Annotated in this window: 172 protein-coding genes, 3 tRNA genes and 5 pseudogenes; 102 read left to right on the top strand and 78 right to left on the bottom strand. The window is 67.3% G+C overall.

The features are described from left to right. The coding region (locus H7J06_RS20360) for a DUF222 domain-containing protein (protein WP_264040841.1) at nt 1–764 on the bottom strand (764 nt) is incomplete at its 3' end. Nucleotides 765–879: 115 nt separating this feature from the next. Between H7J06_RS20360 and H7J06_RS20355 the strand changes: the two genes are divergently transcribed. Then, nucleotides 880–1,047 (top strand): hypothetical protein, encoded by a 168-nt coding sequence (locus H7J06_RS20355; protein WP_264040840.1) that lies wholly within the window; start codon nt 880–882, stop codon nt 1,045–1,047. On the opposite strand, the pseudogene H7J06_RS32700 reads toward H7J06_RS20355, so the two are convergent. Then, nucleotides 967–1,143, bottom strand: a pseudogene (locus H7J06_RS32700) (DUF222 domain-containing protein); the annotation flags it as partial. The gene H7J06_RS20355 and the pseudogene H7J06_RS32700 overlap by 81 nt on opposite strands. On the opposite strand from H7J06_RS32700, the gene H7J06_RS20350 reads away from it, so the two are divergent. From H7J06_RS20350 to H7J06_RS20325, 6 genes are all read left to right on the top strand, one after another. Beyond that, nucleotides 1,142–1,387: a hypothetical protein gene (locus tag H7J06_RS20350; RefSeq protein WP_264040839.1), complete on the top strand. Its 246-nt coding sequence runs from the start codon at nt 1,142–1,144 to the stop codon at nt 1,385–1,387. The pseudogene H7J06_RS32700 and the gene H7J06_RS20350 overlap by 2 nt on opposite strands. A gap of 62 nt (nt 1,388–1,449) precedes the next feature. Beyond that, complete coding sequence (locus tag H7J06_RS20345) at nt 1,450–1,863, top strand: DUF2752 domain-containing protein (RefSeq protein ID WP_372515368.1); 414 nt, start codon at nt 1,450–1,452, stop codon at nt 1,861–1,863. 81 nt (nt 1,864–1,944) lie between these two features. Then, a complete protein-coding gene (gene gltB, locus H7J06_RS20340) occupies nt 1,945–6,501 on the top strand; it encodes a glutamate synthase large subunit (RefSeq protein WP_264040837.1) in 4,557 nt (1,518 codons plus the stop codon). Further along, nucleotides 6,494–7,996, top strand: coding sequence for a glutamate synthase subunit beta (locus H7J06_RS20335; RefSeq protein WP_264040836.1), 1,503 nt, complete (start codon nt 6,494–6,496; stop codon nt 7,994–7,996). Before gltB ends, H7J06_RS20335 begins: the two co-directional genes overlap by 8 nt. A gap of 38 nt (nt 7,997–8,034) precedes the next feature. Further along, a complete protein-coding gene (pyk, locus tag H7J06_RS20330; protein WP_264040835.1) occupies nt 8,035–9,453 on the top strand; it encodes a pyruvate kinase in 1,419 nt (472 codons plus the stop codon). 6 nt (nt 9,454–9,459) lie between these two features. Continuing rightward, complete coding sequence (locus tag H7J06_RS20325) at nt 9,460–10,335, top strand: acyl-CoA thioesterase II (RefSeq protein ID WP_264040833.1); 876 nt, start codon at nt 9,460–9,462, stop codon at nt 10,333–10,335. Here H7J06_RS20325 and H7J06_RS20320 read toward each other — a convergent pair. The 6 genes from H7J06_RS20320 to H7J06_RS20295 all read right to left on the bottom strand — a co-directional run bounded on the left by H7J06_RS20320 (nt 10,304) and on the right by H7J06_RS20295 (nt 16,958). Next, a complete protein-coding gene (locus H7J06_RS20320) occupies nt 10,304–10,699 on the bottom strand; it encodes a DUF4190 domain-containing protein (RefSeq protein WP_264040832.1) in 396 nt (131 codons plus the stop codon). The genes H7J06_RS20325 and H7J06_RS20320 overlap by 32 nt on opposite strands. Continuing rightward, the gene (locus H7J06_RS20315; protein ID WP_264040831.1) at nt 10,696–12,204 is read right to left on the bottom strand and encodes an ATP-binding cassette domain-containing protein; all 1,509 of its coding nucleotides are present in this window, start codon (nt 12,202–12,204) and stop codon (nt 10,696–10,698) included. Before H7J06_RS20315 ends, H7J06_RS20320 begins: the two co-directional genes overlap by 4 nt. Next, complete coding sequence (gene cydD / locus H7J06_RS20310) at nt 12,191–13,792, bottom strand: thiol reductant ABC exporter subunit CydD (protein WP_264040830.1); 1,602 nt, start codon at nt 13,790–13,792, stop codon at nt 12,191–12,193. The genes H7J06_RS20315 and cydD overlap by 14 nt, the downstream gene beginning before the upstream one ends. Next, nucleotides 13,792–14,829, bottom strand: a complete 1,038-nt coding sequence (cydB, locus tag H7J06_RS20305; RefSeq protein ID WP_264040829.1) for a cytochrome d ubiquinol oxidase subunit II — start codon at nt 14,827–14,829, stop codon at nt 13,792–13,794. The genes cydD and cydB overlap by 1 nt, the downstream gene beginning before the upstream one ends. Nucleotides 14,830–14,855: 26 nt before the next feature. Further along, nucleotides 14,856–16,304 carry a cytochrome ubiquinol oxidase subunit I gene (locus H7J06_RS20300; protein WP_264040828.1) on the bottom strand — a complete coding sequence of 483 codons (1,449 nt, stop codon included), beginning with the start codon at nt 16,302–16,304 and terminating at the stop codon, nt 14,856–14,858. Nucleotides 16,305–16,379: 75 nt separating this feature from the next. Further along, nucleotides 16,380–16,958: an HdeD family acid-resistance protein gene (locus H7J06_RS20295; protein ID WP_264040827.1), complete on the bottom strand. Its 579-nt coding sequence runs from the start codon at nt 16,956–16,958 to the stop codon at nt 16,380–16,382. 182 nt (nt 16,959–17,140) lie between these two features. Between H7J06_RS20295 and H7J06_RS20290 the strand changes: the two genes are divergently transcribed. The 6 genes from H7J06_RS20290 to H7J06_RS20265 are packed head-to-tail and all read left to right on the top strand — an operon-like array spanning nt 17,141 to nt 23,287. Further along, nucleotides 17,141–18,064: an ABC transporter substrate-binding protein gene (locus H7J06_RS20290; protein ID WP_264040825.1), complete on the top strand. Its 924-nt coding sequence runs from the start codon at nt 17,141–17,143 to the stop codon at nt 18,062–18,064. Nucleotides 18,065–18,080: 16 nt separating this feature from the next. Beyond that, the gene (locus H7J06_RS20285; RefSeq protein ID WP_264040824.1) at nt 18,081–19,010 is read left to right on the top strand and encodes an amino acid ABC transporter permease; all 930 of its coding nucleotides are present in this window, start codon (nt 18,081–18,083) and stop codon (nt 19,008–19,010) included. A 23-nt stretch (nt 19,011–19,033) separates the two neighbouring features. Continuing rightward, nucleotides 19,034–19,786, top strand: coding sequence for an amino acid ABC transporter ATP-binding protein (locus H7J06_RS20280; protein ID WP_264040884.1), 753 nt, complete (start codon nt 19,034–19,036; stop codon nt 19,784–19,786). A gap of 9 nt (nt 19,787–19,795) precedes the next feature. Continuing rightward, complete coding sequence (gene macS, locus H7J06_RS20275) at nt 19,796–20,923, top strand: MacS family sensor histidine kinase (protein ID WP_264040823.1); 1,128 nt, start codon at nt 19,796–19,798, stop codon at nt 20,921–20,923. Further along, entirely contained in the window at nt 20,923–21,552 is a 630-nt protein-coding gene (locus H7J06_RS20270; protein WP_264040882.1) for a response regulator, read from the top strand. The genes macS and H7J06_RS20270 overlap by 1 nt, the downstream gene beginning before the upstream one ends. 43 nt (nt 21,553–21,595) lie before the next feature. Further along, nucleotides 21,596–23,287 carry a DUF2339 domain-containing protein gene (locus H7J06_RS20265; RefSeq protein ID WP_264040822.1) on the top strand — a complete coding sequence of 564 codons (1,692 nt, stop codon included), beginning with the start codon at nt 21,596–21,598 and terminating at the stop codon, nt 23,285–23,287. Here the strand turns inward: H7J06_RS20265 and H7J06_RS20260 are convergent. Next, a complete protein-coding gene (locus H7J06_RS20260) occupies nt 23,284–24,534 on the bottom strand; it encodes an adenylate/guanylate cyclase domain-containing protein (RefSeq protein ID WP_372515366.1) in 1,251 nt (416 codons plus the stop codon). The genes H7J06_RS20265 and H7J06_RS20260 overlap by 4 nt on opposite strands. Nucleotides 24,535–25,020: 486 nt before the next feature. Here H7J06_RS20260 and H7J06_RS20255 point away from each other — a divergent pair, with 486 nt between their 5' ends. Then, a complete protein-coding gene (locus H7J06_RS20255; RefSeq protein ID WP_264040820.1) occupies nt 25,021–26,400 on the top strand; it encodes a cellulase family glycosylhydrolase in 1,380 nt (459 codons plus the stop codon). Further along, complete coding sequence (locus H7J06_RS20250) at nt 26,397–27,323, top strand: hypothetical protein (RefSeq protein WP_264040819.1); 927 nt, start codon at nt 26,397–26,399, stop codon at nt 27,321–27,323. Before H7J06_RS20255 ends, H7J06_RS20250 begins: the two co-directional genes overlap by 4 nt. A gap of 80 nt (nt 27,324–27,403) precedes the next feature. Here H7J06_RS20250 and H7J06_RS20245 read toward each other — a convergent pair. The 3 genes and pseudogenes from H7J06_RS20245 to H7J06_RS20235 form a co-directional block, all read right to left on the bottom strand. After that, nucleotides 27,404–28,037: pseudogene (locus H7J06_RS20245) on the bottom strand (cation efflux transmembrane domain-containing protein). Beyond that, on the bottom strand, nt 28,037–28,339 hold the full coding sequence (locus tag H7J06_RS20240) for an ArsR/SmtB family transcription factor (RefSeq protein WP_264040818.1): 303 nt from the start codon (nt 28,337–28,339) through the stop codon (nt 28,037–28,039). Before H7J06_RS20240 ends, H7J06_RS20245 begins: the two are co-directional and overlap by 1 nt. 48 nt (nt 28,340–28,387) lie before the next feature. After that, nucleotides 28,388–28,464, bottom strand: a tRNA-Leu gene (locus H7J06_RS20235). Between the two features lie 95 nt (nt 28,465–28,559). On the opposite strand from H7J06_RS20235, the gene H7J06_RS20230 reads away from it, so the two are divergent. From H7J06_RS20230 to H7J06_RS20205, 6 genes are all read left to right on the top strand, one after another. Then, complete coding sequence (locus tag H7J06_RS20230) at nt 28,560–29,168, top strand: two-component system response regulator PdtaR (protein WP_264040816.1); 609 nt, start codon at nt 28,560–28,562, stop codon at nt 29,166–29,168. 177 nt (nt 29,169–29,345) lie between these two features. Further along, complete coding sequence (locus H7J06_RS20225; RefSeq protein ID WP_264040815.1) at nt 29,346–30,557, top strand: branched-chain amino acid ABC transporter substrate-binding protein; 1,212 nt, start codon at nt 29,346–29,348, stop codon at nt 30,555–30,557. 84 nt (nt 30,558–30,641) lie between these two features. Beyond that, nucleotides 30,642–31,646, top strand: a complete 1,005-nt coding sequence (locus H7J06_RS20220) for a branched-chain amino acid ABC transporter permease (protein ID WP_264040881.1) — start codon at nt 30,642–30,644, stop codon at nt 31,644–31,646. Then, nucleotides 31,643–32,848 carry a branched-chain amino acid ABC transporter permease gene (locus H7J06_RS20215; RefSeq protein WP_264040814.1) on the top strand — a complete coding sequence of 402 codons (1,206 nt, stop codon included), beginning with the start codon at nt 31,643–31,645 and terminating at the stop codon, nt 32,846–32,848. Before H7J06_RS20220 ends, H7J06_RS20215 begins: the two co-directional genes overlap by 4 nt. Continuing rightward, nucleotides 32,845–33,690 carry an ABC transporter ATP-binding protein gene (locus H7J06_RS20210; protein ID WP_275079610.1) on the top strand — a complete coding sequence of 282 codons (846 nt, stop codon included), beginning with the start codon at nt 32,845–32,847 and terminating at the stop codon, nt 33,688–33,690. Before H7J06_RS20215 ends, H7J06_RS20210 begins: the two co-directional genes overlap by 4 nt. After that, nucleotides 33,674–34,441, top strand: a complete 768-nt coding sequence (locus tag H7J06_RS20205; RefSeq protein ID WP_264040813.1) for an ABC transporter ATP-binding protein — start codon at nt 33,674–33,676, stop codon at nt 34,439–34,441. The genes H7J06_RS20210 and H7J06_RS20205 overlap by 17 nt, the downstream gene beginning before the upstream one ends. Here H7J06_RS20205 and H7J06_RS20200 read toward each other — a convergent pair. The 3 genes from H7J06_RS20200 to H7J06_RS20190 all read right to left on the bottom strand — a co-directional run bounded on the left by H7J06_RS20200 (nt 34,438) and on the right by H7J06_RS20190 (nt 37,306). After that, nucleotides 34,438–35,646 carry a lipid-transfer protein gene (locus tag H7J06_RS20200; protein ID WP_264040812.1) on the bottom strand — a complete coding sequence of 403 codons (1,209 nt, stop codon included), beginning with the start codon at nt 35,644–35,646 and terminating at the stop codon, nt 34,438–34,440. The two genes, H7J06_RS20205 and H7J06_RS20200, sit on opposite strands and share 4 nt — an antisense overlap. Next, a complete protein-coding gene (locus H7J06_RS20195) occupies nt 35,643–36,092 on the bottom strand; it encodes a Zn-ribbon domain-containing OB-fold protein (protein WP_264040811.1) in 450 nt (149 codons plus the stop codon). Before H7J06_RS20195 ends, H7J06_RS20200 begins: the two co-directional genes overlap by 4 nt. A 62-nt stretch (nt 36,093–36,154) precedes the next feature. Then, on the bottom strand, nt 36,155–37,306 hold the full coding sequence (locus H7J06_RS20190; protein WP_264040810.1) for an FAD-dependent monooxygenase: 1,152 nt from the start codon (nt 37,304–37,306) through the stop codon (nt 36,155–36,157). Between the two features lie 71 nt (nt 37,307–37,377). Between H7J06_RS20190 and H7J06_RS20185 the strand changes: the two genes are divergently transcribed. Continuing rightward, nucleotides 37,378–38,280, top strand: a complete 903-nt coding sequence (locus H7J06_RS20185) for a LysR substrate-binding domain-containing protein (RefSeq protein WP_372515360.1) — start codon at nt 37,378–37,380, stop codon at nt 38,278–38,280. 32 nt (nt 38,281–38,312) lie between these two features. After that, nucleotides 38,313–40,973, top strand: a complete 2,661-nt coding sequence (gene polA / locus H7J06_RS20180) for a DNA polymerase I (protein WP_264040879.1) — start codon at nt 38,313–38,315, stop codon at nt 40,971–40,973. Here the strand turns inward: polA and H7J06_RS20175 are convergent. Beyond that, nucleotides 40,970–42,118 (bottom strand): PrsW family intramembrane metalloprotease, encoded by a 1,149-nt coding sequence (locus H7J06_RS20175; RefSeq protein ID WP_264040878.1) that lies wholly within the window; start codon nt 42,116–42,118, stop codon nt 40,970–40,972. The two genes, polA and H7J06_RS20175, sit on opposite strands and share 4 nt — an antisense overlap. A 149-nt stretch (nt 42,119–42,267) precedes the next feature. On the opposite strand from H7J06_RS20175, the gene rpsA reads away from it, so the two are divergent. Beyond that, nucleotides 42,268–43,728, top strand: coding sequence for a 30S ribosomal protein S1 (rpsA, locus tag H7J06_RS20170; RefSeq protein WP_264040809.1), 1,461 nt, complete (start codon nt 42,268–42,270; stop codon nt 43,726–43,728). 75 nt (nt 43,729–43,803) lie between these two features. Beyond that, the gene (coaE, locus tag H7J06_RS20165; protein WP_264040807.1) at nt 43,804–44,982 is read left to right on the top strand and encodes a dephospho-CoA kinase; all 1,179 of its coding nucleotides are present in this window, start codon (nt 43,804–43,806) and stop codon (nt 44,980–44,982) included. 3 nt (nt 44,983–44,985) lie between these two features. On the opposite strand, the gene H7J06_RS20160 is transcribed toward coaE, so the two are convergent. Both H7J06_RS20160 and H7J06_RS20155 read right to left on the bottom strand, forming a co-directional pair. After that, a complete protein-coding gene (locus H7J06_RS20160; RefSeq protein WP_264040806.1) occupies nt 44,986–45,549 on the bottom strand; it encodes a hypothetical protein in 564 nt (187 codons plus the stop codon). 11 nt (nt 45,550–45,560) lie between these two features. Next, on the bottom strand, nt 45,561–46,067 hold the full coding sequence (locus H7J06_RS20155; RefSeq protein WP_264040877.1) for a ribonuclease FAU-1 family protein: 507 nt from the start codon (nt 46,065–46,067) through the stop codon (nt 45,561–45,563). Nucleotides 46,068–46,127: 60 nt separating this feature from the next. Between H7J06_RS20155 and uvrB the strand changes: the two genes are divergently transcribed. Next, entirely contained in the window at nt 46,128–48,290 is a 2,163-nt protein-coding gene (gene uvrB / locus H7J06_RS20150; protein ID WP_264040805.1) for an excinuclease ABC subunit UvrB, read from the top strand. Between the two features lie 42 nt (nt 48,291–48,332). Further along, nucleotides 48,333–49,748 carry an MFS transporter gene (locus H7J06_RS20145; protein WP_264040804.1) on the top strand — a complete coding sequence of 472 codons (1,416 nt, stop codon included), beginning with the start codon at nt 48,333–48,335 and terminating at the stop codon, nt 49,746–49,748. On the opposite strand, the gene H7J06_RS20140 is transcribed toward H7J06_RS20145, so the two are convergent. After that, nucleotides 49,745–50,449: an MgtC/SapB family protein gene (locus H7J06_RS20140; protein ID WP_264040803.1), complete on the bottom strand. Its 705-nt coding sequence runs from the start codon at nt 50,447–50,449 to the stop codon at nt 49,745–49,747. The genes H7J06_RS20145 and H7J06_RS20140 overlap by 4 nt on opposite strands. Before the next feature lie 90 nt (nt 50,450–50,539). Between H7J06_RS20140 and H7J06_RS20135 the strand changes: the two genes are divergently transcribed. The 7 genes from H7J06_RS20135 to H7J06_RS20105 all read left to right on the top strand — a co-directional run bounded on the left by H7J06_RS20135 (nt 50,540) and on the right by H7J06_RS20105 (nt 54,968). Next, complete coding sequence (locus H7J06_RS20135; RefSeq protein ID WP_264040802.1) at nt 50,540–51,214, top strand: PAS and ANTAR domain-containing protein; 675 nt, start codon at nt 50,540–50,542, stop codon at nt 51,212–51,214. A 60-nt stretch (nt 51,215–51,274) separates the two neighbouring features. Then, a tRNA-Cys gene (locus H7J06_RS20130) sits at nt 51,275–51,345 on the top strand. 159 nt (nt 51,346–51,504) lie between these two features. Beyond that, a complete protein-coding gene (locus H7J06_RS20125; RefSeq protein WP_264040800.1) occupies nt 51,505–51,813 on the top strand; it encodes a hypothetical protein in 309 nt (102 codons plus the stop codon). Next, nucleotides 51,803–52,975 carry an LPO_1073/Vpar_1526 family protein gene (locus H7J06_RS20120; RefSeq protein WP_264040799.1) on the top strand — a complete coding sequence of 391 codons (1,173 nt, stop codon included), beginning with the start codon at nt 51,803–51,805 and terminating at the stop codon, nt 52,973–52,975. The genes H7J06_RS20125 and H7J06_RS20120 overlap by 11 nt, the downstream gene beginning before the upstream one ends. Nucleotides 52,976–53,218: 243 nt before the next feature. Further along, a tRNA-Cys gene (locus tag H7J06_RS20115) sits at nt 53,219–53,316 on the top strand. 68 nt (nt 53,317–53,384) lie between these two features. Further along, nucleotides 53,385–54,245, top strand: a complete 861-nt coding sequence (locus tag H7J06_RS20110; RefSeq protein WP_264040798.1) for an acyl-CoA thioesterase — start codon at nt 53,385–53,387, stop codon at nt 54,243–54,245. Nucleotides 54,246–54,524: 279 nt separating this feature from the next. Further along, nucleotides 54,525–54,968, top strand: a complete 444-nt coding sequence (locus tag H7J06_RS20105; RefSeq protein WP_264040797.1) for a universal stress protein — start codon at nt 54,525–54,527, stop codon at nt 54,966–54,968. A gap of 17 nt (nt 54,969–54,985) precedes the next feature. Here H7J06_RS20105 and H7J06_RS20100 read toward each other — a convergent pair whose 3' ends face one another. Both H7J06_RS20100 and H7J06_RS20095 read right to left on the bottom strand, forming a co-directional pair. Next, the gene (locus H7J06_RS20100) at nt 54,986–55,486 is read right to left on the bottom strand and encodes a DUF427 domain-containing protein (RefSeq protein WP_264040796.1); all 501 of its coding nucleotides are present in this window, start codon (nt 55,484–55,486) and stop codon (nt 54,986–54,988) included. Continuing rightward, nucleotides 55,483–56,172: an MBL fold metallo-hydrolase gene (locus H7J06_RS20095; protein WP_264040795.1), complete on the bottom strand. Its 690-nt coding sequence runs from the start codon at nt 56,170–56,172 to the stop codon at nt 55,483–55,485. Before H7J06_RS20095 ends, H7J06_RS20100 begins: the two co-directional genes overlap by 4 nt. A 99-nt stretch (nt 56,173–56,271) precedes the next feature. Here H7J06_RS20095 and uvrA point away from each other — a divergent pair, with 99 nt between their 5' ends. After that, entirely contained in the window at nt 56,272–59,169 is a 2,898-nt protein-coding gene (gene uvrA, locus H7J06_RS20090) for an excinuclease ABC subunit UvrA (protein ID WP_264040794.1), read from the top strand. Here the strand turns inward: uvrA and H7J06_RS20085 are convergent. The 3 genes and pseudogenes from H7J06_RS20085 to H7J06_RS32695 all read right to left on the bottom strand — a co-directional run. Beyond that, nucleotides 59,159–60,340 (bottom strand): winged helix DNA-binding domain-containing protein, encoded by a 1,182-nt coding sequence (locus tag H7J06_RS20085; RefSeq protein ID WP_264040792.1) that lies wholly within the window; start codon nt 60,338–60,340, stop codon nt 59,159–59,161. The two genes, uvrA and H7J06_RS20085, sit on opposite strands and share 11 nt — an antisense overlap. A gap of 4 nt (nt 60,341–60,344) precedes the next feature. Next, on the bottom strand, nt 60,345–60,638 hold the full coding sequence (locus H7J06_RS20080; RefSeq protein ID WP_372515359.1) for a hypothetical protein: 294 nt from the start codon (nt 60,636–60,638) through the stop codon (nt 60,345–60,347). Between the two features lie 61 nt (nt 60,639–60,699). Beyond that, nucleotides 60,700–60,822: pseudogene (locus H7J06_RS32695) on the bottom strand (hypothetical protein); the annotation flags it as partial. 140 nt (nt 60,823–60,962) lie between these two features. On the opposite strand from H7J06_RS32695, the gene H7J06_RS20075 reads away from it, so the two are divergent. From H7J06_RS20075 to H7J06_RS20065, 3 genes are all read left to right on the top strand, one after another. After that, complete coding sequence (locus tag H7J06_RS20075) at nt 60,963–61,457, top strand: lipoprotein LpqH (protein WP_264040790.1); 495 nt, start codon at nt 60,963–60,965, stop codon at nt 61,455–61,457. Between the two features lie 102 nt (nt 61,458–61,559). Next, nucleotides 61,560–63,290, top strand: a complete 1,731-nt coding sequence (locus H7J06_RS20070) for a hypothetical protein (protein WP_264040789.1) — start codon at nt 61,560–61,562, stop codon at nt 63,288–63,290. Next, complete coding sequence (locus H7J06_RS20065; protein ID WP_264040788.1) at nt 63,281–64,486, top strand: CHAT domain-containing protein; 1,206 nt, start codon at nt 63,281–63,283, stop codon at nt 64,484–64,486. The genes H7J06_RS20070 and H7J06_RS20065 overlap by 10 nt, the downstream gene beginning before the upstream one ends. A 4-nt stretch (nt 64,487–64,490) precedes the next feature. On the opposite strand, the gene H7J06_RS20060 is transcribed toward H7J06_RS20065, so the two are convergent. Then, on the bottom strand, nt 64,491–64,844 hold the full coding sequence (locus tag H7J06_RS20060) for a hypothetical protein (protein WP_264040787.1): 354 nt from the start codon (nt 64,842–64,844) through the stop codon (nt 64,491–64,493). 83 nt (nt 64,845–64,927) lie between these two features. On the opposite strand from H7J06_RS20060, the gene H7J06_RS20055 reads away from it, so the two are divergent. Both H7J06_RS20055 and H7J06_RS20050 read left to right on the top strand, forming a co-directional pair. Further along, entirely contained in the window at nt 64,928–66,250 is a 1,323-nt protein-coding gene (locus tag H7J06_RS20055) for a hypothetical protein (RefSeq protein WP_264040786.1), read from the top strand. After that, nucleotides 66,247–67,332 (top strand): hypothetical protein, encoded by a 1,086-nt coding sequence (locus H7J06_RS20050; protein ID WP_264040784.1) that lies wholly within the window; start codon nt 66,247–66,249, stop codon nt 67,330–67,332. The genes H7J06_RS20055 and H7J06_RS20050 overlap by 4 nt, the downstream gene beginning before the upstream one ends. On the opposite strand, the gene H7J06_RS20045 is transcribed toward H7J06_RS20050, so the two are convergent. The 3 genes from H7J06_RS20045 to H7J06_RS20035 all read right to left on the bottom strand — a co-directional run bounded on the left by H7J06_RS20045 (nt 67,326) and on the right by H7J06_RS20035 (nt 72,533). Beyond that, a complete protein-coding gene (locus tag H7J06_RS20045; RefSeq protein WP_264040875.1) occupies nt 67,326–68,702 on the bottom strand; it encodes an alpha/beta hydrolase in 1,377 nt (458 codons plus the stop codon). The two genes, H7J06_RS20050 and H7J06_RS20045, sit on opposite strands and share 7 nt — an antisense overlap. A 96-nt stretch (nt 68,703–68,798) precedes the next feature. Further along, the gene (gene lysX, locus H7J06_RS20040) at nt 68,799–72,125 is read right to left on the bottom strand and encodes a bifunctional lysylphosphatidylglycerol synthetase/lysine--tRNA ligase LysX (protein ID WP_264040783.1); all 3,327 of its coding nucleotides are present in this window, start codon (nt 72,123–72,125) and stop codon (nt 68,799–68,801) included. Between the two features lie 45 nt (nt 72,126–72,170). Further along, nucleotides 72,171–72,533, bottom strand: coding sequence for a DUF1844 domain-containing protein (locus H7J06_RS20035; protein WP_149482076.1), 363 nt, complete (start codon nt 72,531–72,533; stop codon nt 72,171–72,173). 248 nt (nt 72,534–72,781) lie between these two features. On the opposite strand from H7J06_RS20035, the gene infC reads away from it, so the two are divergent. From infC to H7J06_RS20015, 4 genes are all read left to right on the top strand, one after another. After that, entirely contained in the window at nt 72,782–73,417 is a 636-nt protein-coding gene (gene infC, locus H7J06_RS20030; RefSeq protein ID WP_264040874.1) for a translation initiation factor IF-3, read from the top strand. A gap of 24 nt (nt 73,418–73,441) precedes the next feature. After that, nucleotides 73,442–73,636, top strand: coding sequence for a 50S ribosomal protein L35 (gene rpmI / locus H7J06_RS20025; RefSeq protein ID WP_264040782.1), 195 nt, complete (start codon nt 73,442–73,444; stop codon nt 73,634–73,636). A 66-nt stretch (nt 73,637–73,702) separates the two neighbouring features. Next, nucleotides 73,703–74,092: a 50S ribosomal protein L20 gene (gene rplT, locus H7J06_RS20020; RefSeq protein ID WP_149482073.1), complete on the top strand. Its 390-nt coding sequence runs from the start codon at nt 73,703–73,705 to the stop codon at nt 74,090–74,092. Beyond that, nucleotides 74,089–74,856: a TrmH family RNA methyltransferase gene (locus tag H7J06_RS20015; protein ID WP_264040873.1), complete on the top strand. Its 768-nt coding sequence runs from the start codon at nt 74,089–74,091 to the stop codon at nt 74,854–74,856. The genes rplT and H7J06_RS20015 overlap by 4 nt, the downstream gene beginning before the upstream one ends. Here the strand turns inward: H7J06_RS20015 and H7J06_RS20010 are convergent. Continuing rightward, nucleotides 74,846–76,090, bottom strand: a complete 1,245-nt coding sequence (locus H7J06_RS20010; protein WP_264040781.1) for an acyl-CoA dehydrogenase family protein — start codon at nt 76,088–76,090, stop codon at nt 74,846–74,848. The genes H7J06_RS20015 and H7J06_RS20010 overlap by 11 nt on opposite strands. A gap of 209 nt (nt 76,091–76,299) precedes the next feature. Between H7J06_RS20010 and H7J06_RS20005 the strand changes: the two genes are divergently transcribed. Then, the gene (locus H7J06_RS20005; protein WP_275079666.1) at nt 76,300–77,172 is read left to right on the top strand and encodes an adenylate/guanylate cyclase domain-containing protein; all 873 of its coding nucleotides are present in this window, start codon (nt 76,300–76,302) and stop codon (nt 77,170–77,172) included. Nucleotides 77,173–77,184: 12 nt separating this feature from the next. Then, entirely contained in the window at nt 77,185–77,961 is a 777-nt protein-coding gene (locus H7J06_RS20000) for a rhomboid-like protein (protein ID WP_372515365.1), read from the top strand. Here the strand turns inward: H7J06_RS20000 and H7J06_RS19995 are convergent. Next, nucleotides 77,951–78,646 carry a hypothetical protein gene (locus H7J06_RS19995; protein WP_264040779.1) on the bottom strand — a complete coding sequence of 232 codons (696 nt, stop codon included), beginning with the start codon at nt 78,644–78,646 and terminating at the stop codon, nt 77,951–77,953. The two genes, H7J06_RS20000 and H7J06_RS19995, sit on opposite strands and share 11 nt — an antisense overlap. 78 nt (nt 78,647–78,724) lie before the next feature. Between H7J06_RS19995 and H7J06_RS19990 the strand changes: the two genes are divergently transcribed. From H7J06_RS19990 to H7J06_RS19975, 4 genes are all read left to right on the top strand, one after another. Continuing rightward, a complete protein-coding gene (locus H7J06_RS19990) occupies nt 78,725–80,233 on the top strand; it encodes a carboxylesterase/lipase family protein (RefSeq protein ID WP_264040778.1) in 1,509 nt (502 codons plus the stop codon). A gap of 62 nt (nt 80,234–80,295) precedes the next feature. After that, nucleotides 80,296–82,239, top strand: coding sequence for a primary-amine oxidase (locus H7J06_RS19985; RefSeq protein WP_264040777.1), 1,944 nt, complete (start codon nt 80,296–80,298; stop codon nt 82,237–82,239). Nucleotides 82,240–82,285: 46 nt separating this feature from the next. Continuing rightward, complete coding sequence (locus H7J06_RS19980) at nt 82,286–84,298, top strand: DUF7064 domain-containing protein (protein ID WP_264040776.1); 2,013 nt, start codon at nt 82,286–82,288, stop codon at nt 84,296–84,298. Then, nucleotides 84,295–84,624 carry a YnfA family protein gene (locus H7J06_RS19975; protein ID WP_264040871.1) on the top strand — a complete coding sequence of 110 codons (330 nt, stop codon included), beginning with the start codon at nt 84,295–84,297 and terminating at the stop codon, nt 84,622–84,624. The genes H7J06_RS19980 and H7J06_RS19975 overlap by 4 nt, the downstream gene beginning before the upstream one ends. On the opposite strand, the gene H7J06_RS19970 is transcribed toward H7J06_RS19975, so the two are convergent. After that, nucleotides 84,621–85,553 (bottom strand): SCO6745 family protein, encoded by a 933-nt coding sequence (locus H7J06_RS19970; protein ID WP_275079608.1) that lies wholly within the window; start codon nt 85,551–85,553, stop codon nt 84,621–84,623. The two genes, H7J06_RS19975 and H7J06_RS19970, sit on opposite strands and share 4 nt — an antisense overlap. Nucleotides 85,554–85,556: 3 nt before the next feature. On the opposite strand from H7J06_RS19970, the gene H7J06_RS19965 reads away from it, so the two are divergent. Further along, nucleotides 85,557–86,069: a DUF4333 domain-containing protein gene (locus H7J06_RS19965; RefSeq protein ID WP_264040774.1), complete on the top strand. Its 513-nt coding sequence runs from the start codon at nt 85,557–85,559 to the stop codon at nt 86,067–86,069. Here the strand turns inward: H7J06_RS19965 and H7J06_RS19960 are convergent. Next, nucleotides 86,050–86,757 carry a FadR/GntR family transcriptional regulator gene (locus H7J06_RS19960; protein ID WP_264040773.1) on the bottom strand — a complete coding sequence of 236 codons (708 nt, stop codon included), beginning with the start codon at nt 86,755–86,757 and terminating at the stop codon, nt 86,050–86,052. The two genes, H7J06_RS19965 and H7J06_RS19960, sit on opposite strands and share 20 nt — an antisense overlap. 140 nt (nt 86,758–86,897) lie before the next feature. On the opposite strand from H7J06_RS19960, the gene H7J06_RS19955 reads away from it, so the two are divergent. Together H7J06_RS19955 and H7J06_RS19950 are read left to right on the top strand one after the other, a co-directional pair. Beyond that, nucleotides 86,898–87,392, top strand: coding sequence for a gluconokinase (locus H7J06_RS19955; protein WP_264040772.1), 495 nt, complete (start codon nt 86,898–86,900; stop codon nt 87,390–87,392). Further along, nucleotides 87,392–88,792, top strand: a complete 1,401-nt coding sequence (locus H7J06_RS19950) for a GntP family permease (RefSeq protein ID WP_264040771.1) — start codon at nt 87,392–87,394, stop codon at nt 88,790–88,792. The genes H7J06_RS19955 and H7J06_RS19950 overlap by 1 nt, the downstream gene beginning before the upstream one ends. 61 nt (nt 88,793–88,853) lie before the next feature. Here the strand turns inward: H7J06_RS19950 and H7J06_RS19945 are convergent, their stop codons facing one another. Further along, nucleotides 88,854–89,819: a DoxX family protein gene (locus tag H7J06_RS19945; protein ID WP_264040770.1), complete on the bottom strand. Its 966-nt coding sequence runs from the start codon at nt 89,817–89,819 to the stop codon at nt 88,854–88,856. A 112-nt stretch (nt 89,820–89,931) separates the two neighbouring features. Here H7J06_RS19945 and H7J06_RS19940 point away from each other — a divergent pair, with 112 nt between their 5' ends. Then, on the top strand, nt 89,932–91,332 hold the full coding sequence (locus tag H7J06_RS19940; protein ID WP_264040769.1) for a xylulokinase: 1,401 nt from the start codon (nt 89,932–89,934) through the stop codon (nt 91,330–91,332). Between the two features lie 18 nt (nt 91,333–91,350). Here the strand turns inward: H7J06_RS19940 and H7J06_RS19935 are convergent, their stop codons facing one another. After that, nucleotides 91,351–92,076 (bottom strand): alpha/beta fold hydrolase, encoded by a 726-nt coding sequence (locus H7J06_RS19935; RefSeq protein ID WP_264040768.1) that lies wholly within the window; start codon nt 92,074–92,076, stop codon nt 91,351–91,353. 128 nt (nt 92,077–92,204) lie between these two features. Beyond that, on the bottom strand, nt 92,205–93,143 hold the full coding sequence (locus H7J06_RS19930; protein ID WP_264040767.1) for a LysR family transcriptional regulator: 939 nt from the start codon (nt 93,141–93,143) through the stop codon (nt 92,205–92,207). A gap of 34 nt (nt 93,144–93,177) precedes the next feature. On the opposite strand from H7J06_RS19930, the pseudogene H7J06_RS32690 reads away from it, so the two are divergent. The 4 genes and pseudogenes from H7J06_RS32690 to H7J06_RS19910 form a co-directional block, all read left to right on the top strand. Then, nucleotides 93,178–93,426 (top strand): annotated as a pseudogene (locus tag H7J06_RS32690) (acyl-CoA thioesterase domain-containing protein); the annotation flags it as partial. A 14-nt stretch (nt 93,427–93,440) separates the two neighbouring features. Next, nucleotides 93,441–93,995, top strand: a complete 555-nt coding sequence (locus tag H7J06_RS19920; RefSeq protein ID WP_372515358.1) for a thioesterase family protein — start codon at nt 93,441–93,443, stop codon at nt 93,993–93,995. A gap of 81 nt (nt 93,996–94,076) precedes the next feature. Beyond that, a complete protein-coding gene (locus tag H7J06_RS19915) occupies nt 94,077–94,940 on the top strand; it encodes an EamA family transporter (RefSeq protein ID WP_264040870.1) in 864 nt (287 codons plus the stop codon). Nucleotides 94,941–95,259: 319 nt separating this feature from the next. Continuing rightward, a complete protein-coding gene (locus H7J06_RS19910; RefSeq protein WP_264040766.1) occupies nt 95,260–96,051 on the top strand; it encodes a hypothetical protein in 792 nt (263 codons plus the stop codon). Here H7J06_RS19910 and H7J06_RS19905 read toward each other — a convergent pair. The 4 genes from H7J06_RS19905 to H7J06_RS19890 are packed head-to-tail and all read right to left on the bottom strand — an operon-like array spanning nt 96,048 to nt 100,160. After that, the gene (locus tag H7J06_RS19905) at nt 96,048–96,908 is read right to left on the bottom strand and encodes an ABC transporter permease (protein ID WP_264040764.1); all 861 of its coding nucleotides are present in this window, start codon (nt 96,906–96,908) and stop codon (nt 96,048–96,050) included. The two genes, H7J06_RS19910 and H7J06_RS19905, sit on opposite strands and share 4 nt — an antisense overlap. Continuing rightward, complete coding sequence (locus H7J06_RS19900) at nt 96,905–97,780, bottom strand: ABC transporter permease (protein WP_264040763.1); 876 nt, start codon at nt 97,778–97,780, stop codon at nt 96,905–96,907. Before H7J06_RS19900 ends, H7J06_RS19905 begins: the two co-directional genes overlap by 4 nt. A gap of 15 nt (nt 97,781–97,795) precedes the next feature. Continuing rightward, a complete protein-coding gene (locus H7J06_RS19895) occupies nt 97,796–98,992 on the bottom strand; it encodes a polyamine ABC transporter substrate-binding protein (protein WP_264040762.1) in 1,197 nt (398 codons plus the stop codon). A 46-nt stretch (nt 98,993–99,038) separates the two neighbouring features. Next, nucleotides 99,039–100,160 carry an ABC transporter ATP-binding protein gene (locus tag H7J06_RS19890; RefSeq protein WP_264040761.1) on the bottom strand — a complete coding sequence of 374 codons (1,122 nt, stop codon included), beginning with the start codon at nt 100,158–100,160 and terminating at the stop codon, nt 99,039–99,041. 325 nt (nt 100,161–100,485) lie between these two features. Between H7J06_RS19890 and H7J06_RS19885 the strand changes: the two genes are divergently transcribed. Further along, nucleotides 100,486–100,968, top strand: coding sequence for a TspO/MBR family protein (locus tag H7J06_RS19885; RefSeq protein ID WP_264040760.1), 483 nt, complete (start codon nt 100,486–100,488; stop codon nt 100,966–100,968). 221 nt (nt 100,969–101,189) lie between these two features. Then, the gene (locus H7J06_RS19880) at nt 101,190–102,401 is read left to right on the top strand and encodes an acyl-CoA dehydrogenase family protein (protein ID WP_264040759.1); all 1,212 of its coding nucleotides are present in this window, start codon (nt 101,190–101,192) and stop codon (nt 102,399–102,401) included. Here the strand turns inward: H7J06_RS19880 and H7J06_RS19875 are convergent. Together H7J06_RS19875 and trhA are read right to left on the bottom strand one after the other, a co-directional pair. Then, on the bottom strand, nt 102,353–102,712 hold the full coding sequence (locus H7J06_RS19875) for a hypothetical protein (protein ID WP_264040758.1): 360 nt from the start codon (nt 102,710–102,712) through the stop codon (nt 102,353–102,355). The two genes, H7J06_RS19880 and H7J06_RS19875, sit on opposite strands and share 49 nt — an antisense overlap. A 492-nt stretch (nt 102,713–103,204) precedes the next feature. Further along, nucleotides 103,205–103,963, bottom strand: coding sequence for a PAQR family membrane homeostasis protein TrhA (gene trhA, locus H7J06_RS19870; protein ID WP_264040757.1), 759 nt, complete (start codon nt 103,961–103,963; stop codon nt 103,205–103,207). 283 nt (nt 103,964–104,246) lie between these two features. On the opposite strand from trhA, the gene H7J06_RS19865 reads away from it, so the two are divergent. Continuing rightward, complete coding sequence (locus H7J06_RS19865; RefSeq protein ID WP_264040756.1) at nt 104,247–105,044, top strand: SDR family NAD(P)-dependent oxidoreductase; 798 nt, start codon at nt 104,247–104,249, stop codon at nt 105,042–105,044. A 6-nt stretch (nt 105,045–105,050) separates the two neighbouring features. On the opposite strand, the gene H7J06_RS19860 is transcribed toward H7J06_RS19865, so the two are convergent. After that, a complete protein-coding gene (locus H7J06_RS19860; RefSeq protein WP_264040755.1) occupies nt 105,051–105,518 on the bottom strand; it encodes a nuclear transport factor 2 family protein in 468 nt (155 codons plus the stop codon). Between the two features lie 122 nt (nt 105,519–105,640). Here H7J06_RS19860 and H7J06_RS19855 point away from each other — a divergent pair, with 122 nt between their 5' ends. Continuing rightward, nucleotides 105,641–106,384, top strand: a complete 744-nt coding sequence (locus H7J06_RS19855) for an SDR family oxidoreductase (RefSeq protein ID WP_264040754.1) — start codon at nt 105,641–105,643, stop codon at nt 106,382–106,384. Nucleotides 106,385–106,406: 22 nt separating this feature from the next. On the opposite strand, the gene H7J06_RS19850 is transcribed toward H7J06_RS19855, so the two are convergent. Then, complete coding sequence (locus tag H7J06_RS19850) at nt 106,407–107,285, bottom strand: 1-acyl-sn-glycerol-3-phosphate acyltransferase (RefSeq protein ID WP_264040753.1); 879 nt, start codon at nt 107,283–107,285, stop codon at nt 106,407–106,409. A 112-nt stretch (nt 107,286–107,397) separates the two neighbouring features. Here H7J06_RS19850 and H7J06_RS19845 point away from each other — a divergent pair, with 112 nt between their 5' ends. Continuing rightward, complete coding sequence (locus tag H7J06_RS19845; protein ID WP_264040752.1) at nt 107,398–107,874, top strand: helix-turn-helix domain-containing protein; 477 nt, start codon at nt 107,398–107,400, stop codon at nt 107,872–107,874. 218 nt (nt 107,875–108,092) lie between these two features. Next, nucleotides 108,093–109,265: an SGNH/GDSL hydrolase family protein gene (locus H7J06_RS19840; protein ID WP_372515357.1), complete on the top strand. Its 1,173-nt coding sequence runs from the start codon at nt 108,093–108,095 to the stop codon at nt 109,263–109,265. A gap of 45 nt (nt 109,266–109,310) precedes the next feature. On the opposite strand, the gene H7J06_RS19835 is transcribed toward H7J06_RS19840, so the two are convergent. After that, on the bottom strand, nt 109,311–109,580 hold the full coding sequence (locus H7J06_RS19835; RefSeq protein WP_264040750.1) for a metal-sensitive transcriptional regulator: 270 nt from the start codon (nt 109,578–109,580) through the stop codon (nt 109,311–109,313). A 149-nt stretch (nt 109,581–109,729) separates the two neighbouring features. Here H7J06_RS19835 and H7J06_RS19830 point away from each other — a divergent pair, with 149 nt between their 5' ends. Then, the gene (locus H7J06_RS19830; RefSeq protein WP_264040749.1) at nt 109,730–110,296 is read left to right on the top strand and encodes a dihydrofolate reductase family protein; all 567 of its coding nucleotides are present in this window, start codon (nt 109,730–109,732) and stop codon (nt 110,294–110,296) included. Nucleotides 110,297–110,424: 128 nt separating this feature from the next. Here the strand turns inward: H7J06_RS19830 and H7J06_RS19825 are convergent, their stop codons facing one another. Beyond that, nucleotides 110,425–110,805 (bottom strand): winged helix-turn-helix transcriptional regulator, encoded by a 381-nt coding sequence (locus tag H7J06_RS19825; protein WP_264040747.1) that lies wholly within the window; start codon nt 110,803–110,805, stop codon nt 110,425–110,427. Nucleotides 110,806–110,984: 179 nt separating this feature from the next. On the opposite strand from H7J06_RS19825, the gene H7J06_RS19820 reads away from it, so the two are divergent. Then, complete coding sequence (locus H7J06_RS19820) at nt 110,985–111,413, top strand: hypothetical protein (RefSeq protein WP_264040746.1); 429 nt, start codon at nt 110,985–110,987, stop codon at nt 111,411–111,413. A 469-nt stretch (nt 111,414–111,882) separates the two neighbouring features. On the opposite strand, the gene H7J06_RS19815 is transcribed toward H7J06_RS19820, so the two are convergent. After that, entirely contained in the window at nt 111,883–112,449 is a 567-nt protein-coding gene (locus H7J06_RS19815; protein ID WP_264040745.1) for a TetR/AcrR family transcriptional regulator, read from the bottom strand. Between the two features lie 135 nt (nt 112,450–112,584). Here H7J06_RS19815 and H7J06_RS19810 point away from each other — a divergent pair, with 135 nt between their 5' ends. Continuing rightward, nucleotides 112,585–114,291: a phytoene desaturase family protein gene (locus H7J06_RS19810; RefSeq protein ID WP_264040744.1), complete on the top strand. Its 1,707-nt coding sequence runs from the start codon at nt 112,585–112,587 to the stop codon at nt 114,289–114,291. A gap of 145 nt (nt 114,292–114,436) precedes the next feature. Here H7J06_RS19810 and H7J06_RS19805 read toward each other — a convergent pair. Further along, nucleotides 114,437–114,563: pseudogene (locus H7J06_RS19805) on the bottom strand (LLM class flavin-dependent oxidoreductase); the annotation flags it as partial. A gap of 209 nt (nt 114,564–114,772) precedes the next feature. Between H7J06_RS19805 and H7J06_RS19800 the strand changes: the two are divergent. Further along, nucleotides 114,773–116,119, top strand: a complete 1,347-nt coding sequence (locus tag H7J06_RS19800) for a glycosyltransferase 87 family protein (RefSeq protein ID WP_264040743.1) — start codon at nt 114,773–114,775, stop codon at nt 116,117–116,119. 449 nt (nt 116,120–116,568) lie between these two features. Here H7J06_RS19800 and H7J06_RS19795 read toward each other — a convergent pair whose 3' ends face one another. Then, a complete protein-coding gene (locus tag H7J06_RS19795) occupies nt 116,569–117,180 on the bottom strand; it encodes a TetR/AcrR family transcriptional regulator (protein ID WP_264040742.1) in 612 nt (203 codons plus the stop codon). A 396-nt stretch (nt 117,181–117,576) separates the two neighbouring features. Between H7J06_RS19795 and H7J06_RS19790 the strand changes: the two genes are divergently transcribed. Next, the gene (locus tag H7J06_RS19790) at nt 117,577–117,936 is read left to right on the top strand and encodes an NAD(P)-binding domain-containing protein (protein WP_264040741.1); all 360 of its coding nucleotides are present in this window, start codon (nt 117,577–117,579) and stop codon (nt 117,934–117,936) included. A gap of 142 nt (nt 117,937–118,078) precedes the next feature. Here H7J06_RS19790 and H7J06_RS19785 read toward each other — a convergent pair whose 3' ends face one another. Beyond that, nucleotides 118,079–119,038 (bottom strand): NAD(P)-dependent alcohol dehydrogenase, encoded by a 960-nt coding sequence (locus tag H7J06_RS19785; protein WP_264040740.1) that lies wholly within the window; start codon nt 119,036–119,038, stop codon nt 118,079–118,081. A 596-nt stretch (nt 119,039–119,634) separates the two neighbouring features. Between H7J06_RS19785 and H7J06_RS19780 the strand changes: the two genes are divergently transcribed. The 5 genes from H7J06_RS19780 to H7J06_RS19760 all read left to right on the top strand — a co-directional run bounded on the left by H7J06_RS19780 (nt 119,635) and on the right by H7J06_RS19760 (nt 124,104). Then, a complete protein-coding gene (locus H7J06_RS19780) occupies nt 119,635–120,495 on the top strand; it encodes a glycoside hydrolase family 18 protein (RefSeq protein WP_264040739.1) in 861 nt (286 codons plus the stop codon). Between the two features lie 758 nt (nt 120,496–121,253). After that, nucleotides 121,254–121,559, top strand: a complete 306-nt coding sequence (locus tag H7J06_RS19775) for a hypothetical protein (protein ID WP_264040738.1) — start codon at nt 121,254–121,256, stop codon at nt 121,557–121,559. A 671-nt stretch (nt 121,560–122,230) separates the two neighbouring features. Next, the gene (locus H7J06_RS19770; RefSeq protein WP_264040737.1) at nt 122,231–122,620 is read left to right on the top strand and encodes a TA system antitoxin ParD family protein; all 390 of its coding nucleotides are present in this window, start codon (nt 122,231–122,233) and stop codon (nt 122,618–122,620) included. A gap of 34 nt (nt 122,621–122,654) precedes the next feature. Further along, entirely contained in the window at nt 122,655–123,233 is a 579-nt protein-coding gene (locus H7J06_RS19765; RefSeq protein ID WP_264040736.1) for an ATPase, read from the top strand. A 445-nt stretch (nt 123,234–123,678) separates the two neighbouring features. Continuing rightward, nucleotides 123,679–124,104, top strand: coding sequence for a CDGP domain-containing protein (locus tag H7J06_RS19760; RefSeq protein ID WP_264040735.1), 426 nt, complete (start codon nt 123,679–123,681; stop codon nt 124,102–124,104). A gap of 289 nt (nt 124,105–124,393) precedes the next feature. Here H7J06_RS19760 and H7J06_RS19755 read toward each other — a convergent pair whose 3' ends face one another. Then, a complete protein-coding gene (locus H7J06_RS19755; RefSeq protein ID WP_264040734.1) occupies nt 124,394–124,834 on the bottom strand; it encodes a VOC family protein in 441 nt (146 codons plus the stop codon). 62 nt (nt 124,835–124,896) lie between these two features. Between H7J06_RS19755 and H7J06_RS19750 the strand changes: the two genes are divergently transcribed. After that, on the top strand, nt 124,897–125,907 hold the full coding sequence (locus tag H7J06_RS19750) for a helix-turn-helix transcriptional regulator (RefSeq protein WP_264040733.1): 1,011 nt from the start codon (nt 124,897–124,899) through the stop codon (nt 125,905–125,907). Nucleotides 125,908–126,020: 113 nt separating this feature from the next. Here H7J06_RS19750 and H7J06_RS19745 read toward each other — a convergent pair whose 3' ends face one another. Next, on the bottom strand, nt 126,021–126,599 hold the full coding sequence (locus H7J06_RS19745) for a TetR/AcrR family transcriptional regulator (protein WP_264040732.1): 579 nt from the start codon (nt 126,597–126,599) through the stop codon (nt 126,021–126,023). A 91-nt stretch (nt 126,600–126,690) separates the two neighbouring features. Between H7J06_RS19745 and H7J06_RS19740 the strand changes: the two genes are divergently transcribed. Beyond that, nucleotides 126,691–127,539: an alpha/beta hydrolase gene (locus tag H7J06_RS19740; protein WP_264040731.1), complete on the top strand. Its 849-nt coding sequence runs from the start codon at nt 126,691–126,693 to the stop codon at nt 127,537–127,539. A 235-nt stretch (nt 127,540–127,774) separates the two neighbouring features. Here the strand turns inward: H7J06_RS19740 and H7J06_RS19735 are convergent, their stop codons facing one another. Both H7J06_RS19735 and H7J06_RS19730 read right to left on the bottom strand, forming a co-directional pair. Further along, nucleotides 127,775–128,167, bottom strand: coding sequence for a hypothetical protein (locus H7J06_RS19735; protein ID WP_443678422.1), 393 nt, complete (start codon nt 128,165–128,167; stop codon nt 127,775–127,777). A 284-nt stretch (nt 128,168–128,451) separates the two neighbouring features. Then, nucleotides 128,452–129,012, bottom strand: a complete 561-nt coding sequence (locus tag H7J06_RS19730; RefSeq protein ID WP_264040730.1) for a hypothetical protein — start codon at nt 129,010–129,012, stop codon at nt 128,452–128,454. Nucleotides 129,013–129,279: 267 nt separating this feature from the next. Here H7J06_RS19730 and H7J06_RS19720 point away from each other — a divergent pair, with 267 nt between their 5' ends. After that, nucleotides 129,280–129,411, top strand: a complete 132-nt coding sequence (locus tag H7J06_RS19720) for a hypothetical protein (protein ID WP_264040885.1) — start codon at nt 129,280–129,282, stop codon at nt 129,409–129,411. A 116-nt stretch (nt 129,412–129,527) separates the two neighbouring features. Here H7J06_RS19720 and H7J06_RS19715 read toward each other — a convergent pair whose 3' ends face one another. Further along, on the bottom strand, nt 129,528–130,229 hold the full coding sequence (locus tag H7J06_RS19715) for an SDR family oxidoreductase (RefSeq protein WP_264040727.1): 702 nt from the start codon (nt 130,227–130,229) through the stop codon (nt 129,528–129,530). An 85-nt stretch (nt 130,230–130,314) separates the two neighbouring features. On the opposite strand from H7J06_RS19715, the gene H7J06_RS19710 reads away from it, so the two are divergent. Continuing rightward, on the top strand, nt 130,315–130,686 hold the full coding sequence (locus H7J06_RS19710) for a MerR family transcriptional regulator (RefSeq protein ID WP_264040726.1): 372 nt from the start codon (nt 130,315–130,317) through the stop codon (nt 130,684–130,686). A gap of 204 nt (nt 130,687–130,890) precedes the next feature. Here the strand turns inward: H7J06_RS19710 and H7J06_RS19705 are convergent, their stop codons facing one another. Continuing rightward, entirely contained in the window at nt 130,891–131,139 is a 249-nt protein-coding gene (locus H7J06_RS19705; protein ID WP_264040725.1) for a DUF3297 family protein, read from the bottom strand. 313 nt (nt 131,140–131,452) lie between these two features. Between H7J06_RS19705 and H7J06_RS19700 the strand changes: the two genes are divergently transcribed. Continuing rightward, nucleotides 131,453–132,685 carry a Tm-1-like ATP-binding domain-containing protein gene (locus tag H7J06_RS19700; RefSeq protein ID WP_264040724.1) on the top strand — a complete coding sequence of 411 codons (1,233 nt, stop codon included), beginning with the start codon at nt 131,453–131,455 and terminating at the stop codon, nt 132,683–132,685. 34 nt (nt 132,686–132,719) lie between these two features. Then, on the top strand, nt 132,720–133,541 hold the full coding sequence (locus H7J06_RS19695; protein ID WP_264040722.1) for a phosphoenolpyruvate hydrolase family protein: 822 nt from the start codon (nt 132,720–132,722) through the stop codon (nt 133,539–133,541). 61 nt (nt 133,542–133,602) lie between these two features. Here H7J06_RS19695 and H7J06_RS19690 read toward each other — a convergent pair whose 3' ends face one another. Continuing rightward, on the bottom strand, nt 133,603–134,019 hold the full coding sequence (locus H7J06_RS19690) for a CDGP domain-containing protein (RefSeq protein ID WP_264040721.1): 417 nt from the start codon (nt 134,017–134,019) through the stop codon (nt 133,603–133,605). A gap of 752 nt (nt 134,020–134,771) precedes the next feature. Between H7J06_RS19690 and H7J06_RS19685 the strand changes: the two genes are divergently transcribed. Further along, nucleotides 134,772–136,106 (top strand): hypothetical protein, encoded by a 1,335-nt coding sequence (locus tag H7J06_RS19685; protein ID WP_264040720.1) that lies wholly within the window; start codon nt 134,772–134,774, stop codon nt 136,104–136,106. A gap of 61 nt (nt 136,107–136,167) precedes the next feature. On the opposite strand, the gene H7J06_RS19680 is transcribed toward H7J06_RS19685, so the two are convergent. Both H7J06_RS19680 and H7J06_RS19675 read right to left on the bottom strand, forming a co-directional pair. Beyond that, on the bottom strand, nt 136,168–137,394 hold the full coding sequence (locus H7J06_RS19680) for a sensor histidine kinase (RefSeq protein ID WP_264040719.1): 1,227 nt from the start codon (nt 137,392–137,394) through the stop codon (nt 136,168–136,170). Nucleotides 137,395–137,921: 527 nt separating this feature from the next. Beyond that, the gene (locus tag H7J06_RS19675) at nt 137,922–138,203 is read right to left on the bottom strand and encodes a hypothetical protein (RefSeq protein WP_264040718.1); all 282 of its coding nucleotides are present in this window, start codon (nt 138,201–138,203) and stop codon (nt 137,922–137,924) included. Here H7J06_RS19675 and H7J06_RS19670 point away from each other — a divergent pair. From H7J06_RS19670 to H7J06_RS19645, 6 genes are all read left to right on the top strand, one after another. Next, nucleotides 138,190–138,456: a hypothetical protein gene (locus tag H7J06_RS19670; protein WP_264040717.1), complete on the top strand. Its 267-nt coding sequence runs from the start codon at nt 138,190–138,192 to the stop codon at nt 138,454–138,456. The genes H7J06_RS19675 and H7J06_RS19670 overlap by 14 nt on opposite strands. Before the next feature lie 349 nt (nt 138,457–138,805). Then, nucleotides 138,806–140,230: an FAD-binding oxidoreductase gene (locus H7J06_RS19665; protein ID WP_264040716.1), complete on the top strand. Its 1,425-nt coding sequence runs from the start codon at nt 138,806–138,808 to the stop codon at nt 140,228–140,230. A 9-nt stretch (nt 140,231–140,239) separates the two neighbouring features. Then, a complete protein-coding gene (locus tag H7J06_RS19660; RefSeq protein ID WP_264040715.1) occupies nt 140,240–141,196 on the top strand; it encodes an antibiotic biosynthesis monooxygenase in 957 nt (318 codons plus the stop codon). Next, on the top strand, nt 141,193–142,443 hold the full coding sequence (locus H7J06_RS19655; RefSeq protein ID WP_264040714.1) for a multidrug effflux MFS transporter: 1,251 nt from the start codon (nt 141,193–141,195) through the stop codon (nt 142,441–142,443). Before H7J06_RS19660 ends, H7J06_RS19655 begins: the two co-directional genes overlap by 4 nt. A 142-nt stretch (nt 142,444–142,585) precedes the next feature. Then, the gene (locus H7J06_RS19650; RefSeq protein ID WP_264040713.1) at nt 142,586–143,995 is read left to right on the top strand and encodes an amidohydrolase family protein; all 1,410 of its coding nucleotides are present in this window, start codon (nt 142,586–142,588) and stop codon (nt 143,993–143,995) included. A 413-nt stretch (nt 143,996–144,408) separates the two neighbouring features. Further along, the gene (locus tag H7J06_RS19645; RefSeq protein WP_264040712.1) at nt 144,409–146,196 is read left to right on the top strand and encodes a serine/threonine-protein kinase PknD; all 1,788 of its coding nucleotides are present in this window, start codon (nt 144,409–144,411) and stop codon (nt 146,194–146,196) included. 20 nt (nt 146,197–146,216) lie between these two features. Here the strand turns inward: H7J06_RS19645 and H7J06_RS19640 are convergent, their stop codons facing one another. Beyond that, a complete protein-coding gene (locus tag H7J06_RS19640) occupies nt 146,217–149,651 on the bottom strand; it encodes an ATP-binding protein (protein WP_264040711.1) in 3,435 nt (1,144 codons plus the stop codon). Nucleotides 149,652–150,110: 459 nt separating this feature from the next. On the opposite strand from H7J06_RS19640, the gene H7J06_RS19635 reads away from it, so the two are divergent. Further along, nucleotides 150,111–150,353 carry a hypothetical protein gene (locus H7J06_RS19635; RefSeq protein ID WP_264040710.1) on the top strand — a complete coding sequence of 81 codons (243 nt, stop codon included), beginning with the start codon at nt 150,111–150,113 and terminating at the stop codon, nt 150,351–150,353. Nucleotides 150,354–150,702: 349 nt separating this feature from the next. Here H7J06_RS19635 and H7J06_RS19630 read toward each other — a convergent pair whose 3' ends face one another. The 8 genes from H7J06_RS19630 to H7J06_RS19600 form a co-directional block, all read right to left on the bottom strand. Beyond that, nucleotides 150,703–151,524, bottom strand: coding sequence for a dienelactone hydrolase family protein (locus tag H7J06_RS19630; RefSeq protein WP_264040709.1), 822 nt, complete (start codon nt 151,522–151,524; stop codon nt 150,703–150,705). Between the two features lie 72 nt (nt 151,525–151,596). Continuing rightward, entirely contained in the window at nt 151,597–151,995 is a 399-nt protein-coding gene (locus tag H7J06_RS19625; RefSeq protein WP_264040708.1) for a hypothetical protein, read from the bottom strand. Between the two features lie 269 nt (nt 151,996–152,264). Beyond that, nucleotides 152,265–152,789 (bottom strand): nitroreductase family deazaflavin-dependent oxidoreductase, encoded by a 525-nt coding sequence (locus H7J06_RS19620; protein ID WP_264040707.1) that lies wholly within the window; start codon nt 152,787–152,789, stop codon nt 152,265–152,267. Nucleotides 152,790–153,115: 326 nt separating this feature from the next. Beyond that, a complete protein-coding gene (locus tag H7J06_RS32685; protein WP_372515356.1) occupies nt 153,116–153,532 on the bottom strand; it encodes a helix-turn-helix domain-containing protein in 417 nt (138 codons plus the stop codon). A gap of 131 nt (nt 153,533–153,663) precedes the next feature. Beyond that, nucleotides 153,664–154,266: an LGFP repeat-containing protein gene (locus H7J06_RS19615; RefSeq protein WP_264040706.1), complete on the bottom strand. Its 603-nt coding sequence runs from the start codon at nt 154,264–154,266 to the stop codon at nt 153,664–153,666. 81 nt (nt 154,267–154,347) lie between these two features. Then, on the bottom strand, nt 154,348–154,806 hold the full coding sequence (locus tag H7J06_RS19610) for a cellulose-binding domain-containing protein (RefSeq protein WP_372515364.1): 459 nt from the start codon (nt 154,804–154,806) through the stop codon (nt 154,348–154,350). An 83-nt stretch (nt 154,807–154,889) separates the two neighbouring features. Continuing rightward, complete coding sequence (locus tag H7J06_RS19605) at nt 154,890–155,795, bottom strand: helix-turn-helix transcriptional regulator (RefSeq protein WP_264040705.1); 906 nt, start codon at nt 155,793–155,795, stop codon at nt 154,890–154,892. Nucleotides 155,796–155,868: 73 nt separating this feature from the next. Further along, nucleotides 155,869–156,663 (bottom strand): SDR family oxidoreductase, encoded by a 795-nt coding sequence (locus H7J06_RS19600; protein ID WP_264040703.1) that lies wholly within the window; start codon nt 156,661–156,663, stop codon nt 155,869–155,871. 265 nt (nt 156,664–156,928) lie between these two features. Between H7J06_RS19600 and H7J06_RS19595 the strand changes: the two genes are divergently transcribed. Then, nucleotides 156,929–157,459, top strand: coding sequence for a hypothetical protein (locus H7J06_RS19595; RefSeq protein WP_264040702.1), 531 nt, complete (start codon nt 156,929–156,931; stop codon nt 157,457–157,459). A gap of 130 nt (nt 157,460–157,589) precedes the next feature. Here H7J06_RS19595 and H7J06_RS19590 read toward each other — a convergent pair whose 3' ends face one another. Next, nucleotides 157,590–158,522, bottom strand: a complete 933-nt coding sequence (locus H7J06_RS19590; protein ID WP_264040701.1) for an MBL fold metallo-hydrolase — start codon at nt 158,520–158,522, stop codon at nt 157,590–157,592. A gap of 170 nt (nt 158,523–158,692) precedes the next feature. Between H7J06_RS19590 and H7J06_RS19585 the strand changes: the two genes are divergently transcribed. After that, nucleotides 158,693–159,502: an LLM class F420-dependent oxidoreductase gene (locus tag H7J06_RS19585; RefSeq protein ID WP_264040700.1), complete on the top strand. Its 810-nt coding sequence runs from the start codon at nt 158,693–158,695 to the stop codon at nt 159,500–159,502. Between the two features lie 16 nt (nt 159,503–159,518). Here the strand turns inward: H7J06_RS19585 and H7J06_RS19580 are convergent, their stop codons facing one another. Next, nucleotides 159,519–160,358 carry an SDR family NAD(P)-dependent oxidoreductase gene (locus H7J06_RS19580; protein WP_264040699.1) on the bottom strand — a complete coding sequence of 280 codons (840 nt, stop codon included), beginning with the start codon at nt 160,356–160,358 and terminating at the stop codon, nt 159,519–159,521. Next, nucleotides 160,358–161,722, bottom strand: coding sequence for an NAD-dependent epimerase/dehydratase family protein (locus tag H7J06_RS19575; protein WP_264040698.1), 1,365 nt, complete (start codon nt 161,720–161,722; stop codon nt 160,358–160,360). The genes H7J06_RS19580 and H7J06_RS19575 overlap by 1 nt, the downstream gene beginning before the upstream one ends. Before the next feature lie 483 nt (nt 161,723–162,205). On the opposite strand from H7J06_RS19575, the gene budC reads away from it, so the two are divergent. From budC to H7J06_RS19555, 4 genes are all read left to right on the top strand, one after another. Further along, nucleotides 162,206–162,976: a meso-2,3-butanediol dehydrogenase gene (budC, locus tag H7J06_RS19570; RefSeq protein ID WP_264040696.1), complete on the top strand. Its 771-nt coding sequence runs from the start codon at nt 162,206–162,208 to the stop codon at nt 162,974–162,976. A gap of 85 nt (nt 162,977–163,061) precedes the next feature. After that, nucleotides 163,062–163,466 carry a nuclear transport factor 2 family protein gene (locus H7J06_RS19565; protein WP_264040695.1) on the top strand — a complete coding sequence of 135 codons (405 nt, stop codon included), beginning with the start codon at nt 163,062–163,064 and terminating at the stop codon, nt 163,464–163,466. A 20-nt stretch (nt 163,467–163,486) separates the two neighbouring features. Then, nucleotides 163,487–164,179 carry a helix-turn-helix transcriptional regulator gene (locus H7J06_RS19560; RefSeq protein WP_264040694.1) on the top strand — a complete coding sequence of 231 codons (693 nt, stop codon included), beginning with the start codon at nt 163,487–163,489 and terminating at the stop codon, nt 164,177–164,179. Nucleotides 164,180–164,259: 80 nt separating this feature from the next. Continuing rightward, nucleotides 164,260–164,676: a PPOX class F420-dependent oxidoreductase gene (locus H7J06_RS19555; protein WP_264040693.1), complete on the top strand. Its 417-nt coding sequence runs from the start codon at nt 164,260–164,262 to the stop codon at nt 164,674–164,676. A gap of 72 nt (nt 164,677–164,748) precedes the next feature. Here H7J06_RS19555 and H7J06_RS19550 read toward each other — a convergent pair whose 3' ends face one another. Further along, complete coding sequence (locus H7J06_RS19550; protein WP_264040868.1) at nt 164,749–165,261, bottom strand: TetR-like C-terminal domain-containing protein; 513 nt, start codon at nt 165,259–165,261, stop codon at nt 164,749–164,751. Nucleotides 165,262–165,402: 141 nt separating this feature from the next. On the opposite strand from H7J06_RS19550, the gene H7J06_RS19545 reads away from it, so the two are divergent. The 3 genes from H7J06_RS19545 to H7J06_RS19535 all read left to right on the top strand — a co-directional run bounded on the left by H7J06_RS19545 (nt 165,403) and on the right by H7J06_RS19535 (nt 167,266). Further along, a complete protein-coding gene (locus tag H7J06_RS19545) occupies nt 165,403–166,467 on the top strand; it encodes an alpha/beta hydrolase (protein WP_264040692.1) in 1,065 nt (354 codons plus the stop codon). Nucleotides 166,468–166,525: 58 nt separating this feature from the next. Then, nucleotides 166,526–167,020 carry an MFS transporter gene (locus H7J06_RS19540; RefSeq protein WP_264040691.1) on the top strand — a complete coding sequence of 165 codons (495 nt, stop codon included), beginning with the start codon at nt 166,526–166,528 and terminating at the stop codon, nt 167,018–167,020. Nucleotides 167,021–167,104: 84 nt separating this feature from the next. Further along, the gene (locus H7J06_RS19535) at nt 167,105–167,266 is read left to right on the top strand and encodes a hypothetical protein (RefSeq protein WP_264040690.1); all 162 of its coding nucleotides are present in this window, start codon (nt 167,105–167,107) and stop codon (nt 167,264–167,266) included. Nucleotides 167,267–167,391: 125 nt separating this feature from the next. On the opposite strand, the gene H7J06_RS19530 is transcribed toward H7J06_RS19535, so the two are convergent. Beyond that, on the bottom strand, nt 167,392–168,684 hold the full coding sequence (locus H7J06_RS19530) for a sensor domain-containing phosphodiesterase (protein ID WP_264040689.1): 1,293 nt from the start codon (nt 168,682–168,684) through the stop codon (nt 167,392–167,394). 114 nt (nt 168,685–168,798) lie between these two features. On the opposite strand from H7J06_RS19530, the gene H7J06_RS19525 reads away from it, so the two are divergent. After that, entirely contained in the window at nt 168,799–169,314 is a 516-nt protein-coding gene (locus tag H7J06_RS19525) for a nitroreductase family deazaflavin-dependent oxidoreductase (RefSeq protein WP_264040687.1), read from the top strand. Between the two features lie 49 nt (nt 169,315–169,363). On the opposite strand, the gene H7J06_RS19520 is transcribed toward H7J06_RS19525, so the two are convergent. The 3 genes from H7J06_RS19520 to H7J06_RS19505 all read right to left on the bottom strand — a co-directional run bounded on the left by H7J06_RS19520 (nt 169,364) and on the right by H7J06_RS19505 (nt 172,520). After that, nucleotides 169,364–170,347, bottom strand: a complete 984-nt coding sequence (locus H7J06_RS19520; protein WP_264040686.1) for an NAD-dependent epimerase/dehydratase family protein — start codon at nt 170,345–170,347, stop codon at nt 169,364–169,366. A 45-nt stretch (nt 170,348–170,392) separates the two neighbouring features. Then, nucleotides 170,393–171,019: an NADPH-dependent F420 reductase gene (locus H7J06_RS19515; protein ID WP_264040685.1), complete on the bottom strand. Its 627-nt coding sequence runs from the start codon at nt 171,017–171,019 to the stop codon at nt 170,393–170,395. A 97-nt stretch (nt 171,020–171,116) separates the two neighbouring features. Further along, on the bottom strand, nt 171,117–172,520 hold the full coding sequence (locus H7J06_RS19505) for an NAD-dependent epimerase/dehydratase family protein (protein ID WP_308205809.1): 1,404 nt from the start codon (nt 172,518–172,520) through the stop codon (nt 171,117–171,119). A 204-nt stretch (nt 172,521–172,724) separates the two neighbouring features. On the opposite strand from H7J06_RS19505, the gene H7J06_RS19500 reads away from it, so the two are divergent. Both H7J06_RS19500 and H7J06_RS19495 read left to right on the top strand, forming a co-directional pair. Further along, a complete protein-coding gene (locus H7J06_RS19500) occupies nt 172,725–173,204 on the top strand; it encodes a MarR family winged helix-turn-helix transcriptional regulator (RefSeq protein WP_264040683.1) in 480 nt (159 codons plus the stop codon). Between the two features lie 106 nt (nt 173,205–173,310). Next, nucleotides 173,311–173,841 carry a hypothetical protein gene (locus H7J06_RS19495; protein ID WP_264040681.1) on the top strand — a complete coding sequence of 177 codons (531 nt, stop codon included), beginning with the start codon at nt 173,311–173,313 and terminating at the stop codon, nt 173,839–173,841. Nucleotides 173,842–173,844: 3 nt separating this feature from the next. Here H7J06_RS19495 and H7J06_RS19490 read toward each other — a convergent pair whose 3' ends face one another. Beyond that, on the bottom strand, nt 173,845–174,966 hold the full coding sequence (locus H7J06_RS19490) for an epoxide hydrolase family protein (RefSeq protein ID WP_264040680.1): 1,122 nt from the start codon (nt 174,964–174,966) through the stop codon (nt 173,845–173,847). Between the two features lie 159 nt (nt 174,967–175,125). Between H7J06_RS19490 and H7J06_RS19485 the strand changes: the two genes are divergently transcribed. Further along, nucleotides 175,126–176,145: a zinc-dependent alcohol dehydrogenase family protein gene (locus H7J06_RS19485; RefSeq protein WP_264040679.1), complete on the top strand. Its 1,020-nt coding sequence runs from the start codon at nt 175,126–175,128 to the stop codon at nt 176,143–176,145. Here H7J06_RS19485 and H7J06_RS19480 read toward each other — a convergent pair whose 3' ends face one another. After that, nucleotides 176,146–176,760 (bottom strand): TetR/AcrR family transcriptional regulator, encoded by a 615-nt coding sequence (locus tag H7J06_RS19480; RefSeq protein WP_264040678.1) that lies wholly within the window; start codon nt 176,758–176,760, stop codon nt 176,146–176,148. A 147-nt stretch (nt 176,761–176,907) separates the two neighbouring features. Here H7J06_RS19480 and H7J06_RS19475 point away from each other — a divergent pair, with 147 nt between their 5' ends. Next, nucleotides 176,908–177,360, top strand: a complete 453-nt coding sequence (locus tag H7J06_RS19475; RefSeq protein WP_264040677.1) for a hypothetical protein — start codon at nt 176,908–176,910, stop codon at nt 177,358–177,360. Here H7J06_RS19475 and H7J06_RS19470 read toward each other — a convergent pair. Further along, nucleotides 177,344–177,922 carry a TetR family transcriptional regulator gene (locus H7J06_RS19470; RefSeq protein ID WP_264040675.1) on the bottom strand — a complete coding sequence of 193 codons (579 nt, stop codon included), beginning with the start codon at nt 177,920–177,922 and terminating at the stop codon, nt 177,344–177,346. The genes H7J06_RS19475 and H7J06_RS19470 overlap by 17 nt on opposite strands. Nucleotides 177,923–177,945: the final 23 nt, after the last annotated feature.

Raw genomic sequence — 177,945 nt, 5'->3', positions numbered from 1 at the left:
TGCCCGGGGTGCACGATCGCGGTGATCGTCGCCCCGACCGTGGCGCGGCAGGCGATCGCCCCGGGCAGGAACTGCCCACCCATCATCGCCGCCGGCCGAATGGTGGCCAGCCGGCCCGGGGTGGGGGTGAGGGCTTCGGTGAGGGTCAGCTCGCGCAGCGGCGTGGTGAACAGTTTTGGGGGTTCGCCGTCGAGGGCGGTGCGCTCGTCGACGGGGGCCGGGGCGGGGGTGTCGGCCGACTCCTGTGTGACAGCCTCGTCGGCGACGGTGTCGTCCGGCGCTGGAACATCGGGCGCAGACGGCGGCAGTGGTGGTGCCGGTGGCGCTGGCGCCGGCCGCTCGTCGAGGGTGAGCGTTTCCTGGCTGGCGATGACGTAGACCACCACCCCCGTCGAGGGCGGGTTGTCACCGGCGGGGCAGTCCTCGGACCCGCAGAGGCAGGCCAGGCGGTGCGCGCCGTGGGACATGGCACCCATCGCATCGGAGCGGCGCTGATCGAGGGTGCGGGGATCGGCTGGGCAGACGGTGCGGGCCAGCGCGCCGATGCGGGTGTCGAAGGCCTTGGCGTCGTGGGCGAACAGGGTCGCGAAGACGGTCGCCATGCCGCTGCCGTCCTCGTCGCCGATCTCCACCGAGCGGCCCCGGGCTCGGGTCTCGGTGCGGATGACCGCCTGCGGGTCCACCTGGGCGACGAACCCGTCGATCGTCTTCTCCAGCGTCGCCACCGACATCGGTTCCCGGGAGCTCAACGCCGCCGCCAGCATGGCGTCGAGAGCGTGGAGGGCGTCGGGGTCGACACCCGTCGATCGTCTTCTCCAGCGTCGCCACCGACATCGGTTCCCGGGAGCTCAACGCCGCCGCCAGCATGGCGTCGAGAGCGTGGAGGGCGTCGGGGTCGACGACCAGGGCGCCGCGCTGCACCACCGTGCGCACCAGCTGATAGGTGATCAGCCCGTCGGCGAACACCGCGGCCACCTGAGGGAACCGTTCATGCAAGGCGACCGCGATCAACAGCTGGTTGGACGCGGCGCCGGGGGTGATCCGTAGGACCGCCCCGATGTGGGCGGCGACGGCGTCCCAGGTGTCGGTGCACCACAGGTCCCGTTCGGCGGACCCCTCGGCAGCGGAAGCCTCGTCGAACATGGCGGCCATCGCGGCGACCTTGCGGGCACAGGCCGCCGACTCCGCCCGAGACCACGCCTCCACCGCACCGGCACCCGAGGTGTCGGCCGCGGTGGCCACCAACGAATCGAACATACATTCGAAGCTACTCGCGGCAAACGACAAGAACGTCGAAATCCAGGCGGCAAACCGCCAAGCTGTGGATAAATCACCCACTGTGCACAACCCGGGCACCAAGACCGAAAGTGTCAGTGCCACATGCTAACCCGAACGCGGCCCACCCGGGGGGTGACGGCGGGCATCGCGATCAGGCATGCTGGTTTGGCCATGCACCCTCGAGCCACCGCCAGCCGAAGAATTCCGCCCCTTGCCGTCCTCGGCACCGCGGGAGCCCTCACCGGCGCGCTCGCCTACATTGGCCTACGCGACCCACACGCGTCCGGCTTCGGCTTTCCCGCCTGCCCCTTCCGTCTGCTGACCGGCTGGAACTGCCCGGGTTGCGGCGGGCTACGGATGACCCACGACGTGCTGCACGGCGATTTCGCCGCGGCGGTCGTCGACAACGCCTTCATGCTCGTTGGGCTCCCGTTGCTGGCGCTATGGCTGGTTCTGCGCCGGCGCAGCGGCCGCAAACTGATGCCCACGCCAGCCGTGGCCGTGGTGATCGTGGCCTGCCTGACGTGGACGATCGTCCGCAACGTCCCGGGATTCCCGCTGGTCCCGACGTTTATCGGCGGGTAGCTTTGCAGCTCCGCTGATACACTCACGGCTCGGGCCGCTGCAGTCCCTGCCACATGTTTCCGGACTGCGGAGGTGCTGCGAGTGTTGTTCTCGGCGTTGCCAAGAGCCCAGGGTTTGTACGACCCAGAGAACGAGGCGGATTCCTGTGGCGTAGCCATGGTCACCGACATCAAGGGACGGCGGTCGCACTCGATCGTCGCCGACGGATTGACCGCCTTGGAGCATCTCGAACACCGCGGCGCGGCCGGTGCCGAACCGAACAGCGGAGACGGCGCGGGAATCCTCCTGCAACTGCCCCTCGAGCTCTTCGCCGACGTCGTCGACTTCGACCTTCCTGCGCCAACGCCGCAGGGCGACAACACGTTTGCCACCGGGATCTGCTTTCTTCCGCAGGATCCCGTGGCCCGTGACGCCGAACGGCTCCGCATCGAGTCGATCGTCGGCGAGGAGGGCCTGGAAGTCCTTGGCTGGCGCACGGTTCCGGTCGATCCCGACGGCGCCGACATCGGCGTGACGGCCCTTGGTTGCATGCCGTTCATGGCGCAGTTGTTCCTCGCCGCGCCGGAACACAACGGCAGCAGGCCCGGTGGAGTCGACCTCGACCGCCGCGTGTATCCGGTCCGCAAACTCGCCGAACAGGGTGAGGTGTACTTCGCCTCGCTCTCCAGCCGGACCATCGCCTACAAGGGCATGCTCACGACGATGCAACTGCCGCAGTTCTTTTCGGATCTGCGCGACGAGCGCTGCACGAGCGCCATCGCCATCGTGCACAGCCGATTCTCGACGAACACCTTCCCGTCGTGGCCGCTCGCACACCCCTTCCGGTTCGTCGCCCACAACGGCGAGATCAACACCGTCCGCGGAAACCGCAACCGCATGCACGCCCGCGAGGCGATGCTGGCCAGTACCCAGATCCCCGGCGACCTCGCCCGTCTGTCCCCGATCTGTACGGCCGAGGCATCCGATTCGGCGTCGTTCGACCAGGTCCTCGAGCTGCTGCACCTCGGCGGCCGCAGCCTCCCGCACGCCGTCCTGATGATGATCCCCGAGGCGTGGGAGAACAACCTCGACATGGACCCCGCTCGCCGGGCGTTCTGGCAGTTCCACGCCTCCCTCATGGAACCGTGGGACGGCCCGGCCTGCGTGACCTTCACCGACGGCACCGTCGTCGGTGCGGTGTTGGACCGCAACGGTTTACGCCCCGGCCGGTGGTGGCGCACCCTCGACGACCGCATCATCCTCGCCAGCGAGAGCGGCGTGCTGGACGTGCCTTCGTCCCAGATCGTGGCGCGGGGACGGTTGGAGCCCGGCAAGATGTTCCTGATCGACACCGCCGCCGGTCGCATCGTCTCCGACGACGAGATCAAGCAGGGGCTGTCCGCCGAAGAGCCCTACGACGAGTGGCTGCATTCGGGTCTGCTGGATCTCTCGACGCTGCCGGAACGGGTTCGAGTACAGCCCAATCACGATTCGGTGGTCCGGCGCCAGATCTCCTTCGGCTACACCGAGGAGGAGCTGCGGATCATGCTGGCGCCGATGGCAGCCGCGGGGGCAGAACCGTTGGGCTCCATGGGAACCGACACCCCGGCAGCCGTGCTGTCGCAGCGCTCCCGCTTGCTCTACGACTACTTCGTCGAGCTCTTCGCCCAGGTGACCAACCCGCCGCTGGACGCCATCCGAGAGGAGATCGTCACCTCGATGTCGCGGGTGATGGGCCCCGAGCACAACCTTCTCGAGCCGACGGCGGCGTCCTGTCGTCAGATCGGGCTCAAGTGGCCGGTCCTCGACAACGACGAACTCAACAAGATCGTCCACATCAACGCCGACGGGGAACAGCCAGGACTGAAGACGAAGGTCCTTCGCGCGCTCTACGACGTCGAGCGTGGCGGTGAGGGTCTGGCCGAGGCCCTCGAAGACCTGCGCCGGAAGGCCTGCGAGGCGATCGCGCGGGGCTATCGGACCCTGGTCATCTCCGACCGGGACTCCGACCACACCAAGGCGCCGATTCCGTCGCTGCTGGCGGTGTCTGCGGTGCACCATCACTTGGTCCGCACCAAGGAGCGCACGAACGTCGCCCTCGTGGTCGAGAGCGGCGACGCCCGCGAGGTCCACCACATCGCCATGCTGATCGGCTTCGGTGCCGCCGCGGTGAACCCATACCTGGCCTTCGAATCCATCGAGGACCTGATCCGCGAGGGCGAGCTCACCGGTGTCGAACCGACGACTGCGGTGCGCAACTACCTCAAGGCGCTCGGCAAGGGCGTGATGAAGGTGATGAGCAAGATGGGCATCTCCACCGTCGCGTCCTACACGGGGGCGCAGGCGTTCGAGGCCATCGGGCTGAACCGCGACGTGGTCGACGAGTACCTCACCGGCACCCCGAGTCAGCTCGGCGGCGTCGGACTCGACGTCCTCGCCGAAGAGGTGAAGCTGCGCCACCGCAGGGCCTATCCCGAGAACCCCACCGAGCGCGTCCATCGTCGGCTCGAGGTGGGCGGGGAGTACGCGTTCCGGCGGGAGGGCGAACTCCACCTGTTCACCCCGGAAGTCGTCTTTCTGCTTCAGCATTCGACGCGGACGGGCAAGCACGAGGTCTTCCGACAGTACTCCGACGACGTCGACCGGCTGGGGCGCGAGGGTGGCGCGCTGCGCGGCCTGTTCGAGTTCAAGTCCGGGCTTCGGGAGCCGGTCCCGCTCGACGAGGTGGAGTCGGTCGACTCGATCGTCACCCGCTTCAACACCGGTGCGATGAGTTACGGCTCGATCTCCGCCGAGGCCCACGAGACGATGGCCATCGCCATGAACGCCCTGGGCGGTCGGTCGAACAGCGGCGAGGGCGGCGAGGATCAGGACCGGCTCTACGATCCTCGTCGGCGCAGCGCGGTCAAGCAGGTCGCCTCCGGCCGCTTCGGTGTGACGAGCGACTACCTGGTCAACGCCACCGACATCCAGATCAAGATGGCCCAGGGCGCCAAACCCGGTGAGGGCGGCCAGCTTCCGGGCTACAAGGTGTATCCGAACATCGCCAAGACCCGGCACTCGACCCCCGGAGTCGGGCTGATCTCGCCGCCGCCGCATCACGACATCTATTCGATCGAGGACCTGGCCCAGCTCATCCACGACCTGAAGAACGCGAATTCCGAAGCGCGCATTCACGTCAAGCTGGTCAGCTCGGTCGGCGTGGGCACCGTGGCCGCGGGGGTGTCGAAGGCGCACGCCGACGTCGTGCTGATCTCCGGGTACGACGGCGGCACCGGTGCCGCCCCACTGACGTCCCTCAAGCACGCGGGTGCGCCCTGGGAGATCGGCCTTGCCGACACGCAGCAGACGCTCGTCCTGAACGGGCTGAGAGATCGCATCACGGTGCAGTGCGACGGTGGGATGCGCACGGCGCGCGACGTCATGGTGGCCATGTTGCTCGGTGCCGAGGAATACGGCTTCGCGACCGCACCTCTGGTGGTGGCAGGCTGCATCATGATGCGCGTCTGCCATCTCGACACCTGTCCCGTCGGGGTGGCCACCCAAAACCCCGAGCTGCGGGCCCGGTTCAACGGCAAGCCCGAGTTCGTGGAGAACTTCTTCAGGTTCGTCGCCGAGGACATCCGCCGGTACCTCGCAGAACTGGGCTTCCGAAGCGTCGACGAGGCCGTCGGGCGGGCCGAGACATTGGACACCGCACCGGGTATCGCGCACTGGAAGAGTCAGGGCTTGGACCTGACGCCGATCTTCGCGGTGCCGACCGACGCGCACGGAGCCACGCTGACGCAGCGGCGAAGGCTCCGCGACCAGGACCACGCTCTGGAGCATGCGCTCGACCAGACGCTCGTCGCGCTCGCCGAGGGCGCGCTCGAAGACGCGCATCCAGTGCGCCTCGAGATCCCGGTGCGCAACGTCAACCGCACGGTCGGCACGCTGCTCGGCTCCGAGGTGACCCGCCGCTACGGGGCGCAGGGCCTGCCCGACGACACCATTCACATCACGCTGACCGGCTCGGCGGGCCAGTCGATCGGGGCGTTCCTGCCGCCCGGGATCACGCTGGACTTGATTGGTGACGCCAACGACTACGTGGGCAAGGGACTTTCGGGCGGCCGCGTCGTCGTCCGACCCGACGACGACGTGCTGTTCCTGCCCGAGGACAACGTGATCGCGGGCAACACCCTGCTCTTCGGTGCCACCTCGGGTGAGGTGTTCCTCCGCGGTCGGGTCGGTGAACGCTTCTGCGCGAGGAACTCCGGCGCGCTGGCCGTGGTGGAGGGCGTCGGCGACCACGCGTGTGAGTACATGACGGGAGGGCGGGTCGTGGTGCTGGGGCCGACGGGCCGCAACATGGCCGCCGGCATGTCGGGTGGCATCGCCTACGTGCTGGGCCTGGAGCCGCCGAAGGTCAACCCGGACATGGTGGTGCTGCAACGCCTCGAGCCCGAGGACCTGGCCTGGCTGCACGACGTCGTCGCACGCCACGAGGGCTTCACCGGCAGCACGGTGGCGCGTTCACTGTTGTCCGACTGGCCAAGGCGCAGTGCTCAATTCACCAAGATCATGCCCACCGACTACGAGAAGGTGCTGCACGCCACCCGAATGGCCAAGGCGGAGGGCCGGGACGTGGACACCGCGATCATGGAGGCAACGCGTGGCTGATCCCACCGGGTTCCTGAAGGTGCCCAAGATCGAGGCGGCCAAACGCCCGGTCGACGAGCGGATCGGGGACTGGCACGAGGTGTACGAACGCCAGGATCCGCACGAGCGCGCCGGCGAGGTCTCGCAGCAGGCCCGGCGTTGCATGGACTGCGGAATTCCGTTCTGCCACTCCGGCTCTGCCGGCTGTCCGCTGGGCAACCTGATTCCGGAGTGGAACGACCTGGTGCGGCGCGGACGGTGGGACGCGGCCAGCGACCGCCTCCACGCGACCAACAACTTCCCGGAGTTCACCGGCCGACTGTGTCCGGCGCCATGCGAGTCGGCGTGCGTGCTGTCGATCGCCGAGGACCAGACCGGCGGCGCGGTGACGATCAAGCGCATCGAGCAGTCGATCGTGGACCAGGCGTGGATGGACGGCACCGTCGAGCCGCAGCCCGCGGCCATCTCGACGGGCAAGGGTGTTGCGGTCGTCGGCTCGGGTCCGGCGGGACTGGCTGCGGCCCAACAACTCACGCGTGCGGGCCACAACGTCACGGTGTACGAACGTGACGACCGGATCGGAGGCCTGCTGCGCTACGGCATCCCGGAGTACAAGTTGGAGAAGTCGGGGCTCGACCAGAGATTGGCGCAAATGCGCGCCGAGGGAACGCGGTTCGTCACCGACTGCGAGGTCGGCGTCGACCTCTCGGTGGAACGCCTACGGCGCCAACACGACGCCGTGGTGCTGGCGGTGGGCGCGCTGCGGTCGCGGGACAACCAGGTCGAGGGTCGCGAGCTCGACGGCGTCCACCTCGCCATGGAGCACCTGGTGCCGGCAAACCGGGAATGCGAGGGTGACGGCCCGTCGCCCATCACCGCCGCCGGCAAGCACGTCGTGATCATCGGCGGGGGAGACACGGGCGCGGACTGCCTCGGCACGGCCCACCGGCAGGGTGCGGCGTCGGTCACCCAGTTGGACTACAACGCGGAGCCGCCTGGGCAACGCGACGACACGCGCTCGCCGTGGCCGACGTGGCCGTTGGTGCTGCGGACGTCCCCCGCGCACGCCGAGGGCGGCGCACGCCGCTACGAGGTCGCCGTCCAGCGATTCGTCGGCGACGAGGAGGGCCGGCTGAAGGCGATGGTGATCGCCGAGGTCAAGGTCGAGCGCGACGCGGACGGCCGACGAAGGATCACCCCCGTGGGCGCCGAGATCGAGCTGCCGTGCGAGCTCGCCCTGCTGGCGATCGGGTTCGAGGGCGTGGAACACATGGCGCTGCTCGACGAGCTCGAACTCGAGCTCAACGGCCGCGGTGCGCTGTCGTGCGGATCGGACTGGCAGACCGACGCCCCGGGGGTCTTCGTGTGCGGCGACGCCCACCGCGGTGCGTCGCTGATTGTCTGGGCGATCGCGGAGGGACGCAGCGCGGCGCACGCCGTGGACGCCTTTCTGATGGGCGAGTCGGATCTTCCGGCCCCGGTCAGGCCGGGTGCGCTCCCGCTGGCCGCCGTCTGAATCGTCTTCTGAATCGATCACGACTATATTGAGTCAACGTGACTAGACGCGGAAAGATCGTCTGTACGTTGGGCCCGGCCTCTTCCTCGGAAGAGCAGATCACGGCGCTCGTCGAGGTGGGCATGGACGTCGCGCGGCTGAATTTCAGCCACGGCGACCATGCCGACCACGAAATCGCCTACAAACGGGTTCGCACGGCCTCCGACTCGACGGGGCGGGCGGTCGGCATCATGGCCGACCTGCAGGGACCGAAGATACGGCTCGGCCGGTTCGCCGACGGACCCACGGTCTGGGTGGCCGGGGAGACGGTGCGGATCACCGTCGACGACGTCGAGGGAACCCACGACCGGGTGTCGACGACCTACAAGGAGCTGGCCAAGGACGCGGTGGCCGGTGATCGGCTGTTGGTCGACGACGGCAACATCGGCCTGACCGTCAGCCACATCGACGGCAACGACGTCGTCTGCATCGTCACCGAGGGTGGCAAGGTCAGCAACAACAAGGGTCTGTCTCTGCCCGGGATGAACGTGTCGGTCCCGGCGATGTCGGAGAAGGACGTGGAGGACCTCAGGTTCGCCATGGCCCTGGGCGTCGACCTGGTCGCGCTGTCGTTCGTACGCTCGCCGGCCGACATCGAGTTGGTCCACGAGATCATGGACGACATGGGCCGGCGCGTGCCGGTCATCGCCAAGTTGGAGAAGCCGGAGGCGATCGAGAACCTCGAGGCCATCGTCCTGGCATTCGACGCGATCATGGTCGCCCGCGGTGACCTCGGCGTCGAGCTCCCGCTGGAGGAAGTGCCCCTGGTGCAGAAGCGCGTCATCCAGATGGCCAGGGAGAACGCCAAGCCCGTCATTGTCGCCACCCAGATGCTCGAGTCGATGATCGAGAACTCCCGGCCCACGCGCGCCGAGGCGTCCGACGTGGCGAACGCCGTGCTGGACGGTACCGACGCGGTGATGCTCTCCGGCGAGACGTCGGTGGGCAAGTATCCGCTGGAGGCCGTCAAGACGATGGCGCGCATCATCACCGCGGTCGAGGAGAACTCGACCGCCGCGCCGCCGCTGCACCACGTGCCACGCACCAAGCGCGGCGTCATCTCCTATGCCGCCCGCGACATCGGCGAGCGACTGGACGCGAAGGCGCTCGTCGCGTTCACCCAGTCCGGCGACACCCTCAAGCGGCTCGCCAGGTTGCACACGCCGCTGCCGCTGCTGGCCTTCACGCCGCTTCCCGAGGTGCGCAGTCAGCTGGCCCTCACCTGGGGCACCGAGACGTTCATCGTCCCGCACATTCAGACCACCGACGGCATGATCCGCCAGGTCGACGAGTCGCTGCTGACGCTCGGCCGGTACAAGCGGGGCGACCTCGTCATCATCGTGGCTGGTGCTCCTCCCGGCACAGTAGGCTCGACCAACATGATTCACGTCCACCGCATCGGTGAGGACGACCACTAGGGAGCAATGAGCACGTCCGACCTGGAAGAGCTACTGGCGGTACTGGAGCTTCGACGGGTGGACGAGGACCTGTTCACCGGTTCGCACCCGAGCAAGAACCCGATCCGGACCTTCGGCGGACAAATGATGGCGCAGGCCTTCGTCGCCGCCAGCCGGACGGTCAAGCCCGGGCTGCCGCCGAGCACGTTGTCGGTGCACTTCATCGCCGGCGGAGATCCTGAGCGGGACTTGGAGTTTCACGTGGTCCGGCTTCGCGACGAACGTCGCTTCGCCAACCGGCGGGTCGACGTGCGGCAGGGCGACGTACTGCTGGCGTCGGCGTTGGTGTCGCACATGGCCGGTGGCCGGGGAAGTCTCGAGCACGGCGTCGAGGTGCCGGTGGTCGCCGACCCGCTGTCGGTGCCCAGCATCGAAGACCTGCTCGTCGGCTACGAGGAGACGGTGCCGCTCTTCGTGGCCGCGCTCAAGCCGATCGAATGGCGCTACACCAACGATCCGGCGTGGGTGATGCGGACCAAGGGGGAGCGGCTTCCGCACAACAGGGTGTGGCTGACGGCCAAGGGCGCGATGCCCGACGACCCGGTGATCCACGCCGCCGCGCTGGTCTACTCGTCGGACACCACGGTGCTGGACTCGATCATCACCACCCATGGCTTGTCGTGGGGTTTCGATCGCATCTTCGCCGTCACGATGAACCACTCGGTGTGGTTTCACCGTCCCGTGCGCTTCGACGAGTGGGTGCTGTACTCGACGACGTCGCCGGTGGCGGCCGAGTCCCGCGGGCTCGGCAACGGCCACTTCTTCGACCGCGACGGCAACGTGCTGGCCACCGTGGTTCAGGAGGGGATCGTCAAGTACTTCCCCGGGTCGGCTGCGGACTGATCCCGAACTTGGCCTGAAGTCCGTTGAACCACGTGTCCGTACAGGCCTGCGTCGCCGCCTGATCCTGGCCGGCCTTCATCGCACAGTCCAGGTAGTCGGCGCCGCCGGAGTCGCGCCACGCGAACACCCAGATGACGGCGAACGCGACCGATGCGACGACGGCCACCGTCCCGAGCGCCATTCCGGCGACCGCCACGGGACCGTTGTCGGCCTCACGGCGCGTGGCGCGTCCCCGGCCGACCCAGCCCAGGACGAGCGCCACCACGCCGCACGCGAGGCCGCCGACGACCGACCAACACAGCGCGACGCCGGCGAGCGCGACGGCGAGCGCCGCGGTGCCCGTTCCGTTTCTGGGGCCCGTCATGTCTGCCGAGGGTAGAGCACCGGGCACGCCACCCCGTGGGGCAGGTGATGCGTGGCGACGACGACGGTGCGGGTCGAGGCGAACAGCCCGTCGGGCGCCAGGACGTCGCGCAGGAGCCGGTCGGCGTCGGCGGCGTCGAGGTGTTCGGTCGGTTCGTCGAGCAGGACGACGGGCAGATCGCAGATCAACGCGCGGGCGAGCAGCAGTCGGCGCCGCTGCCCGGCGGAGACCGCCGCGGCACCCCCGGTGAGGATCGTGGCCAACCCGTCGGGCAGGTGGTCCAGCCAGTCCCGGAGGCCGACGGCAGACAGGGCGGCGCGCAGGTCGTCGTCGGTGGCGTCGCCACGGGCGACGAGGAGGTTGTCCCGCACGGTGGTGTCGAACAGGTGCGCGTCCTCGGGAAAGAACCCCGCCGTCAGGGGGTGTTCGTGCTCGGCGGCGATCGCCATCAGGGTCGTCGTCTTGCCGCTGCCGCTGTCACCGACGACGGCGACGCGGTCGCCGGCGCGAAGGTCGGGCGTGTGGACGGCGGGTCGGCGTCGGGCCGTCGGGTCGGGTGCGGTGAGGTCGAGCAGCCGTGCGGCGGCGATGCGGGCTCGGGTGAGCTGGATGGCGGCCCCGGGCAGTGCGGTGGTGGCCTCGAACGCCGAGAGCGGCAGCAGGACGAGGATGGCCAGCGTGGTCGGTGCCACCTGGGAGGCGAGGGTGATCGCCACGAGGACGGCCCCGAGCACGCTGACCGCTGTCGCCGCGGTGGGGGCGGCCGCACCGAACGCCGCGGGCAACGCCGCGCGGTCGGCGGCGGCTCCCCATTCCCGTTGTCGGCGTGCGGAGTCGGCGAGGACCTCGTCGAGACGGCCGGCTACCCGCAGTTCGGGCGCGTGCTGGAGAGCCAGCATCGTAGCCGCGTCCCGTCCCGAATGATGCTGCACGGCAACGTTTTCCGCGGCATTCGCAGCGCGAGCGGACAGCCATGGGGCGACGACGCCGGCCACCAGCAGGCACACCAGGAGCACGGCGGCGACGATGGGTGAGATCAGCGCGACGGCGACGACGGAGGCCGCCGACAGGATGGTGGCCACGGCGATCGGGAGCACGGCGCGCACCAGGACGTCGGACAGTTCGTCGACGGAGTCGCCGACGCGGGAGGCGATGTCGCCCTCGGGAAGTCGCATCACGGTCTCGGCCGGCCCGTGGGCCAGGGCGCGATACAGACCGGCGCGCGCGGTGCCGGCCGCTCGCAGCGCCGTGTCGTGCGACGCCAGTCGTTCGCAGTAGCCGAGCACGCCGCGGGAGATGCCGAGGGCGCGGACGGCGACGACCGCGACGGACAGGTCCAGGATCGGCGGCATCTGCCAGGCCCTGGCGATCAGCCAGGCCGAGACGCCCGCCAGTGCCAGTGCGCTGCCCAACGCCAGCACGCCGAACGTCACGGCCAGCGCCAGGCGCGGGAGCCGGGGACGCAGCAGCGCGAGACCCGAGAGCAGCGGGTCACGCGGCGACATGGGTTTCGCCTCCCACGGTGACGACGCGGTCTCCGATGGCGCGCACCGCGTCACGGTGGCCGACCACCAGCACTGCGGCACCCTCGCTCGCGATGTCGCGGATGGCTTGGAGGACCAACCGTTCGCGCTCACCGTCGAGATGGGCCGTCGGTTCGTCGAGCAGCAGGATCGGCTTGCGTGCGCCGAACGCCCGGGCCAGCCCGAGCCGCTGACGTTGACCGAGGGACAACCCGGTGCCGTCGCGACCGATGACGGTGGCAAGGCCGTGCGGCAGCGCCGCGACGACCTCGTCGAAACCGGCTCGGCGGCACGCGTCGTCGACGTCGACGAGGGGTCCGAAGAGGTCGAGGTTCTCGCCGACGGTGCCGGGGATCAGCGCGGGCCGTTGCGGCAGCCAGGCGACGAGGTTCCACCACTGCCGGGGGTCGAGTTCGGTGACGTCGTCCTCGCCGACCAGGACGCGACCACTCGTCGGCGCGACGAGGCCGAGGACGGCGTGCAGCGCGGTGGACTTGCCAGCCCCGTTCGGTCCGGTCAGCACCGTGACCGCGCCGGGCTCGACGTCGGCCGACAACCGGTGCGGCGCATCACCGTTCCTGGCGGAGACGCTCAGGTCCCGAATGCTGATCGAGGTGCTCGACGGCGTCAGTGTCCCGGGCGGGTGCGTCGACGACGTGCCGTCGAGCAGCGCGGCCGCCTTCTCCTTGGCCGTCCGCCCGTCCTGTGCGGCGTGGAACTCCGCGCCGACCCGACGCAACGGCCAGAAGACCTCCGGGGCGAGCAGCAGCACCGTCAGGCCGGCGGCCAACTCGATTTCGCCGTACACCAGCCGCAACCCGACGCTGACGGCGACCAGCGCCACGCCGAGGGTGGCGAGCAGTTCGAGCACCAGCGACGACAGGAAGGTGATCCGCAGCGTCGCCATGGTCGAACGACGGTGCGCCTCGGCGAGTTCGGCGATGCGGCGCTCCGGGCCGTCGGCGCGGCCGAGCGCCCGCAGGGTGGGGATGCCGGTGATGAGGTCCAGCAGTCGGGACTGCAGGGTGGTCATCGCCGTCAGGGCCGCTGCGGAGCGTTCGGCGGTGACGAGGCCGATGAGCACCATGAACAGCGGCACCAGGGGGAGCGCGACGAGGACGACGACGGCGGCCTGCAGGTCGTAGTAAGCCATCGTGACCACCGCGGCGGGGGTGAGGACGGCGGCCTGCACCACCGCGGGCAGGTACCGGGTGTAGTACGGGCGCAAGGCGTCCAGGCCCCGGGTGCTCAGGGCCGCCGCGTCGTCGTGCCGGGCGGCCAGGTCGCGCGGCGGCAGGGCGGTGACGCCGTCGAGGAGTTGGCCGCTGAGGTCGGCGATCGCCGCGGTGGCGCCCCGCTGACTGACCCGAGCCAGGGCCCACTGGGCGAGCACCCGAATCGTCCACAGCGCCAACAGGGTCCACAGCGGACCCGACCAGTGGCTCGGGGTGCGGGAGTTCGGGTCGGTGATCAGACCCGCCAGCAGGTGCGCCAGGACCACCGCACCGGCGATGGCCGAACCGGTGACGACCACTCCGCAGCTCGTCGTCGCCACGAGGTGGCGACGCATCATTTCGGGCTCAGGCCTATCGGCGCCGGAATTCGGTCGGCGGAGATGCGTTGGCGGAACACCCAGTAGGTCCAGGCCTGGTAGCCGATCACCAGCGGGGCGAAGATCAGGGCCGCCCACGACATGACGGTGAGGGTGTACGGGGAGGACGAGGCGTTGTGGACGTCGAGGCTCCACGCCGGATTCAGCGTCGAGGGCACCAGGTTCGGGTACAGCGAGCCGAACAGCAAGGCGACCACCGCGACGACGACGGTTGCCGTGCAGGCGAAGGCCCAGCCGTCACCGCCACGGCTCCACACCAGCATGACGGCCGTGATCTGCGCGACGACGGCGACACCGAGCACCAGCCACGTCCAGTCCTTGCCGTGGGCCAGCTGAGTCCACGTTCCGAACACCCCGACGACGAGGGTGACGGGCACCGCCAGCCGGGCCGCGAACAGCACCGCGTCGTCGCGGACCGCACCCGACGTCTTCAGCGAGACGAAGACGGCACCGTGAAACGCGAACAACCCAGCCGTGGCGAGCCCGCCAAGCAACACGTACGGGTTGAGCAGATCTCCGATGGAGAGCTCGATTTGCTTGTCTGCGTTGACCGGAAGTCCGTGCACCAGCGCGGCGAACGTGACACCCCACAGCACGGCGGGCACCCAGGAGCCGACGGCGATCGCGACGTCGGCCCAGGTGCGCCACTTGGGATCGTCGACCTTGCCGCGCCATTCGATGGCGCAAATGCGGACGATCATCGACACCAGGATGGCCAGCAACGGCAGGTAGAGGCCCGAGAACACGGTGGCGTACATTTCCGGGAACGCCGCGAACATGGCGCCACCGGCGGTGATCAGCCAGACCTCGTTGCCGTCCCAGACCGGTCCAATGGTGTTGAGCACCGTGCGCTTGTGCAGTTCACCGTTGCCGGCCGGCGCGTTCCGTGCGAAGAACTCCATCAGCATCCCGACGCCGAAGTCGAAGCCCTCGAGCAGAAGGAAGCCGACGAACAGCGCCGCCAGTGCCACGAACCAAAAGTCCTGCAGTCCCATGTCGATCTCCTCGGTACGCGAACGACTCAGTACGCGAACGACAACGGTGCGACGTCGGCGTCCCCGGGCGGCGTGGGCGGCGCCGGTTCGGCGTCGTGCTCCAGCGGGCCCTCGACGACGTAGCGTCGGATCAGCCAGAACCAGATGCAGGCAAGCCCGGCGTAGAGCAGCGTGAACACCGTCAGCGACGTCAGCACCATGGCCGCGGAGTGGTTCGAGACACCCTCGCCGACCACCAGCCGAATCATCTGGTCACCGGTCGGGTTGGGCACCACCACCCAAGGCTGCCTGCCCATTTCGGTGAAGACCCAGCCCGCGCTGTTGGCCAGGAACGGTGTCGGCAGCGTCAGGAGCGCGAAGGTGGCGAACCACCGCTGGTGGGGGAGGCGCCCGCGCCGGGTCGACCACAGCGCGACCATGGCGAAGAGCACCGGCACGGCCAGCAAGCCGATCATCGCCCGGAACGACCAGTAGGTGACGAACAGGTTGGGCCGGTAGTCACCGGGACCGTAGGTCGCCTCGTACCTCGTCTGCAGATCCTTGACGCCCTCCAACGTGACCCCGTCGAACCGGCCTTCGGCGAGGAAGGGCAGGACGTAGGGCACCTCGATGACGTGGTCGACGGCGTCGCAGTTGTTGTGGGTGCCGACGGTCAGGATGGAGAAGTCGGGGTCGGTCTCGGTGTGGCACAAGGATTCCGCCGAGGCCATCTTCATGGGCTGCTGCTGGAACATCAGCTTGCCCTGCGCGTCGCCGGTGAGGAACAGCCCGCCTGCCGCGGCGAGGGTCACCAGGCAGCCCAGGATGGTGGCGGGCCGGTACATCGTGCGCGCCTCGTCGGTGTCCCGGGCCCGCACCAGCCACCACGAGCAGACACCCGCGACGAACGTGCCCGCGGTCAGGAAGGCGCCGAAGACGGCGTGCGAAAAGGCCGCCGTGGCAGTGTTGTTGGTGAACAACGCGACGATGCTCGTCAGTTCGGCGCGACCGGTCTCCGGGTTGAAGCGCGCGCCGACGGGGTGCTGCATCCACGAATTGGCGGCGATGATGAAGAACGCCGACGCGTTGACCGCCAGCGCGACGATCCAGATGCAGGCTAGGTGCACCAGCCGCGGCAACCGGGTCCAGCCGAAGATCCACAGCCCGATGAAGGTCGACTCGAAGAAGAAGGCGACCAGCCCCTCCATCGCCAGGGGAGCACCGAACACGTCGCCGACGAACCGGGAGTACTCGCTCCAGTTCATGCCGAACTGGAATTCCTGCACGATGCCGGTGGCGACGCCGAGGGCGAAGTTGATCAGGAACAACTTGCCGAAGAACTTGGTCAGCCGGTACCAGGAGGGGTTTCCGGTGACGACCCACACCGTCTGCATGACGGCTATCAGAGGGGCCAGGCCGATGGTCAGCGGCACGAAGATGAAGTGGTAGACCGTCGTGATCCCGAACTGCCAACGTGAGACGTCGAGCGCGTCCATGTGCACCATCTCCCGGCTGCCGGTAGTACCTACGACAAAGTGTAGTAGATAACCTTCCCCCAGCCCAGGGCGTTTTTAGTGAGCTGGCTGACCCTGTCCCGAATGCTGATTCGTCGCGCGGCGGATGGCGACGGCGGCGGCGACCTCCATGACGCCGATGACGATCAGCCAGACACCCACCACGAGCGCCAGCGTGCCGATCGAGTCGAAGGGCGAGGCGAGGACGACTACGCCGGCAACCAAGCTGATCACGCCGACGAAGACGTTCCAGCCGCGGCCCGGCAGGGTGGGATCGCTGATCGCGGACACCGCCGTGGCAACGCCACGGAAGATGAAGCCGACCCCGATCCAGATGGCGAGCAACAACACTGCGTCGTAGAGATGGCGGAAGGCCATGATCGCGAGGATGAGCGACGCTGCGCCACTGATGAACAGCAGCACCCGTCCACCGGCGGACACGTGCAGGCTGAAGGCGAAGAACACCTGCTGAATTCCGGTCAACAGCAGACCGGCGCCAAAGAAGATGGCGGCCACGGTGATCGAGATGCCGGGCCACGCGACGATGGCGACGCCGATGGCGATGGCCAGCAGGCCGGACACGACGGCCGACTTCCACAGATGAGGCAACAGACTTGGGACGGAGGGCGTGGTCACGAAGGGCAGTGTCGCACGGCAGCCCACGTGGACGGCCCAATTCACCCCGTTGCCGTTTCGCACAGCGCGGATCGTCGACCGGCGTTAAGTTTCACCTACTACAGCGCGTACATCCCGCTAGTGTTCCTGAGGTCGTCGCCCCCGAGGAATGAAGGCGACCCGATGCAGAGAGAAGAGACAACGTGGTAGCTGGAATCAAGGACCGTCGAGCGAGCTCGCGCTGGTGGCGCGGCGCTGCGGTCATCGCCGTGTCGGGAGCGCTCGTGCTGTCGGGCTGTACCAAGAACAACGACTCCGCAGAACCGGCCAAGGAGACCACGGCGGCCAAGGCCGCCAAGGTCGACGACATCGCCAACACCGTGCCCGAGGACATCAAGTCCTCCGGCAAGCTGGTCGTCGGCGTCAACGTTCCTTACACCCCCAACGAGTTCAAGGATTCGAGCGGCAAGATCGTCGGCTTCGACGTCGACCTGATGAACGCGATCGCATCCACCCTCGGCTTGACCGCCGAGTACCGCGAGGCCGACTTCTCCAAGATCATCCCGTCCATCCAGGGCGGCACCTTCAACGTCGGCATGTCGTCGTTCACCGACACGAAGGAACGCGAGCAGACCGTCGACTTCGTCACCTACTTCTCGGCCGGCTCGCTGTGGGCCAAGCCCAAGGGCTCCGACATAGACCCGAGCAACGCGTGCGGCAAGAAGGTCGCGGTGCAGGCCACGACCACCCAGGAAGTCGACGAACTGCCCGCCAAGAGCAAGGCGTGCACCGACGCCGGCAAGCCGGCGATCGACATCGTGAAGTTCGACGGCCAGGACCAGGCCACCAACGCCGTCGTCCTCGGCCAGGCCGACGCCATGTCGGCGGACTCCCCGGTGACGCTCTACGCCATCAAGCAGAGCGCGGGCAAGCTCGAGCAGGCAGGCGAGACCTTCGACGCCGCGCCCTACGGCTGGCCCGTGGCGAAGGGGTCTCCGCTGGCCGCCTCGCTGCAGAAGGCACTCGAGCACCTGATCGAGTCCGGTGACTACAAGACGATCGCCGCGAACTGGGGTGTCGAGGCTGGCATGATCGACAAGCCAGTCATCAACGGCGCGACCAGCTGACAGCCGGAATTCACTGATGAGCGTCGACGTTCGCACGCCACCCGACAGTCCAGCCGTCATCGATGCCGTCCCTCTGCGGCACCCCTGGCGGTGGGTGGCGGCGATCGTCATCGTCGTCTTGGTTGCGCTGTTCCTCTACGGCGCGGCCACCAACGACGCATACGGCTGGGGCACCTTCGGCAAGTACATCCTCGACGAGCGCATCGTCTCCGGCGTGGTGGTCACCCTCGAGCTGACCGTACTGTCGATGATCCTCGCGATCCTGCTCGCGGTGCTTCTCGCCGTCATGCGGCTGTCGCCGAATCCGGTGTTCCGCTCGGTGTCGTGGGTGTACCTGTGGATCTTTCGCGGCACCCCGGTGTACGTGCAGCTGGTGTTCTGGGGCCTGTTCCCGACGATCTACAAGAACATTCAGCTGGGCATCCCGTTCGGGCCGACGTTCTTCACCCTCAACATCCAGGACCTGTCGCTGTACTTCCTGCTGGCAGTGATCGGCCTGGGGCTCAACGAGGCCGCCTATCTCGCCGAGATCATCCGGGCCGGCATCTCGTCGGTCCCCGAGGGTCAGTCCGAGGCCTCCACCGCGCTGGGCATGTCGTGGCTGATGACCATGCGACGCACCGTGCTACCGCAGGCGATGCGGGTGATCATCCCGCCGACCGGCAACGAGTTCATCGGCCAGCTGAAGACCACGTCGCTGGTGGCCGCGGTGCCGTTCACGTTCGACCTGTTCGGGCGTCAGCGCGACATCTCGGCGGTACTCTTTCAGCCCATTCCACTTCTGCTCGTCGCGGCGGCATGGTATTTGCTGATCACCAGCATCCTGATGGTGGGCCAGTTCTACCTCGAGCGCTACTTCTCCCGAGGTGCCTCTCGAAAGCTCACCGCCAAACAGCTCGGCGCACTGGCCGAGGCACAGACCCTTGGAGAGGCCGGGCACACATGACCGCACCTGCCGTGGCCGCGCCAATGGTCAAGGCCGAGAACGTCTGCAAGAACTTTGGCGCGCTCAAGGTCCTCAAGGGCGTGACACTCGAAATCGGCCGGGGTCAAGTCCTGGTGCTGGTCGGTCCCTCCGGGTCGGGCAAGTCGACGTTCCTGCGCTGCATCAACCACCTCGAGCAGGTCAACGGCGGCCGGTTGTACGTCGACGGCGAGCTGATCGGCTACCGCGAGAAGGGCGAGAAGCTGCTCGAGATGCCGCCGCGGGAAGCCGCGCGGCAGCGGCGCGACATCGGGATGGTGTTCCAGCACTTCAACCTCTTTCCACACCGCACCGCACTGGCCAACATCATCGAGGCGCCCATCCAGGTCAAGGGCGTCAAGAAGGCCGCGGCCATCGAGCGTGGCAAGGATCTCCTGAGCCAGGTTGGCTTGTCGGACAAGGCAACTGCGTATCCGGCTCAACTGTCGGGCGGTCAGCAACAGCGCGTGGCCATCGCCCGTGCGCTGGCGATGGACCCCAAGCTGATGCTGTTCGACGAGCCCACCTCGGCACTGGATCCCGAGTTGGTGGGCGAGGTGCTCGGCGTCATGAAGAAGCTCGCCAGCGAGGGCATGACGATGGTGGTGGTGACCCACGAGATGGGCTTCGCCCGCGAGGTGGCCGACCAGTTGGTGTTCATGGACGCCGGGGTGATCGTCGAGAGCGGAAAGCCACGTGAGGTTCTCAGCAATCCGCAACACGAACGTACGAAGCTGTTCCTGTCCAAGGTGATGTAGTCGCCGGGCATGCCGGCTGAACCCGATCCCGCGACACCGCTCTGGCGGGCGGCGCAGGTCTTCCGGCTGCTGAGCTGCATCTACGCCCTTGGATTCCAAGTCGCGGTCAACGACGACCTCGAACACCCGGCCATCGGCTGGGCGCTCTTCGCGGTCCTGGTGTCGTGGAGCATTGCCTGCGCAGCGGCCTATCTTCACGGCTACGGCAGGCGGCTGGCGTGGGTGGGCGCCGAGGTCGTGGTCGTCATCGGGCTGATGTTGTCCACGAAGATGGTCGCGTCCGACCAATGGGCGCTCGACAACCAATCATGGCCGACGACGTTGTGGGCGACCAACGCAACGATCTCCGCGGCCATCCTGCTCGGCGCGATCGGAGGCATGGCGACCGCACTGTTGGTGACGGCAGCCAACGCCGTCCTCAAGGGTTACGTCAGCGTCGACGTGGGACGCAACGCCACCGTCGTGATCGAACTCGCGGTTGGCTTGGCGATCGGGATGGCCGCGCACACTGCGCGACGGGCACATTCCGAACTGCAGCGAGCCGCGCGGTTGGCGGCCTCGCTCGAAGAGCGGGAACGCTTGTCGAGGGAGGTTCACGACGGCGCGATTCAGGTGCTGGCGCTGGTCGCCCGGCGCGGGCGTGAGATTGGTGGTCCGACAATCGAACTCGCCGAACTGGCGGGGGAGCAGGAACGAGTGCTGAGACGCTGGGTCAGCGCCGCGGGGACACCGGTTCGCGGCGGTCTCGAGGTCGACCTGGTGACGCTGCTGCGGGACCGCGCCGCCGATCGCGTGTCGGTGAGCCTTCCGCCGGAACCGGTGCTGCTGCCCACCGAGGTGGCGAAGGAGGTCGACGCCGCCGTGGCGAACGCGTTGGACAACGTCGTCGCGCATGCCGGTGCCGACGCGCACGCCTTCGTGCTGTTGGAGGATCTCGACGACTCGATCGTGGTCAGCGTCCGCGACGACGGCCCGGGCATTCCGGCCGGGCGACTGGACGAGGCCGCCGGCGAGGGCCGAGTCGGGGTGTCCAAGTCGATTGTCGGACGGCTGAATTGGCTGGGCGGCACCGCACGGTTGACGACGGGGCCGGGAAGGGGGACCGAGTGGGAACTGACCATTCCACGTTCACGGTGATGGTGGTGGACGACCACCCGATCTGGCGGGACGCCGTCGCTCGCGACCTCGCCGAGGAGGGCTTCGCGGTCGTCGCCACGGCTGACGGGATCGCCTCGGCCCGCCGTCGTGCGGCCGTCGTCACACCCGACGTGGTGGTGATGGACATGCGCCTGTCGGACGGCTGCGGCGCTGCCGCGACGGCCGAGGTGTTGACGGTGTCGCCGTCGTCGCGGGTCCTGGTGCTCTCGGCGTCCGACGAACGCGACGACGTCCTGGAGGCGGTGAAGGCAGGCGCCACGGGGTATCTCGTCAAGAGCGCGTCGAAGGACGAACTCGCCGAGGCAGTCCGGGCCACCGGCGACGGTCGCGCGGTGTTCACGCCGGGATTGGCGGGGCTGGTGCTCGGCGAGTATCGGCGCATCGCACGGTCGCCACGGGGTGACGTCTCCACGCCGAGCCTCACCGAGCGCGAGACCGAAATTCTGCGACACGTCGCAAAGGGGTTGACCGCCAAGCAGATCGCCGAGCGACTGTCCCTGAGCCACCGCACGGTGGAGAACCACGTGCAGGCCACCTTCCGGAAGTTGCAGGTGGCCAACCGCGTCGAGCTGGCGCGGTACGCGATCGAACACGGGCTCGACGAGTAGTACTACTCATCCGGTCGTCGACGGACGGTGCCACGCTGGCACCATGACCGAACCGACTCAGGCCGTCATCTCCAGAATGTCGTCCGACTTCGCCGCCATGGCCGCGTACCTGGCGCGGGCGTCGTCCGACTTGCGACAACTGGAACGCATGGTGGGCGAGCGGCCCGTGACACCCGTCGTCGGGCCGGTACCCGTGCCGCCACCTCCATCGCGTACGCCGCGGCCGGACGGTTGGATCGCCCGCGCACTGGCGGTCGCCGGCGTCGGTGTCACGTTGGTCGGCGTCGCACTGTTGCTCGTCCTCGCCGCCCAGGCCGGGATCCTGAGCCCCGGCTTCCGGGTCGTCGCCGGCGCCGCACTGGCGGCCGGCCTGGTCGCGGTCGCGTGGCGACTCGTCGATCGACCTGGCGGACGCGTCGGCGCAATCGCGTTGGCCGCCACGGGCATTGCCGCCGCCTACGTCGACGTCATCGCCGTCACGGCGATCTACCACTGGGTGTCGGCGCCCGTCGGGCTCGCCGTCGCGGCGGTGACCGCCGCCTCCGGACTGATGCTGGCGCGCCACTGGAACGCCGAACGGCTTGGGCTCCTCGTGCTGTTGCCGCTGCTCGGTCTCGGGCCCGTCGTGGCCGACGGCCTCACCGTGTTCGTCGGCTTCATGCTGACCCTCGGTGCCGTGTCGGTACCCGCACAGCTGGGCAGAGACTGGATCGGCATGCACGCGGCGCGGACGGCGGTGAGCACGCTGCCACTGCTGGTCGCGCTGGCGGTCACGAGCTTCGACTCCGGCCGATCGCCGGTGCTGGCGGTCGCGAGCTCGCTGGCCGCCGTTCTCGCGGTCGGCAGCGCGCTGATTCTGCTGCCGCACACCAGGCGCTCGGCCGCCATGGCGTGGTTGAGCGCGATGGGCACCGCCCCGGTGCTCGCCGTCTCGTTGGTCGTCGACGGCGTCGTGGCGGCGTCGCTGGCCGCCGCGACGTCGGTGGCGTTGTCGGGCGTCGTGCTCGCGGGAAACCGCGTCAACGCGGGCGGTGTGAACGTGCGGAGAATCTGGTCGGCCCTGGCCGCGGTGTCGGCTCTCGTCGCGGTTACGGTCGGATTCGACGGCCCGGTGGCAGGGCCGGTTCTGCTGTCGATGGCGGTCGTGATGGCCATCGCCGGCCGACGAAGTGAGGTGGCCCGCTGGTGCGCCGTCGGATTCGGCGTCGCGGGTGGTCTGCTCGATCTCGGGTACGTTCCACCGTCGCACTTGGTCGTGGCCACCGAGTTGAGCACGCCGAACGCCGCGTCGACGCTCGTCACCAGTCTTCTGTTGGTGGCCTGGGCCGTCGCCACCGCCCGGTCGTGGCACACCGACTGGTCCTGGGCCGCCGCGGCGGTGATCGCGCTGTATGCGACGACCACCTTCGCGGTGACCGCGGGCGTTCTGATCGGGGGAGAGGACCAGGGGTTCCTCGCCGGCCACGTGGCGGCGACCCTCTGCTGGGTCATGCTGGCGGCGGCCGTTCTCCGACACGGGGTGAAGGTGCCCCGCGACGAGCGTTCACTGCCGATCTGCGGGGGCATGGCGCTGGTGGCCGCCGCGGTGGCCAAGTTGTTCTTCTTCGACCTGGGGACGCTGGACGGCATCTTCCGCGTCGTGGTCTTCGTCGCGGCGGGGCTCGTGCTGCTGAGCATGGGAACCGGCTACGCGAGACTCCTCGCGCAGCAGAACGGTCGTGAGAACCGGGTCTAGGCGTCCGAACGCCGGCCGACGAGGTACCACGTCCGCATCGACCCCTTGCCCTTCACGTCGATCTCGCCACGTTCCTCGAAGTCGAACCGGTCACGCAACCGCCGGTAGACGTCGTGCGGCACTTGGATCCGCCCCTCCTCGTCGGTGGACTCCATCCGGGATGCGACGTTGACGGCGTCGCCCCACACGTCGTAGAAGAACTTGCGCGCCCCCACTACGCCCGCCACCACGGGTCCACTGGCAAGGCCGATGCGTAGGGGTACCTCACGACCTCGCGCGTCGACGAGACCCGAGACGGCCTCGGACATGTCCAGGGCGAGGCACGCAAGGGCTTCGAGGTGGTCGTCCCGCGGTTCCGGCACGCCGCTGACGACCATGTAGGAGTCACCGCTGGTCTTGATCTTCTCGAGGCCATGATGCTCGACGAGGGCGTCGAGGTCGGTGTAGAGGCCGTCCAGGAAGCGAACCAGCTCCGTCGGCGACGTGTCGCTCGTGCGCTTGGTGTAACCGGCGATGTCGGCGAAGAGGATGGACGCGTCGTCGTACCTGTCGGCGATGATCTGATGCCCGGGATCCTTCAGCCGGTCCGCGATCTTGGCCGGCAAGATGTTGGTGAGCAGCAACTCCGACCGGCGGTACTCGGACTCCATCGCCGCTTCCGCCCGGGCCGTTTCACGGAGCGCAAACCACACCGTGGCGACCACCAAGACCCAGGCGGCGATCGTGTTGACGACGAACCCCATCCGAAACGCCCACTCGGGTTGCGCACCGGTGTCGTGCGGGACGAGCAGTTCGAGGGCGATCACAGCGCCCGCTCCCAGCACGGCCATGACCGACGAGAGCGCGACGTGTTCGATGCCCAGGACGAGAAGCGCAATCGCTGCGGCGACGACGAAGTAGAAGTGCAGCCCGACTCCGCTGCCGACGACGATCGTGGACGCCGTGATGACCGCGTAGGCCACGACGTAGAACATCACGGGCGGAATCAGGTCGCCGTAGCGGTACAGGCGCGGGATGAGGAGGAACGCTCCCGCACCGGCGAGGTTCACGAAACCGAGCCACCACGCGTCGGTGTTGATGAGGAATTGCTGGACGCCGAAGAACACCCCGACAGCCGCGGCGATGCGGGTTGTCACCGTCAGCACACGACGCCGACGCGCGCTGGCCTCACTTGGGTGCCGGGCTCGTCCCCGTATGCGAATCCGCACGGCAGGGGCGGGCGTGCAGCCGGGGCGTCCAACGGGCAAACGCGACCCCGTCGACGCCTCGGACCCGTCCTCGATAGCCACCGTCAGAGCCTAGTCCCGATGCACCAAGCGCTTGCTACCAATATCAACACAGAGGTTAATAAAAACTGACTGGCACAGTCAGATTGGTTGCCAGGTTGGATACCCTATTTCCTGTAGCTGCACCCCCTGGCATGGCCGCTATGACCACCTTGTGGCGACACAGTCCGAAAACGTCGATTTTCATGGTTCTAGCTGCGGTTAACCGTTACAAAATTACACCAGTGGGATTCAAATGGTTAATTAACTCTTCCCCATCTGAACTTTGCTATAAAACAGGCATACGGTATCGAAATGCCAGGTGGGCAGCGGTCAAGATCGTTCCTGCGCAAATGTCGCGATCAGGTAACACCGTAAGCGTGACAGATTTGCTGAGGCATGAGTAAATGAGGCGAACCGGTTTGACGGCGACGACGATTCCCCCCGCTGAAAGTAGGAACCCATCCCATGAAGAAGACTCCTCGGGGCCTGCTCAAGACTCTCGCCACACGCAGTGTCATCGCCGCCATCCCCGTCGCCATGGTGAGTGCGTACGCAACCAACGTGGTCGCTCCGATGCCACCGCGAATCGCCGCCTACGAATATCAGCAGGTTGCCGAGATCACGGTGTCGCCGAACACGGTGGGCGTCGCCGCGTCCCCGCTCTACGGGCAGACGAAGGCGCAGATCGACCAACAGCTCAACGAGATGCAAGCCCTCGGCGTACAGAACATCCGCGTATTCGTTCCGTGGGGACTCGTCGACTACTTCGGCCCCTCGGCGCCGGGCAGCTTGTCCTGGGCGACCCTCGACCTGGTCATGCAGTCGGCCAAGGAACACGACATGGGCGTGCTGGCCGAGGTCGACAGCACCCCGCCCTATGCGGTCACCGCGGGCATCCCGGGCAGCGGCACACCCGATCCCGCGGCCTTTGCCGCCTTCATGACGAAGTTCGCCACCAAGTATGGCTCCACCGTCTCGGCCTATGAGATCTGGAACGAGCCGAACGCCGTTCTCTCCTCCAACCCCATCAACCCCGCCGCCTACGCGGCACTGGTCAAGGCGGCCTATCAGGCCATCAAACCAATCGACCCGACGGCCACCATCGTCGCGGGCGCCGTCGGCCACGTCGTCACCGTCGGCAACCTGACCATGGACCCCGTCGACTTCGTCAAGGCGATGATCGCCGCCGATCCCACCATCGGACAGTACTTCGACGCCCTGTCCTACCACCCATACGACGAAAGCCTTCCGTTCTCCCAGGGCAACGTGAACCCCAACTCGGGGATCTTCGCCTCGGACACGGCGTACAACCAGCTCAAGGACCTGATCGCACTCTTCCCCACCAAGAAGGTGTGGCTCTCGGAGTTCGGTGTGCCGACCTACTCCTACACCGACGCCAACGCGTACAACCAGCTCAAGGACCTGATCGCACTCTTCCCCACCAAGAAGGTGTGGCTCTCGGAGTTCGGTGTGCCGACCTACTCCTACACCGACGCCAACGGCGTCGTNCACACCGTCACCCAGGATCAGCAGGAAAAGCTCATCGCCGACCTGGTCAACAGCTGGGGGGCGGCCTTTGGGCAGAACGCCGGGCCGATCTTCCTCTACACCGGACGTGACACCCTCACCGGCAGCTCAAATCCCGAGGACAACTACGGACTGTGGGACATGTTGGGGCCTTTGGGCAGAACGCCGGGCCGATCTTCCTCTACACCGGACGTGACACCCTCACCGGCAGCTCAAATCCCGAGGACAACTACGGACTGTGGGACATGTTGGGGCAACCCAAGGAAGTCATCACCCAGTTCCTCGCCCAGTGGTACAAAGACCACCCACAAAACGTGACCACCCCGACCAATCCCGGCAACCCGGGAACACCGACGGACCCGTTTGCCGCGCTGATCCAAGCCATTACCCAGCAGATCCAGGCCTTTGCCACGCAGATTCAGGCGTCCGTTGCCGCGTTCGTTCAAGCGGTCGCCAACTTCTTCGCCGCCCTTGGCGGCACTCCTGCGGTGACGACTTCCGCACCGCTGTCGCTGAGGGTCGCCTCGGTGTCGACGGCGGACACGCCAAGCGCCGGCGCCGGCGCCGGCACCGAGGAAGCGGCCACCACCGCCAAGGGCGCAGAGGGAACGGAGGCTGTCGCCGAGACCGACAAGTCCACGACGGCCGAGCTCGAGGCGACGCCGAAAGCCGAAGTGACCGAGACGGTTACGACTCCCGCCGTCGTCGAGCCGGTAGCGGCGACGGTCGAACCCGTCGTCGCCGACCCGGTGGTGTCCGAAACGCCTGAGGCAACGACGGCGCCCGTGGCCACCGAACCGGCTTCGGCCAGCCCGACGTCGCCCACGGCGTCCAGCCCCACCGACTCGGGCGCGACCGCCGGCTCGACCATGACGGCCAAGCCCGACAGCTCGACCAAGCCCGACAAGGCCGACAGCTCGACCAAGGCCGACAGCTCGACCAAGCCCGACAGCTCGACCAAGCCCGACAAGACCGACAGCTCGACCAAGCCCGACAAGAGCGACACGGCGACGAAGCCCGACAAGGCGGACAAGCCCGGCAAGGCCGACACCAAGGACTCGGATTCGTCGACCACGTCGACGCGTCACTCGAAGGACAAGGGCGACAACGACGCTTCGGCCAACAAGGTCAAGCCCAAGACTGGCTCCGACGGAGCTGGCGCCGCCAAGGGATCCGACGCCAAGAGCGCGTCGCATTCCCCGAGCGGCAGTGGATCAGGCGGCGGCGGAGACGAGGGGTAGCCACCGTCCGCCTGAACCACCGCGTACCGCCGCGACTCCTGCCCCCGCAGGGTCGCGGCGGTTCGTGCGTCACGGGTCGGTCAACCGCACCCCGTGGCACAACAGGAGCGACCCCGCCACGCCTGCAGGCCTTCGCGAACGGCGACGGCGGCTATGACCAGACCCGCGACGGGATCTGCCCACGCCCACCCCACGAGTGAGTTGAGTAGCAAGCCCACCAGCAGCACCGCGGACATGTACGTGCACAGCAGGGTCTGCTTCGAGTCAGCGACCGCCGACCGCGAGCCGAGTTCTCTACCTGCATGCCGTATGCGCCCACGACAGGACGGGCATGACGGCCAAGCTGACCGCAGCGAGGGCGATGCCGATCCGCGACGGCTCCGCCTCACCGTGCCCGACGAGCGCGCGAACGGAGTCGCACGAGACGTAGGCGGCCAGGCCGAAGAATGACATGGCGATGACCCGAAGGGCGGTCTTCTCACGGACGTCGGGATCGCGACCGGCGAACTGCCATGCCACGGCGGCCGCCGACGACACTTCGATCACCGAATCCAGCCCGAACCCGAGCAGTGCGGCCGAGGACACCCGCGCTCCCTCGGCGAGGGCGATCACGGCTTCGACGACGTTGTAGGTGATGGTGGCCGCGACGAAGAACCGGATCCGACGGGACAGCACGCGCCGGCGGGGGACCGAGAGTGCGATGTCCTGCGCCATCAACAGCACTCTGGGTCGACGGCGAGCACCAGGCCCACCAGGTCGTTCAACGCGTGGGCTATGCGGGCGTCGGCCAGTTCGTAGCGGCTGCGTCGGCCCTCCGGGACGGCGACGACCAGTCCGCAACCCCGCAGACACGCCAGGTGATTGGAGACGATCTGCCGAGACACTTGCAACTCGTCGGCGAGATCGGACGGGTACCGAACGCCGTTTCGAAGACTTAGCAGGATGGACGCACGGGTGGGGTCGGAGAGGGCATAGCCGAAGCGAGCCAACGCATCCCGGGTAAGCAGTGTCTGCATTCCAAGACAGTACAGTCGAATCTGTACCGATGGAATGTTCGACTCGTGTGGTGCCCTCGGTGAGACTCGAACTCACACTGCACGGGTTTTGAATCCGTTTCCTCTGCCAATTGGGATACGAGGGCCATCGCGATGCGGCTTCCCACCTTAGAGGATCGGCCGAGCGGGCCGTCACGGCCCCGCGGTCGCCCTTCCGTGCAACTCACGCGACAATGACCCCATGACCGGGTCACCGGCGGACGCCGCCAAACCGCACCGTGTCCTCATTGCCGAGGACGAAGCACTCATTCGAATGGATCTCGCGGAGATGCTTCGCGAGGAGGGCTATGAGGTGGTGGGCGAGGCCGGTGACGGCCAAGAAGCGGTGGAGCTCGCCGAAAGCCTCCGACCCGACCTCGTGATCATGGACGTCAAGATGCCCCGGCGGGACGGCATCGACGCGGCCGCGGAGATCGCGACCAAGCGCATCGCGCCGATCTTGATCTTGACCGCCTTCTCCCAGCGTGAGCTGGTCGAGCGGGCCCGCGACGCCGGTGCGATGGCCTATTTGGTGAAGCCCTTCTCGATCACCGATCTGATTCCGGCGATCGAACTGGCGGTCAGCCGATTCGGCGAGATCTCCGCGCTGGAATCCGAGGTTGCCACGCTGTCCGACCGGCTCGAGACCCGCAAACTGGTCGAGCGCGCAAAGGGTTTGCTCCAGGCCAAGCAGAAGATGACGGAGCCCGAGGCGTTCAAGTGGATTCAGCGTGCCGCCATGGACCGTCGCACCACCATGCGGCGCGTCGCGGAGGTCGTCCTCGAGACCCTGGACACTCCCGAGACGTAACAACTGCGTGTCGTCGGATCGGGTTTTGCCCAGTCATACAGGCGACACCCAGCCCGCGTTCGTCAACATCGCGCACCGGCGCCGTGCGTTGGCTATGTTCTACCCGAAGCATCGGCGCCCCGGGCTGCGTGACCTGCGTTGCCGGTGCCAATGACAACGTTGACACGGAGGTGACACGTGCGCAGTCGTATGGCGCGTAATGCATTTGCTCTCGGGAGCGCGGGCTTGCTCGTGTTCGGTATCGCTGGCTGTAACCAGTCGGCACCCGAGGAGAGCACGTCCCAAGCAAACCTGAAGATCGTCGAACAGGTCCAGATCGACGAGAACGGTGCCGAGGTCAAGGCCGCCGAAGGCGTCAAGCCCGCCGATCCCACGGGTGACGGCAAGGCGACCTGCCCTCCGGTGTCGATCGCGATGGCGGGTGCCCTCAACGGCCCCGACGCGGCGTTGGGCATCAACATCAAGAACGGCGTGCAGCTGGCCATCGACAAGCACAACGCCGCCAACCCCGGCTGCCAGGTGCAGTTGAAGCCATTCGACACCGAGGGTGATCCGCAGAAGGCCACCGGCATCGCACCCCAGATCGTCGACGACCAGTACACGATCGGCTTGGTCGGTCCCGCGTTCTCCGGCGAGACCAAGGCCACCGGTACGGTCTTCGACCAGGCCGGCCTCGTCGCCGCGACGGCGTCGGCGACCAACCCGACGTTGAGCGAGAACGGCTGGAAGACCTTCTTCCGCGGTCTGGCCAACGACGGCGTGCAGGGACCCTCGGTGGCCAACTACCTGAAGAACACGTTGGGCTACAAGAAGATCTGCGTGGTCGACGACAGCACCGACTACGGTCTCGGCCTGGCCATCCCGGTGCGCCAGACCCTCGGGCCGGTTGCCGACTCGGCGTGCAACATCCAGGTCAAGAAGGGCGACAAGGACTTCTCCGCGGCGGTCACGCAGATCAAGGGCGTCAGCCCGGACGCCGTCTTCTACAGCGGCTACTACTCCGAAGCGGCGCCGTTCGTCCAGCAGCTGAAGGACGGCGGGGTCCAGGCGACGTTCGTCAGCGCCGACGGCACGAAGGACCCGGAGTTCGTCAAGCAGGCCGGTGAGTCCTCGAAGGGCTCGATCCTGTCCTGCCCGTGCGGTCCGGCCACCGGAACGTTCGCCGACGAGTACACCAAGAAGTTCGGTCAGGAGCCCGGCACCTACAGCACCGAGGGCTACGACCTCGGCACGATCATGCTGAAGGGCATCGACTCGGGTGCGATCACCCGGCCGGCACTGCTGGACTACGTCAAGAACTACAACGGTCAGGGCGTGGCGCGCAACTACCAGTGGTCGCCCACCGGTGAGCTCACCACCAACCTGATCTGGATCTTCAAGGTCCAGTAGTCGTCGACGCGAGGCGCGTCCGAGGCCGGCCGGCCCGGGCGCGCCTCGTGTCCATTTACCTACAAGGAGCCGCCACCGGTGTTAATGGCAGCCAACATCAACTTCAACGTCGACGGCCTCATCAGCGGCTTCTGGCAGTTGACCGTCGACGGTCTGTCGTGGGGTGCCATCTACGCGCTCGTGGCCGTGGGCTACACGCTGGTCTTCGGCGTTCTGCGACTCATCAACTTCGCCCACTCCGAGATCTTCATGTTCGGCATGTTCGGCGCCTATTTCTGCCTGGACATCATCCTGGGTTTCACGCCGAGCGGTAACGCCTACAACAAGGGCGTCCTGCTGACGATCGTGTACCTGGCGATCGCAATGGTCTTCGCGATGCTGGTATCCAGTTCGGCGGCAGTCGGTTTGGAGTTCATCGCCTACCGGCCGCTTCGCCGCCGCAACGCCCGGCCCCTGACGTTCCTCATCACCGCCATCGGCATGTCGTTCGTGCTGCAGGAGTTCGTGCACTTCATCCTGCCCCAGCTCATCAAGGGTTACGGCGGCTCGAACGCGCAGCAGCCGATCACCCTGGTGCAGCCCAAGACCCAGTTCACCATCTTCGGGGCGACGGTCTCCAACGTGACGCTGGTGATCATCGCCTCGGCGCTGGTACTCGCCCTGTTGACCGACATCGCGATCAACCGCACGAAGTTCGGCCGCGGCATCCGCGCGGTGGCTCAGGATTCGACGACCGCGACCCTGATGGGTGTCTCCCGCGAACGCATCATCATGACGACCTTCCTCATCGGTGGTCTGCTGGCAGGCGCGGCCGCACTGCTCTACACGCTCAAGGTCCCGCAGGGCATCATCTACTCCGGCGGATTCCTGCTCGGCATCAAGGCCTTCTCGGCGGCCGTTCTCGGCGGCATCGGGAATCTCCGAGGTGCGCTGCTCGGCGGTCTGATCCTCGGTGTGATGGAGAACTACGGCCAGGCGGTGTTCGGTACGCAGTGGCGCGACGTGGTCGCCTTCGTGCTGCTGGTGCTGGTGCTGCTCATCCGTCCGACCGGCATCCTCGGTGAGAGCCTCGGGAAGGCGCGCGCATGAGTCATCAGGCGGGATCGTCGACCCCCAAGGGTGGGTCGGCACAGCGACTTCTGGCTCCGGGCGACGGCTTGCGACGGTGGTGGGACGGCCTCGGGCGGCCGCAGAAATGGCTGTTCGGCATCATCGGCTTTGGGCTGCTGGCGCTGTTCCCGCTGTTCCCGCCGCCGTGGATCGCCACGACCGGAATCAGTCTCGGCGGCGTCATGGCTCAGTTCGTGATGATCGCAATCATCGCCATCGGCCTGAACGTGGTGGTGGGCCAGGCCGGTCTCCTGGACCTCGGGTACGTCGGCTTCTATGCCGTCGGCGCGTACACGGTGGCACTGCTCACCAGCCCGGACAGTCCGTGGAACAAGATGGGCGCCACCGGATTCTTCAGCAAGGACTGGGCGTGGTTGTCGTGTGTGCCCATCGCCATGGCGGTCACCGCGCTCGCGGGATTGATCCTCGGGACGCCGACCCTGCGACTGCGCGGTGACTACCTCGCCATCGTCACACTCGGATTCGGTGAGATCATCCGACTGCTCGCCGACAACCTCTCCGACGTCACCAACGGCTCCCGCGGTCTGAACCAGATCGCGTACCCGCGGGTGGGGGAGAGCGAACGCCTCCCCAACGGAGTGTTCTCCGCAGGCAACTCGACCGGCGACGCCAACTACGGCACCTGGTGGTTCTGGCTCGGTCTGCTGCTGATGGTCGGAATCCTGCTGCTGGTCGGCAATCTGGAGCGCAGCCGCGTCGGCCGCGCCTGGGTGGCGATCAGAGAGGACGAGGACGCCGCAGAGGTGATGGGCGTCAACACGTTCAAGTTCAAGCTGTGGGCCTTCGTGATCGGCGCCGGAATTGGCGGACTCTCCGGAGCGCTGTACGCCGGCCAGGTGCAGTACGTCGCCCCGACCAACTTCAACATCATCAATTCGATGCTGTTCCTCGTCGCGGTGGTGCTCGGCGGTCAGGGCAACAAGCTGGGCGTCATCTTCGGTGCGTTCATCGTCGTCTACCTGCCCAACCGCTTGCTCGGCGTGGAGGCGTTCGGCGTCAACCTCGGTGACCTGAAGTACCTGTTCTTCGGCCTCGCGTTGGTCGTAATGATGATCTTCAGGCCGCAGGGCCTGTTCCCGGTGCGCCAACAACTTCTTGCCTACGCCTCGTCGGCGAAGAAGCTGTTGAGTAAGGCCGACGACTCGAAGGCGGCGGCATGACCAACAGCGAGCCCGTGGTTGACGAAGAACTGGCGGCACTGCACCGCGAGGTGAAGGCCGCCGAGGGCGAAACACTGCTGCAGACTTCCGACTTGACCGTGAAGTTTGGCGGGTTGACGGCCCTGGACGCGGTGACGTTCGACATCAAGCGCGGTGAGATCCTCGGTCTCATCGGCCCGAACGGCGCCGGAAAGACGACGTGCTTCAACGCCATCACCGGGGTGTACCGGCCGACGTCGGGCACGGTGATGTTCGACGGTGCGCCGCTGGGCAAGATCAAGCGCCACGAGATCACCCGGCGGGGCATCGCCAGGACGTTCCAGAACATTCGGCTCTGGGGTGAGATGACGGCGCTGGAGAACGTCGTCGTGGGCACTGACGCCAGGCACAAGACGTCGGTCCCGGGCGCTCTCGTCCGTACGCCGCGGCACCGGCGCGAGGAGAAGTCGGCGATCGAGAAGGCCGCCGCACTGCTGCAATTCGTGGGCATCTCGCAACGCGCCGACGAGAAGGCCAAGAACCTGCCCTACGGCGATCAGCGTCGCTTGGAGATCGCCCGTGCGCTGGCCACCGAGCCCAAGCTGCTGTGCCTGGACGAGCCGGCCGCGGGATTCAACCCCAGCGAGAAGTCCGCCTTGATCGAGTTGATCCAGGCCATCCGCGACGACGGCTACACCGTGTTGCTCATCGAACACGACATGCGACTGGTCATGGGCGTCACCGACCGGATCGTGGTCCTCGAGTTCGGGCGCAAGATCGCCGACGGCCTGCCCGCCGACATTCGCGAGGACCCCAAGGTCGTCGCCGCCTACCTGGGAGTGCCCGATGACGACCTCGAATGAGACGACGGAGACTGCCGACGCCGATCCGCGGCCGGTGCTGCTCGAGGTGCGCGACGTCGTCGTGCACTACGGCAGAATCCAAGCGCTGCACGGTGTTTCACTGAAGGTGCACGACGGCGAGCTCGTCACGCTGCTCGGTTCCAACGGCGCGGGCAAGACCACCATGATGCGGGCGATCTCCGGCCTCCGGCCGCTGTCGTCTGGTTCGGTGTGGTTCGACGGTCAGGACGTCTCGAAGGTCAAGCCACACCGCCGGGTCACCGACGGGCTCATCCAGGCTCCGGAGGGTCGCGGCGTCTTCCCCGGCATGACGGTGGTGGACAACCTCGAAATGGGTTGCTACGGGCGGAAGTTCCCGACCAAGGCCGAGCACCGTGAACGTTTCGACTGGGTGATGGAGACGTTCCCACGGTTGGCGGAACGTCGAACACAGGTCGGCGGCACCCTCTCCGGAGGTGAGCAGCAGATGCTCGCGATCGGCCGGGCGTTGATGGCACGGCCCAAGGTGCTGCTCCTCGACGAACCGTCGATGGGTCTGGCGCCGATGGTCATCTCGCAGATCTTCAAGATCATCTCCGAGATCAACAAGCAGGGGACCACCGTGCTGCTGGTCGAACAGAACGCGCAGCAGGCGCTCAGCCGCTCCGACCGGGCCTACATCCTCGAGACCGGATCGGTCACCAGGGCGGGCGTCGCCCGAGATCTGTTGGCCGACGACAGCATTCGCGCGGCCTACCTCGGCGTCGCCTAGCGCGCGACGATCACCGACGAGCCGTGGCCGAAGAGACCCTGGTTCGCGGTGACGCCCACGGTGGCTCCCTCGACCTGACGGCCGATGGCCTGGCCCTTGAGCTGCCAGGTGAGCTCGCAGACTTGGGCGATGGCCTGGGCCGGGATTGCCTCGCCGAAGCACGCCAAGCCGCCCGACGCGTTGACCGGCACCCGGCCGCCGATGGTGGTGGCGCCGCTGCGCAGCAGTTCCTCGGCCTCGCCCTTGGCGCACAGGCCGAGGTGCTCGTACCAATCCAGTTCCAGCGCCGTCGACAGGTCGTAGACCTCGGCGAGTGACACGTCCTCGGGGCCGATGCCCGCCTCGGCGTAGGCGGCGTCGAGGATCTGGTCCTTGAACACCCGATCGGGAGCGGCGACCACGGCGGTGGAGTCGGTCGCGATGTCGGGCAGTTCGGGCAGGTGCTGCGGGTACCGCGGGGTCACGGTGCTGACGGCGCGCACCGACGGCACGCCCGCCAGCGAGCCAAGGTGCTTCTCGGCGAACGACTTCGAGGCGACGACGAGGGCGGCGGCGCCGTCGGAGGTCGCGCAGATGTCGAGCTGGCGCAGCGGGTCGGAGACCACGGGACTGGCCAGGACGTCGGCGATGGCGGACTCCTTGCGGTAGCGCGCATTCGGGTTCTGCAGGCCGTGGCGGGAGTTCTTGACCTTGACCTGGGCGAAGTCCTCGGAGGTGGCGCCGTAGAGGTCCATCCGCCGGCGGGCAAGCAGCGCGAAGTACACCGGGTTCATCGCGCCGATGAGGTGGAAGCGCTGCCAGTCCGGGTCGTTCTTGCGCTCGCCACCCACGGGCGCGAACGCGCCCTTCGGCGTGGTGTCGGCGCCGATGACGAGGGCGACGTCGCAGAAGCCGGCCAGGATGTGGGCGCGGGCGCTCTGCAGGGCTTGTGAGCCCGACGCGCAGGCGGCGTAACTGGAGCTGACGGGGACGCCGTTCCAGCCGAGCTTCTGCGCGAACGTCGACCCGGCGATGAAGCCCGGGTAGCCGTTGCGGATGGTGTCCGCGCCGGCGACGAGTTGGATCTGCTGCCAGTCGAGGCCGGCCTCGGCGAGCGCGGCGCGGGCGGCGACGACGCCGTATTCGGTGAAGTCGCGTCCCCACTTGCCCCAGGGATGCATGCCGGCGCCAAGGATGTAGAGCGGTTCCGGCGAGTTGGCGCTCATGCGATCCTCCAGGCGTACACGCTGCGGACGAAGCCGTCCTCGTCGGTGTAGAGCGGCATCGTGGTCAGCTCCATCTCCATGCCCACCTTCAGGTCCGCGGCAAGGGTGCCGTCGACCACCTTGCCCAGGATGATCAGACCCTCGTCGGCGAGTTCGACGGCGGCGATCGCGAACGGCTCGAAGGGGTCCGACACCGGGTAGGGCGCGGGCGGGGGATAGCGGTTCTCGGTGTAGCTCCACAGCGTTCCGCGACGGGAGAGCGGCACCTGCTCGAGGTCCTCGCCGGTACACGCCGGGTTGGGGCAGTTGTTCTCCCGCGGCGGGAACACGTACGTGCCGCACCGCGTGCACTTGCCGGCGATCAGATGGGCAACCCCGTCGTCGTCGACGGTGAACCATCCGTCGATGGCCGGTAGTTGCGCGGAGGCGTCCGTTGATCCTGGCACCGGGTCAGACTAATGGATGTCGGCGCCCAAACTGCAACGTGTTGCAGTTTGGGCGCGACGGACTAGCTCCCGTCTGCACGGGTGGCCTGGCGATAGGTGATGGTGGCGGCGGCGATGCGGGCGGGTTCGGCGACGTCCCTGAGCATCTTGCGACTGGCGGCTACGACGTCGGCGGTCTCGGTGCGACGACGACTCTCGTAGTTGCGCAATCCATTCCGCGGATCGGCCCCAAGCTCCTCGGCGAGCACGACCGCATCGATGATCGCCTGCGTGCCGCCGTTGGCTCCGGCCGGGTACATCGGGTGGGCGGCGTCACCCAGCAGCGTGACCCGACCGTGGCCGGCGGGATCGGACCACCACGGCAACGGGTTGCGGTCGACCATGGGGTACTCGAGAACGGAGTCGGCGCCGCGCACCAGCGCCTCGAGGTCGAGCCAATCCATCCGGAGGTGGGCGAGGTGCTCGACGACGGTTTCCGGAGCGGCCGGCGCGTTCCAGTTCGCGTCCCCCGGCAACAGCGCCCCACGCGATCCCTCGTCGACCTGCACGACCCAGTTGACCAGCCCGTCGCCGATCGGGTAAGTCACGACGTCGACGCCGCCACCGCCCGCGATGATGACCATCGTCTCGCCGTCGAGGAACGGCGCCGTCCGCGTCGCGCCGCGGAACATCCGCACGCCAGACCACAGCAGGGGATCGTCCTCGGGGTGCACCTGGGCGCGCACCGACGAGTGAATGCCGTCGGCGCCAATCAAGACGTCGGCGAACAGCGGTCCACCGGTCGTGTGGACGAGCACTCCGTCGACCGACTCCTCGAACCCCGTCAGCCCGTGACCGGTCCGAACGGCGTTGGGACCCAGTCGGTCGTGCACCTCCGCCAAGAGCTGGGCCTGGAGTCGACCGCGATGGACCGAGAGTTGGGGCCAGCGATAGCCGCCCTCGACGCCGCGCGGCTCGCGGAAGATCAGACGGCCGTTGGCGTCGTGGAATTCGATCGCCCGTGGCGCGACGGCGTGGCGAGCCACCTCGTCGGCCATTCCGAGACGATCGAGTGCGGCGACCGCGCGCGGCTGAAGGTTGATGCCCACCCCCAGCGGTGCCAATTCGCGGGCGCGGTCGACGACGATCGCCTCGATGCCGTGAGCGTGGAGCGCGACTGCGGCGGCAAGTCCGCCGATGCCCGCTCCCGCGATGAGAACTCGGATGTGTGTCATGCCATTCAGCGTCGAGCGACCGGAGGCATAAGTCCAATACACATTCGAGTGCCGAACTATCGTGATTGCTTATGGAACTGCGTCAACTCGAATACCTGGTCGCGGTCGCCGAACTCGCCAACTTCACCCGGGCCGCCGAGCGGCTCCACGTCGCGCAGCCGGCGGTCAGCGCCCAGATCCGCAAGCTCGAGCGCGAACTCGGCCAGCCGCTGCTGGACCGGTCGACGCGGACCGTCCGCCTGACCGCCGCGGGCGAGGCGGTGTTACCGCACGCAAAGGCGGCGCTGGCGTCCGTAGGCAACGTGACGCGGGCGGTCGACGAGCTCACCGACCTGGTCAGCGGCTCCGTCGCCATCGGCACCGTGACCGCCCACGACGTCGACGTCGCCGGGCTGCTCGCCGACTTCCACGCCGCCCACCCCGGCGTCGAGATCACCTTGAGCACAGACAATTCCGACGTTCTGATCGATCGATTGCGCAGTGGCGCGCTGGATGCGGCGATCGTGTCGATGGGCACCGACGAACGCCCCGAGGGCCTCGACGTCGACGTGGTGACCGACGAAGCTATCGACGCAGCGGTGAGTCTCGACGACGCGTTGGCGGGGACGACGACGATCGAGTTGGCTGAGCTGGCCCAGAGATCACTGATCGCCCTTCCAGCCGGTACGGGCCTTCGAAGCCGGCTCGACCACGCGTTCGCCGCCGCGGGACTGTCGGCGCACGTCGCCTTCGAGGCGTCGACCCCGATCGCGTTGGCCGAATTGGCCGAACGGGGTCTCGGCGTCGCCATCGTGCCGAGCTCGGTGGCTCGGACCAGGCCCGCGCTGCACGCGGTGACGATCACGCCGGCGATGCGTGGCCGTCTGGTGCTCGCCGCGCGGTCGACCGGCCGATCAGCCCGGCCACCGCAGTCCTGCTGCAGATGGCACGGCGTCTCATCCGTGTCGGCGGGGGTGAATAGAGTGAGGGCGTGAGCCCCGCCAAGACCGACACCAAGCCCACATTGATGCTTTTGGACGGCAACTCGCTGGCGTTCCGGGCCTTCTACGCGCTGCCCGCAGAGAACTTCAAGACCCAGGGCGGGCTGACCACCAACGCGGTGTACGGCTTCACGGCGATGCTGATCAACCTGCTCCGCGACGAGCAGCCCACCCACATCGCCGCCGCCTTCGACGTGTCCCGGCAGACGTTCCGCTCCGAGAAGTACCCCGAGTACAAGGCGGGCCGCTCGGCGACGCCCGACGAGTTCCGCGGGCAGATCGACATCACCAAGGAAGTCCTCGTGGCGCTCGGCATCACCGCGCTGGCCGAGCCCGGCTTCGAGGCCGACGACATCATCGCGACGTTGGCCACCCAGGCCGAGGCCGAGGGCTACCGCGTGCTCGTCGTGACCGGCGACCGGGACGCGCTGCAGCTCGTCAGCGACGACGTCACGGTGCTCTATCCACGCAAGGGCGTGTCCGAGCTGACCCGGTTCACCCCCGAGGCCGTCGTCGAGAAGTACGGTCTGACGCCCACCCAGTACCCCGACTTCGCGGCGCTGCGCGGCGACCCGAGCGACAACCTCCCCGGCATTCCCGGCGTGGGGGAGAAGACGGCGTCCAAGTGGATCGTCGAATACGGCTCGCTGCAGGCACTAGTGGACAAGGTCGACACCGTCAAGGGCAAGGTGGGGGAGTCCTTGCGCGCCAACCTCTCCCACGTCATCCTGAACCGCGACCTGACCGAACTGGTCAAGGACGTCCCGCTGCCCCAGACGCCCGACACGCTGCGGATGATGCCGTGGGACCGCGACCAGATCCATCGGCTCTTCGACGACCTGGAATTCCGGGTGCTGCGCGACCGGCTGTTCGACACCCTCGCCTCGTCCGATCCCGAAGTGGACCAGGGGTTCGACGTGCGCGGCGGGGCGCTGGAACGCGGCACGCTGGCGGCGTGGCTCGCCGAGCACGGCACCGGTCAACGGTTCGGCCTCGCCGTGGTGGGCAATCACCTGGCCTTCGACTCCGACGCGACCGCGCTGGCCATCGTCTCGGCCGACGGAGAGGGCTGCTATCTGGACACCACCGCCCTCGATCCCGCCGACGAGGCGGCGCTGGCCGCGTGGCTCGCCGATCCTGCGATCCCGAAGTCGCTGCACGAGGCCAAGCTCGCGATGCACGACCTCGCGGGTCGCGGGTGGCTGTTGAAGGGCGTCACGTCCGACACCGCGCTGGCGGCGTATCTGGTCCGCCCGGGTCAGCGCAGCTTCGCCCTCGACGACCTCGCGGTGCGGTACCTCAAGCGTGAGTTGCGAGCGGAAAACCCTGAGCAACAACAACTCTCGCTGCTCGACGACGAGGACGGGGTCGACGACCAAGCCGTCCAGACGTTGCTCTTGCGCGCCTCCGCGGTCGCCGACCTCGCCAACGCCCTGGACGAAGAGCTGGCCAGGATCGACTCCTCGGCGCTGCTGGGCGACATGGAGCTTCCGGTCCAGCGGGTGCTGGCGCAGTTGGAGGCGACCGGCATCGCGATCGACACGGACCTTCTTGGCCAGTTGCAGAGTCAGTTCGCCGACCTGATCCGCAACGCCGCCGAGGCCGCCTACGCCGTGATCGGCAAGCAGATCAACCTCGGCTCGCCCAAACAGCTGCAGGTGGTGCTGTTCGACGAGCTGGAGATGCCGAAGACCAAGCGCACCAAGACCGGTTACACCACCGACGCCGACGCGCTTCAGGGGCTCTTCGACAAGACCGGACACCCGTTCCTGCAGCACCTGCTCGCCCACCGGGACGCCACCCGGCTGAAGGTCACCGTCGACGGTCTGCTCGCCGCGGTGGGCTCCGACGGCCGCATCCACACCACGTTCAACCAGACCATCGCGGCGACCGGGCGGCTGTCGTCGACCGAGCCGAATCTGCAGAACATCCCGATTCGCACCGAGGCCGGTCGCGAGATCCGCAACGGCTTCGTCGTCGGCGACGGCTACGCCGAACTCATGACCGCGGACTACAGCCAGATCGAGATGCGGATCATGGCCCACCTGTCGAAGGACGAGGGCCTGATCGAGGCGTTCAACACCGGTGAAGACCTGCACTCGTTCGTCGCCTCCCGGGCCTTCGGCGTGCCGATCGACGAGGTGACCCCGGAACTGCGTCGCCGCGTCAAGGCCATGTCCTACGGGTTGGCCTACGGATTGAGCGCCTACGGGCTCGCGGCCCAGCTGAAGATCTCCACCGAGGAGGCCAAGCTACAGATGGACGCGTACTTCTCACGCTTCGGCGGGGTGCGCGACTATCTGCAGTCCGTCGTCGACCAGGCCCGCAAGGATGGCTACACCTCGACGGTGCTGGGCAGGCGGCGCTACCTGCCGGAGCTGGACAGCAGCAACCGCAACGTCCGGGAGGCCGCCGAGCGGGCGGCGTTGAACGCCCCGATCCAGGGCAGCGCAGCCGACATCATCAAGGTGGCGATGATCAACACCGACGCCGCGATTCGCGACGCCGGACTGAAGTCCCGAATGCTCCTGCAGGTCCACGACGAGCTGCTCTTCGAGGTCGCCGACGGTGAGCGCGAGCGTCTCGACGAACTGGTCCGGGAGGAGATGGGCGGGGCCTACCCGCTCGACGTGCCGCTAGAGGTGTCGGTCGGATACGGCCGCAGCTGGGATGCGGCGGCGCACTAGCCGCCCGGTGCGCGGTAGGCGGCGACCGCCTGCAGTACCGGCGCCGCCGCCCGCGCCGCGTACACCGCGTAGGTCTCCTCGTTCAGCAGGGCGTACACCCTGGCGTCGCCGAAGCCCCTGTCGACGCGATCCTTGACGAAGGCGAGTTCGACCACCTGCGCGGCGAAGTCCTTGACTCCCTTTGCCGCTGGCTTGCCGGCGAACCGCGTGACCTCCGCGAGCGCCGACTTTCTGGCGCGAATCGAGGTCAACCAGGTGGCTTCGTTGGGGGTCACCAGGCCGGCGGCCACCATGCCAGGCAGTTTCGCGGCCACGATCCGCTGTTCCCGGCGGCGACTGGTCACCGCGAGAACGATCGCCAGCCCGAACACCGGCACCATCCACAGCGCGTAGACGAGGAAGTACGCCTCGATGCCGAAGAAGGAGGAGCCGTTCCACAACGCGTGCATCACCACGGCGCCGGCGTACCCGGCCAGGATGCAGCCCACCTTGGCGAGTGGGTCGCGGCGCTGCAGGCCGACGTGGACGCCGATCGCCGTCATCGTCGTGAACAGCGGGTGTGCGAACGGGCCCATGACGAGCCGCAGCCCGGCGGTGGCCAGGGAGCCACCGAGGGATTCGCCGCCGCCGATGTAAGCGATGTTCTCCAGCCAGGCAAACCCGGCAGCCACGATGCCGGCGTAGACCAGGCAGTCGGTCAGCGAGTTGAGTTCGTTGCGGCGGCGGCCGGTCATCATGACCAACAGGAAGGCGCCCTTGGCGGCCTCCTCGACGATCGGCGCCACGATGGCGAGCGTGACGAACTCGTCGGTGGCCGCCTGACCCGTGGCAAGCAGGGACCCGAAGACCAGCTCCAGGATCACCGAGACCACGACCGCGACCGATGCACCCCAGGTGAACGCCAGGACCAGCAGGCGCGGGGGCTCGGGTTCCCACCGGTCCAACCACAGGTAGGCCAGCAACACCAGGGCCACGGCCACGGTGGCGAGCACGAAGCCGATTGACGTACCGGCGGGGTTCACGGCCGTCAGCAGGATCACCGACAGCCCCGCCACGATCCCCATCGCGATGATGGCGCCCAAGGGTGCGCCCACCTTGCGGATCTTGCGGGGCAACGGCGCAGAGGGGTGCGACACGTTTGGCAGCGTAGCGGTCGCTCAGACCCAGGTTTGTCCAGCGTGTATCCGGTCGAGTAGGCTCTTCGGGTACCCGTGTGCGCGCTCGACGCGCGTAGCACCAGTACACACCATCACACCCGTCCCTACGATAAAACCTGTCCGGAGCCACCCACCAAATGCCAAGCCCCTCCATCACCTCGCCGCAAGTAGCCATCAACGACATTGGCTCGGCCGAGGATTTCATGGCCGCGATCGACAAGACCATCAAGTACTTCAACGATGGCGACATCGTCGAGGGAACGATCGTCAAGGTCGACCGCGACGAAGTCTTGCTCGACATCGGTTACAAGACCGAAGGCGTCATCCCTTCTCGTGAACTCTCGATCAAGCACGACGTCGACCCCTCAGAGGTTGTGTCCGTCGGCGACGAGATCGAAGCGTTGGTCCTCACCAAGGAGGACAAGGAAGGTCGCCTGATCCTGTCCAAGAAGCGCGCTCAGTACGAGCGCGCCTGGGGCACCATCGAGGAGCTCAAGGAAAAGGACGAGGCCGTCAAGGGCACCGTCATCGAGGTCGTCAAGGGCGGCTTGATCCTCGACATCGGCCTTCGTGGCTTCCTCCCGGCGTCGCTGGTGGAGATGCGTCGTGTTCGCGATCTGCAGCCGTACATCGGCAAGGAGATCGAGGCCAAGATCATCGAGCTCGACAAGAACCGCAACAACGTGGTCCTGAGCCGTCGGGCCTGGCTCGAGCAGACGCAGTCCGAGGTGCGCAGCGAGTTCCTCAACCAGCTGCAGAAGGGTGCCGTCCGCAAGGGCGTCGTCAGCTCCATCGTCAACTTCGGTGCCTTCGTGGACCTGGGTGGCGTCGACGGCCTGGTGCACGTCTCCGAGCTGTCCTGGAAGCACATCGACCACCCCTCCGAGGTCGTCACGGTGGGCGACGAGGTCACCGTCGAGGTGCTCGACGTCGACATGGATCGCGAGCGGGTTTCGCTGTCGCTCAAGGCAACTCAGGAAGATCCGTGGCGCCACTTCGCGCGTACCCACGCGATCGGCCAGATCGTGCCCGGCAAGGTCACCAAGCTGGTGCCGTTCGGTGCGTTCGTCCGCGTCGAAGAGGGCATCGAGGGCCTGGTGCACATCTCGGAGCTCTCGGAGCGCCACGTCGAGGTCCCGGACCAGGTCGTCCAGGTCGGCGACGACGCCATGGTGAAGGTCATCGACATCGATCTCGATCGTCGTCGCATCTCGCTGAGCCTCAAGCAGGCCAACGAGGACTACACCGAGGAGTTCGACCCGTCGAAGTACGGCATGGCCGACAGCTACGACGACGCGGGCAACTACATCTTCCCCGAGGGCTTCGACTCCGAGACCAACGAGTGGCTCGAGGGCTTCGAGAAGCAGCGTGACGAGTGGGAGGCCCGGTACGCCGAGGCCGAGCGTCGCCACAAGATGCACACCGCGCAGATGGAGAAGTTCGCGGCAGCCGACGCGGAGGCGGCCAGCAGGCCCGCCACCGCCAACAGCTCCTCGTCCTCGACGTCGTCCAGCTCGGGTCCCGAGTCCACCGGCGGAACGCTGGCCAGCGATGCTCAGCTGGCCGCGCTGCGGGAGAAGCTCGCGGGCAACGCCTAGCACGTAGTACGACAGGACGCCCCGGCCATCAGGCCGGGGCGTTCGTCGTCTGCGGGGTCCTGACAGACTGGCCCCATGCTGCGAATTGGGCTGACGGGTGGAATCGGCGCCGGCAAGTCGACGGTGTCCTCGGCGTTCAGCGAACTCGGCGGGATCGTCGTCGACGGTGACGTCATCGCCCGCGAGGTGGTCCAACCCGGCACCGAGGGACTGGCCGCTCTGGTGGAGGCGTTCGGGTCGGAGATCCTGCTGCCCGACGGCGCACTGAACCGTCCGGCCCTGGCTGCCATCGCGTTCCCCGACGACGAGAAGCGCGCGACGCTGAACGGGATCGTGCATCCGTTGGTGGGTGCACGGCGTGCCGAGCTGATCGAGGCGGCCCCGGCCGACGCCGTGATCGTCGAGGACATTCCGCTGCTGGTGGAGTCGCAGATGGCGGCGCTGTTCCCGTTGGTGATCGTCGTCGACGCCGACCAGGACGTCCGCGTCCGCCGACTGATCGAGCACCGCGGCTTCACCGAGGCCGACGCCCGCGCCCGCATCGCGGCCCAGGCGACCGAGGAGCAACGGCGCGCCGTCGCCGACGTCTGGCTTGACAACTCCGGCACCGCCGAGGAGTTGGCGGCGGCCGCCCGCACGCTGTGGCACGACCGGATCGTGCCGTTCGCCGACAACCTCCGGCAGTCGACGCCGGCGCGGGCGCTGCCGCGGTTGGTGCCCGCCGACCCGACGTGGCCCAAGCAGGCGGACCGCATCGTGGCCCGACTTCGAACCGCGTGCGGGCACCACGCGATTCGGGTCGACCACATCGGGTCGACGTCCGTGCCGGGACTGGACGCCAAGGACGTCGTCGACGTGCAGGTCACCGTCGCGTCGTTGGACGTCGCCGACGAACTCGCCGATGCGCTACTGGCGGCGGGATACCCGAAGGTGGAGGGTCTGACCGCCGACGTCGCGCACACCGACGACGTCGCGTCGTGGCAGAAGCGCCTGCACGCCTCCGGTGACCCCGGCCGACCGACGAACGTGCACCTGCGCGTCGACGGTTGGCCCAATCAGCGGTTCGCCCTGCTGTTCCGCGACTGGCTCGTCGCGGACGCGGACGTGCGGGCCGAGTACCTGGCCCTCAAGCGCGCCGTGGCGACCGGGGAGCCCGAGACGACCGGTGACTACGCCGATGCGAAGGAGCCGTGGCTCGTCGAGGCGTACCGCCGCGCGTGGGAGTGGGCGGACGCGACCGGCTGGCAGCCCTGAGATTCAGGAGGCAGGCGCCGGTGCGGGTTCTGCCGGTGCCGGGTCGGGGGCGTCGACCGGAGCGGTGTTGCCCGTCGGGAAGTTGGCCACCGTGCCGCAGCTGAGGACGCCGTAGCCGGGATCGTTGTGCTGCGGGGTGAGCCGGGGCGCGACGAACTGGTCAGCCTCCGCGATGATCTGGTCGTTGACCAGGATCTCGCAGTGCAGGCTCGCCGAGTATGGCCATTGGATGGCGACCTGCATGCCGGTCTTCTGGGTCTGCGTCACGACGCCGGTCGCCTCGAACGTCCGGCCGGGCACCATCGTCGGCGTCGCGGTGTTCACCTGGTCGTCGGCGATGGCGTAGCTGATGGTGGCCCCGCGTGACACCCCGTCGACCCGCGCCCGGTAGACCACGTTGTACGGACCGGGGCCCAGGTCGACCGTGGCGTCCGGTGGTGGGGGAGCGACGGCCGACTGGTCGGTGGCGTCGGGATCTGCCTGGGCGAGGGCCGGCATCATCTGAGTGCCGAACAGCAGGGCGGCCGCCGCGGCGCCGGCCACCAGCCCACACTTAGTCAAGCTCATAAAACAGGACTTTACGCTGCCCTCCAGGTGAGGGCCATTTCGTGGTGCGACAGCCACGCGCCGACGTCGTATCCGTTACCGGCGAGGCCGTCGACCGCGGACGCCGCCGTTTGCACCGCGGCGGTAGCCGCTTCCGGCGTCAGGAGGCCCTCGTGCACGGCCTCGAACAGCTCGTCGACGTCAAGGAGGTCGACCCCGGCGCCCGTCCGGACCACCAGGTCCAGGTAGTGATCCTCGGTGCGCCACACCTGGCCGTCGACCGTGACGGGCCCGACGTCGAGGTAGAAGTCCTGGTCGCGTTCGTAGCCAGGGTTGAAGTGGAAGACCGAGACTCGCAAGCCCACCGACGGCAGCAGCCACGATTCGAGATAGTGGAACTGCGCGCGGCCGGGCGTCGGTCGGGCCATGTAGAGGCCCCAGGGGCGGACGTCGAACACGTCGACGTCCCGCACGATGCCCTTGGGATCGGTGTTGGTGCGGGCGGCGACGTCGAAGGTCTCGCGTTTCGGGGGGTGGATTTCGCCAGCGTAGCGGCCGGGGAATCGAACTTGTCGGTGGTTGGTTCTAACCTGGTGAACATGGCTTTCGCTACCGAATATCCAGTCGTGGCGGTCTCGGAGTACCGGGCCGTCGACGACGTCGTGCGCGTGGGCGGCGAGTTCCAGGTGGTCAGCGAGTACTCGCCGGCCGGAGACCAGCCCGCGGCCATCGCGGAACTGGAACGCCGCATCAACGCGGGGGAGCGCGACGTCGTCCTGCTGGGCGCCACGGGCACCGGCAAGTCGGCGACGACGGCGTGGCTCATCGAGAAGCTGCAGCGGCCGACGCTGATCATGGCGCCCAACAAGACGCTGGCCGCGCAGTTGGCCAACGAGCTGCGAGAGATGTTGCCCAACAACGCCGTCGAGTACTTCGTGTCGTACTACGACTACTACCAGCCCGAGGCGTACATCGCCCAGACCGACACCTACATCGAGAAGGACAGCTCGGTCAACGACGACGTCGAGCGGCTACGGCACTCGGCGACCCACAACCTGCTGTCCCGCCGCGACGTCGTGGTGGTGGCGTCGGTGTCCTGCATCTACGGTCTGGGCACGCCGCAGTCGTATCTGGACCGCTCGGTCGAACTGAACGTGGGCGACGAAGTGCCCCGCGACGCGCTGCTCCGACTGCTGGTGGACGTGCAGTACACCCGCAACGACATGGCGTTCACCCGCGGTTCGTTCCGGGTCCGTGGCGACACCGTGGAGATCATCCCGAGTTACGAGGAGCTCGCGGTCCGCATCGAATTCTTCGGCGACGAGATCGAGGCGCTGTACTACATGCACCCGCTGACCGGTGACGTGGTGCGCAAGGTCGACTCGCTGCGGGTCTTCCCGGCGACCCACTACGTGGCGGGTCCCGAGCGGATGGCGATCGCGATCGCCAGCATCGAAAAGGAGCTCGAAGAGCGGCTCGCCGAGCTCGAGGGTCAGGGCAAACTGCTTGAGGCGCAACGCCTTCGGATGCGCACCAACTACGACGTCGAGATGATGAAGCAGGTCGGCTTCTGCTCGGGCATCGAGAACTACTCGCGACACATCGACGGACGCGGCCCGGGCACGGCGCCGGCCACCCTCCTGGACTACTTCCCGGAGGACTTCCTCATGGTCATCGACGAGTCGCACGTCACGGTGCCGCAGATCGGCGGCATGTACGAGGGCGACATGTCGCGCAAGCGCAACCTCGTCGACTTCGGGTTCCGGCTGCCGTCGGCGGTGGACAACCGACCGTTGACCTGGGAGGAGTTCGCCGACCGGGTGGGGCAGACGGTGTACCTGTCGGCGACCCCGGGGCCGTACGAGCTCAGCCAGGCCGGCGGCGAGTTCGTCGAGCAGGTCATCCGCCCGACCGGCCTGGTCGACCCGAAGGTCGTGGTCAAGCCCACCAAGGGGCAGATCGACGACCTGATCGCCGAGATCCGCAAGCGCACCGAGCTGGACGAGCGCGTGCTGGTCACCACGCTGACCAAGAAGATGGCCGAGGACCTCACCGACTACCTGCTCGAGCTGGGCATCCGGGTGCGCTACCTGCACTCGGAGGTCGACACGCTGCGTCGCGTCGAGCTGCTGCGCCAACTGCGGCTCGGCGAGTACGACGTGCTGGTCGGCATCAACCTCCTCCGGGAAGGGCTCGACCTCCCGGAGGTGTCGCTGGTGTCGATCCTCGACGCCGACAAGGAGGGATTCCTCCGATCGGCCCGCAGCTTGATCCAGACCATCGGCCGCGCGGCGCGCAACGTGTCCGGCGAGGTCCACATGTACGCCGACAAGATGACCGACTCGATGAAGCAGGCGATCGACGAGACCGACCGCCGCAGGGCCAAGCAGATCGCCTACAACGTGGAGAACGGCGTCGACCCGCAGCCGCTTCGCAAGAAGATCGCCGACATCCTCGACCAGGTGTATCGCGAGGCCGACGACACCGACGCCACGGTCGACGTCGGCGGTTCCGGCCGAAACGCATCCCGCGGGCGGCGCGCTCAGGGCGAGCGCGGACGCGCGGTCAGCTCGGGCATCGTCGAGGGGCGCGACACGACGAACATGCCGCGAGCCGAACTCGCCGACCTCATCAAGGAGATGACCGCGCAGATGATGACCGCTGCGCGGGATCTGCAATTCGAGCTCGCGGGGCGCATTCGCGACGAGATCGCCGACCTGAAGAAGGAATTGCGCGGCATGGACGCCGCGGGGCTGAAGTAGAGGGTTGATCTCAACCTTGGTTGAGCTCATACGGTTGTCCGCGTGACCCACGCGGAAGACACCCAGAGCCACGTCCCGACCGCCGGCTGGCGAGAACTCCTCGGGCCGAAGAACCTCGGCGCGTCGACGGTGCTCGCCGGCGGCGTGGCGCTGTACGCCACCAACGAGTTCCTCACCATCAGCCTGCTGCCGAGCACCGTCGCCGAGATCGGCGGTCACCGGCTCTACGCCTGGGTGACGACCGTGTACCTCGTCGCCTCGGTGGTGGCTGCGACCTCGGTCAGCGCGGTGCTGACCAGGCTGGGCCCGCGGTCGGCCTATCTCGGCGGCCTCGGCGTCTTCGGCATCGGCAGTGCGCTGTGCGCCCTGGCGCCCAGCATGGAGTTCCTCCTGCTGGGCCGGGTGGTGCAGGGCGCGGCCGGCGGGTTGCTCGCGGGGCTGGGCTACGCCGTCATCAATTCCGCACTGCCACAGTCGTTGTGGACCAAGGCCTCGGCACTGGTCTCGGCGATGTGGGGTGTCGGCACCCTGCTGGGACCCGCCGCGGGCGGGCTGTTCGCGCAATTCGGTTCGTGGCGTTGGGCATTCGGCCTGCTGGCGGTGTTGACGGCGGCGATGGCGGCGTTGGTCCCGTTCGCGCTGCCGGGCCGCGCGGCCGGAGTCGCGCGGCCCGCCGCCGACCGCATTCCGCTGTGGTCGTTGGCGTTGCTCGGAACCGCGGCGCTGGCGATCAGTGTCGCAGGCATTCCGCGCAACGTCGCGCTGACCGGCGGCCTTCTCGCCCTCGGGGTGGCTCTGGTGGTCGTGTTCCTCGTGGTGGACCGCCGGGCGACTGCCTCGGTGCTGCCACCCCAAGCCTTTCGGCCCGGCCCGCTGAAGTGGATCTACCTGACGCTCGGGGTGATGATGGCCGCGACGATGGCCGACATGTACGTGCCGCTGTTCGGTCAGCGGCTGGCGCACCTGGCGCCGGTGGCAGCCGGCTTCCTCGGCGTCTCGCTGGCGGTGGGGTGGACCATCGGCGAAATCGTCAGCGCGTCCCTGACCAAGATTCGGCTGATCGTGACGGTGGTGGCGGGTGCTCCGCTGGTGATGGCCGTCGGCCTGGGCATCGCGGCGGTCAGCCAGTTCGAGGACGCGTCGGGCCTTCTGGTCGCGGTCTGGGTGCTGGCCCTGCTGATCACCGGTGTCGGCATCGGCATTGCCTGGCCACATCTTTCGGCGTGGGCGATGGGCAGCAGCGACGACCCGGCGGAGGGGCGTACCGCGGCCGCCGCGATCAACACGGTGCAACTGATCTGCGGTGCATTCGGGGCCGGGCTCGCGGGTGTCGTGGTCAACCTGGCAGACCGCGGTGACGCAACCGCGGCACGGTGGCTGTTCGCGATGATGGCGCTGCTCGCGGCGGTGTTGGCCGCCGCCTCGTACCGAGCCAGCCGCGGCCGCACGAGCACCTAGTCCGGGTCGTCGTCGAGCTGCCGAATCGCGGTGACTCCGTCGATGCGGGCCAACAGGTTCGGCGCGTTGAGGATGCCGGTGCCCGACAGTGTCAGGAGCACCCCACCCGTGGGATCGGACTCCAACTCCGCGAGCTGCCAGTTGCGCCGCTCGCAAGCTTGCAGCAGGGCCGACATGACGCCACGGTTCTCCTCGTAGGTGACGTGCACCCGGATCGACCCACTCAACCGGGCCGCCAGCCGCTTGGCGACCGGCATGAACCCCAGGATGATGATGAAGTGCATGGCGGTCACGGTGCATGCGAGTAGCAGCAGACCGGACCCGGCGGCCATGCCGATCGCCGCGGACTCCCACACCGCGGCCGCGGTCGTCAGGCCGTGGACGGAGCCGCGTCGGAAGATGATGATGCCGGCGCCCAGAAAGCCGATGCCCGAGACGATTTGGGCCGCGACGCGCGACGGGTCCACGACGACGAGCCCGTCGACCAGGACGTCCTGAAACCCGTACTTGCTGACCAGGAGAATGAGCGCCGCCGCCGTGCCGACGATGGTTTGCGTCCGCAGTCCTGCGCTCTTGCCCTGGATTTCGCGTTCCAGACCGATTAGCGCGGTCAGCCCGAATGCCACGAACAACTCGATGATCTGACGTGTGCCTTGTCCCGGACCGCCGAAGAAGGGCGGATCGGCCAGCAAATGATGCATGCGGACAAGGTATCGCGGCCCGGCTCTCGGCAGGCGAACGAGGGCTACAGTGCGGAGGTGGCCTCGACCCAGCCATGAGACGAGACCCCCATGCCCGACCAGTTCACACCCCGCAACGCGCCGCCCCTGCTCGTTGGGCAATTCCGGTTCGTCTTCGCCGACGAGTCGTGGGAATGGTCGGCCGAAACCGCGCAGATTCATGGGTACCCGGCAACCGAGATGCGCCCGAGCACTGCGCTGGTGATGTCGCACAAGCACCCTGCGGACCACGCGAAGATCGCCGCCACCCTCGCCGAGATACGGCGCACGCACGGTCCGATCAACACCCGTCACCGCATCGTCGACCGTCAGGGGCGAACCCACGAGATCATCGTCGTCGGCGTCCAGATGAGGGACGAGCTCGGCAACGTCGTCGGCAACCAAGGGTTCTTCGTCGACGTCAGTCCGACGGGCCACCCGCTGGACCAGGTCGACGACGCCCAACGACTGATCACCGAGGCGGTCGCCGAGATCGCCGAGCAGCGCGGAGTCATCGAGCAGTGCAAGGGCATCCTCATGTTCGTGTACCGGATCGACGCCGAACGGGCCTTCGACCTGCTCAGATGGCGTTCGCAGGTCACCAACACGAAGTTGCGCGGACTGGCGGCACAGTACTTGGCCGAGTTCACCACCCTGGACGGCGGCAAGGTCATGCCGACGCGGCTGGATTGCGATCGGCTTTTGCTCACCGCGCATGAGCGCATCGAGTCGCAGATCGCGTCCTAGCGATCAGGGCGAGTCAAACGCTTGGAGCGCCCGCGGCTCGGTGGCATCGTCATTGGCAACGCGGGTGTGGCTGAGTGGCTAGGCACCGGCCTGCAAAGCCGTTTACACGGGTTCGAATCCCGTCATCCGCTCTACAACGCCGCTGGCAGAGACGCTAATAAGCCAATCTAGCCAGCGGCGATTGGCATCCTTGGCGCTGGCGTGGCGCTGGGCCCGCGACACACCGACCCCGAAACCGTTTGCTAGCGATGTCGGTGCTCGCTGCGATACTCATTTGCAGGGAGGTAGCGATGAAGTTCGAGCGACTCGCATGGTTCGGCAATCTCGCGTTAGCCGCCGTGGCGATAGTTCTGGCGTGGGCGCCCGTCAAGGGCGATCTGGGCAAGTGGGGGACGGTCGGAATCGCGGTCGTTGTCGTGGTGGCAGCGATTGCCCTATTTCCCTGGAAGCGCTCTGACGGCTCGACCGCAAGAGTCGTCGATAGGTTCCGGTCGAGTGTGAGCGGAACCGGGAACAATGTGCAGATTGCCCGTGATCACGCGACGCAGTCAATCCACAACGAGCGCAACACACGGAATTCGACACGCGATGAGCGATAGCCAACGCGCGCGCGATTACGCGGACCAAAAGCAGTTCAAAGCAGATATTCAGACCTTTACCCAGAATAACTATTACGATATCGACGGTGAAGAAGCTAAGGCATACTTGGTACGGCTTTTCAATGATAACTATCCAAAGCTGCACGCCGAAGCCATGAAAGTCGCAACGTCATGCGCTGAGGAAATGGCGGTGGCCGTCATCGCCGAAATTCATGAAGATGATGCATCCAAAATGACAAATCTGCGCAAACCGAGCGCACAATCCGCGCTCTTGGCCGCTCGAGAAAGCTATGCACGAACTGGCGACCCCGATACGGGACAGGGCGATGTTGTCCTTGGACAACTACTGGCAAAATTGGTGGCTCGCGCGATCGTCGAATCTACTCGCAGCCTCCAAGAAATCGCCCTTCGCCGAGCCATCGACGTGGCGCCCAACTTGACCGAGAACCAATTCAACACGCTAAGCGTAGCCTCGGTAGTGACTGCGCTTCGCTTCAATGGCATTGACATAGATGAACTCATTACAAACATGGATGAATTTCTGTCACCCTACTATGGCAAGGTCATCACCAAATATATCGAGCTAAGCTACATGGCAGCGTCGGGTGTTGGGTCTTTCGGCGCAGTTCTTTTCGGCTCCGATATCGCACAGGTCGTTCGGGACCGTCACAAAGCAGCGCTGAGCAAGGGATTCGATCTGCAAGCGGTTCCCGCTGAAGTGACGCAGCAACTTCGAGATGATTATTTCGAGCCCGATCGGCGAACCGGGAATTTTCTCCGCATACGCCCCGACCGGATTGACGAGCTTACGAGCTCACCCAACAGCGTGGAAGATATGGCAAAATCATTCAAGACCGGCGTAAACGACATTTTTTCAGACTCCGCCAAGCCAATGCGAAAACTCCGGGTGTTCGCCTCCGCACAGTTGTATACGACCGAGGAGTTAAAAAAGGCCGTGGGGGAGAAGGCTCCTCGACTTCTGGATTTCATGAACCAGCTTGACCAAGCTGGAGTTATGAATTTCACCATGAACACTATCGGCTACATTTTGGCAAGCCAAGAATTAAGTCTTCGGTACCCGGGCACCAATCTGCTGGGCCCGCTCATCGAGCTTGAGTCGCCTAGCTCCGCCGACGCAGCCGGACCACGTTCGAATCAGTGACTGGCGTACTCATCGCTTCGAGCGCGGCCATCGAATCGGCGTGGTCGGAATCGAAGAGGTGCGCATAGACCGCCAGGGTCGTCGTCACGCGGCTACGTCGCCGGGTGCCGCGCACTAGCCGTCCCGCTGCCGCCACGGCCTTTGCTGGGCGTGGCGCTAACGTGGCGCTGACCGGGGGAGTGGTGGGCAACTGTCACCCAAGTGCATCGCAAGTGCAAATCAGGCGCTCTAGCTGCGACGATAAAGGGTAAGGCGCCGCAACCCGACGTCACCAGACAACCCGGTTTTGAGCGCTGCACCGGCCTGCAAAGCCGTTTACACGGGTTCGAATCCCGTCATCCGCTCGCGTTGGTCGTCGACGACGGCCCCCGACCGTCCTGATGGCGACAGCTACGGCAAGATTCGCGCAGTGAGTTCCTACACGCCGTCGCTGGCCGACATCGTCGCCACGCTGCACGTCGACCAGACCGGCGACGACGACTTCGTCGCGACCCAGCTCGACAACCCCGCCCACCACATCGTCGGCGGTCACATCGCCGGACAGGCCCTCATGGCGACCAGCCGCACGGCTCCCGGCCGCACCCCACACAGCGTGCACGTCTACTACATTCGCGCCGGCGACGCCCGTCGCCCCGTCGACTTCCACGTCGTCCGGTCCCGCGACGGCGGCACGCTGTCGACCCGGCAGGTCACCGCCCGGCAGGACGGCGAGGTGCTCCTGGAGGCACTCGCCTCGTTCAGCACACCGGTCGACGGCGTCGACTACCACGCGCAGATGCCGGAGGTTCCCGCACCGGAGTCGCTGCTTCCCGTCGGCAAGCAGCTTGCGCAGTTCGCCGACGAGCTCCACGGGTACTGGGTGCGCAAGCAGCCCTTCGAACTTCGCTACGTCGACGCGCCACCGCGGCTGGCGCTGGAGCTTCCCGAGCCCTCGCCCCGAATCCGGTTGTGGTGGCGGCCAACCGAACCCGTAGTGGACGACCAGATCCTGCACAGTTGCCTGCTGACCTACCTGTCCGGCACCACCATGCTGGAGACCGCCGTCGTCATGCGCCGGGCCACCCAGGCCACCGCCTACAACGCGCTGATCGACCATGCCCTCTGGTTTCACCGTCCCGTCGACCTGACCGACTGGGTTCTGTCGGATCAGTTCTCGCCCAGCGCAATCAGCGGCCGGGGGCTCGCCACCTCCACCATGTACAACCGCGCAGGGCAGGTGGTGTGCATCGCCACCCAAGAGCTGTACTTCGGCCGGCCGCGGGCTACTTAGCCCGGCCGGGTGGACGGCCCGCGAATCTCCGTGAGCGTCAATGGGTTTCCGCGCCCTTTGCGGACGGCGATGACCCAGGTCACGTCGGGCCCGTCGACGCGACCGGCGCCGCCGCCGTCGGATTGCGTACGGTTGCTCACCACCGTGGCCGGCGGTGGCAACGCCGCGGTTACGATCACCGCTGGACTACTCGCGTCATCCGTGTGAATCGCCCCCTGTTCACCGAACTTCGGGTTACTGTCTCGGATGGCTTGGCAATCAACCCTGGGAGGGCTTTGAATGGGCGCCTATCAGACCGTTTTGGTCGGAACTGACGGTTCGGATTCATCGCTGCGCGCGGTAGACCGGGCCGCGCAGATCGCCGCGGGAGCGGGCGCGAAGCTCATCGTGGCCACGGCGTACTTCCCACAGAGCGAAGACTCCCGGGCCGCTGACGTCCTCAAGGACGAGGGCTACAAGATGGCGGGCAACGCCCCCATCTACGCGATCCTGCGTGAGGCCAGGGATCGCGCCCACACCGCGGGAGCCAAGGACGTCGACGAGAAGGCCGTCGTCGGCGCTCCGGTCGACGCGCTGGTCGACCTGGCCGAGGAGATCAAGGCCGACCTTCTGGTGGTCGGCAACGTCGGCCTGAGCACCATCGCGGGTCGCCTGCTCGGATCGGTGCCCGCCAACGTGGCGCGTCGGTCCAAGTCCGACGTCCTGATCGTCCACACCTCCTGACGATCGGGCTCCGGGGGCTACCAGCCCCTGGAGCCTGGGATGCCCTTGAACGGGCCCTTCACCCAGCTGGTGATCCAGCCGCCGTAGAAGCCACCGGGTTGCGACTCGACCTGCTCACCGTTGACGGTGCAGCGGTCCACCTGTGCGGCCATCACGGCGACGGCACCGGCGATCGGTTCGAAACCGGGCGTGGGTTCCTGATACGTCCAGCCGGCCCGTTCGGCGACGCGTGCCCCGTTAACCAGGTCGAAGTAGGACGCCACGCCCTTCCACTCGCACCACGACGACCCCGCCGCGGGGCGCAGGGCGCCGTCCCGAAACGCCGCCGCGGGGATGTAGTAGGTGGGTGGGTGGCTGGTCTCGAGGACCCGCCAGCCACGGTCGGTCGAGGCGATGGTGTCCCCTCCCAGCTCGACGGTGATGGACCCGCTGAACGTCTCCAGCCGAGGCGGTCGCGGGTAGTCCCACACCGACTCCTGGCCGGGGCCGGTCCTGTCGGGCTTGGGCCAGCCGCTCACCAGCCCCGCTCCTTCCATTCGCCGAGGTGCGGCCGCTCGGCGCCCAGGGTGGTGTCGTCCCCGTGGCCCGGGTACACCACGGTGTCGTCGCCGTACCGGTCGAACACCTTCGATTCGAGGCCGCCGAGCAGCGATTCGAACTCGTGCGGGTTGGTCGTACGGCCTGGACCGCCGGGGAACAGGCAGTCACCGGTGAACAGTTGCACGGCGTCGCCCGCGGCGGGGCCGCTCAGCGCGAGAGCCACCGATCCCTCGGTGTGACCTTGGAGGTGGATCACGTCGAAGCTGAGTTCGCCGATCTCGACGGTGTCGCCGTCGGACAGGATGCGGTCCGGCGCGACGGGCAGCGGGCCTGCGTCGAGCCGGTGGGCGGCGGTTGGTGCGCCGGTGGCGCCGATCACCTCGGCAAGCGCCTGCCAGTGGTCGCCGTGCTGGTGGGTGGTCAGGACGAGGGCCAGCTTCGGGGCGTACCGCTCGATCAGCTCGAGAAGGACCGGCGCATCGTTCGCCGCGTCGACGAGTAGCGTCTCGCCGGACTGGGAACACGTGATCAGGTACGCGTTGTTGTCCATGGGGCCGACGGACGCCTTCACGATCGTCGCACCGGGGAGGGTGCGTCGTGCTGCCGAGCCGGGCTCGACGTGGCCGGTGTAGTCGTCGACGACGGAAGTTCTCGGACCAGTCATGACTGCCACCGTACGGGGCTTGTCGGTGCGTGGACATACCATGAGCGCGGTGCACTTCGAGCAGGTTGGAGAGCACCATCGGACCAGGAGAGATATCAGTTGGCTGACCGCCTGATAGTCAAGGGTGCGCGCGAGCACAACCTGCGAAACGTCGACGTCGACCTGCCTCGCGACTCGTTGATCGTCTTCACCGGGTTGTCCGGTTCCGGCAAGTCGTCGCTGGCCTTCGACACGATCTTCGCCGAGGGTCAACGCCGATACGTCGAGTCGCTGTCGGCGTACGCCCGTCAGTTCCTCGGGCAGATGGACAAGCCCGACGTCGACTTCATCGAGGGTCTCTCGCCCGCCGTGTCGATCGACCAGAAGTCCACCAACCGCAACCCGCGCTCCACCGTCGGCACCATCACCGAGGTGTACGACTACCTGCGCCTGCTCTACGCCCGCGCCGGCACCGCGCACTGCCCGGTCTGTGGTGAACGCATCGCCCGGCAGACACCGCAACAGATCGTCGACCAGGTCCTCGCGATGGAGGAGGGCATCCGGTTCCAGGTGCTCGCGCCGGTGGTGCGTACCCGCAAGGGCGAGTTCGTCGACCTGTTCGAGAAGCTCAACTCGCAGGGCTACAGCCGCGTCCGGGTCGACGGCGTCGTCCACACCCTGACCGATCCGCCGAAGCTGAAGAAGCAGGAGAAGCACGACATCGAGGTCGTCGTCGACCGGCTGAGCGTGAAGGCCAGCTCCAAGCAGCGCCTCACCGACTCGGTCGAGACGGCACTGGGCTTGGCCGACGGCATCGTCGTGCTGGAGTTCGTCGACGAGGACGAAAACGCCCCGCACCGCGAGCAGCGGTTCTCCGAGAAGCTCGCCTGCCCGAACGGGCACGCCCTGGCGGTCGACGATCTCGAGCCGCGGTCGTTCTCCTTCAACTCCCCGTACGGCGCCTGCCCCGAGTGCGCGGGCCTGGGCATCCGCAAGGAGGTCGACCCCGAACTGGTGGTGCCCGACCCCGAACTGACACTGGCCGAGGGGGCCATCGCACCATGGTCGATGGGGCACACCGCCGACTACTTCACCCGCATGCTGGAAGGCCTCGGCGAGAGCCTCGGCTTCGACGTCAACACCCCGTGGCGCAAGCTCCCGGCCAAGGCGCGCAAGTCGATCCTGGAGGGATGCGACGAGCAGGTGCACGTCCGGTACAAGAACCGCTACGGCCGGACACGCTCCTACTACGCCGACTTCGAAGGCGTCATGGCGTTCCTGCACCGCCGGATGGAGCAGACCGACTCCGAGCAGATGAAGGAACGCTACGACGGCTTCATGCGCGACGTGCCGTGCCCGGTCTGTGAGGGCACCCGGCTCAAGCCGGAGATCCTGGCCGTCACGCTCGCCGCCGCGGACGACGCGAAGTCGATCGCCCAGGTGTGTGAGCTGTCGATCGCCGACTGTTCGAAGTTCCTCAACGCGTTGACCCTCGGCGTCCGCGAGCACGCCATCGCCGGGCAGGTCCTCAAGGAGGTGCAGTCGCGGCTGGGCTTCCTGCTCGACGTCGGGCTCGACTACCTGACACTGTCCCGGGCGGCGGGCACGCTCTCCGGCGGTGAGGCGCAACGCATTCGGCTCGCCACCCAGATCGGCTCCGGTTTGGCCGGCGTGCTCTACGTCCTGGACGAACCGTCGATCGGTCTGCATCAGCGAGACAACCGGCGACTGATCGACACACTGGTTCGGCTGCGAGACCTGGGCAACACGCTGATCGTCGTCGAGCACGACCTCGACACCATCGCCCACGCCGACTGGGTGGTCGACATCGGCCCGGCGGCGGGGGAGCACGGTGGTCACATCGTGCACAGCGGTACCTACGCCGATCTGCTCACCAATCCCGAATCCATCACCGGCGCATACCTTTCCGGTAAGGAGAGCATCGAGGTGCCGGCGATTCGCCGACCCGTCGACCGCAAGCGCCAGCTGACGGTGGTCGGCGCGCGGGAGAACAACCTGCGGGAGATCGACGTCGCCTTCCCCCTCGGCGTCCTGACCTCGGTCACCGGCGTCTCGGGATCGGGTAAGTCCACGCTGGTCAACGACATTCTGGCGTCGGTGCTCGCCAACAAGCTCAACGGCGCCCGCCAGGTGCCCGGTCGCCACCTGCGCATCAACGGGGTGGATCAACTCGACAAGCTGGTCCGGGTCGACCAGTCACCGATCGGCCGCACGCCGCGGTCGAATCCGGCGACCTATACGGGCGTGTTCGACAAGATAAGAACGCTGTTCGCCGCCACCACCGAGGCCAAGGTGCGCGGGTACCAGCCGGGACGGTTCTCGTTCAACGTCAAGGGCGGTCGCTGCGAGGCGTGCTCGGGTGACGGCACCATCAAGATCGAGATGAACTTCCTGCCCGACGTGTACGTGCCGTGCGAGGTGTGTCACGGCGCCAGGTACAACCGCGAGACACTCGAGGTGCACTACAAGGGCAAGACCATCTCCGAAGTCCTCGACATGTCGATCGAGGAGGCCACCGACTTCTTCGAGCCGATCACGTCGATTCACCGTTACCTGAAGACCCTCGTCGACGTCGGGTTGGGCTACGTGCGGCTGGGTCAGCCGGCGCCGACACTGTCCGGCGGCGAGGCTCAGCGCGTCAAGCTGGCCGCGGAACTACAGAAGCGGTCGACGGGCCGCACCGTCTACGTTCTCGACGAACCGACCACCGGCCTGCACTTCGAGGACATCCGCAAGTTGCTCAAGGTGATCAACGGTCTGGTCGACAAGGGCAACACCGTCATCGTCATCGAGCACAACCTCGACGTCATCAAGACCTCCGACTGGATCGTCGACATGGGCCCCGAGGGCGGCGGTGGCGGCGGCACGGTCGTCGCGCAGGGCACCCCGGAGGACGTGGCCGCGGTCGCGGAGAGCTACACCGGTCAGTTCCTCGCCGAGTTGTTGCCGCAGCCCGAGCCCGTCCGCGCCAAGAAGCGCCGCAAGGTCAGCGCGTAGCCGAGGACCCACGCGACTTGGTCAACGGCGACGGGAACCGGGCGGCGATCCGCACCCCGTCGAGCCAGTCAGTGAGCTGTTCGGCCTTGCGCGTCAACGCCTTCGAGGCCGCGGCGCCGACGTTCTGAACGAGGTGGACGACGACTCGGCCGTCGGCGTCCTGCGTCCAGCCGCCGACGATGCGGCCGTTGCTCCACGCAGTGGGTCCGCCGTTGCCGTTGCGGTCGAACACCTGGGCCTTGTGGGGTCCGAGGTACCAATCCCGCTGCTGCCAGCCCATCGTCGTGACGTCGAGGCCAGGTAGCAACGCGCACCACGGCTCGCAGGGTGGTTCCGGGTCCAGGTCGTCGGGAAGCACCCAGCCGGGAACGCCGCCGAGGTCGACCTCGACCGCAGCGACGTCGCGCAGACCGTCGCGGGTCCAGCCGAGCGTGTGACCGAAGAACCACTTCACGTCGGCCACCGTCGCGGGCCCGAACGCGCGCAGGTACCGGGCGACGAGCGTCGCCCGCGCAGCGTCGTGGTCGACCGGCTCCGCCGTGCCGAGCCATCGTGTCGTGGACGTCCACTTGGGCCGCGACGTCGTCCAACCGCCCTCGTTCGGGCCCCGGACCAGATGCCCCTCGACGGCCAGCACCGTAAGCACCCGAGGCGAGATGGGTCCGGGCCCGCCCCAGCTCTTTCCCGGGGCCGGGTCGAAGTCGCCGGCCAGCTGCGGCAGGGCCGCGCGAAGCTCTCTGGCATTGGCGTGACCGTGGTGTTCGAGGTGGGCGACGACCGCTGCCGCCGCGTCCGCGAGCCACGCATCGCCGTCGTCGGCGATGCCGGCCTTCACCACGTCGGCGACCAACCTCTTGCGCTCGGTGGCGGCGACCCGACTGCTCGCCGCGGCCTGAACGGTCGGCAGGTCGGCGGTGTCGAACACCCACAGGGTGCGCCTCATGGCGAGATGCTTGACCACCGCGCGGTCGACGTAGAGCGCCCCGTCCAGATCGGCCACCCGAAAACCGTTGCAGCGGGCCCACAACGACAGATACGGCGTGGCGGGGTCGGTGGCGTGCAGACCGACGAACGAGCTCGCCACGTCGGCGATCGGTCGACCGGTGGGCTCTGCCAGTAAATGCCGACGAGCCAGCCGCGTCCGCCGCTCCTCGACGGAGAACGAGCGCACCGCGTCAGGTCCGATCCGGCTCGTCCCGCATAGACGCCCTAATCTGTTCGAGGCGATCGTGGGCGGCGCGCTGCCGGGCCTCGTATTGCTCCTCGACCTCACGGCCCTCGGCGGTCTCCGACGCCAGCTCCGACGAGCCGATGGCAGTGCCGAATCTGGTTTCGATCTTCTCCCGGACCGACTCGAAGGTCGGCACGCCGCCCTGGGTGTAACCGGTCTCCGGCGGCGTTGGCGGCGGCGTCTCGGCAGGCGGGTCGGGCACGATCTCGGCGTCGACGATCTCCTCGGGGTCTCCCACGTTGCCACCGTACCGCCAGCCGCGCGTCGGGAAGGGGAGTGCGCGCCACGTTCACCATCGTCTCGGCGACGATCTCCACCAACCGGGCGTCGATCGCGTTGCGCTGCCCCGCCAACTCCGCCATCTCGTCGAACAACACCTCCATGCGCTCCTTGAAGCTCAAAGAGGTTGTCGCCGTAGCCATGCCACCATCGTATGAGAGGGGTCCGACATCAGCGACGCACGATCGCCCCCGGCAATTGTTGGGATCGGTAGCGCATCAGACCCCGTGTACTTCCCTCACGACGACGTCATCCCCGACGTTGCGGAATGAAGGGACTACCCATGAAGAACATCGTGACGGCGGGTATCGGCATCGCGGCAGCGGCCTTGGTCTTGGTCGGCTGCTCCGACGACAAGGGCTCGACGCCCGGCTCGAGCTCGCCCGCCGCGAGCGGCAGCAGCACGCAGGTCAGCACCAGCGGCAACACCGAGGTCAAGGTCGAGGGTCAGGACCTCGCCGGCCTCGACACCAGCACCGTCACCTGCGTCAAGGCCGGCGGCAAGATCAACGTCGCCAGCGGCACGGTCGGTGGCCAGCAGGGCGTCGCGGTCGTGATGTCCGACGCGACACCACCTGCCGTCGAATCCCTCGGCCTGGTCGTCGACGGGAGTGCCCTCTCGGTCGCGCAGATGGACGGCATGAAGAGCGGCTCGGCAGAGGTCGCCGTCGACGGCAGCACGTACACCATCACCGGTGAGGCGCAGGGCGCCGACATGAAGAACCCGATGGCGGGGATGATCACGAAGAAGTTCGAGATCAAGGTGACCTGCAACTGACAGGTCGCCCCCGGGGAGGGCGGCGGGCGTGCCGTGCACGTCCGCCGCTTTCGCCACTTCCGACTTCCACATCTGGCGTCCGCGGCGACTTATGATGCAGCCGTGTCGATCCCCGGTGAGCTGGAGCGGGCCCGCCACCTTGCCCTCGCCAGCGACGAGACGGCGGCCAAGGAGCTGCTGCTCTCCTTGATGCCGCTGATCGAAGAGGCCGACCGGGACGACTGGATGCTGGAGGCGCTGGCCCAGCTCGGCGAGCTCTACCTGGTCAGGACCGCCTACGACGGCGTCCGCGAAGCCGCCGTGCGCATCCGGGCGTGCCTCGCCGCGTACTCGTCCATCCTGGCGGGCACGGCTGCCGCGGACGTGGTGGAGCAGTCGACCTTGGCGCCCACCGAGACGCGGCACCTGATTCGTCGATACGGGCGCAGGGCCGGTTTCCTCGAGACCGGGCTCGCCGCGGCAATCGGCGACCACGAGGCAGCCGCGGCCGCCCTGGCCGCGCTCGACGACGGCGACACCGAATTCGCCGATCTGGCAACCGAACACGCCTACCTTCTGACCTACGCGCGCATCGTCTGCGCCGAGGGGTTGTGTGACGACGACTTGCACGTGCGATCGGTACGTCTTTGGGACGAGGTGATCCGACACGTCGAATCGTCCTCCGACAGCGGCGAATCGGAGGACAACCTGCGGGTGCTCGGTGGCATCGGATACGCCCGGTTCTGCATCGAGACCGGTCGTCTCGACGACGCCGAACCCTGGTTGCGCCGGGTCGAGGCCCGGGCCGCGGCCCGCGGCTGGGAGCTGGCGACGGCCCGCGCCCGGTTGGAACGCGGCGCCGCGAGCTGGTCGGCCGGTGACCGGGTCGCCACCGAGGCGCGGATGTACGAGGCCTATCCCGTGATTGCCCGCTACGCCAGGGCGAACGCCGTCTCCAGGTGCTGGCTGTTCTTCGGCCTGACCAGGTTGTCGGCCGGTGGGCTCAAGGCCGCCGACGAATGCTGGGAGCACGCCGAACGGCACTGGCGCGAGCTCGGGAAGCCCCTGCACATTCACCGTATCCTGTTGCAGCGCAGTTGGATCAGCATCTTTCGCGGCAGGCATGCCGAGGCGGTCGACATGGTGACGCAAGCGCGGGCCTGCCTCGACTCCTCACCCCGCAGCAGCTGGCTGGCCTACGCCCGCCTCGACGACCATCTCGGCAACATCCTGCGGGCCGAGGCCCTGGCCGACCTCGGATTCGACGGTGCCGGGCGCCCCGACGACGACTGGGAGGCCGCCGAGGCGAGGTACCAGGCGGGCGCGGGGACGACCAGGGCAGAGCGGGGCACCGACGAGCATCGTGCGGCGATGCAGAAGCTCGAGCGCGCAGCCGAACTCAAGGTGCCGGCGTCGCTCGCCGTCGACTCGGTGCGGTACTCCGTCGTCGACGCCGAAGCTCGGGCACAGTGGGCGACGTGCGTCTCGGCGCCGCTGCTGGCCGGCGCCTTCGCCGTCGCCCTGGAGTGGGAGAACTCCGACCTGATCAGCCAGCTGGTCGAATACCACAGTGCACGAGGCACCTTCAGCGCCGAGGCTCCCGACGCCGCCGCACTGGAGTGGTCGAGCGTGTCCACGGCCGCCGCCCCGATCACCGACGTCGACGAGTTGGCACTGGTTGCCGCCGGTCCGCCCATCAGCGACGGCACCGGGCTCTTGCGGCTGGGTCCACTGCCACCGCTGCGGATGGATCCGACCACGGGGCCGGTGCTCGACCGCTACCGGCAGCTGGCATTCGAACGCTACGGCCAGTGCGTCACCGCGGCCGAAGCGGTCTGGGAGACATGGCCATAACGGACACGACCCTGATCCTGCGGTTCGCCGACGTCGGGCCGGCCACGTACGCCAGTCTCCGGATCGTGGGGGACCCGTCGCGGACGGTGACGTGGGTGATTCACTCCGCTCAGATCCGTGACGCACTCGACGACCTTGCCGGGGCACTGCCCGAGCCGGTCGCGGCGGAGTCCGTCGCCGACGCGTTGGCCAGGGCCCTGGTGTCCGGGCCGTTCGCCGCCTCCGACACCGAGGAAGCCCTCGCCCGGCGACTCGGGTCGGTGCTGCTGTCCGAGCAGGCCTGGCGCGTGCTCGTCGACGGCGCCCACGCCCCCGGTGCGGCGCTCTTCATCTCTCCGAGCGCCAGGTTGGGGCGCGTGCCGTGGGGTCTGCTCGCCGTCCCCTTCGAGGGGAACGACCGCCGCCTGGTGGAGCTGGCCGACCTGCTGATGGCCGTGCCACCCAACATCGTGAACGCCCCCCGCCTGCGCACCACCTGGACCGAGCGCCGCCATCGATCACCCCTGCTGGTGCTCGACCCCCGCGTCCCGGGGCAGCGTCCCGACTCGGCGCTGGGCTCGGTTCTCGGCCGGCCGTCGCCGGATACGCTGCTGGCGCAGCACTTCGCCGACGGCGTGGCCACCCGACGCGTCCTGCCCGCGGTGGCCGAGTCGACCGCGCTGTTCCGCCGAACCGACGCCGACCGCGACTGGCTGGCCGCGATGCTGGCCGAGGAGCCCTGCCGTCTGCTCTACGTCGGGCACGCCAGTGCCGCCGAGGACCGGTTGGGGCGCGCCGATCAAGCGGCGCTGCACCTGGCGGAGGAGGATCCGCTGACTGCCGCGGCGATCATGTCGCGACGGCTGCCCCTGCCGCCCCGGGTCGCCCTGATCGCTTGCGCCTCCGGTGGGGACTACCGGTTCGACGAGGCGACGGGTTTGGTCGCGGCGATGGTGCTCTGCGGGGCCCAACTGGTGACGGCCACGCTGTGGTCCCTGCCGACGACGGCCGGCTATCGGCGGTTCGCCGGCGGCACGACGGACCCGATGGGGGAGCTGGTCGTGGCGGTCGACGATGCGCACGACGGCGATCGGGCAGGCCAGGCGGTGAACGAGTGGCAGCGGGAATGTCTGCGGCGCTGGCGTTCCGGAGACTCGACCGCGAGCCCGGTGTATTGGGCGGCGCTGGCGTCCTTCGCGGTGGACGGGGCGAGATGACCGCTCAGACGGGCGGCGTCGACGCCGACACCGCGTCCATGTCGTCGGCGAGCGAAAGCCGCCTTGGCGCGGCCGGATCGAACGTCACCAACAGCAGGAGACCTGGTCGCAGTTGACCCAGGGACGCACCGTCGGCGGGCGGCCGCAGGCTGCCGACGAAGTGCCGACCGGACGGGCACTCCACGTCCAGGGTCACCTGCTCGTCGACCGCGCGGACGGTGCCGATCCCGACCTCGGTGGGGTGGCGGGCCGGGTTCGCGCCCGGTTCGCTCAGCCCGCGGGACAACGGAATCCAGAGGATCACACCGCATGCGGCGGCGATCAGAAACACGGTGGTGGCGAGCAAGGCGTCGGACATGACGTCAGCCTCCTGGCCTCCACGACCTACCAATCCCAACTTCTGCGGGCCGTTTTCAGCACTCCGACGCCTATCCTCTCCACATGACCATCGCCGCTGACGTCGACGCCCGGGACGTCGTGGTGTTGCCGCGACGCTCGGTGATCGACGAAGCATGGCGCGCCATCGGTCCCGGCGTCGAGGTGCTCAGTGGCATCGACGGCGCCCCGCTGCGCCGCACCGTCAAGCGGATCCTCGACCCCTTGGTGTTGCGGCTGCGCACGAACCCCCAGTACTCCGCACCGGTGGTGACCCCGGAGACGGGTGCGGCAATGCGAACCTTGTTGGTGGCTGCCGCGCCCGAATTGCGCAACACCGCAGCATGGTTCGCGGTGTTGAAGCTCGAGCGGCGGCGACTGCGGATCACTGCGGGCAACGCCCAGGAGCTGTACTTTCCGATCTGCTACGAGCTCTCCGTCACCAGGGGTGCGCCGGTACCCGACGACCGCGACACCGCCGAGACGGTGCTGCGTGGCGTCCACGACGACCGCGACCGGACGGGCGTCGAGGTCCTCAACCGCCACCTCGACGACGACGTGGTGGCGCGGTTGGCCCGGCAGCTCGAGCTCAGTTGGCGCGACGTCCGACCCGGGAACAGCGTCGCCGGTCCGTTCCTGTCCGGCCTGACCACGGTCCTCGGCGACGCGACCGGTCACAACGCCGCGACGGCCCGCCAGCGGGTGTGGTCGGCGCTCGTCGCGGACGCGACGCCCTACGACGTCGGCGCGAGGGCCCACACCGACGCCGAAATCCCGTGGTCGATCGTCGACGTCGGACTCAGTTCCGTTGCCCCACAACCACCGCCGCCGGTGGTCACGGGACAGGACGGCGCGCCGCCGCTGAACCGCAGCGTGGTCGACAGGGTGCGCGCGACGCTGCGCCGGGCACTCGACCGCGACGGCTTGCCCGACATTCCGCTGCTGTGCGCCGAGGAAGTCGACAGGGCTTGCGCGCCATGGGGTTTGCTTGCCGAGGACAAGCAGGCAGCGCTCGTCGCCGGCGTCGAGGTCGCCGCCGACCTGGCCCCGCTCAGTGCGGACACCTCGACCCGATACGCGCTCTCTGGCGACATCCAGGCGCGGTTGCACAAGGAGGCCTACGTCATGCACGCCCGTCGCTATCTGGTCGAGGGCGGGCCGATGCATCCCCGCCAGCGCCAGGTGGTCGACGACCTCGCCGACTTCGCGAAACCGTACGTCAGGCGGCTCTGGGCGCGTCTGCACGGACGCGACGTATGGCAGGAGTCCTGCGGCGACGTCGACGACGTGCGCTCGTTGCTCCGGGGAGTCGCGAGGTCGGTCAACCTGGACCACCGCCAACGCATCAAGACCATGTTGGAACTGCAGGAGCACGAGGTGGCCCGATGAAGCTCGAGGCCCGGTCGGGCGGCTGGAGCGGTGGCCCGGTCGTTGCGGACGTGCCCGCGGTGGCGGTGCTCGAGGTCAGCGGCGCGGTGCTGGAGTGGACGGTGGACGACCCGGCCGGGGCGGCCGCCGCCCGCATGACGGTGACCGACGTCGCCGCCGCCGATTGGCTGTGGCGCGTGGTGGGTCCGACCGGCCACGCCGCCCTGGTGTCGGGCGCCGACGTGGCAGAGGTCGACGTCCGGGCCGAGGCGCTGGAACCGTTGCGGCGCCTGGCCGTCGGATACTGGCTGCGCCGATGGTGGCCCGAGAGCAGCCGCGACGGAATCGTGCGCCTCGACCCGTCGCTGCTCGACGGGGAGTTGGCCCTCCTGGTCAGCGCGGCGCAGGAGTTCTTCACCGAGGACACGCTGGACTCCGACGTCGAGGGTCTTCTCGCGCCGCACCGCGTGGCGCTGAGGGCGCTCGAAGACGGTGGCGACCCCCGGGTGCTCGACGTGGTGCGGGCATGCGTCGACCTGGCCGACGACGCGGGGGTGTGGCCGGCCGACCTCCCAGTGGCGCCGAGAGACGCGGTCACCGGCCGTCGGGAGGACTACGCGTTGGCCGCCGGTGCCGACGGCGACCGACGCCGGGGCGCGATCGCCACCGGCGTCGCGTCGGTGGACTGGGTGGCCGTACCGCCGCGGACATTCGACGCCGCCGAAGACACCGTCGAGTGGTCCGTCGACGCCACGGACGGCTCGGTGGTCGCCGCGGTGCGCGTCGCGGTGCTCGACGGGGCGTCCGCCGGGGGCATCGCCGTGCGATTACGCGCGGGCGCCGTCGGCGCCGCCGGAGTCCTCGACGCCACCGGGGCGGCTGCGCTACCGCTGGTGGACGACGGTGGCGACGCGATCACCGAGCTGCGGGCATGGGACCACGGGTGGTCGACCGCGACGGTGACCGTCGGCCCCGACCGTCCCGGCACCGCGGAGGCGGCGGCGCTGCGCCGGCGCGTCCGAGAGTTCGCCCGGGCGCGGCTGGCCCGTCCCGGATCCGACGCGTTCCTCGCCGAGATCCTCGCCGCCGAATCCGACTATTGAAGATGCGACGCCAGCGGGGTCGCTCCGGGCAGGCCCAGCCGCGGCGCCCCGGGCGTGCCGACCTGACCGGCCAGCCAGGGCAGCGCCGCGACGAACGCGCGGTCCGCGAACGGCCAGTCGTGCTTGCCGGGCTGCGTCACCACCGCGCACCGGATGCCGTTGGCCGTGCCGAGCGCGCACAGTGAGTTTGCGGCCGCCGCCTGGTCGCTGAGGTGGACCGCGGCGTCCTTGCCGCCGAGGCCGGTGCCGTTGGCGTTGACCGCCTCGACGACCGTCGGACCCGACGACGGTGTCGACCCGTTGACGGCGAACCACCCCGAGATGCCTTGGTAGCGACCATGCTTGGTCATCACGCTGGTGGGGTCGAAGGCGGCGTAGGCGGCGGTGCTGCCACCGAACAGCCGGTCGACGGTCTGCTTCTTGTTGCCGGAATTGGGGGCCAGGTCACCCGCGATGTCCTCGAACGTGGTGAACATGTCGGGGTGCATGGTGGCCAGGTCCACGGCGCACGTGCCGCCCATCGACCAGCCAACCAATCCCCAGTTGGCCCGATTGGTGCTCACGCCGTAGGTGGCCTCCATGAACGGCACCACGTCCTTGGTGAGGTGGTCGGCCGAGTTGCCGCGCGGGCCGTTGACGCATTCGGTGTCGTTGTTGAACGCACCGCCGGTGTCGACGAACACCAGGACCGGCGCGTTGCCGCCGTTCGCCGCGGCGTAGTCGTCGACGGTCTTGATGGCGTCGCCCGCCCGCAGCCAGTCACCGGGGGTGTTGAACTCACCACCGATCATCATCAGCGTCGGCAGGTGCGGGGCCGGGTTGGTCGCGAAGTACGCGGGCGGGAGGTACACCAGCTCACCGCGATGCTTGAAACCCGACGCCGACGAGTCGATGTTCACCGGCACCACGACGCCCTTGGTGGGCACCTGGTGCTTGGTCTGCATCGCCACGACGGTCGCCTGGTCGGCCTGGTCGGGCAGCGGCCCCTCGGTGAGCTGGTTCCATGCGGTCTGGACGGTGGGGAAGTAGCCGACCCAGAGATTCAAGGCCAACGCCGCGCACAGGGCCGACATCGGCAATCCCACGGCCGACGCCGTCCGACGGCGCCAACCGGCGTTGCGCCACCCGGCGACGAACACCACCGCCGCAAACCCCGTGACCACGATCCAAACCCACAGCAACTTGGGAGCAGGGTCGTCCGACATGCCCTGAGAGGCGATCACCCAGTAGGAGGTCGCGGCCATGGCCGCGCCGACGGCCACCGCCGCCGGCAACCACACGAGGCCCCACCGACGGCTCCGCCTGCAAACCGCGGCCACCAGAACGGCCACGGTGACGGCTTGGATCAGCAGCGGCAACCAGCCGTGCATCAACGAGAGGTGCTGTTGCCGAAAGTCCCCGGCGGCCAACCACGATGTCACGCCGTCATCGTGAACGGCGAAGCTGACGGTTGGCTGTGAAGCTCTTCATCGAGGCTTGGCCAGTGGGAAGGGAAGGGTCTCGCGGATGCTGCGCCCGGTGATCAACATGACGACTCGGTCGACGCCCATGCCCAGGCCACCGGTCGGCGGCATCGCATATTCCATGGCCTGGAGGAAGTCCTCGTCGAGTTCCATCGCCTCCGGGTCGCCGCCGGCGGCCAGCAACGACTGCTCCTGCAGTCGACGGCGTTGCTCGACGGGATCGGTCAACTCGCTGTAGGCAGTGCCCAATTCGACGCCCCAGGCCACCAGGTCCCACCGCTCAGCCACGCCGGGCAGGCTGCGGTGCGGCCGGGTCAGCGGCGAGACGGACGTCGGGAAGTCCTTGTAGAACGTCGGTCGCTCGGTGCGATCCTCGACCAGGTGCTCGTACATCTCGAGGACGACGGCCCCGGGATCCCAGTGCGTTTGGTACGGGATCTTCGCCGCGTCGGCGTAGCGCCGCAGCGTCCCCAGATCGGTGTCGGTTGCGACGTGTTCCCCGAGCGCCTCGGACACGGCGCCGTGCACGGTCTTGACGGCCCATTCGCCCGAGACGTCGACGGGCTCGAGCGTTCCGTCCTCCCGCGGCCGCATCACGACGTGGGCCCCGTTCGCGGCGAGGGCGGCGTTCTGAATCAGCTCCCGGCAGCCGTCGATCCACACGTTGTAGTCGGCATGCGCCTGATAGGCCTCCAGCAGCGTGAACTCCGGATTGTGACTGAAGTCGACGCCTTCGTTGCGGAACGCACGGCCCAGTTCGAAGACCCGCTCCACCCCGCCCACGCAGAGCCGCTTCAGGTAGAGCTCGGGTGCGATCCGCAGGTACAGCGCCAAGTCGTAGGCGTTGATGTGGGTGACGAACGGGCGGGCGTTCGCGCCGCCGTGGATCTGCTGCAGGATCGGCGTCTCGACTTCGAGGAAGTCCTTGGCGAACAACGTCTCTCGGATCGAGTGCAGAACCGCGCTGCGGGCTCTGATCAGGTCACGCGACTCGGTGTTGATGGCCAGGTCGACGTACCGGGTGCGCACCCGGGCTTCCTGGTCGGTCAACCCCTTCCACTTGTCGGGCAGCGGGCGAAGGCACTTTCCGATCAACCGCCACCTCTCGACGAGCAGCGACGGAGTGCCGGACTTGCTCGCACCCATGGTGCCGGTGACCTCGAGGAGGTCACCAAGGTCGACGGCGTTGGTGAATTCGGCGGTACCACCCTCGCTCAGCTGCGAATTGTCCAGCAGCAGTTGCACTTCGGCGGACCAGTCACGCAGGTCGGCGAACAGCACCGCACCGTAGTCCCGAAGGCGGAGCACTCGACCGGAGACCGATACGGTCTCGCCCGCGGTCTCGAGCGCCTGGGCGACGGTGTGGCTGGGCGCCTTGCCGACGGGGTAGGCGTCGATTCCCCGGTCCTGCAACGCCTTCAGCTTGGCCATCCGGACGCGGACCTGTTCGGGCAGTCGGTTGACGTGCTCGTCGGGAGGCCCGTCGAGTTCCAGCAGGGTCAGGTCTGGCGCGCTGCCGTCGGGATGCAGCCGGCCCGAGAGCACCAGCGCGTCCGGTGCCGCCGTGTGTTGTCCGGTGTGTTGCCCGGTGTGCTGTTCGGCTCGCCGGCTGAACGGCAGCACCAGGAAGCCCTCGGCGATCACCGACGCCACGCCGACGCGGGGGATGAGTCGGGCGTCCTCGTAGCAGGCGAAGCGAGGAACCCAATGGGGCATGTACTTCATGTTCGACCGGTAGAGCGTCTCCAGCTGCCACCAGCGGGAGAAGAACACCAGCAGTGCCCGCCACAGCCGCGCCACCGGACCGGCGCCCAGCTGCGCGCCCTCCTCGAACGCGGACCGGAACATGGCGAAGTTCAGCGAGATGCGGGTGATGCCGATGTCGGCGCCCTGCAGGCACAGTTCGCTGACCATCAGTTCGTTGGTGCCGTTGGGGGACTGGGGCGAACGCCGCATCAGGTCCAGCGAGGCGCCGTTGGTGCCCCACGGCACCAGCGACAGCATGGCCACCACGGTGTCCTGTCCGGCCACGCTCTCCTGCACGGCTTCGACCAGCATGCAGTCGCCGTCGGCCGGATCGCCAAGGCGTCCCAGTGCCATCGAGAAGCCGCGCTCGGTCTCGGTGTCGCGCCAGTCGTCGGCCCGTGCGATGACGTTCGCCATCTCCTCGGGGGTCAGGTCGCGGTGGCGTCGGATGCGGACGGTCAGCCCCGCGCGCCGGGCCCGGGTGACGGCCTGCCGCACGGGCTTCATGTCCGAGCCGGACAACTTGAACTTGTCGGGGTACAGAATCGCCTCGTCGCCAAGTTCGAGGGCGTTGAGCCCGGCCTCCCGGAACGCCTGGGCGGCAGCCGCACTCGCGCCCATCACGCCCGGCGCCCACCCGTAGTACTGGCACAGCGTCAGCCACGCCCCGATGGCGGCCGGCCACGATCGCGGGTCACCGAGGGGGTCGCCGCTGGCGAGGCAGACACCGACCTCCACGCGGTAGGTGATGGCGGCCCGCCCGTTCGGGGCGAACACCACCGACTTGTCGCGGCGGGTGGCGAAGTAGCCGAGGGAGTCGTTCTTTCCCCACACCTCGAGCATTCCGCGGATCGCCGACTCGTCCTCACCGGTGAGCGCGTTGGCCGCCCGTTGCGACTGGAACAGCACGACGGCGGCGACCATCAGCGCCACGGCGCCGAACAGGCCGAGCAGTGCGTTGACGAAGACGTGCGGGTGGTGGCCGTCGAATGCGTCGGCGTCGACCCCGGCGAACACGACGACGCGGTTGGCCGCGTAGGGCAGTCGTTCGTCGCGCTCCAGCGAACCGGGGAACATCTCCAACAGTCCCCAGCCGACGACGATGCCGACCGCCATCCCGGCCGCCAGCGTCGCGGCGGCCTTGATCAGTGCGCCGCGTCGCACCCGCGCCCAGAACTCCTTGCGCGCCAGCACCAGGAAGGCGATCGCCGCGACGTGGAATACGAGGCCGATCACCTCGCCGATGTCCTCCATCACCGACTCGGGACCGGTGGAGAGGTCGCCGACGTTCCAGCCGATCGCGGCGACCATGTAGAGCACGAGGATCCACCACGCGACGCTCTTGCGGGCCGCAAGCGCGGCGGCCAGCAGGGCGAGGACGAACGCCCAGGCGAAGCTGGTGTCGGGGAAGTTGAAGATGTAGTCGTTGACCCACTCGCGCGGCACCCTGATGACCCATCGCACCAACGGCGAAATGCTGGCGATCAACGACAGCGTCGCGATGATGCCGACGAGCCACCCCGCGGCCGCGGGCACCCATCGGAAGGTCGACGTTCGATGCTGCTTCGGCGTAGTCAGCGTCATAGGCCGCGACAATATTCGCTCAACCCGCGAAAGTGTTGGCAGTGGCTACCAGACGGGGCCGGTGAACTTCTCGCCCGGACCCTGGCCGGGCTCCTCGGGAAAGGCGGAGGACTCGCGGAACGCCAGCTGCAACTGCTTGAGGCCGTCCCGCACCGGCCCGGCGTGCGGGCCCAGGTACTCCACCGACGCCTTCACCAGGCCGGCCAGCGCCGTGATCAGCCTGCGGGCCTCGTCCAGGTCGCGGTGCGGGGACTCGTCGGGGTCGTCCTCCGACAGCCCGAGCTTCTCGGCGGCGGCACTCATCAGCATCACGGCCGCCCTGGTGATCACTTCGACGGCGGGAATCTCGGCGAGTTCGCGGACGGTTGGTTCGGCGGTGTCTTCGGGGAGTTCGGGAACCTCGGTCATGCCTGTTAGACTGGCACGTGCGACCGTCCCGGCCTACGCCAGGACAGCAAGTGGAGTCCCGCTCCCACCGTTGACCGTCCAGGTACAGCGGTCCGGTCACAGACACCGAGAGGTGTGTGTTCTGCGTTTTGCGCAGGCGACGCAAGTCGTGATCGGTCGGCATCGGGCCCTGTCATGTACAGGGCCTTTTCGCTCTGTTGGGCGATGGCTGATGGCGTGGACTCCTCGAAGACTACATAGGAGGCCCCATCAGCACTGAGACCCGCATCAACGAGCGCATACGTGTACCTGAAGTCCGTCTGATCGGACCGAACGGTGAGCAGGTAGGCATCGTGCGCATCGAAGATGCACTCCGCGTCGCCGCGGATGCCGATCTCGACCTCGTCGAAGTTGCTCCGGCTGCGAAGCCGCCAGTCTGCAAGATCATGGACTACGGCAAGTTCAAGTACGAGACGGCACTCAAGGAGCGCGAGTCTCGCAAGAACCAGCAGCAGACCGTCGTCAAGGAACAGAAGCTGCGACCCAAGATCGACGACCACGACTACGAGACCAAGAAGGGTCACGTCGTCCGCTTCCTCGAGGCGGGGTCGAAGGTCAAGGTGACCATCATGTTCCGCGGACGCGAGCAGTCGCGGCCCGAACTTGGCTACCGCCTCTTGCAGCGGCTCGGCGCCGACGTGGCCGACTACGGCTTCGTCGAGACGTCCGCCAAGCAAGACGGTCGCAACATGACGATGGTGCTGGCACCTCACCGCGGCGCCAAGACCAAGGCCCGAGCGGCACACGACGCCGCTGCACCTCAGGCGCAGCGTGCGGCCCCCGCTCCCGCCGAGCCGGCTGCGGCACCGCCGAGTGACGCTCCACCAGCTCCAACCACGACCTGATCCACCACTAGAACCGAGGACTCCATGCCCAAGGCCAAGACCCACAGCGGCGCTTCCAAGCGCTTCCGGAAGACCGGCACCGGAAAGATCGTGCGCCAGAAGGCCGGTCGCCGACACCTTCTCGAGCACAAGGCGACCAAGCGCACCCGCAGGCTCGACGGCCGCACCGTGGTGGCGGACAACGACGCCAAGCGCATCAACAAGATGCTCAACGGCTGACCTGACTTGCCTGCTGAACGTCTTGCAGGCTCCCCACCCCTGACCCGCTCGAGATAGGAACACCCCATGGCACGCGTCAAGCGCGCACTAAACGCCCAAAAGAAGCGGCGTACCGTACTGAAGGCTTCGAAGGGCTACCGCGGCCAGCGGTCGCGGCTCTACCGCAAGGCCAAGGAGCAGCAGCTCCACTCGTTGACCTACGCCTACCGTGACCGCAAGGCTCGCAAGGGCGACTTCCGCAAGCTGTGGATCACGCGCATCAACGCCGCGGCCCGCGCCAACGGGATCACCTACAACCGGTTGATCCAGGGCCTGAAGCTGGCCGGCGTCGAGGTCGACCGCAAGAACCTGTCCGAGATCGCGATCAGCGACGAGGCCGCGTTCACCGCCCTGGTCGAGGTCGCCAAGGCCGCTCTGCCCGAAGACGTGAACGCACCGTCGGGCGAAGCCGCCTGACACCGCTGACCGAGAAGTCCAATCGGGTAGCTGCCGCGGTCAAGCTGCAGCGTCCGAGCGGACGCCGCCACGCCGCACGCTTTCTCGCCGAAGGTGCCAACCTCGTCGAGTCTGCGTTGCGGCGTGGTCTCGTCGACGAGGTGTTCGTCACCGAGGACGCCGCCGAGCGGTTCGGTGAGCTGCTGGTCGGCGCTCCCATTCAGCTGGTGACCGAACGCGGCGCAAAGGCGTTGTCGGACACCGTCACTCCCGTCGGGCTGGTGGCCGTCTGCCGAATGCCCGAGGCGTCGCTGGCGGACGTGCTTGCGTCGCCGCGATTGGTGGCCGTCGCAGTGGACACCGCCGATCCCGGGAACGCCGGCACGATGATTCGACTTGCCGACGCGATGGGTGCCGACGCCCTCGTCTTGGCCGGCGAGGGTGTCGATCCGTACAACGCGAAGTGCCTGCGGGCCTCGGCAGGCAGCATCTTCTCCGTGCCGGTCGTCGACGCGCCGGACACCCTTGCGCTCATCTCGGAACTGGTGAACGCCGAATTGGTCGTGATGGCAGCGACTCTCGACGGCGAGCGGGCACTCGACGAGATGAACCTCGACGTGCCGACCGCCTGGCTGTTCGGTTCGGAGGCTCACGGGCTGCCAGTCGACGTCGCCGCGGCGGCCGACGTACGCGTCCGGATCCCGATGCGGGGGAGTGCGGAGAGCCTCAACGTGGCTGCCGCCGCGGCGATCTGCCTGTACGAGAGTTCGCGGGCTAGCCGCTGAGCAGGCCCCGCGCGACGTGGGTGATCTGCACTTCGTTGCTCCCCGCGTAGATCATCAGCGACTTGGCGTCGCGCGCCAACTGCTCGACGCGGTACTCCGTCATGTAGCCGTTGCCACCGAAGATCTGAACGGCCTCCATGGCGACGTCGGTCGCCGCCTGCGAGCAGTACCACTTCATCGCCGAGGCCTCGGGCAGTGAGATCGACGTCCCCGACTGGGCGGCCTCGATGACGCGGAACAGCATGTTGCGCACGTTCATCCGAGCGACTTCCATGCTCGCCAGCTTGAGCTGGATGAGCTGGAACTGGCCGATCTCCTGACCCCACAGCGTGCGTGACTTCGCGTAGTCGACGCAGAGCCGCAGGCACTCCTCGATAACGCCGAGCGCCATTGCGGCGACGCCGATGCGTTCGGCCGAGAAGTTGGAGCGGGCGCTGTCGCGGCCGTCGCCCTTGTCGTTGTCCTCGGTCTCGCCCAGCAGCCGGTCGCGGCCCAGGCGCACGTCGTGGAAGAACAGTTCGCCGGTCCGCGAGCTGTGAATGCCCATCTTGCGGAAGGGTTTCGACTGCACGAAGCCGTCCATCCCCTTGTCGAGGACGAAGGTCAGCACCTTGCGGTCGCGCTTGCTCGCGCCGTCCTTCTCGTCCAGCTTCGCATAGACCACGGTCACGTCGGCGTCGGGACCGTTGGTGATGAACGTCTTCTGCCCGTTGAGGACGTAGTCGTCCCCGTCGCGAACCACGTAGGACTTCATGCCGCCGAACGCGTCGGAACCCGAGTCCGGCTCGGTGATCGCCCACGCGCCGATCTTCTCGTAGGTGACGAGCCCGGGCAGCCAGCGTTCCTGTTGCGCGAGCGTGCCGCGCGACGCGATCGTCGGAACGGTCAGACCGAGGCTGACGCCCACTCCCGTCACCAGACCCATGCTGACCCGGCACAATTCGCTGATCAGTACGAAACCCATGCCGGCCTGCGCACCGCCGCCGCCGAACATGCCGCCCGATGATCCACCACTGGGGGAGGCACCGCCGCCCTCGCGCATCGCGGCCAGTCGCTTCTCCAGCGATTCCCTGGCCATCGCGTCGATGCCGAAGGTGGAGAACAACTTCTGGATGACCGGGTAGGGCGCCATGTCGCCGCTCTCCAGGTCGTCGACGTGCGGGCGGACCTCCCGGTCGACGAAATCTCGGACCGCGTCGCGGACGGCGACGTCGACGTCTGACCATTCGAGCATGTTTCGGGCAGCCCTTCGTGGTTCGCGCCGACCGCGCGCCGGGCGCAGGCCTGCGAGGGAGAACGTATCGTGCACCAGCGAGCCGGCGCGTCTCCCCAACGTATGCGTGACAACGCACGTTGTCCACGACTGTGTGACGGTCGGCCGCGTACCGCATCCAGTCGGTTGTGAGCCACACCCTAGAGCCGCCGCCGGGGCGGACACCTAGTCTGGACGACGTGGCTGCCGAATCGTTCGAGGAACGGTCCGGCGACGGCGGCCCGCTGCGCTGGTTGAAGAGGGCCAACCACGACGACGGCCTCGTCGCCCTCGTCAGACGTGCCCGTCGGGCGCTGCCCGGCGACCCGGACTTCGGGGATCCCCTGTCCGCGGCCGGGGTCGGTGGCCCACGGGCGGCGGCGCGAGCGGCAGACCGCATCTTGGACCGCCACGCCGCGTCCCGCGAAGTCAGCCTGGCGGGCCTGCAGGTATGGCAGGCGTTGACCGAACGCGTGTCGGGTCAGCCCGCCAACCGCGAGGTGACGCTGGTGTTCACCGATCTGGTCGGATACTCCGATTGGTCGCTCCGTGCCGGGGACGACGCCGCACTCAAGTTGGTACGGCGGGTCACCCAGGTGACGGAGCCACCCCTGCTGGAGGCCGGCGGGCAGATCGTCAAGCGGATGGGGGACGGCGCGATGGCGGTCTTCCGCGATCCGGCCACCGCGGTCGGTGCGGTGTTGACCGCCCTGGACGCCGTCAAAACCGTTGAGGTGGGCGGTTTTACGCCGATGATGCGGGCCGGCATCCACACCGGCCGGCCGCAACGGATCGGGTCGGACTGGCTGGGGGTCGACGTCAACGTGGCCGCACGGGTGATGGACCGCGCGACCAGGGGTGGACTGGTGGTGTCCAACGCGACCCTTGCGGGCATCTCCGACGAGGACTTCGAATCCTTGGGCATCACGGTCAAACGGGTACGCAAGCCCCTCTTCTCCACGAAGGCACCGGGCGTGCCCGACGATCTCGTGATGTATTGGGTGAAGACCCGCAGGGATTTGCCAGGTACGGACGCGGTCGACGCCGAGGCGCCGGGGGCATAGTCGGTGCCGATGGTGCACGCGATGTTCGCTCGACTGGCCCGCGTCCGGGTGACCGTGGGCTATGCCGTCGTGCTGCTCGTCGTCACGGCGACCCTCGTCGAACTCGATCCCGCGGTTCAGGACCGCGTCATCCTGCACGCCAGTACCAACCTGCACAACCTGCGGCACGGGCACGTCGGGACCTTGCTCGGCAGTGCCTTCGTCGTCGACGCGGGCCCGGTCCTCGTCTGGCTGCCGGGCCTGGTGTGTCTGCTCGCGCTGGGCGAACTGCTCTGGCGCAGTCGCCGACTGATGGTGGCGTTCGCGGTGGGGCACGTCGGTGCGACGCTGTTGGTGGCCGCCGGACTGTGGGCGGCCGTGAGCCACGGCTGGTTGCCCAGAAGCCTCACCCGCGCAACCGACGTCGGAATGAGCTACGGCGCAACGGCGGTGCTCGGTGCCCTCACCCCGACGATTCCCCGGCGCTGGCGACCGGCGTGGATTGGCTGGTGGCTCGCCGTCGCGGTGACGGCCGTCGTCGCCGGCGCCGACTTCAGCAATGTCGGCCACCTTCTGGCGCTGATGCTGGGCATGCTGGTCGCGACGTGGTTCGGTGCCCCACATCCGTGGACCCAGCCGTTGGTCGTGTTACTGATGGTCGCCGCGGCGTTCGGGCTCCTGGTCATCGCGAGCGACCCGGGCACCATGGTCCCGGCCGTCGTCGCCGGCCTCGCCGGGGCGATGCTCGGCCTGGTCTGCACGCTCGTCGGGGAACTGCGGAAGGTCTCGGACCAGCCCGTCAGCAGCTGAACCGGAGGCCGATGTCCGCCGGCGGGGCCGCCTTCTGCAGGCACCCGAACGGCACGACGCCACGGGCGCTCAACGCGACTGCCGTCTGGTGGGCGTAGTCGACGCAAAACAGGCCCGCCGCGTCCGCGCGGCACCGGTAGTCACCGAACGCCAGGCTCCGGCCGACCGGCAGTTCGGCACCCGTTCCGTCGCGAAACGGTCCCGGGTCACCGTGCGGCGACCCGACGTCGACGGTCGGGCCCGTGAAGTCCACCCAGTTGGGCTTCCACGCCGTCTCGATGCCGGCGGGCCGCGCCGGTGGATCGGCCAACTTCACCAGGCACGCCAACGCACCGTCCCGATGGCGGTTGGTGACGCAGTTGGTTTCGGCCCCCGCCGTGGTGAACGCGACGTCGTCGCCCAGATCGGTCTTCTCACCGCCCCGGGTCATCGCGTGGTAGCCCGCGACGTCGGCGGGCGTGGCGGCCTCGATCCACCCGATGACGTCGGCGATCGCCGCACCCGGCCGGGGAGAACCACTGGCGGCCGGCGACGGTGTCGTGGTCCGACTCGACGTCGGAGTCGGGGTCGTCGCGCTCGACGTGCCGGTGGCGGACGGGGATCCGGTGCCGTCGGCCGGCCCGCCCGCACCACCCGAACAGCCCGCCACCAGCGCAGATACGGCGACCAGCAGGGCAATTCGCATGACGACCAGGGTAGCGGTCGCAATTCGCCCGGCCCGTCGGGCACGTCGGGAGCCAGGTTCTTCGCTAACGTCGGGGTCATGCACGAACGCACCATTCGCGTCACCGTCGACAGCGGCGTCATCGAGGGCTTCACCGCTGACGGGGTTCACCGCTGGCGGTCCGTCCCGTACGCGCGCCCGCCGGTGGGGCCGTTGCGGCTTCGCGCCCCACAGCCGGTCCAGCCATGGCCCGGGGTTCGCTACTGCCACGGGTTCAGCTACTGCGCGCCGCAGGACCGCAAGTACACCCTCCTCGGCCTCGGCAAGTTCCAGCCGATGAGCGAGGACTGTCTGACGCTCAACGTGGTCGCCCCGGAGAACTCCGGCAACGAGCCGCTGCCGGTGATGTTCTTCATCCACGGCGGCGGGTACATCCTCGGCAGCTCGGCCACCCCGATCTACGACGGCGCGTCGATGGCCCGGCGCGGCTGCGTCTACGTCTCGGTGAACTACCGGCTCGGGGTCCTGGGTTGCATGGATCTCTCCGCCCTCTCGACGCCCGACTACCCCATCGAGGACAACCTGTTCCTGCGGGATCTGGTCATGGCGCTGCGGTGGGTCCGCGACAACGCCGCCGTGTTCGGTGGCGACCCGGACAACGTGACCATCTTCGGGGAGAGCGCCGGAGCGCACGCCGTCGCCACCTTGCTGGCCACCCCCGCGGCGAAGGGGCTTTTCTCGCAAGCCATTTCGGAGAGTCCGGCCAGCGGCATGGCCGGTCCCCCCGACGTCGCGGCGGCCTTCGCCGACGACCTGGTCGACGCCCTTGGCGCGTCCCGCGCGGACGGCGCGGCCGCCGTGATGTCGGCGCGACCCACCGAGCTCGTCGACGGGTTGAACCGGGTGATGCGTCGCGGCATGACGGAGATGCGCGGCGCGTTCGTCGTCGGCCCGACCTACGACACCGAGTACCTGCCCGAAGACCCGCTGCGGGCGATGCGCGACGGCACCGCCCACCGGGTGCCACTCATCGTCGGCACCAACGCCGACGAGGGTCGCCTGTTCACCCGGTTCCTCCAGTTGCTGCCGATGACCGAACCCGCCATCGACCTGCTCTTCGCCGACTCCGACGTCGAACTGCGCGACCGCATCACCGGCGCCTATCCGGGCTATCCGAGTCCGAGTGCCTGCATCCGCCTCGGTGGCGACTTCGCCTTCGGGACCGCGGCGTGGCAGATCGCCTCCGCGCACGGGCAGCACGCCCCGACCTACGTCTACCGCTATGACTACGCGCCGCGCACGTTTCACCTTTCGGGCCTCGGCGCCACGCATGCCACGGAGCTGCTCGCGGTGTTCGACGTCTACCGCACCCGGTTGGGGTCGTTGATGACGGCCGTTGCCGACCGCCGCTCGGCGCGCCGGGTCTCCAACGACGTGCAGGGCAGGTGGCGGGCGTTCAGCCGCACCGGATCACCGGGCGACGGCTGGCCCCGGTACACCGCCGACGAGCGTGCGGTGATGGTCTTCGACCGGCGTTCGCACCTCGAATACGACCCCAACGCCGACCGGCGACGGGCGTGGGAGGGGTTCACGCTGGCCGCCAACTGAGGCCGCCGGCATATTCCTGCGATCCCCGCGCGCGTCCGTCGTCGACGTGGTCGAGTGGTGAGGTGACGCACCCACTCGATCCTCTGTCCGCCGACGAATTCGCCGCTGTCGCTACGGTGTTGCGCCGCGAGCATCAGGTCGAGGCCACCCCGTCCGCGGGTTCCGGCCTGGGCTGGCGATTCGCCTCGGTCGAGCTGGTGGAGCCGAGCAAGGAGGAGTTGCGGCGGTTCGAGGAGCGCGGCGACGTGCCCGCGCGCCGCGCGACGGCGATCTGCCTGGACCGGTCCGCCAACGCCACCCACAAGGCCGTGGTCTCGCTGACCGACGACCGGGTCGAGACGTTCGTCCACGTCCCCGGCGTCCAGGCCAACTTCACCGTGGACGAGTTCCTCGAGTGCGACCAGCTCCTGCGCACGCACCCCGACGTGATCGCCGCCCTCGCCAAGCGGGGCATCACCGACCTGGACAACGTGTTCATGGACACCTGGACCTTTGGCGACGCGGTCGCCCCTGCCGAGTTCCGCGACCGCAGGCTGGGATGGTCGGACACGTGGCGCAAGGACGCGCCGGGCGCCAACCCGTATGCGCACCTGGTCAGCGGTCTGCACTGCGTCGTCGACCTGAACACCATGGAGGTGCTTCGGGTCGACGACGACGGGGGAGTCCACACACCCGACGTGATGGGTGAATACGCGCCCGCGCACGTTCCGGAGCGCCTCCGCGCGGCGTCGACGCGGGAACCACTCAAGCCGCTGCTCATCACCCAGCCCGAGGGACCGTCGTTCACCCTGGACGGCAACCTGTTGCGCTGGCAGAACTGGTCGCTGCGCATCGGGTTCAACTATCGCGAGGGGATGACCCTGCACACCGTGCGCTATCGCGACGGCGACCGCGAGCGCTCGATCGCCCACCGAATGTCGTTCGCGGAGATGATCGTCCCGTACCGGGACTCGTCGCCCGACCACTACCGTCGCACCGCATTCGACATCGGCGAGTGGGGCCTTGGCTTCATGACCACCTCGCTGGAACTCGGGTGTGACTGCCTTGGCGAGATTCGGTACCTCGACGCCGTGATGCACGACAGCACGGGCGGGCCGTACACGATCACCAACGCCATCTGCATCCACGAAGAGGACGGTGCCGTGCTGTGGAAGCACGTCGACCACGACTCGGGAGCAGAGGTACGCCGAATCCGCCGCCTGACCATTTCGTTCCACGTGACGGTCGCCAACTACGAGTACCTGGTCTACTGGCGCCTCTACCAGGACGGCAACATCGAATGCGAGGTCCGCGCCACCGGCATCATGGTCACCACGCCGTTGGCCCCCGGCGCACCGAATCCGAACGGCACGCTCGTCGACGAGCGGACGTATGCGCCGTTCCACCAACACTTCCTGGTGGCCCGGCTCGACATGGACGTCGACGGCTCCGACAACACCGTCGTCATGTCCGAGTCCTACGCCGAGCCGATGGGTCCGGACAATCCGTACGGACTGTCGCTGGTGACGCGCAACGTGCCGCTGCGCAGCGAGAGCGAGGGCATGCAGGACGTCAGCTTCGACACCCAGCGCGCGTGGAAGGTGGTCAACCCCAACGTGACCAACGGGTTGGGCACCCATCCCGCCTACAAGCTGGTGCCCGGTGGCGCCATCCCGGCGATGTTCGACCCCGCCTCGCCGGTTCTCAAGCGCGCCAACGTGATCGGACACACCCTGTGGGTAACCCCGAATTCCGCCGACGAGCGCTGGCCCGCAGGCGAATTCGTCAACCAGTCGGCGGAGGACACCGGCCTGGGACAGTGGACGAAGGCCAACCGGCCCATCGAGAACACCGACGTCGTGCTCTGGTACGTGTTCGGCCTGCACCACATCACCCGACCCGAGGATTGGCCGGTGATGCCGGTCGACGTCGTCTCCTTCTGGCTCAAGCCGTTCGGATTCTTCGACCGCAACCCGTCGCTGGACGTGCCCGCCACCCCGTCCGACGCCTGCCACGGCCAGAGTTGACGCCCGTCAAGTTCTCGGGCGAAAACGGCATCGCGAAGGAACGCCCGTGACTAACGTGGGCGGCGTGCAACCCTTCCTCGCCAGCGCCCTCGTCGAACGCCCCGCCGATCTCACCGCCGACTGGCTGACCGCCGCGATCGGCGCCGGCGAGGTCGCCGACTTCACCGTCGACCGCATCGGCACCGGACAGATGAGCGAGTGCTACCGCGTGGGGCTCACCTACGCGGACGGACAGAACGGGCCGGCCTCGGTGGTGCTGAAGGTCGCCGCTGCCGACCCCAGTAGCAGGCAGACCGGGTTGACGATGGGCCTCTACGAGCGTGAGGTCCGGTTCTACACCGACGTCGCGCCGGGGTTGCACGGACCCGTGTCGGAGTGTCACCACGCGGCCTACGACCCGGCGACGGGTGCCTTCGACCTGCTACTCGGCGACGCCGCCCCGGCCGTCGTCGGCGACGAGATCGGCGGCGCGTCGGTCGAGCAGGCGACGATGGCGCTGACCCAGCTCGGTCGCGTGCACGGCCCACTGCTCGGCAACGCCGCCCTTGCCGACGCTCAGTGGCTCAACCGCGAATCGCCGCTGAACCAGGGTTTGATGGCCGCGCTCTACGCGGGCTTCGTCGAGCGGTATCGCGACGACATCGCACCCGAGCACCGCGAGGTCTGCGAACGCCTGGTCGCGGCGTTCGACGACTACCTCGCCGACGAGGCCGCGTCCGGTCGACCCCAGGGACTGGTGCACGGCGACTTTCGCTTGGACAACATGCTGTTCGGCGAGGAGGGCGCCGCCCGTCCGCTGACCGTGGTGGACTGGCAGACCGTCACCTGGGGGCCTGCGATGACCGACGCCGCCTACTTCCTGGGATGTGCGCTGCCGGCGGATCGGCGACGCGAGCATGGCGAGGCACTGCTGCACGCCTATCACGACGCGCTTGGACCCGACACCTCGGTGAGCCTCGACGACGTGCGCGAGGGCGTGCGACGCCAGAGCTTCTTCGGGGTGATGATGTCGATCGTCTCGCCGATGCTCGTGGAGCGCACCGAGCGCGGCGACCGGATGTTCATGACGATGATCGCGCGACACTGCCAGCACGTCCTCGACACCGACGCACTGGCCGTGCTGCCCCCGCCGTCGCATCCGGAACCGTTGCAGCCCACGCCCGACGACGAGGGCCGCCACGAACCGTCGGACGAACCGCTGTGGAGCGAGAGTTGGTACTTCGACTTCGTCGACCCCGACCAGGAGGTCGGCGGATGGTTGCGGCTGGGCCTCATTCCCAACCAGGGCCACGCCTGGGTCAACGCGCTGCTGTGCGGTCCGAACCTACCCACGATCGCCGTGCTCGACTTCGAGGCTCCGCTGCCGGCCGATCACACCCGCGTGCACGGCGACGGGGTCGACCTCGAACTCGACGTCACGGCGCCGCTGCACTCCCATCGGGTGTCGTTGCGTGGCAGGGGAGAGGCCTACGACGATCCGGCCGACCTCCTCCGGGGCGTCTCGGGCCGGCCCGTCGACCTCGAGCTGGACATGGTGTGGACCACCGACGGCACGCCCTACCAGTACCGCCTGTCGACCCGCTACGAGATTCCGTGCACGGTGTCGGGAACCGTGAGGGCAGAAGGACGTTCATACGAGTTCTCCGACGTCCCCGGTCAGCGAGACCACTCGTGGGCAGCGCGGGACTGGTGGGGCATGGAGTGGGTGTGGAGCGCGTTCCACCTGCACGACGGCACCCACGTCCACGGCCTCGACCTCAGGATCCCCGGTGCGCCACCGATGGCCGCCGGGTACGTCCAGCGCTCGGGCGAGGTCGTCGAGCTGCAGACGGTTGTCGCACGGGAGACGTTCGGCGAGAACGAGTTACCCGTCGGCACCACGCTCGAGATCACGCCTGGCGACCTCACCGTGACCGTCGACGTACGCGGGCACGCCCCGGTGCTGCTGACCTCGACCGACGGCCGGCTGAGCAGATTCCCGCGGGCGTGGGCCGCGGTCACGACGACCGACGGCCGCACCGGCGTCGGCTGGCTCGAATGGAACCGCAACCGGACATGACGGTGCTGAAGTCGGTGCTGCTGTTCGTATTGGCGGCACTGCTGGAGATCGGTGGTGCCTGGCTGGTCTGGCAGGGCATCCGGGAACACCGCGGCTGGCTGTGGGCCGGTGCCGGCGTACTGGCCCTCGGCGCCTACGGTTTCGTGGCCGCGTTCCAGCCGGATGCGAACTTTGGGCGGGTGCTGGCCGCCTACGGCGGCATCTTCATCGCCGGTTCCCTGTTGTGGGGCATGGTCGCCGACGGCTTTGGGCCCGACCGATGGGACGTCACGGGCGCCGTGGTCTGCCTGCTCGGGGTCGGCCTGATCATGTACGGCCCGCGTTAGGAGAGCTGCGCGCCGTCGTCGTCGAGGTCGTCACGACGAAGCCCCATCGGCGTGGCGGCCGGGATGTCGCCCGCGGCGACCACCGCCCTGGTGACTGGGGTCAGCGTGCGGAAGAGCAGTTCCAGATCGCCGTCGTCGAGGGCGTCGAACGCCGACAGCGACAACCGGTCGGTCGAGTCCTCGAGGTGGCCTTTGAACTCCCGGCCCGAATCCGTCAGCGCGCCGTGGCCGTCGATGAATCCGCGGACGGCGAGCCGGTCGACGCACGACTGCCACTCCTGGTCGTCGTACTCGCGGCTGCGCATGATGAACTCCCGCGGCACCCGGTCGGCGAGCGCGTGCAGGACGTTGCACTCGCGGCCACCGACGCCGTTGGCGACGAGGACCGCGACGTGAGCGTCCCCGCGTTGTTCGCGCAACAGGGTGCTGGCGTGCCACAGCCGGGCGACCGAATGGTCCGGCCACGGCAACGCGCGGTTCGCCGCGAAGAGCGGGCGGCCGTCCAGCGGCGCGGTGGCCGCGGCCTTGGCCAGCAGATCGGCCGCGGTCCGCACCTGAGTGCCGTCGGTGATCCCGCACCGCGCCAGGGCGGCGACGGCCGAGGCCTCCCGGGCCCGGAGTGCGTCCGCCGGGCTCGCGAATTCCCACGCGGCGGGCAGTGCGCGCGCCACGTGGGACGGCGAGAAGTTGTAGAAGACGGCGGTGACGACGTCGGCGCCCACCGAGCCCAGCGGGGCGGCACGGGCACCGAAGTAGCCCATCCAAAAGCCCCGGAAACCCGCCTGCCCGAGAGCGTCGCGCGACTCGGGTGCGAAGTACGTCAGGGCGTGGACGGGTTCGAAGCGGTCGAACAGCCTGCGGGCGGTGGTCGGAGTTCTGCTCACTTCCGCAGTCAACCACCGTGGCGTCCGTCGGATGAAAGGATGCATGCCATGCGGTGGACGGCGACTGCGGCACTGGCGGGTGCCATCGCGTGTGGCTGCACCGGCACGACGGGGTCCGACCTCGTGCCGACGGTCGCGAAGGACGCCCTGCAGAAGGACGTTGCCGCCAAGCTGACCACTGCGGGCGAGCGACCGCAGTCGGTCGTCTGCGAGTCGGATCTCGTCGGCGAAGTGGGCCGGACGTCGCACTGTGACGTCGCGATCGGGGCGGCGAACGGTTTTCAACCGGTCGTCACCGTCACCGGAACCGACGGCGGCGCGATTCAATACGACCTGACCCCCGCGTTGTCGCGCGAACAGCTCGAGGCGGCGGTGGCGCGGCTGGTGGCCGAGAAGTCCTCGGAGCGCATCGATTCGGTGGCGTGTGGCGGCGGGCTGACCGGCGAGGTGGGCGCCTCCGCCGGCTGTGACGTCGTCGCGGGTGGGGTTCAGGAGCACCGGACGGTGGAGGTCACCGAGGTGTCGGGGCTGACCATGAAGTTCACCTTGCGGACGAACTGACGTCGGTCACGGCCTCCTCGATGATCTCCCGCATCGCACGTTCCGCGCCGTCCTCGTCGCGCAAGCGGATGGCGCGGGCGACCTCGTCGTGCAGGGCGATGGCCACCGGATTCGGCGTCTCGGGCATCATGCCGTGGTGGGTGCGTCCGGTGAGCACTTCGGCGACGACACCGTTGAGCGCCCGGAACATCTCGTTTCCGCTGGCCTCGAGCAGAGTCTGGTGAAACACCTTGTCGGCCAACAAGTATGACTCCAAGTCCCCGGACCGGCCGTGCATGACCATGTCCGACACGGCAGCGGCCATGATGCGGCACTGGTGGGGATCGGCCCGGCGGGCGGCGAGCGCCGCCGCGGTCGGTTCGAAGCCCCGGCGCAACTCGGAGAGCGAGACCAATTGTGCTGTGCGATCACCGGATTCGAGCCGCCACCGAATCACGCGCGGGTCGAAGACGTTCCATCGTTCCACGGGTTGGATGGTGATGCCGACGCGGCGCCGCGAAGCGACTAAGCCCATCGACTCGAGAACCCGGACCGCCTCGCGCGCCACGCTGCGTGACACTCCGTACTGCACGCCGACGCCCTCGAGGTTGATCACGCCTCCGGCAGGGAGGGTCCCCGACACGATCTCGGCGCCGATTCCGGTGAGCACGTTGTCGTGCAGCGCGCTGACGTTTGAGGGTCCGGCCACGCCATACATCTTGTCATAATCTTTGCTGCGTGCATTAAAGACGTATCTTTCGCTGAAATGCTTGCAATGATCTGATCATTGGGGCAAGCTGTGTGATGCCTGGCACAGTCGGGTACCACGGATCGGGAGGTGGACGGGGCATGGCGCCAATCGTCGTAATGGGGGTGTCCGGCTCCGGCAAGTCGACCGTCGGCGCGGCCCTGGCTCAGCGCCTACGCGTTCCCTTCGCCGACGCGGACGACTTCCACCCGCCGGCGAACATCGCCAAGATGACCGCGGGCCACGCGCTCGACGACGATGACCGACGCCCCTGGCTCGACTCGATCGGGGAGTGGCTGGCCGCGCATGCCGACGGCGGCGTGATGAGTTGCTCGGCACTCAAACACGTCTATCGGGACCAATTGCGCGAGCACTGCGCCAACGTGGAATTCCTGCATCTGGCCGGAACCCCCGAGGTGATCGGCCGACGACAGGCCAGCCGGCCCGGACACTTCATGCCCGCATCGCTGCTCGCGTCCCAATTCGAGACCCTCGAGCCGCTGGCCCCCGACGAACACGGAGTCGACGTCAACGTCGACCAAGACATCGATTCCATCATCGACGAATACGTAGCGCTGACCCAACGGGAGTTGTGATGACCAACGGAATTACCCTGCTCGCCGACGAGGCGCCGAAGCTCACCGAGCCGGTCGCGTCCGGCGTGCACCTCCTGCTGGCGTTCCTCGTCGGCATCGCGGTCATCGTCGTGCTCATCACGATCGTCAAACTGCACCCCTTCCTGTCGCTGATGTTCGGCGCGCTCACGGTCGGGATGGTGGCGGGGGAGAACCTCACCACGGTGCTGGCGTCGTTCAGCAAGGGCTTCGGCGAGACCGCGGCAGGTGTCGGCATCCTCATCGCCCTCGGCGCGATGTTCGCCAAGCTGCTCGCCGACTCCGGCGGGGCCGACGAAATCGTCGACACCATCGTCGGGCACGCGTCACCACGGATGCTGCCGTGGGCGATGGCCTTGGTCGGCGCGATCATCGGCCTGCCCATGTTCTTCGAGATCGGCCTGGTGCTGCTGATACCGGTCATCTACCTGGTCTCGCGTCGCTCACAGCTGTCCTTGATCACCGTCGGAATCCCGGCCCTGGCCGGCCTTTCGGCGATGCACGGCTTCGTGCCACCGCACCCCGGCCCGCTGACGGCCGTCGGACTGCTCAACGCGGACCTGGGAGTCACGCTGGCTCTCGGTGTCGCGGTGGCGATTCCGACCATCATCCTGGCCGGCCCGTTGTTCGGAAAGCTCGCCGGCAAGTGGGTCGTCGTCGACGCGCCCGACACCTTCGACGCGGACCGCTTCGCCGAGGGCGAGACCCCGCGCCGGCCGTCGTTCGCCGTCACACTCTTCTCGGTCTTGCTGCCCGTCGCGTTGATGCTGGGCAAGGCGCTGGTCGACGTCTTCATCGACGACAAGGCGAACCTGGTCCGGATGGTGTTCGACACCTTGGGCACCCCGCTGATCGCGCTGCTCATCGCCGTCATCGTCGGCATGTTCACCCTCGGCCGTGGCGCCGGGATGGACCGCGGCAAGGTGACCGCCTGCATCGAATCCGGACTCCCGCCGGTGGCCGGCATCATCCTGATCGTCGCCGCCGGTGGCGGTTTCAAGCAGGTGCTGGTCGACACCGGCATCGGCACCCTGCTCGCGCGGTGGGCCGAGGGCGCGAACATCTCGGTGCTCGTCCTGGCCTGGGTGATCGCGGTGCTGATCCGGCTGGCCACGGGTTCGGCCACGGTGGCCACGATCACCGCGTCGTCGCTGATCGTGCCGCTCGTCGCCGACCTGCCCACCGCAGAGGTGTCGCTGGTGGTGCTCGCCGTCGGAGCGGGGTCGCTGTTCTTCTCCCACGTCAACGACGCGGGCTTCTGGTTGGTCAACCAGTACTTCCGGCTCACCGTGGGGCAGACCATCAAGACGTGGTCGATCATGGAGACGGTGCTCTCGGTCAGCGGCCTCGGCGTCGTACTCCTGCTGGACCTGGTGGTCTGAGGCCCGACGACGAACGGCGGGCGTCACCCTAGGGTGACGCCCGCCGTCGTGGTTCGCGGGTCTAGCGGACGCGCTTCTCGAGTTCCTTCTGAGCGCGCTTGAGATCCTTGCGGGTCTGCTTGGCCTGCTTGCGGCTCAGCGACGCGAATTCGTTGCTGCGATCCTGGGCCAGCGCGGCCAGTTCCGCCCCACGGTCCCGGGCGGCCTCCACCAACTCCGGCGCCCGGTCGCGGGCGACGTCGACCAGCTTGGCGCCGCGCTTCTGCGCCACGTCGGCCAACTCGGTGCTGCGATCCTGGGTGAGCTCGGCGAGCTCGAGGCCACGCTTGCGCGCCTTCTTGGCCAGCTTGGGTGCGCGGTCGCGCGCCACGTCGGCCAATTCGCTACCGCGTTCCAGTGCCACGTCGGCCAGCTCGGAACCCCGCTCGTAGGCGACGTGGGCCAGTTCGCGCCCACGTTCGGCACCTACGTGCAGCCCGGACTGCAGCCCCTCGCCCCACTTGTCGACGAGCTCGGGGTCGATCAGGGCATTCGGGGCATCCGACCCACTCGGCAGGACGTTGGTGACGCGCTCGCCGACCTTGCGCGCGGCCCGGCGTCCGCGCCAGCCCAGCGACGGCCGGCCCTCGGTGTCGACGGAGGCGATGATGAGGCCGCCGATGAGGCCGACGTCGGCGAAGAGCGCCTTTCGTTCGGCGGCCTTGCGGGCCGGGTCGGTCTCGTTCCAGAAGGCGTGGCTGCCGAGGCTGCCGGGGACGACGCTGACGGCCAGCGCCGCCGACGACAGCCGCGGCAACTTGCCGGAGGCGAGCAGCAGACCCGCACCGATCTGGACGCCTGCGGTCACCTTCGCCACGGTCTCGGCGTTCGTCGGCACGTTGGGGCCGACCGGATCCGGGAGCTTGCTGAGACCTTCGAGGGTGGGCCGGGCGGCGTCGGCGGCAGGTTTGGGGCTCTTGAGCGCTTCCACACCACGGGTGATGAAGGTGGTGGCCAGCATGGGACGCGCAATTCGTCGGATCAACATGCGCGATCTGTTCCCCAGGTGAGTCGGTTGCAAACCCCCGAGCGGCCGAGCGTCGGTTCCCGCGCGAAGCGCCGCATTATGGTGGACGTTCCAAGAGCAGAAGGAGGTCGGCGTGGCCCTCGTCGCGGGTATCGACTCGTCCACCCAATCGTGCAAGGTCCTGATCTGCGACGCCGACACCGGCGACACCGTGCGCTCCGGGTCGGCACCGCATCCGGGGGGCACCGAAGTCGACCCGGCGGCCTGGTGGGCAGCGCTGGCCGACGCCGCCGCGGCCGCCGGTGGATTGGACGACGTGGCCGCCGTCTCGGTCGGCGCGCAGCAGCACGGCATGGTCTGCCTCGACGCCCGGGGCAACATCGTGCGAGACGCGCTGCTGTGGAACGACACCCGGTCCAGCCAGGCGGCCGTGGCGCTCGTCGACGAGCTCGGCGGGGCGGCGGAGTGGGCAGACCGGATCGGCGTGGTCCCGGTCGCGGCGATCACCGCGACGAAGTTGCGCTGGCTCGCCGACAACGAACCCAAGAATGCCGACGCGACCGCGGCGGTGTGCCTTCCACACGACTGGCTGACGTGGCGGCTGTCCGGCTCGACGGACGTCTCGGACATCCGTACCGACCGCAGTGACGCCAGTGGCACCGGCTACTTCGCCGCCGAGGACAGCTCCTACCAACCGGACCTGCTCGAGCTGGCGATGCGCGGACGTCGTCCGATCGTGCCGCCCGTCGTCGGTCCGTCGGAGGCCGCGGGCCGCACCACCACGGGTGCCGTGCTGGGCCCCGGCGCCGGCGACAACGCCGCCGCAGCCCTGGGCCTGGGGGTCGGACCGGGGGACTGCGTCGTGTCCCTGGGCACCTCGGGCGTGGTGAGCGCGGTGGGTGACGCCGCCCCGCACGATGCGGAGGGACTGGTGGCGGGTTTTGCCGATGCCACCGGCCGTCAGCTTCCCCTGGTGTGCACGCTCAACGGCGCGCCCGTGCTGGCGGCGGTCGCCAAGATGCTCGGCGTCGACTTCGACGAGTTCGACCGGCTCGCCTTGTCCGCGCCCGCCGGGGCGGAGGGTTTGACGCTGGTGCCGTACTTCGACGGCGAACGGTCACCCAACCTGCCGGACGCCGCAGGCGCACTGCACGGCGTGACGACGCGAAATTTGTTGCCCGCCAACGTGGCCCGCGCGGCCGTCGAGGGCCTGCTGGCCTCCATCCAGTTCTGTGTGGAGAAGATCTCACGCCAGGGCGTCGACGCCGGCCGGGTGATCCTGGTGGGCGGAGGTGCTCGCTCGGAAGCGGTCCGGCGCGTCGCTCCCGCGATCCTCGGGGTGCCGGTTCACGTCCCCTCGCCCGCGGAGTACGTCGCGCTCGGTGCGGCCCGGCAAGCCGCGTGGACGGTGTCCGGAGCCGACGAGCCGCCGGCCTGGACCCTCGGTGCCACGTCGTCGTTCACCGCCGACGCCACCCCCGACGTGCTCGAGCGCTACCGATCCGCACAGGTGTTGACGCTCGGTCAACCCTGACCCGGGTCTCGGGCGACGTCACGCCGAGTCGCGAGCCGTGTGTGGCGCCGGGGTCGACGAGAGGGCGTTGACCACGAAGGCCGCGGCCTGGTCGGCCGCTCCGTTGTTCTTGTAGGCGCTGTGGGCGGACCGGTCGAGGCCGCCGGGGAAGCACACCGGGTCACCCTGGTTGCACAGCTCGGTGGTCTTGTTCACGTAGGCGTCTCCGATGGTGATGGGTGGGGCGCTGTGGTCGACCAGGTTCAGGAACCACTCGTCGGGCGTGCCGAACAGTGCCACGGCGGCGACGTGCGAGGCGACCGACGCCGGCATCGGCCCGGTGATGTCCGCCGGCAGGGTGAAACCGGCCGGGATCGCGCTTGCCGTGGTGTAGCCGGCCACGGCCGCCCCCTGCGAGTAGCCGCCCAGGACGATCTTGGTGTTCGGGCACGTGGTGGCGATCGTCTGGATCTGACGGCTGGCGTCGGCGACCCCGTTGGCGGCCGCCTGGAAGTCCAGTGACGCGGGGTAGTCGACGGCGTAGACCCCGACGGGCTGACCGAGTTTCGCGTTGAGGGCGTCGGCGAAGGCCTGACCCGTGTCGCCGATCCCCGGTGCCTCGAAGGTGCCCCTGGCGAACACGACCTCGACGGCCGGGCAAGACGGGTCCGTGGCCGCCTGCGCCAGCCCGGCGGCCTGCGGACCGAGCAGGGCCGCGGCGGACGCGACGGTGGCGGCGATGATGCTCAGCTTGTTGTTCGTCATGGTCGAGCCTTTCGGGCGGTCCTGGGTGAGTGCATTCAGACTCCCGTGGCGACGGTGCCGACACATCGGCGCTGACCACCAGAACCGACCACCGCTAGCGGCTACGTCCGTTACCGGCTAGCAGGGGGTCACCCGTCGCCCGGTCGGGGCCAGTCGTGATGTGGCGGTGCGTCCCTGGGCCCGTCCTCGTCACCCCGGGGCGGACACAGACCGTCCAGCAGCAGCCGCAGCGGCGCCCAACTCTCCCGGCCGCGGCGGGTCGCGGCGTACGCCGTCATGACGACGGACGGATCGGCGAGCCGCAGCACCGACACGCCGTGCCGGGTCGGCCGGTTCAGCGGCAGCAGACCGACGCCGTAGCCGGCGAGGATGAGGTCCTCGACCAGGTCCAGACTGTCGATTTCATGGGCGATGCGCGGAGCGAAGCCGGTCAGCGCGGCCAACGTGCGCACCGCGTCCTCGTCGGCGGTGTTGCGGGAGTTGACGATCCACGCCTCGTCGGCGTAGTCACCCAGATCGGCGGTGTCCCCGACCGCCGCGTCGGTGCGCATGCCGAGGCCCCAGGGGGTCGACCACAGCGCCATCGCGTCCAGCGCCGGGTTGAGGGACGCCGGTGCCAGGTTGTAGTCGTAGACCAGCGCCAGATCCAGGTCGTCGTCGAGGAGCAGTCGGAACGCTTCGACGGGCTCGTACTCGCTGACGATCGCGTCGACGCGCGGATGGCTGACGGCGAGGTCGGCCAGAACCGGAAGCAGCGACACCCAAATGCCGGTGGCGAATCCGCCGACGCGCAAGGTGCCGGCGGGTTCGGCGTCGGGATCGAGGTCGAGACGTGCGGCGTCGACGGCGGCCAGGATGGTGACCGCATGATCGGACAGTCGACGGCCGGCGGGCGTCAGACGAACGTGGCGCCCCGCCGGTTCGACGAGGTCGACTCCGGCGTCCTTGGCGAGCGCCGCGATCTGCTGCGAGACCGTCGAGGTGGTGAGGTGATGGGCCTCCGCGACCGCACGCATGGAGCCGAGGCGTGAGAGTGCGAGCAGGAGCTGAAGGCGGCGGGTGTCCACCGTGGCATTGTCCGCCCCGTGCGACCATTCGAGAATGACTGCGCGTGCGGCCCACTTCGTCCAAACGTCGGAGGACACCTTCTTACCCACGGATAATGCCCGAAGCCGTTGGGGCCCAGATCATCTCAACGGGCCAGCGTTGGTCGGGCTGGCCGCGCGCACCATCGAGGACCGGTTCGGCCTCGACGAGTTCATGCCAGCGCGCTTCACGATCGACCTCTTCAAGGCGGCTCGATCAGTGCCGACCACCGCCACGGCGCGTCTGGTCCGCGACGGCAGGCGGGTACGCAACTCGGAGTGCGAGCTCGTCCAGGACGGTGTCGTGGTGGCAAGAGCCATCCTGGTCCAGTACCGCCGCTCGTCGATGCCACGGGGCGAGGAGTGGTCGGCGGCGATGGACCTGCCGACGCCGGTCGACGTCGGCCATTCGAGTCACCTGGCGATGGGCAGCGACGACGGCGGCTGGAGCCCCCACATCGCGGATCACCAAAACACCTCGCGGAAGAGAGATTTCGAAATCGCGCCGTCGACGTGGTCGAGGGGGCAAGCAACTCCCCGCTGGTCAACGCGGTCTACGCCGCGGAGGGCACCAGCCTGGTCACCAACCTCGGTACGGCGGGCATCGGCTACATCAACGGCGACCTGACCGTGGCGTTGGCCCGTCTGCCGGTCGACGAGTGGATCTACCTGCAGGCCGACTCGCATTGGACGGCCGACGGCATCAGCACGGGGTCGGCGACCCTGTACGACCGTGTCGGCGCGTTCGGGACGGGCGTCGTCACCGCCGTGAGCAACCCGGCGGCACAGATCGACTTCTCGGCTGACGCCACCTTCGTGGCCGAGATCATGTAGCGACACCGTTCGCGATTGTCGAACGGTGTGTCGCGGTTTATCACGTGGACGCGAACGGTGGTCGTGCCATTCAATGCAGTCATGGCGATGAACCAGGCGCGCACGGGAGTGCTGATGGCGTCGGGGTCGATGCTGTGCGTGCAAGCCGGGCTGGCGTTGTCGCTGGGGCTGATCGATCACATCGGCGTCGAGGGCGCGGCATGGCTGCGGCTCACGTGGGCCGGGGTGCTGCTGTTGATCATCGTCCGGCCGCGGCGGTCGGCCTTCACCAGGACTACCTTCCTCACGTGCGTCGTCCTGGGCGTGGTGACCGCCGCGGTCACCCTGCTGTTCATGGCCGCCATCGCCCGCATCCCCTTGGGCACGGCCAGCGCGTTGGAGTTCCTCGGACCCCTCGGCGTCGCCGTGGCCCAGGGTCGCGGACGAAGCCGGGTCGTGTGGCCGGGACTGGCCGCCGCCGGCGTTCTCCTCCTCACCCAGCCATGGGCCGCAGCCGTCGACCTGGTGGGCGTGGCGTATGCCCTTGGCGCGGCGGCGTGTTGGGGAAGCTACATCCTGCTGACGCAGCGCGTCGGCGACGGCGTGGAGGGCGTCAACGGGCTGGCGGTGTCGATGGGTGTCGCCGCCGTCTTCTCCACCGTCGTCGTCGGCCCGGCGGTCATCCCGCGGGTCACGCCCGAGATCCTGTTGATCGGAATCGGTCTCGCCACGTTGTTGCCGGTGGTTCCCTTCACGCTGGAACTGATGGCGCTGCGCCGGCTGACGACGGCGGCGTTCGGAACGCTGATGAGCATCGAGCCGGCGTTCGCCATGGCAATCGGTTTTCTGGTGCTCTCGCAGGCGCCCGGCGTCGCGGGCGTGGTTGGCATCGTCCTCGTCGTCACCGCCGGAATCGGCGCCGCCCGGAGCGGATCCCGCGCCCCGGTCCTCGTCGACGTCACCTGACGTCGGCGCCGACTGACACGCGCGGTGGGTCTAGGCGGAATCGCATCGCCAGCCACGCCACGCCAGCTACGCCACGCCGACGACGACGCGCCGACGAGCAACCACGGGTTCAGCCAGATGATGGCGATCCGTACGTGGTCGACGCGCGTCCGTCACCGAGCGGCGAACGCCATTGGCTACTGGGTGCAATACGATGGTCGACACCTGGCAATTGATTTGCTGTATGCGTCATAAAGTGCGCAAGTTCCAGCTAGAAGCACTTTAAAGACAAAAGTACTATATTGCCGTTGACGGTCCATCAAGCGACTAAGGCGGAACCATGACGACGTTCGAACTCGCGAAACCGGGTCAGTTCATTCCCGGCGGAACCATGTCCTGGTGGGACCCGGCGGCCGAATGCGCGGTAACCATCGCCGAACCGGCCGCTGCGCCCGATCTGTTCGCCGAATATCATCGCGGGGCCGTGGCGAGCTACGCCAGGTTCGGCGTCAGCGACGCAATCGACGCCGACACCGATCGGTGCGCTGCCGACACCGCTCTGTTCTGGGTGATGACCGACGTCGACGGACAGGTCATCGGCGGAGTCAGGACCAAGGGCGCGCTGAACTCACCCGAGGAGTCGCATGCCGTCGTCGAGTGGCAGGGCCAGCCGGGGGAGTCCGACGTTCGCAGCATGCTCGCCCAACGCATCCCCTCCGGTGTCATCGAGATGAAGGCCGCCTGGATGAGCGGTGGCGGTGACTGCAGCCGACACCGGGCCAAGTTGCACGCTCGCAGCGGCTTTCACCTCACCGCGCTTCTCGGCGTGGACTACTACATGGCCACGTCCGCCGCGCACACGCTCGAGCGATGGCGGTCGACGGGCGGCGTCGTCGCACCCATTCCCGCCACGCCATACCCGGACGAGCGTTACGAAACCAAGATGATGTGGTGGGACCGACGAACCTTCACCGTCCACGGCGAGCCGGCGCAGGTGGCCTCGATCGTCGTCGAGGTGGCGCGGATCCACCGACGTCGGCGACCCGTGGCCGAGCGCGGCCTGTCGGCCCGCACACGCGGCGTGCTGTCGACCCACCGACCGAGGATCGGCACCACCGATCGGGTCGGCTAGGGCGCGATTCGCTTGCGCCGATACAGGGTTCCGACCATCAGCAGCACCAGGCTGATCACCAGGATGGCGGTCGCGAGGACGTCGATCTGCGGCGGCACGGCCGCCTTCGTCGCGGCGTTGACGAACAGCGGATAGGTCACCGTCGACCCACTCACGAAGTAGGTGACGATGAAGTCGTCGAGCGACAGCGCGAACGACAGCATTGCGGCGGCGACGATGCCGGGCACGATCAGGGGCAGCGTCACCCTGAAGAACGTTCGGGTGGGACTGGCGCCCAGATCCATCGACGCGTCCTCGAGGGTCCAGTCGAAGCCCCTGACCCGGGCGCGCACGGTCATGGCCACGAAGCTGATCTCGAACGCCACGTGGGCGATGAGGATGGTGGTGAAACCGGTCGCCCACCCGAGGTCCAGGAACAAGGTCAACAGCGAGGCGCCCATGACCACCTCGGGTGCCGTCAGCGGCAGGACGAGGAAGGTGTCGACCGCTCCGCTTCCCCGAAACCGCTGACGCACCAAGGCAATTGCGAGCAGCGTGCCCAGGACGAGAGCGATCAGGGTGGACAGCGCGGCCACTTCGATGCTCATCTTCAAGGCCTCGGCCAACGCCGGGTACTTGAACGGATCCGCCCAATTCTCGAGTGTGAAGCCCTGCCACGTGTAGTTGAACTTGCCCGCCGGCTTGTTGAACGAGAACAGCACGATCACGAAGATCGGCACGAAGATGTAGAGCAGCACCAGCGCGGCGACCACCCTCAGGGCGAGGTCGCCCAACTTTCCCGGGCCCCGGATCGAGCGCTTGGGCCGCCGCGGTCGGTCGATCAGGTCGACGACCGCAGCGCCCTCTTGCAACGTCATACCAGGTTCTCCGTACCGAGGGCCCGCGTGTAGGACAGCACGCCGGCCAGGATCATCGCCATCAACAGGAAGCTGAGGGCGGCAGCGCCGGGGTAGTCCTTCACCACGAGGAACTGCTTTTGAATCACGTTGCCGATCATCGTGGTTTGCGTGCTGCCCAGGTAGTCGGCGTTGATGAAGTCGCCCATGGCGGGAATGAAGACCAGCAGGCTCCCCGCGAGCACGCCGGGCACCGACAGCGGAAAGATGATCTTGGTGAAGGCTCGGAAACTCGACGAATACAGGTCCTTCGAGGCTTCGAGCAAACGCGGATCGATCTTCTCCAAACTGACGTACAGCGGCAGGATCATGAACGTCATCGAGTTGTAGATCAGCCCGCCGATGACGGCCCAACTGGTGGACAGCAGGCGCCCGTCGGGGGGCAGCAGACCGACCGCGTTCAGCGACTGCACCACGACGCCGTCGTCGGCCAGGATCGTCTTCCACGCCAGGGTGCGCACCAGGAACGTCACGAAGAAGGGCAGGACGACCAGACCCAACAGCAGGTTCTTGTACCGACCCGACTTGAACGCGATGACATAGGCCAGCGGATAGGAGATCGCCAGCGAGACCACGGTCGCGGTGAAGGCGTACAGCAGCGACCGCAGGATCTGGTCTTGGTACGTCGACAAGGCATGGGCATAGTTGCCGAAGTTCCACGCAAAGGTCAACTGCGGCAAGTAGATCGAGCCGCCCATGGTCGACAACGACGTCCGGAACAACGACCAGAACGGCACCACGAAGAAGATCGCCAGGTACGCCAGTCCGGGAAGGATCATGAGGTACGGCGCAATCTTGCTGCGCTGCCGACTACTGCTGGCTACTCCTGCCATGTGCGCGTCCGACGCCTAGCCACCGGTGACCGCAGCGTAGGCCGTGTTGAACTGCTGGGTTTGCTCGTCGGTGAGGGCCGCCCAGGTGTGCAGCTTGTCCTGGTAGTCCTGGGGAGGATTGATGAGCTTGTTGGCCGCGATCTTCGGGTCGATCTTGTTGAGTTCGTCGGTCATGTCCGACAAGACCGGCACGTACTGGACGAACGCCACGAGCTTGGCGTAATTCGCCCGGTCGTACACGTAGTCGATCCACGCCTCGGCGGCGTGCTGGTTCTGCGTGGTGTACGGAATGGTCATCGTGTCGATGAACCAGTCGCCACCGGACTCGGGAATGATGAATTCGAGATCCGGGTTGTCTGCCTGCAACTGCACCACGTCGCCGGAGTAGGCCTGGGCGATGGCGATGTTCCCGGCAGCCAAGTCGTCGGCGTAGTCGTTGCCGGTGAACCGACGGATCTGGCCCTTGTCCTTCTGCTCCTTGACGAGGTCGACGGCCTTCTGCACGGAGTCCATGCTCGGGTTCGCGACGTCGCCGCCCTGCGACGTCATGATCATGCCGAGGCCGTCCTGCATGTCGGTGAACAGGCTGACCTTGCCCTTGTATTTGGGGTCCCACAGGTCGTCGATCTTCGTGATCTCGCGGCCCGTCGCCGCCTTGTTGTAGGCCAAGCCGACCATGCCGCTCATGTACGGGGCGGTGAACTTGCGGCCCGGGTCGGACTTGTCGTTGAGGAGGTCCGGACGGAGGTTCTTGCGGTTGGCCACCCGGGTGTCGCTGATCTCGTTGAGCCAGCCCAGTTGCTTGAGACGCAGGGCCATGAACTGGGTGGGCACCACGAGGTCTGCGCCGATGTCCTGCTTACGCGACAGCGGCTCCTTGTTCTTGGCGAACCACTGCTCGTTGTCGTTGAAGTCTTCCTTGTAGTCCACGGTCAGGCCACTGGCCTTCTGGAAGGCGGCAACGAACCCGTCGGCCATGTACAACGGCCAGTTGGAGATGCGCAGATTGCCGCTCGCCGGCTTTCCGTCGTCCGGCGGTGCGGACGACGAGCTGCTGGAACTCGTGGTGCTGCTGGAACCGCACGCGGCAAGGAATGACGGGCCGAGCGCCAGTGCCGCCGCCGCGGCCGCGCCGCCGCCGAGGAGCCGTCGCCGAGATGTCCGCGTCGACGCGATCCGGGACAGCTGTCGAGGATCGAACTCGTTCGCCATGGAGGTGCCTTTCGGTGGTTCTGGAGAGTGGTCGTCGAAGGGGGCGTCAGGGCTCCGGAGGCGCGTCGAACATCTCCTCCAGGTCCTCGGTGGTCGGGATGTCGGCAGCCGGAAGAACCAGCGAGGCGTCCGGTGCCCACGCGACGTGAACGCGGTCGCCGGGCCGCAGCAGGGGAAGGTCCTGCTCGGTTCCGACGTGGGCGACGATCGGAGAGCCGTCTGGTGCGTCCATCGACAGGCGAACCACCGGCCCCTGGAACGTCAAGTCAGTCACCGTGGCGGACACCGTCGCGACGTCGCCGCCGGGTGGGTCCATCGAGACGCGGACTCGCTCCGGTCGCACCATCAGGGTCGCGTGCCCGCCGGATTCGATGGCGGTGTCGCCGGGCCTGGCCCGCAGCGTCGTGCCGAGCACCGAGAGTTCGGCGAGGTCGCCGTCGACCCGAAGCTGCTTGCCCGGCCACAGGTTTGCCTGACCGATGAAGCTGGCGACGAAGACCGTGGCGGGGCGGTCGTAGATCTCCGTGGGGCTGCCGATCTGTTCGACGTTGCCCGCGTTCATCACCGCGATGCGGTCGCTCATCGTGAGCGCTTCCTCTTGGTCGTGGGTCACGTAGACGAACGTGATGCCGACCTCCCGCTGGATGCGCTTGAGTTCGAACTGCATGGCGTGCCGGAGCTTGAGGTCCAGGGCGCCGAGCGGCTCGTCGAGCAGCAGCGCACTTGGGTAGTTCACCAGCGCCCTGGCAAGCGCGACGCGTTGCTGTTGTCCGCCCGAGAGCTGCGCCGGCTTGCGCTTGGCGAAGTCGGTGAGCCGGACGATCTCGAGGAGTTCGTCGACCCGCCGCTTGACCTCGCCCTTGCCGAGGGTCTTGTCGATCTTCTTGCTGCGCGGACCGTAGGCCACGTTGTCCCACACCGTCATGTGCGGGAACAGGGCGTAATGCTGGAACACGGTGTTGACGTTGCGCTTGTGCGGCGACACCGACGACACGTCGACGCCCTCGAGGCGGATCGCGCCGTCGGTCGGCGTTTCGAAACCGGCGATCATCCGGAGCGTCGTCGTCTTCCCGCAACCCGACGGACCCAGCATGGAGAAGAACTCGCCCGACGCGATGGAGAAGTCGGCGTCGTCCACGGCGGTGTAGTCGTCGAAGCGCTTAGTCACGTGGTCGATCTCGATTACTGGCTGACCAGGCTCGAGACTGGCTGTGCCTTCTCCGGTGGTGCTGTCGACGGCGGTGCCGTGTCTGCCGCTCAGGACGACCTCCCTGGTTCTTGCACGAAGGGCGGGTCGCTCCAAGTGGAGACGCGGCTCGCATTCACCCGTGCGCTGTGGGTAAACCATCGCCGATCTTGGAGCCCTTCGCAAGCGATTCCGCAACGAATTTACATTCAGACAATCGGAATCCGCACCACGAGGTTGCTGCAACGCCGAATCCGCTTGAGCCGGGTTTGGCGCCAGGTACGTTCAGTAGGTCGAAAGGAGTCGCATGCGCGCGCTCACCCTCGCCAAGACGGCAAGTGCCGCCGCGGCAACGGCCGTGATCGGCGGTCTCGCCACGGGACCCGCGGTTCAGTCGAACTGGTACCAGAGCCTCCGCAAACCGAGGTTTCAGCCACCGCGACAAGCCTTTCCGATCGTGTGGCCGCTGCTGTACGCCGACGTCGCCGTGGTCTCGGCGGCCACCCTCGACGAACTCGACGAGCGCAGGGCCCGCCAAGAGGCCCGGACGTACGCGGGACTGCTCGCCCTCAACCTGGTGCTGAACGGCAGCTGGTCGTGGCTCTTCTTCAACCGCCGTCAACTCGGCCCGTCGGCAGTCTTGGCGGGCGCCCTCGCCGTCAGCAGCGCAGACCTGACCCGTCGCGCGGTACGCGTGAACGGCACCCCGGCGAAGGCACTGTGGCCCTACCCACTGTGGTGCGCGTTCGCGACCGCGTTGTCGAGCCGCATCTGGTGGCTCAACCGCTGACACCCCGTCGTCCTCGTTCTTGCGTTGTCCGCGTTCGTGTTGCGCGTCGGACGACGCAACGATGACGGGTGCGCGGGGGCGGTCGGTGTCCACGCCACGGGGTAACTAGATACCCGGTAAGTTCGGTGCGTACAGTCGTTCACTGATCGGGTGCCGCGGTCGCCGCCCGTGACCACTTCAGCCACCCTGCGCGGGTTGATTCCGCCGGAAGGAACAGTCGCATGACGTTCTCGCTCGAACTCTCCGACGACGTGATCGAGGTTCGTGACTGGGTTCACGACTTCGCCGAAAAGGTCGTCAGGCCCGCGGCGGCGGAGTGGGACGAGCGCGAGGAAACTCCGTGGCCGATCATCCAGGAAGCCGCCAAGGTGGGCCTGTACTCCGTGGAGCTCTTTGCGACGCAGGCCGCCGAGCCGAGCGGGCTCGGGTTGCTCACCGTGTTCGAGGAGACGTTCTGGGGTGACGCGGGCATCGCGCTGTCGATCCTGGGCACCGGACTCGCCGCCGCCTCACTGGCCGCCACGGGGACTCCCGAGCAGTTGGGGGAGTGGCTGCCCCAAATGTTCGGCACCGTCGACGAACCCCTCCTCGCCTCATTCTGCGCGTCGGAGCCGGGCGCCGGTTCGGACGTGTCGGCCATCATCACCCGCGCCCGGTACGACGAGGCCAACGACGAGTGGATCATCAACGGCACCAAGACGTGGGCGACCAACGGCGGCATTGCCAACGTGCACATCGTCGTCGCGTCGGTCTACCCCGAATTGGGGTCCCGCGGTCAGGCCACGTTCATCATTCCGCCGGGGACCAAGGGCTTCAGCCAGGGCCAAAAGTTCAAGAAGCACGGCATCCGGGCGTCGCACACCGCTGAGGTCGTGCTCGACGACGTCCGCATCCCGGGCCGGCTGATCATCGGCGGCAAGGACAAGTTCGACGAACGCATCGCCAAGGCGCGCGAGGGCAAGAGCTCAGCCGGTCAGGCCGCGATGAAGACCTTCGAACGCACCCGCCCGACGGTCGGGGCGATGGCCTTGGGCGTGGCACGCGCGGCGTACGAGTACGCGTTGGACTACGCCCAGGAGCGTGAGCAGTTCGGGCGCAAGATCGGGGACTTCCAGGCCATCGCGTTCAAGCTCGCCGACATGCGGACCCGGATCGACACCGCACGGTTGCTGGTGTGGCGAGCCGGCTGGATGGCCCGCAACGACAAGCCGTTCGTCAACGCCGAGGGTTCGATGGCCAAGCTCGCCGCCAGCGAGACCGCGGTCTACGTCACCGACGAGGCCATCCAGATCCTCGGCGGAAACGGCTACACCCGGGACTATCCGGTAGAGCGCATGCATCGCGACGCAAAGATCTTCACGATCTTCGAGGGCACCAGCGAGATTCAGCGCTTGGTGATGGCGCGGGCGATCACCGGGCTGCCGCTGAAGTAGGCCTCCAGCGGCAGCTCCGGGCGGTCGACTACAGCGGGATCCAGATCGGCCCGAGCCAGAATCCCCATGCGTTCTGGCTCTGGTCCCAGATGACCGGGGCGTCCTGTTGCCATGGTGGCGGCGGAGGCGGAGGCGGCGCCCACGGTGGCGGAGGCACCGGCCGCTGCCACGGCGGTGGCGGTGGTACCGGGCCCGGATGCCAGTCCGGTGGCGGTGGCGGTCCACCCTGCCCACCTGGCGGGGGTGGCGGTCCACCCGGTCCACCCGGCGGGGGCGGCGGCCCACCCGGCCCACCCGGTCCGTTCTGCCAATGGCCGTCGTGCCATCCGGGTCCGCCTGGCCCACCCGGTGCGCCTGGCCCACCCGGTCCGCCGGCTCCGCAGAATTGGCCCGGCGGGCAGGGCGGTGGGTCGGCGTGGGCCATGGCTGGCACGAGACCCAGCCCAATTCCCGTAAGCGACGCCGAGACGGCCGCACCGGCCGCCAGCCTGGCCCAGTGATTCATCGTCATCGTGGCCTTCCGTCCCGTAAGTGTTTGCTCCGACGCGCCCAGTGTTGCCGTCGAGCGGGTGGTCCACACCCCCGCAACGGCGTCGCCAGGACTGTGGCAGGCAATCCGCATGGGATGTTCAAGGGCGCGTCGACGCAGCACTTGCCGATGGTGACGGTGAAGAGGCCGCTGATCTGGGACGACGCGCAACGCAGCCGTCGACCTCAGGGCCCACCGACGCGAACCTGGGGATCTGGCTCCCGGTGAATTTGCCGTGCTTGCAGCAGATCGACAGTGTCGCGCGGCGTTCGCGTCAGAGGACGACGAGCCAGATCGCGGCGTAGTGGCAGGCCGCGGCGGCGGCGGTGAACGCGTGAAAGAACTCGTGGTAGCCGAACGTGCGCGGCCACGGGTTGGGCCACCGGACGCCGTAGAGGACCGCACCGATGTTGTAAAGGACGGCACCCGCACAGAGCAGCACCACGACGGCCAGGCCCGCACCGTCCAGCAGGACGCCGGCGAAGAAGATCGCCGTGTAGCCGAGGATCAGGTAGAGCGGGACCCCGACCCATCGCGGCGCGGACGGCCAGAACATCTTCAACGCCACCCCGGCCGCGGCGCCCGAATAGACGATCGTGAGCACCAGCTTCGCCGTGTGCGGCGGCATGGCCAGCAGCGCCAACGGCGTGTAACTGCCGGCGATGAAGAGGAAGATCATCGAGTGATCGGCGCGCTTCATCCACTTTCGCGCGTCCGGGCTGGTCCAGTGGACGCGGTGGTAGACCGCGCTGACGCTGAACATCCCGATGATCGTGGCGCTGTAGACGATCGTTGCCAGACCTGCATTGGGGCGTCCGACGAGCCACGCTGCCGGCACCAGTGCCGCGCCGGCGACGATGGCGACCGCGGCGCACACCACGTGGATCGCCCCGCGTGCGCTGGGCGTGTGCAGGATCTCGGTGACGGTGTCCGCGAGAACCTGGGGCAGGTCGTCGTCGCCCTTCAGGATTTCCGGGGTGTCTTCGTCGGCCGCCGGTACTGCCGAGGCGGATCCGGTGATCGTGACGCTCATGTGGTTACCGATCTGTGCTCGTTCAGGACATCTTTGCTGTCGTGGTAGAGCCGTCGCCCATCGGCGTGGCTGCCGCAGTGCACGGTCGAGCCTGGCGTCGAGGGTACAGAAGGTCGGCGGCCATGATCACCAGCGAACGGGCCTGCCAGATCACGATGCGGTGAACAGTTGGCGATCTCACCGTGACGACGAACTGGCCGGGATGAGCACGAAAGCGGCTACGCCCTACCTTTGCCTGGGTAATTATGTCGCCTAAGGAAGTCTGGGCGAGAGAGGTTGGGCGATGAGCACTTTCGAGGGCAAGGGCATCTTGGTGACCGGTGCGGCCTCGGGGATCGGCCGGGCGACCGTCGAGCGGCTGCTCGACGAGGGCGCGTACGTCGTGGGCGTCGACCTCGGCGCCGAGGCTCCGGCCGGCCTGTCCGGTCGCTTCACACACCGGGCCGTCGACGTCCTCGACGCCGCGGCGGTGGGCGCCGCGGTCAGCTCCGTGGTAGCCGAGGCCGGCCGACTCGACGGCGTGGTGCACGCGGCAGGCGTCGCCGGTGGCGGACCCGTGCACGTCCTGCCCGACGAGGAGTGGGACCGCGTGATCGGCGTCAACCTCAAGGGGACCTTCGTGGTGACCCGCGCCGCGCTCGGGCAGATGGTGCGGCAGGAGCGGGTGGACGACGAGCGAGGTGCCATCGTGACCCTGGCAAGCATCGAGGGCCTCGAGGGCACTGCAGGCGGGAGCGCCTACAACGCCTCCAAGGGCGGCGTCGTGCTGCTCACCAAGAACATCGCCATCGACTACGGGCCCAGTGGCATCCGGGCCAACGTGATCTGCCCGGGGTTCATTGAGACCCCGATGTTCGACTCGGTCATGGGCATGCCCGGCTTCGAGGCGCCGCGCGAATCGTTACGCCACGAGCACAAACTGCGGCGCTTCGGACGTGCTGGCGAGATCGCTTCCGTGGCAACGTTTCTGCTGTCCGCCGACGCCAGCTTCGTCAGCGGGCAAGCGATCGCCGTCGACGGCGGCTACACGGCGGGTCGCGACCACGGCGTCACCGAGCTGATGGGGCTGGGGGAGCAGTAGCCTTCGTCAGCGCAGGGGGATGTCGTGGCCGGGCCCGCGTTGGTCCTCGGGCCGCGGCCCGAAGTAGCGCCGCTCGGACTCTTCGATGCCGACGTCGTTGATGCTGGCCTCGCGCCGTCGCATCAGTCCGTTGTCGTCGAACTCCCACAGTTCGTTGCCGTAGCTTCGCCACCACCGCCCGGCCGCGTCGCGGCACTCGTACTGAAAGCGCACGGCTATTCGGTTGTTGTGAAAGTCCCAGAGGCTCTTGCGAAGTGCGTAGTCGAGTTCCCGCTCCCACTTGGCGGTCAGGAACTCCACGATCTCGGCGCGACCGGTGACGAAGGTGCCGCGATTACGCCACACGCTGTCGGGCGTGTACGCCAGGCTGACCGCGTGCGGGTCGCGGGTGTTCCACGCGTCCTCGGCGGCCTGCACCTTGCGAATGGCCGCCTCTTCGTCGAATGGTGGCAGGGGTGGGCGCGATTCCGCCATCGTCGAGTGCCTTTCGTCGTCGGTGTGTCGTGTCAAGTGTGCGCCGGGTCGTCGCGGCGGAGAAGCCGGAGTGGATCTTGCTACCGTGGGGATCGACCCGCTGCGGGAGGAGCTGAGCACTCGTGGATCTCGAGCTGAGCGGCCGTGTGGCGATCGTGTGTGGCGCGTCGTCGGGCATCGGTCTGGCGATAGCGCGCCGGCTCGCCACCGAGGGCGTCGACGTCGTGATGACGGCTCGACGCCGAGAGTTGTTGCAAGAGCACGCCAGTGCCATCGGCGCCGTCCCCCATGTCACCGACCTCACCGATCCGGAGTCCGTCGACGGAGTGGTCGGCGCCGCGATCGACAACTTCGGCCGACTCGACATCGTCGTGTGGAACACCGGCGGACCGACACCGGCAGCCGCGGTCGAGATCGACGAGCAATCCGTGGTCGACGGCATGCACTCGCTGGTCCTGCCCTTGATTCGCTTGGTTCGGGCCAGCCTGCCGCATCTGCGCGACAGCGGAGCCGGCAGGATCTTGGCGATCACCGCCACCGGCGTCAAGGAACCCATGCCGAACCTCGGGGTGTCGGCCATGATGCGCACCGGCTCCACCGCATATCTGAAGAGCCTCTCCCGTGAAGTCGGCCGAGACGGCATCACCGTGAACTGCCTTGCTCCCGGATACATCCAGACGGACCGTGTCGAGCAGCTCTTCCCGGGCGGACTGCCCACCGACCTCCTCGACGACGTCCCCGCCGGTCGGGTCGGAACCCCGCGCGAGATCGCCGACGTCGCGGCATTCCTGGCGTCCCCGCTGGCCTCCTACGTTTCGGGGGTCACCCTCAACGTCGACGGGGGGATGGCGCGGCACCTCCTCTAGGGTCGCGCCTGACCACGTCGACTCAGCCGATCAGGGGGACCCGGTTGGTGGTCATCTCGGTGAGCGCGTTCTGCATCGCGGTTTCGACGCGCAGTGCGAAGTCGGCCGCGTCCTCACCGTCGGTCGGCAGCATCGCCGGAAGTACGCGGGTCACCAGTTTGGTTGGCAGCGGCAGGTAGGGCAGCATGCCGACGGCGCCGATGCTGAGGCCCCATGGCAGCGAGACGCTGACCGGAGCCGACTTGACCCTCAGCAGTTTGTCGAGTCGGATTGCCCGCGCCAGCCGTTCCCCACTCGACAGGACGATCAGTGATTCACCCGCACCGGCGGTGACGATCGGGACGATGGGGACGCCCTCGTCGATCGCCAACCGCGCGAAGCCTGCGCGTCCGCCGAACTTGACGAGGTTGCGCTCCTCCCACGCCTTGGCGGCGTCGAGGTCACCCCCGGGGAAGACCGCGACGTGCTCGCCTCTGCCGAATGCCTCCTGTGCCGATTGCGTGCTCGCCGGTCTCGCTCCGAGTGGCTCGATCAGGCGGCCGACCCCCAGCGTCCAGGCCACCTGGTGGGTCAGGATGGTGACGTCGCGGTCCAGCTTCAACCCTTCGAACGTGGCTCCCACGGCGAAGACGTTGAGGTCGAAGATCCCGCCGAACCCGTGGTTGGCCACGAAGAGCACCGGCCCGTTCGGGGCGCCAAACTCGGCCGTGACCTCGAGGCGGTTGTACCGGCGGACGAATTCGATGGCGAGTCGGCGGAACGCGAAGGCGGCACCGCTGACGAGATCCGGGGAGGACTCTTCGCCGTCGGAGCCCTTCTCGGCGCCTTCCTCGTAGGCCGCCAGGAGGGCATCGACAAGATTCTCGGCGTCGCCGTGCTCCGGTGATTGTTGCTCTGGCATGGCGCCTTTCGATGGGGTTCGACCGTGCCCGTCGATGATGCCGTGCCAACTGCTCGACCGATGCGCCATTGGGAAAGATCCGGCCCGACCGTTTGGTGGCGACGCTTAGGTGGTGGGCCGTGGCGGCACGTCGGCCTCGTTCTTCCATGATCACCTCGCGATCGCAGGTAAGTTTCTTGACCGATCGTTCTTGAATGACTATTCTCAAATCGTGGGTCGCTTACGACGGTTCGACGAGGCCAGCGCGGTCGACGCCGCAGCGGCAGTGTTTCGACGTCGGGGCTACACCGCGGCCTCGGTCGACGACCTGGTAGAGGCAACGGGCGTCCATCGGGGCAGCCTGTACAACGCCTTCGGAAGCAAGCATGGATTGTTCCTGCGCGCTCTCGACGCCGCGGCCGCACCCGATGCCGATCCCGACGAGCGGCTCGACCTCCTGATGGTTGCGCTGCTCGAACTCGCTGCCGTCGACGCGCGAGTCCGCGACCACGTGAGCAACATCATCAGCGAAAAAGACGTCACCGCCGGGCAATTGGGCAAGCGCCTGCTGTCCCGAGCGGAAGTCGACGACGAAGGGGAGCCTGAATGAGCCAGAATCGAGTGACCATCACCAAAGATGCCCTGATGGTCGAACCGCTGGGACTGAACATGTTGTGGTCGTTCACACGTCGTCTTCAGTTCCCGCTCGCACACGTGCAAGGATCGACCTTCGACTCAAAGTGGTAGCCGCCATCAACAGTGCCCGTGGCGAGACCTGATCCACACACGTCACCCAGTCCACACACGTCGAGGAGAACGTAGATCACCATGACACCCCCGTTGACTGCGCACTCAATCGGTGCCGACCTGTTTCGTGGCCTGGCCGAGCTGGAGCGCACCGACGACGGCTGGTTGCCCCATCGTCTCCCCGCGCGAGCCCGCGCGCAGTGCGCCGATCCCCAGTTGGCGTCGGCCGAAGCGCAACCTTCCGGCGTCCGGCTGGCGTTCCGAACCCCCTCCACCACAATAGAACTCGACCTCCTGCGCACGCGGGTGAGCCTGACCGGTGTTCCAGACCGGCCGGAGGGCACGGTGGACCTGACCGTCGACGGCCGCCTCGTGCACCAAGCGACGACCACGGGCGGAAACGTCCTTCACGTGGACATGACCTCGGGGCAGAGCGAGGTCGAACGGGGGGCTCCCGGGACCGTGCGCTTCGACGGCCTGCCCGAGGGGGACAAGGTCGTCGAAGTCTGGTTGCCCTTTCACGAGCGCACCGAGATCGTGGCGCTTCGCACCAACGCGCCGATCGCACGGATGCCGGCGGGCGATCGGCCGGTGTGGCTGCACCACGGCAGCTCCATCAGTCAAGGTTCGAATGCGTCGAGTCCCAGCACGACCTGGCCCGCGGTGGCCGCGGCGCTCGGCGGGGTCGACTTGATCAACCTCGGACTGGCGGGCAGTGCGATGCTCGACCCCTTCACTGCCCGCACGATGCGCGACACGCCGGCCGACGTCATCAGCGTCAAGATCGGCATCAATGTCGTCAACGCCGATGTCATGCGGGTACGGGCCTTCGGTCCCGCGGTGCACGGGTTCTTGGACACGATTCGTGACGGACACCCACGGGTTCCATTGCTCGTCGTCGGGCCCTTGTATTGCCCGATACACGAAAAAACCCCAGGGCCAGGAGCTTTCGACCCTGCGGCCCTCGCCGACGGCGTCGTGCGCTTCGTCGCGACGGGGGATCCGGCCACAGTGAGCCGGGGCAGCCTCACGCTGACGGTCATCCGCGAGCAACTCGCCGCCGTGATGGCTGCGCGAACCGCGGAAGATCCACACCTTCACTACCTCGACGGCCACCATCTGTACGGCCCGTCGGACTTCGCCGACCATCCACTGCCCGACAACCTGCATCCAGATGCGGTCACGCACGGGTTGATCGGCGAGCGCTTCGCGCGTTCTGCGTTCTCGGCCGACGGGCCCTTCGCGAACGGTTGAGCGCCGCGAATGCACCGTGCGCGGACACTCAGGGATCCCGCTTCGTCAGGCGAGCGCCAAGAACAGCTTCTCGAGTTCGGCTTCGGTCAAGGGATCCGCGCCGTCCGCGCCCTCGCCGGCGATGCAATCCCGAAGGCCCGAGGCGACGATCTTGAAACCCGCACGGTCGAGCGCCTTGGACACCGCGGCAAGCTGGGTGACGACGTCCTTGCAGTCACGGCCCTGCTCGATCATCGAGATCACTCCCGACAGTTGTCCCTGCGCCCGCCGCAAGCGGTTGAGCACCGCCGACATGTTCTCGTCGTCACGCTTCATGGTCACACCCTTCGGTTCGCATTCCCACCACACAGTACCCACTGGGGTATGCGAGGGTGGCTGGCGCCGAGCGAGTGCGCAGGGGAGTAGCGCGCGGTCGCGGCACTAGTGATGCGATGAGGTTCGCCCTCCGGAGCAGTCTGACCTGCATGGGAAAACTCATCTACGGCTTCAACGTCTCGGTCGACGGCTACATCGCCGACGCCCGAGGCGACATCGACTGGTCCGAGCCGAGCGAAGAACTGCACCAGTACTGGAACGACTTCGAACGCGAGACCGCCCTGTCGTTCTACGGGCGGCGACTCTACGAACTGATGTCCGCGTACTGGCCCACCGCCGACGACGCCGTGGACGCGCCCCGTCTGATCGTCGACTTCGCCCACATCTGGCGCAACATGCCCAAGGTCGTGTTCTCGCACACCCTCGAGTCCGTCGACTGGAACTCTCGCCTGGAACGCGGCGACCCGGTCGAGGTGGTCACGAAGCTGAAGGCCGAGACCGACGGCACGCTGGAGGTCGCCGGCGCGACGCTGGCCGCACCGATCGTGGCGGCCGGACTGGTGGACGAGTACCGGATCGTGGTGGCACCCGTCGTCGTGGGCGGCGGCACGCCGTTCTTCCCGGCGCTGCCGTCGTGGATGTCGCTTCGACTGCTGGAGAACCGCACCTTTCCTGGCGGCACGGTCCTGCTGCGCTACGCGGCAAAGCACGATTGATCGGGTGAAGCGTTGTGCGTGAACACATCTGACCATCTCAGCACCAACCGATAGTTTCGTGACGGTGACGTGATCTGTCACCGCGAGGGCGGCGGAGGGGCGGCCGGTAACGGAGTCAGACGGTTGGGCTATGGCAGTTCGTGGTCGCCGTCGCTCACGTCAGGCAGGGTGATCCACTCCAACGCCCACTGGTTGAGATGCAGCAAGACACCTCCGAGCGCTGAACCCTTGGCAGTGAGCCGGTATTCCACCTGCACTGGCGTACTCGGGTGGACGACACGTTCGACGAGTCCGCCCGATTCGAGGTCCTTTAGGCGTTGCGACAGCATCCGGTCGGTGACACCGGGAATGGTCCTGGCCAGATCGCCGAAGCGCATGCCGCCGGTGATCAGGGCTCGCAACACCGCGCCAGCCCAGCGGCGGCCCACCAAGTCCATGGCCGCGGCGTAGTAAGGGCAGTACGGGTCGATGCCCTCGGAGGATGTCCTGGGAGCGCCGATATCGGTCATTCGCACCTGCCCTTCTCGGTCGCGCCGATCCGCGCTCCGACTACACCACATCGCCACTAGACGCGTCCGACGAGCGGAGCCGGCAGACGATCCCTTGAACTATACATTGTATAGAAGCTATTGTTTCGTACGCGCGTTCCCAAGTCGGCAATGGCCGTGCAGTATCGAAAGGACACTCAATGCCCAAATCTGCCCTCTCGCTCGTCCCTTCTCGCAAAGCACTGACTACTGGGCGCTTCGTCGTCGCAGCCAGCCACTTGTTGGCCCCTCGGATGGCCACCCGGTTCTTCAACCTCGCCGCTGACGGCACCCCCGCGATCCCCTATGCGCGGATGTTCGCCATCCGCAACGCCGCTCTAGGGCTTGGACTGCTACGGCTGGACAGTTTCACCCGACCTCAGCAGTTTCTGGCGTTGAACGTCGTGATGGACTCCGTCGATACCGCCGCTTTCCTGGCTGCGGGCCTTCGGCGCGACGTCAGCCCCACCTCGAGCGCGCGAAGCATTGCCGTCGCTCTGTCTGCAGTGGTAGCTGGCACAGCGGCTCTTGTCGAATACACACGGGCAGCCAACCCCACACTGCCGCCGTCGCACGACGACCAGCGATGACCGGTCCTCACCCCGCTTTGCGCGCGGTACCCGACGACAGGGCACCGCAGCGCCAGCGTTAGAAGTGGTCGTGCGGTCGCCTCGTGGCGAGTCGCCTCAGTGATTGATCGTTCAGCTCGGCGACGGCGTGGCGCATCTCGTCGAAGTGGTCTTCGCGAAGGTGGCGTGGGTGTCGCCCGTACTCCCGGAAATGCCCGGCGGAGAACAATATCGTCGACGAATGTCTGGATCTCGAGTGCGGAACCGCCCCGCCACCGGGCCGGGCCCGTTGCCGACGCCTGGCTCGACGAATTGGCCGCTCAGATTGGCGTAGTCCTTGGCGACGGCTCGTGCCCCAGGAACGTCGGGAAGGTAACGGGCTCGGTGTGTTCCGCTCCGGACGTAGTCGACGGGTACCTCGGGCTGGTTCCGGCCGGGCAGTCGATCACCAACGGCGTCGCGGGCGCGACGGTGACCGTGTGACGGCGCGTCACGAGCGGGGTAAATGGTGGGCTAGCAGGACGTCGAGTTGACTGTGGACGTCGTCCAGCGGCGTGAGCGATCGTTGGGCGATGGCCATGATGACGGCACCCTCGACTGCGGCGAGCACGGTGTTGGACAGCTGTAGCGCGGTCGTGGTGGGGAGGCCGTGACGGTGCAGCGAGTCGCTGATTGCCAGTTGCCACCGGGTGAAGGTCTCTCCGGCGGTGTCGGCGATCTCGGGTTCGGAGGATCGCGCCACGCCCGCGGCGGCGATGGGGCATCCAGCCGCGAAGTCGCTGCCGGCGACGACCTCCTTCCATTGGCTGATGAACGCGATGAGTGACTGCTGGGGAGTAGGCAATTCCAGTGCCCTGGCGATCTGATCACCGATGAACACCCCGGCCACCTGCGCGGCTTGCCGCACCAGCTCGGTCTTGCCGTCGGGAAACGTGTTGTAGACGGTCCGGCGCGATACCTGGCTGTGTTCGGTGATCGCCGCAATCCCGGTCCCTGCCACGCCGTGGCGGCGCATGAGGTCAATCGTGCTGTAGATCAGTGCATCCCGTGCCGCCATGAGTGCGCCCGTCCTCTCGCGCCGCCGGTTGCCGCGCTGCACTTGCCACTTTACCGATCGGTGCACTACCTTTCGGGTCAGCTGGTTCACCGATCGGTGAAGTCAACGGCGTTTCGACGATCAACAGGGGTGCGAGTGCAGCAGCGGAATCGATGGGACGCGATCGTGATCGGCTCCGGGTTGGGCGGACTGGCCGCATCGGCGTATCTCGCCGCCGCGGGGCGCAAGACCCTGCTGCTGGAGCGCTACACCACCCTGGGAGGAACCTCGCACGTCTTCAGCCGACGTGGTCAATGGGAGTTCGACTGCGGTGTGCACTACGTCAGCCACTGCGGACCGGACGGCATCGTCACGGCGATGATGCGCGGGGTTGGGATCGACGACCGGATCACCTGGCTGCCGATGGATCAGGGCGGCTTCGACCGGATCATCGCCCCCGGCTTCGAATTGGCCACCCCGGTGGGTTGGGACGCCTTCGAGGCCAACCTGATCGACGCGTTCCCCGGCGAACGCAGGTCCGTGCGCCGCTTTCACGGCTTGATGCGACGGATCGGGGAGGCCCACGACCGCAACGACATGGTGACCGTCGGAGGGATGGCCCGCTGGGCGGGGCGGGCGGGACGGGCCGCGGTGTTCATGGGCCTGCCCTACGGAGCCACGCTGGCCGCACTGGGGATCTCGCCGCGCATGGCCTATGCGCTGTCGGTGCAGTCCGGTGCGTTGGCGTGCAGTCCCACCGTGTTGCCCACCGCGGCGATGGCGGCGTTCTTCCAGGACTACGTCGGCACCGGGTCGTACTACCCCAAGGGTGGGGGACAGATGCTGGCTGCTGGATTTGCCGCGGTGATCACCGCCCATGGCGGAGCGATCCGCACCAACAGTGAGGTCTCCGACATCCTGCTCGACGGCGGCCGTGTCCAGGGTGTCCGGTTGTCCGACGGCGAGGTGCTCTCATCGACGACGGTCGTCTCCGACGCCGACATCATCAAGACCTATACCGACCTCGTCGGCTTGGACAACCTTCCGAGACTGTTCCGGCGCCGCGTTACCGGGTGGAAGATGTCGCAGCCGTTGATCAACGGATTCTTCGGCGTGGAGATCGACCTTGCCGATCGACCCAACAGCAATTACTTTTCCATCCCGGACTGGGGACCGGCGAAGTCGTACGAGCACATGGCGGCATTTGGTCGAAACACTCTCAATGGCAAGGGTTTTGACGTCGGATCCGAGTGGGCACGCGACATGGCGCAACGCCAACCGATGTTCGTGCAGTCCTCGTCTCGGCGCGATCCCGACAATCACCGCGCCGCACCACCGGGACATGCCACCATCGAGGTGCAGACCGTCACGCCGTCGGACCCGCGGCTGTGGGGGTTCAACGGCTACGACGTCGCCGGCGGCGACTACAGCACGGACTCCGGCTATCTGGAGGTCAAGAAGATCGTCGTCGACGGCATGCTCGACCGGATGGAGCAGGCGTTCCCCGGGTCGGCGTCGAAGGTGAAGTTGAGTGAACTCGGCACACCGGCAACGCAGACGCGGTTCGTCAACAACACCGACGGCGCCCCCTTCGGCCTGCAAGTGCGGCTCTCCCAAACTGGGCCGATGCGCCCCAGGGACACCACACCCATCCCCGGCCTGTACACCGTAGGAACCAGCACCGCCTGGGGGCCCGGCACCGTGGGCTCCATGCTCAGCGGCGTCAACGCCGCCGGCAGCATTCTCGGACGCGACCTGGTGCCCTTCATCCGCAGCGGCGGCCAAGTCGCGGACTCCTCATTCCTGCCCACATGGGCCAACGACTTCGATCCCTTCACCACTACGCGGGCACTGCACGATTGAGCGCTTCCCGTCGCGGCTCCTCGCACGCCGCGGGGACGTTCGATCGACGGCGTGCGGCGGTCGACCGAAAGTTGGCGTGTGGTTGCGACGAGGTGCACCCGTCGAGCGGGTTGGCCTCGGCACGAAGTTCCCTCGGCAAGCACTCGTTCCACCCCACGCCGACGCCGAGGCGCAGACGTCCGCCGCTGAGCAGATCCACCTGTGCGGCGTGCTTGGCCACCCAGCGCGGTCTGGCGTTGCGGCAGAATGACGACTCCGGTGAACAGCTCGAGGCACCCACGCTTGCGCGGGACAGGGCCTGGCCCGCCTGGAGCTGACCGCGGCGCGCGCCCATCGAGCGGGTGGAGCGCATCGAGTTGACCGGACCGCCGACGTGGGCCGTCGACGACGTCATTCGCCGGCACGACCGGTTGCCGATCACCCTCGTCGGTGTCTAATGGGATCCTGCATGACCACCTAGACCGCCCAACGAAGGACGGGCTTGATCAACCACCCCGATGACCGCCGCACGGTGTCGTGGACGGCCGTCGCCGTGGCCGGCCTGGCGGCGCTGATCGCCGTGGGAGTCCACCAGGCCTTGGTGCCGCTCCTCGCCGGCCCCCGGATGGGCTTGTTCACCAATGGCGGGGATCTCGATGTCTACCGTCACGGCGCGCTGCAGGTGCTGCACGGCCAACCGCTCTACGCCGTGAAGCTGCCGCCCGGCGGCTGGTTCACCTACCCGCCGTTCGCGGCCATGTCGTTCCTCCCACTGGCGCTGCTGAACTCCGCGGTCGCGAAGGCACTGTGGCTGCTGGTGTCGTTCATCGCGCTCGTCGCGACGATCTGGCGGTGCGCCACCACCCTGGGCTGGCGGCCCGAACTGCGCCTGCTCCTGCTCAGTGTGGCGCTGGCGCTCGTGGCGCTCGACGTCCAGGCCGTTCGGGGAACCCTATGGCAGGGTCAGGTCAACCTGGTCCTGATGGCGATCGTGACATGGGATTTGACCCGTGCCAACGACTCTCGGCTCCGCGGGTGGTCAGTCGGCGTGGCAGCTGGGGTCAAGCTGACGGCGGTCGTGTTCATCCCCTACCTGATGGTGACCCGACAGTGGCGGGCAGCGGCCACTGCGGCCGGCACCGCCGCGCTCACCGTGGCGCTCGGCTGGCTGATCCTCTCGAGCGATTCGACCGCCTACTGGCTGCACGCCGCCTTTCAGACAGACCGCATCGGACCCCTGACCCACGTCGGCAACTACTCCGTCGGGGGGATCGTCGCCACGGTGGCGTCCCCCGGTCAGATGCCCATCGCATGGTGGCTGGCGGGTGTCGTGCTCATCAGCGTGCTCGCCCTGATCGCCGCCCAACGTGCCGAACGCGCGGGTGAACGTCTACTGGCCGTCACCATTGCCGGTCTGCTCTCCTGCGCCGTCCCGCCACTGGCGTGGGGTCACCACTGGGTGTGGTCCGTGCCACTGCTGGCGTGGGCGCTGGATCGGACCGCCCGCACCCGTGGTGGCGTGCGCGTCGCCTGGGCGGTCGCCGTCGGCGCGACATATCTGGTGGTGTTCATGTGGTTCACCGCCTGGGTGTTCCGCGAAGCCCAAGGGCTGCAAACGGACTACCCGAACCACGCCGCGGCGATGGGAGCCGCGGTCGGGGAGATGACCCGGCTGGACCGAGTCCTCGTCGTCGCCACCCATCCCGCCCTACTGGTCGCCGTGGCCAGCGCGACCATCTGGTTCGCCAGGGGGCCGCATCACCCGGTGGGCGCTGATTCATCCGTCGACCGAGTTCGACGCGCGTGCGGACGCCGAGCTGGCGATGCACGCGGTTCAGATTCGCCGTGACGGTCTTCGACGCCGATGTGCGTCACGGCGGCGACGTTGCGGTTACTCAGTCCGTCGGCGGCCAGTTCCGCCACCCGTAGTTCGGTCGACGCCAGGTCGACCTTTGGTCCTCTGGCGACGTTGGTCCGCGAGTTCGGCGGGCGGCCCAATGCGGACTTTCGAGCTGGTCGACGGTGCGCTCCGTCTTCTCGAAAGCCGAAGCGGCCGACTGTTTCTGACGTCTGCGGCGGTGAAGTTGACCCAGCAGCAGCTGGGTGCGAGCGCGTTCGAGAGGCATCGGTAACCGTCGGTGCTCGCCGGGAGCATGCTGGACCGCCTCGAAGGCCGCATCGACGGCGGCGAGCTGCGCATCACTTAACGTGGGGGCGGCAGGCCCCGCGGCGGGCGCTCGGACTGGTGTTACCGGCGGTGAGCACTAAGTTGGTCGACGTCGACCACGGGAGGTCGGGTCAACGTCGTTTTAAGGCCTTGCCATTCGCGGTCAGCACTTCGTCGGACAGGTCGGGATCGGCTCGTACGACGGCGCGGGCGATCAATTGTGCGCCGACCAACTGGCTGAACATCGCGATGGCCTGCTCCCGAGCCCGGCGCGGATCGAGTTTGACGTTCGTCTGCGTCGCGTTGTCCCGGAGTAGGTCGGTGAAGGCGACGATGTACCCCTGCAATCCGCGCAAGTACGCCTCTTGGGCTCGGATCCCGTCTCGTCCCGCGTCGGCGGCCAACGCAGCCGACGCGCAACCGTCCTCGGGGTGGTCGCGGTGGTAGGTGCTGAGGTAACTGTCGATGATGGCGTTGAGCGCTACGCGACTAGAGCGGGGATGAGCGCCGACCACCGCTTCTACGGTGTCGAGAGAAGCGGTGAAGGCTTGGTTGAGGACTTCCAGGGCGAGGTCCTCCTTTGACTCGAAGTGGTTGTAGAAACCACCGTGAGTCATCCCTGCCGCCTTCATCAGCTCGTCGATGCCAAATGCATCGAATCCGCGAGCCTTGAAGCCGTGGCTGGCGGCGGCCACGATGCGTTCGCGGTTCGACTCCTTTTGCTGACGTGATACCCGAGGCACCAGGACTCCCTCCTACGCGCGCGTTTGCCAGGTCGACCGAGCGCGCCCAGGTCAATGTTACACGTCATCAAAATCTGACTTGCACCCCGACGCATCGGACTCGCGCATTCCAGCTACTTCAGTCGCCACCACCGTCCTTGACGCCTTTTGAGGACGAACCGCAGCATATCGCGATGATGTCGCTCATCATCAAAATAGTGCGAAAGGACAAGCCACGAACCTCGGAACTATTGGCGCCGGGGACCATTGCCCATCACCTGGTTACCGCGGGCCAGCGCGTCGTGTTGAGCAACAGCCGCGGTCAGTCCACGTTGGCTGAGGTGGTCACTGAACTGGGACCGTCGGCATCCACTGGGACGGTCCCAAGCGGCGGACGCAGACCTGGTCTTCCTCGCGGTGACGTGGCAGGACACCCCGAGCGCCTTGGCCGACTTGCCACCGTGGGACGGACGCATCCTGGTCGACACCACCGATCAGTTCGCGCGAGTAGGCCCCATCGAGGTCGCCGACCCGGGGGACCAGACCGGAGGCAAATTGGTCGCGACTCTCGCGCCAAAAGCCCGTGTAGTCAAGGCCTTCAACACCCTTCACGCTCGATTCATCACCCCCGACCCACGCCATCCGGTCGGGCGTCAGATGTTGTTCTACGCCGGCGACGACGCCGACGCCGACGCCGACGGAGCCTTTCACCAAGTGCCGACGCACTGGGTTTCGATCCGGTGGATGTCGGACCTCTTCGTGAGGGCGGCCGACTGATGTAGGTCGGGGCGGGCCCCTGTCTGCTCCGCACGTTCTCAAGCAGGACTGAGGGTGTACCTTCCCCCGTGACGCTCGGCACGCGAGTGATCCGGCGTCCGTGTCCGATCAGTTTTGTCGGAGGGAGGTCGACGCGGGCCATCTAGACCGTGACGATGCGCCGCCCGAATCCAACCCGCGACTCCTGAGCGCGGTGAGCCTCGACGATGTCCTCCAGGTCGAAGACCTTGTCCACGACCGGACGCAACTGTCCAGCCTCCACGGCCAGGCTGACCTCGTCGAGCAGGGCACGCGTAGGTGGCACCAGTAGAAACCGAACGCGTCGGGTGCCGTGGACGATCGAGAAGGCGACGTATGCAAGTTCGGCTGGCCTGGAAGCCGCCATCTCCATCATTCGACCACCTCGGGCTAGCAGACGACGGTAGGCGCGGAGCTGATCACCGACGCAGTCGACGATGACGTCGAACTTGCCGAGGGTCTTGATGTCGACCTTCCGGTAGTCGTACACCTCGCCGGCGCCGAGGGTGCGTACGTTGTCCAGATCCTTCGCCGCGGCCAGTCCAACGACTTTGGCGCCCAGGGCATGAGCGTACTGGACCATGGCGGCACCGAGGCCGCCTGCTGCTCCCCGTACGAGCACGCGCTCTCCGGCCTTGAGCTGTGCCTTGTGGCGAAGCGCTTTGATCGCTGCGGGTGCGACACCGGTCAGCCCGGCAGCCTGCTCGGGGTCGAGACTATTGGCGAGATGGGCGAGATGGGCAATGGGGACGGCGACGTACTGTGCCGCGGCACCAATCCCCTTCACGGCGGCCGGCGGCAGACTTCCCCACACTCGTTCGCTCGCAGCGTATTCCGTGACATCTGGGGCGACTCTGCTGACCTCGCCGGTGAACGAGTGGCCGGCCCCACGCGGGAATGGTCCGCGCACGATCAGCTTCAGTTTGCCCGTCCGAGCGCTTATGTCCACGCCCTCGATTGCCGTGGCGAGCACCTTCACCAAGACGTGTCCGTTCTTCAGTGCTGGTAGCGGCAGGTCGCGGACCTTGAGCACCTCCGCCGATCCGAAGCGGTCGTACTGCACGGCGCGCATCGTGGGTGCCATGGCCATCCTTCGGTTGATTGGGTCGAACTACTTCAGTAATGATGACGGCAAACATTATTAAAGTCAAGCGCGTTGGCTAGTACGCCGACGGTCGTATGATGACGCCCTTCATCGGAAGTGAAGAACTCGCCCGAGGGTGTGAGTGCACATCTGCTCGCACCTCGCCCAGTCGGGGCCGTGCCTTCGTCGCGGACGGGGACCGGTTACGCCGCAGGAGGTTTCGCAGCCCTGGGCCGACTGGCGCACGAGTCGGGCACGAACTCGACACTGCACAACTTGCGGCCCGAATCGCGCAAGGGCTCCTCAGACGCCCCGATGTTCAGCTGCGTAATCGTTTACACGATCAGCTTGGGCCGTGGCCGTGGGCGTGGGCGAGCTCGATCGGGTCGGGCCGGGTCTTGTGACGAGATGTCCCCTCATTGGGGGACGACTGACTACGCCTATGTCGTGTCTGATTGGTTGACAGACCTGGCCGACTAGTTGAGGCACGCTTCATACATCGCCGACAGGAGTCGGCGTACAAAGCCGAAAGATGAAGCAAACAGGGGGAACCCGCAGGCCGGGGGACACTGTTACCTCACCGAGTGGAGTATTTGATGACGACTAGCAGCGAAGCAACGCGACCGTTCGAGCTGGTGACCTGGTATGACACGTGGAACGAAGCTGGCCTCCAAAACCTGCAGAACGGGCGGGTGCCGCTTGGGTACGCAACCCGTTACAACCTTGCCTTTGGGCACCTTGCCGAACAGGCGGACGGCGCCTACAGCGTGGTGATGGAAGCGTTCGCCGCTCAGGTCAAGGATCTCATCCTGCAGCAAGCACCAACCGGCGTGAAGATTTACGCCTCGACCCGTCCCCTCACCAGCGGCATCGCGGACGCCGTTGACGACAACCGCTGGCACGACAACCGGTCCACGACCGCGATCGTTGCCTGGTTGAAGGCCAACGGCTACGGCGGGCTCGTCATCGATGAAGAAGACCCCAGCGTCATGTGGGACTCGTTCCTCGGGAGGGACGTGCCCCATTTCGTCGAGCAGCTCGGACCCAGTTTCAAGAAGGCCGGCCTCGAAATCATCGTCTCCGCCCCGGTGCCGTATTCCGGGCCTTCTAACGTCTATGGCCCCCGCGCAGTCGAGCTGTTCATGGCGCATGTGGCAGCGATAGAGTTGCAGGACTATTCCGACCACGGCACGATCGACGACGCAAATAAATGGATAGTCGCCGGGATACCAGCCGAAATGCTGCTGGGGGGAGTGGGCACGGAAAGGAATCCCACCCTTGGGGTTCAGACGCCGCTGGCAGCCGTTAAGACATGGACCAAAGCAGCGCAAGACATGAAGCTACGTGGCATGTTCAGCTGGCGGTTGGACAATGACTGGGCCGGAGAGCGTGAAGACGACGCGCCTACGTTCCTTGGCGCAAAGACCGTTTATGAAACTGTGTACCCGCCGACGTAGAACTGCTGCCAACCCGGCCGACTTAGTGGTGAAACTGCTTGGTGTGCCTATTGTTTCATGAGCCGAATCGTCACCGTGACGAAACATCGCGAGGTGAGTTACGATGCGATTCGCGTGGGCACCGGAGGGCCTTGATGCCGTCTTCAGGGCGGCGGCCGTGTCGGGAAAGCCGGGCGACGGCCCGGCTGGAGATGCTGGCCCGGCGGTTCGTTTCCCAGGGAAAACCAGTGCGGTTTCGGACAGCTCGCATATCTTCCCGGATTACTGCCAACTAGTCCCGGATCGGACGTCGGACAACAGAACTCTGGCGAATCGATCGGGCCCAGTCTGCTGCGGCACACCGCGTGCCGATAAGCGACATTATGTCAACTCGCCGTCACCGTCTTCATTGGATGAATGAACCCCGATGGATCGCCTACCCGTTGGAGGCCGCGATCTTCCCGTCGATGGTGGACGGCGGCGCAACCGTTCCAGTCCTGATCGTCCGTCCCAGGACTTCCAAGCTTCGGGAACGAGGCGGACGAACACGGTGTTGGCGAGGGACGCAATACCCCTCAAGGGCACTCGTCGACTCGCCCACGAGCGTCTCCCGACGCTGACGCGTGTTCCACAGCTCGTACTTACATAGCTAGGCAATATAACCAGTGGGGCGTTGGTTATAGGTAGGGACCGATCGGGACAAACCCAACCCGATGGCTACGGCGATCACCGAATTCCGGTTGACCCACCGTTTGGTACGAGGAAGGACATGATCGATCATGAACGCTAAGCAGATTCTGGCCGGTGTAGCAGTTGCGGGTGGCCTCGCGGCGGGCGCCTTCGGCGTCAGCACCGGCGTCGCCAGCGCGGACACCGGCTCGGTGCCGGCCAGCTGGGCCACCGACCGCGGCGACCATGGCGGCTGGAACGGTGATCACGGCCGCGGCGGCGGCTGGAACAACGGGCCCGGCTGGAACAACGGCGGTGGCTGGAACAATGGCTACAACGGCGGTCCTGTCCCCGGCGGCTGGAACGGTGGCTGGGAGCCCAACGGTGGCTTCTGCCTCGGTCCCTTCTGCGTCTAGCAGCACGTGATCCACACGAAAGAGCGATGACCCCGCACACCCGGGTCACCGCTCTTTTGCGTGTAAAGCACTGTCGTGCACCAAGCAGCAACCAGAATCCGATCCGCAATCACAACCGAGTTCGACAAGTGTTGACCGGCCGGCTGAACGATGACGTCGACGGCGAGGCGTCTCCGCCGATGCCAAACGACGCAGCCCGATCCGCGGATCGTCAATACGGGCCCATCCCCCACCAACGCAACGGGATCCGCCGGAACCGTCAACCAGACCGCTCGTGGGTTCGCCCTTGAGCTGATGGCGGTTTCTCGACCGTGCCCGAGCGCCCACCTCCCCGGTGGCGCCTTTGGAAGCAATGCCACAACGCACCCGACTGTCCCGCCAACACGCTCACACCTGAAGGCGAATTCGGTACGCAACGCACACCGGGATCGCCCACTAATGCTCGGGTCCGAAAGCGTCGTCGCGGCAACGTTGCGTGCGGCCGCTTCGAGTGTGGGCCCACTCCCCGGTCCTTGAGAACGCGTAACTCGCGCGGCCGGCTCCGAAACCGTTCACGCACAACGGACGATGCCTATGGTTGCCGTTATCGGAGTTTCTGCGAACGCCGCGCCGCCGGGCCAAGATGTAGCAATGTGCTACGTTGGTAGCAGATTGCTACGCGGGAGGTTCGCATGGCCGAAGTCGCCGATCGGGTCACACGGGTGGCCGCTGATCTGATGGAAAGCGCCACCGTCGAAGGCGCCCGTCAGAGCCGCTCGGCCAAGCAGCAGCTCGATCACTGGGCGCGCGTGGGTCGTGCGGTGTCCAGCCACGCGAGTGCGTCACGACGCCGAATCGAGGCAGCGATGGCCGGCGACGCCGATCTTGACGATCTCAACGCCGACGAGGCGGTGGTGTTCAACGCCGAGATCACCGCGGGGATCGAGGAGAGCCTGGCCGGCGCAAACTACGGGGATGTGCTCGCAGCGCGCGGTGTCACCACGGTGGCGCTCAACGACGAGGGAGAAATCGTGCAGTACCGACCCGACGGCAGTTCGTCGGTGATGGCCGCAGACCGCTGACCCCAGACGTCCCCGCCGGTTCCCGGTCCCGTCGGTGAAGCGCGTCGATCTGGTCGTCGGCCCCAACGGCGCCGGGAAGTCCACGTTCGTCGAACTCACGCTTGCTCCCCTCATACCACGCAGTGTTCTCGTCAACGCCGACGACATCGCCAAACAGCGCTGGCCCGACGACCCATCCGGCCACGCGTACGACGCAGCCCTCGTCGCCGCGGAGACCCGCGACCGCCTCGTTGAACTGGGTCGCACCTTCATCGCCGAAACGGTCTTTTCGCACCCGTCCAAACTCGTCCTGATGCGCTCCGCCCGAGCGGCCGGCTTCACGGTGGTGCTGCACGTCGTGCTGATACCAGAGGATCTCGCGGTTGAGCGTGTGCGTCACCGCGTGACCTCCGGCGGGCATGACGTGCCCGAGGGAAAGATCCGCGAGCGGCACCGCAGGTTGTGGGATCTGGTCGTGAAGGCGGTCGACCTGGCCGACACCGCCTTGATGTACGACAACTCGCAGCGCAGCGGGCCCCGCGTAGTGGCGCAGTTCAGCGGCGGAGCCACTGTGGGCGAACCGTCTTGGCCGACCTGGACACCGGATCCATTGGTTCGACGGTGGCCGGTATGACGTTGCCGCCGTCGCCGCGCCCAGTGTGAGATGAATGCGACCAAAGTTGGTATGGCACTTATCCAGTGCTACTGGGTACTAGTGGACTGTAGCGGACACTGACACTGTCTTCCCCGTGCTGTGACTCAGGTGAACCCTGTCTCGTTGCCAGACATTCGAGACATCTCACGTCCTGCCTCGGTAGCGGTCTGGTGATGGCCATCATCGTGGCACCGCAGTCCCGCCCGGATCGCGCACTCCGATCGACGACACACGGTGTGCTGCAGCCGTTGTCGTGAGTCGCGCCGAGGCAGGTGCAGGTGTCCCCCGATTGGGGGACAGACGGTTCACCTTGCGCCGTGTCCGATCGCGGGACAGACGTGGCCAATGGGCTGCGACACGCTATACACATCGCCGGCACAAGCCGCACACACCGTGAAGAGCGACCAACGACAGGGGAATAACAATGACCATCACCACCTCGCACCGGTTGCGCCGCCTCGCCGGCGGAGTCGTCCTCAGCGCTGCCGCAGCGTTGATCGCCATGGGTGCCCCCGCTGTCGGTCATGCCGACCCCGGCCCCACCGCGGGCCCCACGATGGGATGCGAAGTCATCCACTGGGGCTTCCTTGGCAACGACCGCCGCAAGGTCTGCGACGGCCCGAAGCAGTCCGACGGAACCTGGCAGCGCACCCGCACCGTCTTCACCCCGGAACGCAACACCTCAGTGTCGTGCAGCTCCAACCCCTACCACCCCGAAAACGGCACCTTTTGCTACGGCGGCTACCGGCCGGAGACCATCCAGTCGCAGGAGACCTACCCGGTGGCGCCCGCCACGGTGTTGCCCGACGAGCCCGGATGGCTGCCGCCCTACACCTACAACGTCTTCTGACCACCCACAGATCCTCGAACCACCCCGACAGGCCGGTCCGCAGTGCGGGCCGGCCTGTCGGTCGCTTCGGCGTACCACCCGTCGTGGTGCGAAACCAAGTGCGGGCAAGGCTTATTCGTCGCGACGCCGCGATGATCACCGGAATGCTGTGTCTTACACCTGATCGCATCCTGGCCTCAGCGTCGCGGGCCCCACTACCCGCCGGCAGCGACGGCGGCACCGAGCAAGGCATCGACTTCACGAGGTAGCGCCAGGGAGTGTGGTGCCCCCTCGTCGCAACGCTCGAGCGTTACGCCTTGGGTGTGCGGTTGTGCTGTAGCTGTCGCGCGTCGTCGGTGACCGGTGTGTACAGGTTGACGAGAATGCCGTTGGGGTCGCGGATCACGATCGACATGTTGCCCCACGGCATCATCGTGGGGGCCTGCACCACGTCGAGATCGTCGCCGAATGCGGCCTGCAGCTGGCGGAACACGGCCTCGGCATCGTCGACCCAGAATTCGACGATCGATCCGCTGCATGGCCCGCTGCTCACGGCGTCGCCAACGAGAAAGCCCACCCGGCTGAGGGCCGTCACTGCGAGCGTGGCCGACGGCGTCACAAACTCGACGAAGTCGTCGGTGAGGAAGTTCGGCGTGGCCCCGGTGAGGAGTTCATAGAAGCCAACGGTGCGCGGCAGATCCCTTGTGATGATGCGGACGGAAGCAAGTCGAATGGTGTTCGTCATGGTCATGGCCGCGACGATAAACCCAATACCGGGCAGTTCCCGCCCGGATTCTGGTCTAGCCTTGACTGATGGTGCGGCCCACGGCGCGCGTGCTCGCGCTACTGGAATTGCTGCAGGGCGGTGGCACGCACCGTGTAGCGAGCCTTGCGGAACGACTGTCCGTTGACGAGCGCACGGTCCGCCGGTACGTCGAGCACCTACGCGATCTCGACATCGCCGTGGACTCGGTACGTGGCCGCTACGGTGGTTACCGGCTGGCTCGCCATTCCCGCATGCCGCCTCTCATGCTCGGCGATGAAGAAGCCCTCGCCGTGATCTGGGCGCTTCAGCTGACTGCCCAAACCGGGACCGGGCCGGCGTCAGCCCCAGCCGCGCATTCGGCCGCGGCGAAGGTGCGCCGGGTACTGCCCGCGGCGGCGGCACGTCGGATCGACGCCGTGGTGGAGACCGTCGACTTTCCGGCAACCGACCGCGAGGACGGCGGCATCCGCTGGCGCGGTGACGACGGCGCCTCCGCGCGCATCCTGCTCGACCTGGCCGCAGCCGCGCGTGATCGGCACCCCGTTACCTTTGGTTACACAGCACGACAGGGTCGCACGACCCAGCGCACCGTTGAGCCGCACGGCGTGGTCGCTCACCGCGGTCTGATCTACCTCGCGGGTTTCGATCGGGTCCGCCTGGCGGCACGTACCTTTCGCGTCGACCGCATCGATCGCCTACAGCTGCTGGAGGAGACCTTCGCCGTGCCGGCGGACGCCGATCCCGTTCAGCAAGTCCTCGGCCCGCTCCCTCCAGCACCGCACCGACACCCGGTATCGGTGCGTATCCGCGCGGACCTCGCACACGTGCGCACCCACATGCCATTCATGTTGGCGTCGGTGACGCCGATGAGTGGCGGTCCGAACGAAGACGGATGGCTCAAGGTCGTTCTGCATGCCGAACACCTGGAATGGGTGGCGGGCACGCTCGCGGCGATCGACCGCCCCTTCGTCATCGAAACTCCCCAGGCGTTGCGCGATGAAGTTCGTGAATTGGCCCAACGTCTGATGACGGCGTCACGGCAATCCTCGGAGGCGTGACGCAAACGCCCTCGCAGTCTGGCAATCGCAGCGCGACGTAGTCGGCGTCTACACGGTAAAGAAGCTGCTCGGCCACGAGCGGCGCACTGGGCACTCATTGTGCGCGGGCCCGATCACGGAGCGCATCCGCCTGTGCTGATGCGCAGGATCAAGGCGACCGCGTCGTCCGAGTGGACTGCCGGAGTCAAGACCTTCTGCAACAGCAGACCGCGAAGCGCCGCAATGGCGACGGTCGCCATGCTCAGCGATTCCTTGGTGTCGCGCCCTTCGCGTTCCGCGAGCGAGGCCAGCATCGTGGTCAGGTCGTCGAGCGATTCGATGAACTCGCGAAAGTCCCCCGGGCTGTACGCGGCCAGTCCTACGACGTGAAAGAAGCCGTGGACACGCGACAACCGACCCGGCCGGGTGTAGGCCCGCCAGATCGCCATGACGAAGTCGTCAAAGGTGCACTGCTCGGCGGTCTTGACCAACGCCTCGTTGTCGCGAGATCGCTGCTCCGTGAGCATGGCCGCCAGGACGCCCGCGAGTGACCCGAAGTGGTACCGCAGCAGGGCGTGGCTGGTGCCGGCCCGGGCGGCGACTTCCCGCAGCGACACCTGTGGCGAGGGAAGATCCTCACCGTAGGCGTCGAGAAGCCGAGCCAGAAGACGGTCGCGGGCGTCGCCTCGGCGTTCCGCGCTTGACAAGGTCACTCCCACAGTTTATCCATTGGATAAGTATTTTCCAATGGATAGAACTGAATGCGTCGCGCTGCGCGGCCCTCCGAGTCGTGAAGGATCTTCGATGAGCCCCATGTGGCAAGGCTGTCTCTCCGACACGGACTATTTCGAGATGCGCTCCGGCGGTGGGCACGATTACGGCATCTGGGTCACCACCCCACCGGGCTACGACCCCGCCACGACGCAAGCGCCCGTCGTGTATGTGCTCGACGGCAACTTTGCCGTAGGCATGACGGCTCCACTCATCGTGACCCAGATGGATCCCATGCAACGGATCCAGTCCTACATCCAAGTCAGCGTCGGCTACGCGGGCGAGGAAGCACAGGACTGGGATCGGCTGCGCAACAGAGACTTCGTGCCACCCGGCGAACCCATCGCCCAAGAGCTCATCGATGCCGTGGAGACGGGACTCCACATGGGCGCGCGGACACGCGAGGAAGCCGACGCCTACCTCGCCGAACTACGCGACACCCGCGCGGACGTATTCCTGAACTTCCTCACCGCGGAACTGCACCCTCGGATCGAAAACGACTATGGCACAGCCACAACCGGTCACGGTCTCTTCGGATACTCCTACGGCGGGCTCTTCAGCCTCTACACCTGGCTCGCCGGCGCGACTCTCTTCGAGAGCATCGGAGCGGGCAGCCCAGGCGTCATCGCCGAGGACAGTCAGATCTTCGCCCAGCTCCGCGACATGGGTGACAGCCGCCGTACCGCCAAGCTTCACCTGACCTTCAACGACCGCGAGCTTCTCGGAGACCTGGCCGTCTACCAAAGCCTCGCAAAGAACACGGCCACCATCCTCCACCGCCTCTCACGCAGCGATGTCACCAGCGAGATCCTGCGTGAAACGCACGTGACTGGCCTACAGGCCTCGTTCCTCAGTTACCTCAGGACCTGCCGTCCCGGGTAAGCGCGCACGTCGCCGCTCCGCGCCACCGGTGCGCCCAATGCCGCGCACCTCGGTATCTGCACAACGGGTTTCGCGCAGGACCTGGATTGTGGAGAGCCGCCAAACGGTCGCGGCGATCGCAAACTTGCGATTCTCCGGCTGACTCATCGGGCCACCCGCAGGTGTCGCGCATCGCAGAAGAACGAACACCGGCCCCTGCCGACGGGCAGGGAGCCGGTGTCGTGGCGGCAGAGAGTCAGACGGCCAGCAGGCGGTCGAAGAACTCCCGATAGCGCTTCAGGGCGATCCGCAGATCCTCGGTCGAGGCTTCTTCGCCGCGGGCCCACTGCTCCTCCAGACGCGAACGGGCATGGGAGAAGCTCGAAGTCAGCTGGTCGACGACGTCGGAAACCAGGCCGTCGGCCTTCTGCACGCACTCCTTCGGGTCGTCGACGAAGCTGGCCTGGACGCTGTCCCACCGGGCCCGGAACCCGACCATTTCATCGTCGGCAAAGAGGTCGTCCCCGACCGCCGACGAGCTTCCAACCGCAGCGCCGGCGTCGGCCGCGCTCGACGACCCGCCCTGGACGCCAGACGGATCGGTCATCGACCCCTGCTGCGAGAGGTGGTCGTCGGACGGCGGATTCATCCGGTCGTCTGGCGAATGGCCGAGACGCTCGTCCGCCGGCTGTGCGAGACGCTCGTCCCTCGGCTGGACGAGACGCTCGTCGCTCGGTTGCGCCTCGGTCTCCGTCAACGGCGTCTCCGACGTCGGTCGAGTGCCGAGGCCCGCTGACTTATCGGCGTAGCCGGAATCCTGGTCGTACTCCGGTGCGGCGCCCTGCCCGGTGGGGTACTCCTGCCGGTCGGCGGGTCGCCGATCGGTCGACGGGTCCAGGGACGGGTCGTAATCGGTGTGCTGATCGTGGGTGGTCATGCGCGTGCCTCCTGTGACTTGTCCTTCTCCGATTCGAGCAACTTCGTGAACAGTGCGCGGTAGTGCACGAACGCCTGGCGTTGCTGCTCGGTGCCGACGTCCCCCTTCTGCTGCGCGAGGTGAATGTCGTGTGCTGCACGGTAATCCGCGACGACCGTGGGGTGGTCGACCGAGATGTCGGCGGCCTGGCGGTCGAAGTCGTCCACCGGGTAGCCACGCTCACGCATCACTTCCGTGACGAGCAGATCGGCTTCTCCCACCGCGCTCGACGGATGATCTACGAACGCGGTCTGTACGGCCCTCCACCGGTTGGCGAAGCCGTCCAGCGCCGCGGGGCTCAGGGGCCGGATGTCGAGCTTGTCCCGCTTGCGCTCCCGGGCGATGAGTTCCTTTTCGGCGGTCCGCTCGTCGCCGGCCTCGGACACCGTGCGGTCGTACTCGGGACCGAAGCGCTGCTTGAGCCGGTCCGAGTCGCCACGACCCCGGGTGACGACGACTATTGCCACGATGACGATCACGACGGCGATCGCGATCACTATCCATATCCAATTGGGCATTTCGACTTACCTCCTATGCTGAGCAGGGCGTACCCCGCAGGTTTTCGACGCAAACGTCAATACTTCTGGATCGATTCCAGAATGGCCCGAAGTCGTTGTCGCGCAGTGTTTCCGCGCAGACGACTGCGGGGCGGGCCGAAGCGCGTCGATCAACCGTAGGCGCGTCGACCGACCACTGCACGCCCCGTCGAGCCCAGCAGCATCAGGACCGGCCCGACGACCAGGATGGGCCCGATCGTCCAGTGGATGTGTCCAGAGGATGGAGACGTGCAGGAGCAATCCCGCGCCGAGAAGAATGATTGCGACAACGATCATGGCTTCGCCCTTCCAAGGCCCTGCATCGCCGAAATCAGGCCCTCGGTGCCCTTCCCGGTTGACCAGGTGCTCGGCGTGCATTGAGTCGACCACCGTCGGGGGGTATCGCACTACACCCCTAGGGAGGGATGTGAGCGCCTGCCTTCGGGAGGCCGCTCAGCCGGCCATCCCGCGACGCCCCCATCAACGGCAACTCGCCGCTACTGCTCGTACATGGCCTTTGGCGGCTGGGCCAGCAGCGCCTTCACTCCCCTGGTTTCGGCGTCGGCCAGTACTTCATCCAACCCGGACTCGAGGCCGTCAAGTGCCTGGCGGATCACGTCGACGGGGTTGTTCTTGGGCATGTCAACGCCTTCCAGCATGTCGGTGTCGGTGGCTGACAGGTGTAGTCCGAGAACGTGGGTGCCCTGGGCCGCTAACTCGAGTCGAGTGCTGTTGGTCAGCTGCCACTCGGCGGCCTTGGCCGCGGCGTAAGCGCCGTTGCCGGGAAACACTTGGAACGATCCGATCGACAGGACGTTCAGGATGGCGCCACCGCCGTTGCGTGCCAAAATCGGCGCGAAGGCGCGTGTCATCGACAGTGCGCCCCAGAAATGGGTGGCGAATTCGAGGCGGACGGCATCGAGATCACCCGTGACGAGGTTCTGCATGGTGCAGACGCCGGCATTGTTGATCACCACGTCGACGTCGGTCGCTGTGTTGGCGACGTCGACTACGGTCGCGTCGTTGGTGACGTCGAGGTAGGTCGGAACGATGCGCGAGTCGCCTCCGGCAATGGTGTCCGGTCGCCGCGTCGCGGCATAGACCTTGGCGGCGCCTCGTTCGATCAACTGGCGGACGAACTCCGCGCCCAACCCTCGGTTGGCACCGGTCACCAGGGCAGTCGCGTTTCGCAGTTCCACTCGTCAACCCTAAAATGTGACATCAGCGTCAGGTTCAAGCGTTCGGCACGTGACATGGCGCACATCCATCTTCGACGGGAGACGCATGAAGATCGGCGAACTCGCCCGAAGCACGGGCGCCAGCGTGCGTTCACTGCGCTACTACGAACAGCGGCGGCTGCTCTTGGCGGGTCGGACCCCTGGCGGGCAGCGAATCTACGGGCAGGATGCGGTCGAGCGCGTCATGCTCATCAAGGAGTTGTTCGCCGCCGGTCTCAGTAGCGACGGCGTGGTGCAGTTGTTGCCCTGCATCGACTCCGGGACGGCAACGCCGGCAATGGTGGAGCGCCTCATCTGCGAACGCGCCCGCATCGACGCTGAAGTGAGCAGGCTGGCCGCCACGCGTGACCGTCTCGACGAGATCATCGTTGAGACGCGGCGCCATGTCCTGTCCCACACCGCTGTCGTGCGACCGTGAGCTGACATCCCTGGCTTCCCGCGAGGAGAACATCCCGTTCAAGCTGGCGGGCCGCCACGGGTGCTGCGGACGGACGACGGCCAGTAGCTCATTTCCCAAGCCCTGCAACAGTTCTGCGACGGCAAGACGCGTGCCGCCGAGTCACCGCCCGTCCGTCGGGGTCGGTTGACGGCGCCAGAAATTCAGGGACATCCGCTATTTCGCTCAGCGGAAATACGGTTCAACCGTGCCACTGACCTTGACTACCATGGGATTACCGCGGCGATCCTTCGCGGTGGGGACTTCGACACGCACCCAACCCTCGGCCACGTTGTACTCGAGGACATTGGTCTTCTCGGCGCCGTTGAAGCGAATACCCACATCGCGGCGAAGCACCTCTTCGTCATAGAAGGCGCTACGCGGATCGATGGAGAGGTGATTCGGTGGAACGTCTGCGTGCTGATCCTCGGACATCGTGACCTTCGTAGAATGCTCGGGCTGTTCTCGAAGAATCTACGCGACCGCGCCGTAGCGGGTTGCGCGTAGGGCTCGCAGCGCCGCCCGTCTCCGGTCACGCCCCGCACGAGCGCACGCCAATTCAGGACGGAAGAACTCGTTGCTTCACAACCGTCCGACGGGCATGCCGCCGTTGACGAAGCCCCCTACTCCTTGCTCGCGGGATTGGCGGTACCGACGACGGGCAGACAAGGGTCGGGAAGGTGGGCTTAGGCTTGAAATTGCGCGGCTCGGAGCGTGATTTTCGGCGAGCATGGAAGGCGACGTGTCAATGGCGACAGTGGGGTTGATCGGGACGTTGGACACCAAGGGGACGGAGTACGCGTGGCTGGTCGACCAGCTGGCCGCCGAGAAATGCGGCACCCTCTTGATCGACGTAGGGACCTTCTCTGACGGGTCGTCGCACGCCGACGTCACGTCCGCCGAGGTCGCGAGGGCGGGCGGCGCCAGCCTCGAGGCGCTCCGCGCTGCCGACGATCGCGGCAGAGCCATGGCGGTAATGGCCATCGGCGGTGCTGCCGTCGTGCGCGCGTTGCACGCCGAGGGACGCCTCGATGCTCTGCTGGCGATCGGCGGCTCCGGCGGTTCGTCCATCGCCGCCCAAGCGATGCGTGCCCTGCCGGTAGGCGTTCCAAAGCTGTTGGTGTCGACGATGGCCTCCGGCGACGTGGGCCCCTACGTCGGCGAATCCGACGTGACGCTGATGTACTCGGTGGTCGACATCTCCGGGATCAACCGGATCTCGCGCCAAGTGCTGGGCAACGCCGTATCCGCCGTGGCGGGGATGGCCAGGCGATACGCGGGGCTCCGTGACGCCCCCGGCGGAGCCGACGGCAAGCCGCTGATCGGCATGACCATGTTCGGCCTCACCACGCCGGCCGCCGACGAGGCGCGGGCCCGATTGGACGAACTGGGCTACGAGGTTCTCGTGTTCCACGCCACCGGCTCCGGAGGCAAGGCGATGGAGGGCCTCGTCGCCAGTGGATTCCTCACCGGCGTCCTCGACCTGACGACCACGGAGCTGGCCGACGAACTCGTCGGCGGGGTGCTGACGGCGGGCCCCCACCGTTTGGAAGCCGCCGCGAAGTCCGGCACCCCGCAGGTGGTCAGCGTCGGCGCTCTCGACATGGTGAACTTCGGACCCAAGGCGTCCGTCCCGGCCACCTTTTCGGAACGCTTGTTCCTCGTCCACAACCCCACCATCACCCTCATGCGCACCACACGGGCGGAGATGACGGAACTGGGCACCATCATTGCCTCCAAGCTCGCTCAATGTGTTGGTCTCGCAGAGGTTTTCCTTCCCCTCGGTGGAGTCAGCGGCATCGACGTCGACGGCGGACCGTTCGCCGACCCCGACGCCGACCGGGCACTGTTCGCCGCCATTCGAGCCGGACTGGAAGGCACCGCGGTGACCGTCCACGACATCCCCACCGCCATCAACGACGAGGGATTTGGTCGTCGAATGGCCGACGCACTCGATCAGCTCATCAGGACGACACCATGACCCATCCTCTCTCTCACAAGGATTCGTGATCCACGTGTTGCGTAGCGAAGCGTTGTCCCGATTGGCCGAGACCCTGGCGTCCGGCCGCCCCATCGTCGGAGGGGGCGCCGGCACCGGCCTGTCCGCCAAGGCCGCCGAGGCAGGAGGAATCGATCTCCTCATCATCTACAACTCGGGGCGCTACCGCATGGCCGGGCGTGGCTCGCTCGCCGGACTACTCCCCTACGGTGACGCCAATGCCATCGTCGTCGAGATGGCCAACGAGGTGCTGCCGGTCGTCAAACAGACGCCGGTGTTGGCCGGCGTGTGTGGCACCGACCCCTTCCGTCTCATGGACAGGTTCCTCGACGAGCTCGCCCGCATTGGATTCACCGGCGTGCAAAACTTTCCGACGGTTGGCCTCTACGACGGACTCTTTCGGCAGAACCTCGAAGAGACCGGAATGGGCTTCGACCTCGAAGTCGAGATGATCGCTGCCGCGGCACGCAAGGGTCTGCTCACCGCACCCTACGTCTTCGACGCCGACCAGGCGGTCGCCATGGCCGAGGCGGGGGCCGACATCCTGGTCCCGCACGTGGGACTCACGACGAGCGGCACCATCGGCGCGTCGACGGCACTCACCCTCGACGACGCGGTGACCTCGGTGCAGGCCATGCACGACGCTGCCAAGGAGATCAATCCGGACGTCATCGTGCTCTGCCATGGCGGGCCAATCGCGCAACCAGAGGACGCACAATACGTTCTCGACCACACCAGCGGAATCGTCGGCTTCTTCGGTGCATCGTCGCTGGAACGGCTCCCCACCGAAGTCGCAATCCGCGGGCAGGCGGAGAGATTCAAGGCCATGACCCTCTGACGGCCCCGCCCCCTCTGGAGGACCGAGGGCCGGTCCGCGTCGCGGCCCGGCCCGCCTCTTGCTACAGGATGTTGTCGGTGCCCGGCGGCAGCCACCCGGGCTCATCGGGCAACACCGTGTCAGGAGCCACCACATAGGACTCCTGAGCCTGGGTGGTCTGCGGAACCGGGTAGCCGCCCGTGCAACTCACCGACGTACCCCAGCTGTTGAGGTTGCAGCTCAACGGCTTGACGTAGCTCGGCGTGTAGACCGTCCGGGTGCGCTGCCAGGTGCCGTCGGCCTGCTTGGCGCCGTCGCAGATCTGGCGGCGGTCACTGCCGAAGAACCCCCAGTGAACGGTCTCACATCCCATCCCGGGGCTCGGGGCGGTCTGAGCCTGGCTGGAGGCAGCGGTGCCCAGCGCGATGAACGCCGGGGCGATGGCAAGGACGGCGCCGACGGCGATGCGCCGCGTCGTTCCGGAGGTGAAGATGGTCATGTCGATTCCCCTGTCTCAGTGGCACTTCGGTCTCGTCTACCGGGCCGTTCCGGCTATGCACTCACAGTGCCGCACCACACCAGGGCGAGTCTGTCCCGCGATCAGCCTCGCCACAGAGGAAAACCCCATCCCCCAAACAGAGGACAACCAACCACCACATGCCCACACCCGACCCCCGTGGCGCTAGCAACCCAGTGACGCGATGACGAATCGAACCGGTCCCGCCGAAGACCTACGGACGTGGTCGGCGCGCTCGCCCACCGGGTGTCGCGCCGCGCCGCGGGACGACGCGACCGTACGGGGCCTCCGTGCACGGGTTCACCTGGTGCCACCACGCCGCGAAATAGTCACTGCCACAGCAGGTTGTGGGTTAGACGTTGGCACCGAAGCGCATAGTGTAGAGGCGGAGTGCAAATTTTTTGCAAAGCCGCGCAGTGCCCAAACATCGGCTCCGTCGGAGGCCAATATTCGTCGACGAGTCGTTGACGGTGATCCCCATTCGTGGGCTAAAGTCACCTCAGCGTTGCCGTTCAGCAAACTGCGGCCACGTCCGTAGATTTACGGGTACGGGTGTTCACTCGACTTACTTCCCTCTGAAAGCTGGTCTGATGCAGGTTCTTTGCGTGTCCGGGCGGGTCGCAACGACGTCGACGGCGTTGGTCACTGCGGCAGTGGTATCCGTCGGCGTCCTCGGTAACTCACCGGCGCCGACACCGCACCGATTGGCAGCCCAACTGACTTCGGCTGTCCACGTGGCCGCCAGCACGGCGCAGCACGCCGAGACCGCACTGCGGGACGGTCTTGAGACGACCGGACCGACCGTCGCAAGTCTGCTCGCGACGTCCCCGACATTGCTGTCCACGACCTCGGTGCATCAGCTGGCAGCCGTGGCGACTGCCCCCGCTGCCATTGCACCGCTGATCGCATCCGACGCCGTGGCCGGTGGGACCGGTGCGGCTTCCGCCGGAAGTGTCGGCCAGGTCCTGGCAGCCGACGTCGTCTCCGCGTTGCCCACCCTGAACCCCGCTGACGCCGGGGCCGTGGTCGCGGCGATCGAGGAGTTGATCGGTCAGTTCGTGCAGTCGTTCCTCACCACGCCCAACGCCATCCTCGCGGCCATTCAGAACGTTGCGCGAGGTGATGTCAACGGCGCCTTCGCCAGCCTCGAGGGTCTTGTCATCCTCCCCCTCATCAACTACGGATTGTCGCCCTACCCACAGCAAGCCGCCAATGCGATTGCCCGCTACCTACCCAGCCAGTTGGCCAGCGCGGTGACCGCATCGCCCGCCATCTTCCTGTTCCAAGGGGCCCGCGTCATCGACCTCTACACCTCCGCCCGGCGCAGTGTCGTCGACGCGGTGCAAGGCGTCATCTCGTCACTGGGAACACTCAATCCCGTCGCGATCGCCGGTGCGGTCGCCTCCGGTTTGGGCAACGTCATCCAAACCGCCGTCGCCAACACCTTCGGCGGGAACGGCGCCTTCGCCATCGTGCACGACACCATCGCCAGCCTCATCAGCGCAGCCTTTCCCGACCCGGCCTCGAATACCAACACCGCCGTCTCCAACACCGTCGTCGCCCGCACCGCCCTGACGACTCAAGCCCCGTCGACCACCACGTCCGCTCAGTCCGCCACCGGCATCACGCAGTCAAGCCCCTCCGTCTCCGCCCCCGCCGCGTCGATCCGTGCCACGTCGACGCCGACCGACGACACCTCATCTGCCCCGGGCGCTCCGGTGCCGAGTGCCACCGCTGCAGAATCGAAGGCCTCCGCAACTTCGGAGGTCACTGCGCAGGGCGACACGGCCGACTCGGCGACGACGGACGGCAGTGCACCCGCCCACTCCACCGCCGATGAGGCCAAGCCCGACATTCGCCCGGCACCGACCAAGACCGTCGACGTCACCTCGGGAAACAAGGTGGAGCCCAAGGTTACGGCTGATGCCTCGGCGACACCGCGGAGCACGTCGGAGAAGGAACCGTCGAACGCAACCGCCACGTCACCGGTCAAGGACTCCCCCACCACCCCGAAATCCGACACCGATGCCAGCGCGGCCAAGACGACGTCGTCTTCGGCAACTCCCTGAATGTTCACCACGACGAGTGATTGGGGTGCGGGCTCGAGGGAGTCACCTCGGGCCCGCACTCCTAGTGCAACGGGATATGAATCGTGATGCGACTTCCCGGCTGATCGGATCCGATGTCGAATTCCCCACCGCACGCGAGCACCTTCGTGCGAATGGACGACAAGCCGATGTGCCCGTCGTCCTGGCTCTTGGTGATGGCGGCTTGCGAAATGCCAACCCCGTCGTCGGCGACCGTCAGCACCGCAGCCCCAACACTTCGCCGCAGCGTGATCCAAATCGTCTTGGCGTGAGCGTGTTTGACGGCGTTGGTCACCATTTCCCTTGCCGCCCCGAACAGTACGTAATCGGCATCGCAGCGTTCATCGTCGGGCCAGTCGTCCACGTCGATCACCACGTCGAGATCCGGCCGTTCGTTCACCCCCGCTGCCAGATGAACGAGCGCCGCCTTCACACCCAGTCGTGCGAGGACCTCCGGGTGCAACTCGCGTGCGACGTCTCGGAGCAGCCGCGAGGCCTCGATGAGCGCAGATTCCACTCGATCCATGGAGTCCGCATCTCCGGCCCGTACGTCTTCCATGTCCTGCCGGGCGACGAGCACATACTGCAGCGCGCCGTCGTGGACGCGTTCGGCTACCTCCTGACGCTCGCGCTTTTCGACCGCGAGCAACTCGTGAAGCAGCTGGGTGCGCTGCCGTGCGAGTTCTGCGATTACCTGCACCTTGGTCAGTTGAATCCGCGACAGCGCAACCGAACCCGCAGCCAGACCCATCAAGATGGAGACGCTCAACAGGATCGACGCCCACGGCTCCTGATTGGCGGACTGGGTGATCCAGCTGACGGCGACGAACGCCAACACCGTCGGAGCGGCCACCACGGTACTGATGTACGGGCTCAACTGCGCAGCGGCGATCAACGGTATGAGGAACAGTCCGTTGCGCAGGACGTCCGACGTCCAATCCTCCTCCGAGGTGAAGCCCGTCAGCACCGACAACACGGCGATGACGCCGATGTCGACGCCCAACATCAGGAGCGTCACGTGATTTACGTTGCGCAACCGAGAGTCAGACGTTCTCACCCGAAGCGCCCACGCACTCCAGCACCCGACCGCCGCGACGTACGCGGCGCTGACGCCGACGTAGACCCACCTGTCGTGCTGCGGCGGCTCCAACAGCAGGGTGACGACGAGGAAGGCGACGAGCAGCGCGCGAAGGCCGCCCTGCAACAGCGAACCGTGCAGCACGTGGGGCGCCCCCGGGTTGTCCAACTCCGTTCGACCGACATCGACCACGACACCGTCTCCCTCTCCCCGGGGTCGACGGGCATCTCAGGGCGCCGACACTCATCGGTGATCGTAGCGACGGCTTCAACGTCATTCCCTGGGAACAGAACTCACGACCGCTGAATCGACCCCGCCGCGGATGCGGCATGCCGTGACCCTGTCAGAGCGCAGCATATGCGTAGCGTGGCGTGTTCAGGTGCGCACGATGTGACCCATCGGCGCGCATTTGCAAAATGTTTGCACTCCGCTTCTAACGTCTGCGACGTGGCACGCGACGATGGTCCCGACGGACCGGCAGACGATTCTTACCATCCCGACAGCGAGCCGACGCAAGCGAGCGAGTATCGGCTGAGCGAGCCGACCGCGTGGAGCGAGCCGACCTCCACCTTGGGCGACTACGGTGCGACACACCATCTCGGGGAGCAGACCGGGTACGAGCAAGAGCCACCTCCCGGGGCGCCCGTCCCCTGGTACCGCAAGCCGGCAGGACTCGCCAGCCTCGGCGCCGTCGGCCTCGTCTTGATCGCGATCGTCGCCTACTCGATCGTCTCGCTCACCGGTGACGAGGCGTCGAGCACGTCGGCATCCACCACGTCGACCACGCCCGCCACGTCGACCACACCCACCCCGTCGACCGCGTCGACCACGCCCACCACGTCGACCACGGCCATCACGTCCACCCAGACGACGGCGACGACCGCACAATCGAGATCGGTCGCCCCCGGACCGACCGGCGGAACCGAAACGGTCACCTCGACGCCCGCGCCGAGCCCGACGACCGTGTACCCGTCGACCACGACGACGGTGACTACGTACACGATTCCGCCTACCAGCACCGCCACCCAGACGGTCACCGAGCTGCCAGGGACGCCGGGCGCGAACGGCGGCGGAATCGATCCGAACTACACGCCGATGCCCGGGGAGTTCGGCGGCGGAACCAATCCGAATTACGCGCCGCTGCCCGGCGAGAACGGCGGCGGACTCCCGCCACCGTCCGGCGGCGGAGGTGACAGCGGCGGCAGCAGCAGCGGTGGCGACAGCGGCGGCGGAGGCATCTCGGACGGGTCGTAGGTCTCTCGCGCAGTGTCAGCGGTCGCGATGGTGCTTCAATCGCGGACATTGCCTCCCCGCGCTTCGCAATTCGACCACGCTGCCGCTCGGGGCCGCAACGTTCATTTACAAAATAGTTGCAGTCTGTTTCTACAGTGAACGCCCAAGCCCCGGAGTCTGCTCGAAGACCGGTTGTGTCAGTAAGTCTCCATTCTGAGCACACCGAATCACGTGCCGGGTACGCGTGCGTTACGACTGGAGCGAAACACTGTCATGAGTGGTCACGGGGTGGAGAATCGGGCCGGGGTCGGTGTCGGGCGCCGACCATTCACGAGGTGCCGACGTGCATGAGGAAAGGCCAAGGACCGTGATGACCGGTGCGACGAAGAGCGTTCGGGGTTCCGAATTCGTCGCGGCGCTCGAAGCCAAGCTCGGCGAACGCGTTCATCTCCCCGGGACCGCGGGATATCGCGCGTCACTGGACGGAGTGTTCTTCCCCGATGCGTCCCGACGTGCTCCCCTGGCCGTCGTGCATCCGCGGACCGCGGACGACGTTTCGGTCGTCATGGAGATCGCCGTCGAACGCGGCGGCGGAGTCACCGTTCGGGGCGGCGGATTGAGCTCGAACTGCGTCGACGATTCCGCGGTGATGATCGACCTGTCGGTACGGATGAACACCGCGGTGCGCCAGGGCGATCGCGTCCGAGTCCAGGGTGGCGCCACGGTCGGAACCGCGCTGACGGCGATCGCCGAGGCCGGTCGGGTTATTCCCGTGGGCATCGTCGGTCTGGCAGGCATGGGGCTGGTAACCCGGGGCGGAGTCGGATACCTCACGCGTGACGTCGGTTTGGCTCTCGACCACCTCGTCGAGGTCGAACTGGTGCTGCCCGGCGGCAAGATCGTCACACTGTCCGAGAACAGCACCGGAGACGAGGCCGACCTGTGGTGGGCCGTGCGCGGCTGCGCCCCGGCCTTCGGGATCGTCACGTCGGTGCTCATGCGCACCCACGAGCAGGGCCCGGTGTTCGTCGACCGTGTGGTCACCGGGCTCGACGCACTGTCGACGTACTTCGCGGTGGCCACGGAGCTGCCGCGGCACACCACCATGGGTGGCGTGCTCGGTTGTCAGGATGGGTCCGACGAGCCCGTGCTGCTGATTTACACGGCGTGCCGCAGCCAGGATCCGGCCGACGTGGAGATCGCCCGCACCGCGACCACGACGGTGGCCGACGCGTCGGCCACCGCTCCCCTCTTCCGGTCACAGACCTCGGGACGGTACCTCGACGGCCTGCCCGAGTTCGCGATCCCCGGACCGACGGGGCAGGAGCCCGCGCCGATCGGGCTTCCGGAACCCGGCGCCGAACGAGGCTGGTTCTACGGCAAGTCGGTGTTCACCGGACCCACGCTCGGACCGACCGTGGCCGACGGTTTGGCAGAGGCCATTCGGTGTGCGCCAACACCGATGTGCCGCATCGATTTTCAGCACACCGGAGGTGCCCTGGGCGACGTCGCCGACGGTGACACCGCGTTCTGGGGCCGGGGTGGCGAATGGAACATCCCGTTGAACGCGATCTGGTCCGACGCGAAGGACGGCGATGCCTGCTACGGCTGGGCACGTCAGACGCTGGGTGTGCTCGCCGGCGACACCATTGGCGTCTACAGCGTCGAGGTGCGCCCCGGATTCGAGGAGACGGAACGCGAAATCGAATCGGCCTTCGGAACGAACCTGTCCACCTTGCGAACGCTGCGCCGCCGGCACGACCCGACCGGCGTGCTCGCCGGTTACCCACTCTAGGAGACCGTGATGGCACAGGATGTCGCTGGTGCGGCAACGCTTCTCATCGGTCAGCGGGTGCGTTCCGGTCGTGAAGACGACTACCAGCAGTGGCAGAAGAAGCTCGGTGCGGCGGCCGCGCGCTATCCCGGGTTCCGCGGCGTCGAGTTGCGCCGACCGAGCGGTGAGCAGACCGACTGGATCGTCGTGTACCAGTTCGATTCGGTGGCGAACATGCAGAAGTGGATCAACAGCGCCACCCGCCAGGAGTTCCTGGACCGCGGAACCGATCTGTTCGACGGCCCCGGCACGCGGCAGGTGATCGTCCAGGACAGCAAGGTCGACGACACCCTGGTCACCGTGGTGGTCAGCCATGAGGTCGCCGCCGACCAGGTCGAGGACTTCCTGGCGTGGCAAGCCGAGGTGAACGAGGTGGAGAGCACGTTCGCCGGATTCCGCGGCTCGGAGATCTTCCGCCCCGTCGAGGGGCTTCAGGACGAGTGGACCATCTGCTACAAGTTCGACAACGCCGAGCACCTCGACGCCTGGCTGACGTCCGACGAACGTCAGAGGTTGCTGGCCGACGACCGATTCGCCGACTTCACGCTGCGCCGGATCGATCACTCATTCGGCAGCTGGTTCGACTACGGAGCAACGGACGCACCGCCCCCCTCGGACTTCAAGACCTCGATCGCGGTGTGGATGGGGCTCTACCCCACCGTCGTGTTCCTCACCCTGCTCACCGCACCACTGGGCATGCCCCTATGGCTGGGCATGCTGGTGGGCAACCTGCTGTCCAGCTTCGTGATGAGTTACGTCACGATGCCCTTCTACGGCGTCCCCATCCTTCGGTTCTGGATGTCGCCCGCGAAGAACGCCCGCCAACCCCTCACCAACGTCAAGGGTTTCGTCCTCGTGCTGGCCATCAACGCAGTGTGGGCCGTGATCTTCTACCTCGTCACGGTCAAGTTCTGGACCCTTCCGTGACGACCGAGACGGGGGCGCCCCGCCACATCGTCGCGATCCTTTTGTGTGTCATCCCGCTGAGCCAAATCCCGCTGGACGTCTACACCCCGGCCCTGCCGCAAATGGTGACCGACCTCGCCTCCACACCGGCCGCGCTGCAGGCCACGGTGACGGTCTACATGCTGGGGCTGGCGATCGGTTTCATCCCGGTCGGGGTGATGGCCGACGCGTGGGGGCGCAAGCGGGTGCTGTTGACGTGCTTGGCGGTGGTGGTGGCCACCAGCGTGCTGTGCGCCATCGCGCCCAGCGTCACCTTCCTGCTCGTCGCCCGCTTCCTCCAGGGCCTGGCGGCGTGCGCCTGCATGGTGCTGTCGTATGCCGTTGCCGCGGACTGCTTTCGCGGCGCCAAGCTGACCTCGGTGTCCGGCATCCTGGGTGCGGCCTGGGGGCTGGCACCGGTCATCGCGCCCGCCGTCGGCGGGGTGCTCGTGCAGTACATGTCGTGGCGGGTGGTGTTCGCACTGGTCGCCGTTCTCGCCGCCCTGGTGGCCGTGCTGGTCGCCACGGCGTTGCCCGAGACGTTGACGTCGACGAACCGGACGCCGATCGCCGTGCGGGCCACCTCCCGCGCCGTCGCAAACACCTTGCGCAACCCGGTGTTCGGGTGCTTCGTGCTGGTCTTCGGGCTGCTGGCGGCGGCGCAACTAGCGTTCGGCGTCGCCGGTCCGTTCCTGTACCAGGAGCGGCTCGGCTTCCAGCCCGCCGCGTACGGGGCCATCGCACTGGCCGTGGGGGCCGCGAATCTGGTGGGCGAGTTGGCTTGTGGCTACTTCGCGGTGCGCACCAGCACCAGGAGGCTGGCGTTCAGTGCGCTGGCGCTGTTCGGTGCGGGCACCGCTGTCTTGGTGATCTCGGGGCTGACCATCGGGATCGACGCCTGGGCGTTGACCATCGGTGCGGCGCTGGCCCTGGCGGGCTGCGGGGTGCTGTGCCCGCAGATGTACGGGCTGGCGTTGGGATTGTTCACCAAGAACCTCGGACTGGTCGGCGGGATCGCCAGCGCCGGCTGCTACCTGATCGTCAGCGTCGCACTGGCCGCGGTCGGTGCGCTGCCCGAGAACGACCAGAGCACACTGGGCTGGCTCTACGTCGTCTGCGGGGTCGCGGCCCTGGCGCTGCTGCTGTGGGCAACCGCTCGCCGTCGTACCGCCAATTCTCCTGTCCCAACCGCTGATTCGTCACCGTTCCACCGCTCGGGGGACACGTGAAATCCCCCGTCTCCTCCACCGATCACCGGGCATACTCCTCGCCGCCCATACGGCACGCTTGGCTCACCGCCGGAGACGTCGGACCGCTCGGAGTCACCGTCGCCTACGTAATTTCAACATCATCAGCAAGGGAGCAACGTTCATGACGCAGGTCCACCTCGGGCACGTGTTCCACATCGCCGGCAGTCCGTTGGTGACCGAGGCTGCGCAGGCCTTGGTGTCCATCCCCGACGGGGCCTTGGTCGTCGATGACGACGGCGCCATCGTCTACTGCGGCGAGCGCGACACGTTGTCAACCGAATACGGCTCGGCACCGGTGAACGACCACCGGGGCGGCTTCCTGTTGCCCGGCTTCGTCGACACCCACATCCACTTCCCCCAGACCTACGCCGGTGACTCCTACGGCGGCGGCCAGCTGCTGGAGTGGCTCAACCTGTGTATCTTCCCCTCGGAGAGCAAGTTCGAAGATCCGGAATTCGCCGAGCAGGCCGCGGTCGAGTTCTGCAACCGCCGCATCGCCGCAGGTACGACCGCGGCGATGGTGTTCGGCTCGGCGTTCCCGCACGCCCAGGATGCGCTGTTCGAGCGCACCAGGGAGGCCGGGCTCCGCGTCGTCAGTGGGCGGGGCATTCAGACCGTCGGCGGGGAGACCGCGCAGCCGCTGATCACCTCCGAGGACGAGGCGATCCGACTCACCCGCGAGGAGATCGAGAAGTGGCATGCCGCGGACACCGGTGACGTGGACACCGCGCTGTTGCACGTGGCGATCGTCCCGCGGTTCTCGCTGTCGGTGACCACCGAGACGCTCAAGAACCTCGGCGAGCTGTACGACGAGGTCAAGGATCGCGGGGTCTACGTACACAGCCACCTCAACGAGAACAACCGGCCCGGCACCGGCGAGGTCGACACCACCAAGGAGGTCTACCAGGTCAATTCGTACCTCGACACCTACGACGGGAAGTTCCTTCCGGGCTCGAAGGTGGGTGGCAAGAGCCTGCTGGGAAGGCGCACCATCCTGGCGCACTGCGTGCACTGCCAGGACGTCGAACTCGAGCGGATGGCCGAGACCGGCACGTCGATCTCTCATTGCCCGGTGTCGCAGCTGTTCCTGGGTTCGGGCACGATGCCGTGGAAGCGGACCGTGGCATCGGGCGTGAACATCTCCTCGGGTACCGACTTTGGCGGGGGCGACGAGTGGCTGATCCCGCGGGTACTCGGGGATGCGTTCAAGCAGCACATCACCGAACCCGGTGAGGACGGGGTGTCGATGCATCCGGCGGAGATGTTGTTCGTCGGGACGCTGGCCGGGGCGCGGGCGCTGGACATGGAGAGCCGCTTCGGCAACTTCGACGCCGGCAAGGAAGCCGACTTCCTCGTCGTCGAACCGGCAGACGCACTGAAGGGCTTGCTGGACAGCGCCTATCGTTCGGCGGACGCCGACCTGGCCCGCGACCAAACGCTGTTCGCCCTGCTGATGGGACTACGCGAAAGCTCCATCGCCGAGGTCTACGTCCGGGGACGAAAGCTCAACGCCCTCTCCGGGAAAGGGTGATTCCCGGGGCCCCGAATGCCCTGCCGCCAACCGACATTGGCCCCACCACTCCCTGACGACCCGACGATCCGTGACGGGCGACTGGCCGCAGAACGCGTTGACGTCGTGACACCCGGGGTCCTGTCATGGCGAGTCCACGACACTGCTCGGGATCGATGCCGATCCGCGGTCGTTGGAGTTCAAGATCACTCAGATGCACTGGGAGGCTAAGCGAACCAACACGAAGGCACCAGGGCGCAGCCCGCTCCCCGTCATGACGGCGTTGCCAACGGTCTGCACCAGGCGTGCAAGGGTGTGACCGGTACTCACGGGTCGGACTGAGACAGCGATCCGTGGCCGGTTTGCCGTCCTCCCTCAACGTCGCGACGTCGGCGGGCCTAAGGTGGTTTGCTATACGAGCCTGGGAGGCGGATGTGAACGGGACTCATTTCGGTCGATACCGCCTGGTCGACTTGCTGGGCCGCGGCGGGATGGGTGAGGTGTGGCGCGCCCACGACACAGCAGCCAACAACCGCCTGGTGGCGATCAAGCTCCTCCCGCCGCATCTGGCCGACGACGCGACGTACCTGACGCGCTTTCGACGCGAAGCAGACGCGGCCGCCCGGCTCAACGACCCACACATCATCCCGATCCACAACTACGGCGAGATCGACGGACGGCTGTACGTGGACATGCGCCTGGTCGAAGGCCGTGACCTCGAGGAGGTGATGTCCGAGGGACCGATGCAGCCTGGGCGGGCGGTGCGCATCATCGAGCAGGTGGCCAAGGCGTTGCACGCCGCCCATCAGGCCGGCCTGGTGCATCGCGACGTCAAACCCTCCAACATCCTTCTCGACGCCGACGACTTCGCCTACCTCATCGACTTCGGGATTGCGCGTGCCGTCGACGACAGCCGACTGACCGAGGCCGGCTTCGCACCGGGAACGCTGCGCTACATGGCCCCGGAGAGGCTGCAGGGGAACCCGGACGACGAGGACGGCCGCGTCGACGTCTACGCACTGGCGTGCAGCCTGTACGAATGCGTGACGGGCCAGCCGCCCTTCAGGGGGACTGATTACCCCAGCCTGATCGCCGCGCACCTCAACAGTCCCCCGCCGAAGCCATCGACCACTCGACCACACCTGCCCGCACAGCTGGACTCGGTGATCGCCAAGGGCATGGCCAAGGACCCCGACGACCGATATGCGACCACGGTCGACTTGGCGAACGCCGCGCGCGACGCGATCACCGTCTCGACGTCGCAATCGGCGACGGTTGCGGCGGCGCCGCTCCCGAGGGCTTCTTCACCGCGCGCGCCACGCGGCCGACGACTGGGTCGGCGCGCCAGGATCGCCCTGGTCACGGGTGCGCTTGCCGTCGTGGCCGTCGTCGCAATCGTGCTCGGCGTGATGCACTACGGCGGATCGCCGTCGCCTCCCAGCGCGGCACTCGCGGCGCCCAAGCCCCGGCCGTCGCAGCGGGTGCTGCCCTTCACCGGACTCAACCTTCCCGGCGGTGTCGCTGTCGACACCCCGGGCAACGTCTACGTCGCCGATTACGGCAACGACCGCGTGGTGAAACTGTCGGCCGGCACGTTGGACCAGCAGGTGCTGCCGTTCACCGGCCTCGTCAAACCCACTGGTGCAGCAGTGGATTCCGGAGGCAACGTCTACGTCGCCGACTTCGGCAACCGCCGGGTGGTGAAGCTGGCGGCCGGCACGTTGGACCAGCAGGTGCTGCCGTTTACCGGTCTCGACTCGCCCGAGAACGTCGCGGTGGATTCGGTTGGCGCGCTCTACGTCACCGACCGGCGAAACAACCGGGTGGTGAAGCTGGCGGCCGGCTCGTCGAGCCAGGAGGTGCTGCCGTTCGTCGGGCTCAACGACCCCTACGGTGTGGCGGTGGATCCCGCGGGGACCGTCTACGTCAGCGATGCCGGCAACAAACGGGTGGTGGAGTTGGCGGCAGGGGCCAGCACCCCAGAGGTTCTGCCGTTCACCGATCTCGACGACCCGTCCGGTGTGGCCGTCGGCCCCGGCGGCGACGTCTACGTCACCGACCACGGAACCGAACGAGTGGTGAAGCTGGCGGCCGGCTCGAAGAGCCAGGAGGTACTGCCGTTCACCGGCCTCGATGCCCCCAGCGGTGTAGCGGTGGATTCCGCGGGCAGCGTCTACGTGACCGACGACCCCCAGCGGACGCTGAAGCTGCCGGCGGAATAGGCCCCGGGCCGCAGGATTGATCAGAAGGGCGTCGTCGGGATTGCGTCGATGCGTCGACGCACGGCGGTGGCACCGACGTCGTCGGCAAGACGCTGGGCGCGGGCAAGGGTCGCGTCTGACGGTCGTCCGTCCCGTCTGCTCTCCAAGAGAGTTGCGAGATAAGCGGTTTCGGCGAACCAGCCCATGAAACCACGCCGCCCGTGTTCGGCGAAGGCGTCGTCGAGATGTCTGGCAGCTTGGTCGTATCGGCTCAAGGCGATCGCCAGTTCGGTCAGGTGATGGTCGACGACGCCGTAGACCGAGGCGAACGCGATCGTGTTCTCACCCGCATAGTCGGCGAGACGGTCGTAGACCAACGCGCAGACCTCGGTGTTGCCCACCTGCGCGGCCACCCGGCCGATCGCGGCCATCGAGATCAACCACAGGTTGTTCACGGGGATCTCGTCGATGCGTCGTCGGTCGTACCAGCCGACGAGCTCGACCGCGGTGTCGACGTCTCCGACGTCGACGTGCGCGGTCGCCAGGATGGGGCGATAGATTCCGACGGTGAAGCGTTCGGTGATGCCCTCCGCCGCAGCTACGACCTCGCTCATGTCACCGCGCAACGCCCGCAGTGCGACCATCTGCCCCATCAATCGCCCGTAGGAGTAGCTGACGGCGGGTGATGCCGGAATGTCGCGCAGCGCATCGAATTTCGTCTCGCACAGCTCAAGACGGCCAGCAGCCACATCGATCGCGAAGTCGATGTTGCCGACCAACCAGGCCAACTCCGGATCACGCGACACGCGCGCCGCGGTCAGGTTGGACCGTGTCACCGCGGCGGCGGCGAGGTGTCCGTATTCGATCTGGTGGCGCGCGATCCACACCGACGTCAGGGCGTCGACCCGTCGCACCGGCGATTCGTTCAGCAGTCCCATCAGTTCGGCGTACGCGGTGCTGCGCAACTCGGCGTACGACGGCGCCCGCAGAACCACCAGAACCGCGGACAGGGCGGCGACGAGGGCATCCTGGTCGCCGGAGAGCCGCGCCGCCCCGATGGCTCGAGTGAGCAGATCACGCAGTGTCTGGAAGTCCGACACCCAGACCAGCTCGATGGCCAACTGCGCCAATAGGAGTGCGGTGGCGGATCCGTCGCCTTGTCCATCGGATTCGAGGACGTGAAGCGCGTCGTTGAGGGTGTCGATCCGCTCGTGGTCGTGGTGGAGGTGGGCATAAAGGGTACCCGGCTGGTCGTTGGCGAGCGTCGCGGTCACCTGCAGTTCGTTGTCGCCCAACCGTTTGGCCATCGCGACGGCCTCGAACAGGGTGGGGCGGAAGGCCGGGTCACGTGCCTTGCGCTGTGCGCGACCCAGATCGACCAACAGACGGCACCGCGCTGCTGAGTCCCCGCGCGGAACCAACTGGTCCGCCGCGCTGGTGTAGAACACTGCGGCGTCCTCGTAGGCGCCGATGGACATTGCGCTGTCGCCGGCTCTTCGGGAGAACTCCGATGCGCGCGGACGTTCGGAGTCCAGCCCCCGACTCAAGTGGTACGCCAGCCGCGAGTAGTCCTCGGCGGCCGAGGCACCACCCAGACGTTCTGTCGCCAGTGCCACGCGGGTGTGCATCTGCAAGCGACGCCGTCCGGTGATGCCCGCGTAGACGGCCTCCTGCACCAAGGGGTGGCGCAACCGGATCTCGTCGCTCGACGGCGTTTCCGTCACCAACCGGTTGCGCACCAACACGTCGAGTGCGTCGGCGAACGCGATGTCGTCGAGATCGTCTGCGAGGGTGCGCAATACGAGGCGTGGCGTACTCATTCCCACCACCGAGCACAGCTGCAACAACGCGAGGGCCGCGGGCGGCAGAAGACGTTCGCGCTGGGCAACCGACTCGGCGACCGACGTCGGAAACTCCTCAAGGGAACCAGATTGGTTCGAGTTGATCAGCGAGACCACGAACAACGGGAGGCCGTGGGTGCGTTCGTGGAGCGTGGTCGGATCGAGTGTGGTGTCCGATGCGTCGACCAATGCGCCGACCTCTGCCACATTCAGACCGCCGAGATGAAGGCGTTGCACTCCGCTGGTCCGCGTCGGCGCGGACAGTGTCGCGCGGAGGTCGGGGTCGTCGACGTACTCGTCGCGGACAGTGGCGACCACGCACAGTCGGCTGTGCTCGGATGCATGGATCAGATACCGCAGGACCGCCAGCGTGGCAGCCGACGACCAGTGCAGGTCGTCGATGATCAAGATCGTCGGCCCCGATCTGACGGACGCGGTCAACCAGTCGAGAACCGCGGTCGTGATGACAGCGCGCTCGTCGGCCTCTGGCCGAGCCGGCGCCACCTCCCCCAAGCGCCGCGCGACGTTGGGGACCAACCGGAGGATGTCGGTACCGTTGTGCCGCAACCACTCTTGGGTCTCGCGCACGCCCAGCGCGTCCAACTCGCGACTGACCGCCTCGACGAATGGCTCGAAGGGCACGACGGCGTCGTCGCTGCATCGTCCAAAGAGGACATGAGCCCCGGCCGCGCGGGCGCGTTTCACGATCTCGAGTGCGATCGTGGTCTTGCCGCTTCCGGCCTCACCGGTGACGACGACGAACTGCCCGCGGCCACGGTCGGCGCGACCGATGGCGTCGGTGAGGGCCTGCAATTCGCGCCCGCGACCGACGAAGTCGCCATCGCCGTCGGTGACCGACCGCGTCGCCGCAGGAGTGGGCTCGTCGGCTCGGAGAATCTCCAGGTAGAGGGCTTCCGTCTCGGCTGACGGCGCGACCCCGAGTTCGTCGTCGAGGATGCGGCGACACCGGGCCGCGACTTTTAGTGCCTGCCCTCGCTCACCGAGGGACAAGTAACCGCTCATCACCGTCCGGTAGGCGCTCTCGTGCAGCGGGTCGAGAGTCAGCAGGCCCTCCGCGGAGGCGATTGCGCGGCCGGGTTCGCCCAGCATCAGTGATCCACTCGCGTCGATCTCGAAAGCTCGTCGGCGTAGCTGCTCCAATTCGGCGCGCACTTTGTCCGCCCACGCTCCGGCGGCACCGACAAGTGCGGGTTCGGCGGTGATGGCCAGCGCATGTCGCGCATCCGCTACCGAAGTCTCCAGACCTCCGTCGGATGCCGAGCAGCAGCGCCGGACCAGTTCGATGTCCGTCATCAGTCCGTCGGGCAGCGACAACCGGACGTAGCCGCCACGCGACCGGACGCTGCCCGCGGGTATGGACGCCAACTCCATGGTGTCGCGCACACGTGAGAGCACACCGCGTAACGCGGCGTACCAGGACTGGGGGCGGCTCTTCGGCCACAGGATGCCGGCCACTTCGTCCAACGGAATCTCGCGATTCCGGTTCACGCTCAGGTAGGCGAGGACTTCCACGCAGCGTGCACCACCGACCACCCGAGGGTGGACGACGTGCCCGGAGTGCACGACTCGTACCTCCCCGATGAGGCGAACCGCGACCGTCTCGTCCACATCCATTACCGCCAGAATAAACGCCACCGGGATCGGCGGGCGTTCCGGGCGTCCGCAGAAGGCAGACGTCACATTGCTGTCACAGCAAACGCTCAGGGCCGAAGGTGTCACCGCGAATGGCAAGGCGAGTTCACCCGGCAGTTCTCGAACGAGGAATTGCTCTCGCCTTCGCACGCAATTTGCCGCCGCAATTCGCTCTCGTCGCGGCACCATACGACGCGCTCTACACATCGCCACGACGCAACCGACACGCGCGGCGCTTCTTCTCGCGGCGCCAGACGACGGCAAACTATGACGCTGGGTGGCCTGTTCGGACACCCCGGCCCGCCATTCCCACGCTTGGCTTGCTCTTCCCCGTGATCAACCTCGGCGAGGGGAGTAATGCGACCGAACCCCATTTGCAGGCCCCGTCAGCCATCGGCTAACCGTCGCCTCCAACAAGTGCGCAGAGGGTTGAGACAATCCATGCGCAAGGTCCGGGTCGAAGGCCTGCTCGTTGGCTGGGGCGTACTCGCCTACCGCGGTGGCAGAAGGGAGCTCCGCGACGGCGTGCGCGTTCGCTGCATTGAATTCGTGGTCGTGATCGAGGTCGGTGAGGTTGATTTCTCCGACGCAACGCACGGTGTTCAACGTTTGCAGCACTTGCGGCGCGGGGGTAACTGCACGTCAATTCGTGTGGGAGCAGATGCACGTCGTGAAGACGAGTGAAGTCGGCAAGCAAGCAACGGACGCTCAGATCGGTTGCCAGGGCGCGAGTTCCTCTTCAGACCGGCCAACAGTGTCGTCGGGTCACCCGACAGTCAAATATGTTCTGCCGCAACGCTTTCATGTCCACAGTTGCGTGCCCGAAGAGGGTTGATAGGCGCAGTCGAGGCTGCCGTCGCGACCGGGGGTACCACCATGCCCCCAATGGGCATCCGACACGACTCCACTCCTCGCGAACGGGAGCGAACTTGGCAGGGTCAGCCTCGGCTGCGTCCTGGAGAAAACATACCATTCGGATGTTTCCATGTGAGGCCCGTTCGAGTATGGCGTCCATCACATCGGCGACAGCGGATTACGGCGGCATCGTTTCTTCGAGCAGGTCCAGCACCGCACGCCAGGCCCGCGTCGCGTGCAGAGCGTGATGCCCTACACCGGGAACCGTAGCCAGATGTGCAGGTTCGGCACCATCCGACGCGTCGCCACGTTGCACGGGCGCGGCCCAGAAGGCGTGCTGGGCTCCCCCGTAGACGTTGACGCGCCAATCGACCCCGGCGTCTTGGAGGACGGCGGTGAAGGTCGACAGTTGCTCAGGGGTGCACAGTGGGTCCTCGGAGCCGGTGCCAAACAGGAATGCTCCGCCCACACCCACCCAATCCTCGACACGGGTGGTCGCGGGCAGGGCCGGGTGGATCGCCGCAAGAGCCTCGACTCGTGTTCCCGTCCCGGCGAGTTCGAGCACGATTCGGCCGCCAGCGCCAAACCCCACCATCGCCAACCGTTCGCGGTCGGTTCCAGGTTCGGCCAGTAGAACATCGAGTGCCGCCCGGCCGACGGCTCGCATGCGACCAGGGTCAGCCAGCAGCGGCATCACCCGCGCCAGCATCGCCTCTGGTTCACCGAAATACGTTCGGCCAGCGTGATAGTCCATCGCAAGAACGATGTAACCGCGGTCTGCGAGGAGGTCGGCGCGGCCGCGTTGGTAGTCCTCCAAGCCGATACCGTCGTGGCCGATGAGCACCGCCGGCCACGGCCCCTCACCGTCGGGACGTGCCAAGTGTCCGACCATCGCCAGGCCGTCAACGTCGTAGATGGCTTGCCGCGTAACGACCATGGCGTCAACGCTATCGAGTCCATTCGAGGTCCACCAAGATTTCGCCCTCAGCCGAAGACTCACGACCCGCGACGGCGACTCCGAAACCACCGCGGCAACGCTGGATGCCGTTGCCGCCCTTAGCCTCTCATGCACCTATCCGCTCGACGACGCGGCATCCTTGGCTGCTTTGTCCTTCGCCGCCTGTATCGCCGCCCGTCCCTCGGGACTAGCCGCCGAGTTGCCGGGAGTCGTGGCAGTGGCGACCCCGGCGTTGCAGTTCAGGTTCAGCAACACGGTGTCCGTGACGGGCGAAAAATCGTCGCCCTTGATCCACGGCGCCGGCTCGGACTTGGCTACGACGCAGTTGTCCTGATCGAGGGCGTCGCCGGCGCGGCTGGCCACCACGACCTTCTTTCCCGCGTCGCCGATCGCCTTCGATGCATCGGCGTAGGTCTGACCGCTGTAGTCGTCAGCTGCCGCTACGCCGCACCCGAACCATGCCGACGACGCCACCAGTGCGACGACGGCTGCACTGAACTTCACACCACTCATGGCGTCACCTCACGTTGTCGATCGAGCATCAGCGTTCGCACAGCATTCACGGCATTGCTGGAAGATTGCTGTAATACCGCTCAAGGACAGCTGTAGATCTAGGGGTCACCAACGTTCCGTGCGGACCTACCGGCTGGGTGCGGCGAAGTTTCGTCTTCCGCTTGGCCGCTAGAGCCGAACAAGTTGCGCGGCTTGGTGTCCTCGCAATCGAGACCCCTGTTCATCGGTTCTCAGAAGTTCGTAGGCCACTGGCGAACAATCTGCAGAGACTACGGCTCACCTTGAGACGACCGTTGTCGAGTGGCCCCGTCCGGGCGTTCCGGGGCGAGGCGCAGCCACAGGAACTCGCGGAGCCCGATGAGCCGGAAGAGCACTCGCTCCCCGACCGGCCAGGTTCGTTCCATCACCTCGTGCGCGGAAACGACTTCGGGCCGTTCTAGCTCGTAGGTATGCCCCTTCCACGTCAGGGTGCAGCTACCGGCTGCCATCACGTTGCGGCACCAGTCGCTCTGGGTGCGGCCGTGGATCAGTGTGAGGACGAAGCCATCACCGTAGGCATAGGCACCCACCGGTGTCCGATAGCTCCGCCCACTGCGGCGTCCGACGTGGGTGAGAATCGCGGTGGCGGAACGTTCGCCGCCAGCCATCCTGAGCCTGCCGCGGTTGTAGTACTTCAAGGCACGCATCGTCGTGGCGCTGCGCCGGACGCGATCCCAGTTTCGTCGGAGCGCTCTCGGCACCAGCCAGACAATGCCTGCCAGCGCCACACCGACCCCAAGCAGCGCGGCGAGCATACGGGTGATCCCCCGGCTGCCCGTTCGTCCGTCAACGAGCATGACTCGCCACGACACTGGAGGGTCGCGAGAAGTCATGCCCACCCGTCGACCGCGTCATACTCCGCCTTCCATTCATCGCCGGGTAGCGCCCCGGCGGCATGCCGGCCGGTACCAAGCGAACCTGAAACATCAACGGCACGTGCCGAACCCGTCGATTGATCAGATGCCGTTCCGCCCTCGTCCGAACCCCGAGCCTTGGGCATCGTTCTGCGGTGACGCAAACGGCCGATCGAACTGCACCCGCCCATAGTAGCCAACAAGTAAAACTCTGCCAAGCCGATCGGCTAACTACGGCGCACTTCGCGAGGTCCGTGAGGCCACTGATGACTTCGCGTCGATGAGTCTTTGGCGTTAGGCCATGGGGATTCGCCGAACGTGTGTCGGAACAGGGCAATGAAGGAGCTCGCCGTGGCATAGCCAAGGTTGAGCGCGATCGTGGTCACTGGTTGACGTCCGGCCAACATTTCCAGCGAGCGCACGAGGCGTGCACGTCGACGCCAACGGGAGAAATTGACACCCGTCTGTTCAACGAACCGTCGACTGAGGGTGTGGTCACTGACGGACACCAGCAGGGCCCAGTCTCGAATTTCACGGGGATCGCCCGGGTCGACGACGAGCGCTTCGGCGACATGTAGCACCTGGATCACGCGGCAACGGCAAAGTGATGGGTCCACCTCCGGGAGCGCCAATGCGCCAGTCATTCTGGTCGCAGCGCGCGACAATCCTGGAATGAGTCCGTCAACGCCAATCGGTCCCCCGGTGCGACTTGCCAAGTGGCCTAGCGACTTCCGCCACGCCGCATATCCGATTTCGGGTAGACCTGCCCTGTCCGTCAGAGCCCGGAGGGCACCACCTTGCCGTTGACCGTCACCTTGACCTGGTCCGTCTTCGGGTCGTACTCGATCTTGCCGTGTTCAAAGGTCGTCACCAGGAGATCGCCGACGGCGTTCTCGTCGCTGGTGGGCGCTCCCAGCGGACCCACTGAGCCGTTTTCGCCGGTGACCGCGGGCACGCCGTCAGGGTCGCGCTGCACGTTCCAGGCCTCCCGGATCTTCCCCCAGGTGATGTATCCAGGCGTGCCCGCTTCGTCGTTCTTGGCCGTGATCACGCCGCCTTGGAACTGCTGGAACACCAGACCGCTCTCCCGCACGCCTGCGTTGCGGTCACCCGTCAGAGGCTTGCCAAGAGCCTGCCGCTGGTACTCGGTTGCCGACGCGTACTTCGCGGCAATCGGACCGGTCAGCGTCACCTCGACGTCTCTCTCCCCGGTCAGTTTCACTTCGGCAGGCGGGGCTGCAGTCTCGGAGGTGGCGATCAATCCGATCCGTGGCGACGACGACGGGTCCACGCCATTGACGTTGCTGCAGCCCCCAGTGACGAGTGCGACGACGGCCAGGCCGACGATTGCCGTATGGCGGTATGCGATCGTCTTCATGGGCCCCACTCTTGCGTCTTCCTTCGGTGTGGGTCAAGCCTCGGCTGGCATCGGAGTAGCGGACCTCGGCGCAAAAAGCCTCTAGATGCAGGGATATTGCCCGTTGAGCACGCAATTCGACGGCGGCGCATAGAAACCGGTCAGCACGCCTCGTAGACCACCTGTGGCCGAACCACCCGGCGCAATGACGCGATTCCAATTCGCGGGGGTGAGAACGTAGTGCGTGCCGTATTGCACGAAGGTGCTACTCCACGTATGCGACACGGATTCACCCGCAGGCAAGTCGAATTCGAGCCGCCAATCCGTCATCGGCGCCGCGCTCGCGTTGACGATCGTGAAGTGGGCGATGAAACCGGTCTGCCACGTCGACGACACCGACAGCCTCGCCGCGGCGTCGGCCGCACGAGCCATCGGGGTGATCGCCAGTCCGGAGGTGACGACCATCGACAACGCGACCATCAGGTGCAGCACAATCCTCCGACGCGTCACACGACTGTCCAATCTGGCGACATCACCCAACACTAAAGGCACACAGCCCATATCGGCCCTCGCATCGCGGGGGCGGCTGCGATTTCCGTTGCACAATAGAAGACGACACCGCTTTGCGCCGCCGGCCGACGTGCTTACCGGGTCTCCTCCCCGCCGGCGCCAAGGAGCTCGATCGCCGACGCCTCCTGGGTGGCCCACGACGCCAACACGGCCAGCTTGTCGGCGGCCGGCCCGCCCGCGGGTGCGGTGTAGACGTTCAACTGCAGGCCAGATTCGGTGGGCAGATCCATGGACTCGAAGTTCAAGTCGAGCAGGCCCACCACCGGATGGTTGACGCGCTTGCACCCGTGTCCGTGCAGCCGCACGTCCCGAGATGACCACTGCTGCCGGAAGAGCTCACTGCACGCCGTCAATTCGGCCACCAAGGCGACGAGCTCCTCGTCGTGCGGATTGCGGCCCACTTCCATCCGCAACATCGCGGCCGCATTTCGCGTCGCGTGGTCGTAGTCGACGAAGAACACCGCAGCCTCACGGGGATGCACGTACACGAACCGCGCCAAGTTGACCGGCCTTCGCGGGTGGGCCAATACCGGTGAAAACAGCGCCCGGGCAAGTTGATTCATGGCCAGCACGTCGTGGCGCGCATTGCGGATCAACGCCGGCGCACCGGTGATGGCGTCGAGCACCTCCTGCAGCGCGGGACGCACCGTCGCGGGAGACTGGCGGTGCCGCCGACCGCCGGGAGCCCCGGACTGGCGCGCGAGGTGAAACAGGTGATCGCGCTCCGCGTCGTCGAGTCGCAAGGCCGAGGCCAACGCGTCGAGCACGGCGTCGGAGGTACCGGCCAGGGCGCCGCGCTCCATCCGCACGTAGTACTCCACCGACACCCCTGCGAGGAGAGCTACTTCCTCTCGACGCAGCCCCTTGACCCGGCGGTTGCCACCGTAGGCGGGCAGGCCAGCCATGTCGGGCGTGATGCGGCTGCGACGCGACCTCAGGAACTCTTGGATCTCGGTGCGCAGATCGAGCGTGGAGTCCATTCACCCACCGTAGGCCCGCACCGCGAGCGAAGGGAGGTACCACCAATACCTCGAAGCCCTCGGTGCCGGCAGGTCACGCGGTAGTGGCTATCCCTCCGTCGACGGGGATGATGGCGCCCGTGAGGTACGCGCCTGCCCGGCTGGCGAGGAACACGGCCACACCCGCCATGTCGTCGTCGCGACCGATCCGGCGTAGCGGGGCCGACGCCGCTATCGCCTCACCCAACTCGTCGAGGGTTGCCGCCATCATCGCCGACGGGAACGGTCCCGGCGCCACCGCGTTCACCGTGATGTGCTGTGGGCCCAACTCCTTGGCGAGCACTCTGGTGAGTTGATGTAGCGCAGCCTTGCTGCTGGAGTACGAGTAGTTGGGCCGCGCAGGGATGTGGATGGCGGCGATGCTGCCGATGTTGATGATTCGCGCGGGATCGTCGGCGGTCCCAGCGCTGCGGAGTGCCGGCAGGAGTGCCTGCACCAGCCAAAACGGCGACTTCAAGTTGAGGTCGACGACCGTGTCCCAGGCTGCGTCCGGAAAGGTCTCCAACGGCTCGTCCCACATGGCACCCGCGTTGTTGACGAGGATGTCGAGACTTCCGGAGTCTGCCGTGACGAGATCGGCGAGTCGCTCGACCTCCTCGTGCCGGGACAGATCGGCGGGCACCGCCCACACGTCGCCGAATTCAGCCAGCTGCTCCTGCGCCTGAGCGCACGCTTCTGCGTTGCGTGAGCTGATGACCACGCGGGCACCCGCCTGAAGAAGCCCGCGCGCGATCATCATCCCGATGCCCCTGGTGCCACCGGTGACCAGCCCGCGCTTACCACTGAGATCGAAAAGTTCTGCCTGCGTTGCGAACTGACCGTTTACCACTACTCGCCCTTCACGTTGGTCGAACAAGACACCTCTGCTACGAAGTTATGCAGTGTTTCCGGAACCAGGGAGATCCCCGCAGTAGAGGTACTGCCAGGGTCCCCTTGTCCGCTGCCACGTGCCGGAGCCGGTCAACCGCCCCGGCGGTTGCAATGTCGAATATCGGGAACCCCACTAGTACGGCGCCGTCAATCGACGAGTCAGCCGAAGGACACTTTCCGCGCCCAGCGCGCGAGAACTCCGAAACATGGAAGCGAGCGACATCATGACAACCGCAGACGCACGGGAACAGTCCGACCCCACGACCACCGACACCAATGCCGACTTGGAAGTCGACCACGCCGCATTGGATGAGCCGCGTGGCACGTGGCAGGCCGCACAGGAAGCTGCGGTCAAGGCCGAGAGCCAGCTGTCCATCGTGCTGGAACGGCTCGAGGACAATGCCGCACGGCGCAGCGCCGACGAGGAAGCGCTGCAAGCCGCAGTCGACCAGCAGGCCGAACTCAAGCGTGCGATCAAGGCGTCGGCTGAACAGCGGGAAACGTTGCGCAAGGCGCGGAGCAAGGCGCAGCGCGAAGCAGAAGAAGCACGCAAGAAGGCACAAGCCGCCGAGGCGAAGTACGACGAGGCCCTCCTCGTCGAGGTGCTGGCCGCGCAGAAGAGCAAGGATCTGTCTGCGGCCGACGGCCAGACGGAGACAGTCCTGGACGACGCCGACGGCGTGGCAGCCCCCATCGTGCCGCCCACTGCTCAGACGACGGCCGCCGCCGTGACGGCCCGCAACGCGGGCGCCTAGCCGTACGAATCCTCCGTCGAAAACTGGCGGCCAGCTCTGGAAAGGCCCCGGTCGGGCTTCCCGGCCGGGGCTTTTTGGGTGGAGCTGGCACGGCATCGAAAACACGTCGTGCGCGAGCACGCGGGGCCGCTCAGTCGGTTTGGCCGTTCGCCGACCCCGGGCCGAAGGCAGCCCACCGGTCGACGGCGAATTCGCCGTTGCTCCGCCGGACTTCCAGTGCGCCGAAGTGCCCGGGCATCAGCAGCTCGCGTTCGTCAGCGGCCCGCTCCAGTATGCGGCGGCGGCTGGCGGCGGCTTCCTGAGGCATGTAGCAGAACGCACTGTTGCAACAGGAATCGAGAATCTGCACGGGGCTGTGCAAGACATCTCCGGCGAAGACCGCCCGATCACTCCCCGACGCCAGCCTCAGAACCGATGTACCGGGAGTGTGGCCGGGCGCCGACTCCACGGTCAGGTGTTCGTCGACGGTGTAGACCCCATCCCACAGAACGGCCTGTCCCGCTTCGTGGATCGGGGCGACGCTGTCCTCGTAGACCAGGCGGTCGACCTCCCCCAGCCCTTCGCCGCTCGCATTGTCGGGACCATAGAAGGCGTCGTCGGCAGCGGGAATCAGGTACTGGGCATTGGGGAACGCGGGTACCCACCGACCGCCCGCGTCGACGGTGTTCCCGCCTGCGTGGTCAACGTGCAAATGGGTGTTGACGACGACGTCGACGTCGTGCGGTTGGACCCCGGCCTCCGAAAGTAGCGCGAGCAGGTCACTTTCACGCTGGTGAAACCATGGCGCCATGCCCGGTCGTTCGCGCCGGTTGCCGGCGCCCGTGTCGACCAGGATGGTGCGACCGCCGCTTCGCAGTACCCACGACTGGAGCGCGATGACCATCCGGCCGGTGTCGGGCTGCCAGTGCTCCGGAGTCAGCCAGTTCGCGTTGTCCGTCCACACTTCGGCATCGACGTCGGGCAGAAACTCCGTCGTCGGCAGGAACGGCTCGTGCCATTCGACGACACGGATGACCTCGACATCACCCAGCACGATGTTTCGTACTCGATCGTCGCTACCCACGAAGGCGAACGTACACCGATGCGCGGGTCGTCAGCCTGAGGTGACGTAGTCGTGACCCACGCGACGGTCTACTCACCATCGTCGTCAACGGAATCGCCCGGCATCCGGAATAAACCCGCGTCCGGTGAGCTTGGTCTCAGAGTCGCATCCTCCCCGACCCAGGAGCATCCATGAGCCGTCCCGTCCGCGTCGCCGTCCAGATCCAGCCCGGCGGCGCACCCGACTACGCCACGTGGCGCGATGCCGTCGTGGCCGCCGACGACCTCGGCGTCGACGTGATCTTCGGCTACGACCACTTCCACCGCCCGGCAATGGAGGGCATCGTCGACGGCAAACCCGTCATGTCAGACGAGCAGCCCGACGTCGCCAACTTCGAGGGCTGGACCGCGCTCGCGTCATGGGGTGAGATTACCTCGCACGCCGAGATCGGGCTGCTCGTCACCGGCGTCGGTTACCGCAACGCGGACCTGCTCGCCGACATGGCGCGCACCGTAGACCACATCAGCGGCGGCCGGCTCATCCTCGGCCTCGGCGCGGGCTGGTACGAAAAGGACTACACCACTTACGGTTACGAGTTCGGCACCTTCGGCTCCCGCTTCGACCTGTTCGACGAGAGCCTGATTCGCATCGAGAACCGGCTCAATGCACTCGTTCCGCCGCCCGTGCGCAAGCTGCCGATCCTCATCGGCGGCACGGGCCCCAAGCGCTCGCTGCCCGCCGTTGCCCGGCACGCCGACATCTGGCACGCATTCCAGGACCTCGACGCGTTCCGCAAGTCCAGCGACCGCGTCGACGAACTGGCGGCGACGTTCGGCCGCACCGGCGCCGACATCGAACGCTCGACGCTGTGGGCGGACGCCGACAGCGCCGACGCCTTCCGCGAGGCAGGCGTCACGTTGTTTCAGACCGAACTCACCTCCGACGACGGCTACGACCTGACGTCTCTGAAGCAGGTGCTCGCGTGGCGGGACAACGGCTAGCCACGAGGTCCCCCCGTCAGCGGACACCGTTCTTCTCGGTCGTGAAGGCCGTCGCCCGCAGCAGCGGCCCGATCAGTGCGTCGAACGCGCTCGGGAGCAGGCGGTAGGCGACGATCGCAGGAAGAGTGAACCAGCCGATGTGCCGCTCGGTGGAGTGACTGCGGTCCGCCTCCCGCATGATCGCCTTGGCGACCGACGCCGGCGTGTCGGCGGTGGGCGGCACGCGCGGGGTCTGCTCGAGATAATTGTCCGCAGTCCCATACACCGGGGTGTCCACCGGGCCCGGGTAGATTCCGTGCACGCGCACGCCGGGTGTGCTCCGATTCTCTTGTCGGAGAACGCGAACCAACCCGTTCAAAGCGAATTTGCTTGCCACGTAGGCCGATTGGTAGGGAACGGCGACTTCTCCGAGAAGTGACCCGACCAACACGAGGTGCCCGTCACCGCGCGCCTGGAAGTGCACCAGTGCACACCGTGCGACGTTGGCCGCGCCGATCAGGTTGGTGCGGATGATCCTCTCGAAGACGTCGACGGGCAGATCCTCGAATCTGCCAAACGCGGTGACCGCTGCACATTGCACCGCGACGTCGACTCCCCCGAACACGTCGACCGCAAGGTCGAACAACCGCTGCACCTCGTCGGCCTCACCGATGTCGGTGGGCTGAACCACCACGTCGCGGGCACCCGCGGCGAGGCACTCCTCGGCCACCTCGCGCAGCATGCCCTCGGAACGGGCGGCGAGCACTACACGGTCGCGCCGCCTGGCGCAGCGCAGGGCCGTCTCCCGACCAATGCCGCTGGACGCGCCGGTGATCACGACTATTCGAGGCCTGCCGGTCGTCCTCTGCGCTCCCATCAATTCGCCTCTCGCTTGGTGCGGCACCACTCGGTCAGCCCGAGTCCACCGAGGACTGCGGTGGCCGCCACCGCCGCGCGGCCACCACGTGCGCTGGCCAGGACCGCCGCGCCGACGGCAGCGGGTGCCAGCAGCGCGACGAGATCTCGACGCCGCTCTCGGACCCGGGTGAGCGCGGCGGGGGTGCCCGAGATCAAATTCGCCGCAATGACGGCACCGTGCAGCAGTCCCGGCCGTCCCGGTTTCGACGCGCGCGTCACGGCCATGACGCACCACAGCAGCAGGGTCGTGTCGTGTACGCGGTCGATCGTCGTCGGCCCAGTCATCCGACCGCCTTCCCTCGACCCCATCGCCGCACTGGGTCCCACGGCGCCGTGGGCGAGGCCGTCGATCAATTCGCGCGCCGCGTCGGTCGACGAATGCGCAGGGCGCCAGTCCAACTCGTCGCGGATCTTCGAGGTGTCCATGAGGGGGGACCTGGTCGCCACGTCGTACCAACCGGGCGTCACCGCGACCAGACGCAGACGATGCAACGCCGTGACGGCCCGCCGCATCAGCGCGGGCTGCACCTCGACAGGACGCGCGCCCACCAGTGCCGCGATGTGAGCCTGGTCCAAGGCGTCGGCCGCGACGTTGAAGGAGCCGTGGGCGCGTCGCTGCATCAGACGGACCGCTGCGTCACCGACGTCGTCGGCGTGGACGAACTGCAAGGCCAAACCTTCGGGCAGCGGAATGATCGGCAAGAGCCGGCGGTGTAGGAGCGTGAACGCCGTCTGCGGGACGACGGGACCCACGTAGAGCGACCGGAGTTCCGACGCCGCCTCGCGCTGTACCACCACCGTCGGACGGAAGCGGGCGATCACCACGTCGGGACGCCGGAGTTCGAACTCGTCGAGCATCGTCTCCACCATGACCTTGTGCCTGCTGTAGGTCGACGACGGCTGGCCGGTGGTCGGCCACGTCTCCGACACCGGCTCTCCCAGCCCGGGTGCGTAGATCCCCAGGCTGGACGCGTACACCAGGTGCCGGACGCCCGCGGTCACCATGGCGTCCAGAAGCGCCTGTGTCCCAGAGACATTCGCCCGGTACAGATAGCCGTCGTCATGCGCGGGTTGGATGGCGAGCGCAAGGTGCACGACCACGTCGGCGTCCCGCATCGCCGGCGCCAAGTCCCAGGCGGCGTCCGGAGAGGAAAGGTCGACGGAGTGCCACCGGACGCCGCGGTACAGCTCGCCGTGCGTCGGGGGCCGCCGGCAGACGCCGATCACCTCGGCGTCGGGTTCACACCGGGCGAGTGCGCGCAGAACGCCTGCCCCGACGTTGCCGGACGCGCCGGTGACGACGATCCGTCGCGGCCGCGCCATCACGAGGTCGTATGTGGTGCCATGGGATCCTCCAAACGGAGTGCGGATGCTTTGCCTCTGTGTGGGATGCACTGGTGCGGAAGCGTGAAACCCGTGATCCCACTGGGAAATTCTGACGTTTCCGACATTTCTTACGGGGCGCAGTCGCTCGTTTGACCCAGGGGTCGGCGGGTAGGAACCACTAATGTGTCCGACACGCGGCTTTGACTGGGGGCGTGCCGTTCGCACGGTCGGCCGAGGCCGCAGGCTTCGTCCTCAACCGGGTGGAGTCGACGCCGTCAGGCCGCATCGTCGTGACTCGGGCGTAGGGGGCCAGGCACCCGCAGCTTCCGTCACCACCAGTGGTGAGACCGGACCCGTTGTCCTACGGCCATGATTCGCGCTGCGCGTCGTCGGTGCTCCGAATACCTGTCGGTGGCCTGGGGAGTGACACCGATTCCGGGGGTACGTTGAAAGCGCGGATTCGACGAGTAGGAGACGAGCATGACGGTGAACGACTACGCCTACACGGGAAAGACGGTCCTGGTCACCGGCGGCGGTTCCGGCATCGGTCGCGCGATTGCCGAGGCGTTCTTGGACAACGGCGCCAACGTGGCGATCAGCGGGCGACGACGCGACAAACTCGACGCCGTCCTGCAAGGCCATCCCGACCACCGCACGCTTGCGGTCGAGGCAGACGTCACCGACGACGCGTCGGTGAAGGCGATGGTCGACGCGGTCGTAGAGCGGTTCGGTGCACTCGACGTCCTCGTCAACAATGCCGCGGCGTATTTCAGCGGCCCCTTCGACGAGATGACCCTCGACGGGTGGGAATCCATCCGCCGCACCAACATCGACGGTTTCGTGCACGTCGTCCGTCACAGCATCGGCGCGCTCGAGAAGTCCGCCGGGAACGTCGTCGTGGTCGGTTCGGTGTCCGGGTTGCGGGGCGACTGGGGACAGGCCGCCTACAACGCCACCAAGGCCGCAATCATGAACTTCGTGCAGTCGCTTGCGTTGGACTACGGTCCACGCGGCGTCCGCTTCAACGCCGTGGCGCCCGCGCTGACGATCACCGACATCACCAAGCACGTCGAAGACGACGAGAAGGCCTTGGCGGCTGCCGTCAACCGGATCGCTCTCGGGCGGCCGGGCCAACCAGCCGACATCGCGCCTGCCGTGCTGTTCCTCGCCAGCGCTGACGCGGCCTACATCACGGGTGCCTGGTTACCAGTTGACGGCGGAACCTCGGCCAGCACGGGTCAGGCGCATTGATCGTGGCGGCCTTCTGACCGAAGTCCGCGATTTGACACGGAAACACCGACATACCGTTGTCGCGACCGTCTCCGATGCTGATGTCATGAACGAAGACACGAACACGATGGAGACGAACCCGGCTGTTGCGGATGCGGCACTCGCGGTGTGGTTGCAGATGTGGAACGGCGACATTGAGATCGCGCGTCGGATCTGCAGTGACGACTTCCGGATTCACTTTCTGATTTCCGAGGCGGACGGGTCGAACCCGGGCGACGACGTGCTGGGCGCGGAGAGCTTCGTAGGTTTCCTGGACCGGTACCGCGAGTTGCACCCGGACGTGGTGTTCACCGAGGTCTCGCGCACCGTCGACGGCGCGCACGGGCGGATGCTGTGGAACGTGGGCGACGGTGCGCTCGCCGCGGGCGGCATCGACGTCTTCGACTTCACCCACGACGGGCTGATCCGTGAAGTGTGGTCGACGACCGGGACGCGCACACACCTCACCTAAAAACGGGAAGACTCACCACCATGAGGAGAGCCGAGCGGTTGTACGCGCTGGTCGATCTGCTGCGGGCCTCACGGCGGCCGTTGTCGGCCGCTCGGCTCTCCGACGAGTTCGAGGTGTCGAAGCGCACGATCGAACGTGACGTGCAGTCTCTGCAACTCGCGGGGGTTCCGATCTACGCCGACCACGGGGCGTCGGGTGGGTATTCGATCTTGCGGGAACACTCCCTGCCGCCGCTGAACCTCACGGTGCCGGAATCGCTGGCCGTGCTCGCGGGGCTCGGCTTGCTCGAAACCTCGCCGTACGGCGCGGCGGCACGGCGGGCGCGGGCGAAGGTCCTCGCGATCAGCCGCGAGGATCAGCTCGCCCCGGTCGACGAGGCGTTGGCGTCGATGTTCGTCATCGACTCCCCGTCGCCGTCCGAAGCGGCGGTCTCGCTGATTCCCGAGGCAATCGCCGCGCGCCGGGTCGTGCGGTTGGCGTACGCCTCCGAGGACGGCCAGACCCACACCACCCGAGACGTGGAGGCGATGGGTCTGCTACGCGGAGGTGATTCGTGGATGTTCGTGGGATGGTGCCGGCTGCGCGAGGGCATCCGCGGATTTCACCTCGACCGCATCCGACACCTGGAGATGACCGCAGAGGTGTTCCCCGAACGCGATCCCGCGGTGCTGGACGAGGATCTGTCGCGGTGGCGCACGCGGCGGCTGGGGTGACCACGAGAGGTTCTGCCGCATAGGCTTTACCCGCATGCTTCGCAGAGGCAACGGCGAGCACCGAGAAGGAGTAGACGACGATGTCATCGACGAACCTGACGGACGAACAGAAGGCGATGTTGGCCAAGCCCAACCCCGCGGTCATCAGCACCATCCGAAGTGACGGACAGCCAGTTTCCGCCGCGACGTGGTATCTGCTGCGAGACGAACACATCCTGGTCAACATGGACGTTGGCCGAAAGCGGTTGGGACACATGCGTAAAGATCCGCGGGTGTCACTCACCGTGCTCGACGAAGCCAGTTGGTACACCCACATCACCCTCATCGGCCGAGTCGTGGACATCTACGACGACGACGGCATGGCCGACATCGACGCGGTGTCTCAGCACTACCAGGGGAAGCCCTACCCTCGGCGAGACCGACCACGCGTCAGCGCTCTCATCGAGATCGACCGGGTGCACGGATGGGGTGCGTACAAGAACAACGACCAGGCCTGAGTCACCGCGGTTGGACGGGGGCGGCAGCGATGGCCAGTCTGCGGACCACCTCTTGACGATCCCCGCGCGCCTTCAGCGGACCATGGCCAGCACGTCATGGACCAGCCGGCGGGGGTACTCGTCGTCGACCTCGAGGGCGAAGGCGACACGGTGATACAGCGGCGCGATGACGTGGTCGAGGATCTGTGCGACCGATGGGGTCGCCTCTCCGCGTTCACGAGCACGGCGGACCATCTCCGTCGCTTGCTCACGACGAGTCTCCATGACCGGGCAGCTCGAGACGATCTCGAGGCGGGCTGACACCATCGCGCGCAAATAGCGAGTCCGCTTGGGCCGCGTGATGTCCCGGGCAATGACGACCGCCCACTCGGTGAGGTCTCCCTCGAGCGATCCGGTGTCGGGGGCCGATTCGCCGTCCCGCGTCAGGGCGGCAACCGCGACCTCCTCGAGGAGCGCGCCGACGTGGTCCCAGCGTCGGTACAGCGTCGTCGGGTTCACCCCGGCTCGTTCGGCGATGACGGGGAAGCTGATCTTGCCGACGCCCTCGGCGACGAGCTCGCCCACGGAGGAATAAATCGCCGCCATCACCCGGTTGGTCCGCCCCCCGGAACGGGTCGCGGCTTCTTGATCACCCACGTCTCGATCATACGCAAAGTTCTTTGCTTTTTCGGTGACGTGCTGCCTACAGTGAAAAGCAAAGATCGTTGCTTTCCGATGGGAGTCCTCGTGTCCGACCGTTCTGCCCGAGTGCCCGGTGCCCATGCCACGGGCACGGGCACGGGCACGACGTTGGTGTCACACACCCACACCACGCCCCGCCACTCGACGCACTACCTGGAGTGTGGGCCGGCCGACGGACCGCTGATGATCTTCGTCCACGGTTGGCCGAGCATCGGTTTGATGTGGCACGCCCAGATGAATGCGTTCTCCACCGACGGATGGCGTTGCGTTGCACCAGATCTCCGCGGATACGGTAAGTCCAGCGCCCCGGCAGACAACGACGCCTACACCATTGGGGAAGTCGTGGCAGACATGGCGGAGCTTCACGACCACCTCGGTGGCGCGCCGGCGATCTGGGTCGGTCACGACTGGGGCAGTGTCGTGGTCGGTGATCTGGCCGCCCACGAGCCCGAGCGCAGCCGTGGCGTCGTGCTCACCTCGTTGGCGTACTACCCCGAAGGCCACGCCATGGCAACCGTCATTCCGCTGGTGGACCGGTCGATCTATCCGGTCGACGAGTATCCCGACGGTCAATGGGACTACTACCGTTACTACACAACGCATTTCGAGTTAGCTGTCGCCGACCTCGACGCCGACCTGTCGGCATCGCTGGCGTCGATCTTCCGGCCGGGCAACCCCGCCAGCGTCGGCGCGATCTCCCCCAACGCGGTGGTTCAGCGCAACGGCGGTCGCTTCGGCGCCGCGCACCACGCCCCGCCCACCGACCCCGACCCCGCTCTCTGGCCGACGGCAGACTTCCAGGCGCTGGTTCAGGCGTTCGAGGTTCACGGCTTCGGCCCCGGCTGCGCGTGGTACCTCAACGATGACGCTGCCCTCGCCTACGCGCGAGCGGCGCCCGACGGCGGCCGCCTCTCGCAGCCCGTGCTGTTCGTCAACGGCGACTTCGATCAGATCTGCAGCATTACCGGCAACCACCAGGGCGACCCGATGCGTGCGGCCTGCACAGACCTCACCGTGGTGAGCATGCCCGCCGGACATTGGCTACCGTTGGAACTCAAGGCCGAACACGTCGAGGCGATCCGCACCTGGCTCCGGGACAAGAATCTCTGACCCGACGGCCGGTTCGCCGGATCGCCCGCCCGCGATCTCGGCGCGACGGGTCGGAATCGTGTTGGGCGCGTTGGCCGCCCCGGTCTCCGTAGCCGTCGGCGCACCATCGGTGGCCCTGCCATCGGTGTCCTCGGCACTGGGGGTCTCCTTTGCCGCCACCGAGTGGATCATCTCGGTGTGGTCGCTGGGTGCAGCCGTGGCGATGCCGCTTGGCGGGCGCCTCGCGCAGCGGTTCGGGCTGCGGACCACGCTCGGGTTCTCGTTTTTAACCATGGCAGTCGGTTCGGTCCTGGCCGCCGTCGCACCGGTGCTCGCCGTCGTGGTGGTAGGCCGGCTGCTCGGCGGGTTCGGCGCCGGCGGCATGGTCATCTGCATCTACGCCTGCATCGACCAGACGCTGGATCGGCAAGGCCGGGTCAGCGCCCTGGCTGCGGTGGCGGTGTGCCAGGCCACCGCGTCGGGCTGCGGCAGCCTGACCGGCGGTCTGCTCACCCCTTACCGGGGTTGGCGAGCGGCGATAGCGGTGCCGGCGCTGGCTCTCTTGGCGACATGATTCGGCTCGGCGAAGACGGGGCACTCGCCTGCGGACGCGCATTCCGGTGGGACGAGCCCATCGGATTGACCAGGAGGACACACGATGACGATGCCCAGTGACGCCGCAGATGCGGTCGAGGCGAACGGATCCAACGAGGGTCCACGCGACCACGAGGGCGTCGACACCGATCACGCGGCCTACGTCGACGAGGACAACGTGCCCCACCCCGGGGACGCCAACGAGGCCGGCAATCCGGACGCCTAGACCTGGGCCATACCGCCGTCCATGCAGAGTTCGGCGCCGGTCATGAAGCTGCTTTCGTCCACCTGGACTGCAAAACTGGTGCGGCACAAACCTTCTTGATCGCCGCCCGACTGCCTGAACGTCGGCTAGGGCACTCGCGCCAGCAGGTTGCACGCAGCGGCCGTCACGATGGCCCGGTCGTAGGTGATGACGAAGTCGAACCGTCGGTCTTCGTCGCGACGGTTGCCGTCGGCGTCTTCGTCGCGTTCGCGGGCGATGAGCGCAGCTGCCGTGTGGGGTCCCAACGCCACCACGCTCCACTCCTTCGCCAACGCGTCGTCGGGCTGCAGCGCTATGCCGCGCACGCCGGAGCCAAAGTCGGCAGGCATGTCCGCTCCGAAGACTGCGACCATCGACGAGCGGGCAGCGAGTTCCCGGTAAGCGTGTCGGGTGCGCTCGGTGAAGTGCTTGGCATGCTGCAACGCCGTCAGCAGAATCGGCGGATCGGCCGAGTCGTGGGCCTGGCTTTCGATGTGTCGCGAGAATGCGGTCAGGGTCTGCTTCCTGCCGGTGCGGATCGTCGCCCGACCCCGAACCAGGTCGAACGGTGAGCCCGACGCGAGCCCAGGCCGAGGCGTTCGGGTAGGCAGCGACCAGCCGACTGCCCGCGGGTTGTGCGACAAGGCGCCGGGGCGCCCGAACTTGTAGCCCTGACCCAGGGTCGCCCCTACGGCCAGCGCCTGCTCCAAGTGGTCGTCCGTTTCGATGCCCTCGGCCAGAATCACCGCCCCGCTTCGTTCGTGATGAGCCAGAACCGCCGACAGCGTCCGCGCCTGCGCGTCATCGGGCTGGGACTGAACCAGCCCCATGTCCAGCTTCACCACGTCGGGCGCAATCACGTCCAGCAACGCCAGCGAATCGGGGTGGGCCCCAACGTCGTCCAGCGCGATTCCGAAACCGTCGCCGCGCAGCGTGTCGACCTTCGCCAGCAGCGCACGCGGGTGAGCGAGCAGGCTTCGCTCGGTGAGCTCGAACATCAACTGCAGTTCGGTGTGCCCGCGCTTGAGAACGGCGTTCTGCGCCAGGCCCACCATTGTGCTGGAAGGTTCACAATTGATGCACAGCAACGCATTTCGCGTCAGACCTTGCGCCAAGGCCCCCGTGATGGCGGTGTCGACGCACAACCGATCGAGCTCGTCGACGCGGTTGAGGGCCGCCGCCCGAGCGAAGACCGCCTGCGGACCAAGACCAGTCGACTCCGGCCATCGGGCCAACGCCTCGAAGCCCACGACCGCACCGTCGGGCAGCGCCACGATCGGCTGAAAGGCCGACGAGAGACCAACGCCCCGAACGGCGGCGTCCATCTGCCCAGGCGAGACCTGGCCTCGACGGCGCCGCGACGAGGCAGTCGCGCCGGTGCCGCGAACCTCTACGGCCATGCCTGCCAGCCCCCTCCAACGTTGCTCTCCTGCAAACTACCCTGCCCACGAAGGACCAGGCGATGTACCGATCCGGCGAAGGACGGCGCCGCGCCTGAGATACCGTCGCCAAGCATGGGCATTCCCGAAGTCGAACCGACGGCGCCGTCGCCGTTGTTCAAGGCAGGCGCCAAGCTGATGGGTACCGACGTCGCGCGCCGGTTCCTCAAGCGCTACGGCTGGCGCGTCGACCGCGCCGTCATCAGGCTGACCAAAGGCCACGTCTCGATGTCGCTGGTACTCCCCGAGGTGCTGCTGACCCACACCGGCGCCAAGACGGGCAAGCGGCGCAGCACGCCGTTGACGTACTTCACCGACGGTGGCCGGGTGATCACCGTTGCGTCCAACTACGGCGGCGAGCGCCATCCCGCCTGGTACCACAACGTGAAGGCGCAACCCCGCGTCACGTTGTCGGCACGCGGCTACACGGGAACCTTCGTCGCCGAGGAGACGACCGGTGCCGAACGGGACCGACTGTTCGACCTCGCCAAGCAATTCGTCCCGAACTACGCCGACTACGAGCGGATGGCCGCCGGCCGGCGCATACCGGTCGTGTCCTTCACCGAGACGTCCGGAGACACGACGCCGTAGGGACGGCTCCGTCGGGTGTCGAATCCTGCTCTGATGCACCGCCATTGGCTCACCCGACGGCGCTCGCCAGGGCTGACAGGGTCTCCGCGGCCGAGTACTTCGGCTGCCACCCAAGCTGATCCCTGGCCTTGCTGGTGTCCATGACCGTCGAGGCGCGGCCCGCGTGCAGCCACTCCAGCGCCGACGGTACGAACGGCAGGCGCGCCAACACCTCCGACGTGACGACTGCTGCGACACGGGGTACCTTGACGGGCCGGGCCCCCAGTGCCCGGCCGACGTCGGAGAACGTCAGCAACCCGTCGCCGGCGATGTTGTACGCCCCGGGCGGCGCAGTCGTGGTGGTGACCGCCAAGGCAATCGCCGAGGCGACGTCGTCGTGATGCACCAACTGGACCGGGGTGCCCGGGTCCGGCATCGGCGGTTTGAGCACCGGCAGAGCACGAGTGAGTCGACGCACCACCCCGGGGAGCTGATTCCACGGCATCGCCTCAGCCAGTGCGGGCGCCTTGGGCCCGGCGACGATGCACGGGCGCAGCACGTAGACCTCCAGGGCGGAACCCGCGGTGGTTTCGGCGAGCACCGCCTCGCACGCGGCCTTCTGCTCCGAGTAGTAGTGCTCCGGCGTGCCACGCGTCGGAACGTCCTCGGTGATGGGCACCGGGTTGTCCGGGTGGTAGCCGTACGCGGCCACCGAGGAGGTGTAGACCAGACGGCGCGGTCCGCCGGCCACGGTGGCCTCGAAGACGTTGCGGGTGCCGGCGAGATTGATCCTGGCGCTCTCCTTCCGCGTGCCCATGATGATGAACGCGAGGTGCACGACCACGTCGACGTCGGCGACCAACGCGTCGACCGCGTCTCTGTCCAAGACGTCGCCCTGCCGGTACATCGTCTTCGCCCACCCGCGTTCGGCGGGGTCGAAGGGCCGCCGGGCCATTCCGACGATCTGCTCGACGTCGGGATGGGCCTCGAGCGCCTCGATCGTCGAGATCCCGATTTCCCCGGTCGGCCCGGTGACTGCCACGCGAAGTGCCATGGCGACTGCTGTTCCCGGCTCGAGCAGGGGCAAAACGTGGACGGCTCAGCCGGGAAATTCGGTGGCGCCGAGAGCGACGTCGAAGTTGTCCAGCCCGTGACGGGCGAGACCCATGAGGACCAGGCCGGTTCCCTCCAACCAGTGCGCCATGCCCAATCCGCCGACGTCGAGAGGCCGCAAGCCAAGGCTTGCGACGAACTCCGAAACGGCCGCCTTGGCGTGCGCGTCGTCGCCGGCGAAGAACACGTCCGGCGTCTGCCCCTTCTCCAAGACGTGACCGAAGACGGTGTTGAAGGCCTTCACCACGCTCGCACCGGGCGGGGCCACCTTGGCGACTTCCTGGGCGATCGAGGTGTCGTCGGGAATGGCGAGCCCGTCGGCCTCGGAATTGAACGGGTTGCTGATGTCGACGATCACCTTGTCCGACAGCGCGTCTCCGTACTGGGTGACGACCGGAACGACGTCGGCGTACCTCAGGGCCACGATGACGATGTCCCCCGTGGGGACGGCGCCGAAATCTCCCGTCGTGACACTGGCGCCCAGGGTCTGCGCCAGGTCGGCGGCCTTGGCCTGATCGCGGCCAATGACCTCGACGGCGTTTCCGCCCGCTACGGCCAGTGCGCCGATCGCACGGGCCATGTTCCCGGTGCCGATGATGCTGATGCTTTTCATGAGTCGTCCTAACGTCAGAGTTGCCTAATTGATTGATTGATCCACCAAATAGAGGTGGGAAGTGCGGAGGCCGGAACCGATCCGGTGCGCCTCGCGGCTACGCGGTGGTGCGCAATTCCCAGGGCGGCATGCCGATTGCCTCGGCGAGGTTCCGCTGCAGTGCGACGCCGGCCGGCAGTGTGCGGTAGAAGATGTTTACCTCGGCGATCTTGCCGTCCGCGTCGAGCAGGACGAAGAAGATGCCGTTGACTGCGGCGTCTCCAACCTGTAGTCGGAAGTGTGCGGCGTGGTGGGTCTCACCGCTGAGCACCTCGACATAGGTGTCGTCGCTGGACAATGCGTTGACTTTCACGATCGTTTCCACGGCGGTCTCGCGGCCGATCACGGGGTCGTCTCCGAACGGGCCGTACAGTCGTACGTTCTCGGCGAGCAAACCCGTGAGCGTGTCTTTGTCTGCGCCACCGTTGATGCAGTCCACGAAGGACTCCAAGGTGGCGCGATGCGGCGCGAACGTGGTCATGGCCGTGCTCCTTGTCGTGCGAATCTCATTGGTACGCTTGAACCGTCGGCCGGCCGGAGAAGTAGTGGCCGTTGTCCAGATCGGCGAACAGGCCAGGCTCCGCGGGTCCCAGCCCAGGCTCTGGCGGGTGATGAGGCTGGTCGCCGGGTAGGTTCCGGTCACCAGGCTCGTGAACTGGCCGAAGTATCCCGGCAGCATCAGGACATCCATGGGGATGCTCACGGCGGGCAGATCCAGACGGCTGCCGATGGCCTCGGCGATGTCGCGGAACGGGATGCCCTCATCCTGAACGGCGTGCCAATATCGACCGGCCGGGCCCTTTTCCAACGCCAGGCGGAACAACGAGGCGACGTCACGGACGTGGACGGCGGTCCACAGGTTTCGGCCGTCCCCGGGGTAACCGGCGACGCCCTTCTCCTTCGCGAGCGCGATCAGCCCCGGCAGGAAGCCGGCGTCATCGGTCGTGTCGTGCGCGATCAGGGGCAGCCGCACGATCGCGGACCGCACTCCCCGCTCGGCGAGGCCGATGACAGTCCGTTCCACGACGTTACGAGCCCGGAGCGTCCCCGTGTCCTCGTCGCGGCTGGGAAGGGCCGGGTCGTCCTCGGTGGCCGGCCGGCCCAGATTTCCAGGGCCACCGATGCTGCCCGCTGCGACGAGCGGCTTTCCGCTTCCCGCGAGTGCCTCGCCGTAGGCGAGCATGATCTGGAGTTCGGCGGCCGCCACGGCGTCCATCCCGCCGGTCGGAAGAAGGTCCTGTCGGTGTGCGACGTGGATGACCCCGTCGGAGTTCGCGGCCGCTTCCTTGAGCCCTTCCAGATCCTCGAGGTCGCCGCGGCGCACCGTCGCGCCGAGCGCCGACACCGCCGCTGCGGATGCGTCCGAACGGGCCAGCCCGGTGACCTCGTGCCCGGCGCCGACGAGTTCGGGGATGATGTGCGAACCGGCGTGACCGGTTCCGCCAGTGACGAAAACGCGCATTTTGTACTCCTCGTGAGATCGATGGTGCGAGTGGATCAATTCAGGGCGACGACGCCGGGCGTCTTCCATGTCGGCGCTCGTGCACCACTGCCGACGCCGATGCCGCTCGTGAAGCAGCTCGTCATGGATACGATGGAATGGTTGACAGATCCACCATAACTCGATTTGTAGACGTGTCAACCAAACGTGCGAACTTGGAGACCGATGGAGCCACACTGGCTGAGCGCGCCAGAAGACCGCGCCTGGCGAGCTTTCGTATACGCGCATCACCGACTCGAGGTACACCTGTCGCGACGCTTGCAGGAATCGGGCCTCTCCGGGGCCGACTACGAGGTCCTGGCGGTGCTCTCAGCTCTCGACGGCGACCGCATGTCCGCCCGCGACCTTGGCAACGCCTTGGATTGGGAGAAGAGTCGGGTTTCGCACCAGGTGCGGCGCATGCAGTCGGACGGGCTGATCAGGCGCGAGCCCAATCCTGGTGACGCCCGCAGCACCATGGTCTGCCTGCTGCCGGCAGGCCGCGCCGCCATCGAGAAGGCGGCACCCGGGCACGTGGCGGACGTCCGCCGGAACTTCCTCGATCTGATGACCCCGGCCGAGCTCGACATACTGACCGCCCTCCACGAACGCATCCTGCACCACCTGGACGACGACGGCTCCCCCGGCGAGGTCGACTCCTCGTAGTCCTTCACGATGCGACACATGGCGGGTGGATCCGTCCCCTCCACGCGACGAGCCAAATCGACGGTATCGCCTCCGCCAGGCGCTGCGCCGTGGTTACACTCCGAGCATGCTGACTGCACGTCGACGTTCGGCGGCCCTGCTGATGACAAGTGCGATCCTCTGCCCGGCAAGCTATTTCGGCATTGCCGTTGCCGACGCCCAGCCGACCGTCTACGCACTTCCCGCTTGCTACGGCGGGGACACCGTCCCGACCGAACGGCCGACTCAGGCTCAGTTCCAAACCTGCGCCGACGGGTCGAAGGAGCTGACCGGCATCACGTGGACCCGCTACGGCCCGGACGGCGCCGAGGGCACCGGCACGTACAGCTACAACGTGTGCGAACCCAATTGTGCTGCTGGGCACCGAGATTCCTTCCCCGCGGTCATCCATGCCGACGAGCCGGCCCCACAGGCTCCCGACGCGGCGTGCCCGGCGGGCACCATGTTCTACGGCAATCTGGTGATTGCGTACCCGGATGGCGTACCGAGCGCCGAGGGGGGTGGCCCGAACATGCGCTTCCGCGGCATGCCTGCAACGCTGTACAGCACCGCGGCCACCCCCGACGCGCCGACGTCGCTGGCCAACCCGCGCTGCTGAGGGTCAGCGAAAGAGGCGGAAGAACCCGCGCACCTGCTCGACCAACGACTCCGGCTGTTCCAGGGCGGCGAAGTGGCCGCCGCGTGGCAATTCCTCGAACCAGCGCAGGTCGGTGAACCTCAGCTCGGCTTCGCGCCGCGAGGGGCGGGCGATGTCACGCGGGTAGATCGACAGGCCGGACGGCGCGGTCACCTTGTCCCGGAAGCTGGTGAAGCTCTCCCAGTACAGGCGCGCCGAGGACGTGGCCGACGCGGTGAACCAGTACGCCGAGATCTCGTCGAGGATCTGCTGGCGCGTCACCGCGTCCTCGGGGTGACCGTCGTTGTCGGTCCAGGCCCAGAACTTCTCGGCGATCCAAGCGGCTTGGCCGGCCGGTGAGTCGGTGAGGCCGTAGCCAAGGGTCTGCGGCCGCGTCGACTGCTGCCCCGAGTATCCCCGGCCGGTGCGCTGGAATTCCTTGACCGCCAACAGATTCGCCTGTTCGGCGGGCGTCGGGTCATCGAACGTGCCCTGCGGCGCGGACCCCATGTTGAGGTGAACGGCGGCGACCCGCTCCGGCGCCACCTCCCCCAGTGCGCCGGACACCGCCGAACCCCAGTCACCGCCCTGCGCGCCGTACCGCCCATAGCCCAGCGACACCATCAACGCGTCCCAGGCGCGGGCGATGCGTTCGACGCCCCACCCCGTCGTCGACGGCTTGTCGCTCCAGCCGTAGCCGGGCAGTGACGGCGCGACGACGTGGAACGCATCGGCTGGGTTCCCGCCGTGCGCACCCGGGTCGGTCAGCGGGCCGATGACATCCAGAAACTCGAGCACCGATCCGGGCCATCCGTGCGTGAGCACCAGGGGAAACGCATGCGGCTCCGGCGAGCGGGCGTGGACGAAGTGGATGCCCAGCCCGTCCACCGTGTCGCGGTACTGCGGAAACACGTTGAGCCGCTTGGCGAATCCGAAGTCGTAGTCCTCGGCCCAGCTACGACAGAGCTCCTGGGCATATGCCAGCGGCACGCCTTGTGACCAGTCGTCCACCGGCTCGGGCTCGGGCCACCGCGTCCGTCGCAACCGCTCTCGCAGATCGGCGATCTCGACCTCGGTCACGACGACCTCGAATGGCTCGGCGACCACATCGGCTCCCTTCGTCGGCGCAGCCTCGGGTCCACGCTAACCGACTGACGCCACGGCGCTGATCTGGCCGGCCCATCGGCGTCGAGATCGCACCGTCGGGAATAGATCCGTCCGGTGGCCCACTTCGAAGGACACAAGGAACTGCAGCAGGGAGTTCGGATGACGCAGATGAGGCGCTGGGCGATGGATGCCATCGGCCGCGACGAACTGACGCTGCGGGAGGTGCCGATCCCCCGGCCGGGTCCCGGCGAGGTGCTGGTTCGGGTAGCGGCCGTCGCGCTGAATTACCGCGACAAGATGGTGGTCGAGACCGGCAGAGATCTTCCGCTCGCGTTTCCCTTCACACCCGGCTCCGACCTCGCCGGTACCGTTGTCGCGTTGGGAGACAACGCAGCCAGATTTGGTGACGGGGACCGCGTCATCTCGACGTTCACGCCGGACTGGGTGGACGGACTACGCCCGGGCAATGCCCGCACCCCGGCGTACCGCACGCTTGGCGGCTTCTATCCGGGTGTGCTCGCCGAGTACGTCGCGGTGCCTCAGGACTGGCTGGTCCGCGCGCCGGCGACGCTCAGCGACGCCGAAGCCGCAACCCTGCCGTGTGCTGGGCTGACGGCATGGTTCGCGCTGGCCGAGCGCGGTCACGTACGTCCCGGGGAGACGGTGCTCGTGGAAGGCACCGGAGGTGTCGCACTGTTCGGCATCCAGATCGCCAAACTGCATGGTGCACGGGTGATCGTCTCCGGGAGCGCCGACAAGCTGGAGCGCGCCCTCGCGTTGGGTGCCGACGACGGCGTCGACCGTCGCCACGACGATTGGGTTGGCGCCGTGCTCGCCGTCACCGGCGACCATGGCGCCGACCACGTAATGGAACTCGTCGGCGGTGCGCATCTCGGGCAGGCGATTCACGTCACCGCGGTCGGCGGACACGTCTACCAAATTGGCGCACTCGACGGCTTCGAAGTGACCGCTCCGGTGATGCCGCTGATGCTCAAGGACGTCACCATTCACGGCATCGCCACGGGTCATCGGAAAGCCCTCGTGCGGCTCGTCGACGCCGTCGACCGCACCGGGCTCACTCCGGTGATCGACACCCGCTACCCGTTGACCGAGCTGCACGCGGCGCTGGATCACCTCGATCGCGGCGCCTTCGGCAAGATCGTCGTCGAGTGTGGATAGTCACCTCGGCAGGACGGCCAGCCAGATGTGGGTCAACGTCTCGGCCGCGTCGGCAAGGGACGTCCCGTTCTTGGAGGCACGGTAGAAGTACCGCTCGGTCATCGAGACCAGGGCCGCGCTGATGGCCCGGGCTCCGTGGGGACCGTCGTCGTCTGGTACACCGCAGCGCCCCAGCGCCGAGCGGGTGGCCTCACCCGTCGCCACGATCGCGCCCTGCCAGTACGCCTCGATCTGCGGAACGCCGGGAGACAACTCCACCGCCGCACGCATCACCGCCCCGTGCTGGGCCCACGACGCGGCGGTTCGACTTACCCCCTGGCGCAGGGCTTCTCGAGGATCCTGGGGCGTGGACCGTTCGGCGTCTTCGATCTCGGCGACGACGGCTGCTGCCGTCCTCTGCACCAACGCCGCCAGCACGTCGTTCTTGGACCCGAAGTAGAAGTACAGCGCGCCGCGAGTGATACCCGCGGCGGTGGCGATCGTCTCGACCGTGATGCGATCCGCGCCGCGATCGGACAGTTGCCGTTCGGCTGCGTCCAAGATCGCCGCTTCGCGTAGATCGCCTTTGCGCGGAGCCGTCCGGCGCCGAGGCGACTGTCCCGTGGGCGATGACACGCGCCGATCGTACATCGCCATAATCGACACCCCGTCGAGTTTATTGATCACGACGTAGGGCACCAGTGGACCCCGCGGGCCCTCCTCGGAAACGGTGCCGCAACGATATCTCAGCGACGAGACGCCAAATCTGCGATGGTGGTGCCCGTGCTCACGACCGCCGTCCGCCGACACCGCTCCCTGCGATGGGTCGTCACCGCCACGGTGACGGTGGCCGCCAGTGCCTCCGTCATGACGCCGGTCGCAGCGGCAGACCCCTCGATCTGCCCCCAGGTAGGCGCTTTCTGCGGGTTCTACTCGCCGTCGCACCGGATCGACTGCGAGGTCGACACGGGCGGCCGGACGGGTCCCGATTCGGTGTACTGCAAGACTCTCGAGCCGGCCCGGTCGGCGTCGATGGACGACCTCGGAACCGTCACGACCTGCTCGGGTCCACAGTGCGTCGGGGACGCCGCCGAAGGCACCCCGACCCTGGCATACGGCCAGTCGGTGTCGCTGGGGCCGTTCCAGTGTGCGTCCGCACGAACCGGGGTCACCTGCACGGCGGCGCACGGCCGCGGGTTCGTCATCTCGACTGCCGGCATCACGACCGTCGGCTGACGGCGGGCACGAGGCCCGCCAAGGTCGACATCGACGCCGCCATGATGGTTGCCAGGTCAGTCGCGTCGTCGTCGGCCAGCCACCGTCGATAGGCCGTCTGGAAGACCTGAATCCCCACCCGCGCCGCGAGTTCGGCGGCCTGCGGCTCGACTCCACGCTGCCGAAGGGCGTCGCCGAACGCGTCGCCCATCTGCTGTTGCTTGTTCAACTCGCGCTCGAGCAGTTCGGGAGTCGACGTGATCATGGCGTCGCGCCGACGTTGAGATTCCTTCGGCCCCAACCCTTCCCAATCGAATTCCACCAAGGCCCGCGTCACGACCCCTAGGGGTTCCGTGACGTCCGGAGCGTCGTGAATCCCCCGAAGGAGCTCCGTCCGCAGCAGATCGGCGTCGACGAACAAGATGGACTGCTTGTCGGAGAAGTACCGGAAGAAGGTTCGGGTGGTGACGCGGGCCCGCTCGGCGATCTGAACGGCGCTGGTGTTCTCGAATCCCTGCTCGTCGAACAGCTCCATCGCGGCCTGCTTGAGACGCCCTTCGCTGCCGTGTTCCCACCGGGGCATGAGCCGATGCTAGCCCATATGTC

Source organism: Mycolicibacterium hodleri (assembly GCF_025822245.1).
Taxonomy (GTDB): domain Bacteria; phylum Actinomycetota; class Actinomycetes; order Mycobacteriales; family Mycobacteriaceae; genus Mycobacterium; species Mycobacterium hodleri.
This window is presented reverse-complemented; position numbering and strand designations above follow the sequence as displayed.

Bases quoted from the DNA above. Each gene is read 5' to 3' on its own strand.
- H7J06_RS20350 (WP_264040839.1), top strand. From the start codon at position 1,142: ATGGCGGCCATCGCGGCGACCTTGCGGGCACAGGCCGCCGACTCCGCC.
- H7J06_RS20345 (WP_372515368.1), top strand. From the start codon at position 1,450: ATGCACCCTCGAGCCACCGCCAGCCGAAGAATTCCGCCCCTTGCCGTC.
- H7J06_RS20325 (WP_264040833.1), top strand. From the start codon at position 9,460: ATGAGCACGTCCGACCTGGAAGAGCTACTGGCGGTACTGGAGCTTCGA.
- H7J06_RS20320 (WP_264040832.1), bottom strand. From the start codon at position 10,699: ATGACGGGCCCCAGAAACGGAACGGGCACCGCGGCGCTCGCCGTCGCG.
- H7J06_RS20315 (WP_264040831.1), bottom strand. From the start codon at position 12,204: ATGTCGCCGCGTGACCCGCTGCTCTCGGGTCTCGCGCTGCTGCGTCCC.
- cydD (WP_264040830.1), bottom strand. From the start codon at position 13,792: ATGCGTCGCCACCTCGTGGCGACGACGAGCTGCGGAGTGGTCGTCACC.
- cydB (WP_264040829.1), bottom strand. From the start codon at position 14,829: ATGGGACTGCAGGACTTTTGGTTCGTGGCACTGGCGGCGCTGTTCGTC.
- H7J06_RS20300 (WP_264040828.1), bottom strand. From the start codon at position 16,304: ATGGACGCGCTCGACGTCTCACGTTGGCAGTTCGGGATCACGACGGTC.
- H7J06_RS20285 (WP_264040824.1), top strand. From the start codon at position 18,081: ATGAGCGTCGACGTTCGCACGCCACCCGACAGTCCAGCCGTCATCGAT.
- H7J06_RS20280 (WP_264040884.1), top strand. From the start codon at position 19,034: ATGGTCAAGGCCGAGAACGTCTGCAAGAACTTTGGCGCGCTCAAGGTC.
- macS (WP_264040823.1), top strand. From the start codon at position 19,796: ATGCCGGCTGAACCCGATCCCGCGACACCGCTCTGGCGGGCGGCGCAG.
- H7J06_RS20270 (WP_264040882.1), top strand. From the start codon at position 20,923: ATGGTGGTGGACGACCACCCGATCTGGCGGGACGCCGTCGCTCGCGAC.
- H7J06_RS20265 (WP_264040822.1), top strand. From the start codon at position 21,596: ATGACCGAACCGACTCAGGCCGTCATCTCCAGAATGTCGTCCGACTTC.
- H7J06_RS20240 (WP_264040818.1), bottom strand. From the start codon at position 28,339: ATGCAGACACTGCTTACCCGGGATGCGTTGGCTCGCTTCGGCTATGCC.
- H7J06_RS20230 (WP_264040816.1), top strand. From the start codon at position 28,560: ATGACCGGGTCACCGGCGGACGCCGCCAAACCGCACCGTGTCCTCATT.
- H7J06_RS20220 (WP_264040881.1), top strand. From the start codon at position 30,642: ATGGCAGCCAACATCAACTTCAACGTCGACGGCCTCATCAGCGGCTTC.
- H7J06_RS20215 (WP_264040814.1), top strand. From the start codon at position 31,643: ATGAGTCATCAGGCGGGATCGTCGACCCCCAAGGGTGGGTCGGCACAG.
- H7J06_RS20210 (WP_275079610.1), top strand. From the start codon at position 32,845: ATGACCAACAGCGAGCCCGTGGTTGACGAAGAACTGGCGGCACTGCAC.
- H7J06_RS20205 (WP_264040813.1), top strand. From the start codon at position 33,674: ATGACGACCTCGAATGAGACGACGGAGACTGCCGACGCCGATCCGCGG.
- H7J06_RS20200 (WP_264040812.1), bottom strand. From the start codon at position 35,646: ATGAGCGCCAACTCGCCGGAACCGCTCTACATCCTTGGCGCCGGCATG.
- H7J06_RS20190 (WP_264040810.1), bottom strand. From the start codon at position 37,306: ATGACACACATCCGAGTTCTCATCGCGGGAGCGGGCATCGGCGGACTT.
- H7J06_RS20185 (WP_372515360.1), top strand. From the start codon at position 37,378: ATGGAACTGCGTCAACTCGAATACCTGGTCGCGGTCGCCGAACTCGCC.
- polA (WP_264040879.1), top strand. From the start codon at position 38,313: ATGCTTTTGGACGGCAACTCGCTGGCGTTCCGGGCCTTCTACGCGCTG.
- rpsA (WP_264040809.1), top strand. From the start codon at position 42,268: ATGCCAAGCCCCTCCATCACCTCGCCGCAAGTAGCCATCAACGACATT.
- coaE (WP_264040807.1), top strand. From the start codon at position 43,804: ATGCTGCGAATTGGGCTGACGGGTGGAATCGGCGCCGGCAAGTCGACG.
- H7J06_RS20160 (WP_264040806.1), bottom strand. From the start codon at position 45,549: ATGAGCTTGACTAAGTGTGGGCTGGTGGCCGGCGCCGCGGCGGCCGCC.
- uvrB (WP_264040805.1), top strand. From the start codon at position 46,128: ATGGCTTTCGCTACCGAATATCCAGTCGTGGCGGTCTCGGAGTACCGG.
- H7J06_RS20140 (WP_264040803.1), bottom strand. From the start codon at position 50,449: ATGCATCATTTGCTGGCCGATCCGCCCTTCTTCGGCGGTCCGGGACAA.
- H7J06_RS20135 (WP_264040802.1), top strand. From the start codon at position 50,540: ATGCCCGACCAGTTCACACCCCGCAACGCGCCGCCCCTGCTCGTTGGG.
- H7J06_RS20125 (WP_264040800.1), top strand. From the start codon at position 51,505: ATGAAGTTCGAGCGACTCGCATGGTTCGGCAATCTCGCGTTAGCCGCC.
- H7J06_RS20120 (WP_264040799.1), top strand. From the start codon at position 51,803: ATGAGCGATAGCCAACGCGCGCGCGATTACGCGGACCAAAAGCAGTTC.
- H7J06_RS20105 (WP_264040797.1), top strand. From the start codon at position 54,525: ATGGGCGCCTATCAGACCGTTTTGGTCGGAACTGACGGTTCGGATTCA.
- H7J06_RS20095 (WP_264040795.1), bottom strand. From the start codon at position 56,172: ATGACTGGTCCGAGAACTTCCGTCGTCGACGACTACACCGGCCACGTC.
- H7J06_RS20075 (WP_264040790.1), top strand. From the start codon at position 60,963: ATGAAGAACATCGTGACGGCGGGTATCGGCATCGCGGCAGCGGCCTTG.
- H7J06_RS20065 (WP_264040788.1), top strand. From the start codon at position 63,281: ATGGCCATAACGGACACGACCCTGATCCTGCGGTTCGCCGACGTCGGG.
- H7J06_RS20060 (WP_264040787.1), bottom strand. From the start codon at position 64,844: ATGTCCGACGCCTTGCTCGCCACCACCGTGTTTCTGATCGCCGCCGCA.
- H7J06_RS20055 (WP_264040786.1), top strand. From the start codon at position 64,928: ATGACCATCGCCGCTGACGTCGACGCCCGGGACGTCGTGGTGTTGCCG.
- H7J06_RS20050 (WP_264040784.1), top strand. From the start codon at position 66,247: ATGAAGCTCGAGGCCCGGTCGGGCGGCTGGAGCGGTGGCCCGGTCGTT.
- H7J06_RS20045 (WP_264040875.1), bottom strand. From the start codon at position 68,702: ATGCACGGCTGGTTGCCGCTGCTGATCCAAGCCGTCACCGTGGCCGTT.
- lysX (WP_264040783.1), bottom strand. From the start codon at position 72,125: ATGACGCTGACTACGCCGAAGCAGCATCGAACGTCGACCTTCCGATGG.
- H7J06_RS20035 (WP_149482076.1), bottom strand. From the start codon at position 72,533: ATGACCGAGGTTCCCGAACTCCCCGAAGACACCGCCGAACCAACCGTC.
- rpmI (WP_264040782.1), top strand. From the start codon at position 73,442: ATGCCCAAGGCCAAGACCCACAGCGGCGCTTCCAAGCGCTTCCGGAAG.
- rplT (WP_149482073.1), top strand. From the start codon at position 73,703: ATGGCACGCGTCAAGCGCGCACTAAACGCCCAAAAGAAGCGGCGTACC.
- H7J06_RS20010 (WP_264040781.1), bottom strand. From the start codon at position 76,090: ATGCTCGAATGGTCAGACGTCGACGTCGCCGTCCGCGACGCGGTCCGA.
- H7J06_RS19995 (WP_264040779.1), bottom strand. From the start codon at position 78,646: ATGCGAATTGCCCTGCTGGTCGCCGTATCTGCGCTGGTGGCGGGCTGT.
- H7J06_RS19990 (WP_264040778.1), top strand. From the start codon at position 78,725: ATGCACGAACGCACCATTCGCGTCACCGTCGACAGCGGCGTCATCGAG.
- H7J06_RS19975 (WP_264040871.1), top strand. From the start codon at position 84,295: ATGACGGTGCTGAAGTCGGTGCTGCTGTTCGTATTGGCGGCACTGCTG.
- H7J06_RS19970 (WP_275079608.1), bottom strand. From the start codon at position 85,553: ATGCATCCTTTCATCCGACGGACGCCACGGTGGTTGACTGCGGAAGTG.
- H7J06_RS19965 (WP_264040774.1), top strand. From the start codon at position 85,557: ATGCGGTGGACGGCGACTGCGGCACTGGCGGGTGCCATCGCGTGTGGC.
- H7J06_RS19955 (WP_264040772.1), top strand. From the start codon at position 86,898: ATGGCGCCAATCGTCGTAATGGGGGTGTCCGGCTCCGGCAAGTCGACC.
- H7J06_RS19950 (WP_264040771.1), top strand. From the start codon at position 87,392: ATGACCAACGGAATTACCCTGCTCGCCGACGAGGCGCCGAAGCTCACC.
- H7J06_RS19945 (WP_264040770.1), bottom strand. From the start codon at position 89,819: ATGTTGATCCGACGAATTGCGCGTCCCATGCTGGCCACCACCTTCATC.
- H7J06_RS19935 (WP_264040768.1), bottom strand. From the start codon at position 92,076: ATGACGAACAACAAGCTGAGCATCATCGCCGCCACCGTCGCGTCCGCC.
- H7J06_RS19915 (WP_264040870.1), top strand. From the start codon at position 94,077: ATGGCGATGAACCAGGCGCGCACGGGAGTGCTGATGGCGTCGGGGTCG.
- H7J06_RS19910 (WP_264040766.1), top strand. From the start codon at position 95,260: ATGACGACGTTCGAACTCGCGAAACCGGGTCAGTTCATTCCCGGCGGA.
- H7J06_RS19905 (WP_264040764.1), bottom strand. From the start codon at position 96,908: ATGACGTTGCAAGAGGGCGCTGCGGTCGTCGACCTGATCGACCGACCG.
- H7J06_RS19900 (WP_264040763.1), bottom strand. From the start codon at position 97,780: ATGGCAGGAGTAGCCAGCAGTAGTCGGCAGCGCAGCAAGATTGCGCCG.
- H7J06_RS19895 (WP_264040762.1), bottom strand. From the start codon at position 98,992: ATGGCGAACGAGTTCGATCCTCGACAGCTGTCCCGGATCGCGTCGACG.
- H7J06_RS19885 (WP_264040760.1), top strand. From the start codon at position 100,486: ATGCGCGCGCTCACCCTCGCCAAGACGGCAAGTGCCGCCGCGGCAACG.
- H7J06_RS19880 (WP_264040759.1), top strand. From the start codon at position 101,190: ATGACGTTCTCGCTCGAACTCTCCGACGACGTGATCGAGGTTCGTGAC.
- trhA (WP_264040757.1), bottom strand. From the start codon at position 103,963: ATGAGCGTCACGATCACCGGATCCGCCTCGGCAGTACCGGCGGCCGAC.
- H7J06_RS19865 (WP_264040756.1), top strand. From the start codon at position 104,247: ATGAGCACTTTCGAGGGCAAGGGCATCTTGGTGACCGGTGCGGCCTCG.
- H7J06_RS19860 (WP_264040755.1), bottom strand. From the start codon at position 105,518: ATGGCGGAATCGCGCCCACCCCTGCCACCATTCGACGAAGAGGCGGCC.
- H7J06_RS19850 (WP_264040753.1), bottom strand. From the start codon at position 107,285: ATGCCAGAGCAACAATCACCGGAGCACGGCGACGCCGAGAATCTTGTC.
- H7J06_RS19840 (WP_372515357.1), top strand. From the start codon at position 108,093: ATGACACCCCCGTTGACTGCGCACTCAATCGGTGCCGACCTGTTTCGT.
- H7J06_RS19835 (WP_264040750.1), bottom strand. From the start codon at position 109,580: ATGAAGCGTGACGACGAGAACATGTCGGCGGTGCTCAACCGCTTGCGG.
- H7J06_RS19830 (WP_264040749.1), top strand. From the start codon at position 109,730: ATGGGAAAACTCATCTACGGCTTCAACGTCTCGGTCGACGGCTACATC.
- H7J06_RS19825 (WP_264040747.1), bottom strand. From the start codon at position 110,805: ATGACCGATATCGGCGCTCCCAGGACATCCTCCGAGGGCATCGACCCG.
- H7J06_RS19820 (WP_264040746.1), top strand. From the start codon at position 110,985: ATGCCCAAATCTGCCCTCTCGCTCGTCCCTTCTCGCAAAGCACTGACT.
- H7J06_RS19815 (WP_264040745.1), bottom strand. From the start codon at position 112,449: ATGGCGGCACGGGATGCACTGATCTACAGCACGATTGACCTCATGCGC.
- H7J06_RS19785 (WP_264040740.1), bottom strand. From the start codon at position 119,038: ATGGCACCCACGATGCGCGCCGTGCAGTACGACCGCTTCGGATCGGCG.
- H7J06_RS19780 (WP_264040739.1), top strand. From the start codon at position 119,635: ATGACGACTAGCAGCGAAGCAACGCGACCGTTCGAGCTGGTGACCTGG.
- H7J06_RS19775 (WP_264040738.1), top strand. From the start codon at position 121,254: ATGAACGCTAAGCAGATTCTGGCCGGTGTAGCAGTTGCGGGTGGCCTC.
- H7J06_RS19770 (WP_264040737.1), top strand. From the start codon at position 122,231: ATGGCCGAAGTCGCCGATCGGGTCACACGGGTGGCCGCTGATCTGATG.
- H7J06_RS19760 (WP_264040735.1), top strand. From the start codon at position 123,679: ATGACCATCACCACCTCGCACCGGTTGCGCCGCCTCGCCGGCGGAGTC.
- H7J06_RS19755 (WP_264040734.1), bottom strand. From the start codon at position 124,834: ATGACCATGACGAACACCATTCGACTTGCTTCCGTCCGCATCATCACA.
- H7J06_RS19750 (WP_264040733.1), top strand. From the start codon at position 124,897: ATGGTGCGGCCCACGGCGCGCGTGCTCGCGCTACTGGAATTGCTGCAG.
- H7J06_RS19740 (WP_264040731.1), top strand. From the start codon at position 126,691: ATGAGCCCCATGTGGCAAGGCTGTCTCTCCGACACGGACTATTTCGAG.
- H7J06_RS19735 (WP_443678422.1), bottom strand. From the start codon at position 128,167: ATGAATCCGCCGTCCGACGACCACCTCTCGCAGCAGGGGTCGATGACC.
- H7J06_RS19730 (WP_264040730.1), bottom strand. From the start codon at position 129,012: ATGCCCAATTGGATATGGATAGTGATCGCGATCGCCGTCGTGATCGTC.
- H7J06_RS19710 (WP_264040726.1), top strand. From the start codon at position 130,315: ATGAAGATCGGCGAACTCGCCCGAAGCACGGGCGCCAGCGTGCGTTCA.
- H7J06_RS19705 (WP_264040725.1), bottom strand. From the start codon at position 131,139: ATGTCCGAGGATCAGCACGCAGACGTTCCACCGAATCACCTCTCCATC.
- H7J06_RS19700 (WP_264040724.1), top strand. From the start codon at position 131,453: ATGGCGACAGTGGGGTTGATCGGGACGTTGGACACCAAGGGGACGGAG.
- H7J06_RS19690 (WP_264040721.1), bottom strand. From the start codon at position 134,019: ATGACCATCTTCACCTCCGGAACGACGCGGCGCATCGCCGTCGGCGCC.
- H7J06_RS19665 (WP_264040716.1), top strand. From the start codon at position 138,806: ATGACCGGTGCGACGAAGAGCGTTCGGGGTTCCGAATTCGTCGCGGCG.
- H7J06_RS19660 (WP_264040715.1), top strand. From the start codon at position 140,240: ATGGCACAGGATGTCGCTGGTGCGGCAACGCTTCTCATCGGTCAGCGG.
- H7J06_RS19650 (WP_264040713.1), top strand. From the start codon at position 142,586: ATGACGCAGGTCCACCTCGGGCACGTGTTCCACATCGCCGGCAGTCCG.
- H7J06_RS19640 (WP_264040711.1), bottom strand. From the start codon at position 149,651: ATGGATGTGGACGAGACGGTCGCGGTTCGCCTCATCGGGGAGGTACGA.
- H7J06_RS19635 (WP_264040710.1), top strand. From the start codon at position 150,111: ATGCGCAAGGTCCGGGTCGAAGGCCTGCTCGTTGGCTGGGGCGTACTC.
- H7J06_RS19625 (WP_264040708.1), bottom strand. From the start codon at position 151,995: ATGAGTGGTGTGAAGTTCAGTGCAGCCGTCGTCGCACTGGTGGCGTCG.
- H7J06_RS19620 (WP_264040707.1), bottom strand. From the start codon at position 152,789: ATGCTCGCCGCGCTGCTTGGGGTCGGTGTGGCGCTGGCAGGCATTGTC.
- H7J06_RS32685 (WP_372515356.1), bottom strand. From the start codon at position 153,532: ATGACTGGCGCATTGGCGCTCCCGGAGGTGGACCCATCACTTTGCCGT.
- H7J06_RS19615 (WP_264040706.1), bottom strand. From the start codon at position 154,266: ATGAAGACGATCGCATACCGCCATACGGCAATCGTCGGCCTGGCCGTC.
- H7J06_RS19610 (WP_372515364.1), bottom strand. From the start codon at position 154,806: ATGGGCTGTGTGCCTTTAGTGTTGGGTGATGTCGCCAGATTGGACAGT.
- H7J06_RS19605 (WP_264040705.1), bottom strand. From the start codon at position 155,795: ATGGACTCCACGCTCGATCTGCGCACCGAGATCCAAGAGTTCCTGAGG.
- H7J06_RS19595 (WP_264040702.1), top strand. From the start codon at position 156,929: ATGACAACCGCAGACGCACGGGAACAGTCCGACCCCACGACCACCGAC.
- H7J06_RS19585 (WP_264040700.1), top strand. From the start codon at position 158,693: ATGAGCCGTCCCGTCCGCGTCGCCGTCCAGATCCAGCCCGGCGGCGCA.
- H7J06_RS19580 (WP_264040699.1), bottom strand. From the start codon at position 160,358: ATGGGAGCGCAGAGGACGACCGGCAGGCCTCGAATAGTCGTGATCACC.
- H7J06_RS19575 (WP_264040698.1), bottom strand. From the start codon at position 161,722: ATGGCGCGGCCGCGACGGATCGTCGTCACCGGCGCGTCCGGCAACGTC.
- budC (WP_264040696.1), top strand. From the start codon at position 162,206: ATGACGGTGAACGACTACGCCTACACGGGAAAGACGGTCCTGGTCACC.
- H7J06_RS19565 (WP_264040695.1), top strand. From the start codon at position 163,062: ATGAACGAAGACACGAACACGATGGAGACGAACCCGGCTGTTGCGGAT.
- H7J06_RS19560 (WP_264040694.1), top strand. From the start codon at position 163,487: ATGAGGAGAGCCGAGCGGTTGTACGCGCTGGTCGATCTGCTGCGGGCC.
- H7J06_RS19555 (WP_264040693.1), top strand. From the start codon at position 164,260: ATGTCATCGACGAACCTGACGGACGAACAGAAGGCGATGTTGGCCAAG.
- H7J06_RS19550 (WP_264040868.1), bottom strand. From the start codon at position 165,261: ATGGCGGCGATTTATTCCTCCGTGGGCGAGCTCGTCGCCGAGGGCGTC.
- H7J06_RS19535 (WP_264040690.1), top strand. From the start codon at position 167,105: ATGACGATGCCCAGTGACGCCGCAGATGCGGTCGAGGCGAACGGATCC.
- H7J06_RS19530 (WP_264040689.1), bottom strand. From the start codon at position 168,684: ATGGCCGTAGAGGTTCGCGGCACCGGCGCGACTGCCTCGTCGCGGCGC.
- H7J06_RS19525 (WP_264040687.1), top strand. From the start codon at position 168,799: ATGGGCATTCCCGAAGTCGAACCGACGGCGCCGTCGCCGTTGTTCAAG.
- H7J06_RS19520 (WP_264040686.1), bottom strand. From the start codon at position 170,347: ATGGCACTTCGCGTGGCAGTCACCGGGCCGACCGGGGAAATCGGGATC.
- H7J06_RS19515 (WP_264040685.1), bottom strand. From the start codon at position 171,019: ATGAAAAGCATCAGCATCATCGGCACCGGGAACATGGCCCGTGCGATC.
- H7J06_RS19505 (WP_308205809.1), bottom strand. From the start codon at position 172,520: ATGCGCGTTTTCGTCACTGGCGGAACCGGTCACGCCGGTTCGCACATC.
- H7J06_RS19500 (WP_264040683.1), top strand. From the start codon at position 172,725: ATGGAGCCACACTGGCTGAGCGCGCCAGAAGACCGCGCCTGGCGAGCT.
- H7J06_RS19495 (WP_264040681.1), top strand. From the start codon at position 173,311: ATGCTGACTGCACGTCGACGTTCGGCGGCCCTGCTGATGACAAGTGCG.
- H7J06_RS19485 (WP_264040679.1), top strand. From the start codon at position 175,126: ATGACGCAGATGAGGCGCTGGGCGATGGATGCCATCGGCCGCGACGAA.
- H7J06_RS19470 (WP_264040675.1), bottom strand. From the start codon at position 177,922: ATGCCCCGGTGGGAACACGGCAGCGAAGGGCGTCTCAAGCAGGCCGCG.